The sequence below is a fragment of the Devosia aquimaris genome (assembly GCF_020169335.1).
In the GTDB taxonomy this organism is placed as follows: domain Bacteria; phylum Pseudomonadota; class Alphaproteobacteria; order Rhizobiales; family Devosiaceae; genus Devosia; species Devosia aquimaris.
The window spans coordinates 111,895-338,369 of the sequence record NZ_JAIEZN010000002.1; the positions used below are offsets into that span (position 1 = coordinate 111,895).

Annotated in this window: 212 protein-coding genes, 2 tRNA genes and 2 pseudogenes (2 of these 216 only partly in view); 125 read left to right on the top strand and 91 right to left on the bottom strand. The window is 64.8% G+C overall.

Annotated elements, in window-relative coordinates; genetic code table 11:
- Nucleotides 1–831, bottom strand: partial view of a histidinol-phosphate transaminase gene (gene hisC, locus K1177_RS13360; protein ID WP_224703866.1) — the 5' portion only. The gene continues 264 nt to the left of window position 1, outside the view; the window shows 831 of its 1,095 coding nt (coding positions 1–831); the start codon lies at nt 829–831; its stop codon lies off the left edge, out of view.
- A gap of 551 nt (nt 832–1,382) precedes the next feature.
- On the opposite strand from hisC, the gene K1177_RS13365 reads away from it, so the two are divergent.
- The 4 genes from K1177_RS13365 to fdxA all read left to right on the top strand — a co-directional run bounded on the left by K1177_RS13365 (nt 1,383) and on the right by fdxA (nt 5,817).
- Entirely contained in the window at nt 1,383–4,400 is a 3,018-nt protein-coding gene (locus K1177_RS13365; RefSeq protein WP_224703867.1) for a helicase-related protein, read from the top strand.
- 3 nt (nt 4,401–4,403) lie between these two features.
- Nucleotides 4,404–4,817, top strand: coding sequence for an RNA-binding S4 domain-containing protein (locus K1177_RS13370; RefSeq protein ID WP_224703868.1), 414 nt, complete (start codon nt 4,404–4,406; stop codon nt 4,815–4,817).
- Nucleotides 4,814–5,329, top strand: coding sequence for a GNAT family N-acetyltransferase (locus K1177_RS13375; protein ID WP_224703869.1), 516 nt, complete (start codon nt 4,814–4,816; stop codon nt 5,327–5,329). Before K1177_RS13370 ends, K1177_RS13375 begins: the two co-directional genes overlap by 4 nt.
- A gap of 149 nt (nt 5,330–5,478) precedes the next feature.
- Nucleotides 5,479–5,817 (top strand): ferredoxin FdxA, encoded by a 339-nt coding sequence (gene fdxA / locus K1177_RS13380; protein ID WP_224703870.1) that lies wholly within the window; start codon nt 5,479–5,481, stop codon nt 5,815–5,817.
- A gap of 67 nt (nt 5,818–5,884) precedes the next feature.
- Here the strand turns inward: fdxA and K1177_RS13385 are convergent, their stop codons facing one another.
- Together K1177_RS13385 and rpmB are read right to left on the bottom strand one after the other, a co-directional pair.
- The gene (locus tag K1177_RS13385) at nt 5,885–6,577 is read right to left on the bottom strand and encodes a queuosine precursor transporter (RefSeq protein WP_224703871.1); all 693 of its coding nucleotides are present in this window, start codon (nt 6,575–6,577) and stop codon (nt 5,885–5,887) included.
- A gap of 129 nt (nt 6,578–6,706) precedes the next feature.
- A complete protein-coding gene (gene rpmB, locus K1177_RS13390) occupies nt 6,707–6,991 on the bottom strand; it encodes a 50S ribosomal protein L28 (protein ID WP_137150733.1) in 285 nt (94 codons plus the stop codon).
- A 217-nt stretch (nt 6,992–7,208) separates the two neighbouring features.
- Here rpmB and K1177_RS13395 point away from each other — a divergent pair, with 217 nt between their 5' ends.
- Entirely contained in the window at nt 7,209–7,991 is a 783-nt protein-coding gene (locus tag K1177_RS13395) for a DUF3108 domain-containing protein (RefSeq protein ID WP_224703872.1), read from the top strand.
- A 387-nt stretch (nt 7,992–8,378) separates the two neighbouring features.
- Here the strand turns inward: K1177_RS13395 and K1177_RS13400 are convergent, their stop codons facing one another.
- The gene (locus K1177_RS13400) at nt 8,379–9,110 is read right to left on the bottom strand and encodes a class I SAM-dependent methyltransferase (protein WP_224703873.1); all 732 of its coding nucleotides are present in this window, start codon (nt 9,108–9,110) and stop codon (nt 8,379–8,381) included.
- A 102-nt stretch (nt 9,111–9,212) separates the two neighbouring features.
- Here K1177_RS13400 and gloB point away from each other — a divergent pair, with 102 nt between their 5' ends.
- Complete coding sequence (gene gloB / locus K1177_RS13405; protein ID WP_224703874.1) at nt 9,213–9,980, top strand: hydroxyacylglutathione hydrolase; 768 nt, start codon at nt 9,213–9,215, stop codon at nt 9,978–9,980.
- Nucleotides 9,981–10,239: 259 nt separating this feature from the next.
- Nucleotides 10,240–10,491, top strand: a complete 252-nt coding sequence (locus K1177_RS13410) for a hypothetical protein (RefSeq protein ID WP_224703875.1) — start codon at nt 10,240–10,242, stop codon at nt 10,489–10,491.
- Here the strand turns inward: K1177_RS13410 and K1177_RS13415 are convergent.
- Complete coding sequence (locus K1177_RS13415) at nt 10,488–10,937, bottom strand: hypothetical protein (protein ID WP_224703876.1); 450 nt, start codon at nt 10,935–10,937, stop codon at nt 10,488–10,490. The genes K1177_RS13410 and K1177_RS13415 overlap by 4 nt on opposite strands.
- Before the next feature lie 184 nt (nt 10,938–11,121).
- Between K1177_RS13415 and K1177_RS13420 the strand changes: the two genes are divergently transcribed.
- Nucleotides 11,122–11,601 (top strand): VOC family protein, encoded by a 480-nt coding sequence (locus tag K1177_RS13420; RefSeq protein WP_224703877.1) that lies wholly within the window; start codon nt 11,122–11,124, stop codon nt 11,599–11,601.
- A gap of 18 nt (nt 11,602–11,619) precedes the next feature.
- Here the strand turns inward: K1177_RS13420 and K1177_RS13425 are convergent, their stop codons facing one another.
- The 4 genes from K1177_RS13425 to K1177_RS13440 all read right to left on the bottom strand — a co-directional run bounded on the left by K1177_RS13425 (nt 11,620) and on the right by K1177_RS13440 (nt 14,941).
- The gene (locus K1177_RS13425; protein ID WP_224703878.1) at nt 11,620–12,351 is read right to left on the bottom strand and encodes a phosphotransferase; all 732 of its coding nucleotides are present in this window, start codon (nt 12,349–12,351) and stop codon (nt 11,620–11,622) included.
- 4 nt (nt 12,352–12,355) lie between these two features.
- Nucleotides 12,356–13,756: a class II fumarate hydratase gene (fumC, locus tag K1177_RS13430; protein WP_224703879.1), complete on the bottom strand. Its 1,401-nt coding sequence runs from the start codon at nt 13,754–13,756 to the stop codon at nt 12,356–12,358.
- Between the two features lie 133 nt (nt 13,757–13,889).
- On the bottom strand, nt 13,890–14,069 hold the full coding sequence (gene rpmF, locus K1177_RS13435; protein WP_224703880.1) for a 50S ribosomal protein L32: 180 nt from the start codon (nt 14,067–14,069) through the stop codon (nt 13,890–13,892).
- Nucleotides 14,070–14,227: 158 nt separating this feature from the next.
- Nucleotides 14,228–14,941, bottom strand: coding sequence for a transglycosylase domain-containing protein (locus K1177_RS13440; protein WP_224703881.1), 714 nt, complete (start codon nt 14,939–14,941; stop codon nt 14,228–14,230).
- Nucleotides 14,942–15,053: 112 nt separating this feature from the next.
- Between K1177_RS13440 and K1177_RS13445 the strand changes: the two genes are divergently transcribed.
- The 4 genes from K1177_RS13445 to K1177_RS13460 all read left to right on the top strand — a co-directional run bounded on the left by K1177_RS13445 (nt 15,054) and on the right by K1177_RS13460 (nt 18,329).
- On the top strand, nt 15,054–15,956 hold the full coding sequence (locus K1177_RS13445) for a polyprenyl synthetase family protein (RefSeq protein ID WP_224703882.1): 903 nt from the start codon (nt 15,054–15,056) through the stop codon (nt 15,954–15,956).
- A 3-nt stretch (nt 15,957–15,959) separates the two neighbouring features.
- Complete coding sequence (locus K1177_RS13450; protein ID WP_224703883.1) at nt 15,960–16,589, top strand: MOSC domain-containing protein; 630 nt, start codon at nt 15,960–15,962, stop codon at nt 16,587–16,589.
- Nucleotides 16,590–16,598: 9 nt separating this feature from the next.
- Nucleotides 16,599–17,066 carry a YbaK/EbsC family protein gene (locus tag K1177_RS13455; RefSeq protein WP_224703884.1) on the top strand — a complete coding sequence of 156 codons (468 nt, stop codon included), beginning with the start codon at nt 16,599–16,601 and terminating at the stop codon, nt 17,064–17,066.
- 81 nt (nt 17,067–17,147) lie between these two features.
- Nucleotides 17,148–18,329 (top strand): GGDEF domain-containing protein, encoded by a 1,182-nt coding sequence (locus tag K1177_RS13460; RefSeq protein WP_224703885.1) that lies wholly within the window; start codon nt 17,148–17,150, stop codon nt 18,327–18,329.
- Nucleotides 18,330–18,335: 6 nt separating this feature from the next.
- Here the strand turns inward: K1177_RS13460 and ispG are convergent, their stop codons facing one another.
- Nucleotides 18,336–19,574 (bottom strand): flavodoxin-dependent (E)-4-hydroxy-3-methylbut-2-enyl-diphosphate synthase, encoded by a 1,239-nt coding sequence (gene ispG, locus K1177_RS13465; RefSeq protein ID WP_224703886.1) that lies wholly within the window; start codon nt 19,572–19,574, stop codon nt 18,336–18,338.
- A 126-nt stretch (nt 19,575–19,700) separates the two neighbouring features.
- On the opposite strand from ispG, the gene K1177_RS13470 reads away from it, so the two are divergent.
- From K1177_RS13470 to K1177_RS13480, 3 genes are read left to right on the top strand one after another with little or no spacing between them, the layout of a single operon-like run.
- Nucleotides 19,701–19,910 (top strand): DUF4287 domain-containing protein, encoded by a 210-nt coding sequence (locus tag K1177_RS13470; RefSeq protein WP_224703887.1) that lies wholly within the window; start codon nt 19,701–19,703, stop codon nt 19,908–19,910.
- Nucleotides 19,907–20,878, top strand: coding sequence for an arabinan endo-1,5-alpha-L-arabinosidase (locus tag K1177_RS13475; RefSeq protein WP_224703888.1), 972 nt, complete (start codon nt 19,907–19,909; stop codon nt 20,876–20,878). Before K1177_RS13470 ends, K1177_RS13475 begins: the two co-directional genes overlap by 4 nt.
- 47 nt (nt 20,879–20,925) lie before the next feature.
- On the top strand, nt 20,926–21,249 hold the full coding sequence (locus K1177_RS13480) for a YkvA family protein (protein ID WP_224703889.1): 324 nt from the start codon (nt 20,926–20,928) through the stop codon (nt 21,247–21,249).
- Nucleotides 21,250–21,326: 77 nt separating this feature from the next.
- On the opposite strand, the gene K1177_RS13485 is transcribed toward K1177_RS13480, so the two are convergent.
- The 6 genes from K1177_RS13485 to K1177_RS13510 form a co-directional block, all read right to left on the bottom strand.
- Complete coding sequence (locus K1177_RS13485) at nt 21,327–21,689, bottom strand: hypothetical protein (RefSeq protein WP_224703890.1); 363 nt, start codon at nt 21,687–21,689, stop codon at nt 21,327–21,329.
- Complete coding sequence (locus tag K1177_RS13490) at nt 21,679–21,984, bottom strand: type II toxin-antitoxin system HigB family toxin (RefSeq protein ID WP_224703891.1); 306 nt, start codon at nt 21,982–21,984, stop codon at nt 21,679–21,681. Before K1177_RS13490 ends, K1177_RS13485 begins: the two co-directional genes overlap by 11 nt.
- 3 nt (nt 21,985–21,987) lie before the next feature.
- Complete coding sequence (pyc, locus tag K1177_RS13495) at nt 21,988–25,428, bottom strand: pyruvate carboxylase (protein ID WP_224703892.1); 3,441 nt, start codon at nt 25,426–25,428, stop codon at nt 21,988–21,990.
- Between the two features lie 102 nt (nt 25,429–25,530).
- Nucleotides 25,531–25,947: a TIGR01244 family sulfur transferase gene (locus K1177_RS13500; RefSeq protein WP_224703893.1), complete on the bottom strand. Its 417-nt coding sequence runs from the start codon at nt 25,945–25,947 to the stop codon at nt 25,531–25,533.
- Between the two features lie 127 nt (nt 25,948–26,074).
- Entirely contained in the window at nt 26,075–27,580 is a 1,506-nt protein-coding gene (locus K1177_RS13505) for a putative bifunctional diguanylate cyclase/phosphodiesterase (RefSeq protein ID WP_224703894.1), read from the bottom strand.
- A gap of 201 nt (nt 27,581–27,781) precedes the next feature.
- Nucleotides 27,782–28,816 carry a glycine betaine ABC transporter substrate-binding protein gene (locus tag K1177_RS13510; RefSeq protein ID WP_224703895.1) on the bottom strand — a complete coding sequence of 345 codons (1,035 nt, stop codon included), beginning with the start codon at nt 28,814–28,816 and terminating at the stop codon, nt 27,782–27,784.
- Nucleotides 28,817–29,047: 231 nt separating this feature from the next.
- Here K1177_RS13510 and K1177_RS13515 point away from each other — a divergent pair, with 231 nt between their 5' ends.
- The 3 genes from K1177_RS13515 to K1177_RS13525 all read left to right on the top strand — a co-directional run bounded on the left by K1177_RS13515 (nt 29,048) and on the right by K1177_RS13525 (nt 31,565).
- Nucleotides 29,048–30,250, top strand: coding sequence for an ABC transporter substrate-binding protein (locus K1177_RS13515; RefSeq protein WP_224703896.1), 1,203 nt, complete (start codon nt 29,048–29,050; stop codon nt 30,248–30,250).
- 66 nt (nt 30,251–30,316) lie between these two features.
- The gene (locus tag K1177_RS13520) at nt 30,317–30,916 is read left to right on the top strand and encodes a class I SAM-dependent methyltransferase (RefSeq protein ID WP_224703897.1); all 600 of its coding nucleotides are present in this window, start codon (nt 30,317–30,319) and stop codon (nt 30,914–30,916) included.
- Between the two features lie 103 nt (nt 30,917–31,019).
- Nucleotides 31,020–31,565 carry a hypothetical protein gene (locus tag K1177_RS13525; RefSeq protein WP_224703898.1) on the top strand — a complete coding sequence of 182 codons (546 nt, stop codon included), beginning with the start codon at nt 31,020–31,022 and terminating at the stop codon, nt 31,563–31,565.
- A 48-nt stretch (nt 31,566–31,613) separates the two neighbouring features.
- On the opposite strand, the gene K1177_RS13530 is transcribed toward K1177_RS13525, so the two are convergent.
- Nucleotides 31,614–32,033, bottom strand: a complete 420-nt coding sequence (locus tag K1177_RS13530) for a GNAT family N-acetyltransferase (protein WP_224703899.1) — start codon at nt 32,031–32,033, stop codon at nt 31,614–31,616.
- Between the two features lie 217 nt (nt 32,034–32,250).
- On the opposite strand from K1177_RS13530, the gene K1177_RS13535 reads away from it, so the two are divergent.
- Both K1177_RS13535 and K1177_RS13540 read left to right on the top strand, forming a co-directional pair.
- The gene (locus K1177_RS13535) at nt 32,251–33,162 is read left to right on the top strand and encodes an SDR family oxidoreductase (RefSeq protein WP_224703900.1); all 912 of its coding nucleotides are present in this window, start codon (nt 32,251–32,253) and stop codon (nt 33,160–33,162) included.
- A gap of 64 nt (nt 33,163–33,226) precedes the next feature.
- The gene (locus K1177_RS13540) at nt 33,227–33,868 is read left to right on the top strand and encodes a TetR/AcrR family transcriptional regulator (RefSeq protein WP_224703901.1); all 642 of its coding nucleotides are present in this window, start codon (nt 33,227–33,229) and stop codon (nt 33,866–33,868) included.
- Nucleotides 33,869–33,872: 4 nt separating this feature from the next.
- Here the strand turns inward: K1177_RS13540 and K1177_RS13545 are convergent, their stop codons facing one another.
- The 17 genes from K1177_RS13545 to K1177_RS13625 all read right to left on the bottom strand — a co-directional run bounded on the left by K1177_RS13545 (nt 33,873) and on the right by K1177_RS13625 (nt 57,750).
- The gene (locus tag K1177_RS13545) at nt 33,873–35,156 is read right to left on the bottom strand and encodes a branched-chain amino acid ABC transporter permease (RefSeq protein WP_224703902.1); all 1,284 of its coding nucleotides are present in this window, start codon (nt 35,154–35,156) and stop codon (nt 33,873–33,875) included.
- Nucleotides 35,153–36,157 (bottom strand): branched-chain amino acid ABC transporter permease, encoded by a 1,005-nt coding sequence (locus K1177_RS13550; RefSeq protein ID WP_224703903.1) that lies wholly within the window; start codon nt 36,155–36,157, stop codon nt 35,153–35,155. Before K1177_RS13550 ends, K1177_RS13545 begins: the two co-directional genes overlap by 4 nt.
- Before the next feature lie 3 nt (nt 36,158–36,160).
- Nucleotides 36,161–36,865, bottom strand: coding sequence for an ABC transporter ATP-binding protein (locus K1177_RS13555; protein WP_224703904.1), 705 nt, complete (start codon nt 36,863–36,865; stop codon nt 36,161–36,163).
- Entirely contained in the window at nt 36,865–37,647 is a 783-nt protein-coding gene (locus K1177_RS13560; RefSeq protein ID WP_224703905.1) for an ABC transporter ATP-binding protein, read from the bottom strand. The genes K1177_RS13555 and K1177_RS13560 overlap by 1 nt, the downstream gene beginning before the upstream one ends.
- A 118-nt stretch (nt 37,648–37,765) precedes the next feature.
- On the bottom strand, nt 37,766–38,128 hold the full coding sequence (locus K1177_RS13565) for a methylglyoxal synthase (protein ID WP_396120218.1): 363 nt from the start codon (nt 38,126–38,128) through the stop codon (nt 37,766–37,768).
- Between the two features lie 36 nt (nt 38,129–38,164).
- Nucleotides 38,165–38,545 (bottom strand): DUF1801 domain-containing protein, encoded by a 381-nt coding sequence (locus K1177_RS13570; RefSeq protein WP_224703906.1) that lies wholly within the window; start codon nt 38,543–38,545, stop codon nt 38,165–38,167.
- 86 nt (nt 38,546–38,631) lie between these two features.
- On the bottom strand, nt 38,632–40,275 hold the full coding sequence (locus K1177_RS13575; RefSeq protein WP_224703907.1) for a globin-coupled sensor protein: 1,644 nt from the start codon (nt 40,273–40,275) through the stop codon (nt 38,632–38,634).
- Between the two features lie 266 nt (nt 40,276–40,541).
- Nucleotides 40,542–42,878, bottom strand: coding sequence for a methyl-accepting chemotaxis protein (locus K1177_RS13580; protein WP_224703908.1), 2,337 nt, complete (start codon nt 42,876–42,878; stop codon nt 40,542–40,544).
- A 210-nt stretch (nt 42,879–43,088) separates the two neighbouring features.
- Nucleotides 43,089–45,125 (bottom strand): methyl-accepting chemotaxis protein, encoded by a 2,037-nt coding sequence (locus tag K1177_RS13585; protein WP_224703909.1) that lies wholly within the window; start codon nt 45,123–45,125, stop codon nt 43,089–43,091.
- 398 nt (nt 45,126–45,523) lie between these two features.
- Complete coding sequence (locus K1177_RS13590) at nt 45,524–47,596, bottom strand: methyl-accepting chemotaxis protein (protein WP_224703910.1); 2,073 nt, start codon at nt 47,594–47,596, stop codon at nt 45,524–45,526.
- A gap of 307 nt (nt 47,597–47,903) precedes the next feature.
- Nucleotides 47,904–49,961 carry a methyl-accepting chemotaxis protein gene (locus K1177_RS13595; protein ID WP_224703911.1) on the bottom strand — a complete coding sequence of 686 codons (2,058 nt, stop codon included), beginning with the start codon at nt 49,959–49,961 and terminating at the stop codon, nt 47,904–47,906.
- A 170-nt stretch (nt 49,962–50,131) separates the two neighbouring features.
- Entirely contained in the window at nt 50,132–52,675 is a 2,544-nt protein-coding gene (locus K1177_RS13600; RefSeq protein WP_224703912.1) for a methyl-accepting chemotaxis protein, read from the bottom strand.
- Between the two features lie 283 nt (nt 52,676–52,958).
- A complete protein-coding gene (locus K1177_RS13605; protein ID WP_224703913.1) occupies nt 52,959–53,348 on the bottom strand; it encodes a response regulator in 390 nt (129 codons plus the stop codon).
- A gap of 115 nt (nt 53,349–53,463) precedes the next feature.
- Nucleotides 53,464–54,513, bottom strand: a complete 1,050-nt coding sequence (locus K1177_RS13610) for a protein-glutamate methylesterase/protein-glutamine glutaminase (protein ID WP_224703914.1) — start codon at nt 54,511–54,513, stop codon at nt 53,464–53,466.
- Nucleotides 54,510–55,355: a CheR family methyltransferase gene (locus tag K1177_RS13615; RefSeq protein WP_224703915.1), complete on the bottom strand. Its 846-nt coding sequence runs from the start codon at nt 55,353–55,355 to the stop codon at nt 54,510–54,512. Before K1177_RS13615 ends, K1177_RS13610 begins: the two co-directional genes overlap by 4 nt.
- A gap of 44 nt (nt 55,356–55,399) precedes the next feature.
- A complete protein-coding gene (locus K1177_RS13620) occupies nt 55,400–56,917 on the bottom strand; it encodes a methyl-accepting chemotaxis protein (RefSeq protein ID WP_224703916.1) in 1,518 nt (505 codons plus the stop codon).
- A gap of 242 nt (nt 56,918–57,159) precedes the next feature.
- Nucleotides 57,160–57,750 (bottom strand): chemotaxis protein CheD, encoded by a 591-nt coding sequence (locus K1177_RS13625; protein WP_224703917.1) that lies wholly within the window; start codon nt 57,748–57,750, stop codon nt 57,160–57,162.
- A gap of 167 nt (nt 57,751–57,917) precedes the next feature.
- Here K1177_RS13625 and K1177_RS13630 point away from each other — a divergent pair, with 167 nt between their 5' ends.
- Nucleotides 57,918–58,271: a hypothetical protein gene (locus K1177_RS13630; protein WP_224703918.1), complete on the top strand. Its 354-nt coding sequence runs from the start codon at nt 57,918–57,920 to the stop codon at nt 58,269–58,271.
- A 165-nt stretch (nt 58,272–58,436) separates the two neighbouring features.
- Here the strand turns inward: K1177_RS13630 and K1177_RS13635 are convergent, their stop codons facing one another.
- Genes K1177_RS13635 through K1177_RS13650 form a run of 4 tightly spaced genes read right to left on the bottom strand, consistent with a single transcriptional unit; the run spans nt 58,437 to nt 62,057 of the window.
- Nucleotides 58,437–58,925, bottom strand: a complete 489-nt coding sequence (locus K1177_RS13635; RefSeq protein WP_224703919.1) for a chemotaxis protein CheW — start codon at nt 58,923–58,925, stop codon at nt 58,437–58,439.
- A gap of 54 nt (nt 58,926–58,979) precedes the next feature.
- Complete coding sequence (locus K1177_RS13640) at nt 58,980–61,280, bottom strand: chemotaxis protein CheA (protein WP_224703920.1); 2,301 nt, start codon at nt 61,278–61,280, stop codon at nt 58,980–58,982.
- 34 nt (nt 61,281–61,314) lie between these two features.
- Nucleotides 61,315–61,683 (bottom strand): response regulator, encoded by a 369-nt coding sequence (locus K1177_RS13645; RefSeq protein ID WP_224703921.1) that lies wholly within the window; start codon nt 61,681–61,683, stop codon nt 61,315–61,317.
- Nucleotides 61,680–62,057, bottom strand: a complete 378-nt coding sequence (locus K1177_RS13650) for an STAS domain-containing protein (protein ID WP_224703922.1) — start codon at nt 62,055–62,057, stop codon at nt 61,680–61,682. The genes K1177_RS13645 and K1177_RS13650 overlap by 4 nt, the downstream gene beginning before the upstream one ends.
- Nucleotides 62,058–62,210: 153 nt before the next feature.
- Between K1177_RS13650 and K1177_RS13655 the strand changes: the two genes are divergently transcribed.
- Complete coding sequence (locus tag K1177_RS13655) at nt 62,211–63,527, top strand: NAD(P)H-dependent oxidoreductase (RefSeq protein WP_224703923.1); 1,317 nt, start codon at nt 62,211–62,213, stop codon at nt 63,525–63,527.
- 166 nt (nt 63,528–63,693) lie between these two features.
- On the top strand, nt 63,694–64,056 hold the full coding sequence (locus K1177_RS13660; RefSeq protein WP_224703924.1) for a DUF1304 domain-containing protein: 363 nt from the start codon (nt 63,694–63,696) through the stop codon (nt 64,054–64,056).
- Nucleotides 64,057–64,110: 54 nt separating this feature from the next.
- Here the strand turns inward: K1177_RS13660 and K1177_RS13665 are convergent, their stop codons facing one another.
- Nucleotides 64,111–65,511, bottom strand: coding sequence for a M20/M25/M40 family metallo-hydrolase (locus K1177_RS13665; protein ID WP_224703925.1), 1,401 nt, complete (start codon nt 65,509–65,511; stop codon nt 64,111–64,113).
- Between the two features lie 147 nt (nt 65,512–65,658).
- Here K1177_RS13665 and K1177_RS13670 point away from each other — a divergent pair, with 147 nt between their 5' ends.
- Nucleotides 65,659–66,429 carry a FadR/GntR family transcriptional regulator gene (locus tag K1177_RS13670; RefSeq protein ID WP_224703926.1) on the top strand — a complete coding sequence of 257 codons (771 nt, stop codon included), beginning with the start codon at nt 65,659–65,661 and terminating at the stop codon, nt 66,427–66,429.
- 46 nt (nt 66,430–66,475) lie between these two features.
- On the opposite strand, the gene K1177_RS13675 is transcribed toward K1177_RS13670, so the two are convergent.
- Nucleotides 66,476–66,679, bottom strand: coding sequence for a DUF3008 family protein (locus K1177_RS13675; RefSeq protein WP_224703927.1), 204 nt, complete (start codon nt 66,677–66,679; stop codon nt 66,476–66,478).
- Nucleotides 66,680–66,682: 3 nt separating this feature from the next.
- A complete protein-coding gene (locus K1177_RS13680; protein ID WP_224703928.1) occupies nt 66,683–67,243 on the bottom strand; it encodes an MgtC/SapB family protein in 561 nt (186 codons plus the stop codon).
- A gap of 270 nt (nt 67,244–67,513) precedes the next feature.
- Here K1177_RS13680 and K1177_RS13685 point away from each other — a divergent pair, with 270 nt between their 5' ends.
- On the top strand, nt 67,514–67,810 hold the full coding sequence (locus K1177_RS13685; RefSeq protein ID WP_224703929.1) for a PRC-barrel domain-containing protein: 297 nt from the start codon (nt 67,514–67,516) through the stop codon (nt 67,808–67,810).
- A gap of 188 nt (nt 67,811–67,998) precedes the next feature.
- Nucleotides 67,999–68,226 (top strand): hypothetical protein, encoded by a 228-nt coding sequence (locus K1177_RS13690; RefSeq protein ID WP_224703930.1) that lies wholly within the window; start codon nt 67,999–68,001, stop codon nt 68,224–68,226.
- A 65-nt stretch (nt 68,227–68,291) separates the two neighbouring features.
- Here the strand turns inward: K1177_RS13690 and K1177_RS13695 are convergent, their stop codons facing one another.
- The gene (locus K1177_RS13695) at nt 68,292–68,915 is read right to left on the bottom strand and encodes a sigma-70 family RNA polymerase sigma factor (RefSeq protein ID WP_224703931.1); all 624 of its coding nucleotides are present in this window, start codon (nt 68,913–68,915) and stop codon (nt 68,292–68,294) included.
- 645 nt (nt 68,916–69,560) lie between these two features.
- Here K1177_RS13695 and K1177_RS13700 point away from each other — a divergent pair.
- Entirely contained in the window at nt 69,561–70,307 is a 747-nt protein-coding gene (locus tag K1177_RS13700; RefSeq protein ID WP_224703932.1) for a PRC-barrel domain-containing protein, read from the top strand.
- Nucleotides 70,308–70,430: 123 nt separating this feature from the next.
- Here the strand turns inward: K1177_RS13700 and K1177_RS13705 are convergent, their stop codons facing one another.
- Nucleotides 70,431–71,207: an IclR family transcriptional regulator gene (locus K1177_RS13705; RefSeq protein ID WP_224703933.1), complete on the bottom strand. Its 777-nt coding sequence runs from the start codon at nt 71,205–71,207 to the stop codon at nt 70,431–70,433.
- Between the two features lie 166 nt (nt 71,208–71,373).
- Between K1177_RS13705 and K1177_RS13710 the strand changes: the two genes are divergently transcribed.
- From K1177_RS13710 to K1177_RS13755, 10 genes are all read left to right on the top strand, one after another.
- On the top strand, nt 71,374–72,213 hold the full coding sequence (locus tag K1177_RS13710) for a cyclase family protein (RefSeq protein ID WP_224703934.1): 840 nt from the start codon (nt 71,374–71,376) through the stop codon (nt 72,211–72,213).
- Complete coding sequence (locus tag K1177_RS13715) at nt 72,213–72,560, top strand: cupin domain-containing protein (protein ID WP_224703935.1); 348 nt, start codon at nt 72,213–72,215, stop codon at nt 72,558–72,560. Before K1177_RS13710 ends, K1177_RS13715 begins: the two co-directional genes overlap by 1 nt.
- Entirely contained in the window at nt 72,557–73,351 is a 795-nt protein-coding gene (locus tag K1177_RS13720; RefSeq protein ID WP_224703936.1) for an SDR family NAD(P)-dependent oxidoreductase, read from the top strand. Before K1177_RS13715 ends, K1177_RS13720 begins: the two co-directional genes overlap by 4 nt.
- Nucleotides 73,352–73,353: 2 nt before the next feature.
- Nucleotides 73,354–74,274 (top strand): 3-hydroxyacyl-CoA dehydrogenase family protein, encoded by a 921-nt coding sequence (locus K1177_RS13725; RefSeq protein ID WP_224703937.1) that lies wholly within the window; start codon nt 73,354–73,356, stop codon nt 74,272–74,274.
- Between the two features lie 69 nt (nt 74,275–74,343).
- Nucleotides 74,344–75,627, top strand: coding sequence for an ABC transporter substrate-binding protein (locus K1177_RS13730; protein WP_224703938.1), 1,284 nt, complete (start codon nt 74,344–74,346; stop codon nt 75,625–75,627).
- Between the two features lie 53 nt (nt 75,628–75,680).
- On the top strand, nt 75,681–76,409 hold the full coding sequence (locus K1177_RS13735) for an ABC transporter ATP-binding protein (protein WP_224703939.1): 729 nt from the start codon (nt 75,681–75,683) through the stop codon (nt 76,407–76,409).
- Nucleotides 76,402–77,106: an ABC transporter ATP-binding protein gene (locus tag K1177_RS13740; protein WP_224703940.1), complete on the top strand. Its 705-nt coding sequence runs from the start codon at nt 76,402–76,404 to the stop codon at nt 77,104–77,106. Before K1177_RS13735 ends, K1177_RS13740 begins: the two co-directional genes overlap by 8 nt.
- A 5-nt stretch (nt 77,107–77,111) precedes the next feature.
- Nucleotides 77,112–77,975: a branched-chain amino acid ABC transporter permease gene (locus K1177_RS13745; protein ID WP_224703941.1), complete on the top strand. Its 864-nt coding sequence runs from the start codon at nt 77,112–77,114 to the stop codon at nt 77,973–77,975.
- Nucleotides 77,972–78,991 carry a branched-chain amino acid ABC transporter permease gene (locus K1177_RS13750; protein WP_224703942.1) on the top strand — a complete coding sequence of 340 codons (1,020 nt, stop codon included), beginning with the start codon at nt 77,972–77,974 and terminating at the stop codon, nt 78,989–78,991. Before K1177_RS13745 ends, K1177_RS13750 begins: the two co-directional genes overlap by 4 nt.
- A 5-nt stretch (nt 78,992–78,996) precedes the next feature.
- A complete protein-coding gene (locus K1177_RS13755) occupies nt 78,997–79,932 on the top strand; it encodes a BKACE family enzyme (protein ID WP_224703943.1) in 936 nt (311 codons plus the stop codon).
- Nucleotides 79,933–80,203: 271 nt separating this feature from the next.
- Here K1177_RS13755 and K1177_RS13760 read toward each other — a convergent pair whose 3' ends face one another.
- A complete protein-coding gene (locus K1177_RS13760; protein WP_224703944.1) occupies nt 80,204–80,734 on the bottom strand; it encodes a helix-turn-helix transcriptional regulator in 531 nt (176 codons plus the stop codon).
- A gap of 152 nt (nt 80,735–80,886) precedes the next feature.
- On the opposite strand from K1177_RS13760, the gene K1177_RS13765 reads away from it, so the two are divergent.
- Genes K1177_RS13765 through K1177_RS13775 form a run of 3 tightly spaced genes read left to right on the top strand, consistent with a single transcriptional unit; the run spans nt 80,887 to nt 83,434 of the window.
- Nucleotides 80,887–81,603, top strand: coding sequence for a CoA transferase subunit A (locus K1177_RS13765; RefSeq protein ID WP_224703945.1), 717 nt, complete (start codon nt 80,887–80,889; stop codon nt 81,601–81,603).
- Nucleotides 81,603–82,262 carry a 3-oxoacid CoA-transferase subunit B gene (locus tag K1177_RS13770; protein ID WP_224703946.1) on the top strand — a complete coding sequence of 220 codons (660 nt, stop codon included), beginning with the start codon at nt 81,603–81,605 and terminating at the stop codon, nt 82,260–82,262. Before K1177_RS13765 ends, K1177_RS13770 begins: the two co-directional genes overlap by 1 nt.
- Entirely contained in the window at nt 82,259–83,434 is a 1,176-nt protein-coding gene (locus K1177_RS13775) for an acetyl-CoA C-acetyltransferase (RefSeq protein ID WP_224703947.1), read from the top strand. Before K1177_RS13770 ends, K1177_RS13775 begins: the two co-directional genes overlap by 4 nt.
- A gap of 255 nt (nt 83,435–83,689) precedes the next feature.
- On the opposite strand, the gene K1177_RS13780 is transcribed toward K1177_RS13775, so the two are convergent.
- A tRNA-Ala gene (locus K1177_RS13780) sits at nt 83,690–83,765 on the bottom strand.
- A 74-nt stretch (nt 83,766–83,839) separates the two neighbouring features.
- Nucleotides 83,840–84,853, bottom strand: coding sequence for an SDR family oxidoreductase (locus tag K1177_RS13785; protein ID WP_224703948.1), 1,014 nt, complete (start codon nt 84,851–84,853; stop codon nt 83,840–83,842).
- Between the two features lie 72 nt (nt 84,854–84,925).
- On the opposite strand from K1177_RS13785, the gene K1177_RS13790 reads away from it, so the two are divergent.
- Entirely contained in the window at nt 84,926–85,501 is a 576-nt protein-coding gene (locus K1177_RS13790; protein ID WP_224703949.1) for a TetR/AcrR family transcriptional regulator, read from the top strand.
- A 165-nt stretch (nt 85,502–85,666) separates the two neighbouring features.
- Here K1177_RS13790 and K1177_RS13795 read toward each other — a convergent pair whose 3' ends face one another.
- Nucleotides 85,667–86,551, bottom strand: a complete 885-nt coding sequence (locus tag K1177_RS13795) for a carbohydrate kinase family protein (protein WP_224703950.1) — start codon at nt 86,549–86,551, stop codon at nt 85,667–85,669.
- Nucleotides 86,548–87,495 carry a pseudouridine-5'-phosphate glycosidase gene (locus K1177_RS13800; protein ID WP_224703951.1) on the bottom strand — a complete coding sequence of 316 codons (948 nt, stop codon included), beginning with the start codon at nt 87,493–87,495 and terminating at the stop codon, nt 86,548–86,550. The genes K1177_RS13795 and K1177_RS13800 overlap by 4 nt, the downstream gene beginning before the upstream one ends.
- Before the next feature lie 429 nt (nt 87,496–87,924).
- Here K1177_RS13800 and K1177_RS13805 point away from each other — a divergent pair, with 429 nt between their 5' ends.
- The 5 genes from K1177_RS13805 to purU all read left to right on the top strand — a co-directional run bounded on the left by K1177_RS13805 (nt 87,925) and on the right by purU (nt 93,129).
- Nucleotides 87,925–89,016, top strand: coding sequence for a polyamine ABC transporter substrate-binding protein (locus K1177_RS13805; RefSeq protein WP_224703952.1), 1,092 nt, complete (start codon nt 87,925–87,927; stop codon nt 89,014–89,016).
- A 52-nt stretch (nt 89,017–89,068) separates the two neighbouring features.
- Nucleotides 89,069–90,217, top strand: coding sequence for an ABC transporter ATP-binding protein (locus tag K1177_RS13810; protein WP_224703953.1), 1,149 nt, complete (start codon nt 89,069–89,071; stop codon nt 90,215–90,217).
- Nucleotides 90,214–91,176: an ABC transporter permease subunit gene (locus K1177_RS13815; protein ID WP_224703954.1), complete on the top strand. Its 963-nt coding sequence runs from the start codon at nt 90,214–90,216 to the stop codon at nt 91,174–91,176. The genes K1177_RS13810 and K1177_RS13815 overlap by 4 nt, the downstream gene beginning before the upstream one ends.
- A gap of 1 nt (nt 91,177) precedes the next feature.
- On the top strand, nt 91,178–91,990 hold the full coding sequence (locus K1177_RS13820) for an ABC transporter permease subunit (RefSeq protein WP_224703955.1): 813 nt from the start codon (nt 91,178–91,180) through the stop codon (nt 91,988–91,990).
- 284 nt (nt 91,991–92,274) lie between these two features.
- A complete protein-coding gene (gene purU, locus K1177_RS13825; RefSeq protein ID WP_224703956.1) occupies nt 92,275–93,129 on the top strand; it encodes a formyltetrahydrofolate deformylase in 855 nt (284 codons plus the stop codon).
- 246 nt (nt 93,130–93,375) lie between these two features.
- On the opposite strand, the gene K1177_RS13830 is transcribed toward purU, so the two are convergent.
- Together K1177_RS13830 and K1177_RS13835 are read right to left on the bottom strand one after the other, a co-directional pair.
- Nucleotides 93,376–93,804 (bottom strand): RrF2 family transcriptional regulator, encoded by a 429-nt coding sequence (locus K1177_RS13830; RefSeq protein ID WP_224703957.1) that lies wholly within the window; start codon nt 93,802–93,804, stop codon nt 93,376–93,378.
- Between the two features lie 889 nt (nt 93,805–94,693).
- Nucleotides 94,694–96,508: pseudogene (locus K1177_RS13835) on the bottom strand (cation:proton antiporter domain-containing protein); the annotation flags it as partial.
- Between the two features lie 265 nt (nt 96,509–96,773).
- Between K1177_RS13835 and K1177_RS13840 the strand changes: the two are divergent.
- On the top strand, nt 96,774–97,610 hold the full coding sequence (locus K1177_RS13840) for a transglutaminase-like domain-containing protein (RefSeq protein WP_224703958.1): 837 nt from the start codon (nt 96,774–96,776) through the stop codon (nt 97,608–97,610).
- 12 nt (nt 97,611–97,622) lie between these two features.
- Here K1177_RS13840 and K1177_RS13845 read toward each other — a convergent pair whose 3' ends face one another.
- The 3 genes from K1177_RS13845 to K1177_RS13855 are packed head-to-tail and all read right to left on the bottom strand — an operon-like array spanning nt 97,623 to nt 100,448.
- Complete coding sequence (locus K1177_RS13845) at nt 97,623–98,711, bottom strand: ATP-dependent DNA helicase (RefSeq protein ID WP_137150668.1); 1,089 nt, start codon at nt 98,709–98,711, stop codon at nt 97,623–97,625.
- On the bottom strand, nt 98,711–99,394 hold the full coding sequence (locus K1177_RS13850; RefSeq protein WP_396120219.1) for a fumarylacetoacetate hydrolase family protein: 684 nt from the start codon (nt 99,392–99,394) through the stop codon (nt 98,711–98,713). Before K1177_RS13850 ends, K1177_RS13845 begins: the two co-directional genes overlap by 1 nt.
- On the bottom strand, nt 99,387–100,448 hold the full coding sequence (locus K1177_RS13855; RefSeq protein WP_224703959.1) for an aldo/keto reductase: 1,062 nt from the start codon (nt 100,446–100,448) through the stop codon (nt 99,387–99,389). The genes K1177_RS13850 and K1177_RS13855 overlap by 8 nt, the downstream gene beginning before the upstream one ends.
- A 151-nt stretch (nt 100,449–100,599) precedes the next feature.
- Between K1177_RS13855 and K1177_RS13860 the strand changes: the two genes are divergently transcribed.
- The 3 genes from K1177_RS13860 (at nt 100,600) to pbpC (ending at nt 108,704) form a co-directional block, all read left to right on the top strand.
- Nucleotides 100,600–100,962, top strand: a complete 363-nt coding sequence (locus K1177_RS13860; RefSeq protein ID WP_224703960.1) for a YciI family protein — start codon at nt 100,600–100,602, stop codon at nt 100,960–100,962.
- Nucleotides 100,963–101,071: 109 nt separating this feature from the next.
- The gene (locus K1177_RS13865; RefSeq protein ID WP_224703961.1) at nt 101,072–106,567 is read left to right on the top strand and encodes an alpha-2-macroglobulin family protein; all 5,496 of its coding nucleotides are present in this window, start codon (nt 101,072–101,074) and stop codon (nt 106,565–106,567) included.
- Between the two features lie 7 nt (nt 106,568–106,574).
- Nucleotides 106,575–108,704 (top strand): penicillin-binding protein 1C, encoded by a 2,130-nt coding sequence (gene pbpC / locus K1177_RS13870; RefSeq protein WP_224703962.1) that lies wholly within the window; start codon nt 106,575–106,577, stop codon nt 108,702–108,704.
- Nucleotides 108,705–108,764: 60 nt separating this feature from the next.
- On the opposite strand, the gene K1177_RS13875 is transcribed toward pbpC, so the two are convergent.
- The 4 genes from K1177_RS13875 to K1177_RS13890 form a co-directional block, all read right to left on the bottom strand.
- Nucleotides 108,765–110,039, bottom strand: a complete 1,275-nt coding sequence (locus tag K1177_RS13875) for an O-acetylhomoserine aminocarboxypropyltransferase/cysteine synthase family protein (RefSeq protein ID WP_224703963.1) — start codon at nt 110,037–110,039, stop codon at nt 108,765–108,767.
- A gap of 144 nt (nt 110,040–110,183) precedes the next feature.
- Complete coding sequence (locus K1177_RS13880; RefSeq protein ID WP_224703964.1) at nt 110,184–111,218, bottom strand: proline racemase family protein; 1,035 nt, start codon at nt 111,216–111,218, stop codon at nt 110,184–110,186.
- 55 nt (nt 111,219–111,273) lie between these two features.
- Nucleotides 111,274–113,199, bottom strand: coding sequence for a glycoside hydrolase family 127 protein (locus K1177_RS13885; protein WP_224703965.1), 1,926 nt, complete (start codon nt 113,197–113,199; stop codon nt 111,274–111,276).
- A 31-nt stretch (nt 113,200–113,230) separates the two neighbouring features.
- Nucleotides 113,231–115,042, bottom strand: a complete 1,812-nt coding sequence (locus K1177_RS13890) for an aminopeptidase P family protein (RefSeq protein ID WP_224703966.1) — start codon at nt 115,040–115,042, stop codon at nt 113,231–113,233.
- A gap of 179 nt (nt 115,043–115,221) precedes the next feature.
- Here K1177_RS13890 and K1177_RS13895 point away from each other — a divergent pair, with 179 nt between their 5' ends.
- The 8 genes from K1177_RS13895 (at nt 115,222) to nudC (ending at nt 125,471) form a co-directional block, all read left to right on the top strand.
- Nucleotides 115,222–115,974, top strand: coding sequence for a GntR family transcriptional regulator (locus K1177_RS13895; RefSeq protein ID WP_224703967.1), 753 nt, complete (start codon nt 115,222–115,224; stop codon nt 115,972–115,974).
- A gap of 11 nt (nt 115,975–115,985) precedes the next feature.
- Nucleotides 115,986–117,221 (top strand): NAD(P)/FAD-dependent oxidoreductase, encoded by a 1,236-nt coding sequence (locus tag K1177_RS13900; RefSeq protein WP_224703968.1) that lies wholly within the window; start codon nt 115,986–115,988, stop codon nt 117,219–117,221.
- 244 nt (nt 117,222–117,465) lie between these two features.
- Nucleotides 117,466–119,208: an ABC transporter substrate-binding protein gene (locus tag K1177_RS13905; protein ID WP_224703969.1), complete on the top strand. Its 1,743-nt coding sequence runs from the start codon at nt 117,466–117,468 to the stop codon at nt 119,206–119,208.
- A gap of 69 nt (nt 119,209–119,277) precedes the next feature.
- Complete coding sequence (locus tag K1177_RS13910; RefSeq protein ID WP_224703970.1) at nt 119,278–121,128, top strand: ABC transporter ATP-binding protein; 1,851 nt, start codon at nt 119,278–119,280, stop codon at nt 121,126–121,128.
- Nucleotides 121,125–122,072 carry an ABC transporter permease gene (locus K1177_RS13915; RefSeq protein WP_224703971.1) on the top strand — a complete coding sequence of 316 codons (948 nt, stop codon included), beginning with the start codon at nt 121,125–121,127 and terminating at the stop codon, nt 122,070–122,072. The genes K1177_RS13910 and K1177_RS13915 overlap by 4 nt, the downstream gene beginning before the upstream one ends.
- Nucleotides 122,069–123,022 (top strand): ABC transporter permease, encoded by a 954-nt coding sequence (locus K1177_RS13920; RefSeq protein ID WP_224703972.1) that lies wholly within the window; start codon nt 122,069–122,071, stop codon nt 123,020–123,022. The genes K1177_RS13915 and K1177_RS13920 overlap by 4 nt, the downstream gene beginning before the upstream one ends.
- Before the next feature lie 77 nt (nt 123,023–123,099).
- Nucleotides 123,100–124,371 carry an alpha/beta hydrolase gene (locus K1177_RS13925; RefSeq protein ID WP_263575012.1) on the top strand — a complete coding sequence of 424 codons (1,272 nt, stop codon included), beginning with the start codon at nt 123,100–123,102 and terminating at the stop codon, nt 124,369–124,371.
- Between the two features lie 140 nt (nt 124,372–124,511).
- On the top strand, nt 124,512–125,471 hold the full coding sequence (gene nudC, locus K1177_RS13930) for an NAD(+) diphosphatase (RefSeq protein WP_224703974.1): 960 nt from the start codon (nt 124,512–124,514) through the stop codon (nt 125,469–125,471).
- A 24-nt stretch (nt 125,472–125,495) separates the two neighbouring features.
- Here nudC and K1177_RS13935 read toward each other — a convergent pair whose 3' ends face one another.
- The 6 genes from K1177_RS13935 to K1177_RS13960 all read right to left on the bottom strand — a co-directional run bounded on the left by K1177_RS13935 (nt 125,496) and on the right by K1177_RS13960 (nt 131,950).
- Nucleotides 125,496–126,242, bottom strand: coding sequence for a ribonuclease activity regulator RraA (locus K1177_RS13935; protein WP_224705795.1), 747 nt, complete (start codon nt 126,240–126,242; stop codon nt 125,496–125,498).
- A gap of 28 nt (nt 126,243–126,270) precedes the next feature.
- The gene (locus K1177_RS13940) at nt 126,271–127,431 is read right to left on the bottom strand and encodes a mandelate racemase/muconate lactonizing enzyme family protein (protein ID WP_224703975.1); all 1,161 of its coding nucleotides are present in this window, start codon (nt 127,429–127,431) and stop codon (nt 126,271–126,273) included.
- Between the two features lie 18 nt (nt 127,432–127,449).
- Nucleotides 127,450–128,547 (bottom strand): ABC transporter ATP-binding protein, encoded by a 1,098-nt coding sequence (locus tag K1177_RS13945; protein WP_224703976.1) that lies wholly within the window; start codon nt 128,545–128,547, stop codon nt 127,450–127,452.
- Between the two features lie 11 nt (nt 128,548–128,558).
- Nucleotides 128,559–129,440 carry a carbohydrate ABC transporter permease gene (locus tag K1177_RS13950; RefSeq protein WP_224703977.1) on the bottom strand — a complete coding sequence of 294 codons (882 nt, stop codon included), beginning with the start codon at nt 129,438–129,440 and terminating at the stop codon, nt 128,559–128,561.
- Nucleotides 129,437–130,396 carry a carbohydrate ABC transporter permease gene (locus K1177_RS13955; RefSeq protein WP_224703978.1) on the bottom strand — a complete coding sequence of 320 codons (960 nt, stop codon included), beginning with the start codon at nt 130,394–130,396 and terminating at the stop codon, nt 129,437–129,439. Before K1177_RS13955 ends, K1177_RS13950 begins: the two co-directional genes overlap by 4 nt.
- Nucleotides 130,397–130,468: 72 nt before the next feature.
- Nucleotides 130,469–131,950, bottom strand: coding sequence for an ABC transporter substrate-binding protein (locus tag K1177_RS13960; RefSeq protein ID WP_224703979.1), 1,482 nt, complete (start codon nt 131,948–131,950; stop codon nt 130,469–130,471).
- Between the two features lie 246 nt (nt 131,951–132,196).
- Here K1177_RS13960 and K1177_RS13965 point away from each other — a divergent pair, with 246 nt between their 5' ends.
- The 16 genes from K1177_RS13965 to K1177_RS14040 all read left to right on the top strand — a co-directional run bounded on the left by K1177_RS13965 (nt 132,197) and on the right by K1177_RS14040 (nt 150,417).
- A complete protein-coding gene (locus K1177_RS13965; protein WP_224703980.1) occupies nt 132,197–132,898 on the top strand; it encodes a GntR family transcriptional regulator in 702 nt (233 codons plus the stop codon).
- Between the two features lie 46 nt (nt 132,899–132,944).
- Complete coding sequence (locus tag K1177_RS13970; protein WP_224703981.1) at nt 132,945–134,114, top strand: mandelate racemase/muconate lactonizing enzyme family protein; 1,170 nt, start codon at nt 132,945–132,947, stop codon at nt 134,112–134,114.
- Between the two features lie 29 nt (nt 134,115–134,143).
- Nucleotides 134,144–135,502, top strand: coding sequence for a mandelate racemase/muconate lactonizing enzyme family protein (locus K1177_RS13975; protein WP_224703982.1), 1,359 nt, complete (start codon nt 134,144–134,146; stop codon nt 135,500–135,502).
- 43 nt (nt 135,503–135,545) lie between these two features.
- Nucleotides 135,546–135,872, top strand: a complete 327-nt coding sequence (locus tag K1177_RS13980; RefSeq protein ID WP_224703983.1) for an NIPSNAP family protein — start codon at nt 135,546–135,548, stop codon at nt 135,870–135,872.
- 8 nt (nt 135,873–135,880) lie between these two features.
- A complete protein-coding gene (locus K1177_RS13985; RefSeq protein ID WP_224703984.1) occupies nt 135,881–137,083 on the top strand; it encodes a mandelate racemase/muconate lactonizing enzyme family protein in 1,203 nt (400 codons plus the stop codon).
- 180 nt (nt 137,084–137,263) lie between these two features.
- Nucleotides 137,264–138,304, top strand: a complete 1,041-nt coding sequence (locus K1177_RS13990; RefSeq protein WP_224703985.1) for an HD-GYP domain-containing protein — start codon at nt 137,264–137,266, stop codon at nt 138,302–138,304.
- 532 nt (nt 138,305–138,836) lie between these two features.
- The gene (locus K1177_RS13995) at nt 138,837–139,184 is read left to right on the top strand and encodes an STAS domain-containing protein (protein WP_224703986.1); all 348 of its coding nucleotides are present in this window, start codon (nt 138,837–138,839) and stop codon (nt 139,182–139,184) included.
- Nucleotides 139,181–139,549 carry a response regulator gene (locus K1177_RS14000; protein ID WP_224703987.1) on the top strand — a complete coding sequence of 123 codons (369 nt, stop codon included), beginning with the start codon at nt 139,181–139,183 and terminating at the stop codon, nt 139,547–139,549. Before K1177_RS13995 ends, K1177_RS14000 begins: the two co-directional genes overlap by 4 nt.
- Nucleotides 139,546–141,591, top strand: a complete 2,046-nt coding sequence (locus tag K1177_RS14005; RefSeq protein WP_224703988.1) for a chemotaxis protein CheA — start codon at nt 139,546–139,548, stop codon at nt 141,589–141,591. The genes K1177_RS14000 and K1177_RS14005 overlap by 4 nt, the downstream gene beginning before the upstream one ends.
- The gene (locus K1177_RS14010) at nt 141,588–142,088 is read left to right on the top strand and encodes a chemotaxis protein CheW (protein ID WP_224703989.1); all 501 of its coding nucleotides are present in this window, start codon (nt 141,588–141,590) and stop codon (nt 142,086–142,088) included. The genes K1177_RS14005 and K1177_RS14010 overlap by 4 nt, the downstream gene beginning before the upstream one ends.
- Nucleotides 142,085–144,187, top strand: coding sequence for a HAMP domain-containing methyl-accepting chemotaxis protein (locus K1177_RS14015; protein ID WP_224703990.1), 2,103 nt, complete (start codon nt 142,085–142,087; stop codon nt 144,185–144,187). The genes K1177_RS14010 and K1177_RS14015 overlap by 4 nt, the downstream gene beginning before the upstream one ends.
- Nucleotides 144,188–144,305: 118 nt before the next feature.
- Nucleotides 144,306–146,132, top strand: coding sequence for a methyl-accepting chemotaxis protein (locus tag K1177_RS14020; RefSeq protein ID WP_224703991.1), 1,827 nt, complete (start codon nt 144,306–144,308; stop codon nt 146,130–146,132).
- Between the two features lie 9 nt (nt 146,133–146,141).
- On the top strand, nt 146,142–146,603 hold the full coding sequence (locus K1177_RS14025) for a chemotaxis protein CheW (protein ID WP_224703992.1): 462 nt from the start codon (nt 146,142–146,144) through the stop codon (nt 146,601–146,603).
- A 49-nt stretch (nt 146,604–146,652) separates the two neighbouring features.
- Entirely contained in the window at nt 146,653–147,534 is an 882-nt protein-coding gene (locus K1177_RS14030) for a CheR family methyltransferase (protein WP_224703993.1), read from the top strand.
- Nucleotides 147,535–147,544: 10 nt separating this feature from the next.
- Complete coding sequence (locus K1177_RS14035) at nt 147,545–148,672, top strand: protein-glutamate methylesterase/protein-glutamine glutaminase (protein ID WP_224703994.1); 1,128 nt, start codon at nt 147,545–147,547, stop codon at nt 148,670–148,672.
- Nucleotides 148,669–150,417, top strand: a complete 1,749-nt coding sequence (locus K1177_RS14040) for a hypothetical protein (protein ID WP_224703995.1) — start codon at nt 148,669–148,671, stop codon at nt 150,415–150,417. The genes K1177_RS14035 and K1177_RS14040 overlap by 4 nt, the downstream gene beginning before the upstream one ends.
- Nucleotides 150,418–150,537: 120 nt before the next feature.
- On the opposite strand, the gene K1177_RS14045 is transcribed toward K1177_RS14040, so the two are convergent.
- Nucleotides 150,538–150,627: transfer RNA gene (locus tag K1177_RS14045), tRNA-Ser, on the bottom strand.
- A 255-nt stretch (nt 150,628–150,882) separates the two neighbouring features.
- Between K1177_RS14045 and K1177_RS14050 the strand changes: the two genes are divergently transcribed.
- The 17 genes from K1177_RS14050 to K1177_RS14130 all read left to right on the top strand — a co-directional run bounded on the left by K1177_RS14050 (nt 150,883) and on the right by K1177_RS14130 (nt 165,130).
- A complete protein-coding gene (locus K1177_RS14050; protein WP_224703996.1) occupies nt 150,883–151,656 on the top strand; it encodes an MBL fold metallo-hydrolase in 774 nt (257 codons plus the stop codon).
- A gap of 225 nt (nt 151,657–151,881) precedes the next feature.
- The gene (gene rplU, locus K1177_RS14055) at nt 151,882–152,439 is read left to right on the top strand and encodes a 50S ribosomal protein L21 (RefSeq protein WP_224703997.1); all 558 of its coding nucleotides are present in this window, start codon (nt 151,882–151,884) and stop codon (nt 152,437–152,439) included.
- A gap of 11 nt (nt 152,440–152,450) precedes the next feature.
- Nucleotides 152,451–152,717 carry a 50S ribosomal protein L27 gene (gene rpmA / locus K1177_RS14060; protein ID WP_224703998.1) on the top strand — a complete coding sequence of 89 codons (267 nt, stop codon included), beginning with the start codon at nt 152,451–152,453 and terminating at the stop codon, nt 152,715–152,717.
- A 123-nt stretch (nt 152,718–152,840) separates the two neighbouring features.
- Entirely contained in the window at nt 152,841–153,374 is a 534-nt protein-coding gene (locus K1177_RS14065) for a GNAT family N-acetyltransferase (RefSeq protein ID WP_224703999.1), read from the top strand.
- A complete protein-coding gene (locus K1177_RS14070) occupies nt 153,374–153,895 on the top strand; it encodes a GNAT family N-acetyltransferase (protein WP_224704000.1) in 522 nt (173 codons plus the stop codon). Before K1177_RS14065 ends, K1177_RS14070 begins: the two co-directional genes overlap by 1 nt.
- On the top strand, nt 153,892–154,428 hold the full coding sequence (locus K1177_RS14075) for a GNAT family N-acetyltransferase (RefSeq protein ID WP_224704001.1): 537 nt from the start codon (nt 153,892–153,894) through the stop codon (nt 154,426–154,428). The genes K1177_RS14070 and K1177_RS14075 overlap by 4 nt, the downstream gene beginning before the upstream one ends.
- Entirely contained in the window at nt 154,425–155,468 is a 1,044-nt protein-coding gene (gene obgE / locus K1177_RS14080) for a GTPase ObgE (RefSeq protein WP_224704002.1), read from the top strand. Before K1177_RS14075 ends, obgE begins: the two co-directional genes overlap by 4 nt.
- Nucleotides 155,469–155,641: 173 nt before the next feature.
- A complete protein-coding gene (gene proB / locus K1177_RS14085; RefSeq protein ID WP_224704003.1) occupies nt 155,642–156,781 on the top strand; it encodes a glutamate 5-kinase in 1,140 nt (379 codons plus the stop codon).
- Complete coding sequence (locus K1177_RS14090) at nt 156,768–158,048, top strand: glutamate-5-semialdehyde dehydrogenase (RefSeq protein WP_224704004.1); 1,281 nt, start codon at nt 156,768–156,770, stop codon at nt 158,046–158,048. The genes proB and K1177_RS14090 overlap by 14 nt, the downstream gene beginning before the upstream one ends.
- A 5-nt stretch (nt 158,049–158,053) precedes the next feature.
- Nucleotides 158,054–158,695, top strand: coding sequence for a nicotinate-nucleotide adenylyltransferase (locus K1177_RS14095; RefSeq protein WP_318153297.1), 642 nt, complete (start codon nt 158,054–158,056; stop codon nt 158,693–158,695).
- A 244-nt stretch (nt 158,696–158,939) separates the two neighbouring features.
- A complete protein-coding gene (gene rsfS, locus K1177_RS14100) occupies nt 158,940–159,266 on the top strand; it encodes a ribosome silencing factor (RefSeq protein WP_137150870.1) in 327 nt (108 codons plus the stop codon).
- Between the two features lie 8 nt (nt 159,267–159,274).
- Complete coding sequence (rlmH, locus tag K1177_RS14105) at nt 159,275–159,757, top strand: 23S rRNA (pseudouridine(1915)-N(3))-methyltransferase RlmH (protein ID WP_224704005.1); 483 nt, start codon at nt 159,275–159,277, stop codon at nt 159,755–159,757.
- A 109-nt stretch (nt 159,758–159,866) separates the two neighbouring features.
- A complete protein-coding gene (locus K1177_RS14110; protein ID WP_224704006.1) occupies nt 159,867–161,258 on the top strand; it encodes a murein hydrolase activator EnvC family protein in 1,392 nt (463 codons plus the stop codon).
- A 7-nt stretch (nt 161,259–161,265) separates the two neighbouring features.
- The gene (locus tag K1177_RS14115; RefSeq protein ID WP_224704007.1) at nt 161,266–162,675 is read left to right on the top strand and encodes a S41 family peptidase; all 1,410 of its coding nucleotides are present in this window, start codon (nt 161,266–161,268) and stop codon (nt 162,673–162,675) included.
- Between the two features lie 79 nt (nt 162,676–162,754).
- Nucleotides 162,755–163,891: a divergent polysaccharide deacetylase family protein gene (locus K1177_RS14120; RefSeq protein ID WP_224704008.1), complete on the top strand. Its 1,137-nt coding sequence runs from the start codon at nt 162,755–162,757 to the stop codon at nt 163,889–163,891.
- Nucleotides 163,892–163,900: 9 nt separating this feature from the next.
- Nucleotides 163,901–164,440 (top strand): RNA pyrophosphohydrolase, encoded by a 540-nt coding sequence (locus K1177_RS14125; protein WP_224704009.1) that lies wholly within the window; start codon nt 163,901–163,903, stop codon nt 164,438–164,440.
- Between the two features lie 3 nt (nt 164,441–164,443).
- A complete protein-coding gene (locus K1177_RS14130; RefSeq protein WP_224704010.1) occupies nt 164,444–165,130 on the top strand; it encodes an aspartate/glutamate racemase family protein in 687 nt (228 codons plus the stop codon).
- Here K1177_RS14130 and K1177_RS14135 read toward each other — a convergent pair.
- The 10 genes and pseudogenes from K1177_RS14135 to K1177_RS14180 all read right to left on the bottom strand — a co-directional run bounded on the left by K1177_RS14135 (nt 165,127) and on the right by K1177_RS14180 (nt 178,633).
- Nucleotides 165,127–167,112, bottom strand: a complete 1,986-nt coding sequence (locus K1177_RS14135; protein ID WP_224704011.1) for a methyl-accepting chemotaxis protein — start codon at nt 167,110–167,112, stop codon at nt 165,127–165,129. The two genes, K1177_RS14130 and K1177_RS14135, sit on opposite strands and share 4 nt — an antisense overlap.
- Nucleotides 167,113–167,171: 59 nt before the next feature.
- Nucleotides 167,172–167,768, bottom strand: a complete 597-nt coding sequence (locus tag K1177_RS14140) for a PDC sensor domain-containing protein (RefSeq protein ID WP_224704012.1) — start codon at nt 167,766–167,768, stop codon at nt 167,172–167,174.
- A gap of 96 nt (nt 167,769–167,864) precedes the next feature.
- A complete protein-coding gene (locus K1177_RS14145; protein ID WP_224704013.1) occupies nt 167,865–170,024 on the bottom strand; it encodes a methyl-accepting chemotaxis protein in 2,160 nt (719 codons plus the stop codon).
- A gap of 252 nt (nt 170,025–170,276) precedes the next feature.
- Entirely contained in the window at nt 170,277–170,702 is a 426-nt protein-coding gene (locus tag K1177_RS14150; protein WP_224704014.1) for a F0F1 ATP synthase subunit epsilon, read from the bottom strand.
- A gap of 58 nt (nt 170,703–170,760) precedes the next feature.
- Nucleotides 170,761–172,188 (bottom strand): annotated as a pseudogene (gene atpD, locus K1177_RS14155) (F0F1 ATP synthase subunit beta); the annotation flags it as partial.
- A gap of 37 nt (nt 172,189–172,225) precedes the next feature.
- Nucleotides 172,226–173,110 (bottom strand): F0F1 ATP synthase subunit gamma, encoded by an 885-nt coding sequence (locus tag K1177_RS14160; protein ID WP_224704016.1) that lies wholly within the window; start codon nt 173,108–173,110, stop codon nt 172,226–172,228.
- A gap of 24 nt (nt 173,111–173,134) precedes the next feature.
- On the bottom strand, nt 173,135–174,670 hold the full coding sequence (atpA, locus tag K1177_RS14165; protein WP_224704017.1) for a F0F1 ATP synthase subunit alpha: 1,536 nt from the start codon (nt 174,668–174,670) through the stop codon (nt 173,135–173,137).
- A complete protein-coding gene (locus K1177_RS14170; RefSeq protein WP_224704018.1) occupies nt 174,670–175,212 on the bottom strand; it encodes a F0F1 ATP synthase subunit delta in 543 nt (180 codons plus the stop codon). The genes atpA and K1177_RS14170 overlap by 1 nt, the downstream gene beginning before the upstream one ends.
- A 220-nt stretch (nt 175,213–175,432) precedes the next feature.
- Nucleotides 175,433–177,601 carry a primosomal protein N' gene (locus K1177_RS14175; protein WP_224704019.1) on the bottom strand — a complete coding sequence of 723 codons (2,169 nt, stop codon included), beginning with the start codon at nt 177,599–177,601 and terminating at the stop codon, nt 175,433–175,435.
- Nucleotides 177,602–177,688: 87 nt separating this feature from the next.
- Nucleotides 177,689–178,633 (bottom strand): omptin family outer membrane protease, encoded by a 945-nt coding sequence (locus K1177_RS14180; RefSeq protein ID WP_224704020.1) that lies wholly within the window; start codon nt 178,631–178,633, stop codon nt 177,689–177,691.
- 79 nt (nt 178,634–178,712) lie between these two features.
- Between K1177_RS14180 and K1177_RS14185 the strand changes: the two genes are divergently transcribed.
- The 3 genes from K1177_RS14185 (at nt 178,713) to K1177_RS14195 (ending at nt 182,082) form a co-directional block, all read left to right on the top strand.
- Entirely contained in the window at nt 178,713–179,642 is a 930-nt protein-coding gene (locus tag K1177_RS14185; RefSeq protein WP_224704021.1) for a tyrosine recombinase XerC, read from the top strand.
- Between the two features lie 254 nt (nt 179,643–179,896).
- The gene (locus K1177_RS14190) at nt 179,897–180,841 is read left to right on the top strand and encodes a DMT family transporter (RefSeq protein ID WP_224704022.1); all 945 of its coding nucleotides are present in this window, start codon (nt 179,897–179,899) and stop codon (nt 180,839–180,841) included.
- A gap of 113 nt (nt 180,842–180,954) precedes the next feature.
- Nucleotides 180,955–182,082: a hypothetical protein gene (locus K1177_RS14195; protein WP_224704023.1), complete on the top strand. Its 1,128-nt coding sequence runs from the start codon at nt 180,955–180,957 to the stop codon at nt 182,080–182,082.
- Nucleotides 182,083–182,144: 62 nt separating this feature from the next.
- Here the strand turns inward: K1177_RS14195 and K1177_RS14200 are convergent, their stop codons facing one another.
- Nucleotides 182,145–182,732, bottom strand: coding sequence for a hypothetical protein (locus tag K1177_RS14200; protein WP_224704024.1), 588 nt, complete (start codon nt 182,730–182,732; stop codon nt 182,145–182,147).
- Between the two features lie 114 nt (nt 182,733–182,846).
- On the opposite strand from K1177_RS14200, the gene K1177_RS14205 reads away from it, so the two are divergent.
- The 3 genes from K1177_RS14205 to K1177_RS14215 all read left to right on the top strand — a co-directional run bounded on the left by K1177_RS14205 (nt 182,847) and on the right by K1177_RS14215 (nt 184,628).
- Complete coding sequence (locus K1177_RS14205) at nt 182,847–183,296, top strand: universal stress protein (protein WP_224704025.1); 450 nt, start codon at nt 182,847–182,849, stop codon at nt 183,294–183,296.
- Nucleotides 183,297–183,392: 96 nt separating this feature from the next.
- Nucleotides 183,393–183,929, top strand: coding sequence for an inorganic diphosphatase (gene ppa / locus K1177_RS14210; RefSeq protein ID WP_224704026.1), 537 nt, complete (start codon nt 183,393–183,395; stop codon nt 183,927–183,929).
- A 75-nt stretch (nt 183,930–184,004) separates the two neighbouring features.
- Entirely contained in the window at nt 184,005–184,628 is a 624-nt protein-coding gene (locus K1177_RS14215; protein ID WP_224704027.1) for a chloramphenicol phosphotransferase CPT family protein, read from the top strand.
- Here the strand turns inward: K1177_RS14215 and K1177_RS14220 are convergent.
- Nucleotides 184,625–185,176: a dihydrofolate reductase family protein gene (locus tag K1177_RS14220; protein WP_224704028.1), complete on the bottom strand. Its 552-nt coding sequence runs from the start codon at nt 185,174–185,176 to the stop codon at nt 184,625–184,627. The two genes, K1177_RS14215 and K1177_RS14220, sit on opposite strands and share 4 nt — an antisense overlap.
- Before the next feature lie 229 nt (nt 185,177–185,405).
- Between K1177_RS14220 and K1177_RS14225 the strand changes: the two genes are divergently transcribed.
- The gene (locus K1177_RS14225) at nt 185,406–186,788 is read left to right on the top strand and encodes a serine hydrolase (protein ID WP_224704029.1); all 1,383 of its coding nucleotides are present in this window, start codon (nt 185,406–185,408) and stop codon (nt 186,786–186,788) included.
- A gap of 94 nt (nt 186,789–186,882) precedes the next feature.
- Here the strand turns inward: K1177_RS14225 and K1177_RS14230 are convergent, their stop codons facing one another.
- From K1177_RS14230 to argC, 4 genes are all read right to left on the bottom strand, one after another.
- Nucleotides 186,883–189,027, bottom strand: a complete 2,145-nt coding sequence (locus K1177_RS14230; RefSeq protein ID WP_224704030.1) for a sodium-translocating pyrophosphatase — start codon at nt 189,025–189,027, stop codon at nt 186,883–186,885.
- A 156-nt stretch (nt 189,028–189,183) separates the two neighbouring features.
- Nucleotides 189,184–189,498: a DUF167 family protein gene (locus K1177_RS14235; protein WP_224704031.1), complete on the bottom strand. Its 315-nt coding sequence runs from the start codon at nt 189,496–189,498 to the stop codon at nt 189,184–189,186.
- 6 nt (nt 189,499–189,504) lie between these two features.
- Nucleotides 189,505–189,807 carry a YggT family protein gene (locus tag K1177_RS14240; RefSeq protein ID WP_137150589.1) on the bottom strand — a complete coding sequence of 101 codons (303 nt, stop codon included), beginning with the start codon at nt 189,805–189,807 and terminating at the stop codon, nt 189,505–189,507.
- A 298-nt stretch (nt 189,808–190,105) separates the two neighbouring features.
- Nucleotides 190,106–191,059 (bottom strand): N-acetyl-gamma-glutamyl-phosphate reductase, encoded by a 954-nt coding sequence (gene argC / locus K1177_RS14245; RefSeq protein WP_224704032.1) that lies wholly within the window; start codon nt 191,057–191,059, stop codon nt 190,106–190,108.
- A 213-nt stretch (nt 191,060–191,272) separates the two neighbouring features.
- On the opposite strand from argC, the gene deoD reads away from it, so the two are divergent.
- Both deoD and K1177_RS14255 read left to right on the top strand, forming a co-directional pair.
- Entirely contained in the window at nt 191,273–191,983 is a 711-nt protein-coding gene (gene deoD, locus K1177_RS14250) for a purine-nucleoside phosphorylase (RefSeq protein WP_224704033.1), read from the top strand.
- Nucleotides 191,984–191,991: 8 nt separating this feature from the next.
- On the top strand, nt 191,992–192,519 hold the full coding sequence (locus K1177_RS14255; RefSeq protein WP_224704034.1) for a GNAT family N-acetyltransferase: 528 nt from the start codon (nt 191,992–191,994) through the stop codon (nt 192,517–192,519).
- Between the two features lie 16 nt (nt 192,520–192,535).
- On the opposite strand, the gene K1177_RS14260 is transcribed toward K1177_RS14255, so the two are convergent.
- Nucleotides 192,536–193,090, bottom strand: coding sequence for an AAA family ATPase (locus K1177_RS14260; RefSeq protein WP_224704035.1), 555 nt, complete (start codon nt 193,088–193,090; stop codon nt 192,536–192,538).
- Between the two features lie 244 nt (nt 193,091–193,334).
- Between K1177_RS14260 and K1177_RS14265 the strand changes: the two genes are divergently transcribed.
- The 5 genes from K1177_RS14265 to K1177_RS14285 all read left to right on the top strand — a co-directional run bounded on the left by K1177_RS14265 (nt 193,335) and on the right by K1177_RS14285 (nt 197,529).
- The gene (locus K1177_RS14265) at nt 193,335–193,763 is read left to right on the top strand and encodes a VOC family protein (RefSeq protein ID WP_224704036.1); all 429 of its coding nucleotides are present in this window, start codon (nt 193,335–193,337) and stop codon (nt 193,761–193,763) included.
- Between the two features lie 175 nt (nt 193,764–193,938).
- Entirely contained in the window at nt 193,939–194,688 is a 750-nt protein-coding gene (locus tag K1177_RS14270; protein ID WP_224704037.1) for a GGDEF domain-containing protein, read from the top strand.
- A gap of 299 nt (nt 194,689–194,987) precedes the next feature.
- Nucleotides 194,988–196,364, top strand: a complete 1,377-nt coding sequence (locus K1177_RS14275) for a hypothetical protein (RefSeq protein ID WP_224704039.1) — start codon at nt 194,988–194,990, stop codon at nt 196,362–196,364.
- Nucleotides 196,361–197,176: a COG3904 family protein gene (locus tag K1177_RS14280; protein WP_224704040.1), complete on the top strand. Its 816-nt coding sequence runs from the start codon at nt 196,361–196,363 to the stop codon at nt 197,174–197,176. The genes K1177_RS14275 and K1177_RS14280 overlap by 4 nt, the downstream gene beginning before the upstream one ends.
- A gap of 68 nt (nt 197,177–197,244) precedes the next feature.
- Nucleotides 197,245–197,529 (top strand): hypothetical protein, encoded by a 285-nt coding sequence (locus K1177_RS14285; protein WP_224704041.1) that lies wholly within the window; start codon nt 197,245–197,247, stop codon nt 197,527–197,529.
- A gap of 17 nt (nt 197,530–197,546) precedes the next feature.
- On the opposite strand, the gene K1177_RS14290 is transcribed toward K1177_RS14285, so the two are convergent.
- Both K1177_RS14290 and K1177_RS14295 read right to left on the bottom strand, forming a co-directional pair.
- Complete coding sequence (locus K1177_RS14290) at nt 197,547–198,770, bottom strand: GGDEF domain-containing protein (protein ID WP_224704042.1); 1,224 nt, start codon at nt 198,768–198,770, stop codon at nt 197,547–197,549.
- Between the two features lie 93 nt (nt 198,771–198,863).
- Nucleotides 198,864–199,874 (bottom strand): LLM class flavin-dependent oxidoreductase, encoded by a 1,011-nt coding sequence (locus K1177_RS14295; protein WP_224704043.1) that lies wholly within the window; start codon nt 199,872–199,874, stop codon nt 198,864–198,866.
- A gap of 173 nt (nt 199,875–200,047) precedes the next feature.
- On the opposite strand from K1177_RS14295, the gene K1177_RS14300 reads away from it, so the two are divergent.
- Together K1177_RS14300 and K1177_RS14305 are read left to right on the top strand one after the other, a co-directional pair.
- Nucleotides 200,048–200,686: an acyloxyacyl hydrolase gene (locus K1177_RS14300; protein ID WP_224704044.1), complete on the top strand. Its 639-nt coding sequence runs from the start codon at nt 200,048–200,050 to the stop codon at nt 200,684–200,686.
- A gap of 108 nt (nt 200,687–200,794) precedes the next feature.
- Nucleotides 200,795–201,358, top strand: coding sequence for a hypothetical protein (locus K1177_RS14305; RefSeq protein ID WP_224704045.1), 564 nt, complete (start codon nt 200,795–200,797; stop codon nt 201,356–201,358).
- 3 nt (nt 201,359–201,361) lie between these two features.
- On the opposite strand, the gene K1177_RS14310 is transcribed toward K1177_RS14305, so the two are convergent.
- Nucleotides 201,362–202,552 carry a BaiN/RdsA family NAD(P)/FAD-dependent oxidoreductase gene (locus K1177_RS14310; protein WP_224704046.1) on the bottom strand — a complete coding sequence of 397 codons (1,191 nt, stop codon included), beginning with the start codon at nt 202,550–202,552 and terminating at the stop codon, nt 201,362–201,364.
- Nucleotides 202,553–202,627: 75 nt separating this feature from the next.
- On the opposite strand from K1177_RS14310, the gene K1177_RS14315 reads away from it, so the two are divergent.
- The 5 genes from K1177_RS14315 to K1177_RS14335 all read left to right on the top strand — a co-directional run bounded on the left by K1177_RS14315 (nt 202,628) and on the right by K1177_RS14335 (nt 206,652).
- The gene (locus K1177_RS14315) at nt 202,628–202,999 is read left to right on the top strand and encodes a VOC family protein (RefSeq protein ID WP_224704047.1); all 372 of its coding nucleotides are present in this window, start codon (nt 202,628–202,630) and stop codon (nt 202,997–202,999) included.
- A gap of 293 nt (nt 203,000–203,292) precedes the next feature.
- Nucleotides 203,293–204,336 carry an aspartate-semialdehyde dehydrogenase gene (locus K1177_RS14320; protein ID WP_224704048.1) on the top strand — a complete coding sequence of 348 codons (1,044 nt, stop codon included), beginning with the start codon at nt 203,293–203,295 and terminating at the stop codon, nt 204,334–204,336.
- A 71-nt stretch (nt 204,337–204,407) separates the two neighbouring features.
- The gene (locus K1177_RS14325; protein ID WP_224704049.1) at nt 204,408–204,869 is read left to right on the top strand and encodes a GNAT family N-acetyltransferase; all 462 of its coding nucleotides are present in this window, start codon (nt 204,408–204,410) and stop codon (nt 204,867–204,869) included.
- A gap of 38 nt (nt 204,870–204,907) precedes the next feature.
- The gene (locus tag K1177_RS14330) at nt 204,908–205,783 is read left to right on the top strand and encodes an EamA family transporter (protein ID WP_224704050.1); all 876 of its coding nucleotides are present in this window, start codon (nt 204,908–204,910) and stop codon (nt 205,781–205,783) included.
- Entirely contained in the window at nt 205,783–206,652 is an 870-nt protein-coding gene (locus K1177_RS14335) for an EamA family transporter (RefSeq protein WP_224704051.1), read from the top strand. Before K1177_RS14330 ends, K1177_RS14335 begins: the two co-directional genes overlap by 1 nt.
- A gap of 76 nt (nt 206,653–206,728) precedes the next feature.
- Here K1177_RS14335 and K1177_RS14340 read toward each other — a convergent pair whose 3' ends face one another.
- The 3 genes from K1177_RS14340 to K1177_RS14350 form a co-directional block, all read right to left on the bottom strand.
- Entirely contained in the window at nt 206,729–206,983 is a 255-nt protein-coding gene (locus K1177_RS14340) for a hypothetical protein (RefSeq protein WP_224704052.1), read from the bottom strand.
- Nucleotides 206,984–207,545: 562 nt separating this feature from the next.
- Nucleotides 207,546–207,833, bottom strand: coding sequence for an EF-hand domain-containing protein (locus K1177_RS14345; protein ID WP_224704053.1), 288 nt, complete (start codon nt 207,831–207,833; stop codon nt 207,546–207,548).
- Nucleotides 207,834–208,221: 388 nt separating this feature from the next.
- A complete protein-coding gene (locus tag K1177_RS14350; protein ID WP_224704054.1) occupies nt 208,222–208,863 on the bottom strand; it encodes a carbonic anhydrase in 642 nt (213 codons plus the stop codon).
- Nucleotides 208,864–208,935: 72 nt separating this feature from the next.
- Here K1177_RS14350 and K1177_RS14355 point away from each other — a divergent pair, with 72 nt between their 5' ends.
- A complete protein-coding gene (locus K1177_RS14355) occupies nt 208,936–209,142 on the top strand; it encodes a DUF1737 domain-containing protein (RefSeq protein WP_224704055.1) in 207 nt (68 codons plus the stop codon).
- On the opposite strand, the gene K1177_RS14360 is transcribed toward K1177_RS14355, so the two are convergent.
- Nucleotides 209,139–209,726 carry an NUDIX domain-containing protein gene (locus K1177_RS14360; RefSeq protein WP_224704056.1) on the bottom strand — a complete coding sequence of 196 codons (588 nt, stop codon included), beginning with the start codon at nt 209,724–209,726 and terminating at the stop codon, nt 209,139–209,141. The two genes, K1177_RS14355 and K1177_RS14360, sit on opposite strands and share 4 nt — an antisense overlap.
- Before the next feature lie 67 nt (nt 209,727–209,793).
- Entirely contained in the window at nt 209,794–210,822 is a 1,029-nt protein-coding gene (locus tag K1177_RS14365) for a LacI family DNA-binding transcriptional regulator (RefSeq protein WP_224704057.1), read from the bottom strand.
- A 177-nt stretch (nt 210,823–210,999) separates the two neighbouring features.
- Here K1177_RS14365 and araD point away from each other — a divergent pair, with 177 nt between their 5' ends.
- The 8 genes from araD (at nt 211,000) to K1177_RS14405 (ending at nt 218,623) form a co-directional block, all read left to right on the top strand.
- Nucleotides 211,000–212,742, top strand: a complete 1,743-nt coding sequence (araD, locus tag K1177_RS14370; protein ID WP_224704058.1) for an L-arabinonate dehydratase — start codon at nt 211,000–211,002, stop codon at nt 212,740–212,742.
- Nucleotides 212,743–212,931: 189 nt separating this feature from the next.
- Nucleotides 212,932–213,831, top strand: a complete 900-nt coding sequence (locus K1177_RS14375; protein ID WP_224704059.1) for a dihydrodipicolinate synthase family protein — start codon at nt 212,932–212,934, stop codon at nt 213,829–213,831.
- Nucleotides 213,832–213,843: 12 nt separating this feature from the next.
- On the top strand, nt 213,844–214,554 hold the full coding sequence (locus tag K1177_RS14380; protein WP_224704060.1) for a ribonuclease activity regulator RraA: 711 nt from the start codon (nt 213,844–213,846) through the stop codon (nt 214,552–214,554).
- A 275-nt stretch (nt 214,555–214,829) separates the two neighbouring features.
- Nucleotides 214,830–215,216 (top strand): succinate dehydrogenase, cytochrome b556 subunit, encoded by a 387-nt coding sequence (gene sdhC / locus K1177_RS14385; RefSeq protein WP_224704061.1) that lies wholly within the window; start codon nt 214,830–214,832, stop codon nt 215,214–215,216.
- 1 nt (nt 215,217) lies between these two features.
- On the top strand, nt 215,218–215,610 hold the full coding sequence (gene sdhD, locus K1177_RS14390; RefSeq protein ID WP_224704062.1) for a succinate dehydrogenase, hydrophobic membrane anchor protein: 393 nt from the start codon (nt 215,218–215,220) through the stop codon (nt 215,608–215,610).
- A gap of 4 nt (nt 215,611–215,614) precedes the next feature.
- A complete protein-coding gene (gene sdhA / locus K1177_RS14395; RefSeq protein WP_224704063.1) occupies nt 215,615–217,426 on the top strand; it encodes a succinate dehydrogenase flavoprotein subunit in 1,812 nt (603 codons plus the stop codon).
- A gap of 19 nt (nt 217,427–217,445) precedes the next feature.
- Nucleotides 217,446–217,733 (top strand): hypothetical protein, encoded by a 288-nt coding sequence (locus K1177_RS14400; protein ID WP_224704064.1) that lies wholly within the window; start codon nt 217,446–217,448, stop codon nt 217,731–217,733.
- A 107-nt stretch (nt 217,734–217,840) separates the two neighbouring features.
- Nucleotides 217,841–218,623 carry a succinate dehydrogenase iron-sulfur subunit gene (locus K1177_RS14405; protein ID WP_224704065.1) on the top strand — a complete coding sequence of 261 codons (783 nt, stop codon included), beginning with the start codon at nt 217,841–217,843 and terminating at the stop codon, nt 218,621–218,623.
- 265 nt (nt 218,624–218,888) lie between these two features.
- Here the strand turns inward: K1177_RS14405 and K1177_RS14410 are convergent, their stop codons facing one another.
- On the bottom strand, nt 218,889–219,320 hold the full coding sequence (locus tag K1177_RS14410) for a tellurite resistance TerB family protein (RefSeq protein WP_224704066.1): 432 nt from the start codon (nt 219,318–219,320) through the stop codon (nt 218,889–218,891).
- A 255-nt stretch (nt 219,321–219,575) separates the two neighbouring features.
- Between K1177_RS14410 and K1177_RS14415 the strand changes: the two genes are divergently transcribed.
- From K1177_RS14415 to K1177_RS14425, 3 genes are read left to right on the top strand one after another with little or no spacing between them, the layout of a single operon-like run.
- Complete coding sequence (locus K1177_RS14415; RefSeq protein WP_224704067.1) at nt 219,576–220,397, top strand: hypothetical protein; 822 nt, start codon at nt 219,576–219,578, stop codon at nt 220,395–220,397.
- On the top strand, nt 220,288–221,946 hold the full coding sequence (locus K1177_RS14420; protein ID WP_224704068.1) for a Y-family DNA polymerase: 1,659 nt from the start codon (nt 220,288–220,290) through the stop codon (nt 221,944–221,946). Before K1177_RS14415 ends, K1177_RS14420 begins: the two co-directional genes overlap by 110 nt.
- Nucleotides 221,943–225,383, top strand: coding sequence for an error-prone DNA polymerase (locus K1177_RS14425; RefSeq protein ID WP_224704069.1), 3,441 nt, complete (start codon nt 221,943–221,945; stop codon nt 225,381–225,383). The genes K1177_RS14420 and K1177_RS14425 overlap by 4 nt, the downstream gene beginning before the upstream one ends.
- A gap of 31 nt (nt 225,384–225,414) precedes the next feature.
- Here K1177_RS14425 and K1177_RS14430 read toward each other — a convergent pair whose 3' ends face one another.
- Nucleotides 225,415–225,711: a 4a-hydroxytetrahydrobiopterin dehydratase gene (locus K1177_RS14430; protein ID WP_224704070.1), complete on the bottom strand. Its 297-nt coding sequence runs from the start codon at nt 225,709–225,711 to the stop codon at nt 225,415–225,417.
- Between the two features lie 122 nt (nt 225,712–225,833).
- Between K1177_RS14430 and K1177_RS14435 the strand changes: the two genes are divergently transcribed.
- A protein-coding gene (locus tag K1177_RS14435; protein ID WP_224704071.1) for an extracellular solute-binding protein crosses the window boundary here: on the top strand, nt 225,834–226,475 show its 5' end (the start). Its footprint extends 675 nt past the window's final position; only the first 642 of its 1,317 coding nucleotides appear in the window; its start codon is at nt 225,834–225,836; the stop codon falls past the right edge of the window.

The following is a 226,475-nucleotide window of genomic DNA, read 5'->3' on the forward strand; positions in this document are numbered from 1 at the left end:
ATTATGCGCCTTGAGCCGCGCGGTGAACTCGACATCGCGCGCCGCTGCGGCGCCGGCCATCTGCGCCGGCAAATTGACGTTGAACGGCCCGCGGATGCGGTTGATGGCGTCGACCAGTTCGAGCGTGCCCACCATCCAGCCGATGCGCGCCGCCGCCAGCCCCATTTTGGAGAAGGTGCGAACCATCACGACGTTCTTTGCCTCGCGCACGAGGTCGAGCCCCACCGCGAAATCCTCGGCCGTGACATATTCGGCATAGGCATTGTCGATGACGAGCAGGATGTCGGGGCGCATGCCGGCATGCAGCCGCCGCATTTCGGCATCGCTGATATAGGTGCCGGTGGGATTATTGGGATTGGCCAGCCAGACCACCTTGGTCTGCGGCGTCACGGCGGCCAACAGCCCATCGACATGGGCGGTATAATCCACCTCATCGACCATGATGATGTCAGCGCCCGTGGCGCGGGTAATGATCGGATAGACCGAAAAGCCATATTGGCTCATCACCGCATTGTCGCCCTCGCCCAGATAGGTCTGCGCCAGCAGGTGCAGCAGATCATCCGAGCCATTGCCGCAGACAATGGTAGCGGGATCGATGCCATGCACTTCGCCCAGCGCCTCGCGCAGCAGACGCGAGGAGCCCTCGGGATAGATTTCGAGATGCTGGGCCGCAGCGGCAAAGGCTGCCTGCGCCTTGGGGCTGGCGCCCAGCGGGGACTCATTGGCCGACAACTTGATCGCATTGCTGCCTGCCGCGCCGGACTTGCCGGGCACATAGGGCGCAATGTCGAGGATTCCAGGCTGCGGCTGCGGGCGGATATCTTCGGACATGATGCCAATTCTGGGCGGAAAAACCGCGCGGACCATAGTCAAACTGCTCGGCGATGGCAAAGCGCTTCTGCGTCCCCGGCCAGCGAGGCCGTCGATGGCGCCGGGTCAACGCGGCCTGTCCCGATCCGGGACGGTCAATGCCAATGATTGCGAAGAGGCTGTCCATCGCCCCAGCACCAGCGGCTTCCCGCCGGATAACGTCGCGAATTTTTTCGGTGTGCTCCGCATTAACCCCTTGATCACATTTGCTGATTCCGGACCGAATTTAACCCGATGTTAGCACTGGTGAAGCAAAATTGCGCCGATCGAGACCAACCAGGGCCTGCCCGCAAGACGCTGGTGTCCCGATGGTGACATACCCCCCAGCCCTAGCGGTGAACGAAGCAGCATTTTTGAGTCTGCGCCGATTCGAGCCTGTTTCGTTCGCCACCTGTTCTATCCATTAAGCCCTGTGGCAGGACTGTGACGGCCCTGTCCTTTCTTGGGACAATCCCGGGACAATGCGGCGTGCCTCTCGCAACTGTCGCGGGGACCGCTTACATTGGCAGCACATGACCTTCGCGCCCGCCCAGTCCGTCAAGGCGATCCTTGGCCCGACCAATACCGGCAAAACCTATTTTGCCATTGAACGCATGCTGGCCCATCCCACCGGGATGATTGGCCTGCCGCTGCGCCTTCTGGCGCGCGAGGTCTATCAGCGCTGCGTCGAACGGGTCGGCGAGCAGGCCGTGGCCCTGGTGACGGGCGAAGAGCGCATTGTCCCCGCCAAGCCGCGATTCTGGGTCTGCACCGTCGAGGCCATGCCCACCGACATAAGGGTCGACTGCGTCGCCATTGACGAAATCCAGACCGCCACGGACTTCGACCGCGGCCATGTCTTCACCGACCGCATCCTGCACGCCCGGGGCACCAGCGAGACATTGCTCCTAGGTGCCGCGACCATGGAGCCGGTGATCCGCAAGCTGCTGCCCCATGCCGATATCATCGACCGGCCGCGCTTCAGCCATCTCACCTATGCCGGCTCCAAGAAGATTTCGCGCCAGCCGCCCCGCTCGGCCATCGTCGCCTTCTCGGCCCGCCAGGTCTATGCCATTGCCGAACTGATCCGTCGCGAGCGCGGTGGCGCCGCGGTGGTCATGGGCGCGCTCAGCCCCCGCACCCGCAATGCGCAGGTCGACCTCTACCAGAATGGCGATGTCGATTTTCTCGTCGCCACCGACGCCATCGGCATGGGGCTCAACCTCGATATCCACCACGTCGCCTTTGCCGATGACAGCAAGTTTGACGGCCATACCAGTCGCCCGCTGACCCCCGCCGAGCTAGGCCAGATCGCCGGTCGCGCCGGTCGCCATGCCCGCAATGGCACCTTCGGCGTCACCGGCGGCACCGAGGGATTCGACGAGGAAATGGTCGTGGCGCTCGAAACCCACGATTTTGCCCCGCTCAAAGTGCTGCAATGGCGCAACAATCAGCTGGATTATTCATCCATCAACGCCCTGCTCAACAGCCTCGAAAAGCCGCCTGAGGACCGGGCGCTGACCCGCGTGCCCATCGCCACCGACCAGCGCGCGCTCGAATTCCTCGCCCGCAATGAGGCCGGCAAGCTGGCGCGCGGCCTCGATGGGGCCCGATTGCTGTGGGAATGCTGCCAAATCCCTGATTATCAGGGCATTTCGCCAGCCAACCATGGGGAGATCGTCACCCGTGTCTATTCCGACCTTATGCGCCGCGGCAAAGTCGATGCAGACTGGATTGCCGAGCAGGTCCGCTTTTGCGACAATGTCAGCGGTGATATCGATACGCTAAGCAACCGGATCAGGCAGATCCGCACCTGGACCTTTATCGCCAACCGCAAAAACTGGCTTGCAGACCCTTCACATTGGCGCGAAAAGACCCGAGACATTGAAGACCGCCTGAGTGATGCGCTGCATGAGCGGCTGACCCAGCGGTTCGTCGACCGGCGCACGAGTGTGTTGCTTCGTCACCTGAAAGACAAACGTATGGCATCTCCCGAGATCAATGAGCGTGGCGAAGTGCGGCTGGAAGGCCATCTCATCGGCACGCTCGAAGGCTTCCGCTTCACCCTGGCCCGCAATGATGGCGACGCAGACAGCAAGAGTCTGCGCGCTGCGGCCGACCACGTTGTGGCGCCGGAAATCCACAATCGGGCGGAACGCCTGGCAGGTGCGCCAAACGAAGAGATCGTTCTGGCCACCGATGGCCGCCTGCGCTGGAAGGGCGACCTGGTAGCCGAACTGATCGAAGGCGAGACGCTCTATCGGCCTCGCATTCTGATTCTGGCCGATGAGACGCTGACCGGACCCGACCTCGAACGCGTGCAGGACCGGCTCAACCTCTGGCTGCGCCACCACATCAACACCGTGCTCGAGCCCGTCATGGCGCTGGAGGCCCCGGCTGATCTGGACGGCACCGCCCGCGGCATTGCCTATCAGCTGATCGAGCATCTCGGCCTGATCCCCCGTAGCCAGGTGGCCGACGAGGTCAAGAATCTTGACCAGGACGTCCGCGGCCGCATGCGCAAGCTGGGCATCAAGTTCGGCGCCTATCACATCTACCTGCCGCTCTCGCTCAAGCCCGCCCCGCGCGAGCTGGCGCTCATCCTGTTCGCACTCAAGAATGGCGGCGTACGCCAGCCCGGCGTCACCGATATTCCGCACATCGTGCTCTCGGGCCGTACCAGCTTTGTGGTCGACCCCGATGTCGATACCCGTCTTTATGAGATTGCCGGCTTCAAGGTTGCCGGCAAGCGCGCCGTGCGCGTCGACATTCTCGAACGCCTGGCCGATATCATCCGCCCGCTGATCGCGCTCGACCCCACGCGGCACCAGGGCGAAGTGCCCGCCGGCGCTGCCGAGGGCAATGGTTTCCGCGTCACGGTGGAAATGACCTCGCTGCTGGGCTGCTCGGGCGAGGATTTCGCCTCGATCCTGACCTCGCTGGGCTATCGCGTCAAACGCGTCCCCAAGGTCGCCGCACCGGCGGCGCCGGCTGACGCCAGCCCGGAAGCACCGGCCCTGGAAGAAACCCTGAGCGAGAACCCCGCATCCACCGAACCGGTTGCCGAAGAGCCGCTCGAAGCCACACAGGCAGAAACGACGCCCGCGATGGACGCCGCCATGCCCGAGACGACAATCGTCGAGGCAACCCCGGCCACCGTCGAGGACACGCCGGCGACCCCGGCCGAACCCGAATTCGACGAGATCTGGTCCCCGGCTGGCAAGCGCGCCGACAACAAGCGCCACGAACCCCGCCGCCGCCCCGAAGGCGAAGGCCGCCAGCGCAACCATGCGCCGGCTGCCAAGCGTCGCCCCGAAGGCGAAGTGCAGGACCTCACCAAGGCCCAGCACCTCAACCCCAAGGCCAAGTTCGAGGGCCGCGGCCGCAATGACAATCGTCGCCCCGACGACCAGAAGGGCGATCGCGCCAAGTTCGAACGCCCACGCAACGACAAGGCCGAGCGTCCGCGTGAAGACAAGCGCGAAAAGGCCTTCGACCCCGATAGCCCCTTTGCCAAGCTTGCGGCCCTGCGCGACCGCAAGGCCGAGTAGGCCTTGCCGGGACCTGTCGCGCCAGCCGTCCGCAAGGAGCGGCTCGACAGGTTCCTGTTCTTTGCCCGCGCGCTGAAATCCCGCACGCTGGCGCAAAAAATCATCGAATCGGGCGCTATCCGCGTCAACTCCGAGCGCACCGACCGCAGCGACCACAAGGTGGGTGCCGGCGATGTCCTGACCATGACGCTGCATAACCGCATTGTTGTCTGGCGCATCATCGATCCCGGTACCCGTCGCGGCCCCGCCAGCGAGGCCCAGGGCCTTTATGAGGATCTCTCGCCGCCGTCCCTGCCCAAGGCCGAGCAGAGCCCCTACGAGGCCGCGCTGGCACAGCGCGACGATGGCGCCGGCCGCCCCACCAAGAAGCAGCGCCGCGACACGGACCGGCTGCGGGACAGGGGTGATGATCCATGACCATCATTCCCACCCTGTCGACGGACCGCCTGCGGCTCCGCCCACCGACCTTTGACGATTTTCAGGACTATGCCGCATTGATGCGATCAGACCGCGCAGTCTACATGGGCGGCCCATTCGACGAACGATCCGCCTGGGGCATGTTCTGCAGTGATACCGCCCAGTGGCACCTGTTCGGCCATGGTTGCCTGATGCTGGAACTGGTTCAGACCGGCCAGTGCGTCGGGCAGGTCGGCATCAACCACGGCCCTTTGTTCCCTGAGAAGGAACTGGGTTGGTTCCTCTATGCAGGCCATGAGGGCAAGGGTTTCGCCTATGAAGCCGCGCGTGCCATGCGCGACTGGGCTTTTGATGCACTCCAACTCCCCAGTCTGGTCAGCTACATCGACGCAGAAAATGCCCCTTCAATCGCGCTCGCCAAGCGCCTTGGTGCGACCCTCGATGGCGTTGCAGTTCGCCAGGACCCTGAAGATGTAGTTTTCCGCCACTGGCCACGCACAAGCGCTGGATAAATTATGCCTTCCGCGACGCCCCTAGCGCCAAACCCTGCCTGCTGCTGACCTTGCAGCGACACCAGAAAAAGTTTAGCAACGAAGCCGTTGAGACCTGCCGTGCTGCGCCATCTGCCCCAGCCCGGCTCCTGTTCGGGATGCCCGCCTAGATGACCTATATCGTCACCGACAATTGCATTGCCTGCAAATACACCGACTGCGTCGAAGTCTGTCCCGTGGACTGCTTCTACGAGGGCGAGAACATGCTGGTGATCCACCCGGACGAGTGCATCGACTGTGGCGTCTGCGAGCCGGAATGCCCTGCCGAGGCCATCAAGCCTGACACCGAAAGCGGGCTCGACCACTGGCTGCAGATCAACACCAAATTTGCCTCGATCTGGCCCAATCTCACCGAGCGCCGCGACCCACTCCCTGAGGCCAAGGAGAAGGACGGCGAGACCGGCAAGTTCGAGAAATACTTCTCCGAGGAACCCGGCGAAGGCGACTGATCGCCAGCCGTTCCGTCGATCATTTCAAACCGCCCGCTCCAGACTGGAGCGGGCGGTTTTGTTTGCGCTAGGCCTGGGCCGAAGCGCCCAGCGGCGGCAGCGGCATCAGCCGGCCCATCAGCGCGCGATAGGGCGCCAGCAGCAGCAGCGCCGCCATGAACTTGACCAGGAAGTCACCCGAGGCCAGCGAGACCCACAGCGGCACTTCGGGGCCCACACCCAGCCAGGGCGCCGGAAAGCCCAGCGAACCGTCAGCCAGGCCGAACAGCGCGTCAATGCCCGCCAGCGCCGGGGCAAAGGCCACCGAGAAGAAGATGGCCGTATCGATCATCGAGCCGAACAGCGACCCGGCCAGCGGCGGCAGGAACCAGGCACGGCTGGCCCGCAACCGCGAGAACACTGCAATATCGAGCAGCTGGCCGACGAGGAAGGCCGTGGCCGAGGCCAGGGCAATGCGCTGCGTGGTGGCCGCGGCGTCATTGTCGCTCCAGGGCAGGCTGTGGAAGCTGAGATAAAACGACAGGCCCAGGCCCACAGCAAAGCCGGCCAGCACCACAAGGCGCGCATTGCGCGCGCCATCGAAGCGATTGGTGAGGTCGGTGATCAGGAAGGCGAAGGGGAAGGTGAAGGCGCCCCAGGTCAGCAGATCGGCCAGGTTGACCGAGCCCAGCTGCACCTGCAGCGGATAGAGCACCAGGATATTGGACGCCGCGACAACGACGACCATGGCGGCCACAGCCGCGAACAGACGAGCTAGCATCAGAATGCACCTCTATGTAACCCGCCTGCCGGCATCAGACCGGGGCGGGGGTGCGCCAGGATTGGCGCAAAACAAAACCGCGCAGAGAAGCGCTCCCTACGCGGTCAAATTGTCTGGCGTCCGTGTCGCTTAGGCAGCGAGAGCGGCGCGCACTTCCTTCTTGATGCCCTGGGCGAGCGGCGAGAGCTGCTCGTCGCTCTGCTTGAGCAGGAAGGCGTCCAGGCCACCGCGGTGTTCAACCGAACGCAGGGCATAGGCGGAGATACGCAGCTTGACCGGGCGGTTCAGCGCCTCGGAAATCAGCGTCACGTTCAGCAGGTTCGGGAGGAACCGGCGACGCGTGCGATTGAGCGCGTGCGAAACGTTGTTGCCAACCAAAACGCCCTTGCCGGTGAGTTCACAGCGACGTGCCATGGTTATCTATCCTGTTGCAAAAGGCCACTGTCGCGGGGATCGAGCCCCGCAGCGGGCCTGTCTTGTCCTGAAATCTTGGGCCTCTTTAGAGAAACTGCGGGGCGGCGTCAAGACAATGGAGCCCTCAAACCCCCGCGAGTGCCTTGCGCGGGTGGATTGAGCGCGGCACTTTCGAACATTCCCCTGATTCGCGCAGCAACCGCAGAGACGTCCAATCGTGATCCAGTTCCGTTTTGCCCCGTTGGCAGCCCTGTTGCTGCTGGCCTGCGTTCCTGCCCGTGCTGCCGATGTCGATGCCCGCGCCAGCTATATCCTGACCCTGGGCGGCATCAACATCGCCTCGATGGATATTACCCTCAAGGACGATGGCGCCAGCTATGCGGTGGACCTGTCGGCCAATGTCACCGGGCTGGGGGCGGTGGTCGCCAGCGGCACGGCCAAGGCCACCACCACCGGTCGCTCGTCCGGCTCGCAACTGGTGGCGCGCGCCTTCGGCCTACAGACCCGCGCCAATGGCGATGCCTTCAGGATCGATGTGACCTTCTCGGGCGGCAATGTGGACAGCTTCAAGGTCGAGCCGCCCATCATCGACAATTATGACCGCGTCCCGCTCGAGCGCCGGCACCTGAGTGGCGTCACCGATTTCCTCTCTGCCTTCCTGCTGCGTGGCTCCGCGCTCGACAAGAGCCTATGCCAGCGCCGCGTCGGTATCTTCACCGGTGTCGAACGCTTCAACATCGAGATGAGCTTTGCCGGCACCGACGAGGCCACCTCCCAGCGCACGGGCTATCAGGGGCCGGTGGTGCTGTGCTCGGTCAACTACAAGCCGGTGTCCGGCCATTTCACCAGCTCCGAAATCACCAACTATCTCGCCGACACCAACCGGATCGTCATCTGGTACGCGCCCCTGGCCGAAACCGGCTATTTCATCCCTTATCGCGTCTTGCTGGGCACCAGCATGGGCGATCTGTCGATGGTTCTGACCAGCATGCGGTCCTGAGGCGCCGTCCCGCTTCGGGACGGTCAACGGCCTTTTTGCCAACAAGGGGCGCATGGCGCCCAACAAATCCGCCACGGCTTCCTTAACGGCTGCAGATTCTTGCCGTGGCATCAGGCTCATCATTTGGCAGCACTTTGCCGAAAATCCCCCAAATTAACCGCGCCTTCATCAAGCTGAACGCATCGGCACTGCAAACGGGGTCCGCGGACAGCCACGCTCGGCCTCTGGTGGGTCGGGATCGGGTCAGCCGCTAGATATGGTCGTGAACAAAGCCGCATTGTGCGACCTCGCTCGATTCGCCCCCTGTTCGTTCCCGTTTTGGACCCAGGGTTAACGCCTGTGGCAACAATGGGTCGCCGGCGTGCCGCCGCGGGACAGGCTCTTTGGTCAGCCCTGGCGCGCCGTGGCCGTATTGAGGCCGGGCACTCGCACGAATCGCTCTTCGCGACGGCGGCGCGGCACGGCCGGGAACGCCTCCTTGCGGGCCCGCACGCAGATGACCCCGCTCATGGCTGGCCCCAGCAGCCGGCCCAGCGTTTCGAACACCCGTGCCGATTTCAGCACCAGCGAACTGCGCACCGGCGGCAGGAACAGCCCGTCACGCCAGGCCTCGGGCACAAAGCTGTGGTCGCGTAGCAGCTTGTCCAGCTGCCCGCCCGAATACGGATTGCCCTGACCGAATGGCGTATTGTCGCGCTGCGCCCAGATGCCCCGGCGTCGCGGCACCACCAGAATCAGATGGCCATTGGGCGCGGTGATGCGCCAGAGTTCGCGCATCAGCTCTTCGGCATCGGCGACATGCTCGATGGCATGGATCGCAATGGTCAGGTCAATGGCGGCATCGGTCAGCGGCATTTCCAGCGGATCGCACAATACCGTGTGCGACGGCCCCTCGCGCGGCCAGGCTGAGGCGCCTTGCCGGGCCGGCATGAAGGCGAGCACGCGCTCGGCCCGAGCCAGTGAAAATCGCAGATAAGGCGTGGCAAAGCCAAGGCCCAGCACGCGTTTGCCGGACACATCGCCAGCCAGCGCCGTCACCTGTTCGCGCACCAGGGCGCGGGAAATGCGCCCCAGCGGCGTGCGGTAGAACCCGATCAGGCGATGAACGTCAGCAGTCATGCGCGCAACTCTGCCGCTTTAGGCGGGACTTGTCTAATACCGCCTTGTCATGTCAGGTCGGGCTTCCCAGCTTTCAACTATCCCGAGCATCGGAGCAGCCCCGTGAGTGTGATCGTCGACGTCTTTGCCGCCCGCAGTGACAATTTTGGCTATCTGGTGCACGACACCGCCACCGGCCGCACTGCCGCCATCGACGCGCCGGATGCGGCAGCCATCATGTCCGCGCTGGAACGGCGCCGCTGGGAGCTGACCGATATATTCATCACCCATCACCACATCGATCATGTCGAAGCCATTCCCGAGCTCAAGGCCGAGTTCGGCGCCCGCGTGGTCGGCCCCAGGGCCGAAGCCGACAAGATTGCCGATCTCGACGTGCTGGTGGGCGGTGGCGATACGGTGACGCTGGGCGAAACCAGCTTCGACATCTACGACACCCCCGGCCACACCCTGGGCCATATCGTCTTCCATGACCCGGTGGGCAAGCATCTGTTCAGCGCCGACGCGCTGTTCTCGCTCGGCGTCGGCCGCATGTTCGAGGGCACGCCCGGCCCGATGTGGGAAGGCGTCAAGCTGATGCGCGCTCTGCCCGACGATACGCTGGTCTATTGCGGCCACGAATACACCGCCAGCAATGCCAAGTTCGCGCTCTCGGTCGATCCGGACAACGCCGCCCTGCAGAAGCGCGCCGCTGAGGTCACCGCCCTGCGTGCCGAGGGCAAGCCCACCATCCCGTTCAGCCTCGGTGAGGACAAGGCGGCCAATCCCTTCATGCGCGCCGATGATGCTGGAATCGCACGGCATTTCGGCCTCGAGGGCGCCAGCCCCGCCGAAGTCTTTGCCGCCATCCGCAAGGCCAAGGACAACTTCTAGGCCTTCTCCGCCCCCGCCCCAAGCGACACCAAAATCACAGAGCCGGCGCAGGACCTGCGCCGGCTTTTTCGTGCCTGCTGAAGATCAAAACCCTGGGTAAAACCCCGCCTGTGGCGTTAACCACGCCCTAGTTTCGCCTCCCAAATCGTTAACAAATCGTTAGCATCTGGCACGCCGATTGCAGTGTCAGGGGCATAGGGCGTGCATGACTGTCCCACTTCGAGACAGCCAGCCCCGATTTGGAACAGGCGGGATCACGATGAGCGATATCGAGACAGTTCAGCCAGGATTGCCCATGCTGCTGGAGCCGGCGCGCCCCAGACCCTCGCTGCAACGCAGCCAGGCCGGCGCCGCCTTCGTCAGCCAGCTGCTGGCCGCGCGCGACAACATGCCGACCCAGCGCGCCCGCCGCCGCAGCACGCCGCAAGGCGCCACCAGCGCTTATGCCGAAACGGCACACGTCGCCGTCAAGCGCATGCCCATGGGCTATAGAAAGACCGTTGTGGCCTAGTTCATCGTCACATCGCGCCCGGCGCTGGTGATCGAGACGGTAAAGCCGGCCACCACGTCGATCAGGCTCATCACCATGAGCAGGAAGAACACCGAGCTGGACGCCGCGCCGACGAGCAGAAACTCCACCAGGAACAGCACGAACAGCGCCATCGAGAGCATGTGCTCAACGATCGAGCTGCGGCTCGAATTGGTGGATTTGAGCACCTCGACGAACAGACACACCACGCCGATGACGAGGATGAAGTCCCCGGCCGACACCGCCCAGGGCATGCCCGACGGCATCGGGATGGCGAACATGCCGGCGCCCCAGTTGACCGGGTTGGCGCCAAAGAAGATGAACACCACCACGTTGTAGAGCACGAAGGGCACCACCAGCAGCGGCGGGATGAACCGGCCACGGGGTTGGCGGTGGCTCGAAGTCGGCATGATGACGGTTTCGGTCAATTCGGGGCCTCCGGTGCCATTGGCCACACCATGCCAGAGCTAATGCGCAGGCGAAAGGGGCGCGCGCGCCGCAGATTTTCGCTCTAGCCTGTCCAAATGCCTGCGCCCCGTTCGACGTGCAGGCAAGCGCCGGACGATCCGGCTGCGCAGACAGGCGGCGTGGGCCGCCCAACAGGAGGACGCCATGGCAACCGCCAAGAACACCATCTGCATCTGGTTCGACAGCCAGGCCGAAGAGGCCGCCAATTTCTATGCCGGGCTTTTTCCCGATACCAAGGTCACCGGCGTGCATCGTGCCCCCAGCGACAATCCCTCCACCAAGGAAGGGGCCGTGCTGACGGTGGAGTTCACCGTGATGGGCATTCCCTGCCTCGGCCTCAACGGCGGGCCGGCCTTCACCCACTCGGAGGCCTTCTCGTTCCAGGTGGCCACGAACGACCAGGAAGAGACCGACCGCTACTGGAATGCCATTGTCGGCAATGGCGGCGAGGAAAGCATGTGCGGCTGGTGCAAGGACAAGTGGGGTATCTCCTGGCAGATCACCCCGCGCGCCCTGTCCGAGGCCATGCAGGCCGGCGGTGCCGAGGCCAAGCGTGCCTTCGAGGCCATGATGACGATGAAAAAGATCGACATCGCCGCGGTCGAGGCGGCCCGGCGTGGCTGATCGCTTCGCCGGAACGCCTTAGACTGGACGCACAAGCGCCAGCTGCGCCTCGGCATGGGCATCACGCCAACAGACGGCGGCCTCCCAGGCCGCCGACGCCTGATACACAAGGTCTCGCACGTCCGATGGGTGGTTGGCCCCGTTGTGGGGCAGATTGAGGTCGAGATCCGAGGCGTCGACATGCGCCTCGTCCCAGTCGATGAGGGCAACCCGGTCGGCCGTGATGCGGATATTGCGCGGATTGGGATCGCCATGAACCACCGAACGCGGGCGACCGACAAGCCTGGCCCAGGCGGCGCGGCAGCGCTCGACGGCCTCTGCAGGCATGGCGTCAAGATTGATGCGCGTGCCCGACCGGGCGGTCAGCAGGTCCGTGGAGGATTTCCAGCCGGGACGCTGCGGCCAGTCCCGGGTGAGATCATGCAACTGGCGCAGCGTTTCCGCCACGCGGCGCCAGTCGTCAGCGGTCTCGGGTGAAACGCCCTCGAGATAGGTCATGACGACCAGCCCATCGGCAAACAGCGCCCCATCGGTGGTGGGAATGGGGACCGGCACGGTCATGCCATTCTGCGCCAGATGCACCATCAGCCCGGTTTCCCAAGCGAGATCGTCGGCGCTGCGCTGCCCCAGCCGGCCGACGGCCAGCTGCCCGTTGACGCGCAGGCTCCACACATCATTGGCGACGCCGCCAGCAAGGCGCTCGATGCGCTCTGCATCGGCGCCCCAGCGGCTCAGCGCCTCCCAGCCCATGGCCTTACTTCTTGAGCTTGAGCGGCCCGACCATCTGCTCGGGCTTGACCTCGGCGTCGAATTCTTCGCCGGTCAGCAGGCCCAGCGCGATGGCTTCCTCGCGCAGCGTGGTGCCGTTCTTGTGCGCCGTCTTGGCGATCTTGGCGGCATTGTCGTAGCCGATTTTGCGGTTGAGCGCGGTCACCAGCATCAGCGACTTGTCGACCAGCTCCTTGATGCGCGCACGGTCGGGCTCGATGCCCACGGCGCAATTGTCATTGAAGCTCTTGGCGGCATCGGCCAGCAGCCGCACCGACTGCAGGAAGTTGTAGGCGATGACCGGCTTGAACACGTTGAGCTCGAAATTGCCCTGGCTGGCAGCAAAGCCGATGGCGGCGTCATTGCCCATCACCTGGGCGACGACCATGGTCATGGCTTCCGACTGGGTCGGATTGACCTTGCCCGGCATGATCGAGGAGCCCGGCTCATTTTCCGGAATGGTGATCTCGCCCAGGCCCGAGCGGGGCCCCGAGGCCAGCCAGCGCACGTCATTGGCGATCTTCATGAAGGCCACGGCCAGCTGCTTGAGGGCGCCCGATGTGCCCACAAAGGCATCGTGCCCGGCCAGGAGCGCAAACTTGTTGGGCCCGGTGACGAAATCATGCCCGGTGAGCCCAGCAATTTCCTTGGCCACGGCCACGGCATAGTCGGGATGGGCATTGAGCCCGGTGCCGACGGCCGTGCCGCCCAGCGCCAATTCCTTGAGCTGGGGCAGCGTCGCCTTGATGGCGGAGACGGCATAGTCGATCTGCGCCACCCAGCCCGAGATTTCCTGGCCCAGCGTCAGGGGCGTGGCATCCTGCAGATGGGTGCGGCCGATCTTGACCACATCCATATAGGCTTCGGCCTTGGTAGCCAGCGTGTCGCGCAGCAGCGCCACGCGCTCGAACAGGTAATTCTCCAGCGCCTCGACGGCAGCGATATGCATGGCCGTAGGATAGGTGTCGTTGGACGACTGGCTCATGTTGACATGGTCATTGGGGTGCACGGGCTTTTTCGAGCCCATGGTGCCGCCGGCCATTTCGATGGCGCGGTTGGAGATCACCTCGTTGACATTCATGTTGGACTGCGTGCCCGAGCCGGTCTGCCAGACCACGAGCGGGAAATGGCCATCGAGCTTGCCGGCGATCACTTCGTCGGCTGCCGCCACGATCAGGTCGCGCGTGGCTTCGTCGAGCAGGCCCAGCTTGTGGTTGGCCAGCGCCGCGGCCTTCTTGAGCACGCCAAAGGCGGTGATGATTTCCTTGGGCATCTTTTCCCCGCCAATATCGAAATTGGCGAGACTGCGGGCCGTCTGCGCACCGTAGTACTTGTCGGCAGGCACGTTGATGGTGCCCATGGTGTCCGATTCAACGCGGGTCGTCATGGCAGTCTCCGGGAAAAAACAGGCCGCCGGAACAGGCGGGCAGAACGAGGGGGCAAAGCAAAAGCGGCCGACCCTTCACAGGGTCGGCCGCTTGCATATCAGAACGGAGCGCATCGCGCTGTCCGTCTTTCGATTACTTCTTGGCCGCGAGGATCTGGCGACCGCGATACATGCCGGTCTTCAGGTCAACGTGGTGCGGGCGGCGCAGCTCACCCGAATCCTTGTCTTCGACATAGGAAGGGGCGGCAAGAGCGTCGGCCGAGCGGCGGAAGCCGCGCTTCATCGGCGAGGTCTTTCGTTTTGGCACTGCCATGGTCGGTACTCCGAATTCAATATCATTGCGCCGCCAGAGCGGCCCAGAGACTTAACTCTGTGGGGATTGGCGGTTCCTATAGAGCAAGTGCGGGGGCTTGGCTAGGGGGTTTGTGGAAGCCCGTTCGCCCGGTGCATAAGCCCGCATTGCGGACCGGGCTAGAGCGCCAGACGCCCACCGCTGCCCACGCAGGCCGCACGCTCACCATATTCACCGACACGCTGCACGATGATGCCCGCGATCCGCTCCATGCCTGCCGAGGGACGCCCCGGCTGGCGCAGCAGCGGATTGGGCAGGGCGGTGACCAGCAGGCTGGCCTGGCGCCAGCTCAACCGGTCCGGCGTTATCCCAAAGGCGCGCTCGGCGCCGGCCGCCACGCCAAACTGCCCCTCGGGGCCCCATTCGGCAATATTGAGATAGATTTCCATGATCCGCCGCTTGGGCAGCACCAGATCGATATAGACGGCCAGCGGCACCTCAAGCGCCTTGCGCACCACGCTCTGCCCGTTCCAGAGGAACAGGTTGCGGGCCACCTGCATGGTGATGGTGGAGGCCCCCCGGGCATCTTCACCGGCCAGATAGCGTTCGACCTCGTCGCGCAGCGCCGAGACATCGACGCCCCAGTGCCGACAGAACTGCCCGTCCTCGGAAAGGATCACACCGGCCTTGAGGCGATCCGAAATGCTGTTGATCTCCCGCCACTGCCGGTCCACCGGCCGCCCCGTGAGATAGCGCTCGAGCATGGGCACCGAGACCGGATCGACAAACAGATAGACCGGGGTGAGCACCAGCGGGATGGCCACCACAATGCCGAGCGCAATGCCGATTGCGCGCAGCAGGCGCCATATGCCCTTGGATTTTCGTCTTGCCATGCCTTCCCTTAGCCGAGCCGCCTGCGACATTCCACCCTGGGCCGGCATTGGCATCGAACACGTCTGGCGTCTGCATCTTGCCGCCCGGAATGGGACAGGCTAGCAACAAGCCATGTATGACTTTGACGCCGAAATGGCCGCTTGTGCCAACACCGTAGAACGCGCCCTGGGCAACCGGCTGAGCGCTGCACGCCTGTCTGGCCCGGGTCCTGCTCCTGAGCGGCTGGTGGCCGCCATGCGCCATGGGAGCCTGGAGGGCGGCAAGCGCCTGCGCCCCCTGCTGGTGCGCCAGGCCGCAGCCATTTTCAACGTGCCGGCGGAACAGGCCCTGCAGGCCGGAATCGCCGTTGAAATGGTCCATTGCTATTCGCTGATCCATGACGACCTGCCGGCCATGGATGATGACGATCTGCGGCGTGGTCGCCCCACCGTGCACAAGGCCTATGACGACGCCACCGCCATTCTGGCCGGCGACGCCCTTTTGACCCACGCCTTCGAACTGCTTGCCGAGCCGGACTGCCACCCCGACGCCGCCGTGCGCATTGCCCTGGTGACCGAACTGGTCAAGGGCGCCGGGCCGGGCGGCATGGTCGGCGGGCAGATGCGCGACATCGAGGGCGAACAGGGTGACCTGCAGCCAGCTGAGATTGCCACCATGCAGGCCATGAAGACCGGCGCGCTGATCCGCGCCAGCGTGCGCATGGGTGCCATTCTGGGCGGCGCCGATGCGCGCGCCCTGGCCGTGCTGACCGCCTATGCCGAGGCGGCCGGTCGCGCTTTCCAACTGGCCGACGACATTCTGGACGTGACGGCCAGCGCCGAAAAGCTTGGCAAGGCAGCCGGCAAGGATGCGGCGCTCGGCAAGCAGACGCTGGTGGCCACGCTGGGCCTTGACGGCGCGCGCCAGAACCTGGCCGATACGGTGACGACAGCGCTGTCGGCGCTGCGCACATTCGGCCCCAAGGCAGATGGCCTGCGCGCCACTGCCCGCTACTTTGCCAGCCGGGAGCACTGAGCCATGGCCATAGTGTCGAGCGTTAACGTCGGTCAGCCGCGCCCCATTCCCGGCAAGGCGGCCATGACAGGCATCTACAAGCAGCCGATGGAGGCCGATGTGCAGGTCTCGCGCGAGGGGCTGGAGGGCGATGCCGTGCTGGATCGCCGCCATCACGGCGGCCGCGACCAGGCGGTCTATGTCTATTCCGCCGATGACTACAAATGGTGGTCGGGCGAACTGGGCGAGACGCTTGCCCCCGGAACCTTTGGTGACAACCTCACCATCGCCGGGGTGGAGGGCATTGCCGTGTCCCCCGGCGATCGCTTCGAGATCGGCGATGTGATCCTGGAGGTCACCTCCCACCGCACCCCCTGCAATGTGCTGGCGGCGCGCATGGGCGACAAGGGTTTCGTCAAGCGCTTCCACCAGGCCGGGCGCCCCGGCGCCTATTGCCGGGTGATCGAGGAAGGCACGTTGCGCGCCGGCCAGCCGGTGCTGTTCACCCCCTTTGATGGCGAGCGCGTCAGCGTGCGCGACCTGATGGCGCTGGAGCGGGAGGACAACCCCGAGACCATGCGCCGCGCGCTCAAGGCGCCCGTGCATCACAAGATGCGCAGCGAATATGAAGACAAACTGGCCCGACTGTTCTGAAAGCCCGCCATGAGCCTCCAATCTGTTACAGCCGACCTGGCCACGCGCGCCCCTGACCTCAAGGTCGAAGTCACCGAGCTTTCGACAGCCACGGTGCAATTGGCCGCCCAGGTGCATGGTGTCGAGCCCGGCCAGATCGCCAAGACGCTCTGCATCCGCGTCCGCGACGAAGTGGTTTTGCTGGTGACGCGCGGCGATGCCCGGCTGGACAACCAGAAGGCCAAGGCCGCGTTCGGGGGGCGCCCACGCATGCTGGGCGCCGAGGAGGTCGAGCAATTGACCAGCCATCCGGTCGGCGGCGTATGCCCCTTTGGCCTGCCCGGACCGCTGCCGATCTATCTCGACAGCTCGCTAAAGGTCTATGACGTCGTCATTCCTGCCGGCGGGCACACCCATGCATCAGTCCGCCTCGACCTCGCCCGGCTGGCCGATCTCTGTGGCAATGCCTGGGTCGATGCCTGCGTGCCACCCGGCTGATCGTATTTACCCCTTTGAAATTGCAAGGCTCTATAGTGGAGCCAGGGTGTGCCATCAGCCACCTTGGGGGACAATACCAGCTTGTTAGCATCCAACCCGAACAGTCCGGCGCCAGCGCGAGCCACCAGCGAAGACGCCTATGAGCGCCAATTCGCCAAGGGCTTTGCGACCTTGCGCTTCGAGCCCGAGCTGGAAGCGCAGTATCGACTGGCGCTCGCCGAAGAACAGCGCCCGGCCGCCATGGTCTGCGCCGCCGCCACGCTCCTGGTCTGGGCACTGTTTGCCGGCTATGATTTTGTCCGCCTCGACGTGCTGCGCAATGGCATCCATAGCTGGGACCTGTGGTTCCTGCTGATCGGCCGCTCCGGCACGCTTGCCATCGCGATGATCCTGATTGTGACTCCGCTTCGGCGCTGGCTGCCTTTGAGCAGGCTGGCGGTCATCGTCTATTGCATGGTCGCCATCGTCGCCTCGACCAATGCCATCATCTACAAGTCGCACGGCATTGCTTCGGCAGACGCTGCGCTGGTCGTCGTCGTCATGGGTGCCTTTTTACCTTTGGGCATGGTGGTTTCCCATGCGCTGATTGTGTCACTCACCCCGGTGGTTGCTGCGGCCATTGCCGGCATCCTGCTGCTCAACGACATCACCGGTCGCGGCCATTTCGGGCTCGTCTTCGTGCTGGCCATGGCTGTGCCGGTCGGCGGCATTGGCGGCTATATGCGCGAACTGGCGCATCGCCGGCAGTTCCTGCTCACCGGCATGCTGGCGCGACAGGCCCAGTTCGACCCGTTGACCGACCTGGCCAACCGCCGCCTGTTCCAGCGCCACGCCACGGCGGCCCTGGCGCACGCGGCCCGCACCGACGAACCGGTGCTGCTGGCCATGATCGACATCGACCACTTCAAGATGTTCAACGACAAGCACGGCCACGCCGCGGGCGACGAGGCCCTGTGCGCAGTGGCCGATGCCATGCGCAACCTGGCCCGCCGGCCCATGGACATGGCGACCCGCCTGGGTGGCGAGGAATTCGCCCTGCTGCTTTATGGCACCAACATGGAACGGGCCCGGCCCGTGCTCGAGGCGCTGCGCCAACGGGTGCTCGAAACCACCAGACCCAGGCCGCAGGACAAGGGCGTGACCATCAGCATCGGGGTGACCGAACCCCTGCCGGGGGAAGACCTGATGGCCGTCTATCGTCGCGCCGACGAACTGCTCTATGCCAGCAAGACCAATGGCCGCGATCGCATCACCGAGGGCTGAGCGACACTATTGTGCGGCCTGGCGGGCGCCGCCAAATTTCTTCTCGATATAGTCGGCCACCATCACCTTGAACTGATCGGCCACATCGGCACCGCGCAGCGTGGCGACCTTCTGCCCATCCACGAACACCGGCGCGGCGGGCGTTTCGCCCGTTCCCGGCAGCGAAATGCCGATATTGGCATGCTTGGATTCGCCCGGACCGTTGACGATGCAACCCATCACGGCCACCGACAGCGTCTCGACACCGGGATAGCGCTCCTTCCACTCGGGCATCGAGCTCGACAGATGCGCCTCGATGTCCTTGGCCAGCGTCTGGAATGTCGTTGATGTGGTCCGCCCGCAGCCCGGGCAGGCCGCCACCACCGGCACGAACTGGCGGAAGCCCATGGTCTGCAGCAGCTCCTGCGCCACCTTGACCTCGGTGGTGCGGTCGCCGCCCGGCTCGGGCGTCAGCGAGATGCGGATGGTGTCGCCAATGCCCTGCTGCAGCAGGATGCCCAGCGCCGCCGACGACGCCACCACGCCCTTGGTGCCCATGCCGGCCTCGGTGAGCCCCAGGTGCAGCGCATAATCGCAGCGCGCCGCCAGATCCTGATAGACCGCGATCAGGTGCTGCACATCGCTGACCTTGGTGGACAAGATGATCTTGTCGCGCCCCAGCCCGATCTCCTCGGCGCGCTGGGCGCTGAGCAGCGCCGACTGGATGATCGCCTCGCGCTGCACGGCTGCCGCGCCGAGCGGCGAGCCGGCGGCGGCATTCTCGTCCATCAATTTGGTCAGCAGCTCTTCATCGAGCGAGCCCCAGTTGACCCCGATGCGCACCGGCTTGTCATATTTCAGCGCCAGCTCGATCAGCGTCGAGAACTGCGTGTCGCGCTTGGCCTTGAAGCCCACATTGCCCGGATTGATGCGATATTTGGCCAGCGCCTCGGCACAGGCCGGATGATCGGTGAGCAGCTTGTGGCCGATATAGTGGAAATCGCCCACCAGCGGTACGTCATAGCCCAGCACCGCCAGCCGGTCGCGAATGACCGGCACAGCCGCCGCGCTTTCATCCCGATCCACGGTGATGCGGACAATCTCCGAGCCGGCCCGGGCCAGCTGCATCACCTGGCGCACCGTCGCATCGATGTCGGCAGTGTCGGTATTGGTCATGGACTGCACGACAATGGGCGCGCCGCCGCCCACCATGACGCCGCCAACATTGACCCCAACCGATTGCCTGCGCGTCTGCGGACCAGCCATGAAACACCTCGAATACCTGACCGGAGAGATAGGCCTGCAGCCCTATCAGCGCAATGCTTCTCGATTATGTCGGTCTGGCATCGCCCGCGCACTCGTGTAGCATCCACCCGATCGAGGAGGATTGTGATGAGTTTTGCCGCCTATATGGCCAATATCGAAAAACAGACCGGCGTGACGCCCGACGAATTCGTGCGCCTGGCCATCGAAAGAGGCCTGACGGCGCCGGGCGCCAAAGCCACCCCGATCACTGACTGGCTCAAGGCCGAATACGGCCTGGGCCACGGCCATGCCATGGCCATCGTCAAACTGCTGCGCGACCGGGGCGTCCTGGCATGAGACGCATCCTGACCATCCTGACCCTGTCGCTGGCGCCCGCCTCTGCTTACGCAGAAGCCCTGGGCGGCAATATCTATATTCACGATCCATCCATCGCCGTGCTCGACACCGGCATGGTCTCGTTTGCGACCGGCGTCGAGCGCGCGCCGGATGGCGGCATGCCGCGCACCAAGACCTCGCCCGATGGCATCACCTGGCAGGAAGCCGGCGCCCTGCCCGGCGGCATGCCGAAATGGGTGACGACCGAGCTGGGCTTTACCCCGCGCAATGTGTGGGCCCCGTCCGTCTTCGCCAAGGACGGCACGCACTATCTCTATTATTCGGTCTCGAGCTTTGGCCACAACGACAGCGCCATCGGCCTGATGACCAATGCCGCGCTCGATCCGGCCGACCCGACCCAGGGTTGGGTCGACCAGGGCATGGTCATTCGCTCGCACGAGGGCGAGGATTTCAACGCCATCGACCCGTTCCGCATTGATGTCGGCGACAAGGCCTATCTGAGCTTTGGCTCGTTCTGGGATGGCATCCGCCAGGTGGAGCTTGACCCGGCAACCGGCATGCTGCTGGACGGCGCCCAACCCATGCCCATAGCCTCGCGCGGCGGCGGCGCCATCGAGGCTCCGGCCATCCTCGAACACGACGGCCAATTCTATCTCTTCGTGTCCTTCGACAGCTGCTGCCGCGGGCGCCTATCCACCTATCGGATCATGGTGGGCCGGGCAGACACGGTCACCGGCCCCTATGTGGATGCCACGGGCAAGCCCATGCTGGATGGCGGCGGCACTGAACTGCTGGCGACCAAGGGCCGCATGATAGGCCCCGGTGGCCAGGAGGTCTTCGAGCGCGACGGCGCGCCCTGGCTGGCGTTTCATTTTTATGATGACGATGACGGTGGCCGCCCCAAGCTGGAGCTGGCGCCCATCGGCTGGACGGATGACGGCTGGCCGACACTGCCGGCGCTCGATTGATGGCGCGGAGCTCTTGAACCGGCGCGCGCCGGACCCATTTATGGATCATGATCAACTCGCTCATTCCCCGCGTCATTCTGTTCCGCAAGGAAGTCGTTCAGCTCTGGCACGCGTTTTTCGCGCCGCAGACGCCGCTTTACCTCAAGATCGCGACCGTGCTGACCGCGCTCTACCTGGTGAGTCCGTTCGACATCATCCCCGATGTGATTCCCTTCATCGGCTGGGTTGACGATATCGTGCTGGTGCCGCTGATGGTCAGCTGGATTGTATCCCGCCTGCCCGTGCCGGTGCGCGCCGACCACCGCGAGCGCAACGATCGCGGCCCCAATCGAGGCGGCCCCACCATTGATGGCCGTGCCCGCCGGCTCTAGCCGGAAGCGACCCCGACAATGACCAAGGCCCGGATCGCTCCGGGCCTTTTACTTCGATGCCAGAGCGGCGCGGCAAGCTAGCTTGTTGTGCCTGCTCGCAAGGCGCGCCTAACATATCCGGCAGGTCCGCTAATGCTGGTATCAGATGACGCGTACATGCGTCGCTTGCGCCTCTTGATGAGCTCTGCCATCTGCTGATTTTTGATGGCAAACTTCAGCGATCCATAGTGGCTGCTTCGAAACATCGGAGGCTTGTCCGCGATGTGCTCGGGAACCTCCATGCTCCAATTCAGCGTCTCGTATGCGCGAATAAGGTCGGCAAGAATTTCAAAGCGAACAGCCTCATCCGAGCCCTTTTGGGGTTCGTTGAGAAAATACGGCTCAACCTCGGCGAGAGCCCAGGTCAGGTCCTCCTCCGTTCGGATGGGCCTAATGTTCATCTATGGTACCTGCATCAATCCTGTCGTACTCGGCATGTGTGCCGACGAACTTCACATATATAAGGCCAAAAGTGTAAGCGTTGTAGGTTATCAGTCGGTATTTGTTGCCGCCAATGTCAAACACGCAGCGATTGTCAGCGAGGAAGTCTACATTCCCGCCAAGCTCGTTCTTGATATCCTGCGGTGTGAGCCAATGCGCCTTCGAGGCCAGTGCGTACCACTCGCGCAACGGACGCTCGGCTTGGGGATGCTTCTCCCAAAATGCCTTCAGCGTCCGTAGCGCGAGAATGTGCATAGCTTATTCGAAGCGGATCAGCAGATCCTTGGCGTCGATCTGATCGCCCGGCTTGACCAGCACTTCGGCGATCACCCCGTCGACTTCGGCATGGATGGCGGTTTCCATCTTCATCGCCTCGATCGAGCAGATCACATCGCCCGCCGTAACCTTCTGGCCCGGCTTGGCATTGAGGCCCGAAATCACGCCCGGCATCGGCGCGCCGACCTGCTTGGCATCGCCCAGCGCCGCCTTGGCGCGCACCTGGACTTCGCCGACCTTGAGGCGATCGGGCACGAGGATCGTGCGCGGCTGGCCATTGAGATCGAAGAACACACGCACTTCGCCCTTTTCATTGGTCGGCGCGCGGCCCTGGTAGGTCACGACCAGCGTCTTGCCCTTTTCGATATCGACCAGAAGCTCGTCGCCTTCGTTCAGGCCGTAGAAATAGACCGGCGTGGGCAGCACTTCGGTCGGGCCGTAGCGATCCTGGGTCTTTTCAAAATCGGCATAGACCTTGGGATACATGAGATAGGACGCCAGCCGGAAATCATCGATCGGATGGCCAGCCTCTTCGGCGATCTTGGCACGCTCGGCCTCAAGATCGACATCCTTGAGATAGGAGCCAGGCCGCTCGGTGAGCGGCGCCTTGCCCTTGAGCACCTTCTTTTGCAGCGCCTCGGGGAAGCCGCCCGGCGGCTGGCCCAGATCGCCGGCAAAGAAGCCCACCACCGAATCGGGGAAGGCGATGTCGCGGTTGGGATCTTCCACATCGGCACGCTTGAGGCCCGCCGAGACCATGGCCAGCGCCATGTCACCCACCACCTTGGACGATGGCGTCACCTTGACGATATCGCCGAACATCTGGTTGACGTCGGCATAGGTCTGGGCGACCTCATGCCAGCGGGTTTCCAGACCCAGTGAGCGCGCCTGTTCCTTGAGATTGGTGAACTGGCCGCCCGGCATTTCGTGCAGATAGACTTCCGACGCGCCGCCCTTGAGATCGCTCTCGAAGGCCCGGTACTGCGTGCGCACCGCTTCCCAATAGAACGAGATCTGGCGGATCGCCTTGGCATCAAGGCCCGGATTGCGCTCGCCATCGGCCAGCGCCGCAACCAGCGAGCCGAGCGTCGGCTGGCTGGTGGTGCCGCTCAGGGCATCCATGGCCGCATCGACCGCATCGACGCCAGCATCGACCGCTGCCAGCACCGTGGCCGCCGCAGCGCCCGAGGTGTCGTGGGTATGCAGGTGGATTGGCAGGCCGATCTCCTGCTTGAGCGTGGCGATGAGCTTCTTGGCTGCAGCCGGCTTGAGCAGGCCCGCCATATCCTTGAGCCCGAGCACATGGACGCCCGCCGCTTCCAGCTCCTTGGCGAGGTCGACATAGTATTTCAGGTCATACTTGGCCCGGTCGGGGTCCAGCATGTCGCCGGTGTAGCAGATCACGCCCTCGGCCACCTTGCCCGCCTCGACGACAGCGTCGAGCGACACGCGCATGTTCTCGACCCAGTTCAGGCAGTCGAACACGCGGAAGATATCGACACCGCCCTTGGCCGCCTGGGCGACGAAGAACTTGACCACATTGTCTGGATAATTGGTGTAGCCCACGCCATTGCTGCCACGCAGCAACATCTGGGTCAGGATATTGGGCGCGCCTTCACGCACCTTGGCCAGGCGCTCCCAGGGGTCTTCGTTGAGGAAGCGCATGGAAACGTCAAAGGTCGCGCCGCCCCAGCATTCGAGGCTGAACAGGTCCGGCAGGCCGCGGCTATAGGCCTGGGCAATGCGCGTGATGTCAAAGCTGCGCATGCGGGTGGCGAGCAGGCTCTGGTGCGCATCGCGCATGGTGGTGTCGGTGAACAGCACCCGCTTCTGGTTCTTCATCCAATTGGCCAGCGCCACCGGACCGTCACGATCCAGGATCTGGCGGCTGCCCTCGACAACCGCCAGCGGCGGGAACTCGGGAACCATCGGCGCAGCGGCATCGGCCGGCGGACGCGGCCGGTCGCGCACTTCGGGATGGCCGTTGACGGTGACGTCGGCGATATAGCTCAACAGCTTTGTCGCGCGGTCCTTGCGCGGCTTGAAGTTGAACAGCTCCGGCGTCGTATCGATGAAGCGCGTGGTGTAGCGGTTCTCGACGAAATCGGGATGGGTGATGATGTTTTCGAGGAACGCCAGATTGGTCGACACGCCACGAATGCGGAACTCGCGCAGGGCGCGATGCATGCGGGCGATGGCCTCTTCGGCGCTCGGCGCCCAGCAGGTGACCTTTTCTAGCAGCGGATCATAGAACCGGGTAATGACAGCACCGGCATAGGCCGTGCCGCCATCGAGGCGCACGCCGAAGCCGGTGGCACCGCGATAGGCGGTGATGCGGCCATAGTCGGGAATGAAATTGGCTTCCGGATCCTCGGTCGTGACGCGGCACTGGATGGCATTGCCGTTGAGGTGGATATCCTCCTGCAGCGGCACGCCGGATTCGGGCGTACCGATGACGGCGCCATCGAGCAGGTGAATCTGCGCCTTGACGATGTCGATGCCGGTCACTTCTTCGGTGACGGTATGCTCGACCTGGATGCGCGGGTTCACTTCGATGAAGTAGAATTTGTCGGTGTCGGCATCCATGAGGAATTCGACCGTGCCGGCGCCGCGATAATTGGCGGCCTTGCCCAGGCGCACGGCGGCGTCGGTCAATTCCTTGCGCACCGCATCGCTGAGATAGGGTGCGGGCGCGCGCTCGACCACCTTCTGGTTGCGCCGCTGCACCGAGCAGTCGCGCTCGAACAGATGCACCAGATTGCCATGGTCGTCGCCGATCAGCTGCACTTCGACGTGCCGGGCGCGCTCGACCAGCTTTTCGAGATACATCTCGTCCTTGCCGAAGGCGGCCTTGGCCTCGCGCTTGCCTTCGCTGACTTCGCTCAAGAGGCTCTTTTCGTCCATGATGCGGCGCATGCCGCGGCCACCACCGCCCCAGCTGGCCTTGAGCATCAGCGGATACCCGATCTCGGCGGCTAGGCGCTTGATGGCTTCGGGATCATCGGGCAGGGCCTCGGTTGCCGGCACCACCGGCACATCGGAGGCGATCGCCATGTTGCGCGCGGCAACCTTGTTGCCCAGGTCGCGCATGGTCTGCGCCCGCGGCCCGATGAACACGATGCCGGCCGCCTCGCAGGCATCCACGAATTCGGGGCTTTCCGACAGCAGGCCATAGCCAGGGTGGATGGCGTCCGCGCCCGAGAGCCGCGCAATGCGGATATATTCGTCGATCTGCAGATACGCCTCGACCGGGCCCTTGCCCTTGCCGATCAGATAGGCCTCATCGGCCTTGAACCGGTGCAGGGCCAGCTTGTCTTCTTCGGCATAGGCCGCAACGGTCTTCAGGCCCAGCTCATTGGCGGCGCGGAAGACGCGAATGGCAATTTCGCTGCGGTTGGCGACGAGGATTTTCTTGATGGGCATAAGTGTCCGTCCGAGCAAGAGGGGTTGAGGACCTTGGGGTCCGGCTCAGCAATCTGCGAACGGCGCGGCCGGGTGCCCGGCTGCACCGCGGAGAAGTATCGTCTATGTCCGGCTCAGATGACCGGCCAGGTGGCTCATGTCATAGCCAGCGTCTGCCGCCTGCGCGATGATCGCATTGGCGTCCATCGATCCCGCCTGGCTGAGGGCCCACAAGGTGGTGGACCGCGTCCCGCTGCGGCAGAAGCAGAAGACCGGACCGGCGCTCCCCTCGAGCACCTGTCTGGTCTGTTCGACCATGGCGGGAGACACCCCGTCACGACCCAGGGGGATGGCGTGATATGCCAGGCCATTGGCCTTGGCCGCAGCCTCAATGTCGGCGCCAGCCGGCTGGTCGGGGGATTCCCCGTCCGGACGATTGTTGATGATGGCGACGAATCCGGCGGCTTTGAGCGCAGCGACGTCTTCTGGCCAAACCTGGCCCGAAACACTGACGTGGTCGTTGATCCGCTTCAAATCCAAGTCACTACTCCCGATGCCACCAATCGGCTTCCCCGCTCCCCTTATATCCGTGCGCCGCATCGCGACGCAACCGGGTGCGAGCACAAGCTGTCATCACGCTGTCATCGCTGACAGGATGGCGGGAAGATCAGGCGGCGTTGGCCACGCCCGGCGTCGGCAGGGGCTGCGGGCGCCCCAGGAGATAGCCCTGAAAGGCCGTGCAGCCGGCCTGCTGCAGCAGGCGCAGCTGTTCCTCGGTCTCGACGCCCTCGGCGATCACATCCACCGGCAGCGCCCGGGCAATATCGCAGATGGCCGAGACGATGATCGCATTGATCCGGTTCTCGGCCAGATTGCTGACATAGCTGCGGTCGATCTTGATGATGTCGCAGGAGAAGTTGCGCAGATATTGCAGGCTCGCATGGCCGGCCCCGAAATCGTCGATGGCAATGCGCACGCCCAGCGCCCGCAGCGCATCGACCTGCGCCAGCTCGATGCCGCGCGCCTGCAGCGGCACCGTCTCGGTGATCTCGACAATGATGCGGGCCGGATCGGTACCCATTTCCTCCAGCACCGCGGCAAAGCGCGGCGCGAAGTCGGCGTGGCGCAATTGGGCCGGCGAGACGTTGACGGCCACCGGCGTGCCCAGGCGCATCAGATCGCGGCAGGCCCGGCGCAGCACCCACTCGCCCAGCTTGTCGATGAGGTCGCTCTCTTCGGCAATGGCGATGAATTCGGACGGTGGGATCAGCCCGCGCACCCCGTGGCGCCAGCGCACCAGCGCCTCATGCGAGCGCACACGCATGTCGCGCCCATAGACGGGCTGATAATGCAGCTCCAGCTCGTCCATCAGCAGGGCCGCGCGCAGCTCGCGCTCGACAAAGCGGCGATGCCGCTCGTCGCCGAGCATGTCGCGGTCAAAGGCCACCACCATGCGGCGGCCATTGCGCTTGCCCTTGTAGAGCGCCAGATCGGCCTTGGAGATCAGCTCGTCCGCCTCGCTGGCATCCTGTGGCGCCATGGCGATGCCGATGGTGGCCGACAGGCGCACCGGGCGACCGCCAATGCCCACCGGGCGATCGAGCCGGCGCAAGAGCTCCTCGCCCAGCCGCTTGAGGGCGGGCTTGTTGTCGTGCCCGAAGATGGCAATGCCGAATTCGTCGCCGCCCAGCCGGCCGACGATGGCCTGCGGCATGAGTTCGCGAATGGTCGCGGTCAGATGCACCAGCGCCGCATCACCGGCGCCATGGCCGGCGGTATCGTTGAGCACCTTGAGATTGTCCATGTCGAGCTGCAGGTAGCCCACAGGGCGATAGGCGCCGTGATAGACCTCGTCGCGGAGCGCATCGAGGAAGAACGAGCGCGTGGAGACCCCGGTCAGCGCGTCGCGGTGCACCGAGGCCAGTCGCGCCTGTTCCGCCGTCTGCGCCAGTCGCACGCGGGACCGCAGCACGAAATAGCCCACGACCTGGGTGACCATCAGCAGCGTCACCAGTGCCGCCACCGTAAGCTGGATGGTCAGTTGGGTATTGATGCCATGTGTCTCGCCATAGGCGATCCAGGCGATCAACCCGATCAGTGCGGCCGAGCCGACCACCACCGTGACGGTCAGATAACCGTCCAGAACGCGGGAAAGCGCTATACCATGGCGCATGCAGGCCTATCCTTCAGATCCGATACGCAGGATCGCAGATACTATGTCGCAGCGACTGTAAAAAATGCGTGAATGCAAAATGAATACTGTTTATTGACAGGACTTTAGGCAAGTATTCTTGAGCGCGGAACGCACTTTAGTGAGCCTATGTGACAATTCGCCGACAGCGGAAGACTGACCACAATTGTGGTAAACCGGGCCTTAAGGCGAGCCGGCCCCCACCCAGTTGCGCCAGATGTCCTCACGCTCGGCGACAAAGCGGTCGGCGACACTTTCAACGCTGGCGCCGGGCTCGTTGAGCTGCGCCAGAAGGCCACTCATGGCCTCGACCGGCAGGCTGCTGCGCCGGAAATAGCCGGCCACCACCGGCACGTCGGTTGCCAGCCATTCGCTGATCGCCACCACCACCGTTTCGGGCGCAAAGGCGCTGGGCTTGGGATCGGCACACCCCGCGCGCGCCAGGCATTTGGCGGCTTCGGCATCATAGGCGCCCATGTCGAGCGCGGTGAAATCAAGCTGCGCCAGGATGGCATTGGGCTGCCAGTAATAGAACACCACCGGCTCGCGGCTGCTGACGGCCTGGGCAATCAGCGTATCCATCTCCAGCCTGTTGGCCGGTTCGACCACGTCCACCAGTCCGCTCAGCCCATAGGCGCGCACCAGATTGCGGTTGATCAGGGCGCAGGCCCAGTCGGGTGGACAGGAAATCAGCCGCACGCGGCCACCGCCGGCAATGGCCGGCAGCGCAGCGGCCAGCCCGCTGGCCGCCGTCAGCTGCGGTTGCGCCTGGGCAACATAGTCAGGGATGAACCAGCCTTCGAGCTGGGCCTGGCCATAGCTGGGCGCAGCCGCCCGTAGCATCTGCGCATTGACCCCGGCATTCCATAGCTCGGCAATGCGGTTGGGCCACATCTCGGGCGCGACGGCCGGCTCGCCCGTCGTGCTCATGGTCGAGCCGATGGCGGCAAGGTCGGCCTGCATCACCCAGACCGTGCAACCAAAGGCCTTGGCCAGAATACGCGCGTGGATTTCGGCGAGCAGCTGGGCCGACGGCCAGCCGACCCGCGCAATGCTGACGGTGCGGCTGCCGCAGAGCGGCGCTGGTTGAGCCGCGTCCTCCGTGCCGATGGCGGCGCCACCATCCTGGGCATGGTCGAGCACGGTAAACTGCGCCAGGGTCGGCGAAGCCAGCAGCCCGGCAAACGCCAGCATCAACGCGCCAATCAGACGTTTCATCGCGACCCGGCCATTGCCAAACACACGGGCCAGCTTGCAGAAAACAAGCCTGTTAAGCAACAGCATGCTTGGCGCAGCCACCGGTTCAATACCCGGTGACTCCCTCCCCTCAAATGTGCAACAGTTGGCCCAGCGGGGCGCGGGTTGCGCCCCCTTTATCGCGTTGTTCCGCAAGGAAAGACGTGCCCGATCAAGGGCCGCTCCCCGGAACAACCCAGCAGAGGGACGTACATGCTCAATTTCAAGACAAAGATGGCTCTGGCCGTGGCCGCTTCGGCGCTTGTTGCCGCTGCTCCGGCGATGGCTCAGGACACTGGCGCCACCATTGGCTTCATTGGCGGCTTCACGGGCCCCATTGAATCGCTGACCCCGCCGATCTTTGCCGGCGCTGAGCTGGTGGTCAAGCAGGTCAACGAGCAGGGCGGCATCCTGGGCGGCGAGCTCAAGATCATCTCCGCCGACGGTGCCTGCGACGCGACGGCCGCTGCCGCCGCCGCCGACAAGCTGATCAACACCGACAGTGTCACCGGCATCGTGGGTGCGCTGTGCACCGGCGAGACCATCGGCGCCTTCAACGGCTCGGGCCTGTCGGGCAATGTGGTGTTCATCTCCCCGGCCTCCTCGGCCCCGGCGCTGACCACGCTGGAAGACAACGACCTGGTGTACCGCACCACCCCGTCTGACGCGCTCCAGGGCGTCAAGATGGCCGACCTGCTGCTCGCCAAGGGCGTCCAGGACATCGCCATCACCTATGTGAACAACGACTACGGCAAAGGCTTCGCCGATGCCCTGACCGCAGCCTACACCGCCGGCGGCGGCACCGTTGCAGCCAGCGTCGCCCATGAAGAAGGCAAGGCCGACTACCGCGCCGAGCTGGGCAACCTGGTTGCCAGCCAGAACCTGGTGATCCTGGCCTATGCCAATGCCTCGGGTAACACCATCCTGCGCCAGGCCGTCGAGTCCGGCAATTTCACCACCTATGTCGGCGGTGACGGCATGGTCGGCGACGACCTTCTCAGCGGCATCGACGCTGCGGCTGTCGAAGGCCTGATCGCTACCCGCGCCGGTGCCCCCTCGGGCGGCGCTGTGGACATCTACAACGCCTTCGCCAGCGATGGCTTTGTGGCCAATGCCACCTATGCCCCCCAGGCCTATGACGCCGCGTTCCTCTTGGCCCTGGCCATCGAAAAGAACGGCTCGGCGTCGCGTGACGGCCTCTCGGCCGCCCTGCGCGAAGTCTCCTCCGCCCCCGGCGAGAAGATCCTGCCCGGCGAATGGAGCAAGGCTGTCGAGCTGATCAAGGCCGGCACCGACATCGACTATGAAGGTGCCGGTGGCGCCCTCGACTTCGACGCCGCTGGCGACGTGGACGGCATCATCGTCGAACTGGCCGTCGAAGGCGGCACGTTCGTTGAAAAGGGCGAGATCAAGTAATCTGGTCTGCCCAATCAAAACCACGAAGGCCCGGGAGAAATCCCGGGCCTTTTGCTTGGAGCCGCCATGCCCGACGCCGAAACGCTGAAGTTCTACGCCGACAATGCCGCTGACTATGTCCGGCACGCCGACCGCCCCTCGGCGCAGCTGGCCGGCTTTCTGGCGCGCCTGCCGCCGGGCGGCGCCGTGCTGGAACTGGGCACGGGCAATGGCCGCGATGCCGCCGCCATGCAGGCCGCCGGCTTTGCCGTGACGCCCTCCGATGCCTCCCCGGAACTGGCAGCCGAGGCCGAGAAGCGCCTGGGCATGCCGGTGCGCATCATGGCCTTCCACGAACTGATCGACGAGGCCGCCTATGACGGCGTCTGGGCCTGCGCCTGCCTGTTGCACGCGCCGCGCAGCGAGTTGACCGACGCCCTGGCGCGCATCTTTGCCGCGCTGCGCCCCGGCGGCCGGTTGATGGCCAGCTTCAAGGCCGGCGACGCCGAAGGGCGCGACCAGTTTGGCCGTTACTACAATTATCTGGGCGCCGATCAACTGCACGATCACCTGCGCGCGTCTGGCCCCTGGGCCAGCATCGACATCACCCAAGCCGATGGATCGGGCTATGACGGCAAGACGACCCGCTGGCTCTGGGCGGAGGCGTCCAAGGCCGCCGCGGGGTAGTGGACGGCAAGCGCCGTGCCGCCGCCGCTCCGTTCCGCAGGTAACAGCGCCCGTCGTACCCCCTTGGCAAAACCACGGCGCCCCACCAGAAGGACACGCTGCCATGGCAGAGGACAACGGCCACCCCTGGACCGATCAACACCCCGGACTGGCGGAGATTGCCATTGATGGCCTCTATTGCGGCAAGCCCGCACGGTTCCTGCAATGGCGCGCCATTATCGCCGAAATCGTCGGTGCACCCCTCGACTATGTGTCGCGCCGCCACCCCTTCGAGGGGCCGTCGGACGTCCCCACCCCGCCGCTGACGCTTGAGTTTTGCGAGCCACGGATCACCGACCAGGCCTGGGGCCAGGATCTGCCCACTGGGGTCCGCAGCGGGCGCTGGGACGCCACGCCCGAGGAACCCCTGCTGATTGTCCTTTTGGCCAGAGTGCCCGGCGCCACTTTCCACGCCCGCCACGCCCGCGCCATCGCGCAACGCCTCGATGAGATCGACGAACTGGTGCACGTCGTCGGGAAGGGCTGGGTCACCGGCCTGCACGAACAGGCCCGCCGCTGCTTTGCCGAGCAGGCCATCACCGGCAAGGATATCGCCATGTCCGGCGGCTACGAACCCGGCGGCTGGTGGTCGCCCCGGCGCGCCGACTAGCGGCCCGGTATGGAGAGCAGGCCTGTCGGACTTCCGCCGAGGTCAGCCTCATGCAGGCGGACAGAAGAACACCAGTTCAGGATCGTCGTCATCGAGATTGTCGATTTGGCCGCTCGGCTTGAAGCCTGCCTTGAGCAACAGGCGCTGCATCGAATGGTTGGAGCGGTTTGTCGAGGTGAACAGCTTTGAGCCCCGGCAGATGTCCTGAAAATGCCGGACCAGGCGCAGCCCCAGCCCGGACCGCCGATGGCCGGCGCCAACCACGATCAGGGTGATGAAGGCCTGGCCGAAGAAATGATTGGTCAGGACTCCATAGGCGACCGGCTTTCCTCCGACGTCGCCGACATGGCAGACGCCCTGATCGATCCAGCCGGCGATCTCCGCCTGCCGCTCCACATGTGCGGCGGCATAGCTGTCGAGCCGGACCAGGGCCGGGAGGTCAAGTGCGGTGGCAAGGCGGATGTCCATGCGCGCACCCTGCCAGAGGCCAAGCGCGCAGAAAAGGCCCGAGCAAGTTCAGCGGAACGCCCCCCGTCAGTACGGCGCAATGCCCGCCCCACGGCCACCTCGATCTCAAGACTGCCAAGCACCAGGCGCGCGATCCGCTCGCCAGCGACGCATCACCGTTGACAAAAGACCACCAGTCTCTTAATTAGAGACCATTGGTTTCTTAAAGGGTCTCAGCATGAGCTTCTCCGAACGCGATATCCCCGACCTCACCGCCCGCAAGGCCATTGTCACCGGCGCCACGGGAGGACTGGGCTATGAGACTGCCCGCATGCTGGCCCAGCATGGCGCCGACGTCGTGCTGGTGGGGCGCAGCGCCGACAAGGGTGCGGCGGCGCGGTCGAAGCTGCTGGCCATCGCGCCCGCCGCCAGGGTGGATTTCGAGCGCGTGGACCTGGGCAGCCTTGGCTCTGTCGCCGACTTCGCCGCCCGCATGCACGCCGACGGCACGCCAATCGACATCCTGGTCAACAATGCCGGCGTCATGACCCCGCCAACGCGCCAGACCACGGCCGACGGCTTTGAACTCCAGTTCGGCACCAACTACCTCAGCCACTTTGCGCTCACCGCGCATTTGCTGCCCCTGCTGCGGGCGGCGGCCCAGCCCCGGGTGGTATCGCTGGGCAGCGTTGCCGCGCGCGCTGGCCGGATCGACTTTGATGATCTGCAGAGCGCACGCGACTACAAGCCCATGGAAGCCTATAGCCAGTCCAAGCTGGCCTGCGTGATGTTCGCGCTCAGCCTGCACCGGCGCAGCCTGGCGGCCGGCTGGGGCATCACCAGCATCGCCGCCCATCCCGGCGTGTCGCGCACCGATCTGCTGCACAACGCGCCAGGCCGCACGAGTCTCTCAGGCCTTGTGCGCACCTATCTCTGGTTCCTGTTCCAGCCCGTGGCCCAGGGTGCCCTGCCCCAGGTCTATGCCGCCACGGCAAGCGATGCGGCATCGGGCAGCTATGTCGGCCCCACCAGCCTGGGCGAAACCCGTGGCGCCGTCGGACCGGCCCGGCTACCGGCGGAGGCAGACGATCAGCGCGTTGCCGATCGGCTCTGGCAGGTCTCGGAGGAGCTGACAAAGGTTCACTACTGATCCCCCGCGGGTGCACAGCCGGGGCATGCTTGACGGCATTGCCAGGCCCCTCCTAGTTAGTGCCATGACCGGCTTCCAGCGTGCGCGCCAACCAGAGCAGATCCACCAGCGCCGTGCCCAACTGCTTTCGGCAGCGGCCGAGCTGTTTGACGCTGATGGCCCCAATGGCGCGGGGCTCAACGCCATTGCCGCGCGCGCCGGCTTCACCAAATCCAACGTCTATCGCTATTTCGAAAGCCGCGAGCAGGTGTTGCTCGAGCTGTTCCAGCAGGAGTTCGCCCGCCTGACCGAGGCGATGGAGCAGGCCATCAGCGGCAGCGGTTCAGGCGATGCCGGTAGCCTTGCCGACACCATGGCGACGACCTTTCTGGCCCATCCGCGCTGCTGCGCCCTGATGGCGATTCTGTCGAGCACGCTCGAGCAGAATGTCTCGGAAGAGACCATCGCCCATCTCAAGATGTTCATGAGCGACCAGAGCCGGCGCATCGTGGGCGCGCTGCAGGCCCAGATACCATCCGCTTCGGCCGAGGACTGCGCCTGGGCCGTGGCCATGGCCGGTTCGCTCTTGGCGGGCATGTGGCCCGGCGCGCATCCGCCGCCGGCGGCACGGACCGTTCTGGCCCGGCCCGACTATGCCCATCTCCGCATGGACATGGCGCGCGACCTGCCGCGCGCCATCCGGGCCCTGCTCGACAGCATTGCCTGAGCCGTCAGCCCTCGCGGCGGACCACTTCGGGGATCAGCCCCTTGGGCGCGTAGCGCAGGGCGATGGTGATGACGAGGCCGAGCACGAAGACGCGCATCTGTGCCGAGCGCGATTCGATATCGGGAATGGCCGGCCAGCCGACCGTGGTCGACCAATAGCTGACTGTGTCAAAGATGGCCTTGGCCACCGGTTCGGACACAACCCAGACCAGCCAGATCAGCACCGCACCGAACACCGCGCCCCAATTGTTGCCGGCGCCGCCGACAATGATCATCACCCAGATCAGGAACGTGTGGTTGATCGGCTGGTAGCTACTGGGATCAAAGATCTGCGTGAAGCTGACCAGCATGGCGCCGCCAATGCCCATCAGCACCGAGCCGAAGATGAAGATTTCGAGCTGGCGGGATTTGACATCCTTGCCCATGGAGGCGGCGGCAATGTGATTGTCGCGGATGGCCCGCATCATGCGGCCCCAGGGGCCGGCATAGGCGCGGCTGACCAGCCAGATCGCCAGGCCCAGCACGACAATGGCCAGCGCCAGATAGCCGCCACGGGCCATCAGCAACGCCGACATCTGGTCGGCCCCGTCGGCCTGATAGTCCTGCGGCAGCGGCGTCGGCCAGGGAATGGGCGAGACGGTCAGCGTGCCGCGGGTCAGCCAATCCATGTTCTTGATCAGCGCACGGATGATTTCGGAAATGCCGATGGTGGCAATGGCCAGATAGTCGGTGCGCAGGCCCAGGGCGATCTTGCCCACGATATAGGCGACGCCCGCGGCCAGAATGCCGCCAAAGATCCAGCCGAACACGGCATTGAGCCCCAGCCCGCCGACAAAGCCGGCATTGGCCTCGATATAGGCCGCCGCCGGATCGATCTGGCTGCGATAGACGCAATAGGCCACGAACCAGGCCAGCACCACCAGCGCCGCCTTCCAGCGGCCGGTGATGCCGATGCGATCGCTGCGCCGCGCCGCCAGCACCAGCAGCACGCCCACGGCAAAGGCCAATAGGGCCCGGCCCAGCAGCATGGGGCCATCGCTGCCCCAGAAATCAGCATTGACCGGATAGGACATGAAGGTGACGGCAAAGCCGCCCAGCATCAGGAAGCCCATGATGCCGAAGTTGAACAGCCCGCCGTAGCCCCACTGGATATTGAGGCCCAATGCGATCAGCGCATAGGCGGCCGCTTCGACCAGGCGACTGGAGGTAAAGGGCAGGCCCATCAACCAGCCAACCACCAGGATCAGCACGAACAGGCCGGCAAAAAGGCCGAGCGAACGCCGGATCATGACGAGGCTCCCTTGAAGATTCCCGTGGGCCGCACCAGCAGCACCACCACCAGGATCACGAAGGCGACGGTGAGCTTGTATTCGGTGGGCACCAGCGCCAGCGTCGACGGCAGCTGCGCCCATTCGGGCAGCACGGCATTGAGCGGGCGCAGCACCATGGTCCAGTTGAACACGGCCAGCGACTCGGCAAAGCCGATCAAAAGGCCCCCGGCGATGGCGCCATAGGCCTGGCCCAGCCCGCCCACGATGGCGGCGGCAAAGATCGGGATGATGATGTTGAAGGCGAGATCGGGCTTCAGCGTCACGTCGAGGGCCAGCATGGTGCCGGCCATGCAGGCCAGCGCCCCGGCGACGACCCAGGTGACGCGGACGACGAGTGCGGTGTTGATGCCCGAGACCTGTGCCAGATCGGCATTGTCGGCCATGGCGCGCATGGCCTTGCCCAGGCGCGAGCGCGTCAGGAACAGATGCAGCGCCAGCACCGAGATGACCGTGACCACGATCATCAGCAGCTGCGGCTCGGTGATCACCAGCGGCCGGGTGGAGCCCAGGAAACTGGTGTCGATGCGGAACACATCCTTGGTTTCGGTCTCAAAGAACGAATAGCTGCCCGCGCCGAAAAACAGGCGGATCAGCCCCTGCACCATCAGCGTCACGCCGATCGAGGCGATGAGCAGAATGACAGGCTTGGCGCCGCGCTTGCGCAGCGGGGCATAAAAGCCCTTGTCGATGCCCAGCGCGAAGATGGCCGACAACACCATGGCCAGCGGCAGCACGACAAAGCCGGTCGGAATGGGCGTGACAATGCCCCAGCTGGCAAACAGCGCCGCCAGCATGAAGGCAAAGAAGGCGCCCGAGGTCATCAGCTCGGAATGGGCGAAATGGGCAAAGCGCAGGATGCCGAAGATCAGCGTGATGCCGACCGCGCCCAGGGCATAGATGCAGCCCAGCACGGCGCCGGCGATCACGACCTGGTTGATGAAGAAGATGAATTCGGTCACGGCTTAGCCCCCGAGGAAACTTTTGGCGACTTCGGGATCGGCGATGAGCTCGGCGCCCGTGCCGGTGAAGCGGTTCTGGCCGCCGGCCAGCACAAAGCCCTTGGAGGCAAAGGCCAGCGCCTGGCGCGCATTCTGTTCGACCATCAGGATGCCAACGCCCTCGGCATTGACCCGCACGATGGTCTCGAAGATCTCGATGACATAGCGCGGCGACAGCCCCGCGGAGGGCTCGTCGAGCATCAAAAGCTTGGGCTTGCTCATCAGCGCGCGGCCCATGGCCACCATCTGGCGCTGGCCGCCCGAGAGCTCGCCCGCCGGCTGGCGGCGCTTTTCGGCCAGCACGGGGAACATCTCGTAGACCCAGGCCATGGTCTCGGCGAAGCTGTCCTTGCGGGTGAACGCCCCCATCTCAAGGTTCTCTTCAACGGTCATGGAGGTGAAGACGTTCTTTTCCTGCGGCACAAAGCTCAGCCCCTTGGGCACGAGCTTGTCGGGCAGGGAATTGGCGACATTTTCGCCGAGGAAATCAATGGTGCCGCCAGTGACCTTGAGCAGGCCGAAAATGGCCTTGAGCGTGGTCGACTTGCCTGCGCCATTGGGGCCGACGATGACGCCGATGTCGGACTGCTCGATGGCCATGTTGACGCCATTCAGGATCGGCGCGCCGCCATAGCCGCCCACCACATGCTTGAGTTCGATCAGGGCCATCACGCAGCCTCCACCGGCGTGCCGAAATAGGCTTCGACAATCGCCGGATTGGCGCGGATCTCGCTCATTGGACCCTCGGCGATCTTTTCGCCCTGGGCCATGACGATGACCGGGTCGCACAGCCGCCCGATCAGATCCATGTCATGCTCGATGACAAAGAAAGTATAGCCCAGCTCGCGGTTCATGCGCTCGATATTGGCCGCCAGATCATTGAGCAGGGTCTTGTTGACGCCGGCAGCGACCTCGTCGAGCAGCACCACCTTGGCATCAACCATCATGGTGCGGCCCAGTTCGAGGAGCTTTTTCTGCCCGCCGCTGAGATTGCCGGCCAGCTCATTGCGCACATGGCCCAGCTTGAGGAAGTCGATGACATCGAGCGCCTTCTTGCGCACCTCGGTCTCGCGCGAGCGGCTGAGGCCCGGACGGAACCAGGCATTGGCCAGATGCTCGCCCGGCTGGTCGCCCGGTACCATCATCAGATTTTCCAGCGCCGTCATGTTGGAGAATTCATGCGCGATCTGGAAGGTTCGCAGCATGCCGGTGCGGAACAGCTCGTGCGGCGCCAGGCCCGTGACGTCGCGACCATCAAAGATGATCGCGCCTTCATCGGGCACGATATTGCCGGCCACGATATTGAACAGCGTGGACTTGCCCGCGCCATTCGGGCCGATCAGCCCGGTGACCGAGCCGCGCCGGACCGAAAGGGAGCAGTTGTTTACGGCGGTTAGACCGCCAAAGCGTTTGCTGACGTTGCGAACGTCAATAACCAGGTCGGAGGACACCAATAAAGCCTGTTTCCTGAGCCAAGGGTGCCCGGTTTAGTCCGGGCGATTTTGCGGCATCTGCTCATATGGCGGGCACATGGTCAACCATGTGCTGATGCGGAGGCCCCCGCCACGCCTAGAGATAGGCCAGTACCGCATTGGCTGTGGCCTCGTTGTTGGCGCACATCACATCATAGAGCGTGGCCAGCCGGGTCAGCGCCTTGACATCAACATCATGGGGCTGGGCGGACAGCGGATCGATGAAGAAGATCAGCACGTCCAGCCGCCCTTCGGCGATCATGGCGCCCAATTGCTGGTCCCCGCCCAGCGGGCCGCTCTTGAGCAGGGTCACCGGCAGGCCGGTGGCCGCGATCACCCGGCTGCCCGTGGTGCCGGTGCCCCACAGCTGGTGCTCGGAGAGCTTGCGCTTGTGCCGTTCCGCCCAGGCGCACAATTCATCCTTCTTGTCGTCGTGCGCCACCAGCCCGATGCGTGCCATGCCAATCTCCATATTGCCCATCGCTTCAAGCATGGTTCAGGCAAAAAGGGCAATGGCCTCGGCCAGCAGGATCGCCACGTCATCATGTGGCACCGGCGCGCCGGGCAGCAGGCGCAGCACGCGGCCCTTCTTGAGCCCCTCGCCGACCAGGAGCCCGTCGCCATGCTGCAGCAGCCGGCCATGTTCGAAATAGAGCGATACCCGCTCTGGCTGGGCAAACACGGCGCAGACATGACCCGCCTGGGCATGGCGAAAATTGACCGAGCGCCAGCCGGGCATGACGCGGCCAGTGAGCCCGGGATACTGGGCAAGGAACGCGACCAACGCCCGGGCGAGATCGGCGGTAGCCGGGGGCATGGGCGCCAGCAGGTCATCCACCCCGTTCCAGTCGAGCACAGCGCTTCGGCCAGCAGTCATAAAAAAAAGCTCCGCACAGGACAACCAGACTGTCCGATGCGGAGCTTTGCAACAGGGGCCTGACAGGCCCTGTCAGCAGGGCGGAACTAGAACTCGTTCCAGTCCGGCGAAATGGCGGCACTGCTGGTGGTCTTGAGTGCGCGCACCGGCTTGGCCGCTGCGGCAGGCTTGGCGGCAGGTTTGGCGGCAGCGCTGGGCTTGGCCGGCTGGCGGACCGGCGGGGCCACATGACCGGCATCTTCGTCGATGACGAAAACATCCACGATCTCGTCGAGCTGGCTGGCCTGGGCCTCGGTCTGCTCGATGGCCGCATTGGTTTCTTCCACCAGGGCGGCGTTGTGCTGGGTCATTTCATCCATCTGGCGCACGGCCACAGCGATTTCGCCGAGCGCATCGGACTGCTGCCGGTTGGCAGAGGCGATGGTGTCGATGAGCTGCGCACTCTCCTGCGCGCTGGCCAGGATATCGAGCAGCGTATCGGCCGCCTTGGACACCAGCTGCGTCCCGCTGCGCACTTCGGCAGCACTGGTCTCGATCAATTGCTTGACCTCGGCCGAGGCATTGGCTGCCGACTGGGCCAGACGCCGCACTTCGACGGCCACCACGGCAAAGCCCTTGCCGGCGTCGCCGGCACGGGCCGCTTCCACCGAGGCGTTCAGCGCCAGCAGATTGGTCTGGAAGGCGATGTCGTCGATCAGCCCGATAATGTTGGAAATCTTGGACGACGACGCCTGAATGGCCCCCATCGCTCCATTGGCCTCGCCCATCACCGTGCCGCCGACCGTGGCATTCTGGGACACGGCCTGTGCCTTCTCGCTGGCGACGCCCGCCATCTTGGCGTTCTCAACCACAGTGCCTGACAGCTGCTCGACGGCCGCCGTGGTCTCCTCGATGGTGGCTGCCTGGCGGGTCGTGCGATCGGCCAGATCATTGGCGCCGGCCAGGATTTCCCCCGTCGCGGTGCGCAGGGAGCGCGATGTCTGGCGCAGCTGTCCGACGATGGCGGTCAGCCGGTCGGCGACGGCATTGGTGTCGCTCTTGATCTGCTCGAACTCGGGATCGAAGTCTTCGGTGATGCGGCTGGTCAGATCGCCCCGCGCCAGATCCTGCAGCACAGCGCCGGTCAGCTCGACAGCGCGGCTGACCTTCCGCCGGGAGGTCTCGTCGGCAATGCGGGCCTCCGACGTCAGCTTCTCGAAATAGGCAGAAACCCCGATATCGATGTCGAGCAGCATGGATTTGAGCACGTCGGACAGCACCTGACCCATGGCGCGGCTGGCTTCCATCACCTCTTCGGGATTCGGCGGCAGCTTGTTGCCGAAGCGCCCGCGTTTGGGTTCGAGCGCGGCCTGCATCATCTCCTCGATCAGACCCTGCACCAGCGTCTCGGCGATCACCCCATAGCCGCCAATGTGCCAGCGCGGCTCCAGCCCGATCTGGGCATGCCGGAGGCCAACCTTGCCGCTGGCCTCGAAATAGGCGTCGTCGAAGGCGCCGGCGCCGATGGCCTTCCAATGGCCGATCTGCTTGCCTTGCGCCCGATCCATCTGCGGCTTGCCATCAAAGAACCGGGCGACGGCCGGAACGGTCCTGATCTTGGCGTAAAACTTGTCCAGAGCGATCGGCAGGTGCTTGTCCAGAGCCCCCTGTGCGCCCGAGAGTCGTTTGCGCGCAGCGTCATCAAGGCCGATAAAATCGAGGCGATCTTGAAGCTGGGGTTTGTTTGTCATCGTCCGCACCAAATGTTCAATGTTGGGTCATTTGATCAGCATGTCGTTCCCAGGCTGCTTGATGCGGATCAATTGACACCCAGGATACGGCGAACGCGGTTAACCACCGATAAAGAACATACAGATCGGCAAGAATAAGTTCGTTTGGGGAAGGAATAAATATAGCAATTTATAGAGTATTCGTCGTTTTTATTTCAAATCCGATCCATTGCCGGCAAGACGGCGCCGGCCAGTATCATCAATCAATATCAAAGGCTTGGCGGCGATCAGCCGGCGCGACGCGACATTGGGGCTGCGCCGGCATGCCGGTAAAGGCGCACCGCGCCGGGGTTTTCACCCGCAGCCTGGATCTGTCCGGCGATGGCCTTGGCTTGGTGGGAAAGCGACTCAAGACCAGCGACGGACTGGGCCAGGCCCGCGACCATTTCAAGCTCGGCCTGGCTGCGCTGCAGCAGGCTTGAAAGGGTGCCCACATTGCCCGCGATGGCCTGCTGCATGCCCTCGAGCCCGCTGGCAGCCTCGGTCACAAGCCGCGAGCCGCCCGAAACTTCGGCGACGCTGTGTTCGATCACACCCTTGATGTCGGCCGAAGCCGAGGCCGCGGACTGCGCCAGCCGGCGCACTTCCACCGCCACGACGGCAAAACCCTTGCCCGCTTCGCCAGCGCGTGCCGCTTCCACCGAAGCATTGAGCGCCAGAAGATTGGTCTGGAAGGCAATGTCGTCGATCAAGCCGATGATAGCAGCAATCCTGGACGAGGCGGCGCCGATGCGCTGCATGGCCGCTGTTGCCTGATCCATGACCTGGCCGCTGGTTGCAGCGTTCTGCGCAATGGCCTGCGCCTGCGTCCGGGCCTGATCGGCCAGCCCGACCTGGTCGGCCAGGCTCTGCCGGCAGTCGGCCAGGGTTTCGCCGAGGCTCCCCAGCGCGTGGCCATGTGCATCGGCCTCATTCTCGAGGCTCGCTGCGGCAGCCTCGAGCGCCGAGACGCGGGCATCTGCATCGGCCTGGCTCTCGGCCAGTGCCGCTTCAAGCGCCGCGACACGGGCGGCGATCTGCTCGGCCAGCAGGTCTAGCGCTGCCGGACCCGATGGCCCTGCGGCATCGCCCGCCTCAGGGACCACAACGCGCAACGCCTGGGCCAACCGGCCCATGCCATCATCGAGCGCCGCGAGCGCGCCATTGACGCTGCCCACCAGGCGCGCGGGCGCGCTGTCGGCCGCGTTCGGGACAAGGCGGTGGCTGTAGTCCCCCTTGGCGATTGCCTCCATCGCCGTGACGATCTCGGCATGGACCTGCCCCAGCCGGTCGACCTGGCTGACGCGCTCGGCCAGCTGATCCTCTTCCATGGCGCGAAGGGCACGCAGCTTGCGGCCGCGGTCGCGCACCGTCGCCACCGCTTCGGCCATGAAGCCCAGTTCGTCCGCGCGCTCCAGCCCCGGCACGCGCGCATCCAGCTCATTGTCGGCAATATCGGCCATGGCTTCGGTGAGGCCAATCACCGGGCGCATGACCCGCGCGGCAAACACCAGCGCCAGCAGGGCCGACAGCGCCAGCACGATCGCGCCGGCCAGGACAATGCCGTTGCGCAGGCCAGCCAGGCTTTGCGTCACAACCTCGGGCGGCTCCAGGGCCAGCACGGCCCAGGTCTGATCACCAACGGCCAGTGGCAGGGCTGCCGCGCGGAATGGCGCCCCATCGCCCAGCACCACTTCGCCCTCGGCCGGCGTACCGCCCAGGGCCGTCGTGACAGTAGTTGCGGCGATGGCTGTCCCGGCGTCCGGCGCCTGCGCCAGGCCGGAAAGAGCCAGCACCCGTCCCTCGCTGCCCACCAGCAGGACCGCGCCATTGGGCGCCACGGCCTGGGCGCGCAACACCGAATGCTCGAAATAGGCCTGCGGCAGGGCAAGGGCGACAACGCCGGCCACTGCGCCATCGGCCATAACGGGGGTGGCAAGGAAAGCCATCAGCGCATCGCCGGCGGCACTATAGGGCGCAAGCCCGGCGACCTGCAGGCTGCCGCCCGGCGCCTGCGCGGCGGCCCGGACAGCGGTACCCAGCGCTGACCCGGCCCAGGGGCCGGTACCCTCGGCAAAGCCGGTGGCAAAGTCGGCGCGCTTGTCGACCGAATAGATGGCCGTCAACGCGCTGTCGAACAGCATGATATCGGCATAGCCGCGGCCAAGGCGCTGTGCGCGCAGAGCGCCGTGCCAGCGCTGGTGGATGGCGTCATAGGCGCTCTGGCCGGGCGCGGTATCGAGCAGATAGCGCGTCTCGGCAGAATTGGGATTGGCACTGATATAGGCGGCCTGCAACTGCTCGGTCGCATCGCCTGCGGCAGGCAGCGCCTCGGCGAATTGCGCAATGGCCAAGGCTGTGTCACTGCGCCCTGCCAGCAGCGTGAGGTCGAGCCCGGCACGATCCAGCGCGGCCGCCAGATCAACCTGGGCGGCCACGGCAACCGCAGAAAGGCGCTGCTGCGCCTGCTGCTCCACCAGGCTCTGCCCTGCCAGATAGGCCACACCGCCAACGGCGGCGATGCCCGCCAGGGCGACACCCATGATGACGGCCGGCAGTTTGAATGACAGTTTCAGCTGACGCACTTCACAACTTCCCCAATACGGCCCGGCCGGCGCTACAACGAGCAGCCTGGGCCAGGTCCGTGCCGGCACACGCCCCCGGGCGACCGACACGGCTCCACAGTGCCGGGCGCCGCTTAAGTCCAGGTTAAGTATGATTGCGGCAGCGCCGATCAGCAAAAAGGGGCGCCGCAAGCGGCGCCCCTCTGCAAGGGTCTGTGCGATGAACGGGCGCTAGAACTCGTTCCAGTCGGCCGAAATCGCCGCATTGCCCTGGCTGAGATATTGCGCGGCGGCAGCCTTCTGGCGCGACGGCTGCGGCGCGGGCGCACTGCGCTTGGCTGCGCGCGGCGCGGCAACACCAGACACCGGGGCCGAATGGGTGGTGAACACGGCCACGATCTGGTCGAGCTCGCCGGTCTGCCCTTCGGTCTGTTCGATGGCCGCGTTGGTCTCTTCCACCAGCGCCGCATTGTGCTGGGTCATCTCGTCCATCTGCCGCACGGCGACATTGACCTCTTCGATGGCCGAGGCCTGTTCGCGGCTCTCGCGGGCGATGCCTTCCATCAGCGCGTTGTTCTCGCGGGCGGCCTCGAGCATCTTGCTCAGGCGGGCAGCAGCATCGGACACCAGGCGCGAACCCATGGTCACTTCGGTCGCGCTCTGTTCGATCAGCAGCTTGACGTCAGCCGAGGCCGAGGCAGCGGACTGCGCCAGGCGGCGGACTTCCACGGCCACCACGGCAAAGCCCTTGCCGGCATCGCCAGCACGCGCGGCTTCCACCGAGGCGTTCAGCGCCAGCAAATTGGTCTGGAAGGCGATGTCATCGATCATGCCGATGATGTTGGAGATCTTGGCCGAGCTGGCCTCGATGGCCGACATGGCCTCATTGGCCTTCTGCATCACCTGGCCGCTCTCTTCAGCGGTGCGGGTGACTTCGCTGGCATTGACGCTGGCGTCGCGGGCGCGCTCGGCGTTCTGCAACACCGTGCCGGCCAGCTGTTCCATGGTCGCCGAGGTTTCTTCGATGGTCGCAGCCTGCTTGGTGGTGCGTTCGGAGAGGTCGTTGGCGCCGGCCAGGATCTCGCCGGTCGCGGTGCGCAACGTCTGCGACGTGGTCTTGAGACGTTCCACCACATCGCTCAACCGGTCGGCCACCGCATTGGTATCGGCCTGCAGATCAGCAAAGGCACCCTGGAACCGGCCCTCGACGCGTTCGGTCAGGTCGGTATTGGCCAATGCCTTGAGCACGCGGCCGGTTTCGCTGAGGCCGGTTTCCACGGTCTGCACCAGGCTGTTGACGCTGTTGGCCAGGCCATTGAGTTCCGGATCGGGGAATTCGGCATCCACGCGCCGGCTGAAGTCGCCGGCAATGGCCGAATCCACCACGGCGCCGAACGCCCCCTGCAGCTCGCTCATCATGGTGCGGCGCTGCTGCTCATCGGCGATGATGCGGGCGGCTTCCGCCTCGGTCATCTGGCTGACCTTGAGGCCCTGTTCGCGGAACACGCCCACGGCGCGCACCATGTTGCCGATTTCGTCGCGGCGATCCTCGCCTTCCAGCTCGATGTCGAAATCGTTCTGCGCCAGGCGTTCCATATTGGTGGTGAGCTTGGCAACGGGACGGCTGATGGACCGGGCAATCAGGCCACCGAGCACCAGCACCACGGCCATCACGCCCAGGGTAATCACCGCACTGGTCAGCGCCGCCTGCCAGAAGATGGCTTCGACCTGGGTCAGCAGCACGCCCGAGGCAATGGTCCAGCCCCAGGGTTCGAAGGCCTTGGCAAAGGTCACCTTGTCCTTGGACACGCCATCCTTGTCCTTGAAGGCATAGTCCACGAAATAGCTGCCGGCAGCCTTGGCGCCGTCGATCATCTCTTCCATGTAGCGCTTGCCGGTAATGTCGGTGGTGTCGCGCCGGTTCGAGCCCTCTTTTTCGGGCTGATAGCCGTGCATGATATTGTTGTAGTTGAAGTCGTCGATGAACAGATAGCCGCCGTCGCCATACTGCATGTGACGCAGCGTCTCCTTGGCGGCGGTCTGGGCGGCCTCGGTGGTCATGGTGCCAGCCTGCGCCTGATCGTAATAGTCCTGCACGATTGACACGCCGGATTCGACCACGGACTGGAGCTCGGTCCGCTTGAAATCACCCAGGTTCTCGCGCAGCGACATCAGCTGATAGGCGACCACGCCGGCAAAGCCGAGCGCGAAAACCAGCAGCAGGCTGTAGAGCCGACGTGCAATTGAACCGGTAAAGAGGCGTAGCATTCCAGGACTCCTGTCTGGTCAGTTTGACCACCGGCCGGGCCCACAGATGAGGCTTTGCTTGCCGGCTATTGTAGTCTGACGACCATTCACATTGGCGCCGGGCCGGCCTTCTGCCGTCCCGGAGGTTTCTTTTGGAGCCTGAATGAAATATTCGTGCCCCCAATGGAATTTGTATTCAAAGGCAGTTAATGGCTCGTGAATTGTTCCGCGCCGAGACGGTCTGCGCGCCCAGCACAAATCCCGCCTGTGCACAAAGTGTCGGCTGATCAAGGACTTGCCTGAGCTCGCCACCAGCAGGATTTTTTGGCCCCGGCCATGGGGAGGCACGGCGCATTGGCGCAGCAAAAAGGGGCGCCCTCCCGGACGCCCCTTTTGCGCTGTTGCAGACAGAAGTTGCGCTAGAACTCGTTCCAGTCCGTCGAAATGGCCGCATTGCCCTGCGCAAGATAGCTGCGCGCCGCCGTCGCGGTTGCTGGTGCCTTTGGCTTTGCCTGGGGCGCCCGTGCAATTGCTGGGGCCGAAGCCGTGTCGCCGGCCAGCGTAAAGACATCGACCACGCGGTCGAGCTCGCTCGCCTGGGCCTCGGTCTGCTCGATGGCCGCATTGGTCTGTTCCACCAGCGCCGCATTGTGCTGTGTCATCTCGTCCAGCGTGCGCACGGCCACGGACACTTCGTCGATGGCCACGGCCTGGCTGCGGCTGGCGGCGGCGATGCGGTGCATCATGGCCGCGTTTTCATCGATGGCCGACAGCATGCCCACCAATTGCTCGGCAGCGCTCGAGACCAGGCGCGTTCCGCCCTGCACTTCCATGGCCGACTGCTCGATCAGTGTCTTGACGTCGGCCGAAGCCGATGCGGCCGACTGGGCCAGGCGCCGCACTTCCACGGCCACCACGGCAAAACCGGCGCCCGCATCGCCCGCCCGCGCCGCTTCCACCGAGGCGTTCAGCGCCAGCAGATTGGTCTGGAAGGCAATGTCGTCGATCAGCCCGATGATGTTGGAGATCTTGGCCGAGCTGGCCGTGATCCGCTCCATGGCCGCATTGGCCTCGTTCATGGTGACGCCGCTCTGGGCCGCATTGCCCGACACCATCTGCGCCTGGCTGCTCGCCGACTCGGCCATTTCGGCATTGCTCGAGACCGTGCCCGCCAGTTGCTCCATGGTGGCCGAGGTTTCTTCGATGGTTGCCGCCTGCTTGGTCGTGCGTTCGGCCAGATCGTTGATGCCCGAGAGGATTTCGCCCGTCGCCTGCTTGAGCGAACCCGAAATCTGCTTGGCATTGCTGACCACATCTGTCAGCCGGTCGGTGACGGCATTGGTGTCTTCGGCCAGCCGGGCAAAGGCGCCCTGATAGCTGCCGGTCATGCGCTGGCGCAGATCGGTATCGGCCAGCGCCGCCAGCACCTGCCCGGTCTCGGACAGGCCACGGTCGACCGTTTCGACCAGCTGGTTGACGCTTTGCGCCAGTGAATTGAGCTCGGGATCGGGAAACTGGGCATGGACGCGCTTGGAAAAGTCGCCGGAAATGGCGGCATCGACCACTTCGCCAAAGGCGGCCTGCAAGGTCACCATCATGTCGGTGCGCTCCTCGCGGCGGCGCAGCTCGGCCTGCTTTTCCTCATCGGTCATCTGCACCAGGGTCAGGCCCCGGGTGCGGAACACTTCAACGGCGCGGGCCATGTCGCCCACCTCATTGCCGCGATCGAGATAGTCGATCCTGGCGTCATAATCGCCATCGGCCACCTGCTTCATCACCTTGGCCAGGCGCGGCACCGGCGCCATCATCATCCGCGACAGCAACAGGCCCAGTCCGCCAAGCACCACCAGCACCGCAGCGCCCACCATGAGCAGCAGTTGCACCGTGCTCTGGATGCGCGCCTCGATCTCGGCGCGGTCGATGCCCACAAAGATGATGCCGACGGGCGTGCCGCCCTGGTCCACGATGGGCTGATAGGCCGTGTAATAGGGGCGGCCCACGATCTTGGCCTCGCCATAATAGACCTTGCCTTCCATCATCGAGCGGTAGGCGGCGCTGTCCTTGCCCAGCATGGTGCCGACAATGCGCACACCGTCCGCCCCGACGATGGTGGTCGTCATGCGCACGAAATCCTGGTCTGCCTCGCTCCAGCCGAACAGCGTTGCAGCCTCGCCGGTGACCCGCTTGATCGAATCCACCAGCTCGTCATTGGTGAACTGCTTGGGCATGGCCCAGGTGCGGATGGCGGCGATGCCGCCGGTGTCCGTCCATTCCACCTCGGCACCGGGCAGGCTCGACTGAAGCACCGTCGCCGCAGTCTTGAGATTGGTATCCTGCTGCTTGATCGCGTCGTTGCGCGAACTCTCGCTCAGGTTGAGATACAGCGCCAGCGTCACCACCGAGACCGAGACAATGACGGCCGAGATAACCAGTGCGGCGATCATCGTCGTCAGCTTGATACTACCCACAACGGCAGCGATTCGACTGGCCATGCAATCACTCCAGGATCATCCGCCAGGCACAACAAACCCGGCAATCAACCAAAAAAGTAACAGCAGTATCTTAAGCGAGTATTGACCTTGTTTTTCGGCAAGAAGAGCCAGAGAAATTGTCAATACTCACAAAAATGTAAGAAAAATCAAAAGGATAGACTAGAAGATAGATTGCTCGACAGGATTGAAAGACCAAGCGACCGATGGGCCGAGCCTGGTCATGGGCGCGTTGGCGGCGCCTTTCAGACGGCAAAAAGGGGCGTCCGTGGGACGCCCCTTGCTCATGCAGGAAAGGACCTGACTGGCACTAGAACGCGGTCCAGTCACTGTCGAGGGCGGCATTGCCATGGCTCATGGGCACAGGCTTGCGGACCGCGGCAGACGCCGGCCGGGCCGCCTGCAGCGGCGCCCGCCTGGTCGCCGCACGCTCATCGGCAACGGCAAAGACATCAACGATCAGGTCAAGCGCCGTTGCCTGGCTTTCGGTCTGCTCGATGGCCGCATTGATCTCTTCGACCAGCGCCGCATTGTGCTGGGTCATCTCATCCATGGTGCGCACGGCAATCGACACCTGGTCGATGGCGCCGGCCTGCTCGCGGCTGTCGGTGGCGATGCCGCGCATCAGCTCGCTTGAACTGCGCGAGGCGTCGAGCACAGCTTCGATCTTGCCGGCCGCATCGCCCACCAGCGCTGTGCCGCCGCGCACTTCGCTGGCACTCTGCTCGATGAGCAGCTTGACCTCGCTGGAGGCATTGGCAGCCGATTGCGCCAGACGCCGCACCTCGACCGCCACCACGGCAAAGCCCTTGCCGGCGTCGCCGGCACGCGCTGCTTCCACCGAGGCATTGAGCGCCAGCAGATTGGTCTGGAAGGCGATGTCGTCAATCAAGCCGATGATATTGGAGATCTTGCCCGAGGAGTCCGAAATCCGGCTCATCGCCAGGGTCGCCTGCTCCATCACCTGGCCGCCTTCTTCGGCCGCCTGCATGACGGTGGCGGCCACAGAGCTGGCCTTGCCGGCCTGCTCGGCATTGCGCATCACCGTGCGGGCCAGCTCTTCCATGGCCGCCGAGGTCTCTTCGATGGTCGCGGCCTGCCGTGTGGTGCGCTCGCTGAGGTCATTGGCGCCGCTGAGGATTTCGCCGGTCGCGGTCTTGAGCGTTCCAGAAGTGTCGCGCAGCTGCCCCACCACTTCGGACAGCTTGTCAGCCACCGCATTGATGTCGCTTTGCAGCGTGGCAAAGGCGCCTTCGTAGTCGCCTTCCATGCGCTGGCGCAGATCGGTATTGGCCAGGGCCCCCAGCACCGCGCCGATGCCGGTCACGCCGCGGTTGAAATTGGCCACCAGCGCATTGATGCTGCGGGCCAGGGCATTGAGCTCGGCATCAGGGAATTCGGTGTCGACCTGGCGCGTGAAATCGCCCGCGGCCGCCGCATCCACCACCTGACCGAAGGCGGACTGCAGCTCGGTCATCATCTGCTGGCGCGCGTCGCGATCGGCAATGATGCGCGCGGCCTCGGCCTCGGTCATTTCGCTGACGCGCAGCCCGTTGGCGCGGAACACGTCCACCGCACGCGCCATGGCGCCCAGCTCGTTCCCCCGGTTGAGATAGGGCACTTCGGTATCGAACTTGCCTTCGGCAATGGCATCCATGGCCTTGGCAATGCGCGGGATGGGCCGGGTGATCAGGCGCGTCGCCACCAGGCTGATGGTGCCCAGGACCAGCAGCAGCACCAGCCCCAGCAACGCGGTGGAACCCAGCGTCGCGTCGGCGGCCGTTTCGGCGATCTTGGCATCGCTGCCCACAAAGAACGCACCGATCAGCTCGCCCTTGAGATTGCTCATCGGCTGGAAGGCGCCAAAAAAGCGCGTGCCCTGCATGGTCACATCGCCGAAATAGGGCTGGCCCTGGGTAAGCGCAGCATGTTCGGGCGATGCGGGATCGAGCGCAAAGTCGATGATGCGCTTGCCGTCGTCACCTTCAAAACTGGTGGATTTGGCGATGAACTGGCCGCTGGCCGGATCCAGCCCGAAGATGGCGGCAGCGCCCTTCGTGATATGCGTGACCGAATCGATGGCCGCGGTGTCATGGAAGAAGGGCAGCGAATAGGCCTGCAGCGCTGCGATGCTGCCGTCCTCGGCCCAGGTGAGGACCGCGCCGGACAGGCGCTTCTCCAGGATCGTGCCCGCCACCTGCAGATTGGCCACCTGCTGATCGACCGACTGGCGGATGGCCTGGCGCCGCAGATCAAGATAGCCACTCACCGAATAGGCAATGATCGTGACCATGATGCCGCCCAGCACCAGCCCGGCAATTGCCGTGGTCAGCTTGATATTACCCCAGAATCCTGATGTCGCCCTCATCCCGCGCACTCCCCCAATGCCGAATAGCCATAAACTTGTATGGTAGAAACGGGATAGCGCACTGCCCGTTAACATCGCGTTGCCGAACGGCACTAAACTGCTATCGCACAACAAAACGGGGCCTTTCGGCCCCGTTTCAATCAGCATCTGTATGGGCGCATAGCGCCGGACTAGAACTCGTTCCAGTCCTGCTCGACGGCCGTGCTGCCCTTGCTGAAGTAGGACTTTGCGGCACTGCGGATCTTGTCCTGCAGGCCCCTGGCACCCTCGGCTATGGCCCGCCCGGCAGGCGCCCGGCGCGGTGCGCTGGGTTCGGCCTGCGTTTCGCGCCTGTCATCGGTGCCGAAGACTTCGACAATGCGGTCGAGTTCGGTGGCCTGCGTCTCGGTCTGCTCGATCGCCGCGTTGATTTCCTCGACCAGCGCCGCATTGTGCTGGGTCATCTCATCCATCGTGCGCACGGCGGTGTTGACCTCCTCGATCGAGGACGCCTGGGCCCGGCTTTCCCGGGCAATGCCGCTCATCAGTTCGTTGGACGAACGCGCCGCGGCCAGCATGGCCTCGAGCTTGCTGGCTGCATCGGCCACCAGACGCGAACCGCCATTGACCTCATGGGCGGATTCCTCGACCAGCTGCTTGACGTCTGCCGAGGCAGATGCCGCAGACTGCGCCAGGCGCCGCACTTCGACGGCCACCACGGCAAAGCCCTTGCCCGCGTCCCCGGCACGCGCCGCTTCCACCGAGGCATTCAGCGCCAGCAGATTGGTCTGGAACGCAATGTCGTCGATCATGCCGATGATGTTGGAGATCTTGGACGAGGAGTTGGAAATCCGCTCCATCGCCTGGGTCGCCTGCGCCATCACCGCCCCGCCCTCTTCGGCCGTTTGCGACACGCTGGCCGCAGCCTGGCTGGCCTCATTGGCGCGCTCGGCATTGGTCATCACCGTGGCCGCCAGCTGTTCCATGGCCGCCGAGGTCTCCTCGATGGTCGCCGCCTGCTTGGTGGTGCGTTCGGACAGGTCATTGGCGCCAGACAGGATTTCGCCGGTCGCGGTCTTGAGCGAGCGCGAGGTGTCCTTGAGCTGGCCGACCACTTCGGTCAGCTTCTCGGCCACCGCATTGGTATCGGCCTTGAGCCGGGCAAAGGCGCCGTCATAGTCGCCGGTCATGCGCTGCGTGAGATCGGTATTGGCCAGTGCCGAAAGCACATGGCCGGTCTCGCCCACACCGCGATCGACGGTTTCGACCAGATGGTTGACCGAACGCGCCAGGCGGTTGAGCTCCTCGTCGGGGAATTCCATGTCCACGCGCTGGCTGAAGTCGCCGGCAATGGCGGCATCCACCACCGTGCCGAAGGCCCGCTGCAGGTTCTGCATCATATTGGCCCGCTCGGCCTGGCGGTTGAGCACCTGGGCCGCCTCGGCCTCGGTCATCTGTGCCACCCGCAGGCCGTTCTCGCGGAACACTTCCACGGCCCGGGCCATGGCACCGATCTCATCATGCCGTTCGGCGCCACGCACCGCGACATTGAGATCGCCTGCGGCCAGCGCCGCCATGGTGTCGGTGAGCCCGGTGATCGGGCGGCTGACCGACCGCGAGAACAGATAGCCGGCCACGGCCGCGATCGCCAGCAGGCCCGCGCCCACCAGCAGCATCATGTTGCGCATCGCCACCACGGGCGCCTGTGCCTCCTGCTTGCCCACCACGGTCACAACCGCCCAGTCCGTGTTGCCAAAGGTCAGCGGCTTGGCGGTCAGGATCATGTCCATGTCGCGATAGGCGTCCGACGTGCCCGACACGGCATTGCCGGCCAGCGCCGCGGCCACGTCGGGCGTCTCGAAGCGCGTTGCCAGCGCATCGGATTCCGGCGTGAAGCGCGAATCCGAGCGCATCAGGAAATCGGAACCAACCAGGAAGCTCTCGCCGGTCTCGCCCAGGCCATCGGCCTGGCTCATGATGGCGTCCACCGACGCCGTCGAGATGGCAACAGCCAGAACGCCCACCAGCTTCTGCCGGTTGTCGAACAGCGGTGTCGCCATGAAGCTCTGTGGCGAGCCCGCCGCTGCCGCATAGGGCGTGAAATCGGCAAAGGCCACCTGCCCTGCCTCGGTCATGCCCGCGGCAGCCTGGAACGCCTGGCCCAGGCCGGAGTCGGCGCCAGCGCCGCCAGCGGCAAAATTGGTCGCGAAGTCATCGCGCTTCATCACCGAATAGATGAGATTGCCGGCCGGATCGAGCAGCATCAGATCGGCATAGCCACGTGCGCTCAGCTGCCGGCGGAAGGCCGGATGCACCTTGGAATGGGCAAAGTCATAATTGCTGCGCTTGGCATCGGTGGACACATCGAGCAACTCGCGCTGCGCCGGGTCCGGATTGTTCTTGATATAGGCATCCTGCAGCGCCACCACCGGGTCCTTGGGCGGCTTGGCCGTGCCGAACTGGCCCCAGGTGATGTTGAAATCGCGCATGGTGGTCTGCGTGGATTCGGTGGCCGCCGTGATCGCCAGATCCTTGGCAATGCCGTCGAAATAGGCCGCCAGCTCGGACGATGCCTGAGTGGCGATGGTATCGATCTGCCGACGGGAGAGATCATCGACCGTGGCCGAGCCGATCAGATAGCTGGCGATCCCCACGCCAAGGCTCACCAGCAGGGCCGAACCAACCAGCGCCAGCGGCAGTTTCTGGGCAATTTTGAAATGCGGCAACAGTCCCATCAAATACTCCAGCTTCCTCAAGCAATGCTGCGCCCGTCACACGTGATGTGATCTTGGTTCCGGCGCCACGAAAACTGCGCCCATGACAGCAAAAGTCTCCCTCTGCGGGCCTGGCCCGTCTGTGGAAACGATACACATCGCTCATTAACCACTCATTACGACCGCCAGCGCCAGGCAATGGAGCCGACCTGACGACCGCAACGACAGGCGAAAAAACCGAACCCCTCCCGGCCAGGCGCCGGAAGGGGTTCACAAAATGTCATCGACCTGTCGGAGCCTGTGCTTAGCTCAGCGCGCCGATCACAGCCTCGATGCGCTTCTTCATGGTCGAAGCGTCATAGGGTTTGACGATGTAATTGTTCACGCCGAAGGAAATGGCTTCCTTGACCTGTTCCTTGTCGGAGCGGCCGGTGGCCATGATGAAGGGCATGGCCTGGGTGCGCGGGTGCTTGCGGATCACCTTGAGCAGCGTCAGCCCGTCGATATCTTCCATGTTCCAGTCGGAAATGATCAGGTCGACATTGGCCTTCTCAAGCTTGCCCAGGGCATCCCGACCACTCTTGGCTTCAATGATATCCTTAAAGCCCAGTTGGGTAAGAATATACTTGCAGATACCGCGCATGGACTGCTGGTCGTCAACGACAAGAACACTGACAGCGCTGGCTTTAGGCATGGTCTTGATCACCTTCTTGGTGCCCGGGGAAACCGCCCCGTGCATTCTGACAAACACTAGGCAACAAGCGTTACAAATCTCTCAATTGGTACCGCCGTATTGCACATGAGCAGCCTCAGGCCGCAGACTTGAGGCGCACCAGCGCATTGGCCAGGCGCGCCGCAATGGCCTCGACCGGCGCCTGTTCCACCACGGCGCCTTCTTCGAACGCCACGCGCGGCATGCCATAGACCAGCGCCGAGCGCTGGTTCTGCCCGACCGTATAGGCGCCGGCATCACGCATCAGCTTGAGCCCGCGGGCCCCATCGCGGCCCATGCCGGTGAGGATAGCGCCAACCGCCATGGGGCCGACTGCCTTGGCGACCGATTCAAACAGCACATCCACGCTCGGACGGTGGCCAGAGGCCAGATCGTCATGCGTCAGGCGGCACTTGAGCATGCCCGAGGACTTTTCAACCCGCAGATGGAAGTCGCCCTTGGCGACATAGGCATGGCCCGGCAGCAGCTGCATGCGGTCTTCTGCCTCGACCACCTTGATCGCGCAGAGCTCATCGAGCCGCGCGGCAAAGCGCTGGGTGAAACCGGCGGGCATGTGCTGGGCAATGACGATGGGCGGGCAATCTGCCGGCATCTGGGTGAGCACGGCACGAATGGCTTCCACGCCCCCGGTCGAAGCGCCGATGGCAATCAGGGCGCCGCTGGGCGCCGCGGCGGTCTTGACCGCAACATTGGGCACATCGACCCGGTCGGCAGCGCGGCCGCGCACATCCGACTTGGCGGCAGCACGGATCTTGTCGCGCAGGCCGGCGCCGAAATTGTCGAGGCCACCCTGCAGATCGGCGCTGGGCTTGGCGACGAAATCGACGGCGCCCAGTTCGAGCGCCAGCAGCGTCTCGCTGGCCCCCTTGGTGGTGAGCGTCGACACCATGATCACCGGCGTGGGCCGCAGGCGCATGATCTTTTCGAGGAACTGCAGCCCGTTCATATTGGGCATTTCGATGTCGAGCGTGACGACGTCGGGATTGAGCTGCTTGATCTTCTCGCGCGCGTCGATCGGATCGGTCGCCGTGCCGACCACGACGATGTCGCCGTCGCGCGTCAATGTGCGCGACAGCACTTCGCGGATCAGCGCGGAGTCATCAACTACTAGAACCCGGATACTCATGCGGCTGCTCGATTGTTGGATTTAGGCTTGCACTGGTAGATGGTCTTGCCGACGAGGCGGAAACCCTCGCCCCCGGACCCAAGATTTTCGGAATGGCCGATGTAGAGGAAGGCATCGGGGGCCAGCAGCTTGCTGAAACGGCCGAAGACCTCGCCCTGGGTCGGCTTGTCGAAATAGATCGCCACATTGCGGCAGAAGATGGCGTCGAATGGCCCCTTCATCGGCCACTGGGCAATCAGGTTGAGCGGCTTGAACGAGATCAGCTCGCGCACCGCGTCCGGAATCTTGACCGTGCCGTCACCCAGCCGCTGGAACGGCTTGAGCCGCTCGGCGGACAGGCCCGCCGTCTCGTTTTCCGGATAGATGCCGCGCGCCGCCTTGGCGATCACGGCCGTATCGATGTCGGTGGCCAGGATCTTGAAGTCCCAGCGCTTGAGCTCGGGGAAGGCCCCCAGCAGATCCATGCCGATGGTATAGGGCTCCTGCCCTGTCGAGCAGCCGGCAGACCAGATGCGCAGGCGCGAGCCACGCGGCTTGCTGGCAATCAGCCCGCCCACATAGCTGCGCAGATGTTCGAAATGATGGTCTTCGCGATAAAAGCGCGTCAGATTGGTGGTCAGGGCATTGACGAATTCCTGCCCGTCCTGCGCGTTGCCGCCTCTTTCGAGATAGTCGACATAGCTGTCAAAACTGGTCAGCCCCAGGCTGCGCACAATCTTGGACAGGCGCGAAACCACCAGGGTCCGCTTGGCATCGCTTAGCGAGATTCCGGCTACCTTATAGACCCGGTCCTTGATACGCGAAAACTCGCGCTCGCTAAGGGAGATTTCTCCCTGTTCCATACGACGTTCCCCAATTGCCCCAGGCGCCCATGCAGGGCGCCCGTCTAAGCACTGGCTCGCCGCACCGACACACTTGTCGGCTCCGCAGACGCGCCACTCGATCCCATTCGTCCGGCCAGTCGGCCCAAAGCCGTCTCTCCCTGACCAATGGTGGTGGCTATAGTGTCGGTTTCATTACTTAGATTGCGTAAATGGGCTTCGAGATTTGTCAGCATATTCTGCAGTGACAGCGCCTCTGCCACACCCGTTTCTGCCTGGGCGCGGCCGCGCCCGAGTACAGATCGGATATCCTTGGCGGATCGACTGGTGAGCTGGGCCAGCTGACGCACCTCGTCTGCGACCACGGCAAAGCCGGCGCCCTTTTCACCGGCGCGGGCCGCCTCGACAGCAGCATTGAGCGCCAACATATTGGTGCGGAACGAAACATCTTCGATGGCCTGCACCATCTTGTCGATGTCCAAGGTCATCTTGTCGATCTCGACAACGACCTGGCCGGTGCGCTGCGCGGCCAGCTCGGCGTCGCCCGCCAGCTCCTGGGCGATGCGCCCCATGCTCTGCGCCTGGCGAACCTGCTGGGAGCCCGACTTGATGGCCGAACCGAGCGAGCCGACATCGTCGCGATTTTCTTCCGACACGGTTCCCATACGCTTAAGACGCGCTTCAAAGCCCTCGACCAGCTCGCTGACCTGGGCCAGCCGCCCCTCGAGCCGGCGCCGCAGGGCGCGCTCCTCGTCGAGCTGGTCGCCGAGCGCGGACAGCACATCGGCGGCGCGCCGCGCGATCAGCCCCAAGGGCCCCTCGAAAGCATCAGCCAGATCGTCGCGCCCCTGGATCACCCCGTCGAGCTGGTGCAGCCCCGCGTCGAGTGCGCCCAGGCTGGTATTGAGCGCCCCCATGGCCGGATTGCGCTCCACAGCCGCCGCATCGAAGCGAAAGCCGGTCTGGCCGGCGGCCAGGGCGCCCACAAAGGCATCGAGCTCATCATCCTCGATATAGCTGCCCGCCGGCACCAGTTCGATCAAATGACGGTTGGCCGCAATGGCATAGCGGCGGACCGCGTAGCGCCGTCCGCCGAGCATGGCCATGGTTTCTTCCGGCACGCCGCCCCCGGCGTCGAGATAGCCCGGGCCGAACAGCACATCGACGGTGGCGCCCTCCACCACGCCGGCGGCCAATTGGCCCATGCCGGCACTGGCGGCCAGGATCACCCCGCCTTCATCGACCACGATGACCGGCTGATGCACATGGCCAATGGCGCTCTTGAAATGATGTGCCCGCTCGAGCCGTTTGCCCAGCCGCCCGACAATGTCGGAAATGGTCAGCACCTCGTCGGCCCGCTGGCTGAGCCCGGCCGCCAGGGCCACCTCGACCAGCATGCGATTGGCGCGCCGGTCGAGCCAGATCGCCAGGGCCAGCGTCACTGCAATGGCCACGACCAACAGGCCCGCCACGACGCCAAGCTGCACCGGCCCCATCGGCGTCAGCAGCACCAGCACGCAGGCCAGCGCGGCCGCACCCAGCCAGACGGCCGCAATGATCAGGGCAAGGCGCAGACTGGACATGACAGAGCCGAAATACCGAAGAGCGGCATGGTTTTGGACATTCTCCAAACCTAAACCCGCAATGGTTAACCAACTCTATAGCAACGCCCGCATGGGAAAGGCTTTGCTAATCTAAATTGTCAGACTCTCAACTTGTGACCCATTCTGACGCATATTTGCCAGCTGGCTCTCAGGGAACCGCCCAGCAAGCAAAAGGCCGCCAGAGTTGGCGGCCTTTCAGACAAATGCGGTTGGCGAGGCGCCTAGAACAGTTCGATATCGTCCACCGGCGGAGCAACCACGACGCGGCGCTTGGCGATTGCCAGTTCTTCGCGGGCCACATTGGCGCCGACATCGCTGTCCAGGCGCTTGCAGAAGGCCCGGCCGGAATAGGGCTTGAACAGGACCCGGCGGGCATAATTGCCGCCCAGATCTTCGCCCATCATCATATAGCCTTCGTCAGCCATGAAGCTGCGGACGAACTCGATGTTCTTCAGGCCCACATCATCGAGCGAGGCATTGATCTTGCCGCCGCCGAAGACCTTGATCTCTAGATTGGACTTCTTGCCCGTGCCTTTGCTGAGCACCTTGTTGATCAGCTGTTCCATGGCGAAGGCGCCATAGCGGGCCGAGGCACCATAGCGATCCTTGGCGGAACCGGACTGCTCGGCCAGGAGGAAATGGTTCATGCCGCCCACATTGGCGACACGGTCGCGCACGCAGGCAGAGATGCACGACCCAAGAACGGTCGAGAACGTCAGGTCAACATCGCCCGACACGTGGCACTCACCCTGATGCACGGTGGTGACGACGCCACGATCGAATTCAGGTGGCAGGGAATTCGGCAGTGCCATATGCGCTCTCTTGGCCGCGGTAACTTAATTGTTCCGATGGTAGCTTTAAACTCGTTATCCAATCGCTAACCACATCGTTCGATGTCTCAGTTCCCGCCAACAGATTGCAAGGCCTGCTTTAGAAATCCCGGGATAGTGTGGCAGCACGGGGTAAGGACAAGAAGTACATGTCACTGCAAAAACTGGCAAAAGAACTCGATGAGACGGCGCGCCAAAGCGCAGCCATGCTCGAAGGCATTACCGACGCGCTCGAGATTCTTGCCGACAGCAAGCTGAACAAAGATGCTTCCGTCCGCGACGCCGTGGCCATGATCATCACGGCCCTGCAGGGTCAGGACCGAATCGAGCAGCGCTGCCACAACCTGGCGCTGGCCGCACGCCAGTTTGCCATCCTGCCCCCGTCCTCTCCCGAAAGCGTCTATGACGAAGTCTGGGCGAGCCTGACCCTGGATGAACTGCGCGTTCCAGCCCTGTCCGGCATTGCCGCCCACCAGGCCCATGGTGACGTCGACCTGTTCTAGGTCTCTGCCCTCCTAGCCGATGATTTGCGGCCCGGCCGCAGCCAACACCGCGCACCCATAAGGGACGCGGGATTTTGCGTTGCATGGATTTGATCGGCGCCGCTGAGCCGGCAAAAAAAGGGCGCCTCGCGGCGCCCTTGCTGTTTCGGCCATGACTGGGACGGACTAGCCGTCGAGCTTGGCGCCGCTCACCACGGCATGCAGGTCGATCAGCCCGACCATGCGGCTGTCATGGGTGACAATGCCATTGAGCAGTTCGGTATCGACCGAATTGCCCTCGGGCACATTGTGGATGTCCTCGCGCGAGACCGTCAGGATGTCGCTGACCGCATCCACCAGGATGCCGACCCATTTGTCGCCCACGCTCATCACCACCACGACGTGGTTCTTGGTGGGCGAGGTCGGACCGTCGCCGAAACGGGCGCGCAGGTCAAAGATCGGCACGATGGTGCCACGCAGGTTGATCACGCCGCGCACGAACTCGCGGGTATTGGGCAGCGGCGTCGCCCCGTTCCAGGCGCGGATTTCGCGCACGGTGGTGATCTCGACACCATAGGTCTGTTCCCCGATGGAGAACGCGATCAGCTGCATCGAATTGTGAGCGGCGATAGCGGAATTCTCGCCCATGTCGTCGCGCAGATTGAGCGCTTCCATTTCGTCTGCCTTTCTGCCGCCGGTTCTGGACGGCTACGCTTTTACAATCGGCCGTCAGGCCGCATTCTTGTGGATCAGTTGAGTCTTCAGTCCCTGCACATCCACGATCAGCGCGACATTGCCGTCGCCCAGGATCGTGCCGCCGGCGATGCCCTCGACGCGCTCGAAGTTCTCCTCGAGCGACTTGATCACCACCTGCTGCTGGCCAATGATGTCGTCGACGATGAGCGCCACCTTCTGGCTGCCCTCGGCCTCGCACAACACCACAAAGCGGCTGTCCTGATCGGTCTGGCTCTTCATGTCGAAGCGCTTGGCCAGGTCGATCACCTGCACATATTCCCCGCGAACCTGCAGCACCTGGCCGCCGCTGGGCACACGCTCGAAGCTGGCGCGCGACACCTGGATGGTTTCCACGATCGAGGACAGCGGCACCACATAGGGGCTGTCGCCGACCTTGACCAGCATGACATCGAGCACTGCCAGCGTCAGCGGCAGGCGCAGCGTCATGCGCGTGCCCTTGCCGGTGGACGAGCGCACATGCACCGAGCCGCCGATCTTCTTGATATTGCTCAGCACCACGTCCATGCCGACACCGCGACCGGACAGGTCGCTGACTTCGGCGGCCGTCGAGAAGCCAGGCGCGAAGATCAGCTGGTCGATCTGCTCGTCGGTCGGATTGGTATCGGGCGGAATGACGCCCTTGTCGCGCGCCACCTGCAGCACGCGCTCGCGGTTGATGCCGCCGCCATCGTCCTCGACGATGATCAGGATATTGCCACCGGCCTGCTCGGCCGACAGGCGAATGGTGCCCGTCTCGCTCTTACCGCGGCCCAGGCGCACATCGGGCTGCTCGATGCCGTGGTCGGCCGAGTTGCGGATCATATGGGTCAGCGGATCGCTGAGCTGCTCGATCACGGTCTTGTCGATTTCCGTGTTCTCGCCAATGGTCTCGAGCTTGATCTTCTTGCCCGTCTTGGTGGCCAGCTCGCGCACCAGGCGCGGCATGCGCGAGAACACCGATTTGACCGGCTGGGCGCGGATGGCCATCACCGAATCCTGCAGGCCGCGCGTGGTCTGCGCCAGCACTTCAAGGCCGCGCACCAGTTCGGTGTAGCGGGCGCGCAGGGTCTCATCCATCTGCTGGGTGAGCATGGACTGGGTAATCACCAGCTCGCCCACCATGTTGACCACGCGGTCGACCTTGTCGAGGTCGACGCGGATCGACTGCACGCCGACGGCGCGCGTGCCATGGTCTTCGCCCTCGGCGGCCGGAGCGGCAGCCGGCGCGATCGCCGCCGGCTTGGCGCGCGGCGGTGCAACCGGCTTGGGCGGCGGCGCCATGGTTTCAGCCAGCTCGGAAAAGCTCAGGCCCGGCGCTTCTTCAAACTTGTCCTGTGCGGCAGCATCGGCCTTGGGCGCGGCGGCCTTGGCGGCAGGCGCGGCCGGCACGCCCACTTCGTCATCGGCCAGTGCCAGCAGATCCAGTCCATCATCGGCGGCTGCGGCAGGGGCAGCCTTGGCAACGGGGGCCGCCGCAGCGGGCGCGCCAACCTGCGTCACGGTGATGTCGCAGTCGCCTTCGACGAACTCGAAGACTTCCCGGATCGCGGCCTCGGTCACCGTGGGCGAGACAATGCTGATTTCCCAGGTGCAATAGACGGCAAACGGCTCGAAATTGGCCAGCGGCGGAATTTCACCCAGCACGGCGCGGGTATGCATCTGGCCCAGCAGCGCCAGCTCGCGGAACAGCAGCAGCGGATCATTGGCGCGCTCGAACAGCGCGCGATGCGGGGTGAAGGTGACTTCCCAATGGCCCGTTTCGGGCTGCAGCGGCGCGGTATCGAAAGCGTCTTCCGCGGCCGGCGCCTCGGCAACCTCTTCGACGGCGTCCAGATTGACCATCACGGGCGTGAAGTCGATGTCGAACTCTTCGATGCTCTCGCCACCGGTCTCGTCGTCATCGGCAGCCTCGCCGCGCGCCAGGGCGTCGAAGCGCTCCTTTTCCTCCATGCCGTAGTCGGCATCGAGCACGTCGCCGGACTGCGCCGCCTTGACGTGGTCGGCGATGATGTCATTGGCGCGGATGCACAGGGCGCAGACATCGTCGGTCAGCTCGACCCGGCCGTCGCGCACATAATCCAGCAGCGTTTCATAGGCATGGGCGAAACCGACCAGAGCGGAGAAACCGAACGCACCGGCACCACCCTTGATCGAGTGAATGGCCCGGAACACCGCGTTGAGCCGGTCGGAATCGCGTTCGCCCGCCTCGATGGCGGCAAACTGCTCCTCCAGCTCGTTCAGGAGCTCGGAACATTCGTCGAAATAGGTGGCTTTGAAGTCGTCGAGATCGCTCATACGAAACCGTCCAACCCTAGAGGGCTCTGGATGCTTAGTGGACTACACGGTGAATGACGGAGATCAGCTTTTCCGGATCGAACGGTTTGACGATCCAGCCCGTGCCGCCCGCAGCCTTGCCAAGCTCGCGCTTGTCCTGGCTGGTCTCGGTGGTCAGAATCAGGATGGGGAGGCTCTGGTGATTGCCGGTGGCCCGCACATGACGGATGAACTCGATGCCATCCATCACCGGCATGTTGATGTCGGTGATCACCACATCCACCGATTCCTTCATCAGCACGTCCAGGCCCTGCTGCCCGTCTTCAGCCTGCAGGACTTCAAACCCCGCATTGCTCAGCGTGTGATGCAGCATGGCGAGAATTGTTCTCGAATCGTCCACGGTCAGAACGCGCAAAGTCGTCATCCTCTCATCATCCCGGAAAACTGGGCATCAAGGCCCAGCCGCTCGACAGCGGCAGCAAAAGCCGTGCTCGGCTGCTCTATCGCGAATTCAAAATGGTTCCTGCGCGCCGTTTCCGCCGCGCTGATCAGCATGAACAGCGCATTGGTGCTCACCCGCTCCACCGCATTGGCAGAAATAGTCACGGCACCTTCATCAAGCGCATCCACCAGCATGTCGCGGACGCCCTCGAGGGAATCGAGGTCCACGATTGCGGGCAGCGCGACGGATTTTCCGGCCTGTTTGACCATGGCGAATGAGAGCCCCCAGAGTTTCTCCACGGGCAGTTTCCACTGGAACGGTTTAAGAAGTGCTAAATTCCGGTCCGGAACAAACAAGACACGCTGCAGATTGCGTCAAGACAAGGTCTACCAAATCAACATTTGACACATGCCCCTGCAAGGCGTGGCGCAAACCGCTGCGCGCGGTTTTTCTTGCGTTGCACACAGGCTCGGCGCTAGGCAGGCACACCAGCCTCGATCGGACCAGTTATGACTTCATCAATCGCCCTGACCGGACTTGCCCGCGACCTCGCTGCACGGGCGCAAACCGGCAAGCCCATCCGCGTCGGCGTGATCGGGTCGGGTGAAATGGGCACCGATCTGGTGACCCAGATGTCGCTGATGACCGGCATCGAGATGGCGGCCATTGCCACCCGTCGACCGCATACTGCGCTTGAGGCCATGACCATCGCCTATGGCGAGGATTCGCGCGGCAAGGTGGCAGACTCCCCCGCCCAGGCCACTGCCGCCATCGAGGCCGGCAAGATTGCCATCACCTCGGCCGAAACCCTTGTCACCACACCCAATATCGACGTCGTCATCGACGCCACCGGCAAGCCGGGCGTGGCCGCCGACTATGACCTGCTGGCCATGGAACACGGCAAGCATCTGGTGATGATGAACGTCGAGGCCGACGTGACCATCGGGCCCTATCTCAAGGCCCAGGCCGACCGGCTGGGCGTGATCTATTCCGTCGGTGCCGGCGACGAGCCGAGTTCCTGCATGGAGCTCATCGAATTCGTCTCGGCCTTGGGCCTGCCGATCGTGGCGGCCGGCAAGGGCAAGAACAATCCGCTCAAGCATGACGCCGTGCCCGACGACTATCGCGAGGAAGCCACCCGCCGCAACATGAACCCCCGCATGCTGGTGGAGTTCGTGGATGGCTCCAAGACCATGGTGGAAATGGCCGCCATCGCCAATGCCACGGGCCTGGTGCCTGATGTGCCGGGCATGCACGGCCCCAGGACCGACCGCGACGACATGGCCAAGGTGTTGATTCCAAAGGCTGATGGCGGGATTCTGAACAAGATGGGCGTTGTCGACTTCACCGTCGGCAAGGGCGTCGCCCCCGGTGTTTTCGTTATCGTCAAGGCCGAGCACCCCCGCATCATCGAGCGGATGGATGATCTGCACATCGGCCACGGGCCCTATTACGCCTTCTTCCGGCCCTATCACCTGACGAGCCTGGAAGTCCCGCTGACCTGCGCGCGCATCATGCTGCACGGCAAGCCCGACATGGTGCCCCTGCCCAACCCCGTCGCCGAAGTCTGCGCCGTCGCCAAGCGCGACCTCAAGCCGGGCGAAACCTTTGATGCCATTGGGGAAACCTGCTACCGCAGCTATACCATGACCATCGCCGACAGCCGCGCTGCCAAGGCCGTCCCGGTCGGCCTGCTGGAAGGCGGCAAGGTGACCGCCGCGGTCAAGAAGGGCGAATTGCTGACCACGGCCAATAGCCAGCCCGACACCAGCACGCGCCTTTTTGCCCTGCGCCAGGCGCAGGATCGCATGCTGGGCCTGCTCTAGCAGCCCAGTGCGCCAGCAGTCTCTGTTCAGTTCAATCGGCTGACATCGGGTTAGCCCGAACCGCAGCACATCTGTCGCTTGCCCGCAGGCAGGCGGACATGAGAAGAGGATGACACCCTGCGCCCCACCATCCTGGTGGGGACACGTTCAGCCAGAGGCCAGTCCCGTGCACGTCATTCCAACCATCCTCGTCGCCCTGGTGGCGCTGCTGCATCTCTACATCATGGTGCTGGAAATGTTCCTGTGGACCACGCCGCGAGGCCACAAGGCCTTTGGCCTCAGCCCCGAGTTTGCACAGACCACCAAGGTGATGGCCGCCAACCAGGGGCTCTACAACGGCTTCCTGGCCGCCGGGCTGATCTGGGGCCTGGTCTATCCCGATCCCTATTTCGCCTGGCAGATCCAGCTGTTCTTCCTGGCCTGTGTCGCCGTGGCGGGCCTCTTCGGTGCGGCAACCTCGAGCCGCAAGATCCTGTTCATCCAGACCGTGCCGGCGGTGGTCACCATCCTGGCGCTGATCTTCCTCTAGCCCGCCAAACAGCATCGCCATCCCCTGCCGGGGATGGCGAAACGCGCATAGCGATCAGGCCGCGAAGGCCGCCAGGACGCGCACCCAGCTCCGGATGCCGCGGTGGAAGCTCTCGAGATCATATTTCTCGTTGGGGCTGTGGATCTGGTCATCCACATGGGCAAAGCCGATGAGCAGCGTATCGAGCCCCAGGATGCGCTTGAAATCGCCCGCGACGGGAATCGAGCCACCCGAGCCGGTGATGACGGCCGGCTTGCCCCATTCGGCCGAAAGACCTGACAGCGCCTGCTGCAGATGCACGCCATCGCTGGGCACGGTGATCGCCGGCGAGCCGCCATGGGCATGGAAGCTCACCGAGCAATCGGCCGGGATCATTGCCTCGACGTGGCGACGGAACGACGCACGGATCTTTTCGGGATCCATGCCCGACACCAGGCGGAAGCTGATCTTGGCGCTGGCCTTGGCCGGAATGACCGTCTTGAAGCCATCCCCGGTATAGCCACCGATCATGCCATTGATCTCGCAGGTCGGTCGCGCCCAGAGCATTTCGAGCACGCTGCGATTGGCCTCGCCGGCCGGCAGCGACAGCCCGGCTTCGCCCAGGAACGCCTGTTCGTCAAAGCCAAGACCCGCCCACTGCGCCTTGAGCGCCGGGCTGATTTCGGCGACATCGTCGTAAAAGCCGGGCAGCGTCACGCTGCCATCGGGCGCACGCAGGCTGGCGATGATCTCGGCCAGCACCTGATTGGGATTGCGCGCGGCATTGCCGAACATGCCCGAATGCAGATCCTTGTTGGCGCAGGTGACGGTGATCTCCTCGGCCACCAGGCCCCGCAGCATGGTGGTGACCGACGGCGTCTGGCGATCCCACATGTCGGTGTCGCACACCAGCGCCACGTCGGCGGCGCCCAGCACATCCCTGTTGGCTTCCATGAAGGGGGGCAGGTTCTTGCCGCCGCTTTCTTCCTCGCCTTCAAGCATCAGCGAGATGCGCACCGGCAGCGACCCGGTCGCCGCCTTCCAGGCGCGGCAGGCTTCGATAAAGGTCAGCATCTGGCCCTTGTCGTCCGAAGCGCCACGCGCCACGATGATCTTGCGGCCTGCTGCATCGGTGGTCAGCACCGGCTCGAACGGGTCGCTATGCCACAGCGCCAGCGGATCGACCGGCTGCACATCATAATGGGCATAGAACAGCACATGCGGCCCCGCCTGCTCGGGCCCATGGGCCACCACCACCGGATGGCCGGGCGTGGCATGCGCCTTGGCGGCAAAGCCCATACCGTCCAGCTCCTGCACCAGCCAGTCGGCGGCGCGCTGGCATTCGGCGGCATAGGCCGGGTCGGTTGAGATGGACTTGATGCGCAACAGGCCATAGAGGCGTTCCAGGCTCTGCTCGAGCCCGGCATCGACTGCGGCAAGGACCTGGTCAACAGCGGCGGCTTTGGTGTCAGACATCAATGCGATTCCTTTTTGCCGCCACACTGTCCAAGCCGACCCGCCCTGTCCAGCCTTGCTTGTCTCGGCGACGGGGAGCGGCTAGTTCATATAGTAACACTAATGACCGCCGCCGGAACGGCAGCCACGCCAAGAGGGGAACATGCCATGGCCAGCCCACCGCAGGATCAGCGCACATCGGGCGAGCTGATGGCCGCCATCGCCGGGCGGGTGCCGCTGCGCAACCTGCATTCCCAGGTGCTCTGGCATCTGGGCGTGGCCATTGTGCGCGGCGACTATCCCGAAGGCTCGATTCTCCCCTCCGACAGCGAACTTCTGCAGCAATTCGCTGTGTCGCGCACAGTGCTGCGCGAGGCGCTCAAGACCCTGGCCGCCAAGGGCATGATCGAGGCGCGCGCCCGCATCGGCACCCGCGTGCTGCCGCATGCGCGCTGGAACCTGTTTGATGCCGACGTGCTGGCCTGGCACTTCGAATCCGGCCCCGATCTCGCCTTTCTGCGCAGTCTCTCGGAAATCCGCATCGGCATCGAGCTGGAATCGGCGGCGCTGGCCGCCGGGCGCCGCACGCCGGAACAGGCCGAAGCCCTGCTCGACTGCGCGCGCCGCATGGGCGAGGCGGCAACGCCTGAAGAATTCGCCCGCACCGACCTTGAGTTCCACCGCACCGTGGCCGAGGCGACGGGCAATCCCTTCATGGCCTCGATCAGCACGCTGGTGGAACTGGCCCTGACGGCCGCTTTCACCTTCAGCTCGCCGGTGCGCGACCCCCAGGCCATGGAGGCCACCGTGGCCGCCCATGCCCGCATTGCCCAGGCCATAAAGGCCGGCGACGCCGACGAGGCGCGCGACGCGATGAAAGCCGTGATCAGCACAGGCTTTGCCCGCGCAGCTGCCCGCATGGAGGGCGAAGGCGCCTGAGGGCGCCCGGGCAGCCCAATTCGTTTCAAGTCCAGAGTGACGCGATCTAGTCGCGGTCGTCTTCGTCGTCATCCACCCGATCGGGCAGGTCGCTGCGCGATGTGGATGCCAGCTCTTCGAGCTCGGCCTCGCTCATGCTGTCAAACATCTCCCGGGAGGCGCCGACCAGCGCGTCCGGCTTGGTCTCGCCACGCTTGGCCGAAAGGGCGGCACCGGCCGCCTTCTGCTGGGCCTTTGATCGTGCGGGCATGGGTCACTCCTTTTCGTGTTGATTGCTGGCCTTGGTTTGGCTTGCCTCGCCGGGCAGCGCGCCTGCCCGATAGCGATGGCCGACACCATGCGACAGCCGCCGCAGCAGCCACAGCACCACCACCGCCAGCACGGTGGAAAGGATCGCCAGGGGCAAAAGCCCGATGCCACAGGCCAGCCCGATCGCACCGGCCATCCACATGCCGGCGCCCGTGGTGAGCCCGGTGACCCGCACGCCCGAGGTGATGATCGAGCCGGCAGCCAGAAAGGCTACGCCCGCCGTCACCGCCTCGATCAGGCGCAGCGGATCGGTCTGCACGGTGGCGCCACCGCCGGAGTGATCCGCCATGATTTCAGCCGCAATGATGGTGAACAGGCAGGCCGCCATGGCGACAATCATATGCGTGCGCAAACCGGCCGAATTGGCATGAATCTCGCGCTCGAAACCGATCGCCGCGCCCAGGCCGGCAGCAAACAGCAGCCGCAGCACGGCCACCTCGATATGGACGGCAACAAAGGGGTCGCGAAACTCGTCGCTCAGCAGCTGCGCTGCGTTTTCGAACATGGGCATGCTCCGGGGGTGCGTTTCTTTTCAAACCCGCGTGAGGCCGGTCTGTTCCAGAAAACAGGCAAAAAACTTCGGAACAAATGCCGCGCTCACCGGTTTACCCCATGAAGATGCCGCCGCGCCAGACCTGCTGACGCCCGCACCGCGATGCTCGCGCATCCACTGCACGGCGACGACACCGGCGGACCGCTCTGGTCCCCACGCGCCCCGGCACTTTCATCGCCCCCCTTTGCAGGGGGACATATGTCAAACCCAAAGGAGGACATTATGGATCACAGCACCCACACGCTTCTGCCGCGCCAGGACATCAACCAGGCCGTTCTCGCCGACGCCCCCATCTATGGCGCCGACGACCACAAGGTGGGCACCATCTCCCATGTGCATCAGTCGGCCAATCGCACCGATATCGTCGTCGATGTCGGCGGCTTTCTCGGCCTGGGCGCCAAGCCCGTGCTGATCAATGCCGACCAGGTCCGCCTGATGCGCGACGAAAAGGGCGAGGTCCACGGCGCGACCAGCTGGACCAAAAAGCAGCTCGAGGACATGCCCGAGCACAAGGACTAAGCGTCCCGCTGCCAAGCCGGTAATCCGGCGGCATGTTAGCCTGGCGGCGCGGCTGGTCCGCGCCGTCTTTCTATCCCGTGGGCCATGCCGGCACCGGCCGTGCAGCAGGCGCATTCCCCTCAGGCCTCGCATCTGCGAGCCAAAAGGTGTATGATCACGGAACTTATTAGCCAAGACCGGTAGCTCCAATGGATCGCAACGGGAAGCCAACGCCGCCAGATGCGCTCGATCTCTCCAAGCCAGAGACGTCCACGGGCGCCGATATCAGTGCCAAGGCGCGCGGCATCATGGCCGCCGCTGCAGCCGAGCCCGTGCCTGACCGGCTCAGGATATTGGCGCTAGCGCTCGGCGAAGTGCTCGAAACGCCAGCTGCCAACGCGCAGCGCCCGCCAAAGACCCGCCGCGGCACCCACTAGCACAGGAAAAAGGCGCCTGCGCATTTCAGCGCCGGCGCCTGCAAGAACCCCGAAAATTGCTGTGATCAGTCCTGATCGAGCGTGTCACGCAGCGCGGCACGGCCCCGGTTGACCCGGCTCTTGATGGTGCCGATGTCGCAGCCCAGGATCTGTGCCGCCTCGATATAGCTCTCGCCCAGCACGGCAACCAGCATCAGGGCTTCGCGGTACTGGCTGGGCAGATCGGCCATGGCCGCTTCCATCTCGCGCATGCGCAAATGCCAAGTCTGCGTCTCGGCACTGGCCTGCGGCTCCACCGAGATACAGTCCTTTTCACCGGTGGGCTCGCGCACGCGCTGGCTCCAGTTGGTGTAGAAGCGGTTGCGCATGATGGTGAAGAGCCAGGCGCGCAGATTGGTGCCGGCTTCGAACTGGTCGGCGCGCTCGATGGCGCGCAGCAGCGTCTCCTGCACCAGATCATCGGCCTCGACCTGGTTGCGGCACAGCGAACGGGCAAAGATACGCAGGGCCGGAATATAGCCGACAATCTCTTCGCCACGGCGCTGACCGGCAGCCTTGGACGCATTGACGTCACCACTTTCTGGCTGCGTCGACAGATCGTCGTCGCAAACCTGCGACGTCGGGGCGATCCCGCGCCAGGCGGGGGCAGTCGTCGTCAATTTCTGAGCGCTGGTCATCCACTGGGGCATGTAGGTCTCCTGTTCCAGGTCTCGCCGGCCGCGTCTTGGCAAATAAGCCCGGGCGCCTCGCGGGATATCTTCAGGTGATCTGCAATCAGCAGGAAGCCGGATTGCTTTCATTGATATTGATAGGGACCATAGTGGTTTATTTTGTGGCAAGGAAAAGGACTTGCTGAGGCAAGGCCATTGCTGGCGGCCGCGACAGGCAAGGCGCCGATAGTCTGGCGCACCTCCCCACAGCCCGTCTGCACCGCCTGCGGCAAGGGGCGAGACGCCCCCGATAGCAAGAAATGCACGCCGATATTCAGGCACGTGCCAGCGGAAAAATCCTTTTCAATTCAGCGCCATAGACAGGGTCTGCCGCTGCATGTCCAACCGCACCCCGCGTTTTTTTCGACGTCGCTCGGGAACAATCTGCGCCCCCGCCGGTTGGACTGATCGTAGGTCGACGACAGGCGGCGCAGACATCTCCCCCGATGCTGACGCGGCTGACACGGCGACCACCCACCAGGCCGGGCTGCACTTCTTGCGTCCTGGCCATCCGGTGGGGCGCCGCAGGTGCACTGGCTCCCTCAGCCAGACGCGCCTGTGGCCGGCCTCACCGTTCAACCCGCGCCGCCGCGGCCCGGCGGCACGTCTCGAAAGGATATTTCGATGAAGAATCTTCTTGTTACGACGGCCCTTGTCACTCTGCTGGCTGCCGGCCCCGCCCTGGCCCAGGACACCAAGACCCCTGCCGCTGGCGCTGACGCCACCGTGACCACCGACACGACCGTCACCACCGAGGCTGCGCCGGCCGCACCGGCCGCTGAAGTGACCACCCAGACCGAGGCTGCTCCCGCGGCTGAAGTGACCACCGACGCCCAGGTTGCGGCCCCGGCCATGCCCGAGATCAATGCCCCCGAGGGCTTCGTCCGCCAGGACGTGGTGCTGACCGCCGATGATCTGATCGGCGCCACCATCTATGATGCCAATGGCGACTCGATCGGCAATGTGAGCGATCTGGTGTTTGATTCCAGCGCCGCCGTGGAAACCACGGTTCCGGGTACGGAAGCCGCTCCCGCCGATGCCATGCAGCCTGCCGATGGCATGGCCGCAGACCCTGCCGCGTCGGCTGATGCAGCCGTGACGGCCGATCCCGCGGCACCTGCCGCCGAGGCCGATGCTGCTGCCTCGATGACCCCGCAGACCATCACCCACGCGGTGGTCGATGTCGGCGGCTTCCTGGGCATGGGCCAGCACCGCTCGGCAGTGCCGGTTTCGGATCTGACGGTCTATACCAATGACAGCGAGACCCGGGTTTACCTGCCCTGGACGCGCGAGCAGATCGAAGCCCTGCCGGTCTATGACGAAAACGATCCGGCAACCCTGGGCGCCACCACTTCGACCATGGCCAACTAAGCCGGCAATGCGCGCAGCCTAGTCTGCGCGCAAGCCATCAAGGCCCCTGGAGCCCCGTGCTCCAGGGGCTTTTTGTGGGCGACGCATTGCACCGCGAGCGGGGGCAAGACCCCAGGCCCCTGGTCACTCCACGAGGCGGGCGAGTTCGGGCTTCAGCCCTCGCAGCGCCGCTTCCACAGGCTGTTTCTGCGCCTCGAACCGTGCCGCCGGGACGGGAACCGACACCGCATGGATGTCCCCAACCCAGTCCCGGAAGGCAATGCCGATGGCGCAGATGCCCTCGGTGTGTTCGCCCAGATCATAGGCCAGGCCGCTCTGGCGCACCTGTTCGATCGTGGCCATGACGTCGGCGACACTCTCGCTGCGCTGGCGGCGGGACAGCTCCTGCCGGATGAGCTTTTCGGCCTTGTCATTGTCCAGCATGGCCAGGCACGCCCTTCCATTGGCCGTGGTGGTCAAGGGAAACACCTCGCCCACGGACGAGACGGCGCGAAGCCGGTGCGTGCCGGGTACCTGGTCGAGAAAGATCATGCCGCCCGCCCGCAGCACCGAAAGATCGGCGGTTTCACCGGTGCGTTGCGACAGCTCCGACAGCAGCAGGCGGCAGCTTTCGACGATATTGTAGCGGGCCGCCCCGGCAAGCGCCTGCAGCTCGGGGCCGAGGCGCAGCCCGCCAGTGGGGCCGGTGGCGATGACCAGCCGCTCGGTCTGCAGGGCCGCCACGATGCGCTGCACCGTTGAGCGCGCCAGACCCACCTGTTCGGCAATCTGCCCAAGGCTCATGCCGGTCGGCTTGTCCTTGAGGGCCCGCAATATGGCGGCAGCGCGCGCTATGACCTGGATGCCGCTTCGCGATGCGTCGCCCTCGGACGCCTCGGCGGCAGAATCTACCTTCGACAATTTGAACACTCCAAAACCCGCAATACGATACAATGTAACCGTATTGCGGAAATATGTTGACCGCAATGCGGTGCGGTCGTATCACTTTAGGCAAGAAGGCGGGGAGGAACCAGCCTTAGATTTATGAGAAATGCGCCCCGGTGGCGCCACGAGGAGGCATGTCCAAATGACCGTCACCATCAGGGGTATCGACTTCCAGGCCAACCTGGACAACGCCATGGGGCTCGAGTTCTACAACCTCAGCCATCGCTTCGGTTTCCAGAACCCCAACTGGCCCTATTTCCAGGACACGCAGATCGAGCGCATCCACTACATGGCCAAGTCGGGCGTGCTGAGCCAGCGCATCACCACCACGATGCATGCCACCACCCATATCGACGCACCGGCCCATGTGGTGCAGGGCACGCCCTTCATCGACGAGGTTCCCCTACCGCATTTCTTCGGCTCGGGCATCGTGGTCTCGCTGCCCAAGAAGAAGTGGGAACCCATCACCGGCGAGGATCTCGAAAAGGCCTGCGGCCATGTGATCCGCAAGAATGACGTGCTGATCATCAACACCGGCTGGCACAAGCAATATGAGGACGGCGACTACTTCGCCTATTGCCCCGGCTTCGTGCCATCGGCGGGTGAATGGATGGTGCAGAAGGGCATCAAGGTCGTCGGCCATGACACCCAGGCCAATGACCATCCCCTGGCCACCGCCATCGGGCCGCAGCGCAACGGCCCCTTGCTGCCCCATCTCAAGGAAGAATACTTCGAATGGTCCGGCGGGCGGGACTGGAAGGACGACTTCCCGCTCTGGGAGCCGGTGCACCAGATCCTGTTCAAGGCCGGTATCCTGGGCATCGAAAATGTCGGCGGCGACCTCGATGCGGTCACCGGCAAGCGCTGCACCTTTGCCTTTTTCCCCTGGAACTGGGACCGCGGCGACGGCTGCATCATCCGGCTGGTCGCCATGATCGACAAGGCCCAGAGCTACCGGATCGAAGCTGGCGAGTCCTTCTGATGCTGGTCAAACGCTTCGCCGACGCGCAACCTTACCAGGCGCCGAACCATCACGGTGTCGTCGGCCTGCGGCTGCAGGGCTTCGAGCCGGGTGGTCCGGTCAATCAATGGGTTGGGCTTTCCCGCTTCGACCCCGGTGGGGGAGCAGGGCCGGACAGCACGCCCTTTGAGAAAGTCTATGTGGTGCTCGAGGGGGAGCTGACGGTCCGGGTGGGCGGAGTGGAGACGGTGCTCAGCAAGTGGGACAGCTGCACGATTGCGCCCGACGAGGTGCGCGAAATCATCAATGCTTCTGATGGCGTCTGCGCCATCATCGTGGTCATCCCCTATCCACCGGTGACAACATGAGTGCTTTTGCCAATCCAGCCCAGCTGTTCGACATTGCCGGCAAGGTCGCCGTCATCACCGGGGCGTCGGGCGCCTTCGGGGCAGTTGCGGCGCGCACACTGGCGGGCGCCGGCTGCCGCCTGGTGCTTGCCGCCGGCAAGGCCGACCTTCTGTCCCAGATCGTTGCGGAATGCACAGCCCTTGGGGCCGAGGTGGTGGGCGTCAACCAGCGTCCCGACAGCGAAGCCGCCTGCCAGGCCCTGATGCAGGCAGCAACAGATGCATTCGGCGCCCTCGATATCCTCGTGGTCGCCTCGGGCATGAACAAGGTTGCCAAGATTGCCGACATGCCGGTCAGCGATTTTGCGCAGGTGATCGATGCAAATGTGACCCAGTCCTGGATGCTGGCGCGGGCAGCAACACCGATCATGCAGGCCCAGGGCAGCGGCAAGATCGTGCTGATGTCTTCGGCCCGGGGCCTTTTGGGTCATCCGGCCGGCTACACCGCCTATTGCGCCTCCAAGGCTGCCGTGGACGGCATAACCCGGGCCCTGGGCTGCGAACTGGGCCCGATGGGCATCACAGTCAATGCCATCGCACCGACCGTGTTCCGCTCGCCTCTGACCGCCTGGATGTTTGCCGACGCGCCAGAGGCCGAGACGGTGCGGACAGGCTTCCTGTCCCGCGTGCCCAAGGGGCGGTTGGGCGAGCCCGAGGACCTCATCGGTCCGCTGCTGTTCCTGGCCTCCAAGGCCTCCGATTTCTACACCGGCCACGTCCTTTATGCGGACGGCGGCTATACGGCGGGATGATGATGGAAAACCAGCGCGTCGCAGTCATCGGTGCAGGATTGATGGGACACGGCATCGCGCTCTGCCTGGCCCGCGCCGGACATGCCGTTGCCGTCCATGACCCGGTCGCCGCATCGCTGGATGCGCTGGGTGACCGGATCGCCGAAAGCATGGCGTTGATTGGCGAAAGCGAACAGATCGCCGCAGTCCTGGCGCGGATTGAGGCGACGGACTCCCTGGACAAGGCCGTCGCAGACGCCACCTTTGTCACCGAGGCCGCGCCCGAAAACCTGGCGCTCAAGCAGGAGATCTTCGCACGGCTGGAACGCGCCGCCCCGCGCGATGCCATTCTGGCCTCCAACACCTCGGTCCTGCCGATCACCGCGATAACGGCGCAGATGACCACCGGCGACCGGGCCGTGGGCACCCATTGGTGGAATCCGCCGCACCTGATCCCGCTGGTCGAGGTCATCCGCACCAAGGCCACCAGCCAAGCAACGGTCGCGACCACCATGAGCTTGCTGGCCGACGCGGGAAAATCGCCCGTCCGGGTGGAAAAGGATGTCCCCGGCTTTATCGGCAATCGCCTGCAGCACGCCCTGTGGCGCGAGGCCATCTCGCTGGTCGAGCACGGTATCTGCGACGCAGCCGCTGTCGATACGGTGATCAAGGCCAGCTTCGGACGCCGCCTGGCGGTGCTGGGCCCGCTCGAGAATGCCGATCTGATCGGGCTCGATCTGACCCGTGCGATACATGAGAACGTGCTGGCCGATCTGGAGGCCAGCCCCGCACCATCGCCCTACCTCACGGACCTGATTGCCCAGGGACGGCTGGGGATGAAGGCTGGATCGGGTTTCCACGAATGGACCGAACAGGACGCCGACGCCGCCCGGCAACGGGTTGCCCGGCATCTTGTCCAGTTGAACAGGACTATGCCGAGATAACTGCAGCAAGACCGCTGCGTGGAACAAGGCCGAAGCGCCGACCATGCAAGCGGAACAGGAGGAAGAACAATGGGATCCAAGCTAAGCCTTCTCAGACCAAACCGCCGTGCCTTCATGGCGGGAAGCGCCAGCGCATTGGCCATGCCGGCCATCCTGCACGCCACGCGCGCCTATGCTGCCGAACCGGTGATCCGGATTGGCCATGTGAGCCCGCGCACCGGCCCGCTGGCCGGCTTTGCAGAGGCCGATGACTATGTGCTGGAGGCCATCAACGCCAAGTTTGCCGGGGGCCTGGAAAACAACGGCAAGCGCTGGGCCGTCGAGATCATCTCCAAGGACAGCCAGTCCAACCCCAATCGCGCCGCCGAAGTGGCCTCCGAACTCATCCTCGACGATGAAGTCGACATCATCGTTGCAGCCTCCACGCCCGACACTGTCAATCCGGTGTCCGACCAGGCCGAGGCCAATGAGGTGCCCTGCATCACCACCGACTGCCCCTGGCAGCCCTATTTCTTCGGGCGTGGCGGTGTCCCCGGCCAGGGCTTTGCCAGCACCTATCACTTCTTCTGGGGCCTTGAAGACGTGATCGCCGCCTTCCTCGATCTCTGGGGCAAGGCGGGAGTCTCCAAGACGGTCGGCGGGCTGTTTCCCAATGATGCCGATGGCAATGCCTGGGGCGATGCGGAACTGGGCTTTCCCAAGCCGCTGGCTGCAGCAGGCTACACCCTGGTCGATCCCGGTCGCTATCAGCCGCTGACCGATGATTTCTCCGCCCAGATCTCGGCCTTTCGCGACGCCAATTGCGAGATCGTCACCGGCAATATGATCCCGCCCGACTTTGCCACCTTCTGGGCCCAGTCGGCCCAGCAGGGCTTCGCCCCCAAGGTGGTGACCATCGGCAAGGCGCTCCTGTTCCCTTCGGTGATCGAAAGCCTGGGCGCGCGTGGCGACGGCCTGAGTTCGGAGATTTGGTGGTCGCCCGACCACCCCTTCGCGTCGAGCCTGACCGGCGTCAGCGCCCGCGAGCTCGCCGAAGGCTACGCCGCCGCGACCGGCCGCCCATGGACGCAGCCCATCGGCTTCAAGCACGCCCTGTTCGAGGTCGTTGCCGATGTGATTGCCCGCACGGCGGACCTGGAGGACAGTCAGGCCATCATCGCCGCCATCGCCGACACCCAGCTGTCGACAATCGTGGGCGAGGTGAACTGGTCAAAGGGCCCGATCAACAACGTGACCAAGACGCCGCTGGTCGCCGGCCAGTGGCAGCGGAACGGGGAGGCCTTCGACCTCAAGATTACGGCCAACGCGTCCTATCCCGATATTCCGCTGACCGGCGAAATGAAGCTGCTCTAGTCCGGCCGGCCCGCCCCGCGCGGGACAGCCGCCACCAACCGTGGAAGTGCGTTATGGCGACCATTCTGCAACTCGACCAGGTCAGCAAGGCTTTCGGCGCCGTCACCGTCGCCGATGGCCTGAGCTATCAGCTGCAGTCGGGCGAGGCATTGGGCGTGATCGGGCCGAACGGGGCGGGCAAGACCTCCATGTTCAACCTGATCACCGGCACCATGTCCCCCGATAGCGGCCGGATCGTCCTGGCGGGCGAAGACATCACCCGCATGTCTGCGGCCCGGCGCTGTAGGGCCGGCATTGCCCGCTCCTTCCAGGTGCCGCAGCCGTTTGGCGGCATGACCGTATTCGAGAATGCGATGGTTGCCGCGACTCAGGGCGCCGACCTGTCGCTGCGCGCTGCGGAGCGCCATTGTCTGCAAATTCTCGAACAGACCCAGCTGATCGCCAAGGCCAATGTGCCCGCGGGCAAGCTGACCCTGCTCGAGCGCAAGCGGCTGGAACTGACCCGCGCCCTGTGTGCCAAGCCCAAGCTGCTGCTGCTCGACGAGATCGCCGGCGGGCTGACCGAGGGCGAGTGCATTGCGCTGGTTGAGACCATCAAGGCCGTCCACGCCGGCGGCATGACCATCATCTGGATCGAACATGTCGTGCATGCCCTGCTGTCGGTGGTGGACCGGCTGGTGGTGATCGACTTCGGCCGCAAGGTTGCCGACGGCGAGCCGCAGCAGATCATGGCGAGCCAGCAGGTGCAGGAAATCTATCTGGGGATCGACGCCAATGGTTGAGCCCCTGCTTGTCGTTGCGGGCCTTGATGCCCACTACCGGGACTTCCAGGCGCTCTATGGCGTCGACCTGCAGGTCGATCCCGGCGAAGTCATTGCCATCATCGGCGCCAACGGCGCCGGCAAGACCACGCTGATGGCATCGATCGCCGGCCTGTTGCCCAATCGCCCGGACGCGATCCGCTACAGGAACGAGCCGATCGGCCGCCTGCGGGCCGACCAGGTCGCAGCCCGCGGCATCGCGCTGGTTCCCGAGGGACGGCAATTGTTCCCCTCCCTGTCGGTCGAGGAAAACCTCCTCATCGGCGGCCAGCTGGGGCGCCCCGGACCATGGTCGCTCGAGACCGTGTTTGAGCTCTTTCCTATCCTGAGGGAGCGTCGCGCCACCGCATCCACGGCGCTCTCGGGCGGCCAGCAGCAAATGGTGGCTATCGGGCGGGCGCTGATGTCCAACCCGGACCTGCTGCTGCTGGACGAGATCAGCCTGGGCCTGGCGCCCGTGATCATCAAGACCATCTACGAGGCGCTGCCGGGCATCATCGGCACCGGCATGAGCGCGATCATCGTCGAGCAGGATATCGGCAAGGCGCTCGCGGTCAGCCAGCGCGTCTATTGCCTCCAGGAGGGGCGCGTTTCCCTCCAGGGCCATTCCAACCAATTGACGCGCGCCCAGATCAGCCGCGCCTATTTCGGAGTATAGCGTCCATGGATTGGCTCAACGCCATAGTGCAGGGATGCCTGCTGGGAGGGCTCTACGCCTTGTTCGCCGCGGGCCTCAGCCTGATTTTTGGGGTGATGCGGCTGGTCAACATCGCCCATGGCGATCTCATCGTCCTGGCCGCCTACCTGGGCCTGACAGTGACCGGCGCCCTGGGCCTGCACCCCCTGATGTCCCTTCTGATTGTCATCCCCGCCATGGCCCTGATCGGCTACGTCCTGCAACGCGGCATCCTCAACCGCACCATCGGCGACGACCTGCTCGCCCCGCTGCTGGTGACCTTCGGCCTCTCGGTCATCCTGCAGAACGGCCTGCTCGAGGTCTTTTCGGCCGACCCGCAGAAGATGAATGCCGGCGCGCTGGAAACCGCGAGCATCCCGGTGGGCGGCATCACGCTGGGGGTGCTGCCGGTGCTGATGTTCCTCACCGCCGTCGGCGTGATCGCCGGCCTGCAATGGATGTTCTACCACACGGCCCTGGGGCGCGCCTTCCGGGCGACATCGGACAATCAGGCGATTGCCCAGCTGATGGGGCTCAACCGGGCGCATGTCTTCGGCCTGGCCATGGCGCTGGCACTGGCGGTCACCGGCATCGCCGGCGTGTTCCTGGGCATTCGCACCAGCTTTGATCCCTCCATCGGTGGCGGCCGACTGATCTTCGGCTTCGAGGCGGTGATCATCGGCGGGCTCGGCAATCTGTGGGGCACCTTGCTGGGCGGCATCATCCTGGGTGTGAGCCAGGCCGTCGGCGCGCAGATCAACCCCGGCTGGCAACTGCTGGCCGGCCATATCGCTTTCCTGGTCCTGCTGGCCGTTCGCCCAAAGGGCCTGTTTCCGAGGATGGACGGATGAGCGCGTCACGCTACAGAATCGTCCAGAGCTCGGCGGCCAGCCGGGTGGCGGCCACGCTGGGCCTGATCGTCCTGGCGGCGCTGGTTCTGGCCCCCTATTGGGCGGGTCGCTCCGACCTGCGGCTGCTGGGCGAAATCCTGCTCTATCTGTCCCTTGCAAGCCTGTGGAACCTGCTGGCCGGCTATGCCGGTCTGGTCTCGGTGGGCCAGCAGGCCTTTGTGGGCCTGGGCGGCTATGCACTGTTCGGGCTGACCATATTTGGCGGGCTCAACCCGATTGTCGCCGTGCTTGCCGCCGGCGTGATCGGGGGCCTTGTCGCCATGCCGGTGGCGGCCCTGATCTTCCGCTTGCGGGGGGCCTACTTTGCCATCGGCACCTGGGTGATGGCCGAAGTGTTCCGTCTGGTCGCGGCGCAGGTCTCTGCCCTGGGTGGCGGCTCCGGCACCAGCCTGCCGACGGCGGTGGTGCAATCCATCGCCGATGGGCGCGATGCCCGCGAAGCCACAAGCTACTGGCTGGCACTGGCCATGGCCGTTCTGGTACTGGCGGTGATCTATGCCGTGCTGCGCTCGCGCAAGGGGCTCGCGCTCACCGCAATCCGGGACAACGAACTGGCGGCCCGCAGCCTGGGCATCGATATCTGGCGCACCAAATTCACCATCTACGTCATCGTCGGCGCGCTGACGGCCGCCGTCGGAGCCCTGATCTTTCTGCAGAAGCTGCGCATCTCTCCCGATGCCGCCTTCAGCGTCAACGACTGGACGGCCTTCGTCATCTTCATCGTCGTGATCGGCGGCATCGGTACGGTCGAGGGACCCATCATCGGGGTCATCGTCTTCTTCCTGCTGCGCGAGACCCTGGCCGATCTGGGAACCACCTACCTGATCATTCTGGGCACCTTCGCCATCGGCGTCATGCTGCTGGCGCCCAAGGGCCTGTGGGGCATGGTGCGGGCCCGCAGCGACATCCAGCTTTTTGCGCTGCGCCGCAAGGTCGTGGCTAAACTCAAGGACTGACCAGCATGGCCAAGCGCGCCAAGACCATCATCACCTGCGCCATCACGGGCGCCATCCACACCCCGACGATGTCGGATGCCTTGCCCTATACGGCCACCGACATCGCCCAGCAGGCCGAGGACGCGGCAAAGGCCGGCGCCGCGATCCTGCACCTGCATGCCCGCCGACCGCACGACGGCGGCGTCTCGATCGATCCCGATCATTTTGCCGCCTTCCTGCCCCGCATCAAGCAGGCGACGAATGCGGTGATCAATATCTCGACGGGCGGCAGCCTGCAGAACACGATCGAGGAACGCCTCGCCCCAGCGCGCCGCTTTTCGCCAGAAATGTGCTCGCTCAACATGGGCTCGATGAACTTCTCCTTCCATCCGCTGGCCAAGCGCTACGAGACCTGGAAGTTCGACTGGGAGAAGGCCTATGTCGAAAACTCGGACAGCTTCATCTTCCGCAACACCTTCCGCGACATTGCCACCGTCGCCAAGGCGCTGGGGGACGAGCACAGCGTCAAGTTCGAGCACGAATGCTACGATGTCGGCCACCTCTACAATCTCAAGTTCTGCATGGACACCGGCCTGTTCAAGGCACCCATCTTCATCCAGTTCATCTTCGGCATCCTGGGCGGCATAGGCCCGGAACTGGACAATCTGGTCTTCATGAAGCGCACCGCCGACCGCCTCTTCGGCGATGACTACCAATGGTCTGTGCTTGGCGCGGGCGGCGCCCAGATTCCCCTGGCGACCTCGGCCAGCCAGCTGGGCGGCAATGTCCGTGTCGGGCTCGAGGACAGCCTGTTCATTTCGCGCGGCAAGCTGGCAGAGAGCAACGCCCAGCAGGTCGCCAAGATTCGCCGCATCGTCGAAGACCTGGGCTGCCAGATCGCCACGCCCGACGAGGCTCGGGACATGCTGCAGCTCAAGGGCGCCGACAGGGTTGCCTTCTAGACCGATCATGCAGGGGTCGCGATGCGCACAGCAAAAACACGGCGTGGCCTTCGGCGATGGTGGCGCATCCTGCGCAGGGTCGATCGCGAATGTCGCCGTGACATAGCGCAGGCCAAGGCCGACCAGTCCAGCGCACCGGTGAACCGGCCGGGCTGGGCAGGCCTCTACACCGACCTCAAGCAGTGGCGATCCAGAGACCTGGCCGGACTGCCATTCGGCTAGCAATCGATCCGCTGTCCCTACGCCGCCAGCGCGCGCGTCCTTTGTTCACTCACTTGTAGGTGGAGAACCAGGCGATCAGCTCGGCCGTGTTGCGCACCCCCACCAGACGCATCATGCGCAGGCGGTGGGCTTCAACGGTGCGTTTGCTGAGGCCAATCTCGGCTGCGATCGCCGCATTGGTCTTGCCCTGCGCAACAAGGGTCAGGATCTGCCGCTGCCGTCCGGTCACCTTGGCCTCGGTCACCGGCCGGTTCATCGGCTCGAAGCAATAGAGGGCTTCGGCAAACGGATCGGCGCTGTTGCGGGACCGGCCATTGACCCGGCACCAGAAGCGATGGCCATCCGCGCCCTCCATGACCCGCTCGTCGTAATAGACCTGCCCGCCTGGGAGGTGGCTGCGCCACATCTGGCCGGTGCGGACGAAATCGGCCAGCGCCGGGTAAAGACGGGAGAAACTCTGGTCGATCAGCTCGGCGCGCACGAAGCCGAACAGCGCCGCGAACTCGGCATTGCAGTCGCGGATGATGCGATGGGTGGCAAACACCATCGGGACGGGAATGTCGCCCAGCCCAAAGCGCATCGCCGGGCGATCGGGGGCCGGAGGGGAAGCTGTCGCCATAGCGTATAAATACGACTAACCGGGGCGCACAGGCAAGACTTAACCTTTTCCCGACGGCGGGCTGCGGGGAGCGGCCCGGCCGACATCAGAGCAGACACCGAGGAGGACGGGAGATGCAAAAGGTCTATGCGGACGCTGCGGCGGCCATGGCTGGCATGCTGGCGGACGGGATGGTGATCATGTCGGGCGGCTTTGGCCTGTGCGGCATTCCAGAAGCCCTGATTGCGGCGATCCGGCAGTCAGGGGTCAGGGACTTGACCGTCATTTCCAACAATGCTGGCGTCGATGGCATCGGGCTGGGCACCTTGCTGGAGACGCGGCAGATCAGGAAGATGATCTCGTCCTATGTGGGCGAGAACAAGCTGTTTGCCGAGCAGTTCCTGTCAGGGGAGCTTGAGCTCGAATTCACGCCGCAGGGCACCCTGGCTGAACGCATCCGCGCCGGCGGCGCAGGCATTCCCGCCTTCTTCACCAAGACCGGCGTGGGCACCATCATCGCCAATGGCAAGGAAGTGCGCAGCTTTGACGGCGAGGACTATGTGATGGAGCGCGGCCTGGTGGCCGATGTCGCCATCGTCCATGCCTGGAAGGGCGATACGGAGGGCAACCTCGTGTATCGCAAGACCGCGCGCAACTTCAATCCGATGATGGCGACGGCCGGCAAGGTGACCATTGCCGAGGTCGAGCATCTGGTCGAACCCGGTGAGATTGAACCCGACCAGATCCACACGCCGGGCATCTTTGTATCGCGGCTGGTGCATGTACCCGGCCCGGTCAAGCATATCGAGCAGCGCACCGTGCGCGCCCGCGTCGCGGCGGAGGTGAACTGATGGCCTGGACCCGCGACCAAATGGCCGAACGCGCAGCGCGCGAACTGCAGGACGGCTTTTATGTCAATCTCGGCATCGGCATACCCACGCTGGTTGCCAACTACATCCCTGATGGGATCGACGTCAGGTTGCAGAGCGAAAACGGCATGTTGGGCATGGGGCCGTTTCCCTTCGACGGCGAAGAGGACGCGGACCTGATCAATGCCGGCAAGCAGACCATCACTGCGCTGCCGATGACCAGTTTCTTTTCCAGTGCCGACAGCTTCGGCATGATCCGTGGCGGACATATCGACCTGTCCATCCTGGGCGCCATGCAGGTGGCCGAGAATGGCGACCTGGCCAACTGGATGATCCCCGGCAAGATGGTCAAGGGCATGGGCGGCGCCATGGATCTGGTGGCCGGCGTCAAGCGCGTCGTGGTGGTGATGGAGCATGAGGCCAGAGGCGAGGCCAAGCTGCTCAAGACCTGCACGCTGCCGCTGACCGGGCGGCGTGTCGCCGACATGGTGATCACCGACCTGGGGGTCTTCACCCTCGAGCGGCGGGGAGAACCACGCATGGTGCTGATCGAGCTGGCAGATGGGGTGAGCGTGGACGAGATTGCCGCCAAGACGGAAGCCAGCTTCAGCGTCGCACAGAGCCTGAAGGTGCCGGCATGAGCGACATTGTCATTGTTGGCGCGGCGCGGACGGCCGTCGGATCGTTCATGGGCGCACTGTCCACTGTGCCGGCCCAGGCGCTGGGCGCCACGGCCATTGACGCAGCGCTGGCACGCGCCGGCGTTCCGGCACGGGACGTGGATGAGGTGATCCTGGGACAGGTGTTGACGGCGGGGCTCGGCCAGAACCCGGCCCGGCAGGCAGCGACGCGCGCCGGCGTTCCACACGGGGCCACCGCCTGGAGCCTCAACCAGGTGTGCGGGTCGGGTTTGCGTGCCGTGGCACTGGGCATGCAGCAGATCGCCATGGGTGATGCCCGCATCATTGTCGCGGGCGGGCAGGAATCGATGTCGCTGGCCCCGCATTGCCAGAACCTGCGAGCGCCCGCCAAGATGGGCGCGGTCACGCTGGTCGACACCATGCTGGAAGACGGCCTGATCGACGCCTTCGGCGGCTATCACATGGGCATTACCGCCGAGAACGTGGCGCGCCAGTTCGGCATCGACAGGGCGGCGCAGGATGGCTTCGCGCTGGCCTCGCAGCACAAGGCTGCGGCAGCCCAGCAGGACGGGCGGTTCAAGAGCGAGATCGCACCGGTGACGGTCAAGGGCCGCAAGGGCGACGTGGTGGTCGACAGCGATGAATATATCCGCGCCGATGCCAGTGCCGAAGCCCTGGCCAGGCTCCGCCCCGCCTTCGACAAGGATGGCACGGTGACCGCGGGCAATGCCTCGGGCATCAATGACGGCGCAGCCGCCCTGGTGCTCATGCATGCCGACGAGGCAGCACGGCGCGGGCTGTCCCCGCTGGCCCGCATTGCCAGTTGGGCAACGGCAGGCGTCGACCCCGCGGTGATGGGGACGGGGCCGATCCCGGCCTCGACCCGGGCGCTGGAAAAGGCGGGCTGGACTGCGGCAGACCTTGATCTGATCGAAGCCAATGAAGCCTTTGCGGCGCAGGCCTGCGCGGTCAACCAGGCCATGGGCTGGGATCCTGAGCGGGTCAACGTAAATGGCGGCGCCATCGCCATCGGACATCCAATCGGCGCATCGGGCGCGCGGGTGCTGGTGACGCTGCTGCACGAACTTGCCCGGCGCGGCGGGCACAAGGGCCTGGCAACACTGTGCATCGGTGGCGGCATGGGCGTGGCCCTGTGTGTCGAGCGGCCCTGACTGGACTCAGCGCGCGCCGTGCCGCCGGCAAGGACGCGGACGCGGCTGCGCTGCAGGCCGCGTCCGGCTCCATCCTCTGATGGGGGCCCGCACCAACAGCGGCACCAAGGCGGCGGCAGCCCGGCCGTCTTCGCACCCCTAAGCGATCACCTCGGCGGTCTGCTGGACGCCGAAGTGTCCCCGGTCATGGGGGCGCGAAACTGCCCTGCCCGTCGCGGCACTCAGGTCATTGGGTGATTTCAGGTGGACGTCGGATGGTGGAGCTGAGCGGGATCGAACCGCTGACCTCGTCATTGCGAACGACGCGCTCTCCCAACTGAGCTACAGCCCCGTTCCGACGGCACTGATATGGACAAAATCGCGCGCGAGGGCAAGGGGGTCGAGGGGCCCGGCGGCAGGAGAAATTCAGACCAGCCCGAAAGCCTCCAGGCTCTTGCCCGTGGCAATGGCGGCATCGCCCACGGGGATCAGCGGACGTCCAAGGCGCTGCGGCCCCCGGCTGCCGTCGACGCGCTTGATCCGGCCCAGCTCGCCGAGGTTGTCGCGCACATCACGGTCCACCAGCGCCACCAGGCGCAAGAGCCAGTCCGGCAGTTCCCGGGTGGGAATGCGGCGATCGGGAAAATCCGGGCGCAACAGGGCGCCCAGTTCGCTCATGCTGACACTGCCGGCCGAGGCGATGCAGCGCTGGCCGCCAGCCGCCGGATTGGTCATGGCATCGATCTGCAGCGCCGCGACATCGCGCACATCCACCACCGAAAAGCTGATGCGCGGCACGGCCGGCAGCCGGCCATCGAGCAGGCGACGGACCAACATCGAGGACGTGCCCGGATCATCGTCCAGCAGCGGCCCCAGGATCGCGGCCGGATTGATGACGGCCAGGTCGTCATGCCGCCCGGCCGCGTCGACCAGGGCCCAGGCGGCCTGCTCGGCCAATGTCTTGGACGCCGGATAGGCCCCGGTGGCCGGCGACTGCAGATTGCTCCAGTCGGCCTCGGTCAGGGCGCGAGCATAATCGGCATGGCCATATTGGATGGCAGCGATCGAGGAGGTGAGCACGATGCGCTCGACCGCGCTGGCCAGGGCTGCGCTGACGGCACGGCGGGTTCCCTGCACCGCCGGGGCAATGAGCTCCTGCGGGTCGCGCGGCGTGCGCAGCACAAAGGGCGAGGCCGCATGCTGGACAAAGCGCACGCCGGCCATGGCCTCCGCCCAGCCGGCATCACGGGTGAGATCGAGCGCCACCAGCTCGAGGCGGCTTATGTCGGCACCGGCCCGCGCCAGCGCCTGGCGCACCGCCTCGCCCTTTGACAGTTGGCGCACGCTGCCCCGCACGCTATAGCCTGCGTTGAGCAGTTGCAGCGCCAGGTGACCGCCCAGAAAGCCGGAGACGCCGGTGACGAGAACACGATCAGACATGGACTTCTCCCTACAGGAATTGAACGATATATACTATGATCGTTCAATTCGTTCAAGATGCGAGGGGCAATGATGTTGACACCCGCTCAGAGTCGCGCCGCCGAAAAGCGTGACCGGATCCTGGAGGCCGCACGCGAGCAGTTCCTGATCCATGGCCTGCGCGCCACCAGCATGGAGGCCATCGCCCGCGCCGCCGGCGTCGCCAAGCCGACGCTCTACGCCTATTTCCCGGACAAGGATGCGATCTTTCTGGCCATTGTCACCCAGGTGCTGGACGCCAAGGCCGCGGCCTTTGCCCAGGGTCTTGCCGGCAGCGAGCCGGTCGACATCCGGGTGGGCGCGGCCCTCGCGGCTGAATTCGCCGTCATCACCGGCGTCATCGGCAGCTCGCCCCATGCCGCCGAATTCTTCGACGCCCATCGCGCCAGCGCCGAACTGCTGGCCAAGGCCGACGCGGCGGCAACAGAGCAATTGGTGCGCGCGCTGGATGAGGCCGGCGTGGCCGATGCGGCACGCCTGGCGCGGGTGCTGCTCGATGCTTGCTTTGGCCTGGCCCAGAAGAATGCGGGCCGCGACACACTGGGCAGCGACATCCGCCTGTTGGCGCAGCGGTTGATCGCGCCCGAACTGGCCGCCAGGCAACGCTAGATCGCTTCACTCTTCAGAGGATTTTCGGCTCCTTTGCCTCCCTCCCCCTTGAGGGGAGGGAAAGAGGGAGGGGGTCCCTCCGTCGCTCTTGCAACCACCCCCACCCCGACCCTCCCCTCAAGGGGGAGGGGGCGACAGAGCCAGGCAATCTGCGCGCCAGACGATCTAGGCCGGTTGGCCGCCGATGGATTGCACCGCCCTGGCCCCGGCCGCGATACCAGCCTCCAGCGCCGCGGCCTGATCGCGACCCGAAAGCCAGGCGGCAACAAAGCCGGCGGCAAAGGCGTCGCCCGCGCCCGTGCTGTCGCAGACCGGCACGACAGGGGCCGGCAGGCTCATGGTGGGGCCATCGGCATTTCCCAGCACGGCCCCGGCAGCCCCGCGCTTGATCACCACCCGCGCGAAATGCGCCCCCAGCGCCCTGGTCTGGGCGGCAATGTCGTCAGACCCGGTCAGCACCTTTGCCTCTTCGGCATTGGCAAAGATCCAGTCCGATCCGCTCACCCAGCCCAGGAAGGTCTCTGGCCCGACATCGACCAGGAAACCCACCGAGGCCGGATCGATGGCAATGGCAATGCCGCGCGACCTGGCCGCGGCAAACAGGCCCTGCACCGCTGCGCGCGGGCCGGGGGCAAACAGGCTATAGCCCGACACCAGCACCAGCCCGACGCCATCGAGCAGATCGGCCGGAAGGTCCGCCGCGCAGAGATTGAGATTGGCGCCGCGATCGGTGAGGAAGCTGCGCTCGCCATCGGGGTCGACAATGGTCACCAGCACGCCCGAAGGCAGGTCCGGGTCACCCGCCAGCACCGGCACCACATCGCGCCCGCGGAAATAGTTCTCATAGGGGCTGCGGTCATCGGCGCCCACCCGGGCCGCAAACAGCACATCGGCCCCCATGGCACCCAGCCAGACCGCCTGGTTGGCGCCCGATCCGCCGGGCCGGCTGCGCACCGTGGCGCGCCGGTCACTGCCTTTGATGATCGGGCCCTCGGGGACGACGATGACATCGGTCATCACATCCCCCACCACCAGGACGCGAGCACTCATGCGCGGACAATGGCAGGCTTGTTGGCCTTGCGCGCCGCCAGCGCCACGGCGATATCGGCGCCGACCCGGGCGTTGTTTTTCACCAGCGCGATATTGGACTCCAGCGACTTGCCGCCGGTCAGCTCGAAGATGCGCTTGAGCAGGAAAGGCGTCAGCGCCTTGCGGGTCACCCCGGCGCGCTCGGCATCGGCAATGGCCTCGGCGATGCGCGCCTCGATGCTGGCGGCGTCAAGCGCATCGGCCTCCGGGATCGGATTGGCGACCAGAACGCCGCCCATGCCCAACTCGGCCTGGATGGCAATCAGCCGGGCAATGTCGGCGACATCGTCGAAACGGTGATCAACGGGAAAGCCGCTCTGGCGCGTCCAGAAGGCGGGGAATTCGTCGGTGCCATAGCCCAGCACCGGCACGCCATTGGTTTCGAGCACTTCGAGCGTCTTGGCGATGTCGAGGATCGACTTGGCGCCGGCGCAGACCACGGCGACCGGCGTGCGGCCCAGTTCCTCGAGGTCGGCGGAAATATCAAAGGTCTCTTCGGCGCCGCGATGCACGCCACCGATGCCGCCGGTGGCGAAGACGGAGATGCCGGCCAGAGCGGCAATCTGCATGGTGGTGGCGACGGTCGTGCCGGCCATGGCGCCCTTGACCAGCAAGGCCGCAATGTCGCGCCGGCTGGCCTTGGCGGCTGTTGCCCCTTCCAGCGCCAGCCGCTCGAGGTCTTCGCCCGACACGCCGACGCAGAAGCGCCCGTCCATGATGGCGATGGTGGCGGGCACGGCGCCGCGGGCGCGGATCTCACCCTCGACTTCGCGGGCCATCGCCAGGTTCTGCGGATAGGGCATGCCATGAGTGATGATGGTGGATTCGAGCGCCACCACCGCCTGGCCGGACGCCAGCGCCTGTTTGACTTCCGCACTGATCGACAAATAGGCCTTGGCAGACATGGTTCCTGAGCTTTCCATCATGGTGGGCAGGCGCCCCCGGGGGCGCGGTTTGCGCGGGTTTTGCGCCTTGTTGCCGCAGGGCGTCAAGCCCCGCAGATTCATGGCCTCTCGTCCCTTGTCCATGGGGGGATTTCGCTCTAGGGTTTGCCCAGCATCCAACGGAGAAAGGGCACTTCGCTGACCGCACACAGGGTTGATCGCGCCACGAGCGCCGATCGATACGCGCCCCGCATGGGGCTCAGGCCAGCCAAGACCCCAAGCGCCCCCGGGCGCCCCTTTCCTGTACGCCGCATGTCGGACCGGCGGATGCCGTGCCCACAAAGATGAGCCCAGCCCCGTGCCGTTGCCCGGCACAGGATCACCCCGTGTCGCCCACAGGCGTCATGCATTGACTGACCAAGACCATAGTAAACTGGAGACCCGCACCCGATGAACAAGTCGCTCGCCCTTGCCCTTGGCACCATCATGATCGCCAGCCCGGTGCTGGCCCAGGAAGAGCCGGTCCTGAACGTCTATAACTGGTCCGACTATATTGCCGAAGACACCATTGCCAATTTCGAGGCCCAGACGGGCATCAAGGTCAATTACGACGTCTATGACAACAACGAGATCGTCGATGCCAAGCTGCTCGCCGGCAGCTCGGGCTATGACATCGTCGTGCCCTCGGGCAATTTCCTCGAACGCCAGATCAAGGCCGGCCTCATCCTGCCGCTCGACAAGTCCAAGCTGACCAATCTGGGCAATCTGGACCCCGCCGTGATGGCCACTGCCGCCGCGCAGGACCCCGACAACGGCCATGGCGTGCCCTATATGATCAACACCATCGGCTATGGCTACAATGTCGCCAAGGTCAAGGAAATCCTGGGCGATTCCGCCCCGACCGACAGCTGGGACCTGATCTTCAAGCCCGAGTTTGCCGAAAAGCTCGCCAGCTGCGGCATCAGCCTGCTCGACAGCCCGTCCGAAGTGATGGGCATTGCGCTGAACTATCTCGGCCTCGATCCCAACTCGGAAAAGGAAGAGGACCTGGCCAAGGCCGAGGAACTGCTGACCTCGATCAAGCCCTATATCCGCTACTTCCACTCCAGCCAGTACATCGATGACCTGGGCAATGGCGAAACCTGCGTCGCCCTGGGCTATTCGGGCGACATCTTCATCGCTGCCGACGCCGCCGCCTCGGCTGACCGCGGTGTCGAAGTGCAGTATGTCATCCCCAAGGAAGGCGCTGCGACGCTGTTTGACTTCCTGGCCATTCCCGTGGATGCCCCGCACCCGGACAATGCCCACAAGTTCATCAACTATATCCTGGAGCCCCAGGTTGTGGCGGCGATCACCAACTATGTGTTCTACGCCAACCCCAACCTGGCTGCGACCGAGTTCGTCGCCGATGAAGTCAAGACCAACCCCGGCATCTATCCGCCGGCCGAGACCATCGCCAAGGCTTTTGTGATGAAGGCCCACAACCCTGACTTCGAAGAGGTCTTGACCCGGACCTGGACCCGCATCAAGACCGGTCAGTAAAGTTCGATCCGGGGGCGGCCGGTGGCCGCCCCCCATTTTCTATGGGGCCGACATGGTCAAGAAGCCGCAACTCGCAATCGACACCCGTCCCTGGCGCGATCCCGCGGCCAAGCCTTTTGTCCGCATCAAGAACGTCACCAAGAAATTCGGCGACATCTTCGCCGTCTCCGATGTCTCGCTCGACATCTACAAGAGCGAGCTGTTCTGCCTGCTCGGCGGCTCGGGCTCGGGCAAGTCGACCCTCTTGCGCATGCTGGCCGGCTTTGAGGAGCCCACCAGCGGCACCATCGAGATCGACGGCCAGGACATGACCCATGTGGCGCCGTACAATCGCCCCGTGAACATGATGTTCCAGTCCTATGCGCTGTTCCCGCATATGAATGTGGAACAGAATATCGCCTATGGCCTCAAGCGGGATGGCCTGCCGCGCGCCGAGATTGCCGAGCGCGTGCGCGAGCTGCTCGCCCTGGTCAAGCTGAGCGACTATGGCAGCCGCAAGCCGCACCAGCTCTCGGGCGGCCAGCGCCAGCGCGTGGCCCTGGCCCGCGCGCTCGCCAAGCGTCCCAAGCTGCTGCTGCTCGACGAACCGCTCGGCGCGCTCGACAAGAAGCTGCGCGAGGAAACCCAGTTCGAACTGGTCAAGATCCAGGAAACCCTGGGCGTCACCTTCATCGTGGTGACCCACGACCAGGAAGAGGCGATGTCGCTCGCCACCCGCATCGGCGTGATGAACCAGGGCGAAATCGCCATGATCGGCGAGCCCACCGACATCTATGAATTCCCCAATTCCAAATTCGTCGCCGGCTTCATCGGCTCGGTCAACATGGTCGATGGCGTGGTGACCGAGGACGAACCGGCGCATGTGCGCATTCGCTCGGACGAACTGGGTTGCGACATCTATGTCGGCCATGGCGTGGACTGCGCCCCCGACCAGCACCTGAGCTGGGCCATCCGCCCCGAAAAGATCATGCTCAGCCGCGAAAAACCCGAGGGCATCCACGACGCCAATGTGACCCGCGGCATGGTCGAGGATATCGGCTATCTGGGCGACATGAGCGTCTACCAGGTGCTGCTGCCGAGCGGCAAACGCCTGCGCGTGACCCAGACCAATGTGACCCGCGGCAATCCCGATGCCATCACCTGGGACGAAGAGGTCTATCTCTCCTGGGGCGACAGCGCCGGTTCGGTGCTGACCGTATGAGCACCTTCGACGCACAATCCCCGCCGCCGCCGCGCCCACGCGCCTGGTCCGGCGTCGAGCGCGCCCTGGCCGCGGTCGGCCTCTCGGGCAAGGCGCTGGTCATTGCCGCGCCGGCGCTATGGCTCACCGTCTTTTTCCTCGTGCCCCTGGCGGTGGTGTTCGGCATTTCGCTCACCATCAAGCAGTTCGGCCGCCCGCCCTATTCGCCCCTGCTGACCAATGAGGACGGCACGGTGCAGCTGACGCTGCACCTGAACAATTATCTGCGCCTGTTCACCGACGGGCTCTATGTCGCGGCCTATCTCAGCTCGATCAAGATCGCGCTGATCTCCACCATCATCACCCTGCTGATCGGCTATCCGATGGCCTATGCCATCGCCCGCGCGCCCGACCAGTGGCGCAACATCCTGCTGATGCTGGTCATCCTGCCGTTCTGGACCTCGTTCCTGCTGCGGGTCTATGCCCTGAGCGGCTTCATGCGCGGCAATGGCGTCATCAACCAGTTCCTGGGCCTGTTCGGCATTCCGCCGGTGGTGATGATGCAGACCGATTTCGCCGTCTATGTCGGCATCGTCTACACCTACCTGCCCTTCATGATCCTGCCGCTCTATACCAATCTGGTAAAGCTCGACGGCGCGCTGCTCGAAGCTTCGGCCGACCTGGGCGCGCGGCCCGTGCGCACCTTCCTCTCGATCACCCTGCCACTGTCGCGCCCCGGCATCATCGCCGGTTGCATGCTGGTGTTCATCCCGGCGATCGGTGAATTCGTCATTCCCTCGCTGCTGGGTGGCCCGTCCACGCTGATGATCGGCCGCGTGCTCTGGGACGAGTTCTTCGCCAATACCAACTGGCCCCGCGCCGCAGCCGTGGCCATTGCCATGCTGATCGTGGTGGTGGTGCCCATCATGCTGCTGCAGCGGGCGCAGGACGCCGTGCAGGACAAGGAAAGGGGCAAGTAGGATGAAACGCGGCTGGTTCCTTCCCATCGCGGCAACGCTCGGCTTTGCCTTTCTCTATGCGCCGATCGTCTCGCTGGTGGTGTTCTCGTTCAACGAAAGTGACCTGGTCACGGTCTGGTCGGGCTTTTCGACCAAATGGTATGGCGCCGTGCTGGCCGATCCGCAGATCCTGGGCGCCGCCTGGCTGAGCGTGCAGATCGCCTTCTCGGCCGCCAGCATCGCGCTGGTGCTGGGGACGCTCTGCGCCGTGGCGCTGGTGCGCTTTCGCAAGTTCCGCGGCCGCACCTTGCTCGCCGGCACCGTCTCGGCGCCGCTGGTCATGCCCGACGTCATCACCGGCCTGTCGCTGCTGTTGCTGTTCGTGGCCATGGAAGCCACCATTGGCTGGCCATCGGGACGGGGCCTGCTCACCATCATCATCGCCCATTCCACCTTCTGCATGGCCTATGTGGTGGTGGTGGTGCAATCGCGCCTGGGCGACATGGACGTGAGCCTTGAGGAAGCGGCCATGGACCTGGGCGCCACCCCTGTGCGCGTGTTCTTCGACATCACCCTGCCCATCATCGCCCCGGCGCTGATCTCGGGCTGGCTCCTGGCCTTTACCCTCTCGCTGGACGATCTGGTCATTGCCAGCTTCGTCTCGGGGCCGGGTTCGTCCACCCTGCCCATGGTGATCTTCTCCAAGGTCAAGCTGGGCGTTTCGCCCGACGTCAATGCCCTGGCCACCATCATCATCGCCATTGTCGCCCTGGGCGTTCTGGCCGCCACCATCGTGCAGCTGCGCAACCACAATAACCGCGCCAAAGCCCACTAGAGACCGCGCAATCGGCCTCTGGACAGATGCGAAAAATCGGCGCACCATCCTCGTCATGTTCAACCAACGTGAAGGAGGTGATCCAATGTCTTATGAGATTACGGCGCTCGAAGAAGGTCTTGGGTTTTTGGTGTCTGTGCGGGAGATGCTCGACTGACACCCCTCCTTAGGCCTCGAGGCCGAAACTCAGGAAGGGCCGCCCATGGGGCGGCCCTTTTTGCTGGGACTTGACGACCGGCTCCAACCCATTGATACCGCTGCCCAGAATTACTGGAGTGTCTGCCATGTCCTCGGCCAATTTCGTCCTGACCCTGTCCTGCGCCGATCGTCCCGGCATTGTGGCGGCGGTCACCACCGAATTGGCCGCGCTCGAGGCCAATATCGCCGAATCCAACCAGTTCTGGGATCGCGAAACCGGGCGCTTCTTCATGCGCCTGGCCTTTGCTGCGCCGAGCGGCGTCGCCCGCGAGGCGATCGAGCGGGCGCTCAAGGCCCCCATCGAGCGCTTCTCGATGAAGACGAGCCTGGTCGACCAGGGCCGGCGCAAGCGCATCGTCATCCTGGTGTCCAAGTTCGACCACACCCTGCTGCACCTGCTCTACCAGATCCGCGTCGGCTGGCTCGACGCCGAGGTCGCGGCGGTGATCTCCAACCATGCAGATGCGCAAAAGATTGCCGAGGATGCCGGCATCCCCTTCCACCTGCTGCCCGTCAGCAAGGACACTAAGGCCGCCCAGGAGGCCCAGGTGCTCGAGATCATCCAGAAGTCCGGCGCCGATCTTGTCGTGCTGGCGCGCTATATGCAGGTGCTGTCCAACGAGCTCTCGACGCGCCTGTTCGGCCAGGTGATCAACATCCACCATTCCTTCCTGCCCAGCTTCAAGGGCGCAAAGCCCTATCACCAGGCCCATGAGCGCGGCGTCAAGATCATCGGCGCCACCGCCCACTATGTGACGCCCGACCTCGACGAAGGCCCGATCATCGAGCAGGAAACCGCCCGCGTCACCCACGCCATGAGCGCCGAAGACCTGGTAGCCGCCGGCCGCGACATCGAAAGCCGCGTGCTCGCCCGCGCCGTCAAGCTGCACCTGGAAGACCGGGTGATGCTCAATGGTCGCAAGACCGTGGTGTTTGGATAGATTGGTTCACCCTTAGGTGGATTTCCGGCTCCTTTACCTCCCTCCCCCTTTAGGGGCTTGGGCGCGGCCCAGAGGGACAAATCGCTCCTGCGGAGCGATTTGAGCAAGAAAGGCCATTCGGCTATGCCGAATGGCTGGAATGAGGGAGGGGGTCCGTCAGTGCGCCTCAGAACCACCCCCACCCCGACCCTCCCCTCAAGGGGGAGGGAGGACAAAAGCAAGCAATCGGTGTGTAGTGGGGAAAGACTAGACCGGCAGCTCTTCGAGGCGCAGGGAATCGGCCAGCGTGGTGGTGTCGAGCACCGCGCGGGTGGCCAGCGTCACCCGTTCGAACACATGCCGGATCTCGCAGCTGCCTTCGTCGCGGCAATCCTCGCATTTGCGATAGGCAATCTTGCTCAGGCACGGCAGCGGCGCGATGGGACCATCGATCAGCCGCAACACCTCGCCGAACATGATCTCCTCTGGCGCCCGCAGCAGCTCATAGCCGCCGGAGCGACCGCGCCGGCTGGCAACAAAGCCGGCCCGCTTGAGCTCGAGCAGGATCTGCTCGAGGAACTTCTTCGGAATCGCCTGGGCCTTGGAGATCTCGCCGATCATCATGGTTTCGCCGCGCGGTATGCGCGCCAGCGAGACCAGCGCCCGCAGGGCATATTTGGCTTTTTGCGAAATCATTGGTCCGGACTATTCCAATCGTCGGCTGACTTGGTGCCCGCCAAGGCTAACGCGACCTGGCGGCTCGACAAACGAAAAATCCCGGCCATAGTGAATTTCACAGTCCCTAGGGCTTGGGCTCCGGCTCGACGGGCGGCACCACCGGCCCACCTTCGCTGATCTCTTCGGCCACCTGCTCGGCCTCGGTCAGGGTGTCGTCGACCGGCGCGTCATGCACCACGACCACGTCGTCGCCATCGGACTTGACGGTCTCGACCCCATCGGCCTCCTCGACCGGCAGGGCAGGACCGCCTTCGCTGACGAGATCTTTTTCCTGCTCGTCCGCGCTGAGCACCGCCTCGGGCGCGGCATCGGCCACCACGACAACGGCGCTGCCGTCGGTCTTGACCGTTTCGACCAGCTCGGCATCGCCCGGCGGTGCGGCTGGGCCGCCCTCGCTGACCAGGTCCTGTTTCTGCTCGGCCACCGTCAGCGTCTCGTCAGGCGCGGCATCCTTGACCACGATGACCTCGGGGCCATCACTCTTGACTGTCTCGACCATGTCATCCTCCTCGGGCGGCACAACCGGGCCACCTTCGCTGATTTCCTGGTTCACCTGGCTGGCGGCATCCAGCTCGGCCTTCGGCGCGGCATCCGCGACCACCACGACGGCGTCGCCGTCGGTCTTGGCGGTCTCGATCACCGCGTCCTGTGGCGGCACGACAGGGCCGCCTTCACTGATCTCCTCGGCCACCTGTTCGGCGACGGTCAGCGTCTCGCTCGGTGCCGCATCGGTCACCACGACAGTGGCCGGGCCATCGCTCTTGACCGTTTCGACGACCGCGGCGCCGGCTGCAGCCTTGGACAGCAGGTTCTCCCCGCTGGGCAGGCGCGGCTCAACAGGCGGCGTCGCGGCAGCGTCAACTTCCACGCGCTCGCCGCGCAGCCAGGCCAGCATGCCCAGGCCGATCTCGCGCTCGCCCATGATCACCGTGTCAGCACCCAGATGGCGCAGATGCTCGGCCTCCTCGTCGGAATGGGCGCGGGCAATGATGCGCACCGACGGGTTGAGCTTGCGACCCACTTCGCACACCGTCCCTGCCTCAAAGCCATTGGGGATGGCGATCATCAGACAGGCAGCGGCCGGCAGATTGGCCAGCTTGAGCACTTCGACATCGGCGGCATTGCCAAACACCACCTCGATGCCCGTGGCGCGGGCCGAAGCGACGGAATGCTCGGTATCCTCGATGACCACCAGCGGCGCACCGGCGGCATGCAGCCCCTCGCCCACCACCCGGCCAACGCGGCCAAAGCCGACCAGCACCGTATGGCCGGTCTGGATGCTGGCTTCGGGCATGTCGTCGCTTTCGCCCTCGGTCTCGGTCACGGCCTGGCGCGGCTCCGCCACCACTGTCGCGGCATCCTCCGATGTCACTGGCGGGTCGACGCGCTCGACCTCGCCGCCGCCACGGGCGGCACGGCGCTGCGCCACGCGCGCCTCCAGATGGGGCTTGGCCAGGTCAATGGCCCAGAACACCACCGGATTGAGCACGATGGAGATCAGCGCGCCGGCCAGGATCAAATCCTGCCCCTCGCTGGGGAGAATGGCCAGCGACACACCCATGCTGGCCAGGATGAACGAGAACTCGCCGATCTGCGCCAGCGAGGCCGAAATGGTCAAAGCCGTGGCCAATGGACGCCGCGCCAGTAGCACGATGCCCAGTGCCGCAGCCGACTTGCCGATGACGATGATGAACACCGTCGCCAGCACCGGCAGCGGATTGGTGACGATGATCGAGGGGTCGAACAGCATGCCCACCGACACGAAGAACAGCACGGCAAAGGCGTCGCGCAGCGGCAGCGTTTCCTGCGCGGCACGATGGGACAACTCGCTCTCGGACAGGATCATGCCGGCAAAGAAGGCGCCCAGCGCCAGCGACACGCCGAACAGCACGGCCGAGCCCAGCGCCACGCCCAGGGCAATGGCCAGCACGGCCAGGCGGAACAGTTCGCGGCTGCCGGTATGGGCCGTGCCATGCAAGGCCCAGGGAATGACGCGGCGCCCCACCACCAGCATGAAGCCGACAAAGGCTGCGACCTTGACCAGGGTGAGCCCCAGCACGCCCCAGATGCCGACATTGCTGCCGATCATGCGCTCGACAAACGAGACAAAGGGATCATGCACGCCATTGTCGCCGCCATTCAGGCTCGCAATGGCCGGGATCAGCACCAGCGCCAGCACCATGGCCAGGTCTTCCACGATCAGCCAGCCCACCGCGATCCGGCCGCGCTCGGTCTCGATCAGACGTCGGTCCTGCAGCGCCTTAAGCAGCACCACGGTGGAGGCCACCGAAAGCGCCAGGCCGAACAAGAGCCCCGCGCCCAGGTCCCAGCCCAGGAGCGTCGCCAGGCCCAGGCCCAACAGCGTCGCCAGGGCGATCTGCGCCAGCGCACCGGGGATGGCCAGCGCCCGCACGCTCATCAGATCCTTGAGGGAGAAATGCAGGCCCACGCCGAACATCAGCAGGATCACGCCCAGCTCGGCCAGTTCGGCGCCCAGCGCCTGGTCGGCCACGAAACCGGGGGTGTAGGGACCAGCCAGGATGCCGGCAAACAGATAACCCACCAACGGCGGCATCTTCAGCCGATTGGCGATCATCCCGAAAATATAGGCCAGCACCAGACCTGCCACGATCGTTGTGATCAGGGGAGTGTCGTGGTGCATGTTGCCTCCGTGGCGGGTTCGGACCTGGTGCTGAAATCAATCTCTAGCGCCAAGATGGGGTATAGGGCGCTGATCTGCAAGCGCTTTAGCCCAAGTCTGTGGCAGCAAAGCGGCTTGCCGCCACAGTTTTTGCCATGCGCGCAGCGCTGGTCTCCCCGGCATCGCCGCCACGTATTCGTCGCTATTGTCGTGCTAGGGTGCTTCCCATTTCAGCAGATCCGCACGGGCATGTTCCCAGCACGGCGGACCACGACAAGGATGTGCCGTGCGTTTATCCGTTGGATGCCAGATCGCCTATGACGTCATCGAAACCTCGACCCTGATCTTCAACATCGAGGCCATGCAGGGCGGGCGGCAACGCCTGCTCGACGAGAAGCTGACGATCACCCCCGCTATGGCCTTCGACGAAAAGACCGCCGAGGAAAGCGGCAACCGGTACCTGCGCCTGACCGCACCCGCCGGACCGCTGCAGCTGCACTACCAGGCCGAAATCGAGCTTGATCCGCTGCATCTGGCGCCGGCCGTGGTGGGCGAAGTGCCCGTAGCCACCCTGCCGCTCGAGACCCTGGCGTTCCTCAACCCCTCGCGCTACTGCCCCTCCGACGAGCTGGCGCGCTTTGCCACCCGCCAGTTTGGCAATATCGCGCCCGGCTTTGGCCGCGTGGTCGAAATCTGCAACTGGATCAACAGCGAAGTCGACTATCAGTTCGGCACCAGCGACACCACGACGACGGCCGCGGACACCTTCTCGCTGCGCGCCGGCGTCTGCCGCGACTTTGCCCATCTGGGCATCACCTTCTGCCGCGCCCTGGGCATCCCAGCCCGCTTCGTCAGCTGCTACGCCTGGCAGCTCGAGCCGCAGGATTTCCATGCGGTCTTTGAAGCCTATCTGGGCGACCGCTGGTATCTGTTCGACCCCACCCGCATGGCCGCGCTCGATGGCCTGGTGCGCATCGGGATCGGCCGGGACGCTGCCGACACCTCCTTTGCCACCATCTTCGGCCCGGTCAATCCGCAGCAGGTGCAGGTGTGGAGCCGCGCCATCGACAAGGGCACCGAGGCCGAATGGACCACCGACGCCATCAGCGTGGCCAACAACTGAGCCCGCCCGGGCTCAGGACACCACGGTGATCTTTTCGGCGGCGCGGGTGATGCCGGTATAGAGCCAGCGCGCCCGCTCCTCGCGGAACACAAAGCTCTCGTCGAACAGATAGACATTGTCCCACTGGCTGCCCTGCGCCTTGTGCACCGTCAGGCAATAGCCAAAGGTGAATTCGTCGAACTGGCGCCGCTCCGGCCAGCTCATGGCGTCTTCCTCGCCGGCAAAGAAGGCCTTGTGGGTGAGCACCTTGGCCTCGCCCTTGCCCTCGTCGGCGCCCAGCAGCAGGCTCCACTTGCCATTGGTGCGCCGCGTCGCCTCGGTGACGATCCAGATCTGCCCGTTGAGCAGCTTCTTGCGCGGATTGTTGCGCAGGCAGACCATGCGGTCGCCCTCCACCGGCTCGTGGAAGGGCAGGCCCTTGAGCTCACGCAGCCGGTCATTGTACTGCAGCCGCGTCTTGTTGCGGCCCACGAGAACCTGGTCGGCCTCCAGCACCGCATTGCGGTCGACATTGTCGCGCCCCACCACGATGGATTCGCCATAGCTGCCGCGCTCGAGAAAGCCGCCTTCGCGCACCTGCATGGACAGGTGAATAATCGGATTGTCCGCCGCCTGGCGGTGGATCTCGGTGAGCATGATGTCGGGCTCGTCGGCCGTGAAGAAGCCCGCGCCCTGCACCGGCGGCAGCTGGAACGGATCGCCCAGCACCAGAACCTTGACGCCAAAGCTCAAAAGGTCCCGGCCCAGCGCTTCATCGACCATCGACACCTCGTCGATGACGATGAGATCGGCATCGGCCGCCGGGCTTTCGGGATCGAGCACGAAGCGCGGTTCGCCATCCTTTTCGCTGACCAGCGAATAGATCAGGCTGTGGATGGTCTGCGCGCCCTTGCAGCCGCGCTTGCGCATCACTAGTGCGGCCTTGCCGGTGAAGGCGGCGTATTTGACACTGCGGATATCCTGCGCCAGATGCACCGCCAGGGTCGACTTGCCCGTGCCGGCCCAGCCAAACAGGCGGAACACCTGCTTGCCATTGGGCTCCTTGAGCCAATCGGACACCGCCTTGAGGGCGGCATCCTGCTGGGGCGACCAGACCGGCATCAGAGAATGGACGTGCGCACGCTGCCGACCCCGGCAATGGCGCCCTCAAGAACATCGCCGCGCACCACCGGCCCGACGCCGGCCGGCGTGCCGGTCATGATGAGATCACCCGGCTGCAGCGTGACAAAGCCGGAAAGATGGGCAATCGCCTCGGCCACGCTCCAGATCTGGTCGGCGAGATCGCACGACTGGCGCACCTCGCCATTGACCTTGAGCGTGATGGCGCCGCTGCCCGGATGGCCGATGCTGGCGGCCGGCTCGATGGTGCCAATGGGGGCGGAGAAATCAAAACCCTTGGCCATTTCCCACGGGCGCCCAGCCTTCTTGGCTTGTGCCTGCAGGTCGCGCCGCGTCATGTCCAGGCCCACCGCATAGCCATAGACATGGTTGAGGGCATCGGCGACCTCGATATCGGCGCCCTCGGCGCCGATGGCCACCACCAATTCGATCTCATGCTGCAGATCATCGGTGCGCGGCGGATAGGGAATGGCGGCGCCCCCCGCCACCACGGCATCGGCCGGCTTGGCGAAGAAGAACGGCGGGTCGCGCGTGTCATTGCCCATCTCGATGATGTGCTCGGCATAGTTGCGACCCACGCAATAGACGCGGCGCACCGCAAACAGCCCGCCGCGGGCGATCGGCACGGTCACCGGATTATACGGCGCAAACAGAAAATCACCCACGCTTGAACGCTTCCACATAAGGGGTCAGGAGATCGGCATCGGCAGCACCCAGCCGGTCGTTGGCGGTGTACGTCTGGTGCCAATAGGGGTAGAGCAGCGGCGGCTGGCTGACTGCATCGAGCCGCTGGCGCTCCTCGGCGGTGAGGCGCAATTCGGCCGCGGCCAGATTGTCCTTGAACTGCGCATCGCTGCGCCCGCCGATGATGACAGAGGTAACGCCCGGCCGGCCCAGCGACCAGGCCAGGGCGACCTGCGCACCCGACACGCCCCGCTCCTGCCCGATGGCGACGACGACATCGACAATGTCATAGAGTCGCTCGCGATCGGGCACCGGCGGCTCGCGATAACCTTCGACATGGCGCCCGCTCTCGGGGCCGCCATCGCGACGATATTTGCCTGACAACAGCCCACCGGCCAGCGGCGACCAGATCAGGATGCCCAGGCCCTGGTCCTGGCTGACGGGTACCAGCTCATATTCGGCTTCGCGCGAATAGAGCGTGTAGTGGATCTGCTGGGAGACAAAGCGCTCGGCCTGGCGCCGCTCGGCAGCGCCCAGCGCCTTCATGATATGCCAGCCGGAATAGTTCGAGCAGCCGATGTAGCGCACCTTGCCCTGGCGCACGAGCGTATCGAGCGCCTCCATGGTCTCCTCGATGGGCGTCTGCCCATCCCATTCATGCACCTGATAGAGATCGATGACATCGGTCTTGAGGCGTTTCAGGCTCGCCTCGGCCTGGGCGATGATGTGATGGCGCGACAGGCCCACCTCATTGGGCCCGTCGCCCATGCGGAAGCGCACCTTGGTGGCCACCAGCGCCTTCTGCCGGCGCCCGTTCTCGCTCAGCGCCACACCGATCATCTCCTCAGAGACCCCGGCATTATAGACATTGGCCGTGTCGAGCAGGTTGATGCCGGCATCCAGGCACAGATCGATCTGCCGCGTCGCATCGGCCTGATCGGCCGCGCCGATCTTTTCGGAGCCGCCAAAAGTCATGGTCCCCATCGTCAGGGTCGAGACCTTCAGGCCCGACCGGCCCAGATAGCGATACTCCATCGGCATTCCTCCTTTGTTCCCGTCCTAGCGCTAAAGCGCAATCAGAGTCGGGTCAATCGCACTGTGCAGTGCCCCGGGCCACAGCCCATTGTTCCGGTTGCGCCAGGCCGATTTGACCGTATTCTGCACCCATCGCCTGGGAGGGTTTGCCATGATGTATGCCGTGCTTTGCTACAGTGATGAAAAGGCTGTGTCCGCCTGGACCAAGGAAGAGGACGACGCCTGCATGGCGCGCCTGGCCACCGTGCAGCAGACCATGAAGGCCAAGGGCAAGCTGGGTCCGGTGGTGCGCCTGCAGAACACCGACACAGCGACCACGCTGCGCAAGACCAATGGCGCGCCCGTGCTGCTCGATGGCCCGTTTGCCGAAACCAAGGAGCAGTTTCTGGGCTTTTATGTCGTGGACTGCGAGACGCGCGAAGAGGCGATCCAGTTCGCCCGCGACCTGACCGCCGCCAACCCGGATGGCGGCGCCTATGAGATCCGGCCACTGCGCATCTACAACCCCGTCTGAGGCCAGCCGACCCCCGAATCAATATTTGCGCCGACCCTGTCCGACCCCTTGCTTTCCGCCGGGCACTAACCTCCTTATGCGGGTCTCAAAAGTCGTCTGGGAGGACAGCATGGCCATTGGTCTTGGTGTGGTGCGTTGGGTTGGCGTGGCGCTGGTCATGGGGCTCGGCCTCGCCCAGCCGGCGACGGCCCAGTCCGAAGTCACGCTGCTGCAGGGCATGGACCTGCCCGGCTATGACTATGCCATCGTCAAGAACACCGATCTGGACACCTGCAGCGCCAGCTGCGTGGATGACAAGATCTGCCAGGCCTTCACCTTCAACGAAAAGTCCAAATGGTGCTTCCTCAAGGGCGCCGTGGGCGAACAGACCCAGTTCAAGGGCGCGACCTCGGGCAAGATCAGCCGCGTCCCCTCGGCCGCCGTCATCCAGGCCGAGCGCCAGGCCGAACTGCCCTTCCCTGCCCAGGACGTGATCGACGCCGCCCGCCAGTTCGCCAATGAACTGCCCCAGACCGACGCACCGCCGCCCAAGACCACCTATGCCGATCTGGTTGCGGCCGGCGACGAGGCCTATGGCGCGGAAAACCACGCCGGCGCCATCATCGCCTATCGCCAGGCCCTGGCCATCAACCCCAATGACGGCATGGTCTGGTTGAGCCTGGCCGATGCCCTGCTGACCCGCGCCAATACCGTTGCGGGCCAGTCCGAAGGCGACAACAGCTATGATCTGGCGGTGACCGCGTCTTCGGCCGCCATGAACGCCTTTCTGCGCGCCGAAGCCCCGCAGGCGCGCGCCGATGCGCTGCGCGACCTCGCCTATAGTTTCGAGTATCGCGAGATGTGGCGCCAAGCCATTGCCAGCACCCGGCTGAGCCTGTCGCTGGTCGATGACCGCGAGCTGGCGGCCCATCTCGACGACATCGTGGCCCAGCATGGCTTCCGTGTCGCCGACCACAGGGTCGATGCCGAAGCCGCCGCCCCGCGCATCTGCGCCGTTTTCTCCGACCCGGTCGGCAGCACGGACCTGTCCGCCTATGTGGTGGTGGCCGATGCGCCGCAGGTGTCCGTCGAAACCGAATATGACCAGGTCTGCGTCGAAGGCGTCCAGCACGGCAGCCGCTATGCCATCAAGCTGCGCGCCGGCCTGCCCTCTGCCGATGGTGAAGTGCTTGCCCATGACGTGGACCTCAACGTCTATGTCCCCGACCGCGCACCCTTTGTCGGCTTTGCCAACAATGCCTATGTCATGCCCGCCGGCCTCGGCGGCGGTCTGCCGATCACCTCGGTCAATGCCGACACCGCCGAGCTCAAGATCTACCGCATCGGCGACCGCGGCGTTGCTGCCGCGGTGCGCGACGGCATCTTCCAGGGCAATCTGACCGACTATGCCGCCGAAGACATTGCCGACCGCGTCGGCGAACAGGTCTGGACCGGCGAGATCGACCTCGCCCGCGGCCAGCCCAATGAACTGACCACCACAGCCATTCCGGTGGCGGACGCCATCGGCGACATGCCCGCCGGCGCCTATGTCGTCACCGCCCGCATCAAGGGCGTGCGCGACGACGACTATTGGAGCGAAAAGGCCACCCAGTGGTTCATCGTCACCGATCTGGGCCTGACCACCATTGCCGGCGATGACGGCGTGCATGCCTTTGTGCGCAGCCTGAGCTCGGCCCAGCCGCTGGCCGACGCCAAGGTGCGCCTGGTGGCGCTAAACAATGATATTCTGGGCGAAGCCACCACCGATGCCGATGGCCAGGCCGTGTTCGCCCCGGGCCTGGCCCGTGGCACCGGCGGCCGCGCGCCGCAATTGCTGGTCGCCGAAACCGCAGACGGCGACTATGCCTTCCTCGATCTCTCCAAGCCCGCCTTTGACCTGACCGACCGTGGCGTCGAGGGCCGTCCCTCGCCTGGCCCGCTCGACCTGTTCGCCACCACCGAGCGCGGTGTCTATCGCCCCGGGGAAACCGTGTTCCTCACCGCCCTGCTGCGCGATGACCATGCCAAGGCCGTCGCCGGCCTGCCGCTGACCCTGGAAGTCGAGCGCCCCGATGGCGTCGTCGCCAGCAAGCAGCTGCTCGATGACACGGGCCTGGGCAGCTATTTCACCGCCCTGCCCATGGCCGAAGAAGCCATGCGCGGCTCCTGGACGCTGCGCCTGTTCTCCGATCCCAATGCCGAGGCCCTGTCGTCCACAAGCTTCCTGGTCGAGGACTTCGAGCCTGAACGCCTGGCCTTCGAGGTCTCCACACCCGACGCCGCACCCTTTGTGGCCGGCGCCGTCACCCCCATCGATGTGGCGGCCAAATATCTCTACGGCGCCACCGCGCCGGACCTGGCCATCGAGGCCGATGCCATCATCCGCCCGGTCAAGACCCTCGCCGATTTCCCCGGCTATACCTTTGGCCGCGAGGACGACACCATGGAAACCACCCGCGAGCCCCTGGGCGTCGTGGGCACCACCGATGCCGATGGCAAGGCCGTGGCCGAGGTCACCCTGCCCGAGATGCAGACCACCACGCGGCCGCTCGAGGCCCAGGTGCTGCTGCGTCTGATCGACACCAATGGCCGCAGCATCGAGCGCTCGATCAGCCGCCCCGTGCTGGCCAGCGCCAATCGCCTCGGCATCAAGCCGGTGTTCTCCGACCCCTCCGGGCTCGCCTCCGGCAGCCAGGCCGATTTCCAGATCATCGCCGTCTCGCCCGAAGGCAAGGCCGTCGCCGAGACCGGCGTCAACTGGACGCTGCAGCGCCTGGAAACCAACTACCAGTGGTACCGCAATGGCAGCACCTGGCAGTGGGAAGCCATCACCACCACCCGTGACGTCGCCAGCGGCACCGTCGATACGCCCGATGGCGGCCCGGTCACGGTCGGCGCCAATGTCGATTGGGGCCGCTATCAGCTGACCGTGGAAACCACGGGCGATAGCGCAACCTCATCGAGCTATGAGTTCTACGCCGGCTACTACTATGCCGAAGCGGGTTCCAACACGCCCGACACCCTGTCGGTCGCGCTCGACAAGCCGGCCTATCGCGTCGGCGAGACGGCCAAGCTCAAGCTCGACCCGCAGTTCGCCGGCACCGCGCTGGTGATGGTGATCGACAACCGCGTCATCGCCATGCAGGCCGTGGACGTGCCGGCTGAGGGCACAACCGTCGACCTCACGGTCACCGACGACTGGGGTCCGGGCGCCTATGTGACGGCCGTGCTCTATCGTCCGGCCGATGCCGGCGAGAAGCGCATGCCCTCGCGTGCCCTGGGCCTGGCCTTTGCCGATGTCGAGCCGGGTGACCGCAAGCTCGACGTCACCCTGACCACGCCCGAAGTCTCCCTGCCGCGCCAGACCGTGACGGTCGATGTCGCCCTGGGCAATCTGGCCGCCGGCCAGACCGCCTATGTCGCCGTCGCCGCTGTGGACCTGGGCATTCTCAACCTCACCAACTTCGGCGTCCCCAGCCCCGACGGCTGGTATTTCGGCCAGCGCCAGCTCGGCATGGACATCCGTGACCTCTATGGCTCGCTGATCGACCCCACCCAGGGCATGGCCGGCGCCATGCGCTCGGGCGGTGACGGTGGCGGCGCACGTCTCGGCACGCCCCCGGCCACCTCGGTTCTGGTGGCGCTGCACTCGGGCATCGTCAAGACCGATGCCGACGGCAAGGCAACCGTGACCTTCGACATGCCCGACTTCACCGGCACGGTGCGGATCATGGCCATGGCCTGGTCGGAAACCGCCGTGGGCCATGCCTCCGCCGATGTGGTGGTGCGCGACCCAGTGGTGGTGACGCTGAGCCCGCCGCGCTTCCTGCGTGTCGATGACGCCTCGCGGCTGCTGGTGGAAATCAACAATATCGACGGCGCGCCCGGCAGCTATGGCGTGGCGCTTTCGACCGGCACCGGCATTGCCACATCTGGCGGCGCCCAGTTGGTCGAACTGGCCAAGGGCGATCGCACCGCACTCAACGTGCCCCTGACCGGCGTCTCGATCGGCGACTGGCCGGTGGTGCTGACCATCACCGCGCCCGACGGCAGCACACAGACCAAGGAGCTGACCCTGGGCGTGCGCCCGATCAGCGCTCCGATGACAACCAGCACGCTGATCCCGATCAAGGCCGGGGACAGCACCACGATCGATGACTCCATCTTTGCCAGCTACATGGCCAATACCGGCGCCATGACCCTGGCGGTGGGGCCGCTGGCCCGGCTCGATGTGCCCGGCCTGCTGCTGTCGCTGGACCGCTATCCCTATGGCTGCGCCGAACAGGTTTCGAGCCGGGCCCTGCCCCTGCTCTACCTCAACGACGTGGCCAAGCTGATCGGCGTGGCCGGCGACGACAAGCTCAGCCAGACCGTCCAGGATGCCATTGCCAACCTGCTCAGCAAGCAGAATTCGGGCGGCGGCTTCGGCCTCTGGGGGCCCTTCGATGGCGGCGACGCCTGGCTTGATGCCTATGTCACCGACTTCCTGCTCCGCGCCAAGGCGGCCGGCTATGCCGTGCCCGAACAGGCCATGAGCATGGCGCTCGACAACCTGGCCAACCAGCTCGCCTATGCATCCGACTTCGAGAAGGGTGGCGAAGACATCGCCTATGCGCTCTATGACCTGGCCCGTGCCGGGCGGGCGACCATGGGCGACCTGCGCTACTATCTCGAAGCGCGCCTGGATGCCCTGGCCACGCCGCTGGCCAAGGCCCAGCTCGGGGCGGCCCTGGCACTCTATGGCGACACCACACGGGCCCAGACGGCCTTTGAGGCCGCCGTTACCGCGCTCTCCGAACCGGTGGACGACCGCGCCTATCGCGCCGACTACGGCACGCACCTGCGTGACACCGCAGGCGTGCTGGCGCTGGCCGCCGAGTTCAAGCCCGCCGGGATCGACCTGGTGGACCTGGCCAACCGCCTTGCCAAGCTGCGCGACCGCGCCGCCTATACCTCGACCCAGGACGACGGCTGGACCCTTCTGGCCGCCTCCGCCCTGGGCGCGGCGACCACGGACGGCTCGATCAGCATCAATGGCGAAGCGCTGACCGGACAGGTCTATCAACGCCACGAACAGGCTGGCTTTGCCCCACTCGAGGTGACCAACACTGGTACGGCCGATACCCAGGCCAAGGTGACGGTGACGGGCTATCCCGCCACCGCCCCCGAGGCCGCCAGCAATGGCTTCACCCTGACGCGCGAATACTTCCTGCCCGATGGCACGCCGATCGATCCGACGGCCAGCTCGCTGGGGCAGAACGAGCGTCTGGTGGTGGTGCTGACGGCCTATCCGGACACGCTGGGCTCGGGCCAGTACATGCTGGCCGACCCCCTGCCCGCCGGCTTCGAAATCGAGAATCCGGACCTGTCGGCCGGCAATGGCGCGGCCGACATCGGCTGGCTCACCCTCGACACGCCCACCCATGTGGAGTCACGCACCGACCAGTTTGTGGCAGCCTTCCGCTACTATTCGCACACCGACAGCTTCACCACCGCCTATATGGTTCGCGTGGTGACGCCGGGCACCTTCACCCTGCCCGGCACCACGGTGGAAGACATGTATCGGCCCGAGCTGCGTGCCAACACGGCCTCGGGCAGTGTCGAGGTCATCGCGGCCGGGCAGTAGTCGGCCCATGAACCGGCCCGACGCATCACAAGGTCAGAAGGCCCCGCACCCTTGGGTGCGGGGCCTGACCCTGGCCGGGTTTGGCCTCTTCCTCCTCGGCTTTGCCGGCACGATCCAGCTGGCCTCGATGACAGCCGAGATCACAGCAACCCTGCCGCCGACGCCGCATGCCGAAACCCTGCCGGTCTCAGCCGAGGTCACCGACCGCGATGGCAATCTGCTGCGCCCCTTTGCCACCGCCGATGGGCGCTGGCGCCTGCCGATCAGCCGGCAGGAAGTCGACCCGCGCTTCATCGACATGCTGCTGGCCTATGAGGATCGCAGCTTTGCCAGCCACGACGGTATTGCCTGGACGTCCATGCTGCGCGCCGCCGGCCAGTTCATCGCTGCAGGCGGTCATGTGGTATCGGGCGGTTCGACGCTCACCATGCAGGTGGCGCGGCTGATCGAGGGCGAGCCCACGCGCAATGCCTGGGGCAAGCTGCGCCAGATGGTGCATGCCCGGACGCTGGAACAAAGCCTGAGCAAGGACGAGATCCTCGACCTCTACCTGACGCTGGCGCCCTATGGCGGCAATATCGAAGGCATCCGCGCGGCGAGCCTGGCCTATTTCGGCAAGGAGCCGACCCGGCTGACCACCGCCCAGGCGGCGCTGCTGGTGGCGCTGCCGCAATCGCCCGAGGCCAGACGGCCTGACCGCGACCCCGTCGCCGCCCGCGCCAGCCGCGACAAGGTGCTCGACCGTCTGGTCGCCCTGGGCGCCCTGCCCTTCGAGGAGGCGCTCGCCGCCAAGAACGAAGCCGTGCCCACCGCGCGCCGCGACTTCCCCATGCTCGCGGCCCACATGGCCGAGCAGGCCGTCAGGACCCGGCCCGACGAGCGCACCATCCACCTGACCATCGATCGCAAGCTGCAGGACGCGCTGGAACGTCTCGCCGCTGCGCGTGCCCGCCTGATCGATCCCAGGGTGTCCGTGGCCATTGTCGCCGCCGATATCGACAGCGGCGAAATCCTCTCCTCGGTGGGCTCGGCGGGCCTGTTGGCCACCCAGAGCGCCGGCTTCGTCGACATGACCCGCGCCGTGCGCTCGCCGGGTTCGACGCTCAAGCCGCTGATCTATGGCCTCGCCTTCGAGCAGGGCCTGGCCCATCCCGAAAGCCTGATTGAGGATCGCCCCACCGCCTTTGGTGGCTATGTGCCGGTCAATTTCGATGGTTTTAGCCGCGGCACGGTCACCATCCATGATGCGCTGACCCTGTCGCTCAATATTCCCGCCGTGGTGGTGCTCGATGCCGTGGGGCCGGCGCGGCTGGTCTCGCGCCTCAAGCGTGCCCATGCCGATCCGCGCCTGCCGGTCGATACGGCGCCGAGCCTAGCCGTCGGCCTGGGCGGCGCCGGCATCTCGCTGCGCGACCTGGTCTCGGTCTATGCCGCCATCGCCCATGGCGGTGAGCCGGTGACGCTGAGCGATGGCATCACCCCGCCGCCGCCGCCCAGCCTCTCGGCTCCGGTGCTCGACCCGGTGTCGGCCTGGTACGTCGCCGATATCTTGGCCGACGTGCCGCCGCCGCTCAATGGTTCGCCCGGCCGGGTGGCCTACAAGACCGGCACCTCCTATGGCTATCGCGATGCCTGGGCCATCGGCTTTGACGGCAAGACGGTGATCGGGGTTTGGGTCGGTCGCCCCGATGGCGCGCCGGTGCCGGGCCTGTCGGGTATTCTGGGCGCCGCGCCGATCCTCTTTGAAGCCTTTGACCGCCTGGGCAATCGCCGCGCCCCGCTGCCACGGGCGCCCAAGGGCGCGCTGATCGCCTCCAATGCTGACCTGCCGGCGCCCCTGCGCCGCTTCCGCCACCCCGATGACGACATGGTGGCCCGCGATGCGGCGCCCGAGATCGCCTTTCCCGGCGATGGCGTCGCCGTGGAACTCGGGCTCGATCAGGGCAGCGCCGCGCAGCTGATGGTCAAGGTGCGCAATGGCGTGCCGCCCTTCACCTATTTTGCCAATGGCGCGCCCTTCGGCCGGCCCAATTTTGCCCGCCAGGAAGCCTGGACACCCGACGGCCCCGGCTATGTCACCCTCTCGGTGGTGGACGCCGAAGGCCGGGGCGACAGCGTGACGGTGTTTCTCAACTAGCCAGCAAAAAGGCCCGCAACCGGGGTTGCGGGCCTCAAATGCTGTGACGGTCAGGCTCGCTTAGCCGACCTTGGCCAGGGCCTGCTCGACATCGGCGATGATGTCATCGATATGCTCGATACCCACCGAGATGCGCACCAGATCCTCCGAGACGCCGGCCTTGGCCAGTTCCTCGGGCGCGAGCTGACGATGGGTGGTCGAGGCCGGGTGGCAGGCCAGCGACTTGGCGTCGCCGATATTGACCAGCCGCAGGATCATGTTGAGCGCGTCGATGAACTGGCCGCCGGCGGTCGCCCCGCCCTTGATGCCGAAGCTGACAATGCCCGAAGCCTGACCCTTGGTGATCTTGTTGGCTGTGGCATTGTACTTGCTGTCCGGCAGGGCAGCATAATTGACCCAGCTCACCTTGGGATGTGCCTTGAGGAAATTGGCCAGCGCCAGGGCGTTCTCGCAATGGCGCTCCATGCGCAGGCCCAGGGTTTCAAGGCCCATCAGGAACAAGAAGGCGCTGTGCGGCGAGAGGGCCGCGCCGGTATTGCGCAGCGGCACCACGCGGCAGCGGCCGATATAGGCCGCCGGGCCGAGCGCCGCCGTATAGACCACGCCATGGTAGGACGGATCAGGTTCGTTGAGGATCTTGAAGCGATCCTTGTTCTTGACCCAGTCGAACTTGCCGCTGTCGACAATGATGCCGCCGATCGAATTGCCGTGCCCGCCGATATATTTGGTCAGGGCATGCACGACGATGTCGGCGCCGAATTCGATCGGCTTGCAGAGATAGGGCGTCGCCACGGTGTTATCGACGATCAGCGGCACGCCATGCTTGTGCGCGATTTCGGCCAGACGCTGGATATCCACGACATTGCCGGCCGGATTGCCGATCGATTCACAGAACACCGCCTTGGTGTTCTCGTCGATCAGCGCCTCGAGCCCGGCGAAATCGCCCTGGTCGGCCAGGCGCACCTCGATACCCTGGCGCGGGAAGCTGTGGACGAAGAGGTTATAGGTGCCGCCATAGAGCTGGCTCACCGAAACGATATTGTCGCCGACGCCGGCGATGGCCTGAATGGCATAGGTGATGGCGGCCATGCCCGAGGCGACGCAGAGCCCGGCAATGCCGCCCTCCATCTCGGCCACGCGCTGTTCCAGCACGGCCGTGGTCGGGTTCATGATGCGGGTATAGATATTGCCCGGGACCGCCAGGTTGAAGAGATCGGCGCCATGCTGGGTGTCGTCGAACGTATAGGACGTCGTCTGGTAGATCGGCACGGCAGCCGATTTGGTGGTGGCCTCGGCGGTATAGCCGTGGTGCAACGCAATCGATTCAAGCTTCATCGGTTTCCCCTCTCGCTTTGGGCGGATCTTGTGTCCGCGCCACCACTACCATCACCACGCGGGCTTGGGCAGCCATGGCATGGCCTTTCCAAACCTTTGGGAGGGCGCGGCGCAGTGAGGGAAAATCTGCGCCGCTTGAGGCGATTAGTTCATCAGATCAAAGGCATCGCCCCAGGTGTCGGCCACCGAATAGCCCAGCTGATAGGGGTCTGTGGGGTCCACGCCAATCTGGTGGATGCCATGGATCCAGCCGCGCCCCGAGATGATCGGTTGCACGGCCGGGCGGCCGGCCACCGTAGTGTCGCCGGCATAGGTGACCTCAAAGGTCGAATCGATGATCGAGCGCGCCGTGAAGCGGTCGCCGGGCTTGGCGAGGCCGCGCGCCGCCGCCACCGCCAGCCGCGCCGAATTGCCGGTACCACAGGGCGAGCGATCGATGCGGCCGGGCGGCATGATGGTGGCACCCTTGAGCTCGCCAGCGTCGTTGTGGCTGACGAACATGGTGTAGGAAATGCCCTTGATGACGTCGATCTCGGGATGGGAAATGCTGAGCTGGGCATTGACGGCACGATGGATGGCGCTGCCGGCTTCCACCAGCTTCTTGGCCTGGTCGGGCCGGATTTCGAGGCCGAGCTGGGCCGGATCGATCAGCGCATAGAAGATGCCGCCAAAGGCGATGTCGACCTTGACCTTGCCATAGCCCTCGACATCGACCACCGCATCGAGTTGGTCGGCGTAGGACGGGTTCATGGTCAGCGTCACGCGCTCGCATTTGCCATTGCGGCAGGTGGCGCGGGCGGTGACGAGGCCCGAGGCGGTGTCGATGCGCACGATGGTCTCGGGCTCGACCATGGGCAGCATGCCGGTTTCGAGCAGCACTGTGGTGAGGCAAATGCTGTTCGAGCCGCTCATGGCATGGGCCTTGTCACCCTGGAGGATGATGAAGCCGATGTCGGCATCCGGCCGGGTGGGCGGAAAGATCAGGCACGTGCTCATCTGCGCCGAGGCGCGCGGCTCGAACACCAGGAAGCGGCGCAGGCTGTCGTCCACCTCGTTGAGATGCTTGATCTTGTCGGCAATGGTTGCCCCCGGCACGGTGATGACGCCGCCGGTGACGATGCGGCCCACTTCGCCCTCGGCATGGGCTTCCACCAGCGTGACAGTCTTGGACCAGTTCATTGAGGGCATTCCTTGTCGACGATAGAGATTGCGGCAGTGACCGAGCGCGGCCGTTCTAGCCTTCGCGCAGCCAGACCACCATGCCACCGGCCTCCCGATTGGCCCAGAGGTGATAGGGGATCGCGGTCAGTGTGGCGGGCCGGGTCTGTGGCCGGCTGGTGCGATAGAGCTGGCCGCCCCAGTCACTGGCCTCGGCCGCCCGCGCCGGCGCGCTGAGGCGCACTGCACCACCAAGCAGGTCCGGATCAAAACGCGCCGTGATTGCGGCATCGGCGCCCAGCGTCAGGCTTTGCGGCGCAAAGCCCAGATCGGCCTCTTCCACGCAATAGACCACCGGGCCACGCTTGAGCGCCACGCGGCCGGCATCCTCGCTGACCGCGGGATGCGCATAGAGGCGCTCGACCGGCATATCGAACTGGAGCCGCACCACATCGCCCGCCTGCCAGGTCCGCGCGATGGCGAGATAGCCCTTTTCGGCCGCCGCGACATCGACACTTTCGCCATTGACCGAGACCTTGGCCGAGCGGCACCAGCCGGGGATACGCAGGCGCAGGGAGAAATCCACCGGCGCCGCGGGATCCAAGCTCAGCGCAATATCGCCATCCCAGGGATAGGCGGTCTGTTGCGCCACCCGCACGCTCTGCCCGCCCAACACAATCGTCGTGCTGTTGGCAGCATAAAGATGCACGGCCAGCTCATCAGCCTTGGTGGAATAGACATAGCTGCCCAGCGAGGCGATCAGCCGGGCAATATTGGTCGGGCAGCAGGGGCAATAATGCCACTTCCAGCGCCGGTGTTGGCCATGGCTCTCGAGCACATTCTCATAGAAATAATGTTCGCCGTCGCGGGCAATGCCCGACAGCGCGCCATTGAAGATCGCCAGCTCCACATGGTCGGTGAAGCGGGCGTCCAGCGTGATCTGCGCCATGCGATGGCCCCAGAAGGCCAGCGCCACCGCCGCACAGGTTTCGGCATAGGCAGTTTCATTGGGCAGGTCATAGGGCCGGGTAAAGCCCTCGTTGACCCCCGAGGGGCCCAGCCCGCCGGTGACATAGAGCTGGCGCCCCGTGAGATTGTCGAACAGCCGGTCACAGGCCGCGAGCAGCGTCAGATCGCTGGTTTCCACCGCCAGATCGGCCATGGCCGAGAACAGATACATGGCGCGCACCGCATGGCCCACCACCTCGGTCTGCTCGCGCACCGGCATATGCCCCTGACTGTAGGAATAGTCCTTGTAGACATAATCCTTGGGGTCATCGCCGCGCTGGCGTGCCTCGGCGTCGTAATAGGACGGCATCTGGCCGCGCTCATCGACGAAATACTGCGCCAGCGCCAGATGCCGGGGATTGTTGGTGACGCGGTAGAGCTTGACCAGCGCCAGCTCGATTTCCTCATGCGCATCATAGCCGCGCAGCTTGCCCGGCTCGCGCCCGAAGGTGGCATCGATATGCTCGACCGCCCGGATCATGACATCGAGGAACGCCCGCTTGCCGGTCGCCTCGAAATAGGCCACCGCGCCTTCCAGCAGGTGCCCCATGGAATACATTTCATGCAGGTCGCGCAGATTGGTCCAGCGCTTGTCGGGCTCGCGGCGGATGAACCAGGAGTTGAGATAGCCATCCGCCATCTGCCCCTGGGCGAGCTTGGCGACAATGGCGTCGATCTTGTCTTCCAGCGCCGGATTGGGATGGGCCTTGAGCGTATAGCTGGCCGCCTCGATCCACTTGCCGAAATCGCTGTCGAAGAAATGCTGCATGGAGAGGCCCGAAGGCTGGATCGGGCGCGCCAGCGGGCCGGGTGGCTGATCGAAATTGAGCACTTCGAGAAAGCGCTCCTCATCGAGCCGCTGGTGCTGGCTGGGCACGGTGACCTCGCGCACAACGCGGCTCCAGCTCTCCCAGAAGCCACCGGCGAAATCGACGCCGGCATGGTCGACAGGAACAAAGCGCTCAATGCGGGGGCTATTGGCTTGGTCGGTCATCGGACAACTTTCGGGGGGGCTTGGGCGGCGCTCAGCCGGCAGGAAACACGGGCGCGGTGGCGCTGTCGAGCCAGCTCTGGGCGCGCGGCGTGAGCCGTCCGCTCAGCGCTGCCCGCACCTGGGCATGGTATTGATCGAGGAAGCGCACTTCGGCGCGGGTCAGCTCATCACGATTGACCATGCCGAGATCGATCGGCACCAGCGTCAGCGTCTCAAAGCGCAGGAAGCCGGGGGCAGCCGCGACCACCTCGACCTGGTTCTCGACGCGCAGGCCAAAGCCGTCCTCGCGATAATAGCCCGGCTCGATGGTCATCACATTGCCCGGGGCGAAGGGATGCGCATTGACCACCTTGCCGAAGCGATGCGGATGCTCATGCACCGACAGGAAATGCCCCACGCCATGGCCGGTGCCATGATCGTAGTCGAGCCCCAGATCCCACAGCGGCCGCCGCGCCAAGGCATCGAGGTGATGGCCGCAGGTACCCAGCGGGAACTGCGCCGTCATCAGCGCGATGAAGCCGCTGAGCACCGCCGTATAGGTCTGGCGCACCGCCGCATCGGGCGTGCCCAACATCACCGTGCGCGTTACATCGGTGGTGCCGCCGAAATATTGCCCGCCTGAATCGATGAGATAGGGCAATTCGGCCGTGATCGGCGCGTTGCTCTCCGGCTTGGCGTTGTAGTGGCACATGGCGGCATTGCTGCCGGCCGCCGAGATGGGGGCGAAGCTCTCGTCGACAAAGCCGGGCTGTTCGGCGCGGAAAGCGCGGAGCCGCGTCTGCGCCTCGATTTCGGTGATCGGATTGCCCGCAGCGAGCCGCAGAGGCGCCGTCTCGGCCAGCCAGGCCAGGAACTCGACCATGGCCACGCCATCGGCGACATGGACCTGGCGGAAGCCATCGAGCTCGACATCGTTCTTGACCGCCTTGGTGAGCGTGATCGGGCTGAAACCGAACACGGGCTTGCCGCCCACCCCCTCCACAGCCTGCCGCACCGCAACCGGGGCGAAGGCCGGATCGATGGCCACCACAGCCTTGCCAGCCCGGGCGCTCAGCCGCGCCAGGAGGTCATCAGGCCCAGCCAGCGTCAGGCCGGGCGCATCGAGGCCCGCCCGGTCATTGGGCAGCTTGCGCGCGTCGATAAACCACTCAACGTTCCCCTGGGCATCGAGCAGCAGCGTGGAATGCGCCACCGGTAGCATGGGCACATCGCCACCGCGGATATTGAGCAGCCAGGCCACATTGTCCGGCTGCGTCTCGACCATCAGATCGGCGCCCATGTCGCGCAACTTCGCGGCAATGCGCTGGCGCTTGGCCGGGCTGTCCTCGCCAGCATGATCGAGGGGAAACACTGTCACAGGCGCCAGCGGCGGCGCCGGCTGGTCGGGCCAGATGGCATCCACGGCATCGTCCAGCAGCGGCACCAGCCTGCCGCCGCATGTCGCCATGGCCGTTTCGAGCCGCTCATAAAGACTATTGGGCACCAGGCCCGTATTGACCCCGACCCTCATCCCCGCCGTGCCGTTTGCGGCCAGCCATTGCTCGATCGGGGCGTCGAAGAAATGGGCAATCTCGAACTGGTTGGTATTGACCTCCTGGCGCACCTGGATCTGGTAGCGACCATCCACAAAGATGACAGCATCGTCCTGTGTCACCAGCGCAATGCCGGCCGAGCCGGCAAAGCCGGTGACATAGGCCAGGCGCGCGTCGTGCTCGGCCACCACCTCGCCCTGATAGGCATCAAAACGCGGAATCACCACGCCATCCAGCTGCAGCGCGCGCAGATGCGCGCGTAGCGCGGAAACACGCTCGTCCCGGGCAATGGGCAAGGAATATGGGGTCATCCGGGGCTCGGGCCTCATGGCTGTCGCAGCTATTGTCGACAAAGTGAATACTCTATAGGCTGGGCCGTGTCAGCGAAAAAAGCGCGTTCGCGCCTGCGCACATTTGGTCTGGCAAACTTGACTTCGCCCCGGGCCTGTCGGAGGCAGGTGTAACAGATGCTTTTGCCCGGAACGCACCAATGGTAGCCAAAGACTCCAAGCCCAGCCGCCGCAAGACGACACAGCCCACCCCCGAGGGGGCCGCGCCCGTTGCTCGCGTCCGCGGCTCTGGCGCCAAGACCGTCTATGACCAGTTGCGCCAGTCCATCCTCGAACTCTCCCTGCCGCCCGGCAGTCCACTGGATGAAGTGACGCTGTCAGAACAGTTCCAGATGTCGCGCACCCCGATTCGGGAGGCCTTGGTGCGCCTGAGCGCCGAAGGCCTGGTGCGCACCCTGCCCAATCGCAACACCATCGTCTCCTCGATCGATTTCGTGCAGCTGCCGGTCTATTTCGAGGCGCTGCGCCTGATGTATCGCGTCACCACCCGCGCTGCCGCCGTGCACCGCACAGCCGAACACCTGGTGGTCATTCGCGGCTATGAGGCGGCCTATGCCGATGCCGTGCGCCGCCGCGATGCCTTGGCCATGATCCAGTCCAATCGCGATTTCCACGTCGCTATCGCCCAGGCCGGCGGCAATCCCTATTTCGTCAACCTCTTCGAGCGCCTCCTCGACGAAGGCCGCCGCATCCTGCGCATCTACTACCAGAGCTTCGACGATCGCCTGCCGCTGCAATATGTCGACGAGCACAACATCATGGTTCGCGCCATCGAGGCCCAGGACGCAGAGACCTGCGACCGCCTGGCCGCCGAGCATGCCGACCAGATCATCCGGCAGATCCAGGCCTATATGGCCCGCGACACCGTCTCCAACATCACGCTGAACGACTAGACAGGGACAATATGGCAAGGATTGCGGTCATCGGAGCAGGCATCATCGGCGCCGCCGCAGCCACGAGGCTGATCGGCGACGGACACGATGTGACCGTCTATGACGCCGATCCCGATGGCCTGCCCACCTCTTCGGGCAATGCGGCCCTGCTGGCCTTTCCCGAGATCGCACCCATCGCCAGCCCCGACATGCTGACTGCCGTACCCCGCTGGCTGCTCGATCCACTTGGGCCCCTGACGCTGCGCTGGATGGATGTGCCGGCGCTGATGCCCTGGCTCCTGGCTTTCCTCGGCTCGGCCACGCCCGCAAAGGTCGCCCGCACGCGCCAGGCCCTGACCATGCTGATGCGCACGGCCCTGAGGGATCATGAGGATCTGGCCGGCATTGCCGGCATCTCCGGCCATCTGCGCCAGACGGGCTATATTTCGGTGCATGACAGCGAAGCCAGCATCAAGGCGGCGCTGCACGAAGCCCAAAGCGTCGAGCAGGCGCTGGGCTATCCCTTCGAACGGCTGAGCGCCGAAACCGCCCGCGCCATGGTGCCGCAACTGGAAGGCGCCTTTGCCGGCGCCGTGCACCAGCCCATCTACTGGATGGTCAGCAACCCCCTCACCGTGCTGCGGCAATACCAGGCCTTTGTCCGCACCAGGGGCAGCCTGGTTGCCGGTCGGGTGACGGCCATCCGGCGCAATGCCGATGGCCTGACCCCCATGGTGGATGGCGCACCGACCGCCAGCTTTGACCGTGTCGTGGTCGCTGCGGGCGTCTGGTCGCGCGATCTGGTGCGCCAGCTGGGCACCAGGGTGCTGCTGGAAAATGAGCGCGGCTACAACACCACCTTCACCGACCTGGGCTGGAACCTGTCCATGCCGGTGGGCTTTGCCGACCATGGCTTCATTGCCTCGCCGCTGGTGGACGGGCTGCGCGTTGGCGGCGCGGTGGAACTGGCGCGTCCCCAGACCAGCCCCAACTACAACCGCGCCAAGGCCATGCGCGCCAAGATGCGGCGCTATGTGCCATCGCTGCCCGAAGGCGGCACGCAATGGATGGGCCGTCGCCCCTCGACGCCCGATTCCCTGCCGGTGATCAGTCGCGATCCGCATGAGCCGCGCGTGGTCTATGCCTTTGGCCATGGTCATCTCGGCCTGACGCTGAGCGCCGTTACGGCGCGGCTGGTTGCCGATCTGGTCAAGCCCAAGGCGCCCGAGGCGACTCTCGCCCCCTTGTCGATCAACCGCTTCCAGTAGCGGCCCCGCACGTCTCACCCACCCGCCTGCCGCGGCCAGCACCGGCACCAGCCGGCGCAACATGCCGTTGCGCCGGTCTGCCGCCGCGCGCCGTCACACTGCCGACATGACACCCGACGCAATGTATTTAGTTTGTCGACAAATTCGTTGACTCGCTTGTCTGCATCTGGTGTCTTGCTGGCGCGGGGCAGCGCCAACCTGCCCGGCCCGAAGATTTTTCAGCGCTCGGAGGGAGCTCATTCAAATGTCCGGTATCACTCGACTGGCCCTGGCAGGCCTCATGGCAACCACCAGCGTTCTCGGTCTGACGACGCTTGCAAACGCCCAGGACGGCACCCCCGGCGGCACATTGCGCATCCTGGGTACGGCCGATATCGATCACTTTGACCCCACCTCGGGCGCCCTGGTGACCACCAATAATTTCCTGCGTGCCGTCAGCCGCCAGCTGATCAGCTACCAGGCCTCGACCGACGAGAATGTGCGCATCACCCCCGAGGGCGATTTGGCTGTCGAAGTGCCGCAGCCGACCAATGACGGGCTGACCTACACCTTCAAGCTGCGCCAGGGCGCGATGTGGAATGCCCCCTCGGGCCCGCGCCAGATCACCTCGGTCGATTTCGAGCTGGGCATCAAGCGGCTGTGCAACCCTGCGCTGGGCTCCGCCGCCCTCACCTACTACCAGGACCTGATCGTCGGCCTGGCTGATTTCTGTGCCGGCTTCTCCGAGGTCGAGCCGACCGTGGAGGCCATGAAGGCCTATATCGAGGCCAATGACGTCACCGGCATCGAAACCCCCGACGACGAAACCATCGTCATCAACCTTACTCAGAAGGCCGGCGACTTCATCTACATGCTCAGCCTCCCCACCGCTGCCCCGGCTCCGGTAGAAGTACTCGACTACATGCCCGATGGCCCGGACTACCGCGCCAATTTCATTGCCAGCGGCCCCTATACCCCCGGCAACTACGTGCCCGACAGCCAGCTCCAGCTGGTGCGCAACCCCGCCTGGAGCGCCGAGAGCGATCCGCTGCGCAAGGCCTATGTCGACCAGATCGACATCACCTTCGGCGTCCAGCCCGACGCAGCCCTGCAGCAGCTGCAGTCCGGCGACGGCGACATGACCTATGACATCACCATTCCCCCGGCCATCCTGCAGCTGCTGACGGCCACGGGCGATAACAAGCTGATGACGGTGTCCTCGGGCAATACCGCGTTCCTGTTCATCAACACCGTGTCGGACAACAACAATGGCGCGCTCAAGGATGTCCGCATCCGCCAGGCGCTGAACTATGCCATCGACAAGACGGCCATCGTGCAGCAGCAGGGCGGCCCCACCGTCGGCCAGCCGGTGCATGGCATCTTCGGGCCCGGCGTGCTGGGCTATCACGAGTTCAACCTTTATCCCTCTCCCGAGGACAAGGGTGATCCGGAAAAGGCCAAGGCCCTGCTGGCCGAGGCTGGCTATCCTGACGGCATCACGCTCAAGATGCCCTTCCGCAACCAGAACAATGAGCCCGCCATCGCCCAGACCATCCAGGCGAGCCTGGCCAAGGCCGGCATCACCATCGAGCTGACCCCGGTGGCGCCGGCAGACTATTACTCCAAGTTCATGACCAACCCGGTCAACACCAAGGACGGCACCTGGGACATTGCGCCCGTGGGCTGGACGCCCGACTGGGCCGGCGGCTCCGCGCGCTCGGTGTTCCAGCCGCAGTTCACCTACAACGGCACCCACCAGACCTATAACTACACCGACTACAACAACCCCGAGGCCACTGCGCTCGGCCTTGAGGCCGTCAACGCCACAACGCCCGAGGAAGTCGCCGCGCTCTGGAGCAAGGTCGACGAACTGGTGATGGCCGATGCCCCCGTCGTGCCCTACCTGGCCAACAAGGTTCTGCTCTATCGCGGCCCGGCCGTGCAGAACTTCCAGCCCTATGCGCTGGGTGTCCAGGGCGACTGGACCAACGTCTGGCTGCAGCGCTAGTTTTCGACAGGCCTATGGCTCGGGCATTTGCCCGGGCCATTTTTGTTTTCCTCTATGACGGAGCGGCTCATGCCAGTGCTGGAGGCCCGCGCGCTAACCGTGTCGATCCCCACCGAGGACGGCGTCGTCCACGCAGTCCAGAATGTCTCCTTTGCCATCGAGGCGGGAGAATTGTTCGGGGTCGCCGGTGAATCGGGGTCCGGCAAGAGCGTGATGATGCAGGCCATATTGGGCCTGCTGCCCAATGCAGACATCTCCGGGCAGGTGCTGTTCGAAGGCCAGGACCTGCTGCAATTGCCAGCACGCGCCCTGCGCCAGATGCGCGGTGCGCGCATCGGCATGATCTTTCAGGATCCGCTGTCGAGCCTGCACCCCTACTACACCATCGGCAGCCAGATCACCGAAGCCATCCAGGTGCATGAAAAGGTCAGCGCCACGGCCGCGCGGGCCCGCGCCGTCGACATGCTGGCCAAGGTCGGCATCGCCAATGCCAGCGAGCGCTTCGACAGCTTTCCGCATCAGTTTTCCGGCGGCATGCGCCAGCGCGTGATGATCGCCATGGCGCTGATCCTGAACCCGGCGCTGATCATCGCCGACGAACCCACCACCGCGCTCGACGTCACCGTGCAGGCGCAGATCGTCGCCCTGCTCGACCAGATGCGCCGCGAGTTCGGCACCACCGTGGTGATGATCACCCATGACCTGGGGCTGCTGTCCTCGGTCGCCGATCGCATCATGGTGATGTATGCCGGCAACCGCATGGAATATGGCCCGGCCGAACCGATCTTCAGAGCGCCCGCCCATCCCTATACGGCGGGCCTGCTGCGCTCATCCCCCGCCCACTACGCCGCTGGTGCCGAGGTGATCGCCATTCCCGGCAAGCCGCCCAGCCTGCTGCACAAGCCCGCCGGCTGCGTCTTTGCCCCGCGCTGCGCCAATGCCATGCCCGTCTGCACCACACAGCATCCCCCCGTGCGTCAGTTCAGCGATGGCGTGCATACCCAATGCTGGCTGGAGGCCACCCCGGCTGCGCCGGCCACCCGCCTTGCCGCTGAGCAGGGACGCGGCGCCAGCGACGGCGCGCCGGTCGTGCTCGACATCAGCGACATTGAGTTGAGCTTCACCACCGGGGGCGTGTTTGGCCGCACCGGCAAGTTCCAGGTGCTCAAGGGCATCAACCTCTCCGTGCGGCGCGGCGAAACCCTGGGACTGGTGGGCGAAAGCGGCTGCGGCAAATCCACCCTCGCCAGGGTGATCGCCGGCCTCATCGCCCCCAGCAGCGGCACCGTTGTGCTTGATGGCATTGAAATGTCGAGCCTGGACCCTGCCGGCTGGCGCGAGACGCGCAAGCATGTGCAACTGGTGTTCCAGGACCCCTTCGGCTCGCTCAACCCGCGCCGCCGCGTCGGCGCCATCATCGGCGACCCCTTCCGCATCCATGGCGTGGCCAAGGGCGCCGAACGCAAGCGCCGCGTGCAGGAGCTGATGGAGCTCGTCGGCCTCAACCCTGAGCACTATAATCGCTTTCCGTCCGAATTTTCCGGCGGCCAGCGCCAGCGCATCGGCATTGCCCGCGCCCTGGCGCTCAATCCCGGGCTGATCATCTTCGATGAGCCGGTGTCTGCGCTCGATGTCTCCATCCAGGCGCAGATTCTCAACCTGATGCGCGACCTGCAGCAGCGGCTGGGCCTGACCTATCTCTTCATCTCCCACGACCTGGCCGTGGTGCGCCAGGTCTGCGACCGCATCGCGGTGATGGACAAGGGCCAGATCGTTGAACTGGCAGCCGCCGAAGACATCTACACAAGGCCGCAGCACGACTATACCCGCACCCTGCTGGCCGCCTCGGTCGTGCCCCCGCGGCCTGAAGACCATGCCGACCGCCAATTGGTCGAGACAATCCAATGGGTGGCCGCATGAGCGCCGACACCGAGGCCACAGAGGCCCCCACAATCGTCCAGCGCGGCGCCCTGGCGCTGACCGTCCGCCGCCTGTTGCGCGACCGCGCCAGCATGGCTGCCGTCATCTTCATCCTGCTGCTGGTGGTCTTTGCGGCTGCGGCGCCTCTGGTGGAAGCCTGGACCGGGCATTCGCCCATCGAACAATTCCGCGATACCGGACTCTCGACCATGGGACTGCCCGTAGCGCCCAATGGCGAATTCGTGCTCGGCACCGACCAGCTTGGCCGCGACGTGCTGGTGCGCCTGGCCTATGGCGCGCGCGTCTCGCTGCTGGTGGGGGTGGTCGCCTCGCTGGCGGCGGCGCTGGTCGGCATCACCATCGGCGTCATCGCCGGTTTCTTCGGCGGCTGGATCGACGCCGTTCTCAGCCGCACCATGGATCTGGTGATGAGCGTGCCCTTCCTGCTGTGCGCCCTGGCGCTGGTGTCGGTGTTCGGGCCGAGCCTGGCCCTCAGCATTGGCGTCATCGTCTTTTTCAGCTGGACCACCATGGGCCGCGTCATCCGCGGCCAGGTGATCTCGCTGCGCGAGCGCGACTTCGTCCAGGCCAGCCGCTCGCTCGGCGCCGGGCCGCTCTCGATCATGCTGATCGACATCCTGCCCAATCTGAGCGTGCCGATCATCGTCTACACCACCATGATGATCCCGAGCTCGATCGTGTTTGAAGCGACACTGTCCTTCCTTGGCCTGGGCATCGTGCCGCCGGCGCCAAGCTGGGGCGGCATGCTGGCCGACGCGGCCGCCAATTCCATCTATCTGGTGGCCTGGTGGCTGGTGATCGTGCCGGGCACGGTGCTGCTGCTGACCACGCTGTCGTTCAACATCCTGGGCGATGGCCTGCGCGATGCCCTCGACCCCAAGGCGCGACCCGTGCGCCTGCGCCGCAAGCGAGCCAAGCCATGATCCGATTTCTTGCCGGGCGCCTCGCCTTTGCCGCCCTGATCCTGTTTGCTTTGAGCACCTTTGTCTTCGTGCTGTTCTTCGTCGCGCCCGGCGATCCGGCGCGGCTGGTGGCCGGCGACAAGGCCACCGAAACCCAGCTCATCCAGATCCGCTCCAATCTGGGGCTCGATCGCCCCATTCATGAGCAATATCTGAGCTTTTTGGGCCGCGCCGCCCAGGGCGACCTCGGCTATTCCTATCGCAACCAGCAGCCGGTGCTGACGCTGATTGCCAACCGTCTGCCGGCCACCGTTTCCCTCGTCATCGGCGGCGTCATCCTCTGGCTGAGCGTGGGTATCCCCGTCGGCATCATGTCGGCGCGCCACCCCGGTGGCTGGCGCGACAGGCTGGGCCAGGGCTTCATCCTGGTCGGGCTGAGCTTTCCCACCTTCGTGCTGGGCATGGTGTCGCTCTATGTCTTCTACTTCCTGCCGCGGCAGGCCGGCTTCACCCTGTTTCCCGCGGGCGGCTTCAAGCCCTTCTGGCCCAATCCGGCCATCTGGGCCTGGCACATGGCTCTGCCCTGGGCGACCGTGGCGCTGACCACTGCTGCCGTCTATGCCCGGCTCACCCGCGGCCAGATGCTCGAGGTGATGAGCGAGGACTATATCCGCACCGCCCGCGCCAAGGGCGTGCCCGAGCACAAGGTGGTCTACAAGCATGGCTTGCGCGCGACGCTCACTCCGCTGGTGACGCAATTGGGCGCCGACATCGCCTTTCTCCTTGGCGGCGCCATCGTCATCGAGCAGGTCTATGGCCTGCAGGGCGTTGGCGCTTTGGCCATCCAGGCCGTCAACAACCAGGACCGGCCGGTGATCATCGGGGTGGTCCTGCTGGGTGGCTTTTTCATTGTGATCTCCAACATCGTGGTGGACATCATCTATTCCCTGCTCGACCCCCGCGTGCGCTAGAAGCATCGCGCCATCGCTGCCACCATTTCTGCCTTCCGGAGCCTAAAGTGACCCTATCCAGCTACACCATTCCCGGCATGCACATCACCGACCGGATGATCGAGGTGCCGCTCGACTGGTTTGGCGGGCGCGACGGGCCCACCATCAAGCTCTTCGCGCGCGAGGTGGTCGATCCGGTCAAGAAGTACGCCGACCTGCCCTTGCTGGTGTTTCTGCAGGGCGGCCCGGGCGGCAAATCCCCCCGCCCCACCGGCGGCGGTCCCGGCTGGCTGGCCGAGGCGATCAAGACCCACCGCGTCATCCTGCCCGACCAGCGCGGCACCGGTCGCAGCACCCCCATCAATGCCGCGACGCTCGCGGGCATGGATGGCCAGACCGCCGGCGACTATCTCGCCCATTTCCGCGCCGATTCCATCGTTGCCGATTTCGAACACCTGCGCAAAACCGTCTATGGCGGCAAACGCTGGGAAAGCCTGGGCCAGAGCTATGGCGGCTTTCTGACGCTGACCTATCTCAGCACCGCGCCCGAGGCGCTGGCCGCCTGCTATGTCACCGGCGGGCTTGCCGGGCTCAATCCCTCGGCCGACGAAGTCTATCGCCGCACCTATCCGCGCGTCGCCGCCAAGACAGCCCGCTACTACAAGCGCTATCCCGACGACATCGCCACGATTGGCGCGATTGCCGATTTCATTGACGCTCATGACGTGCGCCTGCCCGATGGCGACCGGCTGAGCGTGAAACGCCTGCAGACCATCGGCATCGACTTCGGCATGGCGCCGGGCTTCGAAAATATCCACTGGCTGATCGACGAGGCCTTTGCCACCCCGGCCCGCGACCGGCTGAGCGACCATTTCCTGTTCAGCGTGATGACAGCCACCAGCTATGACACTGGCCCGCTGTTCATGGTGCTGCAGGAGAGCATCTATGGCCAGGGTGACGGCGCCACCAATTGGGCCGCCCAGCGCGCCTATGACAGCCGGCCAGAATTTGCCACCAGCCAGCGACCGCTGCTGTTCACCGGGGAAATGATGTTCCCCTGGATGCTGGAGGAGATCCGCTCGCTGCGGCCGTTCAAGGCCGGGGCCGAGGCGCTGGCACAGCGCCAAAGCTATTCCCGGCTCTATGATCCGGCGCGCCTGGCCACCAATGAGGTGCCGGTCGCCGCGGTGATCTATCACGACGACATGTATGTCGATGCCGGGCTGTCGCTAGAGACCGCCGCTGCGGTCGGCAATCTCGAGCACTGGATCACCAATGAGTTCGAGCACGATGGCCTTCGCCAGAGCGCCAGCGTGTTCCGCACGCTGGTCGACAAGGTGGCCCAGCGCGGCGGCCCGATCCGGGGCTAGCGCGGGGAGAGGTTTGCTCACCTTGGCGTGCACAGGCACGCCAGAGATTGCAAGCCGGGGCTGATGGGATACAAGCTTGGACACCCAGGGACGGGCCGCTCGACGGCCTGTTCCCGTCATGTTCGAGCAGGATGATCCGCGTGACCTCGCCATTCGCCTTTGTCTCCGGCGCCCTCGACCGGGCCGCCCATCTGCGCAGCGACGCTGGCCCGACCGGCGATGTCCATGCACGCACGCTCGTATTCTGGCGCGGCAAGCTGCTGACCGCAGACGGCGGCAGCCCGCTCTGGGTGCCGCTGGATCATCCGGCCCTCAAGGATGCCGTCGAACCGCCGGTGTTCCTCGGCTTGCGCCCTGCCGGCCCGGCCTTTGCCAGTGAGCTGACCCTGTGGTCTCCGCCCGAGGACGCCACCACCATTGGTGAGTTCACCGATCGCTCCCAGCAGATCCATCCGGCCTGGCCCGAAGCGCGGCTGGTGGAGCTGCGCGCCATGATGCCCGAACTCGATGCGCTCGATGGCGAATGTGCTGCTGTGGGCAGGGCCCTGCTCGGCTGGCATGCGAGCCATCGTTTCTGTGCCCGCTGCGGCCAGCCCAGCCAGCCCGACACCGCCGGCTGGGTGCGCAAATGCCCGCAATGCGGCGCCCAGCATTTTCCTCGCACCGACCCGGTTGTCATCATGGCCATTACCCATGGCGACCGCCTGCTGCTCGGTCGTGGCACCACCTGGCCCGACCGCATGTATTCCTTGCTGGCCGGCTTCGTCGAACCTGGCGAGACCATCGAGAGCGCGGTGCGCCGCGAGGTGCGCGAGGAGAGCCATATCCAGGTGGGAGCGGTGCGCTACGTCACCTGCCAGCCCTGGCCCTTCCCCATGTCGCTGATGTTTGGCTGCCAGGGCGAGGCGCTGAGCCGGGAGATCACTGTCGATCCCATGGAATTGGCCGATGCCCGCTGGCTGAGCCGCAGCGAGGTGCAATCCATGCTCGCCGGCACCCACCCCGACATCGCCCCTTCGCGCCCCGGCACCATTGCCAATGCACTGATCACCGCCTGGGCCGAGAACCGGCTGGACGACGCCGACAGCTGGCGCAACTGAGCGCTGCCGGCGCCGCTACGCCGCCTAGCTGCGCTTGATCGGATTGAGCTTGCGCCAGGCCTCGTATTCGCCCTGCGCATCAGGATGGAGCGGGTAGTAGCGCTGCAGCGGCTCGCCGGCCATGAGTTTCATGCGCGAGAACTCCTCCCACTCTGCATGCTTCTGGCCGTCCTCGATCACCTGCGCGGCCATCGACACCGGCACCACCACGGCGCCGTCGTCATCGGCCACGATGATGTCACCCGGCATCACGGTCACCCCGCCACAGGCGATCGGCACATTGACGGCATTGGGATAGATGTCGGTCTGCACATGGTAATTGGGCGACCAGCCCTTGAGCCACAGCGACAGATCGAGCTTTTCGACATTGGGGCGGTCGCGCATGACGCCATCGATGATGATGCCGGCCCCGCCGCGCCCCTTGAAATAGGTGCTCATCATGTCCCCGAAGATGCCCGAGCGCATGTCGCCACGCGCATCGACCACCACCACGTCGCCCTCCTGCACATGGTAGAGCACGTGGCGGTGCAGCTGCGTTTCGGGGTCGGCATATTCGCCTTCGTTGAAGATGTCCGGCCGCTGCGGCAGGCACTGCAGCGTCAGCGCGGGGCCACAGATCGACTTGCCCTTGGTCTGCGGCAGGATGCCGGTCATATGCGGATTGCGAAAGCCCATATGGCCCAGCGTGCCGGCGATGGTCGCCGCGCCCAGGTTGCGCAGGCCCTCGATCAGATGCTGCGGCGGGCGCACGATATCGGCCGTCGTAATCATGGTCATTGTCTCCCTTGTGCCGGCCGACCTACCAATTGGTCACCGAACCGTCGTTGCGGCGCAGATGCGGCGCTTCCCAGAAGGCAAAGCTCTGTTGCTCGAGCAGTGCCTCATTGACCTCCACGCCCAGCCCGGGCGCATCGCTGACCGGATAGACCGCGCCTACCAGACGCGGCTGCACCGGAAAGAACTCGCTATTGTCAAAACCCAGCGCCCGCTCGGGCGCCCGCGTTTCCAGCCAGGCGAAATTGGCCACCGCAGCAGCAAAATGCACCGTTGCGGCCGTGCACACCGGTCCGAGCGGATTGTGCGGCATCAGGTCAACATAATGCGCTTCGCTCCAGCCAGCCACTTTCATGGCCTCCGTCAGCCCGCCCACGTTGCACACATCGATCCGGTTGAACTGGTGGATGCCCCGCTCGATATAGGGCAGGAATTGCCACTTGCTGGCAAACTCCTCGCCGATGGCGAAGGGAATGTCGGTCATGCTGCGCAGCGATTCATAGGCCTCGGGCGTTTCATCGCGGATCGGCTCTTCGAGGAAATCGAGGACGCCGCGATCCAGCCGGGCACAAAAGCTCGCCGCCTCGGCCACCGACAGGCGGTGATGATAGTCGATGCCTAGAACCACCTCGCTGCCAAGGGTTTCCCGCGCCCGATTGAGCAGCCGTGCCGTAGCCGCGATGGATTGGCGCGGCTCGAAAATATCCGGGCTATCCTGCCCGATGGGAAAAAAGCGCACGCAGTCAAAACCGGCCGCCATCAACTCCTGCGCCCGCTCGATGGCGCCTTCGCCCGCCGAGTCGCCCGTCGAGGCAAAGCTGGGGATGGCATGGCGCTGCTTGCCGCCCAATAGCTCATAGACCGGCACGCCGAGCGCCTTGCCCTTGATGTCATGCAAAGCAATGTCGATGGCCGAGATTGCGGCCTGCAGCACCCGTCCGCCTTCGAAATACTGGCTGCGATACATCTCCTGCCAGATCCGCCCGATCTGCATGGCATCCTGCCCGATCAGGAACTCGCGATAATGTTCGATGGCCCCTGCCACCGCCTTTTCGCGCCCGGTCAGCCCGCTCTCGCCCCAGCCGAATACCCCCTGGTCGGTCTCGACCTTGACCAGGAACTGGTTGCGAATACCCACCCGCACCGGAAATGACTTTATGTCGGAAATCTTGAGCTTGGGCGGCATGAGGGGCCTCGGGGTCGGTCAGCTGGCGCGCAGCGCCATCTCGGTTTCGCCATCGAACAGGTGAATGCGCTCCTGGTCGAATTCCAGCCACACCTGGTCGTCTGGCGCAACCTCGGCCGTCGGCGGCAGGCTGATATTGACCACCGCGCCCGCCAGGAACGCCTGCACGAACGTGATGTCGCCGGTGGGCTCCACAGTGTAGACCCGGGCCGGCACGGCGCCCGGCACCTGTTGCTTGTGCAGGCGGATGGTGGAGTGCCGCGCTCCCAGCACCACCTTGCGCGACTTGGCCGTGGCGACCTTGCGGGCATTGGCATCCGACAGCGGCAGGCTCCAGCCCTCGGCGCTGCTCAGGGCCACTGCGCCATCCACGCTGGCCACCTCAAGCGGCACCAGGCTCATGGCCGGACTGCCGATGAAGCTGGCCACGAACATATTGACCGGATTGGCGAAGACATTGGCCGGCGAGTCATATTGCTGCAGCAACCCACCATTCATCACCGCCATCTTGTCGGCCATGGTCACGGCTTCGAGCTGGTCATGCGTGACATAGATGATGGTGGCGTTGAGATCCTGATGGAAGCGCTTGATCTCGCTGCGCATCTGCACGCGCAGCTTGGCATCGAGGTTGGAAAGCGGCTCATCCATCAGGAACACCGCCGGGTCGCGCACCAGCGCCCGGCCCAGCGCCACGCGTTGCTGCTGCCCGCCGGAAAGTTCGCGCGGCTTGCGCTCGAGCAGATGGGTGATGTCGAGCACGCGGGCCGCCTCGCGCACCTTGGTGTCGATCTCGCTCTTGCCCAGCTTGCGCATCTGCAGCGGGAACGCCAGGTTCTGGAACACCGTCTTTTGCGGATAGAGCGCGTAGTTCTGGAACACCATGGCGATGTCCCGGTCCTTGGGGTCGAGATCGTTGACCACGCGGTCGCCGATGACGATGTCGCCCGATGTGATCGGGATCAGCCCGGCCACCAGGTTGAGTGTGGTCGTCTTGCCGCAACCGGACGGCCCGACCAGGGCGACAAACTCGCCGTCATTGACGGTCAGCGAGACGTCCTTTGCGGCATAGATCGAGCCATAGGTCTTGACGAGATCCTTGAGAACCACCTGGGCCATTGGAGAACCTTCTAGTGTTTGACGGCGCCTTCGGTCAGCGCACGCACGAAGTATTTCTGGAGGAGGAGGAAGAGCACCACGACCGGCACGCTCATCATGAAGCTGGCCGCCATCAGCCCGGGGAAATCCGTGGTGTTCTCGGAAAAGAACCGCTGGATGCCCACGGGCAGGGTGAGCTGCTCGTTCTTGGTGAGGAAGGTGGCGGCGTAGATATATTCGTTCCAGGCTCCGATGAACGAGTAGATGGCCGTGGCAATGATCCCTGGCACCGATAGCGGCATGACGATGTAGAGGAAGGCCTGAAAGCGGGTCGCACCATCGATGCGCGCGGCCTGCTCGAGCTGGAAGGGGATATTGTCGTAGAACCCCTTGAGCAGCCAGATGGCCAGCGGCAGGCCAAAGGTGAGATAGGTCAGGATCAGCGATCCATGGGTATTCACCAGGCCCAGCCAACGCATCAGGATGAACAGCGGCACCAGAAAGATCACGGCCGGAAACATGTTGCGCAGCAGAACGGCGAAGAACAGGAACTTGCGGCCCGGAAAGCGGAAGCGCGAGAAGGCATAGGCCGCCGGCACCGCCACGGCGACTGCCAGGATGGTGGTGACGGTCGACACGAAAAGACTGTTCCAGAAGAAGCGCAGGAAATCCTGCCCCACGCTGTTCTGCGGATCGAGCAGCTTCTGGTAGCTCGCCAGCGTCGGCTCGGACGGCCACCACTGCGGCGGAAACTGCATGGCGGCAAAACCCGACTTGATCGAGGTCAGCAGCATCCAGACCATCGGCAGGGCCGTGTAGAGCAGCATGAAGGCAAGGAAGATGCGTCCGGCCCAGCGCCAACCGTCTATGCGCCTGGCGCCGCGCGGCGCGCCACTCTGTGCTGTCGAAGTCATGGGCTGTCCTCCTTCCGCTCATTGCCGCTCAAGGCGCGCACATAGAAGTAGCCCAGCGACATCACGATGATGAACAACAGCACCGAATAGGCCGCCGCCACGCCCCAGCGCTGGCGCCCGAAGGCCAGCTCGTAAATGTGGGTAATCCAGATATGGGAGGCATTGGATGGCCCGCCGCCCGTGGTGATCCAGGGCACGATGAAGGAATTGAAATTGGCCACAGCCAACAGGAGGATGGTGACGGTCGAGACCCCGCTGAGATAGGGAAAGGTCACGTGCCAGAACCGCTGCCAGGCCGATGCGCCATCGACCCTGGCGGCCCGCAGCAACTGCTCGGGCACGGTCTGCAGCCCAGCCATGATCATGATCATGGCAAAGGGAAACTCGCGCCAGATATTGACCACGATCAGCGACGGCAGGACCGTGTGCACATTGTCGATGAAATTGGGCTGCCGGTCGACAAGGCCCAGTTGCACCATGACGGCGCCGATAATGCCGAAATCGGAATGGTACATCCACTTCCAGATATAGGAGGCGGCAACGGCGCTGATGACCCAGGGAATGATCAGGATGGCGCGCAGCACGGCGCGGCCGGCGAAATCGCGGTGCAGCGCCAGCGCAGAAGCATAGCCCAGCACGAAGGCGATGAGCGTGGATGCCACAGTCCAGATCACCGTATTGAGCGTCACCTTCCAGAACACGTCGCTGGACAGGATTGCCGTGTAGTTCTCGGTGCCGACGAAGACCTTGTCGCGCAGTTGCAGGCCGGGCGGTGTTTTGAAGAAGGACAGATCGATCGTGTAATAGACCGGATAGGCGATGACGATGAGCATCACCACGATGGCGGGCAGCACGTAGAGATAGTCGGCGCGGGCGGTCCACATCTGGCTCAGCAGGCCAGGCTGCCTGATGACTGGTTTGCGCGGAGCGCCGGCGGGGCCTTCCAGAATGGTCAATGACTTGCTCCTCGTGGCAGGGGAGAGAGACCGGCAGCGCCAGGGCGCCGCCGGTCATTGGCATGAAGGGGGCTAGAGCCCGCCGCCGTCGGTGATGTCCCTGACCTTCTGGGCCGCATCAGCCGCAGCCTCATCGACGGTCATCGCGCCGGTCAGCACATTCTGCAGCATGTCCGGGATGATGATATTCATGATCTCGGGCGTTTCGGGCAGGGTGGGGAACGGAATGCCGTAGGGCAGCATCGAGGTCGTCACATCGAGGAACTTGATGCTCTCGAGGCGCTCCTTCATCCACTTGGTCTTGAAGCCGTTGAGATTGCCGGGGTTGGAGCCGGCATAGGCCATCTTGAGCGACCATTCCGGGCTGGTCCAGAAGCAGACCATGGCCTTGGCCGCTGCCTCGTCCACAACGCCACCCTCGACATATTCGGGGTTCAGGATGTGGATGTTGGAGCCGCCGAACACCACGGCGCGCTTGCCGTCCGGGCCGGTGGGGATCAGGCCATACCGCATGTTGTCGATAACGGTCTGGGCCTTTTCCTTGTCCGAACCGGTCGCCTTGGCCTGGAGGTCCAGCATCACGTTATAGTCGGACGGATGGCTGATCATCATGCCCAGTTGGCCAGCCAGGAACAGCGGCTGGTTGTCGGCCTGCTGATTGGTCAGGGCCGAGACCGGAACCGACTGGTCGCGGACATACATGTCATAGGAGGCCTGCAGCGCCGCCTTGCTGGCATCGCTGTCGAGCCGGACTTCGCCATAGGTCGGGCTCGGATCGGCCTCGTCAAACACGCCGCCGCCATAGGCCCAGAGCTGTGGCATGAAGCGATAGGGCGTATTGCCGGCATTCTTGCGGGCCACCAGACCATAGCCGGACACGCCCAGCTTGTCGTGGATCTGCTTGGAATAGGCGACCACGTCATCCCAGGTGGCGGGCGGCGTTTCGGGGTCGAGGCCGGCACGTTCGAAGATATCGGCGTTCCAGATCAGGGCCATGGTCTCGTTATTGGTCGGGATGCCATAGGCCTTGCCCTCCCACATCACGGACTTCATCGCGCCCGGCCAGAAATCCTCGGTCTTCCAGCCCACGTCCTCGGGGCTCAGCTCCTGCAGATAGCCCTTGGAGGCAAATTCCACGCCGCCCAGGATCTGCAGGCGCACCACCATCGGCCCGGCATTGCCCAGCAGGGCCGTGCGGAACTTGTCCAGCAGGTCGTTGTAGGTCAGCGCCTGTTCCTGCAGGTCGATATTGGGATAGGTGGCGCGGAACGCCTCGAAAAATTCCTTGTAGTACTGGCGCAGCAGATCGGGGTCGCCCTCGAACACGCCCTGATACCAGAACGTCAGCTTGCCCTCGTAGTCGAGCGGCGTCACCGCGCCGCATTCCTTGGCAGTGTCGTACTCCTCGGTACCAGCGATGGATCGCACATATTCGGGCGACCACTTGCTGAGATCGACGCTTTGAGCGTGCACCGAGCTGTTCAGCATCGACACCGCAAGCGCAGAGACGACTGCGCCGCGCGCAAGCGCACGGCCCAATGGGTAATTCCTCATCTAGTCCTCCTGTCACCCTGCCGGCGTTACGCGCGGCAGGTCCCTATGCGGCGGCACACCGGGGGCTTTGCCTCTCCTGGGTATGCGCAGCCTTTGTAGCGTTGCAGATGACATATTGCGTGTCAACTGGATTGGATTATACATTATCCATGACTTTTGACGTGCGATATGCTGCGGTTGTGTTTTGCCTGGCGACCGGATCCGGCTATGCTGCCGGTCGAAAGCCACGCAGAAAAAGGGACTTGGATGGACACCTACAAGGCGCAGCCGCCGGCCGGCATGGAGCCCAGCGGCGCCTCCAACGAGGGCGCGTCGATCTATATGCAGATTCGCGACGACATCATTTCGGGCCGCCTGAAGGCCAACGAACGCCTGGTTGTCGCCGACCTCGCCAAGCGCCTGAACACCTCCACCAACCCCATTCGCGAGGCGCTGCAGCTGCTGCGCGGCGAGGGCTTCGTCATCATCTCCCCCAATCGCGGCGCTCGGGTCCGTCCCATCGACCAGAACTTCGTCCGCGACATCTATGAGATCGGCGTGCTGATCGAGCCAGCGCTCACCCGTTGGTTCGTCGGCATGGCGACACACGAGGACATCGCCGAACTCGAACGCGTGCAGGGCGAGATCGAGGACAACAATTTCGCCGACGCCCTGCGTCACAGCGAGCTCGATACGCGCTTCCACACCATCATGTATGAGCGGCACTACAATCGCCACGCCGCCGAGCTGTGGTGGAAGCATCGCGAAGTGCTGCGCGCCGTCAGCAGGCGTTTCAACTTCACGCTGGCGCGTCGCGCCCAGGTGATGCGCGAACACCGCGACCTGATCCAGCACATCAAGAACGGCGAGGCCGATGCCGCCGCCGCCCTGGTGGCGCAGCATGTCGAGGGCTCGGGCCGGCACATTCTCGAACACATGCGGGCGGCCGAGGCCGCGCGAGCCAGCTAACGCGCCGCGCCTGACCGGGAGGGTCGGGCCGGCCAAGGGGGGAACGATGAAGATAACGGGCGTCAGGCCGTGGCTGATCAAGACCACGGCGTCCTATTGGGGCGAATTCCTGTTCGTGGAGGTCACCACTGACGCCGGCGTGTCCGGCTGGGGCGAGATCACCACCACCACCTATGTGGCAAACCGCGCGCTCTGCGTCATGCTCAAGCAGATCAGCAAGATCGTCGAGGGCGACGACCCCAGCCAGATCGAGCGCATCTGGCACAAGATCTTCCGCAACTTCACCTATATGGGCAGCCGCGGCGCGGCTGTGGAATGCGTCAGCGCCATCGACATCGCGCTCTGGGACATTCGCGGCAAGGTGCTCGGACAACCCATCTATGAGCTGCTCGGCGGCCCGGTGCGCGACGACATCCTGCTCTATACCCACCCCGACCAGAGCAAGTTCACCAGCACCGAAGGCGTGGTCCGCGAAATCAAGGACATCATCGCCTCCGGCCACACCGCGCTCAAGTTCGACCCCTTTGCCCAGCAGGGCCCCATCGGCGCGGACGGTCGCGCCCGCGAACAATCGGAGGGCTATCTGGATGGATCGATGACGCGCAAGGACGAGCGCGAGGCCGCCGAGCTCACCGCGCTGATCCGCGACACTGCTGGCCCCGACATCGACATCCTCATCGATGCCCATGGCCGCTTCGACGTGCCGACCGCCATTCGCCTGTGCCGCACGCTCGAGGACGCCGGCGACATCGACTGGTTCGAGGAGCCCGTGCCGCCGGAAAGCGTCAAGGCGCTCAAGCAGGTCCGCGACAAGGTCAATGCCGCCATATCCTGGGGCGAACGCGGCCACACCAAATGGGACTTCGTGCCTATTCTCGAGAACGGCCTGGCCGACTTCATCATGCCCGATGTCACCTGGACCGGCGGGATCACCGAGCTCAAGAAAATCGCGGCGCTGTGCGAGGCCTATTACATCCCAGTGTCGCCCCATGATGCGGCCGGGCCGATCAATGTGGTGGCCGGCGCCCAGGTGATGATGACGGTGCCCAACTTCTACCGGCTCGAAACCTCCGAATGGAACCTGAGCAAATACGACCATCTGATCGACCGGCCACTGGACAATTCCAATGGCAGCCTCAAGCTCAACAAAGCCCCGGGCCTGGGGATCGAGATGAACCGCGACTACCTTGAGGACAACCAGCTGGCGCTCGACTGAACCGCCAATCCAGCACGGGAGGGGAACCCATGGATGATCAACTGGCCGCCGAGAGCATCGGCAACAACGTCAACACGGCTTCACGGCCCAGCCAATTGCGCATCACCGACATCCGCGTCGCCGAGATCGAGGGCGCGCCCTTCACCTCGGCCCTGCTCAAGATCTATACCAACCAGGGCCTGGTCGGCCTGGGCGAGGTGCGCGATGGCGCCAGCGCCACCTATGCGCTGATGCTCAAGAGCCGGCTGCTGGGCGAAAACCCCTGCGACATCGACCGCCTGTTCCGCCGCATCAAGCAGTTCGGCGGCCACGGCCGCCAGGGCGGTGGCGTCTCGGCCATCGAGATCGCCCTGTGGGATCTGGCCGGCAAGGCCTATGGCGTGCCGATCTACCAGATGCTGGGCGGCAAGTTCCGCGACAGGGTGCGCTGCTATTGCGACACCGATGCCGACAAGCCCAGCGGCACCGAGACGGGCAAGCGCCTCAAGGCCCGCATGGACCGCGGCTTCACCTTCCTCAAGATGGATCTGGGCCTGATGCAGATTGCCGATGTGCCCGGCGCCGTGGTGGCGCCGGCGGAATCGCTCGAAGGCTATCGCTTCCATCCCGAACGCGGCCCGGCCCGCTCGCTGGAGGATCGGCGCAACCGCAACGCCGTCTATGACACCCACAATGTCCGCCATCCCTTCACCGGGCTGCACTTCACCGACAAGGGCATCGACCTGCTCGAGCAATATATCCACGAGGTGCGCGAGGTCATCGGCTACGAAGTGCCGCTGGCCATCGACCATGTCGGCCATATCTCGCTGCAGAATGGCATCCGCCTGGCGCGGCGCATCGAGAAATATGTGCCGGCCTGGCTCGAGGATGTCGTGCCCTGGCAATACACCGAGCAATATCGCCAGCTGCAGCAGGCGACCACCGTGCCCATCTGCACCGGCGAAGACATCTATCTCAAGGAAGGCTTCGAGCCCCTGCTCAAGGCCGGGATCTCGGTGATCCATCCGGACCTGCTGACCTCTGGCGGCATTCTCGAGACCAAAAAGATCGGCGACATGGCGCAGGACCATGGCGTGGCCATGGCCATCCACATGGCCGAAAGCCCGATCGCCGCCATGGCCGCCGCCCATGTCGCGGTGGCCACCGAGAACTTCATGGCGCTCGAATATCACTCCGTCGAGGTCGACTGGTGGGACGATATCGTCACCGGCCTGCCGCGCCCATTGGTGCAGGATGGCTTCATCACCGTGCCCGAAAAGCCGGGCCTGGGCATTGATGACGTGGTCGACGAGGTCATCAGCCGCCACCTGCAACCGGGCGTCACCGGCATCTGGCAGCCAACCGACCATTGGGACCAGGAATATTCCTGGGACCGCACCTGGAGCTGAGGCGCACGGCGCTCCACCGGCCTATTCGAGGACACTATTCTCCATGATCTACGAACTCAGAATCTATGATTGCCTGCCCGGCCGCCTGCCGGCCCTGCTCACCCGGTTCAATGACCACACGCTGGCGCTGTGGGAGCGACACGGCATTCGCCAGGCCGGGTTCTTCACCACCATGGTGGGCGAGAACAGCAATCGGCTGACCTACCTGTTGGCCTGGGAATCGCTGGCCGAACGCGAGGCCAAGTGGACCAGCTTCATCCGGGATCCCGACTGGCTGGCCGCGCGCGACGCCTCCGAACGGGACGGCCCGATCCTGGCCAATGTGCGCAATGAACTGCTCGCACCCACTGCCTTCTCGTCCGTGAAATAGGGCGCATCATGAAGATCACCGATCTGCGCTGTGCTGTCATCGGCAAGCACCCCATCGTCCGCATCGTCACCGACGAGGGGCTCTATGGCCTGGGCGAGGTTGAATATACCAAGCCCTATCTCAAGCCCTTCGTGCTGCACTTCCGCGACGCGCTGATCGGCCAGGACCCCACCGATGTCGAGCGCTGCATGTTGGCCATCCGCCAGCGCGGCAGCTTCAAACCCTATGGCGCAGCGGTGAGCGCCATCGAACATGCGCTGTGGGATATTGCCGGCAAGGCGGCGAACGTCCCCGCCTACAAGCTGCTCGGCGGCAAGGTGCGCGACAAGGTGCGTGTCTACAATGGCTCCATCCGCCGCAAGCGCGGCGGCGACCGGCCGGAGGACTATGCCGCAGACGTCAAATGGATGATGGAGCGGCCCGAAAACTTCTTCATGGTCAAGCAGGGCATCAGCTTCCACTCCAACATGAAGGACTCGATCGAGGACTTCCACTATGGCGTGCGCCAGACGCATGCCGGCTACCATGGGGCAATGGACCAGGGGCAGATTTCCGAGCGCGGCTTCAACCACATGCTCGACTGTGTCGCCGCCATGAAGGAAGTGCTGGGCGACAAGGTGTCCCTGGCTCTCGACTGCGGCCCCGGCTGGTTCCTCAACGACGCCATCCGCTTTGCCCGCGCCGTCGAGAAATACGACCTGATGTGGCTCGAGGACATGCTGACCGGCGACTATGTGCCCTGGGTCAATCCGCAGGCCTATCGCGAGCTGACGGTGTCGACCTCAACGCCCATCCACACCGGCGAGCAGATCTATCTCCGGCACAATTTCAAGGAGCTGATCGAGACCCAGGCCGTGCGCGTCATCGGCCCCGACCCCGCCGATATCGGTGGCATCGCCGAGCTCAAATGGGTGGCCGAGCACGCCTATATGCACTCCATCATGATGGCCCCGCATGGCACGGCCAATGGGCTGCTAGGCCTGGGCGCACTGATCAATATCTGCGCCACGCTGCCAGCCAACTATATCGCCTTTGAGTATCCCAGCGCCTCCGATCCCTGGTGGACCGATATTGTCGTCGGCCTGCCCGACCGCATTGTGGTGGACAGCCATATCGACCTGCTGCCCGGTCCCGGGCTGGGGCTCGACATCGATGCTGACGGCGCGCGCCGCTATCTGCAGGACGAGGATGCCGGCTTCTTTGATCCCTGAGGCCGGCGGGACCAATAAGCCCCTTGCCTGCCAATGCCGGCGCCCCGATTGCAAACCACGGGCACCGGCCTTTCTTGCCGTGTTGGGCATGTCTGGTTTTTTGTGAAGTCACTCCGTTAAAGCACTGGACCATGCGGCAAAATTCCAGTGTGATCACCCCGCGTTCAATTGGGAGTCATCATGCGCGTGCTCATTGTCGATGACAGTCGATCCAGCCTTGCCATGATTTCAACCATCATAAAGGCATCGACCACTGCCGATGTCGAAGCGGTGCTGCATCCGCGTGAAGCGCTTGATCTGTGCGACCAGACTCAGTTCGATCTGGTGCTGGTGGACCACATCATGCCCGACATGGATGGCGTGCAGTTCACCAGCGCGCTGCGCCACCACGCCGACTATCGTTCGGTACCCATCATCATGGTCACTTCCGATGTCGATCCGCACACGCGCATCGACGCCATCCAGGCCGGCGCCACAGATTTCGTCAACAAGCCCTTCGACCCCACTGAACTTCAGGCCCGCGTCGCCAACCTGCTCGCCCTGCGCAGCGCCCAGGTCGAGCTGGCCAATCGCGCCAGCTGGCTGCACCAGGAGGTCGAACGGGCCACGACCCACCTGCTCGAGCGCGAAGAAGAGATCATCTGGCGGCTCGCCCGCGCCATCGAATATCGCGATGGCGACACCGGGGAGCATGTTTCGCGTGTCGCCCGGATTGCCCAGCTCGTCGCCGCCGGTGTCGGCCTGGACCCGCAGCGCTGCCGCATGATCTACCTGGCCGCGCCGCTGCACGACATCGGCAAGATCGGTATCGCCGATGCCATACTGGGCAAGCCGGGCAAGCTGACGCCCGAGGAATTTTCCGTCATGCGGCAACATGTCACCATTGGCGCACGCATTCTGGAAAACGGCTCGTCCGAGCTGATCCGGACCGCCGAACTGATTGCCCAGAGCCATCACGAGCGCTGGGATGGCACCGGCTATCCTGACCGGCTATCGGGTACCGATATTCCGATCGAAGCACGTATTGTCGCCATCGCCGACGTGTTCGATGCGCTGTGCTCCGAACGGCCCTACAAGCCCGCCTGGCCTATCGAAAAGGCCGCCAGCGAGATCCGCGCCTGCAGCGGCAGTCACTTCGATCCCGATTGCGTTGCCGCTTTCATGGCCAGTTGGCCGGAGATCGAAAAGATCATGGGCCAACCGTCCCTGGCGGCGGACTGATCCGTTCGGACTGCGACAAATTGGTACGTATCAGCAATTTAGCTGAGTGCGTTTGATTGCAGCGATATACTGCCGTTCCAGCTGTTAAATGACATGTCTGATGGGTTGGTAGAGTATTTTCTCACCCGGACTGACAAATCTTCCAATTGAATCGAAACGAACTGGGCAAGTATATCGCCCCGTAACGAAGCCGTGTGACTCAAGCACCCGCGCTGAAGACTCTCGTATCGGCATAGCGAGACTCAGACGTGATTCTGGCAAGTTGAAATAAATCAGAAATATATAGCATGAAGATTTGGGATCGATCGAGGCTTTGCGCTGCAAAAATCAAATATCGCGCAGTAATATATACTTAATCGAGACCAACTACATTCATATCCACGCCACTGGAAAAGTGGTCCAAAGAGAAAAATCGACAGCTTGAGGATTCAGCCTCGGGGCGCCGTCTGACGACTGCGCAACGAGCAGGATCGTCACATCCAGCGGAACCCGCCATGATATTTGTTCTGTATTCTGCCGACGGATCATCCAGATGACCGATGGCAGCGCATTCGTCGTCACCCTCTCGGGCGAAGCGGGGCTGCGAGCAGCGCAGGAAATAGCCGAAACCCTGCGCAAGGCCCTGGCGACCCACCAATCCATCGCCATCGCCACCCAGGCGATCACGGGCGCCGACATCACCACTATTCAGCTGCTGCTGGCAGCCCGCAAGCTGGCGCTCGCCAGCGGCAAGTCCATCGCCCTGGCTGGCTCGCCCGCCGGCCCGCTGCGCGAGGCACTGATTGCACTCGGTTGCATTGACGCCCAGGGGCGCCCGCTCAGCGACGATGGCGACTTCTGGGCACCCAGCTCCCACCCGAACCAAGGCAAGGCCGCATGAGCAAGACCATCCTGACAATCGATGATTCCGCATCCATCCGACAGATGGTCAAGATGACACTGAGCGCTGCCGGTCTGAACGTCATCGAGGCCATCAATGGTTCGGACGGCTACGACAAGGCCACCGGCAATACCGTCCATGCCGTCATCACCGATCTGAACATGCCGATCATGAACGGCATCGAGTTCATCCGCAAATATCGCCAGCACCCCTCCAGCAAGGGCATTCCGATCATCCTGCTCACCACCGAGTCCGACGAGGAACTCAAGCGCCAGGCCAAGGAAGCCGGCGCTACGGGCTGGATCGTCAAGCCCTTCAAGCAGGACCAGTTGCTGGCCGTCATCAAGAAGGTCACCGGCGCATGAGCTTCTCCGATCCCAATGAAACCTTCCGCCAGGAGGCGCGCGAGCTGCTCGAACAGCTCGAATTGTGCCTGCTCGATCTCGAGCACACCCCTGGCAACGACGATCTGGTCAACTCGGCCTTCCGCGCCCTGCACACCATCAAGGGCTCGGGCGCCATGTTCGGCTTCACCGCCGTGGCCGCCTTCGTGCATGAGTTCGAAACCGCTTTCGACCAGGTGCGCAAGGGCCAGACCCAGGCCACGCCGACGCTGATCGCGGTGGCCCTCGACGCCAAGGACCACATCGCCAAGCTGATCGAACATCCCGACCAGGATCACGACGGGTCCGATGCCATTCTGGAGGCGCTGCGTGCCACCATAGCCGGCACCGACGTGGTACCGGCCGCACCCAAGGCCGCCACACCCGAGGCCGCACCGGCACAAGACGCGCCTGCAGCCGACCCCGGCCGCTGGCGCATTCGTTTCCGCCTGCCCGGCGATGCCCTGGTCTATGGCACCAATCCCCTGCTGCTCCTCGATGAGATCAAGGCCATCGGCCCCTGCACCATCACGGCGCTGACCGACACCATCCCATCCCTGGACATCATCGATCCCGAAGTCCCCTATCTGGGCTGGCAGGTCGATCTCGAGGGCCCGGACCCGCACGACGCCATTGATGACGTGTTCCTGTTCCTCAAGGATGGCATGGAACTCTCCATCGAACCGCTGGCTGCGGACACGGCGACGCCTGCCGCGCCAGAGGTGACGGCCGTTGAAGAGGCGCCGGTCGCTGCGTCTGAACCGGTCCCGACTGTCGCCGCACCGCCCGCTGCCAAGCCCGCCCGCACCGCAAAATCGGGCGAAGCCGAAGCCGGCGGTGGCGAGCGCGCAGCGTCGTCCTCGATGCGCGTCGACGCCGAGCGCCTCGATGAACTGATGGACCGTGTCGGCGAGCTGGTGATCGCCCAGGCGCGGCTCACCCAGATCGCCAACATGAGCAGCGACGGCAATCTCAAGACCATCGCCGAGGAACTCGAGCGGCTGAGCTCGGGCCTGCGGGACACCACCATGGGCATCCGCATGGTGCCCATCGGCACCCTGTTCAGCCGCTTCCGTCGCCTGGTGCACGATCTCTCCCGCGATTTGGGCAAGGAGATCGAGTTCATCACCACCGGCGAAGATACCGAGCTCGACAAGACCATGATCGAGCGTCTGGCCGATCCGCTGGTGCACCTGATCCGCAACTCGGTCGACCATGGCCTGGAAAGCGCCGAAAAGCGCCTTGCTGCCGGCAAGTCCGCCCACGGCACGGTGCGCCTGTCGGCCGTCTACGCCGGAGCGGAAGTGGCCATCTCGGTCATCGATGACGGAGCCGGCCTCAATGCCGAGCGCATCCGCGCCAAGGCCGAGGAAGCCGGACTGCTCGCGCCTGATGCCAAGATTGCCGAGCAGGATCTGTGGCAGATGATCTTTGCGCCCGGCTTCTCGACGGCCAAGGAAGTCACCTCGCTGTCCGGCCGCGGCGTCGGCATGGATGTGGTCAAGCGGACCATCGATGGTCTGCGCGGCAGCATCGATGTCTCCACCACGCCGGGCCAGGGCTCGACCATGACCCTGCGCCTGCCGCTGACCCTGGCCATCATCGATGGCATGCTGGTGCGGGTCGGCAATGGCCGCTTCACCATCCCGCTGGCAGCAGTTGAGGAATGTGTCGAACTGCCCGAGGGCATTGAAGCCAATGCCCGTGGCCGCAACTTCCTCGACATCCGCGGCAGCCTGGTGCCCTTCCTCCGCCTGCGCGAGGTCTTTGGCACCACCGCACCGCCCGAGCCGCACCAGAAGGTCGTCATCGTCTCGTCCGGCGAAGGCCGCGTCGGGTTGGTCGTCGATCAGATCATCGGCAACAACCAGACCGTCATCAAGCAACTCAGCAAGCTGCACTCGTCCATCAAGTCGTTCTCAGGCGCGACCATTCTGGGCGACGGCACGGTGGCGCTCATTCTCGATACCTCGCACCTGGTCGCCTTCGGCCAGGGCTATGTCGACCAAGGGAGAGCAGCATGAGCGAAATCAAGGCAGGCACCATGACGGCGCTGACCCTGCGCCTGCAGGATGAGCTCTTTGCCGTCGAGGCCGAGAGCGTGCGGGAAATCCTTGACCTGGTGCCGATCACCGAGGTGCCCAATGCATCGCCTTTCGTCAGCGGGCTGATCAATGTGCGGGGGCGCGTCGTGCCCCTGGCCGATCTGCGCGTGATGTTCGGCATGGATCGGCCCGAGCCGGATGAGGACACCCGCATCGTGGTGATGGAAGTCACCATCGACGGCGAGCCGACGGTGGCCGGCATTCTGGCCGACAAGGTGCACGACGTCACCGACATCGAAGCAGCGTCCATCGAGGAGGCGCCCAAGGTCGGCATGCGCTGGCGGCCCGAGTTCATTCGCGGCATCGGCAAGCGCAACGGCGGCTTCATCATCATCCCCAACCTGGGACGGATTTTCGAAACACAAGGGGGCAGAAGCCCCTCCTCGGCAGCATCAGAAGAAAGGTCTGCATCGTGAGACTGACAATCAAGACAAAACTGGCCACCACCTTCGCGGTGATTGTCGCCATGACCGGTGTGGGGATGTTCATGGGCATCCAGAACCTGGGCACCCTCAACCAGTCCCTGAACGGCATTGTCGAGGGCAATGTGCAGCGCGTGCAGACAGCCGCCAGCATCAATGCCCACTCGCTGCGGATTGCGCGTGACGAAAAGAACTACATTCTCGCCCGCGCCCCCGAGGAAATGGCCGCCCTTGGCGAATCCATCGCCAATGAGGAAGCCGCTCTGCAGTCTGAGATCCAGAAGCTCTACGACCTGTCCAGCGAACAGGGCAAGCCGCTGGTGGACGCCTATCGCACCAGCTGGAATGCCTTCATGGCCATCCACAACCAGGTCGAAGATCTGGCCGACAAGAATTCCGCCGTTGTCGCGCGCACCCAGGTGGAAACAGCCCGCGCCCTGCAGACGCAGGCCCTCGACACCATCTCGGCTGTCGACAAGCGCCTCGAAGAACGCCTTGCGGTGTCAACCGACCCGGCAAGCGTTGCGCTCTATGGGCGCATCCTGCACCTGGAATCGGCAATGGTCGGCCTGGCACGCGATGTGCGCAACGTCATCATCTCCATGGATGATCCCGCGCTGCAGCAGGATTATGCGGCGACCGTCGACAAGAACGCCGCCAGCCTGCGGGCAGAGGCCCAGTCCATTGGCGCCCTGGTACCCGTCAGCGAAGCGGCTGCCTACCGCACGTTCACCGAGCAGTTGAACACATGGCTGCCCGAAATCCTCAAGGCGCGCGACCTGGCCCTTGAGAACGGCAATTACTTCGCCACGCAACTGGCCAACAACGAGGGCCGGAACGCCCGCAACGCGTCGGTTGAAGAACTCAACGCCATCATCGATCTGAACACCGAGCAGATGGCTCAGGCCGCGGCGGAGGCAACCAATATCTATGAGCAGAGCCGCATGCTGCTGATCGCCCTGTTGATCGGCTCGGCGGTGATTGCCGGCGTTGCCGCAACCTGGATCGTGGTCTCGATCTCTCGTGCCATGACCAGCGCCGTGCAGCTGGCCAGCGAAGTGGCCAATGGCAATCTGAGCGCCACGGCCTCGGTCAAGGGCGACGACGAAGTCGGCGACCTGATCAAGGCCCTCAATGGCATGACGCTCAAGCTGCGAGAAATCGTGGGCGAAGTCACCGTTGCCGTCCGCAATGTCGCTGCCGGCAGCCAGGAAATGTCTGCCACGGCCGAGCAGCTGAGCCAGGGCTCGACCGAACAGGCGTCTTCGACCGAAGAAGCGTCTGCATCCATGGAAGAAATGGCGGCCACCATCAAGCAGTCGGCTGACAATGCCAGCCAGACTGAAAAGATCGCCCGTCAGTCGGCCTCTGACGCCATCGCCTCGGGCGAAGCGGTCAACAATGCCGTCAACGCCATGCAGACCATCGCCGAAAAGATCATGGTGGTGCAGGAAATCGCCCGCCAGACTGATCTGCTCGCCCTCAACGCCGCGGTGGAAGCCGCCCGTGCCGGTGAACATGGCCGTGGCTTTGCCGTGGTGGCCTCCGAAGTGCGCAAGCTGGCCGAACGCAGCCAGGCTGCGGCAGCCGAGATCTCGACCCTGTCGGGCACGACCGTTAAGGCTGCCCAGTCGGCCGGCGAAATGCTCGGCAAGCTGGTGCCCGATATCCAGCGCACTGCCGAACTGGTGGAAGAAATCTCCGCCGGCAGCCGTGAGCAGAATGCGGGTGCCGCACAGATCAACACCGCCATCCAGCAGCTCGACAAGGTGACCCAGCAGAACACCTCGGCCGCCGAAGAAATGTCGGCAACCTCCGAAGAGCTGGCCAGCCAGGCCGAACAGCTGCAGGCCGTGATTAGCTACTTCCGCATTGAAGCCAGCGACCAGCATGGTGCTGCCGGTGCGATCGCCCGCAAGGGCAAGGCCGCCGATGCCCGCCTGCGCGACGCCGTCATGGCCAAGGCGCCACACCTCAGCGGCGCCAAGCCCGCCCTGGGCAAGAAGGCAGGCTCGGGCGGTGGCTTTGACCTCGACCTCGACGATGGCCACGACGACCTCGATGGCGAGTTCAGCCGCCGCGGCGCCGCCTGACACGTCAATCAACCGGGACCGTGCTGATCGCAGCATGGTCCCGGTGCACCACCATAGATTACAGCCACACCAACATCGCGGGCACTGAGCGGCCCACCCAGGCAAGAAAGACCTACCAATGAGACTAACAATCAAGGTGAAGCTAATCGCTGCATTCAGCGCGCTTGTGCTGTTGATGGCGGCCATCGGCCTGTTCGGGCTGTGGCAGATGCAGCAGATCAACGGCAAGTCGTCCGAGATTGCGCAGAACTGGCTGCCCAGCGTTGACGTCGTCAACCGCCTCAACACCGTCACGTCCGACCTGCGCGTGGCCGAACTGCAGCATCTGACCCTGACCGACGATGCCGGCATGCGGACCTGGGCCGACAATATCTCTACCAGTATCGACAGCATTGCCGAACTGCGGGCCAAGTATGAGGCACTGATCTCGAGCACTGAAGAACAGGCTCTGTACGACCAGTTCGCCAGCGAGATGGATCGCTATCTGCAGCAGCATCAGCGCGGCTTTGCGCTGTCGTCCTCCAACCAGAACGAAGCGGCTCTGCAGGTCTACAATGGCGAAGCACTGCAGCTGTTCAACGACCTCTCGGCCAACCTGGCCAAGCTGGTTGAGCTCAATACAGCCGGCGCCGACAAGGCAAGCACCGAGGGTGATGAGCTCTACAGCCTGGCCACCACGCTGGTGATCACATCGCTGATCATTGCCACCATTGTTGCGGCCGCAGCAGCCCTCTGGATCATTGTCGGCATCAGCCGTGGCCTGAGCAGCATCAACCAGGTGGTCAGTGCCGTGGCCATCGGTGACCTCGATCAGCGCATCGAAATCAAGAGCAATGACGAGATCAAGGACCTGGTCGACACCGTCAACACCATGACCGAGAACCTGCGCAACACCGCCTCGCTGGCCGACCAGATCGCCAGCGGCAACCTGACGGTGACGCCCAAGCCGCTGTCCGACAAGGACACGCTGGGCATTGCCCTGCTCCGCATGGTCGAAAAGCTGCGCGACGTCATCGCCGACGCCATCGCTTCGGCAAACAATGTCTCGGCGGGCAGCCAGGAAATGTCGGCCACGGCCGAACAGCTCAGCCAGGGCGCGACCGAGCAGGCATCGTCCACCGAAGAGGCATCCTCCTCGATGGAAGAAATGGCGGCCACCATCAAGCAGTCGGCTGACAATGCCAGCCAGACCGAAAAGATCGCCCGCCAGTCTGCGGCCGATGCCATTGCCTCGGGTGAAGCGGTCAACAACGCCGTCAGCGCCATGCAGACCATCGCCGAAAAGATCATGGTGGTGCAGGAAATCGCCCGCCAGACCGATCTGCTTGCCCTCAACGCAGCGGTGGAAGCCGCCCGTGCCGGCGAGCATGGCCGCGGTTTCGCCGTGGTGGCCTCTGAGGTGCGCAAGCTGGCCGAACGCAGCCAGGCTGCGGCAGCGGAAATCTCCAACCTTTCTGGCACGACCGTGAAGGCTGCCCAGTCGGCCGGCGAAATGCTGGCCAAGCTGGTGCCCGATATCCAGCGCACCGCCGAACTGGTGGAAGAAATCTCGGCTGGCAGCCGCGAACAGAGCGCCGGTGCAGCCCAGATCAACACCGCCATCCAGCAGCTCGACAAGGTGACCCAGCAGAACACCTCGGCCGCCGAGGAAATGTCGGCGACCTCCGAAGAGCTGGCCAGCCAGGCCGAGCAGCTGCAGTCGGCAATCAGCTACTTCCGCATCGACTCCAATTCTGTCGCCCACGCCCAGTCGACCTCGACCAGCAGCAGCAAGAGCAAGGCGCGCAGCGCCGGCCTGCGGGACGCGGTGATGGCCAAGGCGCCCCATATGGCCCCTGCCAAGGCCGACTCGGGCAAGAAGACCAAGGGCGGCGGCTTTGAGCTGGACCTCGACGACGGCCACGACGAGCTCGACGGCGAGTTCAGCCGCCGCGGCGCAGCGTGAGGGCGGGGCATGGCCGAGCAATCACAATACGTCACCCTGGGGGTCAGCGACGAGCTGTTCGCTGCCCCCGTTGAGAAGGTCCAGGAAATCCTGGACATGCGCCCCATCGCGCGCCTGCCCCAGGCGCCCGATACCCTGCTGGGCATGATCGACGTGCGCGGCCAGGGCATTCCCGTTGTCGACCTCAGGCTGGCGCTCGGCCTGCCTGAGGCGTCCGACACCGAGAACACCCGCATCATCGTGCTGACCCTGGCTGGTGCAGAGGGCGAACTCAAGATGGGCCTGCGCGCCGACCGCGTCTTCGAGGTCACCGTGCTCGACGAGGCCGAGCTTGATCCGCCACCTGCCGTCAGTGGCAGCTGGTCGGGGCGCTGCATCGCCGGCATCGGCCGGCGCAATGGCCGCTTCGTCACCGTGCTCGACCTCGAGCGTCTGCTCGGATCGGTCCAGCACCTGACCCAGGCCGCCTGAACGTTCCGGCACGCGACTGTCGCGTGCCGCCTCTTCCCGGAGTTAAGTTTTGTCCCTGCGTGCTCACGAAATCCAGACATACGCCTCCAGCGACGACGATCATCTGTCCACACGCGACTTCAAGCGCATTGCCGACCTCATCGGCGCCGAGGTCGGGATCAAGCTGCCGCCCGGCAAGCGCCTGATGGTGGAAGGCCGCCTGCGCAAGCGTGTTCGGGCCCTGGGCCTGTCGGGCCTGGATGAATATGCCTCGCACCTGTTCGAACACGACGGCCTGGTTGCAGAGCGGGTTCATCTGATCAACGCGGTGACCACCAACAAGACCGACTTCTTCCGCGAACCCGAGCATTTCGAGCTGCTGCAGCAGCGCCTGGTGCCCGAACTGCTGACGCTGCGCAGCCGCGAGCGCAACCCGCTGCTCAAGATCTGGAGCGCCGCCAGTTCAACAGGAGCCGAGGCCTATACCCTGGCCATGGTGCTGTCCGATCTGGCCGCCCAGCGCCAGGATTTCCGCTTTTCCATTCTGGGCACTGACATCTCGACCAATGTGCTCGAGCAGGCCGTGCGCGCGGTCTATCCCAGCGAGCAGATCGCGCCGGTGCCCGCCACCATGCAGCAGCGCTACCTGATGTTCGCGCGCCGCCCTGGCTTGCGTCCGGAAGTGCGCATCGTGCCCGAACTGCGCCGGTTGACCCGCTTCCAGCGCCTGAACCTGATGGATTCCAGCTATCCCTTCGATCAGGACGTTGACGTCATCTTCCTGCGCAACGTGCTGATCTATTTCGAAAAATCCGACCAGGAAAAGGTCATTCTGCGGCTGGTCAGCCATTTGCGCAGCGGCGGGTACCTGATCTTAGGACATTCCGAGTCAATGATCGGCACAAACGTGACGATGCGCCAGGTTGCTCCGGCGGTCTTCCAGAAGGTGTGAGAACACAGCCATGATGGTTTCCCGCAAGATCCGCGTGCTGATCGTGGATGACAGTGCCTCGGTGCGCATGACGCTCAGCGAGATCATCGCTGGCGACCCCGACCTTGAAGTGATGGCCACGGCTGCCGATCCCTATGTCGCGGTCGAGCGCATTCGCCAGGAAGTGCCGGACGTTATCTTCCTCGACATCGAACTGCCACGCATGGATGGGCTCACCTTCCTGCGCAAGATCATGAGCCAGCGCCCGATCCCGGTGGTCATCTGCTCAAGCCTTGCCGAGGCCGGTTCGGAGACGCTGATGCAGGCGCTTGAGGCGGGCGCAGTTGACGTGGTGGCCAAGCCGCGCGTCGACACCACCCAGTTCCTGCAGGAATCGCGCATGCGCATCTGCGACGCCGCCAAGGCCGCCGCCCATGCCAAGTTCCGCGGCATGCAGAAAGCTGCGCCGCCGCCGATCAATGTCGAGGCCAAGCTGACCGCCGACGCGATCATTCCCCCGCTCTCGGCCACCCGCGCCGCCACCTTGCGCGCCAACATGCCCGAAACCGATCCGGTGGTCTGCATCGGCGCCTCCACCGGCGGCACCGAAGCCCTGCGCGACGTGCTCGAGCCACTGCCGGCCAATAGCCCGGCCATCATCATCGTCCAGCACATGCCCGAAAAATTCACCAATGCCTTCGCCCGTCGCCTCAATGGACTTTGCGCCATCGAGGTCAAGGAGGCCGAGGATGGCGACGTCGTGCAGACCGGCCGCGCCCTCATTGCGCCGGGCAATCAGCACATGCTGCTGCGCCGCGCCGGCAGCCGCTACACCGTCAATATTGTCGACGGGCCCCATGTCTCGCGCCATCGCCCCTCGGTGGATGTGATGTTTCGCTCGGCCGCCCAGAATGCGGGACGCAATGCCATCGGCATCATCTTGACAGGCATGGGCGACGACGGCGCCCGTGGCCTGCTCGAGATGCGCCAGGCCGGCTGCCACACCATCGCCCAGGACGAAGACAGCTGCGTTGTGTTCGGCATGCCCAAGGAGGCCATCCAGCGCGGCGCCGCCGCCAAGGTCGTGCCGCTCAAGCGCGTTGCCGACGAGATTGAAGCCTTTGGCCAGCGGCCAAACCGCACCGGAGCCCCAGCATGACGGCCACCGCCCTGGCAGCAGCCACCGCGCACCCCCGGGCCGAGACCCTGCACGGCCTCGCCCAGGCCCTGGCCGGCCCGCGCGAACAGATAGAATCCACCTTCTTGGACGTCGGCGCAGGCCTGGCCGAAGGCGCTGACATTCTCAACCGCGTGACCCGCGCCTTCGAGGCGCTGCCCGCCCAGCTGCAGTCGCCCGACATGGCCGAAGCCTCTGCCCGCCTGGCCGAAGTCGGCGCGCAGGCCCAGGCCATGGCCGAACTGTTTGCCAATGAGCAGGCCGACCTCGCCCGGCTGCACGCCGTGGTGGCCGCCGCCGCCCATCCGATTGCCGACCTGCGCCGGGCGGTCAAGATGATGAACATCGTCGCCATCAACGCCCGCGTCGTGGCCGCCGGAATCGCCGTGCGCGGCGACGATTTCGAGGTCTTTACCACCGACATCGCCCAGCTCTCCGAAAGCGCTGCCAGCACCATCCAGGCGTTTACCCAGGTCTATGAGCGGCTGACCATCGAGGTTGCACAGGCCGCCCAGCAGCGCGGCCAGTTTGAAAACGCCCATGCCGATACCCTGGCAGCCCTGGCGCAGAGCATGCAGCAGGCGCTCGACGCCCTGGCCAGCCAGCGCGCCGTTGCCGTCAACAGCGCATCGGAAACCAGCCGCATCACCCGACAGATTGCCGACCGGATCGGCAACGCGGTGATGGCCCTGCAGGTGGGGGATTCCACGCGCCAGCGCATCGAACACGTCGAAAGTGGCATCGATGCCCTGTGTGGCCTGCTGCGCGATGCTGAAATGGGCGCCGACGACCAGTCCGTCGCCATCACCGCCATGGGTGGACTGCAGGCCAAGCAGCTGGACGCCGCCGCCGATGCCTTCGAGCAGGACGTGGCCGATGCCGCCGCGGCCCTGACCGACCTGGCCGCCGATGCCAGCGGCATCGTGCGCCGCAGCCGGGAAACCTATGGCCATGACGATGGCGGCGAATCCGCCTTGGCGACGCTGAGCCGGGCTGTCAGTGCGGCCGCCCGCGTGCTGCATGATTGTGAAGCCGAACGCGGCAAGCTCGAACAGGTTGCCTCTGCCGTGCTCAGCACGGTCGGAGTTCTGCTCGGTCATGTTGAGGCCGTGCAGGAAATCGAGGCCAATATGCGCCTGGTGAGCCTGAATGCGGCAGTCAAATGCGCCCAGCTCGGCCCGCGCGGCGCCGCCCTCAATGTGATTGCCCGGCAATTGCGCGAACTCACCGGCGAAACCGTCACCGCCGCCGAGGGCGCCATGCAGGGCCTGCACGAAGCCGGCGGGCTGGCGCGCGCCTTTGGCGAGGCCGCCAGCGGCGACACCACCAGCCGCATCGGCCGCCTTGAGCACGATGCAACAGCCTCACTGCTGCTGCTTCAGGGCGTCGAAACCGCCTTGGCCGAGGCACTGGGCGGCCTGGAACGCGACGTGCCCCGCGTGCGGGCACTGCTGGAAGATGCGGCGGGACGCTTCACCACCCAGGCGATGATCTCCGACGGCATGCGCAGCCTGCGCGAAGAACTCGATGCGCTTTGCCCCGGGGTCGATATTGATGCACCCAATGCCGCTTTGGCCCAGCTGATCACCGAGCACAGCCGCCGCTACACCATGGACGGCGAACGGCGCATCCATGAACAGATGTTTGGTACGAGCCTGTCCATCGCCGCCCCGGCGCCTGCCCCGGCCACCGACACAGCGTCGGACGATCTCGACATCTTCTTCTGATCATTCCAGGCATGCGGGCCTTCCGCATGCCATGTACGGGCGCAAGTCTCGAACGCACCAGTCCTGACTGCCCCATCCAGGCAGTTTTGGCAGACCTTGTGACGGCTGTGGGAAAGGAACTGGCGGAGAGAGAGGGATTCGAACCCCCGATGGAGTTGCCCCCATGCCGCATTTCGAGTGCGGTGCATTCGACCACTCTGCCATCTCTCCGCGAGATCGGTGAACCATCCCAAAGGGATCGTCGGTCGATACGGGGCGGCTTATGGCATAGCTCAACACCGCCTGCAACTCCCCTGATGGGGTTTGCTGCAGCTTTGCGACAGCGGCCCGACGCGATCACGCGCCAGGTCTCATGATGGAGCGCGACCCGCCAGGCCAACCTGGTCACAAAATCGTGGGTGCGCGAACCGACACGTTCCGCGTTACGTATAGGGTGCGCACGCCCATCGATACGAGGAATACGATATGACCAACCGTCGCACGATAGTCGCCGGCATGGCAGCGCTTCCCCTGCTGTCGCTCTCGACTGGTTTTCTGACGCCGCTGCTGGCGGCCACGCCGGCCCTGGATGGCGATGCCATCTCAACGCCCGAAGGGGATATTGTCATTCACCCGGTCGACCACGCCAGCCTGCTCATCGGCTTTGGCGATCAGGTGATCTATGTCGACCCCGTCGGCGGCGCGGACCGCTACAAGGACCTGCCCGCCCCTACCGCCATCCTGATCACCCACGGCCATGGCGACCATTTCGACGTGCCCACGCTTGAGGCCATCGCCGGCACCGCCCCGATCATCACCAATGCCGACGTCTTCGGCAAACTGCCCGAGGCACTCAAGGCCCAGGCAACAGCCCTGGCCAATGGCGAGGACGGCATGCTCAATGCCATCGCCGTCAGCGCCGTGTCTGCCCACAACACCACGCCGGACCGCATGAACTATCACCCGGTGGGTGTCGGCAATGGCTATGTGATCAGCCTGGGCGGCAGAAAAGTCTATGTTGCCGGCGATACCGAGCCTACGCCCGAAATGCTGGCCATGACCGATATCGCAGTGGCCTTCCTGCCCATGAACCTGCCCTACACCATGACACCCGAACAGGCGGCCGAGGCGATCAACACCTTCAAGCCCGCCATCGTCTATCCCTATCACTATGGGGAAAGCGACCTGACGGTGCTGCAGCCGGCGCTCGCCGAAGGCATCGATCTGCGCCTGCGCAACTGGTATCCCAACGGCGCCTGATCGTCCGCAGGCGCTTGACTCTTTGGGCATTTGCCCCGATAAGCCGCATCGGAATTGCGCGCTGGCTTGTCTGGCGCGCTTCCTTTGTTTGAAAACGCTGTTCGAGGCTGCCCGCCGGTTTGATCGCCGGCACGCATGTCAGTAGACCGCAGGATCTGGGCTTAACCTGCGGCGCCACAGAGCGCGACACAATGGGACCGGGCGTTTGACGCTCCCGGTTATGCTATGACTTTTGCCGTGATCAAAACCGGTGGCAAGCAGTACAAGGTTGCCGCCAACGACGTTCTCAAGATCGAAAAGCTCGATGCCGAAGCCGGCACCATCGTGACCTTTGACCAGGTTCTGATGGTTGGCGACGAAGTCGGCGCCCCGCTGATCGAAGGCGCGCTTGTCGCTGCCGAACTGCTTGAGACCAAGAAGCAGAAGACGGTCATCATCTTCAAGAAGAACCGTCGCCACAATTACCGTCGCCGTAACGGCCACCGCCAGCTGCTGTCGACCGTGCGCATCACCGAAATCCTGACCGGCGGCGCCAAGCCGACGATCAAGGCTGCCGGTGCAACGGCCCCGGCCGCTGCTGCAGTGTCCACCAAGCCTGCCAAGGCCCGCGCCGCCGCCAAGGCTGCCGCTGCGACCGAAGCCACCGAGGCCAAGGCCCCGGCAAAGAAGGCTCCGGCCAAGAAGGCTGCGCCCAAGGCCGCTGCAACCGAAGAGACCGCCGCTGAAAAGCCGGCGAAGAAGGCCCCGGCCAAGAAGGCCGCACCCAAGGCCGACAAGGAATAAGGAGCTAGACCATGGCACACAAAAAAGCAGGCGGTTCATCCCGCAACGGTCGTGATACCGCTGGCCGTCGTCTCGGCGTGAAGAAGTTTGGTGGCGAAGCCGTGATCGCCGGCAACATCATCATCCGCCAGCGTGGCACCAAGTGGCACCCCGGCACCGGCGTCGGCCTGGGCAAGGATCACACCATCTATGCACTGGTGGACGGCAATGTGTCGTTCCGCACCCGCGCCAACTCGCAAGTGTTTGTCTCCGTCGACCCGGCGAAGGCCGCCGAATAACCCGGCCGGTCCGTCGAACCAGCCGGTGACCAGTTCCCCGGCTCGCGTTCGCAGACAGCGACATTGAAAAGGGGAACCGGTTCGCCGGTTCCCCTTTTCGTTTTGGCACAGCAGAGCAGCAGCATGGACAGCCTTTCCTATCGCCTCCCCGCGTCGATCACCACCGATCGCCTGGTGCTGGACACGCCTGCGCTCGCGCATGTGCCCGAAATGGCCATCCAGGCCAACAACCGGGCCATCTTCGAGGTTCTTGCCCGCCTGCCGCATCCCTATGCGGAGAGCGACGGCCGTTTCTTCGTCGAGACCATCGCGCGCGGCGAAAGCGAATTTGCCTGGTCCATCCTGCATCAGGACCGCTGGATCGGCGTCATCAGCCTGATCGGCGTTGATCTCAAGGACAGCCCCGTTCCCGAGATCGGCTATTGGCTGGGCCAGCCCCACTGGGGCCAGGGCTACGGCACCGAGGCGGCGCGAGCCGTCGTCGCCGCAGCGCGCGATGCCGGCCTGCCTGCCCTGCGGGCCACGGCGCTGACCAGCAATATGGCCTCGCGCCATGTGCTGGCCAAGGCCGGTTTCGTCGAGACCCACCAGGGTCTGGGCCAGCGCGGCAATACCCTGGGTAAGCCCACAACCTATATGCAGATCGAGTTGAGCTGATGACTCGCGCCCTGCCCGGAACCATCGCCTGTGCCCGGTTGACGCTGCGCCCCCTGCGCGCGGACGATGAAGCCGACATCATCGCCATGGCCGACAACCCCAAGATGCTCGAGACCACCGCCACCCTGCCCCATCCGTTCACCCCGGCCGATGCCCGGGCGCTGATTGCCCAGGCCGGGATGGAGGGCCAGCAGCACATCTATGCCATGGCCGGATCTGACGATCGCTTCATGGGCGTGCTCATGCTCCGCTTCAAACCCGATCAGGCCCCCGAGGTCGGCTATTGGCTCGGCGAGCCCCATTGGGGGCACGGCTACGTTGCCGAGGCACTCAAGGCCTTGCAGGTCGCTGTCGCCGGGCTGCCCGGCTTTGGCTTGATCTCCGCCCGCGTGCTGCAATCCAATGCCGCCTCGGTGCGGGTGCTGGAAAAGGCCGGCTTTGCCGTCGTCGAGCACACGGTGGGCGTTCTGGAGCGCCACCGCGGCAAGCCGCTTTACGTGATGCAGTGGCGGGCACGATGAACACAATCCTGCGCACAGAGCGCTTCCTGCTGCGCCCGGCCCAGATGGGCGATGCCGAGCCGATTGCGCGCTATCTCAATGACTTCGAGGTCGCCGGCAACCTCGCCCGCGTGCCCTTCCCCTATCATCTCAGCGATGCCAGGGCCTGGCTGCGCACGCGCCTGCCCAACCTGCCGGTGGAAGAGACCAGCTTCGCCATTGACCTGCCCGACCATGGCTTTGTCGGCCAGGTGGGCTTTCACCGCGGGGCGCAGGGCACCATCATTGGCTATTGGCTGGGCCGCCCCTTCTGGGGCCAGGGCATCATGACCGAAGCCGTCACGGCGAGCCTCGACTGGTTCTTTGCCACCACACAGGCAGACACCATCTATTCGGGCGTCTTCATCTTCAACGGAGCCTCGCTGGCCATTCAGGACAAGCTTGGCTTTACCCAAACCGGCCGCTCGCGGCTGCTCTGCCTTGCGCGCGACGCCGAGGTGGAGCATATCGACACCAAATTGACGCACAGCGTCTGGAAGGCCAGAGAAAAATGAAATTCCTTGATCAGGCCAAGGTCTATGTCCGCTCGGGCGATGGCGGCGCCGGCGCCGTGTCTTTCCTGCGCGAAAAATTCGTCGAGTTTGGCGGCCCCAATGGCGGCAATGGTGGCCGGGGTGGCGATATCGTTGTCGAATGCGTCGACGGGCTCAACACGCTCATCGACTATCGCTACCAGCAGCACTTCAAGGCCAAGACCGGCACCCATGGCATGGGCAAGGACCGGGCGGGCGCCAATGGCGAGCCCACCGTGCTGCGCGTGCCCGTCGGCACGCAGATCTTTGAGGACGACAACGAGACGCTGATCGCCGACATGACCGAAGTCGGCCAGCGCATCGTGCTGCTCTCGGGGGGCAATGGCGGCTTCGGCAATGCCCATTTCAAGACCTCGTCCAACCAGGCACCCCGCCATGCCAATCCGGGCATTCCGGGCGTTGAAAAATGGATCTGGCTGCGGCTCAAGCTGATTGCCGATGCCGGCCTTGTCGGCCATCCCAATGCCGGCAAGTCGACCTTCCTTGCAGCCGTGTCTGCCGCCAAGCCCAAGATCGCCGCCTATCCCTTCACCACGCTCCACCCCAATCTGGGCGTGGTCTCGATTGGCGAACGCGACTTCGTGCTGGCCGATATTCCCGGGCTGATCGAAGGCGCCAGCGAAGGCATCGGCATTGGCGACCGGTTCCTCGGCCATATCGAGCGCTGCGGCGTTCTGATCCATCTGATCGATGGCACCCAGGATGACGTCAAGCACGCCTATCAGGTGATCCGGGCCGAGCTGGCCGCCTATGACGAGCGCCTGGCCGAAAAGCCCGAGATCGTGGTGATCAACAAGATCGACTCCATCCCGCCAGACGAGCTCAAGGAAAAGGTCAAGATCCTCAAGAAGGTCAGCAAGCAGGACGTGCTGCAGGTTTCCGGCGTCACCGGCCAGGGGACCGAGCAGGTGCTCTATGGCGTGATCGAGACGCTCGACGCCGAAAAGGCCGCCAGGCTCGAGGCTGAACGCCGCAAGACCGAACCCAATTGGACGCCCTGACGGACTTGGCCACTGGCCCGCACACCTCTCCCCTGAGGGGAGAGGTCGACCCGAGGGGTCGGGTGAGGGGTTCAGTGGTCGGTTTGACCACCTTGCCCGTGCCGACATCTGAACCCCTCACCCTAACCCTCTCCCCTCAGGGGAGAGGGAACTCAGATCGAGTTTGAACTGAAATGAATGCCCTAGCGCCCTATAGGCGCCTGACCATCAAGATCGGCTCGGCCCTGCTCGTCGACAAGCAAGGCAAGCTGCGGGCCGCCTGGCTTGCGGATCTGGCGAGCGACATTGCCGCGCTCAAGACGGCGGGCTGTGAAGTGGTGATCGTTTCCTCCGGCGCCATCGCCCTAGGCCGCGGCCTGCTGGGCCTGTCGGCCGTTGCCCTGACGCTCGAGCAGAGCCAGGCCGCCGCCAGCGCCGGGCAGATTGCCCTCAGCCAAGCCTGGGCCAGCGCCCTGGGCGCCCACGGCATCGTCACCGGGCAAATCCTGATCACGCCCAATATCACCGAAGAGCGCCGCTACTACCTCAATGCCCGCACCACCATCGCCACGCTCCTGGGCCTGGGCGCGGTGCCGATCATCAATGAGAACGACAGCGTCGCCACCGCCGAGATCCGCTACGGCGACAATGATCGCCTCTCGGCCCGCGTTGCCACCATGATCGAGGCCGATTGCCTGGTGCTGCTCAGCGATATCGACGGGCTCTATACTGCGCCGCCGGCGCAGGACCCCAACGCCACCCACATTCCCGAGGTCCGCGCGATCACGCCGGCCATCGAGGCCATGGCCGGGGGCGCGGCCAGCCATCTCTCCCGTGGTGGCATGACCACCAAGGTCGAGGCCGGCAAGATCGCCACCCAGGCCGGCACCGCCATGATCATCGCCAAGGGCACCGAGCCCCATCCCTTGGCTGCCTTGACCCAGGGCGGCCGCCACACCCTGTTCCACCCAGCCCAGAGCCGCGCCCAGGCGCGCAAGCGCTGGATCATGGGCACGCTGGCGCTCACCGGGTCGCTGCAGGTGGACGCCGGCGCTGCCCGCGCCCTGCTCACCGGCAAGTCGCTGCTGCCGGTCGGCGTCACCAAGGTGGGCGGCGAGTTCGAGCGCGGCGATGCCATCGCCGTGCTCGGTCCGGACGGCGTCGAGATTGCCCGCGGCCTGGCAGGCCTCGACAGCGACGAGGCGCGCCTGGTGATGGGCAAGCACAGTGACACGGTGATCGAGCTGCTGGGCGTTGCCAATCGCGCCACTCTTATCCATCGCGACAATCTGGTATTGGTTGGCGCCAAGGAGGACCGCAATGACCACGTCTGATGCCGATGCCGCCATTGCCGAGGTGATGGCCGAACTGGGCCGCAATGGCCGCCAGGCGGCACGCGCCCTGGCTATTGCCACGCCCGAGCAGAAGCGCCTGGCGCTGCAGACGGCCGCCGGCGCCATCAACGCCCATCGCGCCAAGATCCTGGCCGCCAATGCCAAGGACATGCAGGCAGCCCGCACCAAGGGCATTTCCAAGGCCTTTCTGGATCGCCTTGAACTCAATGACGCCCGTATCGACGGCATCATCGAGGCCGTGCGCACCATCGCCGAGCTGCCCGATCCCGTCGGCAGCGTCATCGCCGAATGGGACCGGCCCAATGGCCTGCATATCGAGCGTGTCCGCACCCCTTTGGGCGTGATCGGCGTGATCTTTGAATCCCGGCCCAATGTGACGGCCGACGCCAGCGCGCTCTGCATCAAGGCCGGCAATGCCGTGATCCTGCGCGGCGGCAGCGACAGCTTCCATTCCAGCCACGCTATCGTCGAATGCATGCTCGATGGCCTGCATGCCGCGCGCCTGCCGGTCGAAGCCGTTCAGCTCGTGCCCACCACCGATCGCGCCGCGGTCGGCGAAATGCTCAAGGGCCTTTCCGGCAATATCGATGTCATCGTGCCGCGCGGCGGCAAGACCCTGGTTGCCCGCGTGCAGGACGAAGCACGCGTGCCCGTCTTTGCCCATCTCGAGGGCCTGGTGCATGTCTATATCGACAAGGCTGCGGACCTCGACACCGCCGTCAAGGTAACGCTCAACGCCAAGATGCGCCGCACCGGCATCTGTGGCGCCGCAGAAACCCTGCTCATCCACAAGGATGTGGTGGCGACCCACCTCAAGCCCATCATTGACGCGCTGGTCGCCAAGGGCTGCGAAATCCGTGGCGACGCGACGGTGATGGCCATGATCCCCACCGCCGTCGCGGCCACCGAGCTCGATTGGCGCACCGAATATGAGGATGCCATCATCTCGGTGAAGGTGGTCGACAGCCTCGACGAGGCCATCGCCCATATCGAGCACTATTCCAGCCACCATACCGAGGCGATCATCACCGAAGATCCCGCGGCGGTGGAAACCTTCTTCAACCGCATCGACAGCGCCATCCTAATGCACAATGCCTCCACGCAGTTCGCCGATGGCGGCGAATTCGGCTTTGGCGGCGAGATCGGCATTGCCACCGGCAAGATGCATGCGCGCGGTCCGGTTGGCGTCGAGCAGCTCACCAGCTTCAAATACCGCGTCCGCGGCACCGGCCAGACGAGACCCTGACCCTTTTGACCCTGCGCCATCCCCTCCGCATTCCCGGCATCACCGCCCTGCCGCCTTCCGGGCGGGGCATGCGCATTGGCCTGTTTGGCGGCAGCTTCAACCCCATTCACGACGGCCATCGCCTCGTGGTGGAAGAAACGCTCCGCCGGCTGGACCTGGACGCGCTCTGGGTCCTGGTGACCCCCGGCAATCCGCTCAAGACCCACAATGACCTCGCCCCCCTGGCCGACCGCGTCATCGCTGCCCGCCAGCTGCTGGACAATCCCAAGGTGCGCGTCACCGGCTTTGAAGCCGCGCATGGCTTCACCTATTCCTGGCAGACCATCCGCTTTCTGACCTCCTCCCTGCCGGACCGCCGCTTCGTCTGGATCATGGGGGCCGACAATCTGGTCGATTTCCATCGCTGGGAGCGCTGGCGCGATATCGCCGCCATGGTGCCGATGGCCATCTATGTCCGCCCCGGTTCCGGGCGACTGGCACCGGTTTCCATGGCCGCCAGTGCGCTGGCCCAATGGCGCTATGACGAGACCGATGCCACCCGCCTGGCCTTCGCCAATCCCCCGGCCTGGGTCTATCTGCATGGGCGCCAGTCCGCGCTCTCTTCCTCGGCCATAAGGGCGAGACGGCAACACGTTAAGTCAAAGTGAAGCCGCAATCTTGCGAAACCGTCATCAAACGCGCATATTGAGGGCGTGTGATCTTTGTCACCAAAACAGGAACTGACTGCTTGCCGTTTGCAAAGACGCCTGCACATTCCGATCAACCACCAAGGATGCTGATCCCCCGCATGACCCATGCACTTGCATGGGCGGAAGGCCAATTGTGATGGCCGCGCTGCCCGAAAATACCGCCACGCCCGTTCCCACGCCTATTGCGACTCCGGACCGTCCCATGATCGATGTCATTCTCGGCTGCCTTGATGATGCCAAGGCCGAGCAGATTGTTTCTGTCGACATCATGGGCAAGTCTTCGCTCGCCGACCACATGGTGGTTGCCTCGGGCCGTTCGCAGCGCCATGTCGGCGCCGTGGCCGACCAGATGGTCACCGCCCTGCGCGACGCCGGCTATGGCAAGCCGCGCATCGAAGGCCTGCCGCATTGCGACTGGGTCCTGGTCGATGCTGGCGACGTGATCGTCCATATCTTCCGTCCGGAAGTGCGCGAGTTCTACAACATCGAAAAGATGTGGCAGGCCGACTTCGCCGCTGACGCACACTAGTCGGCAATATGCGACTGACCATCGCGGCTGTCGGCCGCATGAAGGCCGGCCCGGAGCGGGAAATGGTCGCCCGCTATCTCGAACGGGCCGTGGGCGGCGGCAAGCCGCTGGCCCTGACCGGGTTCGACGTGATCGAGCTGACCGAGTCACGCGCCTCTTCCAGCGCCAGCCGCAAGGCAGATGAGGCCAAGGCGCTGCAGGCCAGCCTGCCCGACGGCATTGTCGTCGCGCTCGACGAGCGCGGCAAATCGATCGGTTCGGAAGTCTTTGCCAACCAGATCGGTCGCTGGCGCGACGATGGCCGCCCGGCAGCCAGTTTCGTCATCGGCGGCGCCGACGGGCTCGATCCGGCCTTTGTCGCCAAGGCCGATCTGGTGCTGAGCTTTTCGCCCCTCACCTGGCCACATCAGCTGGTGCGCATCATGCTGGCCGAGCAGCTCTACCGCGCCACCACCATTCTGGCCGGCCACCCCTACCACCGCGGCGATTGACCCCGCACAATCACGGTATGGTTAAGCAGCGTTAACCTGCATTTTCCAGCCCGCTTGCTATGGTGCCCGAATTGATTCGGGTGCCCGGTGCGCCCTTGCTGGAGACGTCATGGCATTGCGGCCAGGCAGGACTGTGGGACGATTGCTGGCCGGCGTGACGCTGGCCCTGGCTGCGTCCCTGCCGCTGCTGGCGCAAACCGAGGCGCCCCAGGCGGACGGCCCGACCGCCTCGCCAGCCCAGGCCACACCCGCGCCCGAGGCCACGACAGACGCACCGTCCGCCGAAGCGGTGGAGACGCCGGCGTCAGACCCCAAGGTCGATCTCGAAACCGTCCAGTCCTCCATCAGCCTCAGTCAGAAGCGCATTGATGAGCTCAAGGCCGAAATCGCGGCCATGGAAGGCGACCGCACCAAGCAGAACGCCGCGCTGATTGCGGCCGCCCAACGCGTCAAGCTGGCCGAGATCGAAGTCGCCGATGTCGAGGACCGCCTCTCCCAGCTCATCATCCAGGAACTTGAAGTTCGTGGCCGGCTCGATGGCTCCAATGCCCAGATCGCCAATGTTCTGGCGGCACTGGAGCGCATCTCGCTCAATCCGCCCCCGGCGCTGATTGTCGACCCGGCCGATGCGCTTGGGTCAGCCCGCAGCGCCATCCTGATCTCGGCCATCGTGCCGCAACTGCGCGCCAAGGCCGACGCCGTCACCGCCGACTTGACCAAACTCACCGACATCAAGGCCGCTGCCCAGGCCGAAGAAGCCACGCTCAAGGCCAACCATGCCGTGCTGGAGGAAGAGCAGCTCCGCATCGCCACGCTGATCGCCGCCCGCAAGCAGGGTATCGGTATGCGCAGCGCCCAGCTCGAGGCCGAGGAACAGCAGGCCATCGAGCTGGCGGCCCGTGCCGCCACCCTCAAGGAACTGGTTGGCAGCCTCTCTGCCCAGGCCAATTCGGTTTCGACCGCGGCTGCCACGGCCGACGCCGGCCTCGACCCCACCGCGCCTGTGATGACCGCCCAGGAAATCCAGGTTGCGCTGGCCAATACCGCGCGGACCGAACCCGCCATCCCCTTCGGCGCTGCCCGCGGCTACCTCACCATGCCGGCCAATGGCGTCAACGTTGCCGACTATGGCACCAGTGACGGCTTTGGCGGCATCAGCCATGGCATTTCGCTGATGACCCGCGCTGATGCCCAGGTTGTGGCCCCGGCCGATGGCTGGGTGCTGTTCAAGGGCCCCTACCTCAATTACGGCCAGATCATCATCTTCAATACCGGCCAGGGCTACACCATGCTGCTGGCGGGCCTTGACAAGGTGAGCGTCGATATTGGCCAATTCGTACAAATGGGAATGCCGCTGGGCGCCATGGGATCACGGACAAGTGGCCGGACCGTAACCACCAACGCTGGCGCTGACCAACCGACCCTTTATATTGAACTCCGAAAAGACAACGAGCCCGTCGATCCCACCGGATGGTGGGCGACCCCGACACAGAGTGGATAGACCCCTCATGCGCCTAAATTCCGTTTCGACTTTGGCCCTTGCGCTGGCGCTGTTGGTGCCCACCGGACTGTCCATGGCCCAGGAGGCGCAGCCCGCCCCCGCCGAGCAACAGGCCCCGGCCGATCCGCAGGCCCCTGCTGCAGATCCGGCCGCGCCGGCTGAGGCGCCTGCTGACACCCAGGAACAGGAAAAGCCGCGCGACCCGCTCGAGGTCTATGCCGATCTCAACCTGTTCGGGGAGATCTTTGATCGCATCCGCGCCGAATATGTCGATGCGCCGGATGAGCAGAAGCTGATCCGTGCCGCCATCCAGGGCATGCTGACCTCGCTCGATCCGCATTCGAACTATCTGCCGCCGGCAGACTACAAGGACATGGGCGTCGACATCTCGGGTGAATTCGGCGGCCTGGGCATCGAAGTCACCATGGAAGAGGGCATCATCAAGGTGGTCTCGCCCATCGACGATACCCCCGCCGCCAAGGCCGGCATCCTGGCCAATGACCTGATTGTCGAGCTTGATGGCATCCAGATCCAGGGCATGAGCCTGGACGATGCCGTCGCCAAGATGCGTGGCCCGATCGGCACGACCATCAAGGTGACCGTGGTCCGCGAAGGCGTCGACAAGCCGCTGGACTTCGAACTGACCCGCGCCACCATCGCCATGCGCGCGGTTCGCTCGTCGCTGGAAGGCGATGTCGCCGTCATCCGTCTCTCGCGCTTCTCCGAACAGGCCTTTGTCGGCATCGAGAAGGCCATCAAGGACATGTTCAGCGGTGACGGCCCCAAGCCCAAGGGCATCATCCTGGACCTGCGCAACAATCCTGGCGGCCTGGTCGACCAGTCGGTCTATGTCGCCGATGCCTTCCTCAAGCAGGGTGCGGTGGTGCTGACCCGCGGTCGTGTGCCCGAGGAAAGCGCTCGCTACGACGCCCAGCCCGACGCGCTCGATGCCTTGATCGCCGATGTGCCTCTGGTGGTGCTGATCAACGGTGGCTCGGCTTCCGCCTCCGAAATCGTCGCTGGCGCATTGCAGGACCACAAGCGTGCGACCCTGGTGGGCACGCGCTCCTTCGGCAAGGGTTCGGTGCAGTCCATCATCTCGCTGGGCCCCGATGGCGCCATGCGCCTGACCACGGCGCGCTACTACACGCCCAACAACCGCTCCATCCAGGCGCTGGGCATCACGCCCGACATCGAGGTGCTGCAGGAAGTGCCCGAGGAGCTCAAGGGCCGCGACGAGATCATCGGTGAGGCAGGCCTCGCCGGCCACATCAAGATCGAAGGCCAGGAAGAAACCACCGTTGGTTCCTCGGTCTATGTGCCGCCCGACAAGGCGGACGATACCCAGCTGCAATATGCAATCCGCCTGATCGATGGCGCGGAAACCAATCCGGCCTTCCCAGCCAAGGCGGAATAGCGCCGGTCTGTGCTAGAAATCGATGGGGCGAGGCGGCTGATTCGCTGCCTTGCCCCATCTGCGTCTGGAACCCCCTGCGATGTCCGATAGTCTGAGCAAGCCGCTGACCGGAAAGAAAGGCAAGACTGGCCCCAGGCGCCATCTGCCGATCGCCAGGGTCCTGTTCGGCCTGCTGGCCCTGATCGGCATCGCCTTTGTCCTGCGCATTACACTGGTCAACGACCCAACCGGCGGTCGTCCGGTGCAGGAAGCCGACATCACCAGCACTCGCAATGGCAATACGCTTGCCAATGATGTGGTCTCCTCCGAGCATTCCGGCCCGGTCACCATCACGGCCGATCCCCAGCAATATCCGGCCGGCGAGACGCCGCCTGCTGACACCCATGGTGGCACACCCGCCGTCAGCGAGATGGGCCAGCCCGACCTTTTCGGCGCCCTGCCTGACCTGAGCGAAGAGACCGCGGATGGTCCCATCCCGCGCATTTCGGCGACCGGCCTGACGCCATTTGCCGCCTACCAGCGCCCGGCGGCCGAAGCCGTGGCCAGTGGCGACCCGATGATTGCGGTGATCGTCACCGGCCTGGGCATCAACGAACTGGGATCGCTGGGCGCCATCGACCAATTGCCGGCCGACGTCACCATGGCCTTCGCGCCCTATGGCCGGACCCTGGGGACCACGGTGGCGGCTGCCCGCGCCGACGGCCACGAAATCCTGCTCGAAGTGCCCATGGAGCCGTTCGACTATCCGCAGAATGACCCGGGCCCTCAAACCCTGTTGAGCGGCGAGCCGGCCCGCGCCAATCTGGACAAGCTGTTCTGGCTCATGGCCCGCTTTGGCGGCTATGTCGGCCTCATCAACAACATGGGTGCCCGCTTCACCGCCTCAGCCGCCGATTTCTCCACCATCATGGAAGAACTGGGCGCGCGCGGACTGGGCTATCTCGACGATGGCTCGTCCAATCGGTCGCTGGCGCCGCAGCTGGCCGAGGGCAACAAAGTACCCTTCGCCAAGGCCGACGTGGTCATCGACGCCAATCCCTCGCGCACATCCATTCTTGCAGCGCTTGCCAGCCTTGAGGCCAAGGCGCTGGAGAACGGGCATGCAATCGGTATTGTCAGCGCGCTGCCCATTTCTGTCGCCGCCGTGGCCGAATGGGCACGCGACCTGAAGGCCAAGGGCATTGCCCTGGTGCCCGCCAGCGCCCTGATGAAATAGAGTTTCGCCATGACCACGCCCCGCCCCGACCGCCAATCCATGCCCTATCGCGACTGCGTGGGGGTCGCTGTCTTCAACCAGCAGGGCAATGTCTTCATCGGCCGGCGCAAGCCCGACCCGACCCCGGAGGACCAATCGGTGGTCGAGGCGCCCTGGCAAATGCCCCAGGGCGGCATCGACAAGGGCGAGGACCCGCTGCGCGCCGCCCTGCGCGAACTGCATGAAGAGACCAATATCAGCAGCGTCAGCCTGTTGGCCGAAGCACCGGAATGGATCTATTACGACCTGCCCGACGAAGCGCTCGGCATCGCTCTGCGTGGCAAGTATCGCGGCCAGCGCCAACGGTGGTTTGCCTTTGCCTTCACCGGCCAGGAGCGCGAGATCGACGTGGCCACCCCTGGCGGCGGCAAGTTCGAGGCTGAGTTCGACGCCTGGCGCTGGGAGCGGCTGAGCCGCACGCCTGGCCTGATCGTGCCGTTCAAGAAGACGGCCTATGAACAGGTGGTCGCCGCCTTTGCCGACATCCCGCAGCGCTTCACCCACGTCTGAGCCATGAAGACCATTGGTTTGATCGGTGGCATGAGCTGGGAATCCACCGCCCATTACTACCGCGTGCTCAACCAGGAAACGGCGGCCATTCGTGGCGGCCTGCACTCAGCGCCGGTGATCGTGCATTCGCTTGATTTCGCGCCCATTGCCGCCATGCAATCGGCTGGCAACTGGGACGGCGCAGGGCATGTGCTCGCCCAGGCCGCAAGCGGGCTTCAGGCGGCGGGCGCTGAAGTCATCGGGCTGGCGACCAACACCATGCACCTTGTCGCCGACGCCATCACATCGGCCATCGATGTTCCCTTCATTCACATCGCTGACCCCACCAGCGATGCGCTTCTGGCCGATGGCTTTGATACCGTGGGCCTGCTGGGCACCCGCTTCACCATGGAGATGGGCTTTTACCGCGACCGGCTGACCGAACGTGGCCTAGCGGCGATGATCCCCGATGTGGACCGCACCAATCTTAACGCCATCATCTATGAAGAGCTCTGCCGGGGCATCGTCAGCGAGACGTCCCGCAAGACCTATGTCGCGGCGATCGAGCGGCTGGCCGCCCGGGGCGCCCAGGCCGTAATCCTGGGCTGCACCGAGATCGCCATGCTCATCGATGATGCCGTCAGCCCCTTGCCGGTCTATGACACCACAGACCTGCACGCCCGGGCGCTGGTTGCAGCGGCGCTGGCCTAGAACTCGTTCCAGTCCTGCGCCACTGCGGCATTGCCATGGCTCACAAAGCCCTTGGCGGCCTGCATCACGCGATCCTGCAGGCCCTTGATGCCCGTGCGCGGCGCGGGTGTGACGGCACTAGACTTGGTCGCACGCTTGCCCGTCTCGCCATCGTCCAGCACGAAGATGTCGACGATCCGGTCGAGCTCGCTGGCCTGGCCTTCGGTCTGCTCGATAGCCGCATTGGTCTGTTCCACCAGAGCGGCGTTGTGCTGGGTCATTTCGTCCATCTGCCGCACGGCCAGATTGACCTCATCGATCGAGGTGGCCTGTTCGCGGCTGTCGCGGGCGATGGCCTCCATCACGGCACTGTTCTCGCGGATGGCCGACAGGATCTGCGTCAGCTTGCTGGCCGCGTCCGACACCAGCTTGGAGCCGGTGGAGACTTCGTTGGCGCTCTGTTCGATCAGCAGTTTGACGTCAGCCGAGGCGCTGGCGGCACTCTGTGCCAGGCGACGCACTTCCACCGCCACCACGGCAAAGCCCTTGCCCGCATCACCGGCACGCGCCGCTTCCACCGAAGCGTTCAATGCAAGCAGATTGGTCTGGAAGGCAATGTCGTCGATCAGCCCGATGATATTGGAAATCTTGGACGAGGAGGTGGTGATGCGCTCCATGGCATTTGTCGCCTCGTCCATGGCCACGCCGCCCTCTTCGGCCGTCAGGGACACGGCCTTGGACTTGACGCTGGCCTCATTGGCCTTTTCGGCATTCTGCTGCACCGTCGTCGCCAGTTGCTCCATGGTGGCCGAGGTTTCCTCGATCGTGGCCGCCTGCTTGGTCGTCCGCTCGCTCAGATCATTGGCACCAGCCAGGATTTCTCCCGTTGCCGAACGCACGCCACGCGAGGTGCGGCGCAACTGGGCGACGATGTCGGTCAATTTGTCCGCCACTGCATTGGTGTCGTCACGCAGCCGGCCGAAGGCGCCCTTGTAGTCGCCCGTCACGCGCCGCGTCAGATTGGTTTCGGCCAGCGCCGAAAGCACTTCTCCGGTCTCGGCCAGGCCCGTATCGACAGTCTGGACCAGATTGTTGACGCTGCCCGCCAGCTCGTTGAGCTCGGCATCGGCAAAATTGGTTTCCACGCGCTTGCTGAAGTCACCCACGATGGCGGCATCCACCACATCGCCGAAGGACTGGCGCAGCGAGGCCATCATGGCCGCGCGCTCGGCGGCGGTGCGATTGCGCTGTTCTGTTTCGGCCAGGCCCATCTCCCCGATCCGCACGCCATTGTCGCGGAACACGGCAACGGCGCGGGCCATCTCGCCCAATTCGTCCTTGCGCTGCGTGGACGGCACGGTATCGACCGAAAGCGGGTTGTCGGCGATCTGCGATGCGGTGCGAACCAGCTGCAGCATCGGACCGGTGACCGACATGCGGATGAACACATAAAGGGCCGCGATCAGCACCACGCTGACGCCAACGCCCACCAGGATCGAGGTGATCAACGCCTGGTGCAGACTGGCCAGGCCCTTGCTGATGTCCCAGGCAAAGGTGGCCACGCCCACAGTCGCCTTTTCGGGCCCGAATTTGGCCGGCACGGCGACATAGGCAATCGGTCCCACCTGCTGCACTTCCACGGCGTTGCTGGCCAGTGCCTTGCCCGCAAGGTCGGTCAGCACGGCCATTTCCGCCGCGTCTTCTGTGGTGCTGGCAATCAGTTGCGCCTGCTGGCTGAAGCTCGCGCCCGCGGCGAAACGCTCCCCCAGGGATTCCTCAAGTGCCGTGTAGGACGCCAGAATGCCGTCACTCTTGCCAAAGCGGATACCGCCGGCGAGTTGCTCGGTGCTGGCTGTCGACACGGTGACATTGGCCTCTGACAGTTCGTCCTGCAGCAACGCAGCGTTCTGCGTCGCGCCCATGTAGGTGATGGTCGCCGAGCCGGCGATCATTGCCAGCACGACAAGGCCAATGATCTTGCGGATGAGGGTGAGCTTGAACATGAATTGCCTTCAGAGAACCGACAGAACTGAGGCGGCGGCCGTAGCCGCCGCCGATGGCACTAGAGCATCGAGACGTCGACGCCCACGGTGATGGCACCAATCAGATTGCCCGTGGCCGGATCAGCGATCGGCACGGAAACCTGGCTCTGGAAGACCTGGGTGCTTTCGTCCTGCTCGACATCGCTGACATGAACAGCGCCGGCGCCCGCGCCAAAGCTGGCGGTGAACTTGTCTTCGTCGCCCTGCCAATAGTCGGAGGTCAACGTGCTCTGCGCAACGTTGAGGCCCTTGGCATCCATCACGAAGATTTCGGTATATTTGCCGGCAGAGGCGTCCTGCACGCCCTTGAGATACTGCGACGCCGCATTGGCCATCGTGGCATCGATCAGCGGCTTGCTGGCAGCGTCCACTTCGGCGCGCCACTGCGTGTCCAGCTCGTCAATCTTGGCCTGGTCATAGCTGCCGCTCACCGCGTTCTGGGCCATGATCGCCGAGATCACAGCGGGATCGCTGGCAAATGCGGCGATCTCGGACTGCGCCAGGGCAGTCAGGGGCGCGGTGAACTCATCCTCGGCCTGCGTGGCAGCGCCAAAGGACATTACAGTGACAAGACCGAGCGCATAGGCGCCGGGACGCAGCAGATTGGTAATCGACATAGATAGTGCTCCTCACCGTTCGAGACGGCCTGGAAACACAATGACGGCAGAACGTAAACAGCAGATAAATATCACTAGCCGCAGAACTTTTGCAGTTTAAGCGGCGCGTGAACGATCCATCGACAATTTCGCAGAGGCATCCAGGCGGAAAATATCTACGATTTCGTCCAGTTTGCGGGCCTCCGCTTCCGTCTGTTCAATGGCGGCATTGGTCTGTTCGACCAGCGCCGCATTGTGCTGGGTCATTTCATCCAGAATGCGGACAGACTGGGAAACTTCCTCAATGGCATTGGCCTGATCGCGGCTGGCGCGGGCAATGCTGTCCACCAGCTCGCTATTGTCGCGCGCCGCGCCAAGCATCATGCCCAGCCGCTGCGCCGCATCGGTCACCAGCTGGCGACCACCCTGCACTTCCCGGGCGGACTGCTCGATCAACACCTTGACGTCGGCCGAGGCGCTCGCCGCGCTCTGTGCCAGCCGGCGCACTTCCACGGCAACCACGGCAAAGCCCTTGCCGGCATCGCCCGCCCGCGCCGCCTCCACCGAGGCGTTGAGGGCCAGCAGATTGGTCTGGAAGGCAATATCGTCGATCATGCCGATGATATTGGAGATCTTGGCCGAGCTGGCCGTGATCCGCTCCATCGCATCGCTGGCCTCGGCCATCACGTTGCCACTCTCGGCTGCCGAGGAGGATACGGCGCCGGCCTTGCTGGCAGCGTCCTGCGCCATGCGCGAATTGCCGGCCACTGTTCCGGCCAATTGCTCCATGGCCGCGGATGTCTCCTCGATGGTTGCGGCCTGGCGCGTGGTGCGTTCGCTGAGGTCATTGGCGCCCGAGAGGATTTCGCCCGTCGCCGAGCGGACCGAGCGCGACACCGCCCGCAACTGCCCGACCACGTCGGCGAAGCGATTGACCGTGTCGTTGAGCGCCAGGCGCAGATCTTCGAATTCGGCCGAGAAGCGCGTCTCTATGGTCTGCGTCAGGTCGCCCTGCGCCAGCTCCAGCAGGGCCGTGCGTACGTTGGCCACAGCCTGCACCCGCGCCGTCACGTCGGTGGCAAACTGCACAACCTTGTAGGGTGCGCCATCCACACCCAGGATCGGCGCAAATGTGCTCTGGATCCAAACTTCTCGACCATCGCGGCTGCGCCGGCGATATTCCCCGTTCTTGGAGGCGCCGCCGGCCAGGTCCAGCCAGAACTGGCGGTAGGTCATCGAGCTGGGGTCGGCGTCGAACAGGATCGCCGCATTGGGGCGCCCCACCAAATCCTCGAGACGGTAGCCCAGCCGGTCCAGGAAGTTCTGGTTGGCCGTGAGAATTTCGCCGGTGAGCGTGAATTCGGCAACCAGTTGCGCTGCCGAGATGGCGTTGAGCTGGCCGGTATGATCGGCCGCAGCATCCAGATGGCTGCGGGCTTCGGCACCGAGCTCGGCCACCCGCACCGTGCTGGCACGCAGCACATCGACCGCGCGCGCCATGTCGCCCACCTCATTGCCCAGCTCGACAAAAGGCACCGGTGTATCGCTCTTGCCGGCAGCAATGGCGCTCATCGCTGCTGACAACTTGGGGATCGGTTGCGTCAGGCGACGCGCCAGCAGCAGCGCCACAGCGCCAATGACCACAAAGGCGCCACCGCCCACCACACCGAGCATCAACAGGCTGCTGCCCATCACGGCTTCGATGGGCGCTCGCGCCACCGCCACCATCAGCGCCCCGATGACCGTGCCATCAGCCATGGCGATGGGCTGGTACTGGGTGAAATAGTCGGCACCCGCGATGGTCTCCTGCGCGCTGACGGGCGAATTGGCCATCAGCGCGTCGAACAATGGCGTACCGGCGGCGATGCTGGCATCGAGCCGGCGTTCGCCGTCGCTCTGCAGCAGGCTTGTGGTGCCGACCGTAAAGTCCGGGCTGACTTCACTGTTGAAGACATAGATGCTCGCGTCCTGTCCGGCGACCATGGCGATGGTGTCGATCACCCCATGATTGCGGAACTTGGGCATCGAGCGCATCGTCAGCGCGGCGACCGTGCCGGTTTCATCAGCCGTCACCTCCAGGCTCGGCAGGTTCACGCGCAGAATTTCGGCGCTGATGCGTGTGGCATCCTGGACGGCCTTGGCGGCATCAGCCTGCGTGCTCTGCGAGAGATTGATGTAGATGCCGGCAACCACAGCGCCGATGGCAATGATGATCGAGACAATCGCCAGGGCGGCGATGGCGAAGGTCAGCCGGATGTTGGCCAGCACAGAACCCATTGTGAACCCCAGGTCATATCGGTCGCCTCAAGGCGCCGTTTGGAGGGCAGTGTGCGGCCACCGGGTTAACAGATCGTTGTCGGCGCTCAATTTCTGTTATTTGCCAATGGTTTGCCTGTTTTTTGGGCGATCTGCGTCTATCGCGGGCAAGGCGATGCGCTGTTCCGCCCGACCAGCAGACGCATAGAGCGACAAAAAAACGCCCGCCGGCATGGGCCGACGGGCGCTTGAATTTGGATCGATCCAGACCGTCTAGTGGACGTGACCGCCGTTGATCTGGCCGGCTTCGATGGCCAGATTGGCCAGCGCGCTCACCACTTCCTGGGCGTAGGACTTGTGCTCGGGCGTGGCAGCATTGGCCAGCTCGGCCTCGGCAGCCTTGATCTGGGCGGCCAGGTCGGCATGGTCGAACTCGGAGAACGGCGCCGACTGCTCTGCCAGGATGGTCAGGCCATCCGGGGAGACATCGGCAAAGCCGCCCTTGACGAAGAAGATCTCGTCCTTGCCGTTCAGGCCGTTCACGGTGATGAAACCGGGACGAAGCGTGGTCATGAACGGGGCATGATCATTCATGACCGTGAAATAGCCTTCGGTGCCCGGAACGGTGACCGAGGTCACGACTTCCGACAGCACCAGACGCTCCGGCGACACGATCTCGATCTTGAGGCCTTCAGCCATAGTTTTGGTCCCTTAGCGGAAGTTCGGGCTCGCCCCCAGGGCAAGCCCGATCATGGAATTAGGCAGCCTGAGCAGCCAGCTTCTGGGCCTTCTTGACGGCATCTTCGATGGTGCCGACCATGTAGAAGGCCGCTTCGGGCAGGTGATCGTACTCGCCAGCCACCAGGCCCTTGAAGCCCTTGATGGTGTCTTCGAGCTGCACGAACACGCCAGGCGAACCGGTGAACACTTCGGCCACGTCGAAGGGCTGGCTCATGAAGCGCTCAACCTTACGGGCGCGGGCCACGACCAGCTTGTCTTCTTCCGACAGCTCGTCCATGCCCAGAATCGCGATGATGTCCTGCAGCGCCTTGTACTTCTGCAGCACTTCCTGCACGCGGCGGGCCACCTGGTAGTGCTCGTCGCCCACGACCAGCGGATCGAGAATGCGCGAGTTCGATGCCAGCGGATCCACGGCCGGATAGATGCCCTTTTCCGAGATGGCGCGGTTGAGCACGGTCACGGCGTCGAAGTGGGCGAACGAGGTGGCCGGCGCAGGGTCGGTCAAGTCGTCGGCCGGCACATACACGGCCTGCACCGAGGTGATCGAGCCCTTGTTGGTGGTGGTGATGCGTTCCTGCATCGCGCCCATGTCGGTCGCCAGCGTCGGCTGATAACCCACGGCGGACGGGATACGACCCAGCAGAGCCGACATTTCGGCGCCGGCCTGGGTGAAGCGGAAGATGTTGTCCACAAAGAACAGCACGTCCTGGCCCTGGTCGCGGAAGTTCTCGGCGATGGTCAGGCCGGTCAGGGCCACGCGAGCGCGCGCACCCGGGGGCTCGTTCATCTGGCCGAACACCAGGGCGCACTTCGAACCGGCAGCAGAACCGCCATGCTCGGTCGGGTTCTTGTTCACGCCCGATTCGATCATTTCGTAGTACAGGTCATTGCCTTCGCGGGTGCGTTCACCCACGCCAGCGAACACCGAGTAACCACCGTGCGCCTTGGCGACGTTGTTGATCAGTTCCTGGATCAGCACGGTCTTGCCCACGCCGGCGCCGCCCATCAGGCCGATCTTGCCGCCGCGTGCGTAAGGAGCGATCAGGTCCACCACCTTGATGCCGGTGACCAGCACCTGGCTTTCCGGGTTCTGCTCGGCGAAGGCCGGAGCGTCCTGGTGGATTTCGCGGCGATCGGTCGAACCGATCGGGCCGGCTTCGTCGATGGGCTCGCCGATCACGTTCATGATGCGGCCCAGCGTGGCTTCACCAACCGGCACCGAGATGGCGGTGCCCAGGTCGATCACTTCCGCGCCGCGGACGAGACCTTCGGTGGTGTCCATGGCAATGGTGCGCACGGCATTTTCACCAAGGTGCTGGGCAACTTCCAGAACCAGACGCTGGCCATTGTTCATGGTCTCAAGCGCGTTGAGAATCGCCGGCAGGTGACCGTCGAACGTCACGTCGACGACGGCACCGATGACCTGCGATACGCGACCGGCCTTTTTCTCTGCCATTTGTTTCGTCCTTCGCTTCGATTGCTTAGAGCGCTTCCGCGCCCGAAATGATTTCGATGAGTTCTTTGGTGATCTGGGCCTGGCGCTGGCGGTTGTAGCTCAGCTGCAGCTTGCCGATCATTTCGCCGGCGTTCCGGGTCGCATTGTCCATTGCCGACATCTGCGCGCCATAGAACGAGGCACTGTTTTCCAGGAGCGCCCGCAGCACCTGCACCGCAATATTGCGCGGCAGCAGGTCTTCCACGATCGCTTCTTCGCTCGGCTCATATTCATAGGGCACGCTGGGTGCCTCGACCTGGCCTTCCGCCTTGGTCGCCAGCTTGGCGGGGATCAACTGCTGGGCCGTCGGCACCTGGCTGATCACCGAACCGAACTTGGCGAAGAACAGCGTCGCCACGTCGAATTCGCCGGCATTGAACATGGCCAGGATCTTGTCCGTCACCAGTTGGGCCTGGGTAAAGCCCACCTGCTTGACTTCGCGGAAGTTGAACGTGTCCACGATATGGTCAGGATACTGGCGCTTGAGGATATCGTTGCCCTTGCGGCCAACGGTGAGGATCTTGACCGTCTTGCCCTGCGCCAGCAGCTTGGCAGCATGATCGCGCGCCATGCGGGCGATCGAGGAGTTGAAGCCGCCGGCCAGGCCGCGCTCGCCGGTGGCAACCACCAGCAGATGCACCTGATCCTTGCCCGTGCCGCCCAGCAGCACAGGCGCATTTTCCTGACCGTCATAAACGGCACCAAGCGCAGCCAGCACCTTGCCCATGCGTTCAGCATAGGGGCGCGCGGCCTCGGCAGCATCCTGGGCACGGCGGAGCTTGGCCGCCGCGACCATCTGCATGGCCTTGGTGATCTTCTGGGTCGATTTGACCGAGTCGATCCGGTTCTTGAGGTCCTTTAGCGAAGGCATTGGCCGTCGATCTCCCTGCTGGCCTTAGGCCGCGTAGGTCTTCTTGATCTCGTCGAGCGCAGACTTGAGCTTGGCACGGGTGTCGTCGCTCAGGGCCTTCTCGGTCGCGATGGTCTTGAGCAGGTCGGCATACTTGCCGCGCAGTGCCGACAGCACCGTCTGCTCGAAATCACCCACCTTGTTGGCCGGGATGCTGTCGAGATAGCCATTGGCGCCGGCAAAGATCACCGAAACCTGCTCTTCCATCTTGAGCGGGCTGAACTGGGGCTGCTTGAGCAGCTCGGTCAGACGCGCACCGCGGTTAAGCAGACGCTGGGTGGCTGCGTCCAGATCCGAACCGAACTGGGCGAAGGCCGCCATTTCGCGGTACTGGCTGAGCTCGCCCTTGAGCGAACCGGCAACCTGCTTCATCGCCTTGACCTGGGCCGAGGAGCCCACGCGGCTCACCGACAGACCCACGTTCACGGCAGGGCGGATACCCTGGAAGAACAAATTGGTCTCAAGGAAGATCTGGCCGTCGGTGATCGAAATCACGTTGGTCGGGATATAGGCCGACACGTCGTTGGCCTGGGTCTCGATCACGGGCAGCGCAGTCAGCGAACCCAGACCGTGGTCTTCGTTCAGCTTGGCAGCGCGCTCGAGCAGGCGGGAGTGCAGGTAGAACACGTCGCCCGGATAGGCTTCACGCCCCGGGGGACGACGCAGCAGCAGGCTCATCTGGCGGTAGGCAACGGCCTGCTTGGTCAGATCGTCATAGGCGATCACGGCATGCTTGCCATTGTCGCGGAAGAACTCGCCGATCGCGCAGCCGGTGAAGGGCGCGATATACTGCAGCGGTGCCGGATCGGACGCGGTAGCGGCGATCACCACAGAGTACTGCAGCGCACCGGCTTCTTCGAGCTGACGCACGAACTGGGCAACGGTCGAACGCTTCTGACCCACGGCGACGTAGATGCAGTAGAGCTTGTCGGTGTCCGAAGCATTGGCGTCATGCGCCGGCTTCTGGTTGAGGAAGGTATCCAGGATGATGGCGGACTTGCCGGTCTGGCGGTCGCCAATGATCAGCTCGCGCTGGCCACGGCCAATCGGGATCAGCGCGTCGATGGCCTTCAGACCGGTCGACATCGGCTCATGTACCGACTTGCGCGGCAGAATGCCAGGAGCCTTGACGTCGACGCGGCGACGCTCGGTGTGCTCGATCGGACCCTTGCCGTCGATGGGATTGCCCAGACCGTCGACAACACGACCCAGCAGGCCCATGCCAACCGGAGTGTCCACGATCGAGCCCGTGCGCTTGACGACATCGCCTTCCTTGATGGAACGGTCATTGCCGAAAATCACGACGCCGACATTGTCGCTTTCAAGGTTCAGGGCCATGCCCTTGATGCCGCCCGGGAACTCGACGAGCTCACCGGCCTGCACCTTGTCCAGGCCATAGACGCGCGCAATGCCGTCACCGACCGAGAGCACCTGACCAACTTCGGAAACCTGGGCTTCCTGGCCGAAATTCTTGATCTGGTCCTTGAGGATCGCAGAAATTTCCGCGGCTTTGATGTCCATTATCCGACCTCTTTCATGGCGATCTTCATCGCAGCGAGTTTTGTCTTAATCGAGCTGTCGATCATCTGGCTGCCGACCTTCACCTGAAGGCCGCCGATCAGGGACGAATCGACGAATTGGTTGAGCGTGACGGTCTTGCCGACCTTGGCCTTGAGCGTATCGGCCAGCGCCGACGCCTGCTCGGCGCTCAGCGGCGCAGCCGAGGTCACGTCTGCAGTGATTTCACCGCGGGCCTTGGCGGCCAGTTCGCGGAAACCGGCGATGATGGCATCGAGCGCGAACAGGCGACCGTTCTTGGCGATCAGGCGCAGGAAATTGCCGACCAGCGGATTGGTCTTGGCCTTGCCCAGAAGCGCATCAAGCGCCTGAGCCTTGGTGTCTGCGGTAATCACCGGCGACCGCAGGAAGCGCGCAAAGTCTGCGCTTTCCCCGATCAGGCGGGAGACGTCGGAAAGCGACGTCTCGACCGATGCCAACTGGTTCTCGCTCTCAGCGAGATCGAACAGCGCCGACGCATATGGCCGAGCGATCTGGGTAAGCACTGAATTCTGCGCTGCCAATGCCGCATCACCCTCTTGGTTGCTTGCCTGCTTGCCGCCTGTTCTGGTGGGATAACCCGGGCGGTCGCTGACGCTTATTCTTGTTTGGGAAAGGGGACGTCCGGAGACCCCTTCAAAGTCGCGCCCGCTCTAGCACAAGGCTCGCGCGCCTTGCAAGGCTTGGTCCGATGATTCAATTGCGGCGAAAGTGTCGCAGGCCCGGCTACATAAAGCTCATCGGATCGATATCCACCTGCACCCTGAGATTGCCCGTGGGCTTCTCGGCCGCGCCCAGCCAGAATCGCACATAGCCCGAGAGATCAAAGTCCTTGCCCGACTGGGCCAGGAGCCGCACCCGGTGACGGCCGCGCACCATGGCAACGGGGGCATCGGCCGGGCCGAACAGGCGCACGCCCTCGGCCATGGGCGCCGCCGACAGCAGACGCCTGGCATAGCCCATGGCGGTATCGTGATCATTGGCCGAGACGATCAGTGCTGCCAGCCGGCCAAAGGGTGGCAAGCCGCCCGCCTGGCGCGCCGCCAGCTCATGGGCGTAAAAAGCCTCGCGGTCGCCGGTCACCATGGCGCGCATCACCGGATGATCGGGATGATAGGTCTGGAGGAACGCCTTGCCGTTTTTGGACGCGCGCCCGGCCCGGCCCGCCACCTGCGTCAGGATCTGGAAGGTTTTTTCTGCCGCCCTGGGGTCGCCATGCGCCAGGCCCAGATCGGCGTCGAGCACGCCCACCACGGTCAGCTTTTCGAAGTGGTGCCCCTTGGACACCAATTGCGTGCCGATGATCAGATCATATTCACCATGCTCGATTTCGGCGAGGCGCTCGCGCAACTGGGCATTGCTGCCCATGTCCGAGGACAGAATCACCCGCCGTGCATCGGGGAAGCGCGCCGCGGCCTCCTCGGCCACCCGCTCGATGCCCGGCCCCACAGCCACCAGCGCATCGGCCTCGCCACAGGCACTGCAAACCGTGGGCGTGCGCACCTCGTGCCCGCAATGGTGGCACATCAAGACGCCGCGGAAGCGATGCTCCACCATCCAGGCTGAACAGTCCGGACATTGATATTGGTGGCCGCAGGAGCGGCAGAGGGTCAAAGGCGCATAGCCGCGCCGGTTGAGGAACAGAAGCGCCTGTTCACCCCGGTCGAGCGCCGCAAACACTTCGCGCGCCAGTTCGGGGGCAATCCACTGCCCCTTCTCGGGCCCGTCGATGCGCATGTCGATGGTGGTGATATTGGGCATGGCCGCCGCCGCATAGCGGCTGGTCAGCAGCACATGGGCATAGCGGCCGCTATTGGCATTGTTGCGTGTCTCGACCGACGGCGTCGCCGAGGAGAGGATCACCCGCGCCCCGCTCAGATGCGCCCGCACCACCGCCATGTCGCGGGCATGATAGGTAATGCCATCAGCCTGCTTATAGGCGCCGTCGTGCTCTTCATCGAGCACCAGCATGCCCAGTTCGCGGAACGGCAAAAACAGCGCCGAGCGCGCGCCCACCACAGCCCGCACCGAACCATCAAGCACACCGCGCCAGACTTTGGCGCGCTGCACCGGCGTCATGTCGGAGTGCCATTCGGCCGGACGCGTGCCGAAGCGCTTGGTGAAGCGGTTGATGAAGGTATTGGTGAGCGCAATCTCGGGAAGCAGGATCAGCGCCTGTCGCCCCGCCCGCAGCGTATCGGCCACCGCCTCGAAAAAGACTTCCGTCTTGCCGCCGCCGGTGACCCCATCGAGCAGGGCGACGCCGAACTGCTGCGCATCGAGCGCCAGAATATCATTGAGCGCCGCCTGTTGACCTTCGGACAGGGTCGCCACGGCTGCATCGGGATCGGGCAGCTCGACAATTGGCCCCGGCGGCATTTCGATGCGTTCGATCGCGCCGGCCTTTTCCAGCCCCTCGATCACCGATGACGATACGCCCGTGGCCCCGATCAATGCGGTCTTGGGCCAGGCCAGATCATCATTGAGCGCATCGAGCACCCGCAGCCGCGCTGGCGTCAGCTTGGCGGGCTCCTGCCCCGTGCGCCGATAGGCCACCACCGGCTTGGGCGCATCAAGCGCCTCGGTGGAACGCAGCACGGCGCGCAGCACCTGGCCCGGCGCGGCCAGCGTATAGCGGGCGACCCAATCGACCAGCTTGAGCAACTCATCGCTGAGCGGCGGCACCTCATAGGCCATGGCGATATCGCGCAGGCGATTGTGTGCCACCATATCCTTGGGCGGCCCCCAGACGACGCCCGGCACCAGCCGTGGCCCCAGCGGCACCGACACGATCGAGCCGCGCTCCACCGCCATGCCGGCGGGCACGCGATAGCTATAGGGGCCTTCCACGGCCACGCTGACCATGACGGCCACGATGTCAGGACGGTGTTCCATTTGTGCCCGGTCTGTTCGCATCAGACCATATGGGGGCGCAACTGATTCTGCCAAAGCACCGGCAGTGCGATTTCCCTCTTGTGACGGCTAGAAGCGGCCGCGCAGGCCTGCGGTGATTTCAGCGCTGCGCAGGTCAGCGCCACCGATATTGTCGTCCACAATGGTGCGCACGCCGGTCCTGGTATCGAAATATTCGGACTTGCCACGCATCTGGAACGCCTGGTCATAGCGGGCGGCGACCACGAATTCCGCCATGGGGCCGAACGAGAAGCCGACATCGAGCCCGGCGGCAAATGTCGGCGCGGGACGGAAATTGTCCACGATCAGCAGGTCGCGCAGCCAGTGATTGTCCCGGCTCTGCGCCAAGACGGTCAGGCCGCCGCGCAGCATGCCGCCGACGCGGATATTGCCATAGGTCTGGTCACCGTCGAAACCGACGAAAACCTCCGGCAGCATCTGGCGATAGCTGCCCGCTATTGTGCCGTCGGGGATATTGCCCGTGACATTGCGGAAGCCATTGGAGCTATAGATATAGCTGCCGCCATAGGCCGACCATTTGACGTCGCTGTATTTGACGCCAGCCTGCATGCGCACCACCGCATCAGGGTCCTTGACCAGATCATAGCCCACCATGGCCGCGCCGGTCACATAATGCTCCATGCGCGTATCGGGATGCTGCGAGCGATGCGTCCAATTGTCGAAATTATTGGTGCGCACCAGCCAGTCGTAGTCTTCCATATAGCTTGAGCCGAAGCCGGCCACGCTGCCTTCGGCCGACAGGCTGAAACCGCTGCCGACATCGACGGCCAGACTGCCGCGCAGCACCGGGGCCCGCGTTTCCCAGATCAGCTGGCTGAGCGTGGCATCGCCGGTGAACACATATTCATTGCCGCGCAGATAAAGGGCGCCAATGCCGCCATTGATGCGGACCGCACTGTCGGGGCTGGTATAGCTATAGTCCTGCGCCGCGGCGCCCGACGTCAGCAATGCCAGCACAAGCGCGAAGCGGCAGGCGGCGTGCGTCATGGTCATAGGCTGGCTCTCCTGTCAGATTTCACGGTAATGCCAGCCAGTTAACGATGAGTTTACCATCCCAACCGAGAGTGACGATATGGTCGACTCCGCCTTTGCCACCGATGCCCTCGTCCGCAGCCAGGTCGACGCCTGGCAGCGCGAACTCGGCTCGGTGCGACGCCTGGCGAGCAATACGCTGGAAGCCTATGGCCGCGACCTCGACCAGTTCCTGACCTTTCTGGCCGGTCATACCGGCGGGCCGGTGACGCTGGCAACCCTCAAGGCCCTGCGCGCCGCCGATATTCGCGCCTTCATGGCGCAGCGCCGCAGCGAAAGCCTCGGCTCGCGCTCGCTCGCACGGGTGCTCTCGGCGCTCAAGAGTTTTTTCGGCTTTCTCGAGCGCGAAGAGGTGATGACGACCGAGGCGCTCAACGTCATCCGCACGCCCAAGCTGCCGCGCTCTCTGCCCAAGGCGCTGACGGTGGCCGAAGCGCGCGCCACCATCGACACCACCCATGAGCTGGAAGACCGCCCCTGGGTCGCCGCCCGCGACATGGCCGTGCTGTCGTTGTGCTATGGCGCCGGCCTGCGTATCGCGGAGGCACTGTCGCTGACCAGGGGCGACCTGGATTCCCAGGTGCTGCGGGTCACCGGCAAGGGCGGCAAGACGCGCATGGTGCCGCTGATCGACCCGGTGCGCCAAGCCATTGATCTTTATATCGAACTCTGCCCGTTCAAATCCTGGCCCGAGGAGCCGCTGTTCCGCGGGGTCAAGGGTGGCGTGCTCTCGCCCCGGCTGATCCAGCTGCGCGTCGCCCAATTGCGCGGCGCGCTGGGCCTGCCGGCCTCGGCTACGCCCCATGCCCTGCGCCATTCCTTCGCCACCCATCTGCTGGGCAAGGGTGGTGACCTGCGGGCAATCCAGGAACTGCTGGGCCACGCCAGCCTCTCCTCGACCCAGATCTATACCGCCGTCGATACCGATCGCCTGCTCGACAGCTATCGCAAGGCCCATCCCCGGGGCTGAGCGATGGCCTCTCGCACCCTGCTGGAAAAACAATATCACTTCGCACCGAACCGATAGCGTCCCGTTAGCCTTGTCATCACCAATCCATAGCCGCTAGGACACAGCCATGCGCACCACGGCCATCATCCTGCTTTCGATTTGGCTTTCTGGCTCCCCACGGGACCGGAACGAGCGCTGACGTCAGCCCTTCGTCTCACCGGTCCGCCCCTGGCGGTCGGTGACTGACAAAGGCGGACCTCTTCAGGAACCGCCTCATGTCTACCCCGCACCAGACCAATTCCGCCGCTGCCGATCCGCTGGGCTATGCCTTTGCCGTCGCTGGCGCCGTGCTGTTTTCCACCAAGGGCATCTTCATCAAGCTCGCCTATGGTGAAGGTGTCTCCACCGAGATGCTGCTCAGCCTGCGCATGCTGGTGGCCTTGCCGGTCTATCTGGTGATTCTAGTCACAATCCTGCGGCGCGAGCACAAGCTGGTTAGTCTGCTCACCCCGCGCCTGGTGCTGACCAGCATGGCGGTGGGCCTGCTGGGCTATTACCTCTCGAGCTATCTCGATTTCCTTGGCCTGAACTTCCTCACCGCCCAATATGAGCGGCTGGTGCTGTTCACCTATCCCTTTTTCGTGCTGCTGTTCGGCGTGTGGCTGTTTGGCGACCGCATGGTCTGGCGCGTGGTGCCGGCCATGCTGGTGTCCTATGCCGGGCTGCTAGTGATCTTTGGCTGGAACCTGGCCATCAATCCCGATGGCCTCGTCGTCGGCACGCTGCTGGTCCTGGGCTCGGCCATCACCTTTGCGCTCTACCAGCACCTGGCCAAGCGGCAGATGCTGGTGCTGGGCTCGGCCCTGTTCACCTGTATCGGCATGTCCACCGCAGCGGTCGCCGGTATCGCGCAGAACCTGATCCTGGCCGGCCCCGCCAGCTATTGGATGCTGTCACCCGAAGTCTGGGTCTATGGCCTGGCGCTGGGCATTCTGGGCACGGTGCTGCCGAGCTTTCTGATGAATGCCGGCATGGCCCGCATCGGCGCCCGCGCCACCTCGTCCACCGCCGCCTTTGGCCCAGTGGCGACCATTGTCATCGCCGTCTGGGTGTTGCGCGAACCCTTCACCATCTACCACGCCCTGGGCACGGCACTGGTGTTGCTGGGCTCTGTGCTGTTCAGCCGCGCCGAACGCCGCGCCCGCCAGGCCGCCGCCTGAACGCCCGGTTAAGCCTCGGGGCGATTCTTTGACCCCGGGGCTTTTGGCGGCCCCAAAGCCGCTCTAGTGTGCAGGCAAGAGACTGGCTGACTGTTAAGCGAAGGGACACAATGATGGCTTTCAAGACATTGCTCGCGCGCACGGCGCTGGGCCTGGTACTGGTGGTCGGCGGCGTCGCACCGGCCCTGGCACAGTCTGGCACCACTCCAGCGCCGACTGCAGCCAGCGATTCGGATATCGATTTTGGCGACGATTCCAGCCAATGGGCCAATGATGGCGAGTGCGACGATCCGCGCTTTACCGGCACCGGCTCGGCCACTGAGCTGCTGGACGCCGACCGCCTGCACGATGCCACCGACTGCAAGGCCGCCTTCGAAGCCGGCACGGTGACCCTTGCGCCCGAGACGGCGACCGACACACCGGTGGAAACGCCCGCCGCGACCCTGCCCGACTTCGGCGACGACAGCAGCCAATGGGCCAATGACGGCGAATGCGACGACCCGCGCTTTACCGGCGCCGGCTCGGCCGCTGAACTGCTCGATGCCGACCGCATGCATGATGCCACCGACTGCCGCACGGCCTTCGAGAACGGCACCGTGACCCTGGTTGACGAGACCGGCGACAGCAGCCCCGTCGACCAGACCCCCGCCACCAGCAGCAACCCGATGACCAGCCGCATCAACTTCGGCGACGATTCCGGGGAATGGGCCCATGACGGGGAATGCGATGACCCCGACTTCACCGGCGCCGGCATGACCGCCAAGCCCTCGCCCGAAAGCCGCATGCGCGACGCCAGCGACTGCCAGGCCGCGTTTGAGGCCGGTACCGTGACGCTGCGCCTGTCGGGCGCCGACATGCCCGCTTTCGACTACGGCACCGACACCAGCATGTACGCCAATGACGGCGAATGCGATGACCTGCGCTTCACCGGCCCGGGCACCGACAAGAAGCTGCTCAGCGAGGACATGGGCGCCGACGCCAGCGACTGCCGCGCCCTCGAGGCCTCTGGCCAGGTGAGCATCCGCACCGTCTATACGCCTGAATATGTCGCCGGCGCCCCCTATGACAGCAGCGGCATCGACTTTGGCGACGATGAATCGAGCTATGCCAATGACGAGCAGTGCGACGACCCGCGCTTCGAGGGCCCCGGCGTCGCCTCGGTGCTGCTCGACAGCGACAATGGCCATGACGCCAGTGACTGCCGCACGGCCTTTGAGGATGGCCGGGCCGTGCTGCGCTAGGCGACAGGCATGATCGACTGAAATCAGCAACGGCGGGGGCGACCCCGCCGTTTTTTTGCGGCCTACCAGGCGGCGAATTTGCCCGGCTTGGCGACAGTGTCATTGGCACAATCGAAATCGCCGGCCTTGTCGGCCGCCGCGCGGGCCAGCTCATTGGCATTGCTGTTGGCCCGGGCATCGACATAGGCGATGTGGCAGGTATTGCCCTCCACCAGCTGGGTCACCACCAGCACCTGCTCGCTGTTCTCGCCGGTCTCCGGATCGGCCAGGTGATAGCGCACGATGGTGGCCACCGGCATCCAGCGGCCCAGCGCATTGCTCAGCCGCCACTCCATCTTCTCGCCCAAATTGTTGAACGGCCCGAAACCCTGGCTGGGTGGCTCCTTGTCGATGTTGTAGCCATAGGCAATCGTAAAGCGCAGGTCGCCCTCGCTGACCCGCACCGGATAGCCCTTGTAGCCCGGGCAGGACCAGCTGGCCCCGAAGTCGTCGGCATCGAGCACCAGGCAATCGGTGTCCAGCCGCAGATCGGTATAGGCGCTGGTGAAGCCGGACTGGGCCAGGGCCGGCCCGGCGCTGAGGCCGCAGCCCAGCGCCAGGGCGGACAGGGCAATGGCCACGGGGCGGACCCGGAAAACGGGCTTGGACATGGTTGGACCTCCTTGGGTGCCTGGGGGCGACAGCGGCGCGACGGCCCGATGATCCAGATCAATGTGACGCCAGCACGGCCATGGCAAGCTCTGTTGCACAAGGAGGCCACGGCCATGTTCACATCGCTTCTGATTGCCACTGACGGATCGGACCTGAGCAACAAGGCCCTGGCGGCCGGGCTCGACCTGGCGCGCCTGCACAACGCCGGCGTGACCATCATGACCGCCACGGACCCGGTGAGCACCACGCTGGGCGCCGGCGGCTTTGGCGCCCTCGACGCCGGCCCGATCCTCGACCAGCTCGACGCCGCCTATGCCGCCCAGGCCAGCCAGATTCTGTTGGCGGCCCGGACCATGGCCGAGGCAGCCGGAATCGCCGCGCAGACACTGCATGTGGCCCAGCAGCGGCCGGCCGACGCCATTGTGCAGACCGCGTCCGAGCGGGGCTGCGACACCATTGTCATGGGCTCGCATGGGCGACGCGGCATCGAGCGCATGCTGCTGGGCAGCCAGGCCGCCGAAGTGCTGGCGCGCGCCACCGTTCCGGTGCTGATCGTGAAATAAGCATAGGGCGGTTGCATGGAATTGCCTTGCCTTTGAGGGGCGTATTGGGCAGAACCTGCCCCTGCTCCGACCCCTCATCTGAACGGCAAGCAGCCCATGAATATCGACGCCATTGCGATCGGCAAGAACCCGCCCGACGACCTCAACGTCATCATCGAAGTCCCCATGGGCGGCGAGCCGATCAAATACGAGATCGACAAGGCCAGTGGCGCCCTGTTCGTCGATCGCTTCCTGTACACCCCCATGCGCTACCCGGGGAACTACGGTTTCGTGCCCCACACGCTGTGTGGCGACGGTGATCCGCTCGACGTGATCGTGATGAACTCCCGCCCGCTGGTGCCCGGCGCCGTGGTGCGCTGCCGCCCCATCGGCGTGCTGTTCATGGAAGACGATGGCGGCCAGGACGAGAAGATTCTCGCCGTGCCGGTGCAGAAGCTGACCCGCATGTATGATGCCATCAAGGACATCGGCGACATGCAGGAGATCCAGATCGAGCGCGTGAAGCACTTCTTCACCCACTACAAGGATCTCGAGCCCGGCAAATGGGCCAAGATCAGCCATGTCGGCGGCTATGACGACGCCAAGAAGGTGATCCTGGACTCCATCGCCCTGGCCGAGGCCGCCAAGAAGTAAGCCGGCAAGACGCTGGTTGTCCGAATTCTGAACGGGGGTGAGCAATCGCCCCCGTTGTCGTTTCAGGGAAAGCGCATGACCGGCCGCATCGTCATCCTCAACGGCGCCCCCCGCGCCGGCAAGTCCTCCATCGCCGCTGCGCTGCAGTCCGGCCTGGCCGGCAGCTGGATCAACCTGGGCGTCGATGCGCAGAACCGCGCCCTGCCGCCACATCTGCTGCCCGGCATCGGCTTGCGTCCGGGCGGCGAGCGCCCTGATCTCGAGCCCATGGTCCGCCCGCTGTTCCTGGCGCTCTATGCCAGCATTGCTGCGCATGCCCGCGCCGGTTTTGACGTGGTCGCCGATGTCGGCCACCACGACCACTACACGCGCCCCCTCGGCATCCTGCCCGCCTGCGCCCAAAGCCTTGAGGGGCTCGACGTGCTGTTCGTCGGCGTCTACTGCCCGCTCGAGGTCATCATGGCGCGCCGCAATGCAGGTACAGACAGCATGTATGTACAGGGCGAGGGCGTTCCCGCCCCGGTGCAGCGCTGGCAGGATGCGGTGCATGTGCCGGGGATCTATGACCTGAACCTCGACACCAGCCAGATGACGCCGGAGGCCTGCGCCCAGGCGATCGGCGCGGCACTGGCCGCCCCGCCGCGCCCCAGCGCGTTTGAGCGCCTGGCCGAAATCGGCCAGACGCGGCGGCGCGTCTAGTCCGCCTTGCGATAGGTCGAGACCACATTGCCCTTGGCGGTCACCACGCTGCGCACCAGATCGAGCCGGGTCGTCGGGTCATCGGGCTCGAACAGATGCCGACCTTCGCCGGCCACCACCGGATGGGTGATCAGCGTCAACTCGTCCATTAGGCCCGCGAACAGCAATTGCCGCACCAGCGAAATGCCGCCCATGGCCGCTATCGTGCCGCCCGGCGCCGCCTTGAGACGCCGCACATGCTCGAGCAGGTCGCCGTCGATGAGATGGGAATTGGACCAGGTGAGGTCTGCCTGGGTCAGCGTGCTCGAGGCGACATGCTTGGGCACGGTATTGATGAAATCGGCAAAATCACCGTCCTGGCTGGCGGTCGGCCAATAGCCGGCCCATTCCGACCAGCCCACCCGGCCCATCAGCACCAGATCGGTCTCGGCCTGGATGGTGGTGAGCATCGCACCCAGATCATCATCGAAGCGATCGAACTGGAACTTGTAGGGCGCTTCCACCACGCCATCGACGGAATGAAACAGGCCGGCCATCACTTTGCGCATTTTGAACTCTCCCAAGGCTGCAGCCCGTCCCATCGGACCGGCCATTCGACAGCATGACGAACGGGCTATGGTGATTTCGACGCCGTGAGCGCCGTCCCGTCAAGCCGGGACCCGCCAGCCAGACCGCTCCTGCGACGGGACGATGGCGGCGATGGATATCGGCTTTTCGGTCCAATTGCCGGGCCGGGCGGTGTACAAAACGGGATTGCACAATGACGAGGCGCTTTTCATGAAGTTCATTGCCATTCTCACGGCCGCCGCCGCTCTGGCCGCGCCCGCCCTCGCGCAGGAGGCCAGCTTGCCCACGGACAGCACGATCGCCAGCATCCTTGTTGATCGCATCGAGCGGGACCAGGCCAATGTCGGCATCGCCGTGGCCGTGATTGAGAACGGCCAGACCCGCTTTGTCTCGCATGGCACGCTGACGCGCGATGGCAGCGCGCCGGTGACCGAGCACACCATTTTCGAAGCCGGTTCGATCACCAAGCTTTTTACCAACCTGGCGCTGGCGCAACTGGTCAATGCCGGCCGGATCGATCTCGATGCACCGATCACACGCTATCTGCCCGACGGGTTCGAGCTGCCGCAGGCGCCCGGACAGGCCATCACCGCCTTCGATCTGGCAACGCACAGCGCCGGGCTCTCGGGCCTGCCGCCGGACCTGCTCGCCCGCGGCACCGACAATCCCTATTCCGGATATGGGGCGGAGGGGCTGCAGGCCTGGCTGGCCAGCTACACGCTGCCCCGGCCCATCGGCGAGCGCTTTGAATACAACAATGCCGGCACCGCCCTGCTCGGCCTGGCCATTGCCCATGTTACCGGCGCCGACTATGCCGAGGTGATCACCGACACCATCCTGGCGCCGCTCGACATGGGCGAAACCCGTCTCGAACTGACCGGCAGTCCGCTGCCGGCAGCCATGGCGCAGGGCCACAACGGCGCGCGCGAGCCTGTGGCCAATTGGGATTTCGATGTCTTTGCCCCCGCTGGCGCCCTGCTCACCTCCAGCAGCGACCTCATCAAATTCATCGCCGCCGCCAGCGGCCAGGCCGCGCCCGAGTTGGCGCCGGTCTTCGACACCATGCTGGCGCGCACTAGGCCGGTCAGCGACGACACCGAGATTGGCCTGGGCTGGTTCATCACCACGACGCCGGGATCACAGATCGTCTGGCACAACGGCATGACCGGCGGCTATGCCAGCTTTGCCGGCTTTGACCGCAGGAGCGGCAAGGGCGTGGTGGTGCTGACCAATATGGCCGCGCAACAGGGCGTCAATGACATTGGCATGCATATTCTTGACCCGGCCATCCCGCTGGCGCCCCAGCCCAGGCTGCGGACCGCAGTGGCCATCGATCCGGCGCTCTATGCCGGTTACGTCGGCGACTACGTGCTGGGCCTGGGCATGGTGCTCACCGTCACGCGCGAGGGCGACCAGCTCCTGGCCCGCTTGACCGGCCAGGACGCCTTCCCGATTTTCCCCGAGAGCGAGACGCAGTTCTTCTACAAGGTCGTGGACGCGCAGATCACCTTCGAGGTGCAGGATGGTGAGGTCAAATCCCTCACTTTGCACCAGAATGGCCAGGCCATGCCGGCGCTCAAACTGCAGCCGTGAACCGCGCCGCGCCAAGGACGCAACCGTTCCCTGACGAAAAAGCCCGGAGCACACGCCCCGGGCCTTCGTCATTTATGGTCGAGACGCCGTCTGGTCAGCCCAGATGGGCCAGCACCGCCAACAGCAGCAGCGCCACGATATTGGTGATCTTGATCATCGGGTTGACGGCGGGGCCCGCCGTGTCCTTGTAGGGGTCGCCGACAGTGTCGCCGGTAACACTGGCCTTGTGCGCGTCGCTGCCCTTGAGGTGCTTGACGCCATGGCTATCGGTGAAGCCGTCCTCAAAGCTCTTTTTGGCATTGTCCCAGGCGCCGCCACCGGCGGTCATGGAAATGGCGACGAAGAGCCCGGTGACGATGACGCCCATCAGCATGGCGCCCAGGGCCGAGAAGCCCGCAGCGGCCCCGGCGATCCAGTAGATCACGAAGAACACCACGATCGGGCTGAGCACCGGGAGGAGGCTGGGCACGATCATTTCCTTGATCGCCGCCTTGGTCAGCATGTCGACGGCCCGGCCATAGTCGGGCTTTTCGGTGCCGGCCATGATGCCCGGCCGTTCCTTGAACTGGCGGCGGACTTCGACCACCACCGATTGCGCGGCGCGGCCCACGGCGGTCATGCTCATGCCGCCAAAGAGGAACGGCAACAGCCCACCAAACAGCAGGCCCACCACCACATAGGGATCGGCCAGCGAGAAGGTGAGCGTGCCCATGCCGGCAAAGATCGCCGGGGCATCGGGCAGACCCGAGAAGTAGATGAGGTCCTGCGTATAGGCGGCGAACAGCACCAGGGCGCCCAGACCCGCCGAGCCAATGGCATAGCCCTTGGTGACGGCCTTGGTGGTATTACCCACCGCGTCGAGCGCATCGGTATTGTGGCGCACCGCCTTGTCGAGCCCGGCCATTTCGGCAATGCCGCCGGCATTGTCGGTAACCGGACCAAAGGCGTCGAGCGCCACCACGATACCGGCCAGGGCCAGCATGGTGGCGACGGCAAAGGCGATGCCGAACAGGCCCGCCAGATTATAGGTGACGATGATGCCCGCAATGATGACCAGGGCCGGCAAGGCGGTGGATTCGAGCGATACCGCCAGGCCCTGGATCACATTGGTGCCATGGCCGGTGACCGAAGCCTCGGCAATGGAATTGACCGGGCGGCGGCCGGTGCCGGTGTAATATTCGGTGATGACGATGATCAGACCGGTGATGACCAGGCCCGCCACGCCGCACCAGAACAGGCTCATCGGTGTAAAGGTCTTGTCATTGGCGGCAATGGACACATTGAGATCGCCGAAGACGAACCACAGCACCGGCAGCAGCGCCACCAGCGACAGCACGCCAGTGGCAATGATGCCCTTGTAGAGCGCGCCCATGATATTGTTGTCGGCGCCCAGCTTGACGAAATAGGTGCCGATGATCGAGGTGACGACGCAGGCGCCGCCAATAGCCAGCGGCAGCACCATGCCCATCAGCCGGAATGGCTCGGGCAGGATGATGGCGGCCAGCACCATGGTGGCGACGATGGTCACCACATAGGTTTCGAACAGGTCGGCCGCCATGCCGGCGCAGTCGCCGACATTGTCGCCCACATTGTCAGCAATGGTGGCGGGGTTGCGCGGATCATCTTCGGGAATGCCGGCTTCGACCTTGCCCACCATGTCGCCGCCCACGTCGGCACCCTTGGTGAAGATCCCGCCGCCCAGACGGGCGAAGATAGAAATCAGCGAGGCACCAAAGCTCAGCGCCACCAGCGCATCGATGACCACGCGGTCATTATAGGCAAAGCCCAGCAGCTGGGTGAGGACGATGAAGTAGAGCGTGACGCCCAATAGGCCCAGCCCCGCCACCAGCATGCCGGTGACCGCGCCGGACTTGAACGCCAGGTCCAGCCCATGGCCGAGCGAGGAAATCGCCGCCTGGGCCACGCGCACATTGGCGCGCACCGACACATTCATGCCGATGAACCCCGCCGCGCCCGAAAGCACCGCGCCCAAAAGGAAACCGATGGCGGCATAGATGCCCAGCAGGAAGAAGGCGGCGACCAGGATGACCACGCCCACGATGGCGATGGTGGTATATTGCCGCTTGAGATAGGCCGAGGCGCCTTCGCGCACCGCCGCCGAAATCTCCTGCATGCGGGCCGAGCCGCTGTCGGCGGCCAGCAATTGCTGCGTGGTGATCACGCCATAGACGATGGACAGAGCGCCGCATACGACGATCAGCCAGAGTGCCAAAGTCATAGAAAGTCCCTCTAGATGTTCCTCCAGGGACTCAACGCTGACCCGGCCGGGTCCTCCAACCCGTCGCGGGACGCCCTCCTTAGAGCCCCCTCCGACTATCGAGATTAGCCGGATTGCTTGGTTAAGCAATGGAGAATGCGATGAATTGTCGCGGGGCTAGAGCGCGGCGAGTTTCGCCACCAGCGCCGGGCCATCGCCCATCACCGCCAGCGTCTTGAGCCGGGCGGTGTCGCCGCTGGTGACGGAAATGGCCGATTTGGGTACGCCCAGTGCCTTGGCCAGCACGACGATGACGGCTGCCGTGGCCTTGCCCTTGTCGGGCACGGCCTTGACCCGCACGCGCAGCACGGCGGTGCCATCGTCGCGGATTTCGACGCCATCAATGCCGTCGCGGCCGGCATTGGGAGTGACGCGAACAAAAAGGCTCAGCCCGGTGGGGCTGAGCCGATAGCAGAGCGGCGTCGATGTCACGGCCGATCAGAGGCCGGCGCGCGCCACGGCGGGATAGACATAGTAGCCGATCAGCTGCTGGATGAAGAAGATCAGCAGGAACGCCACCAGCGGGCTGAGATCGAGCCCGCTCATATTGGGCAGGAAGCGGCGGATGGGGCGCAGCACCGGCTCGGTGAGCTGGTTGAGCACGCGCCACAGGCCTTCGACAAAGGCATTGCGCGTGTTGATCACGTTGAACGAGATCAGCCAGCTCATGATGATCATGGCGATCAGGATCCAGCGATAGAGATCAAGGATCACAAGGATGATGTCGAGCACGGCGCGCATGGGCGTCTCCGGAACAAAAACTGTGCTTTATCTAGTGGGTAGCGGCCCCGGCCACAAGAGAGGCCGCCCAAAAGCATGAAGACCCCGCTCCTGTCGCACGGAACGGGGCCTCAATGACTTTGGATCCGGTACGCAAAACTAACTCTCCGGACGGCTCCATCAATGCATGAAGCGTGCCAGTTGCCCGAGCCCCGCAAACCGGGGGCCAGATGTTAAAGTCTTGTGAATTCTCGCAATTTGCGGCGAACCCCGCGATGCAGAATGCGAGGCATCTCGCATTTTGCAACGCAGAGGGCAATCAGGCGGCGAGGCTTTCGCGCGCGCTGACGCCCAGCATCAGATTGAGATTTTGCACGGCGGCGCCCGAGGCGCCCTTGCCCAGATTGTCATAGACCGCCACCAGCACCGCCTGGGCCCGCGCATCATTGGCGAACACATGCAGCGTCATGGTGTTGGTGCCATTGTGTGCCTGGGGATCGAGCGCCGGCGTCTTGGCCAGGGCTTCGTCATAGGGCGCCACGACGACAAAGCTGTCGGGGATGGCGGCATAGTGATCGGCGATGGCGGCATGCAGCTCGCGGCCGGTCGGCACGCGCGGCAACTGGCCGAGCTGCAGCGGCAGGAAGGTGGTCATGCCCTGGGCGAAATCACCCACCGTCGGCACGAACAGCGGCGCGGACTTGGTGCCGGTATAAAGCGTCATCTCCGGCACATGCTTGTGCTGGAAGGTGAGGCCATAGGGCATGAAATGGCTGGCGGCATCGCCGGCCGTCTCATATTCGGCAATCATCTGCTTGCCGCCGCCGGTATAGCCGGAAATGCCATTGTAGCTCAGCGGATGATCGGCCGGGATCAGCCCGGCTGATATCAGCGGCCGGGCATGGGCGATCAGCCCCTGCGGCCAGCAGCCGGGGTTGGAGACAAAGCGCGCGCCGGCGATCCGCGCCGACTGGCCCTTGTCCATTTCGGCAAAGCCATAGGCCCAGGCCGGATCGACGCGATAGGCGGTCGAGGCATCGATGACGCGGGTGGTGTCGTTCTCGATCAGCGAGACACTTTCCTTGGCCGCATCATCGGGCAGGCACAGGATAGCCACATCGGCCGCATTGAGCAGCCGCTTGCGCTCGTCCATGTCCTTGCGCTTGTCGGCGGCAATGGACAGCACCTCAAGATCCCGGCGGCCGGCCAGGCGCTCGCGGATCTGCAGACCCGTGGTTCCGGCTTCTCCGTCGATGAAAATCTTGGCGACCATTGGCTTTTCTCCCGTCTGGAGGCCGTAAATGGACCGCGAAAGTGACGGGGTCAAGACGCTGACCACTGCCGCTGGCGCAGAGCGGCCCCGCTTTGGCCGCCACCGACGCCCCCTGCGAGGCGGAGGGCGCGGGTCGTACCGAGCCGCAAGACTTGCCCATCCCCAACACCAGTGGCAATGCTTGGGCCAAACCACACCAGCAAGGACAAAATCATGACGCCGCACAACCATGCCAAAGCCGGTGCCTATGCTGAGGCCGTGCTGCTGCCCGGCGACCCGCTGCGCGCCAAATGGATCGCCGAGACGTTCTTCGAGAACCCAAAGCTGGTCAATTCGGTACGCAACTGCCTTGGCTATACCGGCACCTGGAAGGGCAAGCCCATCTCGGTGCAGGCCAGCGGCATGGGCCAGCCTTCGCTGTCGATCTATGTGCATGAGCTGATCAACACTTACGGCGCCAAGACGCTGATCCGCGTGGGCACCTGTGGCGGGCTCAATGCCAAGGTGAAAGTGCGCGACCTCGTGCTGGCGCAGGGCGCGTCGACCGACAGCTCCATCGTCAAGGGCCGCTTCGGCGCCTTCAACTTTGCCCCGCTCGCCGATTTCGGCCTGTTGCGCGCCGCCGCCAACAAAGCCGAGGCCGCCGGCATGCGCTATCACGCCGGCAACATGCTCTCGAGCGACATCTTCTACCATGCCAATGGCATGGCAGGGTACGACGCCCTGCCCCAGCACGGCGTGATCGGCGTCGAAATGGAAGCAGCGGCGCTCTATACGCTGGCGGCACGCTTTGACGTGCGCGCCTTGACCATCTGCACCATGACCGACTGCCTGATCACAGGCGAAGAGATCGACGCCGAACAGCGCCAGACCTCCCTGCGCGACATGGTGACCATCGCCCTCGACGTCGCCGTCGAAGCCTGAGCGCTTCCGTGAGCATCACCCTGCGCCCCGCCGGGCCCGCTGATGCCGACGCTGTCGCGGCGTTGCACAATCGGGTGTGGCAATCCGCCTTTGCCACCCTCGCGCCGACCGAGGCGCTGGCAAAGCTTGACCTCAGGAGCCGAGAGGCCAAGTGGCGGCGTCTGCTGGCCGAGCCTGTCGCCGACCAATTGGTGCTGCTGGCCGAGGACCACGGGGTTCTGGTCGGCATGGCCGCCACCGGCGCTTCCGAAGACCCCGCCTTCGGTGGCCGGGCGGAAATCCACTCCGTCTATGTCGATTTGGGTCAGCAGGGGCGCGGCATTGGCGAAAGCCTGCTGCGGGGCCTGGCCCGGCATCTGCGCGCCGTCGGCCGCGACGCCGCCGCGCTCGACGTGGTGGTGGGCAATGACGGCGCCGCCCGCTTCTACCAGCGGCTGGGCGCCCGCGAGATTGCCCGCACCATCGACGCCGGCCCGATCTGGAAATCGCACAACATCATCTATGCCTGGGACAGCCTGGCGCCCCTGCTCGACTGATGGCGCCGCCGTGCCCCTAGCCGCCCGCCACCAGCGCAGAGGCCAGGGCCAGCCGCTGCGCCGGGGTGCCAACCACCTCCACCACCCGCGGTCCATCGGCCAACAGGCCCAGATCATCCTCACCCAGCATGGTCTTGAGGCGCCGGTCGACGCGGCGGCGCAGCTTGGGTTTCTCGATGGCAACGGCGATCTCGTCGGGCGATGTTAATGGCGTAAACATGACCAGATCCAGCGTGGCCAGCGCCCGGCCGATCTGCGCCAGCTCCCGTCCGCCGGGCAGCCACTCAAAGCCCTCGGCGGCGCTGACCACCTCGAGATAGGCGAGGAAATCGAGCGGGCAGCGATCAAAGATAACATTGTTCACATTGGCATGGGCGCTGATCAGCCGGCAGCTTTCGGCCAATTGTTGCTCAAGATCGGCAATGGTGGCGCCATCGGCAAAGGGCAGGCCCTGCTGCGCCAGCAGCCAATAGGGCTCGGCCACGCTTTCATAGGCCGGATGGGCCGCCGCGAAATCGGCAATCAGGGTCGACTTGCCCACCCCATGCGTTCCCGTCACCGCAATGCGCATACCGTCCTCCCAAAAGCGGCATCTAGGCCGTTGCGGCGACGGGGGCAAGTGGGGGGACAATGGTCAGGCCGCGGGCGGCGCAGGGCCTGGCTTTGACCGAGATCATCGCCCGGCACCAAGCGCCATGCGACCGTCCTTCAACACTACTGACAAAAGCCGCGCCAAGGGCCGTGCATTCCTGTTGGGCCGGGCGATCGGCGGCACCGCCCGGACCACATCAGTTTTTTTGAGAAGGAGACTATTGATGGAAGCCAATCAACTGCACCGCGGTCGGCTCATCGACCATATCCAGCTGGTGGTCGCGGACCTCAATGCCAGCCAGGACTTCTACACCGCCATCCTGGCCGTGCTCGACATTCCCATTGTCGGCACGGAGCATGATTTCTTCTGGGCCGATGAACTCGTGGTCTCCTCTGCCAGCAGCCCCGCCGCCCTGGGCGTGCTGACCGGGCGGCACCATCTGGCGTTCCAGGCCAAGGACCGCGCCACGGTGGACGCCGTCTATCGCGCGGCACTGGCCCATGGCGGCCGCGACAATGGCGCACCGGGCGAGCGCCCCTATCACCCCGGCTATTACGCCGCCTTCGTGCTGGATCCCGATGGCAACAATATCGAGGCCGTCTATCACGGCGAGGCCAAGCGCAGCGCGGCCTCGGTGGTCATTGATTTCTAGGGGCCGGATGCGGGCGCACCCGCGACTGACTGCGGCGCCGCGCCCGACCCGAACAAATACATGCCACGCGGGAAACTATTTTTAGCATTTTGACAGCTAGACTATGCGCCTGCCTGCCATCGCAGGAGTGGGTCGAGAGCCGATGCAAATCGAGAAAATCTTTGAAATCAAAGATATGAGGCGCATCTATCAGCTCACCATGCTGATCACCGCCTTTACGGTGGCTGTGCCTGTCGTCTCGATTGGCACGGTCATCTGGCTGCTCGGCGGCCGCAATCCCCTGCTCTACCTCGTCTATATCGGCCCCGCCTTTCTCATCCCGCTGCTGATCACGCCGCCGATCGCCATAACCATCCTGAACATGTTCAGGATGCAGACACTGACCATCCAGAAGGTGGACGAATATATCCGCTATGACACGCTCACCGGCGTGCTGACGCGGGCCTATCTGCTGGGCAAGATGAAGGAAATCCTGCCCTCGGGCGGCGCCTTCCTGATGGTCGATGCGGACCATTTTAAAGCCGTCAACGACACCTTTGGCCATGACGTGGGCGACGAGGCGCTGAAAAAGCTCGCCGAAGTGCTGCGCAAGGCGCTGACCACCGACGCCCTGATCGGGCGTTTGGGCGGCGAGGAATTCGGCGTGTTTCTGCCCGGCGCAGACGACGCCATGGCGGCAAAGGCGGCGAGCGATCTGTGCACGCTCATGCGCCAGGAGGCCAAGGTCATCGCCGGGCTCGAACTCAACCTGACGGTGAGCATTGGCTGTGCCGTGCACCGCACCCAGGAATCGCTGGAAAAGACCATCAAGCTGGCCGACGCGGCGCTCTATCACGCCAAGAGAACCGGCCGCGACCGCTATTTCGTCGCCGGGGCGACGGACACCATGCCGGCGCTGATCCTGAAATCGAGCACACCAGGCTGAGGGCAGGATCGAACGCGACGCAGTTGGGAGCCACCGGAGGTGGTGCTGGAGCGGCCGACCAGACCGACAAAGAGAGCAAGACAGCGCCCCTGTTCTCAATTTTGAGCATCGCACTAGCCCACAATCACCGGCCCCACCCCAATGCCAAAATACCCGCAAGCAGATGGCTGGGGCGCTTTTCTCTTTCACTGACAGTTCTTTAGCTGCGATTGTGTCGCAGCGTCGACAGGCGCCACCACGCCACTGTTCTGCCGGTTTCGCTGTGTTAACCTCCCCTTAAGCCCCGGGGACCCGCGCAGATGCAGCTCAAGCCGAACGCCTATCGTCTCAACGAGACCGTCAAGGGCATAGAGACCATGACCCGCTTTGCCCTGGCCGTGCTGGCCCTGGCATCGGGCGTCTATACCTATCTGGGCGTGCGTGGCCTGCTCGATGGCTCGGCGAGCTTCGTGTTCTTTGCCGCCATCGTCTATTCCAGCGCGGTATCGGTGGCCATCTACGCCTTCTGGAGCTTCATGCTGCGCTTTGTGCCGCTGGTGACCTCGGGCGTGCAGCGCATCGGCCTGTTTGTCACCATGGCCATCGGCTGCGTGATGATCATGGCTATGTCGAGCTGGCTCAATGCCGCTGCGCTGGCCGGTTCGGCGGCGCTGGAACAGCATATGGCGGTGACCCTGCAGGGCTATGCCGAAGACCTCGACGCCGCCCATGCCAATGCCCTGGCGAGCCAGAGCCTGCTGCCCGACGTGCAGCGCGCGGCCGAACGCTTTGCCGGCCTCGCCGCCGACGAGCGCGAAACCGGCGCTTTGACCGGCACCACCGGCTCGGGGAGCGTGGTGCAATTGCTCACCCAGATGAGCGCGCAGATGAACCAGCTGGGCGCCAGCATCACCGGCAGCCGCGAAGGTGTCTCGACCCTGTTCACGGATGGCTCGACGCGCCTGGCCACCATGCGCGAACTGGTCTCGACGCCCGGCGCCATCGAGCCGCGCTCGGACAGTTTCCAGGCGGAAGCGGTGCAGCTCTCGGCCGTGATCGCCGCCCTGCAGCAGACCGATATTGCCGCCTCGGTGAAGCGCGCCGCCGCCGATCTGTCGGCGGGTTTCATCGCCCCAGTGGCCAATGGGCAGACGGCGGACCTGGCCAATCGCCAGGACCAGGTGATGGAAACCGTGCGCAACTCGGTGGCCGCCCAATCGGCGGCGCTGAGCGCAGCCGCCGATGAAATTCTCGCCACCCCCGCGGTCGAACAGCGCCGCTTCGTGCCGCTGTCGAGCGCCGAGGCCGTGCTGCGCTATTGGAGCGATTTCATCCCCAGCTGGGCCGGCGCCATTTCCATCGACCTGCTGCCGGTGGTGCTGGTCCTGGTGCTGATGATCGTCAACGATGCCATGCGGCGCGATTCCGAATCCATGGTGGAGGCCGAAAACATCACCGCTGCCGAAATGCTGCGCGCCATGCGCATGTATCGCCAGATGGAGGCTGCCGGCATCGATGTGGAGACCGGGCGGCCAAGGGCCGAACCGCTGCCCGAACCCGCGCCGCAGACCGATGTACAGCCTGAAGCGCCGCTGTCCCAAACCCCAGCGGCAACCACTGGCCAGGCCGATGACGCCACGGTCACTCCGATCGAATCCGCCCAGCGCAAGCGCACCGACGGGCCACGCCCGGCATGAAGACCGCGGCCAATGCCCGCCTGCCCAGCCGCAGCGCCCCGCTCTATCGGCGGCTGATCGACCGCTTCATCGCCACCGACGATGGCGCCATCCTGCGCGTGGCCTTCTATGCCCTTTTGGCCGGTACGGCGGCCATTCTGTTCGTCGACTATCGCGAATTGACCAGCGCCGAGCCGCCGGCAATGACCGCGCCCCTGCGGCCAATCCTGCCACCGGCGCAGGACGGCCCCGCCGACGGCGCCATGCCCAATGTGACCACTGCGCCCGAAACCCTCGAACAGCCGCTGGCCATCACCCTGGGCAGTGGCGGCGTGCTGAGCCTGACGGGCACCATCGACCCCGGCGCGGCCGAGCGCTTTGCTGCAGAGCTCGACGCGCGCGGCGAATATGTAAAGACCGTCGTGCTCGATTCGCCCGGTGGCTCGGTGACAGATGCGCTGGCCATGGGCCTGCAGATTCACGCGCGGGGCCTTGGCACCCGCGTCAATGCCGGGGCGCTCTGCGCCTCATCCTGCCCCATTGTCTTTGCCGGCGGCAGCACCCGCAGCGCCAGCCCCCAGGCCGCCATCGGCGTGCACCAGATCTATGCCGCCGCGCTCGGCCAGACCAGCCAGACCGGCGAGCAACTGGCCGGCATGGTGATGAGCGACGCCCAATCGACCACCGCCAAGATCATCGGCCAGCTGACCGATGCCGGCGTCGATCCGGCGCTTTGGCTGCATGCCCTGCGCACCCCGCCCGAGCGGCTGTATTATTTTACGCCCGAAGAGATGACTGGTCTCAAACTCGTCACAGAGTTGGATGAGGGTTGAGGTCTGCCAGAAGCGTATCGGGGAGGACTGATTCGCATCCGGTGTGGTTCTTTTGGAGGGGAAGCCAAATGCCGCATACTCTGACGCGTCACCGTGACATTCAAAACTGGGTTGCCGCCCGCCAGGGCACGCCAGCCATCGCGCGCCTGCGCAATGGCTATGGCCAGGAACGGGCGCAGCTGCGCCTGCGCTTTGCCAGCCACCGCCTGCCGACCCCGCTCGACGAGCAGGCCGCCACCAGCCCCATATCCTGGACCGCCTGGCTGGCCGAGCTCGATCGCCAGCAGCTGGCGCTGCAGATCGACGACGAGGCCGATGACTTCGCCCTCGTGGAACGTCGCACCACCAACTAGCGCCCCAGCCGGACCAACTAGCGCCCCAGCCGGCCCTTTGGCGGCACGGAGCGGAGCAAACTCGCCCCGGGCCGAGCCGAGAATGGGCCGGAATCGGCTGTGCTGACGCGGTTCCGACCGTCCGACTTGGCCTGATACAGGGCCCGGTCGGCGCGGCGCATCAGGTCGGCCAGCGGCTCGTCGGCGCGATATTGTGCCACCCCGAAGCTGGCGCTGATCACATGGCCAGGCGCTTCCGACCCTATGGGATCGTTGACAAAACTGCTGCGGGCGCTCTCCGCGAACAGGCGCCCGGCGGCCAGATTGCCGCCCGGCAGCAGCGCGGCAAATTCCTCGCCCCCCAGCCGCCCCAGCACCAGCCGCGGATCGGCCAGGCTGCGCAGGATGGCCGCAAATCTGACGATCACCCGGTCGCCCATGTCATGGCCGAACGTGTCGTTGATGATCTTGAAGTTATCCAGATCGGCCACCACCAGCGTCACCGGCACGCCAGCCCGTTGCGCCGTCGCCAGCAGCCGCTCGGCCCGATCTTCAAAGCCACGCCGGTTGAGCAGGCCAGAAAGCACGTCGGTTTCGGACCGCGCCGTCATTTCGGCCATCGCCCGGCGCACCACGATCAGCAACACCATCAGCCCATTGGCAATCAGCAGCACGGCGCCCACCGTCTGCGAAATGGCCGCATAGGTGGTGCTGAGATAGGCCTGGGGGCTCGCCCCCGACCCGATTGCCGCCGCCAGCAGCGGCTTGCCCAGAAACTGCAGCCCCGCCAGCGCCGACAGCAGCAGCAACAGCAGATCGAGCGCCCCGCGCCGCGGCGCCCGCAGGATCACGCTGACGCTGAGCGCCTGCATCAAGGCGTAGGGCGCCTGATAGAGCATGGCGCGCACGAAATTGCCGCGCTCAAGCCCGATGATCAGCACGATGGTGACCAGCGACGCGCCGACCAGGAGGCCCAGCAGCCGCCAGGGCGGCGTGACCGCATAGTGGCGCGACAGGCCCACGACATTGAGCGCCTGGGCGCCCAGGAACGAGCAGAAAATGCCAATGCCCACCAGGCGGGCATCGTCTTGCAGCGGCAGGATGAACTCCAGCACACTGTCGAGCATGCCCAGGGCATAGGCAGCCGCCATCCAGCGCGCGCTCACACCATCGCGCGCGGTAACGGCGACCACGGCAAAAGCCGTGGCAAAAATGCCGGCGATGCAGAAGTTGATCGCCAGGACGAAGACAGCCGCGCTCATCGGGGATCCGCCAGTTCTGCTGCGCGCAGCATAAGAGCACGCCGCAAAGGATAAGTTAACAGATCAACAATGCGCGCGGAAAATCAGGCGGCATCAGCCCCTTGGCGACACCCCGAAAGCGTCGGCAACCAGGGCATAGGAACGCCGCCGCAATTCATAGGAGTGAATGGTGGTGGTGATCATCACCTCATCGGCCTCTGCCGCCTCGGCCTTTTCAGCAATGGTATCGCGCACGGTCTCCGGCGACCCCACGATCCACAGGCTGGACTGGTGGTCGATCACCGCCTGCTGCTGGGCGGTGAGCACGCGGGCATGCGCCTCTTCCGGGCTCATCAGCTTGCGCTGTTCGCCCGTGGTGAACAGCGCCCAGCTCACCGCCTGCGAGCGCGAAAGATACTGCGCTTCCTCATCGGTGGGCGCGCAGATGACCGAGACGCACAGGATCGTCTTTGGCTGCGGGAAGGCCGCGCTGGGCACAAAGCCGGCGCGATAGGCATCGAAGGCCGGACCCGCCGGGGTGTGGCTGAAATGGGCGGCAAAGGCATAGCCCATGCCCAATTGCCCGGCCGCCTGGGCACTGGCGCCCGACGAACCGAGCAGCCACAGTGGCGGCAGGCGCACGCCACCAGGCGACACCGGCACGCGCGAGAAGGGGTGGTCGGGCGGAAAGCCCTCCTCATCAAAGGCCATCAGCTCGGCCAGATAGGCCGAAAACTCCTCGCCTCCACCGCTGCGCAGGGCCCGCATGGCATAGCCATCCCCGCCCGGCGCCCGGCCCAGCCCCAGATCGATGCGGCCCGGATGCAGCGCCTCGAGCGTGCGATAGGCTTCGGCAATGCGCAGCGGCGCATGGTTGAGCAGCATGACGCCGCCCGAGCCAACGCGGATGTGGCGCGTATGCGCGGCGGCGCTGCCGATGAGGATTTCCGGTACGGAGGAGGCAATCGAGGGCATGCCATGGTGCTCGGCATACCACAGCCGCGTATAGCCCAGCCGGTCGGCTGCCTGCGCCAGGGCGATGGTTTCGGCCATGGCCTCGGTGGTGCTGGTACCCTCGGCAATGGGGGCAAGATCCTGCAGGGAAAGGGCAAAGGGGGCAGCCATGGCAATCACCGATCTGAAAACACTGCGCCCCTTCTATCGGTAAATTGCGATGAAAGCGAGACGTGACGCGCCGCGGCCACGCCAGCGTAACAAAGTCTACATCAGGCCATGCGCAAGATTGACTCCGCCGCCCGTCTGCGGCTTTTACTGTGGCGTCACTTCGGAGTCCCCACGTGTCCAAACTGCATGCCGTCTTCGTGGCGCTGACCATCGCACTGGGATGGGGCAGCACCGCCGCCCAGGCCCAGAGCCTGAACCAGGCCCAGCTGCTCAGCCAGGACCAGAGCCTGATGGCGCCATCGCCGTTTGCCAATGTGGTCAGCGAAGTGCGCCTGGGGCTGAACTACCACATGGTCTATTACACCATGTTGCCGCCGCCCGATCCGCGCAGCCTCTATCTGACCCGGCTCGAGGATGTGTCCTTCGACGTGCTGTTCACCACGCCGGACCTCGATGTGTTCCGCTGGCTCGGCTCGCCCCGCCCGGAAATCGGCACCACGCTCAACATCAATGGCGAGGACAGCCTGCTGCACGCCGGCCTGACCTGGACCGTGCCGCTGTTTGACAGCCCGTTCTATTTCGAAGGCACCTTCGGCGCCGCTGCGCACAATGGTTATCTCGGCAACGAGGCCCCCGCCGGACGCCGCAAATATGGCTGCCGCGTCAATTTCTACGAGCGCTTTGGCCTGGGCGTGAATGTCACCGAGAATGTGACGGCAACCCTGGCCTATGAGCACATGAGCAACGCCGGCCTGTGCGACTTCAACGCCGGCATCTCCAACCTCGGGCTCAAGCTCGGCTGGAAGTTCTAGGGCGCCGGGCGGCAGCGTTAACGCCCGGTTAGCAGCAATTTGAACTAAAACTTGCTCACTGGCGCCCCGCGGCGCCCAATGGCCCTTTGTGCAAGGAGGGCCAGAGCCATGATCCGCAATCTGCTGACAGGCCTGGTGGCCACCTTGGCCCTGCTCTGCGCCGCGCTGCCCACGGCGGCCCAGGTGAACCTCTTGCCCGAAGTGCGGGCCGGCCTGTCCGCACGCGGCATCGATGGGGGCGGCACCCTGCTCGACCCCAACCGCATTGCCGACGCCAATGTCGAACTGCTGTTCGCCCCGCCCGGCATTAACCTGCTCAACCTCACCGGCGAAATTCGCCCCCATATCGGCGCCACGATGAATTTCCGCGGCCAGGATTCCTATGGCTATGCCGGGTTGAGCTGGACCTTTTCGGCCCCGGCGCTGCCGGTCTTTGTCGAAGCGAGCCTGGGAGGGGTAGCACGCACCAGCCTCTTCACCGCGCCGGCCAATAGCCCGGCCCGCAACATCGGCTGCGGCGTCGGCCTGCGGGCGGCGGCCAGCCTGGGCGTCGCCCTGCCGGCCGGCATGTCGGTGATCACCACGCTCGAGCACCTGCCCGATTTCGGCACCTGCGGCGCGCCCGCCAGGGCCAATACCAATCTGGGCGTGCGGCTGGGCTTTCGCTTCTAGGGTTTAGGCGGCCTGGCCGGCGGCATAGCCCGAGGCCCACGCCCACTGGAAATTATAGCCACCCAGCCAGCCGGTGACATCGACCACCTCGCCGACGAAATAGAGCCCCGGCACGTCGCGCGCTGCCATGGTCTTGGCGTCGAGGTCGCGGGTGTCGACCCCGCCGAGCGTCACCTCGGCCGTGCGATAGCCTTCCGAGCCCACCGGCTTGAGCGTCCAGTCCTTGATCAGCGCTTCGACGGCAGCCAGCTTCTTGTCGGAAAAATCCCCCACCATGCCGGCCATGTCGAGCTGTTCGCCCAGCAATTGCGCCAGCTTCTTGGGCAGGAGCCCCGCCAGCACCGTCTGCACCTGCAGCTTGGGCGTGGCCTTGCGTGCCTCGCGCAGCAGTTCGGCGGCATCCTGATGCGGCAGCAGATCGATGGCGATGGCATCGCCCTCGCGCCAATAGGACGAGATCTGCAGGATTGCCGGGCCCGACAGCCCGCGATGGGTGAACAGCAGCGCCTCTTCAAACGCCGTCTTGCCGTGCCGCACCACCGCATCGGTGGCAATGCCGGCCAGCGGCTTGAGCCGCTCCAGCGCCCCGGTCTCGAAGGTGAGCGGCACAAGGCCCGGCCGCGTTTCGACCAGCCGCAGGCCGAACTGCTCGGCCAATTGATAGCCCAGGCCCGTGGCGCCCATCTTGGGAATGGACTTGCCGCCGGTGGCCACGATCAGGCTGTCGCAGGTGATCGACGACGTCGTCAGTTGCAGCGCAAAGCCGCTCTCGGCCCTGGCGACGCTCTCGACGCCGGTTTCGAGCACCAGCGTCACCCCGGCCTTGCGCATCTCGCCCAGAAGCATGGTGTTGATCTGCGTCGCCGGCCCGTCGCAGAACAACTGGCCCAGCGTTTTTTCGTGGAAACTGATGCCATGCTCGCGCACCATGGCGATGAACATCTCGGGCGTGTAGCGGCTGAGCGCGGACAGGGCAAAGCGCGGATTGGCGCTGAGGAAGCGATCGCGCGCGCGATCGGTGGTGGCGTTCACATTGGTGAAATTGCAGCGCCCACCGCCGGAAATGCGGATCTTTTCGCCGGCATATTTGGCATGGTCGACCACCAGAACCGACCGGCCGCGCCGGCCGGCCTGGATGGCGGCCATCATGCCGGCGGCACCAGCGCCGAGAATGACGATGTCGTAATGGGCCATGGGGTCTGCCTTTGCTTGTTGGCGCAGTTACCCCCAGCCCGGCCGTTCCGACAAGGGGGAGTACAGGAGCACGCCATGAGTGTCCTCAAAGAGATCGTGTTCGAGAGCCGCAAACCGTCGGCACTGGCCAGGTTTTGGGCGCAGGTGCTCGATGGCTATGCGGTGCGCGCCTATGATGCGGACGAGATTGCCCGGCTCGCCGGACTGGGCCTGACGCCGGAGACCGATCCCAGCGTGATGGTGGACGGGCCCGGACCCAGCCTGTGCTTTCACCGGGTACCGGGGCGCGACGACCGCAGCAACCGGCTGCATCTGGATGTGCGAACGCCGGACCGCCGCGCCGAGGTGGCGCGGCTGATCGCGCTTGGGGCCACCATCGCGCGGGAGACGCCGGACTATACGGTGATGAAGGACCCCGAGGGCAACCAGTTCTGCGTCGTGCAATGACAGGGGGGCAGCGCCCGCGGCGCCAAGCACATTGACTATTTCCTATTTCGGAGTATGACTTCGCCTGCTTTCCAACCAAAGCAGTCACCCGATGCACAGCATGTTCGACATTGCGACCCTCGCAAACCTCCGGCCTGATGCCGGCGGTGTCGCTGCGCCTGTGACCAAAACCACCAAAACCGCCTGACGCTTTTCCCCGGGTCGTCTCCCGACGGGGAGAGGCCGAAACCGAATGGCCGCAAGCACAAGGCTTGCGCGGGGGCGAAGATGGTAAGGGACTGGAGTTCCAACAAATGGGTTATCGCGTCGCCGTCGTCGGTGCCACAGGCAATGTGGGCCGTGAAGTTCTCAACATCCTGGCTGAACGCAAGTTCCCGGCCGACGAAGTGGTGGCGCTTGCCTCTTCGCGCTCGATCGGCCGCGAAATCTCCTATGGCGACAAGATCCTCAAGGCCAAGAACCTTGACGATTTCGACTTCAAGGGCGTGGACTTCGCCATCATGTCGGCCGGCTCGGCCATTGCCAAGGACTGGGGCCCGCGCATTGCCGCCTCCGGCTGCATCGTGATCGATAATTCCAGCTTCTGGCGCTATGATTCCAACGTGCCCCTGGTGGTGCCCGAAGTGAATGGCCATGTGCTGGCCGAATGGCTGGCCAATCCGAACCGGCTCAACATCATTGCCAATCCCAATTGCTCGACCGCCCAGCTGGTGGTGGCGCTCAAGCCGCTGCACGACTTTGCCAAGATCACCCGCGTGGTCGTCTCGACCTATCAGTCGGTGTCCGGCGCCGGCAAGGAAGGCGTGGACGAGCTGTGGAACCAGACCAAGGGCATCTTCGTCAACGACAGCCCGGGCAATGGCACCAAGTTCCCCAAGCAGATCGCCTTCAACGTCATTCCCCACATCGACGTCTTCATGGAAGACGGCTCGACCAAGGAAGAGTGGAAGGTGATGGCCGAGACCAAGAAGATCCTCGATCCCAAGATCAAGGTGACCTGCACCGCCGTGCGCGTGCCGGTGTTTGTGGGCCATTCGGAAGCAGCCAATATCGAATTTGCCAACCCCATCACGGCCGACGAGGCCCGCGATGTGCTGCGCGAGGCGCCCGGCGTCAGTGTCGTGGACAAGCGCGAACCGGGCGGCTACGCCACGCCGGTGGAATGCGTGGGCGAATATGACACCTTTGTCAGCCGCATCCGCGAAGACGCCACCATCGAGAACGGCCTCAATATCTGGGTCGTCTCGGACAATCTGCGCAAGGGCGCCGCGCTCAACACCATCCAGATCGCCGAAGCGCTGATCGAACATGGCCTCAAGCCCCGCAGCGCGGCCTGACCCGACCCATGGCACCGCAGCCTCTAGGCTGCGGTGCCATTTCACATCCGGGCCCGAGGGGAAGGCGCAGCATGGAGCTTGTCTATCGCCCCGGCCAGGCCGCTGACCTGCCGGCCGTGGTTGATCTCTTGGCGCGCTGCCGGGCCATTGCCATGCCTTATCTGCCGGTGCTGCACACGCGCGACGAGGACCTGGGCTTTTTTGCCCGCTATCTCGAGAACGCGGCGCTGACGCTGGCCCTGGCGCCGCAGGGTCTGGTCGGCTTCATGGCCACAACGCCCGGCTGGATCGAGCAGCTCTATCTCGACCCCGACTGGCGCGGCCGCGGCATTGGCGCAACTTTTCTCGGCCGCGCCAAGGCCAACCAGCCCCGCCTGCAGCTCTGGTGCTTTGCCGACAACCACGCCGCCCAGCGCTTCTACCTGCGCCACGGCTTTGTCGAAGAACGGCGCACTGCCGGCGATAACGAAGAGCAGCTGCCCGATATTCTCTATGGCTGGACCCGGCCCGATTGGCTAAGGGATCGGCCATAGACGGTTCTGCCCGTCCGCTCCGCTTGTGAAAGCCCGACATGTCTCTGCGCGATATCGGCCTGGCCCTGGGCGTCATCCTGATCTGGGGCCTCAATTTCGTCGCCATCAAATGGGGCGTCGACGAAGTCTCGCCCTATATGCTGACCGCCTTGCGCTATCTGGGCTGCGCGCTGCCGGCCGTGTTCTTCGTGCGGCGCCCCAAGGTGTCCTGGACCCTGCTGATCGCCTATGGCACCACCGTGGGCGTGCTGCAGTTCAGCTTTCTGTTCTCGGCCATGAAGCTGGGCATGCCGGCGGGCCTGGCAAGCCTCGTCATGCAGATGCAGGTGTTTTTCACCATGGGCCTGGCTGTCCTGTTCCTGGGGGAGCGCCCGCCCCTGCTGCGCCTGCTCGGCGCCGCCATCGCCCTGATCGGCCTGGGCACCATCGCATTGGAGCATCTGGGCGGCGCGGTGCTGATCCCCCTGGTGATGACGCTATCGGCGGCGTTCTTCTGGGCCAGCTCCAATATCATCACCAAGCGCGCCGGCCGGATCGACATGTTTGCCTTTGTGGTCTGGGGTAGCCTGGTGCCGCCCCTGCCCATGCTGGCTCTGGCGCTGCTGCTTGAGGGCCCTGCGGCGGTGACATCGCTGGCCGCCATCAGCCCACAGGCCATCGGCTCGATCGCCTTTATCGCCTATGGCTCGACGCTGTTCGGCTATGGCATCTGGGCCATTTTGCTCGGGCGCTATCCGGCCAGCCTGGTGGCGCCCTTCACCCTGCTCGTGCCCGTGGTCGGCTTTGCCGCCGCCTTCGTCCTTTTGGGCGAGGAGATGACCATGCTTGAGGTGATCGGTAGCCTGCTGATCTTTGCCGGCCTCATCATCAACGTGTTTGGACCCGGGCTCCTGGCCCGCCGGCGCGTGGCCTGATGCCGCTTCGTCACATCGCCATGGCCCTGCTGGTCGTGGTCATCTGGGGCTTCAACTTCGTGGTCATCAAGCTCAGCGTCGCGGCGCTGCCGCCACTGCTGGCCGCGGCGCTGCGCTTTCTGTTTGCCGCAGTGCCACTGGTGTTCATCATCAAGCCGCCCAAGGTGGCCTGGCAATTGGTGGTGGCCTATGGCTTTGCCTTTGGCGTCGGGCTCTATGGCTTTTTGAACCTTTCCATGGCCTGGGGCATGTCGGCGGGCCTCAGTTCACTCACCCTGCAGACCCAGGCCTTTTTCACCATGGCGCTGGCCTTTGTGCTGCTGGGCGAACGCCCGCGGCCAACCCAGATCCTGGGCGCGGCCATCGCCTTTGCCGGCATTGCCGTAATCGCCAGCGAACGGCTGGGCGGCACGGCATTGCTGCCGCTGGGGATGAACTTGATGGCCGCCCTGAGCTGGGGCCTGGCCAATGTGCTGATCAAGAAGGCCGGTCGCGTTGACCCGGTATCACTCACCGTCTGGGGCGCGCTGGTCGTGCCGCTGCCGCTTCTGGCGCTGTCGCTGCTGGTCGAGGGCCCCGGCACGGTGATGACGGCCCTGGCCGGCTTCAGCTGGGCCGATGCCGGGCTCATCGCCTTTCTCGCCTATCCTGCCACCCTACTCGGCATGGCAATCTGGAGCTGGCTGATGGCGCGTCACCCCGCCTCGGTGGTGGCGCCATTCACCCTTCTGGTGCCGATCACCGGCCTTGCCTCGGGCTATCTGGTGCTGGGGGAAACCGTCACCCCCATCGAGATTGCCGGCGCCCTGCTGGTGATCGCGGGCCTTGTCGTGACCCTGCTGCGCAGCCGACCGCGCCAGACGATCTGAACCGCAACGCCCCAACAAAAAGCCACCCCCGCGCGAGCAGGGGTGGCTCTCGATGCTCGCGATTGCGAGCGCCGGCTTACTTGGCGGCTTCAGCAGCAACCAGGGCAGCGAATTCTTCAGCGGTCAGCTCGCCATTGGCATCGGCGTCAACCTTGGCGAATTCTTCAGCCGTCAGGGCCGGCCAGGCAACCTGGGCCTCAACCAGCGACACGGTGCCATTGGCATCGGTGTCGACAGCGGCGAACTCGGGAGCAGCAACAGCTGCGGTCTCAGCAAAGGCAGCGCCCGACAGAGCCAGGGTAGCGACAGCGGCAAGAACGATCTTGTTCATGGTATTCAACTCAATGTTTGTGGAGGTGTTTGGCGGTTACCCCTTGGGGTTCCGACGCACCGCTCTCCTGCAGTGCGCGTCATCACATGATCGTGACACTGTGACCGGACAATGCCGGATTTCGAGCAATTCCGCGGAAAATATCAGGCAAAATCAAGGCGTTAGTAGATTTTCGCCAGGGTCCGTGCCGGCATAGTCTTTCCCGCCGAGCGCGCAGAATCCAGATTCAATTGGTCGTGATTTATCGTCCGCGCCACGATGCTCGGGCCAATCGAGCCACAGCATATCCGGGCCTGATCTTGCCCCGCGCATTGGGCGCGAGCAGCGCACTGGCCCGCTCTATTGCCGACGCACAAGGCGTGATCTTGCCGCCCGACGCTCGACGCCGCCAAGGCGCGCTAAACTGCTGTGATGACGCCGAATTGCCCGGCGGCAGGCGCGGCTCAAGGCGGACAAAACCCATGTGCCGGGCCGCATGGGGCGGGGACGACACGCAAAAAGACCACCCCAGGCGAACCTGGGGTGGCCACGACATGCCCACGGGGCGGGTGGGCGTGCCGTCTTAGTTGGCGGTTGCCGGGGTGTTGGCACCCGAGCTCAGCAGGCCGAACTCTTCAGCCGACAGCTCACCATTGGCGTCGGTGTCAGCGGCAGCGAAGGCCTCGGCAGTCAGATCGGGCCAGGCAACCTGGGCCTCTTCCAGAGTCACGCCACCGCTGGCATCGGCGTCGACCGTGGCGAACTCAGGGACAGCTTCTGCGCCCTGCGGCGTTGCCGAAACATTTTCCTGCGCAAAGGCAGCACCGGACATACCGAGGACGATGAGGGTGGAAAGGACGATCTTGTTCATGGGAGTTTAGCTCCAATAATGTGGGAGATGAATTCGGCGACCGGTTAGCCGATCCCCGACGGGCTGATCTCCTGCAGCCCGTGAGACAGACAATGATCGGGCAATGTGGTCTGCAATGGCCGAAAATTCGGCGGGCCGCGGGAAAATATTGGGCCATTTCGGGGCAGCATAGATTCGTCTAAAATCGACGCATATCAGTCATTTAGGATGGTTGTTTTCGCCACAGTTCAAGTTGTTGGCGATATGATCTGCGCGCCAGGAAGCATCGCGCCAAAGACAGCGCAAAACACTGCGAAATGTTCGCGTTGTGCTTTACTTCACACTGGCGCGATGAATGGTTCGCCGGCGTCTCACGCCGGCGTGACCACAAGTTAACCGATTGGAAATGTCAGATCACGGGGCGGACGAAGTCGCCGCTTTCCCCATCCATGACCCACAACTCGCCCGTGGAAATGTCAAACCAGGCGCCATGGACGGCCAGCTTGCCGGCCGCCTCGAGGTCGGCGACATAGGGGAAGGTGCGCAGATTGCGGATCGAATTGCGGATCGAGATGCGCTCCAGAGCCGTCTGGCGCTCGCCGGCTGTCATCAGACCATTCTGGCCCACCTGCTCGGGCAGATCGCCCAGCATGCTCATCCACTTGCCGATGAAGTCGCCGCTGTGCAGCGGGCTGGGGGCCGGATTGAGTGCCGCGCTGATGCCGCCGCAGCGGCCATGGCCCATGATGACGATATTGGAAATGCCCAGGCCCTTGACCGCAAATTCGATGCCGGCCGAGGTGCCATGCTGGCCGCCATCGGGCTGATAGGTGGGCACCAGATTGGCCACATTGCGCAGCACGAACAATTCGCCCGGTTCGGCGTCAAAGATCATTTCGGGAGCTGCACGGCTGTCGCAGCAGGCAATGATCATGGTGGTTGGGCTTTGGCCGCTCGCCGCCAGTTCGCGGTAGCGGTCCTTCTCACGGACGTAACGGCCCGCCATGAAGTTGGCGTGACCCTTGAGCAAATGATCCGGAAAGTTGTGCATGGCGTACCGATTATCTGTATCAAGGTGCTATATCAATACGGCGTTCGGCACGCCACTGCATTGGGGATATGCATGCTTATCTACCGCTTCCTGACTGGCGAGGACGATGCTGCCTTCTGCCACAAGGTGACCAAGGCCCTCAGCGAAGGCTGGCAGCTCTATGGCAGCCCGACCTATGCCTTTGACGGCCACGCAAAGAAGATGAAGGCGGGGCAGGCCGTGACGCGCATCGCGCCCGACCAGCCCTATGACCCCGAAAAACGCCTGGTGGACTTCTAGGGAGCCGGCGCAGCCAGAAGGCGCAGTCTGAGCGCCTGCAGCAGCAGAACGGTCTTGGCATCGGCGATCTCGCCGCTTTCCACCATGGCCATGGCCGCGTCCAGCGTGATCTCGATCACCTCGATGTCCTCGCCCTCCTCGGCCAACCCGCCGCCGTCCTCGGTTTTCTCGCCCGGAACATAACGGCCGATAAAGCAGGCGCATTTCTCGGTGAGGGAGCCGGGGCTGGAATAGGCATTGCTGACCAGCACCAGGTCCTGCGGGCTATAGCCTGTCTCTTCGAGGGCCTCACGCCGCGCAGCGATTTCGGGCGCTTCGCCATCGAGCATGCCGGCGGGCACTTCGATCATCCAGGCGTCATCGCCGTTCAGATGCGCCGGCAGGCGGAACTGGCGGGTGAGGATCACCGTGCCGGTCTCGGCTGCATAGAGCAGCACGGCGGCCGAGCTGCCATGATCATAGATCTCGCGCGTCACCCGCTGCACGCCGCCATCGCGCCGGCCATGGCTGAGCTCGTAATTGTCGAAGCGCCCCCAATTGTGGCTCAGCTTGGTGACGGAATGGATGGTGACGGTCTTGGACATGGGCGCTCCGGGAATTTCCGGCGCGAGATATGGCCCATGTTGCGCAGCAGGGCCAGTGGGGACGGGCTCAGGCCGACTGGCGGCGCACGATCTCAAAGCCGATATCATGGACAGCCTGGCCAACCGCGCCGGATCTGAACCGGTCGATCAGCGCATTGGCGGCCACCTGGCCCAGCACCTGCCGGTCGATGCGCAGGCTCGTCAGCCCCGGCTCGGTCATGGCGGCAAATTCCTGATCGCCGAAACCGATCACCGCCACGTCCTGCGGAACCTTGAGCCCGCGGGCACCGGCCTCGATCAGCACACCCTGGGCAAACTGGTCGGAACTGCAAAAGATCACCGCGCCCTTGGGGAGGCCGTCGGTCAGCAGGCGCTGCAACCCGTCACGGCCCAGCCCAAGCGTTGCCGAAACAGAAAAATCGACACGCTGCACGCGCTGGCCGGTCAGGCGCTCGAAATGCCGGGCAAAGGCCAGCTGGCGGCGCATGGCACGCTCGTCGCCGGCCGTGATGGTCGCCGCGCGGACATAGCCCGCCTTGACGGCAAAGGCGGCAGCGGCCTCGCCAGCGGCCGCATGCGAAAAACCGACACAGCAATCGATCGGCGTATCGGACATGTCCCAGACTTCCACCACCGGAATGCCGGCATTGACCAGCATGCGGCGGGAGCCGGCGCTGTGGTGGATGCCGGTGAGCAGCATGGCGTCCGGCCGGCGCGACAGATGCGTCGCCACGGCCTTTTCCTCGCGCTCGGGATCAAAGCCGGTCTCGGACAGCATGATCTGATAGCCATGCTGCCACATGATCTCGGAGAAGGCATGCAGCATGCTGGCATAGACGACATTGGTCACCGAAGGCACCAGCGCCCCGATGAGGTTGGACCGGTTGGACGCCAGCGCGCCGGCCACCGCATTGGGCACAAAGCCGGTCTGCGCTATGGCCTGGCGGATGCGCTGGAGTGTCTCGGGCGATACCTTGTCGGGTGATGACAGCGCCCGCGATACCGTGACCTGGGAGACGCCGGCCAAGCGCCCCACCTCGGCCATGGTGACGCCGCCGCGCCGAATCTGTGCTGGGTCCCGGGGTGTGTTTGCCATGTGCCGCTCTTAGCCGATGCCCCGGTGCGGCGGCATCAATGCCGCCCGATGTATGCGCATCCAGTTGATGTGCGACGGCTCGGCAGCGAAGTCAAGGTCAGCACTATATGCCCACAGGCCAGGGCGTTGACGCGTCCTTATGAATGCGCATACATAGATGCGTTTCGGGAGGACGCAATGGCTGGCATAAGGGTCAAATCCCCTGCGCAATTGCGCTCGGCGCGCTGGTTTGCGCCCGACGATCTGCGCAGCTTCGGTCACCGCTCGCGCATGATGCAGCTGGGCTATTCCGAGGACGATTTTCTCGGCAAGCCGGTGATCGGCATCCTCAACACCTGGTCCGAACTCAATTCCTGCCACAGCCACTTTCCCGAACGGGTGGCGGCGGTGAAACGTGGCGTGCTGCAGGCGGGCGGCCTGCCGGTGGAACTGCCCACCCTGTCGGTGGACGAGAGCTTCACCAAGCCGACCTCCATGCTCTATCGCAACATGCTGGCCATGGAGACCGAAGAGACGATCCGCAGCCACCCCGTCGATGGCGTGGTGCTGATGGGCGGCTGCGACAAGACCACGCCAGGCCTGGTGATGGGGGGCATTACCGCAGGCGTGCCGATGATCTTCCTGCCGGCCGGGCCAATGCTGCGCGGCAATTACGCCGGCCAGTCGCTGGGCTCGGGCTCGGACGCCTGGAAATATTGGGACGAGCGGCGCGCTGGCCATGTCAGTGACGATCAGTGGCGCGGCGTCCAGGGCGGCATCGCCCGCTCGGCCGGCGTCTGCATGACCATGGGCACCGCCTCGACCATGACCGCCATTGCCGATGCGCTGGGGCTGACCCTGCCCGGGGCTTCGTCCATTCCGGCAGTGGATTCCGCCCATGGCCGCATGGCCGCCGACTGTGGCCGCCGCGTCGTGGACATGGTGTGGGAGAATTTGACGCCCGACCGCATCGTTACCGACGCCGCGGTGCGCAATGCCGCCATCGTCGCCATGGCGACGGGCTGCTCGACCAACGCCGTGGTGCACCTGATTGCCATGGCCCGCCGCGCCGGCGTCGACCTGACGCTCGATGACCTTGACGCGCTGGGCCGCACCACGCCCCTGCTGGCCAATGTGCGGCCCTCGGGCAAGGACTATCTGATGGAGGATTTCTACTTTGCCGGCGGCCTGCTCGCGCTGGAAAAGCAGATTGCCGATCGGCTCGATACCAGCGCCATCACGGCCAATGGGCAGACGCTGGGCGTCAACATTGCCGGGGCGACGGTCTATAATGACGATGTGATCCGTCCACTCTCCAACCCTGTCTATCACGAGGGTTCGCTGGCCGTGCTGCGCGGCAATCTCTGTCCGGACGGCGCCATCATCAAGCCGGCCGCCTGCGACCCCCGCTTCTATGTGCACCAGGGGCCGGCGCTGGTGTTCGACTCCTATCCCGAAATGAAGGCAGCCATTGACGACGAGACGCTCGATGTCACCCCCGAGCATGTGCTGGTGCTGCGCAATGCCGGGCCGCTGGGCGGACCGGGCATGCCCGAATGGGGCATGCTGCCCATCCCCAAGGCGCTGATCAAACAGGGGCATCGCGACATGCTGCGCATTTCGGACGCCCGCATGTCGGGCACCTCCTATGGTGCCTGCGTGCTGCATGTGGCGCCCGAAAGCTATGTCGGCGGGCCGCTGGCCCTGCTGCAAACCGGCGACATGATCCGGCTCGACCTGCCCAACCGGCGTCTCGACATGCTGGTGGCCGAGGACGAACTGGCCGCGCGGCGGGCTGCGCTGGTGCCGCCACCGCCACGCTTTGAGCGCGGCTGGGGCTGGATCTATTCCAAACACGTCACGCAGGCCGACAAGGGCTGCGACTTTGACTTTCTCGAACGCGGCTTTGGCAAGGCCGCCGGTGAGCCCGATATCTTTTAGCAAGGCCTGGGCGGCGGCGAAGGTGAGGCGCCGGGGTGCTGCTTATCTGTTTCGCCGTCATTGCCCGGCCTGTCCGGGCAATCCAGTTCGCCGCGGCATGGACCACCGGGACAAGCCCGAGGGGGACGGGGACAAGAATTGGAACACACGCGTATCGGCAATGCCGGGCGCGACTGAAGGGACGAGACTATGCAACGCACGCTCGATCAGGCCCTGACCGGCATTTCCGGCATCCTGGTCACCCCCTATGACGACAAGGGCGATGTCGCGCCGCAGCGGCTGGCGCCCATCATCGACCGTGCCCTGGCGGCGGGGCTGCACATGCCTGTGGTCAATGGCAATACCGGCGAATTCTATGCGCTGACCACCGAGGAAGCCACGACCATGGTGCGCGAAGTGGTGCGCCTGGTGGATGGCCGCGCGCCTGTGCTGGCCGGCATCGGCCGCGGTGTGCGGGACGCCGCGGCGCTGGCCCGGGCATCGGCAGCGGCCGGCGCCACTGCCCTGATGGTGCATCAGCCCCCCGACCCCTTCGTCGCCCCGCGCGGCATTCTCGACTATCTCCGATATGTGGCCGATGCCTCGGGCGGCCTGCCGATGATGCTCTATCTGCGCAATGACGCCATCGGCACCAAGGCCATCGCCGAGCTCTGCGCCCTGCCCGAGGTCAAGGGCATCAAATGGGCCACGCCCAATCCGCTCAAGCTGGCCGAGGCCAAGGCCGCCTGCGACGCCAGCCTGGTCTGGGTAGGCGGGCTGGCCGAAATCTGGGCCCCGGCCTTTTATGCGGTGGGCGCACGCGGCTTCACGTCGGGGCTGATCAATGTGTGGCCTGAGCGGTCCCTGGCCATCCATGCCGCGCTTGAGGCGGGGCAGTTTGCCGAGGCCAATGCGCTGATTGCCGGCATGAAGGCCTTCGAGGAAATCCGCGCCGAGGAGATGAACGGCACCAATGTGACCGGCGTCAAGGCGGCGCTCCGTGCGCTGGGTCGCGACTGTGGCCCCACCCGGCCACCGTCGGCCTGGCCACTGACATCGGCCCAGCAGGCCAAGCTCGACGACTTCATCGCCCGCAACAAGCTGACTTGAGGGAGGGCCGCAATGGACCCGGCACTGCGCGACAAATTCATGGGTGTTTCGGTGGCGACACTGGCCACAGCACTGTTCCGGCGCGGCCTGCGCAACCAGGTGATCCAGGGCGTGCACCCGGTCAGGCCCAAGGGCGCCAACATGGTCGGCCCCGCTTATACCCTGCGCTATATTCCGGCGCGGGAAGACCGCAACCAATTGGTTGAATTCCGCAACCCCGAACACCCCCAGCGCGTCGCGGTCGAAACCTGCCCGGCCGGGCAGGTGCTGGTGATGGACAGCCGCAAGGACCCGCGCGCAGCCTCGGCCGGCGATATTCTGGTGACCCGGCTGATGGTGCGCGGCGTTGCCGGTGTCGTCACCGATGGGGGCTTTCGCGATGCCACGACCATCGGGGCGCTCGATATTCCGGCCTATCACACAAGGCCCTCAAGCCCGACCAATCTGACCCTGCACGAGGCGCTCGATCTCAACGTGCCCATTGGCTGCGGCGATGTGGCGGTGTTTCCCGGCGATGTGGTGGTGGGCGATGATGACTGCGTGATTGTCGTGCCCCAGGCCATCGCTGCCGAGGTCGCCGACGAGGCCGTGGAAATGACCGCCTATGAGGACTTCGTGGTCGAAAAGGTCAAAGCGGGCACGCCCATCATCGGGCTTTATCCCCGCACCAAGGATGAGTTCACCAGCGAATTCGCCGCCTGGCGCGCCCAGAACGGCCGCTAGGCGCCGCCAAGGGTGCGATTGCGCCAGCGGTTCCAAGGCAGGCCGTGAGTCGGAATTTCGTCCGAGACGCCGCAATCGGGTGGGCCGGCGGGGCTATTCCGGCCATTTCCCGTCCACACCCCGCACATTCCGTGCGCTATACGAACAAAGTGCGCAATCCGCCAAAAGTGGTAGCTGCGGCGGGGTTAACCGCTTTGATTTTGTAACCTTTGGGCGCTAGAAGTCTCGAACCATTCCAAACTGCGACGGCCCTGACCGCTCGCCAGCGAGGCCCCATGACGGTTCGATCCCGCCCCATTTCGCCCCATCTGCAGATCTATCGCTGGACCATCACCATGGCCATGTCGATCGCCCATCGCGCCACCGGCATTGCGCTCTATGCCGGCACGGTGCTGCTGGTGATCTGGCTGGGTGCCGCCGCCAGCAGCCAGCAGGCGCTCAATGTCGTCAACGACATCTATGCCAGCTGGTTCGGCCAATTGGTGCTGTTCGCCTATACCTGGGCGCTGTTCCACCACATGCTGGGCGGCATCCGCCATTTCATCTGGGACTTCACCATCGGCATGCTGCCCGGCCAGCGCGAGATGCTCGCCTGGGCCAATCTGATCGGCTCGATCGTGCTCACCGTCCTCGTCTGGACCGTTTTTGTGTGGACCGCCTAAGATGACCGCAAACCGCACCCCTGATGCCGTCGTTGCCAATCCCAAAACCAAGTATGGCAATGCCAAGGCCTCGACGCGCCATTTCATCACCCAGCGGGTGACCGGCGCGATCAACATCGTCTTCATCGGCTTCCTCGCCTATCTGGTCATCCGCCTGGGCGGCCAGGACCGCCCCGACATGGTGGCGACCATCGGCAATGGCTGGATCGGCCTTCCGCTGGCCGTGCTGCTGGTGATCGTGGCCATCCACATGCGCAACGGCATGCGCGACACGCTGGAAGACTATTTCCACGGCGCGACCTATCGCCTGCTGATGGGGCTCAACACAGTCTTCTGCATCCTGATCGCGGTGGCCGGCGTGGCCGCCATTCTCAAGCTCGTCTTCTGGGGTTAAGTCCATGGCGCAATACGAACTCATCGACCACGAATTCGATGTGGTGGTGGTGGGCGCCGGCGGCGCGGGCCTCCGCGCCACCCTGGGCATGGCCGAACAGGGCCTGCGCACCGCCTGCATCACCAAGGTGTTCCCCACCCGCAGCCACACCGTGGCGGCGCAGGGCGGCATCGCGGCGAGCCTGCAGAACATGGGCCCCGACAGCTGGCAGTGGCATATGTATGACACCGTCAAGGGCTCGGACTGGCTCGGCGACAACGACGCCATGGAATATCTGGCGCGCGAGGCCCCGGCGGCCATCTATGAGCTGGAGCACTATGGCGTGCCCTTCTCCCGCACCACCGAGGGCAAGATCTACCAGCGTCCCTTCGGCGGCCACATGACCGAATTCGGTGACGGCCCGCCGGTGCAGCGCACCTGCGCCGCTGCCGACCGCACGGGCCATGCGATCCTCCACACGCTCTATGGCCAGAGCCTGCGCAACAATGCCGAATTCTACATCGAGTATTTCGCGCTCGACCTGATCATGGGCGATGATGGCGCCTGCCAGGGCGTGATCGCCTGGAAGCTGGACGACGGCACGCTGCACCGCTTCCGCGCCAAGACCACGGTGCTCGCCACCGGCGGCTATGGCCGCTCCTATTTCTCGGCCACCTCGGCCCATACCTGCACCGGCGACGGCAATGGCATGGTCGCCCGTGCTGGCCTGCCCTTGCAGGACATGGAATTCGTGCAGTTCCACCCCACCGGCATCTATGGCGCGGGCGTGCTGATCACCGAAGGCGCACGCGGCGAAGGCGGCTATCTCACCAATTCGGAAGGCGAGCGCTTCATGGAGCGCTATGCCCCCAATGCCAAGGACCTGGCCAGCCGCGACGTGGTCAGCCGCTGCATGACGCTTGAAATCCGCGAAGGGCGCGGCGTTGGTCCCAAGAAGGACCACATCTACCTGCACCTCGACCATCTCGACCCCAAGGTGCTGCATGAGCGCCTGCCGGGCATCACCGAGAGCGCAAAGATCTTTGCCGGCGTGGACCTCACGCGCGAGCCCATCCCGGTGCTGCCGACCGTGCACTACAACATGGGCGGCATCCCCGCGAACTACCATGGCGAAGTGCTCAACCCGACGCCCGAGAACCCCGACGCCATCGTGCCCGGCCTGATGGCCGTGGGCGAAGCCGCCTGCGCCTCGGTGCATGGCGCCAATCGCCTGGGCTCCAACTCGCTGACGGACCTCGTGGTCTTTGGCCGCGCCGCCGCCATCCGCGCCGGCAAGGTGATCGACCGCGCGGCGCCGATTCCGGCGATCAACAAGGCGCAGGACGAGAAAATCCTCGCCCGCTTCGACCGCCTGCGCAACGCCTCGGGCAGCCAGCCCACCGCCAAGCTGCGCGACGCCATGCAGCGCACCATGCAGGAAGACGCTGCCGTGTTCCGCACCGGGGAAACCCTGCAGTCCGGCGTCAAGCGCATGAGCGAGATCTTCGCGCAACTGCCCGACGTCAAGGTGACCGACCGCAGCCTGATCTGGAACTCGGATCTGGTCGAGACTCTCGAACTCGAGAACCTGATGGCCAATGCCATGGTCACCGTGGTCTCGGCCGAAGCGCGCCAGGAAAGCCGCGGCGCCCATGCCCGCGAGGATTTCGCCAGCCGTGACGACGTCAACTGGCGCAAGCACACGCTGAGCTGGATCGACACCAATACCGGCGCCGTCACGCTGGGCTATCGCCCGGTGCATGTCGATCCGCTGACGCCCGAAAGCGAAGGCGGCATCGACCTCAAGAAGATCGCGCCCAAGGCACGCGTCTACTGATGATCCGCAAGGAGCTGAGATGAAACGCCTGAGCCTGTTGGCCGCTTTGGCCCTGCTGACCACGCCCGCCTTTGCTGCGGCCCCCACCGCGGCGCAGAAGGAAGAATTCTACCGCGTCTGCATGGGCATCGCCCAGGATGCGAAGCTCTGTGGCTGCAAGGCCGAGGCGGCCATGACGCTGATCGACGAGCGCTTCATGGGCGTGGTGATCAAATCGATGAAGGGCGCCGCGCCCGCCGACAGCGATTTCGTCGCCTACAACACCTATGTCGCCAAATCCAACCAGATCTGCAAACCAAACTACTAGGCCCGGGGACCCGTCCCCGACCCGGCAAGCCGGCTGTGCCGGCATACCAGCGCCAACAGACCAATTCAGTGCCGGTTGCGCGGCACCCAGAAAAGGAAGACCGACCCATGGTCGAACTGATGCTCCCCAAGGCCGACCGGCCCACCCAAGGCAAATCCTGGCCCAAGCCGGCCGGCGCCAAGCGGCTGCGCGAGTACCACATCTATCGCTACGACCCCGACCAGTCGGCCAATCCGCGCATCGACACCTATTTCGTCAATCTCGACGATTGCGGCCCGATGATCCTGGACGGTCTGCTGTGGATCAAGAACAACATCGACCCCACGCTGACCCTGCGCCGCTCCTGCCGCGAGGGCATTTGCGGCTCCTGCTCGATGAACATCAACGGGCTCAACACCCTGGCCTGCACCAAGGGCATGGACGACTCCACCGGCCCCATCAAGATCTATCCGCTGCCCCATATGCCGGTGGTCAAGGATCTGGTGCCGGACCTGAGCACCTTTTATGCCCAGCACCGCGCCATCGAGCCCTGGCTCAAGACCACTTCGCCCACCCCGGCCAAGGAGTGGACGCAGACCGTGCCGCAGCGCGCCAAGCTCGACGGGCTCTATGAGTGCATCCTCTGCGCCTGCTGCTCGACCTCCTGCCCGAGCTATTGGTGGAATGGCGACAAATATCTCGGCCCCGCCGCCCTCTTGCAGGCCTATCGCTGGCTGATCGACAGCCGCGACGAAACCACCAATGAGCGCCTCGACGACCTCGAGGACCCCTTCAAGCTCTATCGCTGCCACACCATCATGAACTGCGCCAAGGTCTGCCCCAAGGGCCTGAACCCGGCCAAGGCCATTGCCGAAATCAAGAAGATGATGGTCGAGCGCAAGGTCGCCTGAGACCCGGATCGATCGCTGACAAACCTGCAGCCCCTGGAGCGATCCGGGGGCTGTTTTGGTTTTGGGTGCGGAAGCCTTGATCGTTCAGCCGCCGTCATCACCCGGCTTGTCCGGGTGATCCATAAGTCGGTGCTGGATTGCCCGGACGAGCCGGGCAATGACGGAGGGATGGGGTTGAACTGAACTGATATGGCATGCAGCCCGCCATTGGGCCCCTCCCCCTTGATGGGGAAGGTCGGGTGGGGCTTGCCGAGACGCAAAAACCCTAGCTGGCGCTGCCGATCTGTTTGCGCAGGATGGTGCGGTCGCGGCTGGAGACGCCGATCAGCTCGGCCACGCGCCAGACCATATTGTCTTCCATCTCGTGGTTTTCCTTGTCGGCGAACACCACGGTCCACATCATGCGGATGATGTTGATGCGCTCGTCCATCTCCATCCCCGACAGGGTGGAGGTGAAATTGTAGAAATCCACGGCCTCGGCGTCGCGCGCTGCGGCCTCCTTGATCAGCCGCTCCACGCTGGCCTCATCCAGGCCATATTGCTCCATCAGCGTAGTCTTGATGGTCTCGCGCTCTTCGGCGCTCATCTGCCCGTCCACGGCGGCCAGATGCACCAGAAGGGCAGCCACGGCCAGTTTGGGGTCGTGATTGGCAAGCGGTTCAGGCTTGGTAAACAGGCTGGTAATGGCCTCGAACATTGGCGCGCCTCCGGCGGGAGCTTGGGTCAGCAATGGGCCGGCTGGGAGGCAGGCCCACCGACACTGAACAACGCGCTCGATTTGCTCAATGGCCTCACGGGCCTGCGCAACACTCTGGCCACGGGTTGATGCGCAATGGCCACACAAGTGCCCGGAACAGGCCGATTAAGCGCCTAAGCGGCATCAAAAAGGACTCGACTCCGCGCAGATTCGGAGTCTAAATGTTCCTGTTTTGTTCACATCACCCGGTTGCCGATGGCCCCCTCCGATCGCCAACAGCGCCTTGCCGCGCTGCGCGACACCATTGCCGATATTGAGCGCAAGCCAGCGTTGGCCGAGGCGCGCCCGCTGCTGCAGCCCGGTGCGGAGAGCGATTTTCCCATGCCCGCCGCCGGCCTGCTGCAGGAGATCTTCACCGATGAGCAGCGCCATGCCGGGGCGACGCTGGGCTTTGCCCTGGCCCAGGCGCGCAGCCTGATCACCCCGGCCCGCCCGGCGGTGATCTATCTCCAGCTCGCCCGCCAGGCCCAGGACAGCGGCCTGCCCTATGGTCCGGGCCTGCGCAGCTTCGGCTTTGACCCAAGCGCGTTGTTGCTGGTGCGCACCCAGACCATCACCGACCTGCTCTGGGCCAGCGAGGAGGCGCTGGCCTGCCGCGCCGTTGCCGCCGTGGTGGCCGATGTCGCCGGCCAGCACAAGGCACTCGATTTCACCGCCAGCCGGCGCCTGGGCCTGCGCACGGCCGGCATGGGCAGCTCGCTGCTGCTGCTGCGCTATGGCACCGGGCGGGAGGCCAGCGCCGCCCATCTGCGCTGGCGCCTGACCCCCGTGCTCAGCGCCCGCCGCCGCTTTGATGCCCTGGCCCCCGGCGCCCCGCGTTGGCTGGCCCAATTGGAGAAAGGCATTCTCCGCCAACAGCAGACCCAATGGCTTGTGGGATGGACGCACGATGGACTTGTCACCCAGGATGCCGGCACGATCACCGGCCGAACCGACGCCCCCTGGCCTGCTGCCGGCACGGCGCTTCCTCAGCCTCTATCTGCCCAGCTGGCCAACCGATTACCTGAAGCGGGTTGAGCCGGGCCTGGCCGGGGCCCCGCTGGCGCTTTACGAACGCATCAAGGGCGGGCTGCGCCTGGCTGCCATCGACGCCGCGGCGGCCCAGGGCGGACTGCGCGTCGGGCAGAACCTGGCCGATGCCCGCGCCCTGCTGCCCGGCCTGGTCGTGCGCGAGATCGACCGCCCGCTGCTGGCCGCCGCCTTTGCCGATTTTGCCGACTGGCACTCCAATGCCAGCCCGCTGGTGGCGGTGCTCGAGGACATGAACGCCTTTGGCGACCTGGTGCTCGACATCACCGGCGTGGATCATCTGTTCGGCGGCGAGGCGCCCATGCTGCGCCTGCTGCTGAGCCGGCTGCGCGCCCTGGGCTATACCGTGGCCGGCGCCATCGCCTCTACCATTGGCGGCGCCTGGGCGGTGAGCCATTTTGCCCGCAGCCAGGTGGTGGCTGACGACGCCCTGACCCAGGTGCTCGATGCCCTGCCGGTGGCCGCGCTGCGCCTCGATGACAGCCAGGTGGCGGGCCTGACACAGATGGGGCTGACCACGCTGGGCCAGGTGCGCCCGCGCCCGCGCAAGCCGCTGCAGGCCCGCTTTGGCCTCAGCCTCCTCACCCGGCTCGACCAGGCCTATGGCCAGCAGCAGGAACGGCTCAACCCGCGCCTGCCCTTGGCCGAGCGCCATGCCGAACGCCGCTTTGCCGACCCCATCGGCCTGCTCGACGATGTGCTGATGACAGCGCGCGACCTGGCCATCCGGCTGGGCCTGCAGCTCGAGGGCGAGGGCCTGGGCGGCCAGGCCTTTCACCTGTTCCTCTATCGCGTCGACCACAAGGTGATGACCCTCTCGGTCAATTCGGCCCGGCTGACGCGCGATCCCGATCATATCAGCGCCCTGTTCAACAACCGCGCCGAGCGCCTGTCGGGCGAATATGACCCCGGCTTCGGCATCGACATGATCCGCCTGGCGGTGAGTTCGGTGGGGCGCCTGGATGCCGCCCAGTTGGGCGCTTTTGCCGACGACGACGGCACCGCCGATCTCGACCAGCTGCAGGATCGCATGAGCAGCCGGCTGGGGACCATGGCCGTGCTGCGCACCCAATTGCTGGCCAGCCATATCCCCGAGCAGGCGGCGCGGCTGGTGCCGGCCCTGGTGGGCGCGGCCGCCCCCGACGATCCGCCCGGCCCGCCGCGCCTGCGGCCGCTGCGCCTGCTGCCGGTGCCCGAGCCGGTGGCCATCAATGCCGAAGTGCCCGATGGCCTGCCCGCCTCCATGATCTGGCGCCGCGTCAGCTATCGCATCACCAAGGCGGCCGGACCCGAGCGGCTGGGCGCCCAATGGTGGCGCAGTGGCCAGCGGCTCGACCTGCTGCCCCTGCCAGCAGCGCCCGAGGCCGATGGCAAGCCCGCCGCCGCGCCGGCGCTGGCCCGCTTTGACGCCGAGGCCGGCACGCGCGACTATTATCGCATCGAGGATGCCCAGGGCCGCCGCTTCTGGATTTTCCGCAACGGGCTCTATGTGCCCGACAGCACGCCGCAATGGTATCTGCATGGGCTGTTCGCATGAGCCAACCCATTGCCCTGATCCCGCCCGGGCGTGGTCCCGCCCAGCCGGCCGCCCCGGCGCCGGAATTTGCCGAACTGGTGGCGATCAGCAATTTCTCCTTCCTGCATGGCGGCTCGCACCCCGAGGAGCTGGTGGCCCTGGCGGCGCATATGGGGCTGAGTGCCTTCGGCCTGGCCGACCGCAACAGCTTTGCCGGCGTGGTGCGCGGCTATGTGGCGGCACGTGACCTCAGCCCGCAGCCGGACAATTTCCGCTATCTGGTGGGCGTGCGGCTCTGCTTTGCCGATGGCACGCCCGATATTGTCGCCTATCCCAGCGACCGCCAGGCCTATGGCCGGCTGTGCAAGCTGCTGACCCGCGCCAACCAGCGCGGGGACAAGGGCAAGCCGCGCCTGTTGTTCTCCGACCTGTTCGGCGCCGCCCCGCTCGACAGCGGGGGCCTGCAGGGCCCCGAGGAAAACCATAGCCAGGGGCAATTGTTCATTCTCGTCCCCGACGAGACCGACTGGGGGCTGAGCGAACGCACGCTGGCCACCCTCTGCGCCGAGGCGCCCGGCCGCGTCTGGGTGGCGGCCAGCCATCGCTTTGATGGCGAGGACCGGGCCCGGCTCAACCGCATCGACCAATTGGCCCGGCGCCACCAGGCCGCCATGCTGGCCAGCAATGACGTACGCTATCACCACGCCAGCCGCAGAATCCTGCAGGACGTGGTGACCTGCATCCGCGAGCACATGACGCTCGAGACCGCCGGCTGGGCACTGAGCGCCAATGCCGAGCGCCAGCTCAAGCCGCCGCGCGAAATGGCGCGCCTGTTTGCCGACTATCCCCAGGCCGTGGCCGAGACACAGCGCCTGATCGCCCGCATCGGCTTTTCGCTCGACCAGCTCAAATACAACTATCCCGAAGAGACCGTGGGCAATGGCGAGACCGCCCAGCAGACGCTGGAGCGCCTGACCTGGGATGGCGCCAGAAGGCGCTATCCGCAGGGCATTTCCGACAAGGTCAAGCGCTCGATCTGGTCCGAGCTGTGCCTGATTGGCTACAAGGGTTATGCCGCCTATTTCCTGACCGTGCACGACATCGTCCAGTTTGCCCGGCACGAACGCAAGATCCTCTGCCAGGGGCGCGGCTCGGCGGCCAATTCCACGGTGTGCTTTTGCCTTGAGATCACCGAGGTCGACCCCGAGGTCAGCACGCTGGTGTTCGGCCGCTTCATCTCCACCGAGCGCGACGAGCCGCCCGATATCGACGTCGATTTCGAGCATGAGCGGCGCGAAGAGGTGATGGCCTATATCTATGCCAAATATGGCGGCCGCCGCACCGGACTGACCGCCAATGTCATCTGCTACCGCGCCAAGAGCGCCCTGCGCGAGGCCGCCAAGGTGTTTGGCGTATCCGAGGACACCGTGGCCGCACTCAACCAGCTGCACTGGGGCTGGGGCAGCAGCCTCGACACCTCCGACCTGGCAAGCCTGGGGCTCAACCCGGCCGACCCCACGCTGACGCAACTGTTCGAGGTGGTGAGCGTCTTGCGCGGCTTTCCGCGCCATCTCAGCCAGCATGTGGGCGGCTTTGTCATCACCCGCGATTCGCTGGAAAGCTTGGTGCCCATTTCCAAGACGGCCATGGACAGCCGCACCATCATCGAATGGAACAAGGACGACATCGACGCTTTGGCCATCCTCAAGGTCGACGTATTGGCGCTGGGCATGCTGAGCTGCCTGCGCCGGGCGTTCGAATTGATGCAGACCCATTACGGGCAGAGCCTAGCGCTGGTGGACCTGTTGAGCGAAGAGGCCCTCCCCGACCAGTCGAGGAAGGCCGAAGTCTATGCCATGATCCAGCGCGCCGACACGCTGGGCGTGTTCCAGATCGAGAGCCGGGCGCAGATGAGCATGCTGCCGCGGCTCAAACCGGAGAAATTCTACGATCTGGTGATCGAGGTGGCCATTGTCCGTCCCGGCCCCATCCAGGGCAATATGGTCCATCCCTATCTGCGCCGCCGCCAGGGACTGGAAGAGCCCGTCTATCACGACGACAAGCTCAGGGGCGTGTTGGGCCGGACCCTGGGCGTGCCACTGTTCCAGGAACAGGCCATGCAGATTGCCATCGTCGGCGCCGGCTTTTCCCCCGGCAAGGCCGACAGCCTGCGCCGCGCCATGGCCGCCTGGCGCCGCACCGGCCGCATCGCCCAGTTCGGCGACGAATTCCTGGCCGGCATGCAGGCCAATGGCTATCCGCGGGAGTTTGCCAAGAACTGCTTTGCCCAGATCCAGGGCTTTGCCGAATATGGCTTTCCCGAAAGCCACGCGGCATCCTTTGCGCTCTTGGTCTATGCCTCGTGCTGGCTCAAGTGCCACTATCCCGATGTCTTTGCCACCGCCCTGCTCAATTCCCAGCCCATGGGCTTTTACGCGCCATCCCAGATCATCCGCGACGTGATCGAGCATGGCGTGGAGGTGCGCGCGGTGGATGTGAACCTGTCCGACAGCGACTGCGTGCTCGAAGGCAACAGCCGCCCAGCGCGCGAGCATCTCTGGCCGCAGCATCAGTCCATGGTCGGCCATATCCATGCCGACCGGGCCATCCGCCTGGGCCTGGGCCAGATCGTGGGCCTCTCCGACAATGACATCAACATTCTCGTGGCGCGGCGTGGCCGGGGCTATGATTCGGTGCGCGACCTCTGGCTGCGCACCAAGCTGCCCATTGCGAGCCTCGAAAAGCTCGCCCGTGCCGACGCCTTTGCCTCCCTGGGCCTGAGCCGCCGCGAGGCGCTCTGGGCGGTCAAGGGCCTGATCGGCACCCATGGCGCCGACACCCTGCCGCTGTTTGCCGCCGCCGGACGCGTCGAAACCGAGGCGGACATCGAGGCGGGCCTGCCCACCATGCTGCCCGGGGAAGAGGTGATCCACGACTATTCCACCCTCTCCTTCTCGCTCAAGGGCCATCCGCTGCAGTTCATCCGCCCCAAGCTGGAACAGCGCCGCACCCTGCCCGCCATCGGTCTGCAGCAGGCGCGGGCCGGCAGCCGGGTGGAGGTGGCGGGCCTGGTGCTGGTGCGCCAGCGACCGGGCACCGCCAGCGGCGTGATCTTTGCCACGCTCGAGGACGAGACCGGCGTCGCCAATATCGTCATCTGGCCAAAAGTGTTTGAGGCCAATCGCAAGACCGTGCTGGGCGCCCGCATGCTGGCCATCCGCGGCCAGGTGCAGCGCGAAGGGCTGGTGATCCACCTGATTGCCGAGCAATTGACCGACATGACGCCGCTGCTGCTCGACCTGGCCCATGGCAAGGACATTGGCGAACGCATTCTGGCCCGCGGCGACGAGGGACGCTCGGGACCCCATCCCGGCCGCGACCACAAGGCGCTGCTGGAGATCGAGCGGGCCCGCCGCGCCGCCTATGCCGCCCTGCCCGAGGGTCGTAATTTTCACTGAGGCCAGCAGGCGTCAGCCGGCAGAGGCGGGCTTAGCCAGCGATGGCGTCGATGGCCTGCGCCAGATCAATGTCGCGGGTGCTGATGCCGCCGGCGTCATGGGTGGACAACCGCACGGTCACCTTGTTGTAGCTGTTGCTCCAGTCCGGATGATGCCCGGCCTTTTCGGCGGCCAGCGCGACGCGGGCCATGAAGCCGAAGGCCGCCGAGAAATCGGCAAAGGAAAACACCCGCACCAGCATATCGGCACCATCGCCGTTCTCAAGCCGCCAGGCCGGCAGATCATGCACCGCCTGCGCCAGGCGGGCCGCATCGAGACGTTCGACCATTTCTTCATCCTCCTGCATCAAGGCATCATCACAATAGGGGCAGCAGCGTCCAAATTAAGACCGCTGCAACGGCTTTGCGTCATCCTGACCATCCCGCTGCCAGCACGCCAATCACGCTCCTGATGATCACTGTTTCCCGCCGCCGGGGGCGACCCGCTGCAAATCGGCCCGGCGCCGCGCATCTGCGCGGCGTGATCGCCGCCCTGGTCGTGGTCCTGGCAGCCAGTCTTTTCTCCCAGCCGGCGCAATCGGGCGACCTGCTGATCATGCACCGCTGGTACACCCCGGCCGAGCTTGCCGCCCTCAATATCCTGCGCGAAAAAGTCGAGAGCCGCGGCGACCGCTGGATCCCGCTGGCCATCAACGCCAGGGGCAAGCCGGCCAAGACCGTGATCGACCTGATCGCCGATGGCATCTACCCCAACGCGTTCCACGAAATGCATCCCGGCATCTACCGGCCGCTGGCCGAGACGGGCAAATTGCTCAGCCTGCAAGACCAGTTCGCCGACAGCGGCCTGCTGGCGCAGCTGCCCGACCTGGTGCGCGACGCCATTACGGTGGACGCGGACGTCGTCAAGATCCCGGCCGCCCTTCATGCCGATGCCACCATCTACTACAACAAGGACGTGGCCCGCGCGGCCGGTGTCGATCCGCAATCCTGGACCAGCCTGGAGGCCATGTGGGCCGATTTCCCGGCCGTCCGCGACGCCGGCTACCTGCCGCTCGCCATCGGCGAGCAGCCCTGGCAGGTCACCTATCTGGCC

Excerpts from the sequence above, each read along its gene's own strand:
- K1177_RS13940 (WP_224703975.1), bottom strand. The coding sequence starts at position 127,431 with ATGCCGCCCAAGCTCAAGATTTCCGACATAAAGTCATTTCCGGTGCGG.
- K1177_RS13685 (WP_224703929.1), top strand. The coding sequence starts at position 67,514 with ATGGATCACAGCACCCACACGCTTCTGCCGCGCCAGGACATCAACCAG.
- K1177_RS13440 (WP_224703881.1), bottom strand. The coding sequence starts at position 14,941 with ATGGCAAGACGAAAATCCAAGGGCATATGGCGCCTGCTGCGCGCAATC.
- K1177_RS13400 (WP_224703873.1), bottom strand. The coding sequence starts at position 9,110 with ATGACTGCTGACGTTCATCGCCTGATCGGGTTCTACCGCACGCCGCTG.
- K1177_RS13880 (WP_224703964.1), bottom strand. The coding sequence starts at position 111,218 with ATGAACTGGTCCAAGACTGTCACGCTGGTGGAAGCCCATGCCGAGGGC.
- K1177_RS14200 (WP_224704024.1), bottom strand. The coding sequence starts at position 182,732 with ATGTCCAAGCCCGTTTTCCGGGTCCGCCCCGTGGCCATTGCCCTGTCC.
- K1177_RS13515 (WP_224703896.1), top strand. The coding sequence starts at position 29,048 with ATGCTCAATTTCAAGACAAAGATGGCTCTGGCCGTGGCCGCTTCGGCG.
- K1177_RS14240 (WP_137150589.1), bottom strand. The coding sequence starts at position 189,807 with ATGCGCGCCGTGCTCGACATCATCCTTGTGATCCTTGATCTCTATCGC.
- K1177_RS14380 (WP_224704060.1), top strand. The coding sequence starts at position 213,844 with ATGGACCCGGCACTGCGCGACAAATTCATGGGTGTTTCGGTGGCGACA.
- K1177_RS14220 (WP_224704028.1), bottom strand. The coding sequence starts at position 185,176 with ATGCGCAAAGTGATGGCCGGCCTGTTTCATTCCGTCGATGGCGTGGTG.
- K1177_RS13455 (WP_224703884.1), top strand. The coding sequence starts at position 16,599 with ATGAGCCTCCAATCTGTTACAGCCGACCTGGCCACGCGCGCCCCTGAC.
- K1177_RS13525 (WP_224703898.1), top strand. The coding sequence starts at position 31,020 with ATGGCAGAGGACAACGGCCACCCCTGGACCGATCAACACCCCGGACTG.
- K1177_RS13785 (WP_224703948.1), bottom strand. The coding sequence starts at position 84,853 with ATGTCTGATCGTGTTCTCGTCACCGGCGTCTCCGGCTTTCTGGGCGGT.
- K1177_RS14145 (WP_224704013.1), bottom strand. The coding sequence starts at position 170,024 with ATGGGTTCTGTGCTGGCCAACATCCGGCTGACCTTCGCCATCGCCGCC.
- K1177_RS13535 (WP_224703900.1), top strand. The coding sequence starts at position 32,251 with ATGAGCTTCTCCGAACGCGATATCCCCGACCTCACCGCCCGCAAGGCC.
- K1177_RS13900 (WP_224703968.1), top strand. The coding sequence starts at position 115,986 with ATGGCAAGGATTGCGGTCATCGGAGCAGGCATCATCGGCGCCGCCGCA.
- K1177_RS13595 (WP_224703911.1), bottom strand. The coding sequence starts at position 49,961 with ATGAGGGCGACATCAGGATTCTGGGGTAATATCAAGCTGACCACGGCA.
- pyc (WP_224703892.1), bottom strand. The coding sequence starts at position 25,428 with ATGCCCATCAAGAAAATCCTCGTCGCCAACCGCAGCGAAATTGCCATT.
- K1177_RS14025 (WP_224703992.1), top strand. The coding sequence starts at position 146,142 with ATGGCCGAGCAATCACAATACGTCACCCTGGGGGTCAGCGACGAGCTG.
- K1177_RS13750 (WP_224703942.1), top strand. The coding sequence starts at position 77,972 with ATGAGCGCGTCACGCTACAGAATCGTCCAGAGCTCGGCGGCCAGCCGG.
- K1177_RS13655 (WP_224703923.1), top strand. The coding sequence starts at position 62,211 with ATGACTTCATCAATCGCCCTGACCGGACTTGCCCGCGACCTCGCTGCA.
- K1177_RS14335 (WP_224704051.1), top strand. The coding sequence starts at position 205,783 with ATGCCGCTTCGTCACATCGCCATGGCCCTGCTGGTCGTGGTCATCTGG.
- K1177_RS13640 (WP_224703920.1), bottom strand. The coding sequence starts at position 61,280 with ATGAGCGATCTCGACGACTTCAAAGCCACCTATTTCGACGAATGTTCC.
- ispG (WP_224703886.1), bottom strand. The coding sequence starts at position 19,574 with ATGGCTGGTCCGCAGACGCGCAGGCAATCGGTTGGGGTCAATGTTGGC.
- K1177_RS13510 (WP_224703895.1), bottom strand. The coding sequence starts at position 28,816 with ATGAAACGTCTGATTGGCGCGTTGATGCTGGCGTTTGCCGGGCTGCTG.
- atpA (WP_224704017.1), bottom strand. The coding sequence starts at position 174,670 with ATGGACATCAAAGCCGCGGAAATTTCTGCGATCCTCAAGGACCAGATC.
- K1177_RS13865 (WP_224703961.1), top strand. The coding sequence starts at position 101,072 with ATGGCCATTGGTCTTGGTGTGGTGCGTTGGGTTGGCGTGGCGCTGGTC.
- K1177_RS13915 (WP_224703971.1), top strand. The coding sequence starts at position 121,125 with ATGAGCGCCGACACCGAGGCCACAGAGGCCCCCACAATCGTCCAGCGC.
- K1177_RS14070 (WP_224704000.1), top strand. The coding sequence starts at position 153,374 with ATGACTCGCGCCCTGCCCGGAACCATCGCCTGTGCCCGGTTGACGCTG.
- K1177_RS13740 (WP_224703940.1), top strand. The coding sequence starts at position 76,402 with ATGGTTGAGCCCCTGCTTGTCGTTGCGGGCCTTGATGCCCACTACCGG.
- K1177_RS14035 (WP_224703994.1), top strand. The coding sequence starts at position 147,545 with ATGATGGTTTCCCGCAAGATCCGCGTGCTGATCGTGGATGACAGTGCC.
- fumC (WP_224703879.1), bottom strand. The coding sequence starts at position 13,756 with ATGACGACCCGCGTTGAATCGGACACCATGGGCACCATCAACGTGCCT.
- K1177_RS13575 (WP_224703907.1), bottom strand. The coding sequence starts at position 40,275 with ATGACAAACAAACCCCAGCTTCAAGATCGCCTCGATTTTATCGGCCTT.
- K1177_RS13810 (WP_224703953.1), top strand. The coding sequence starts at position 89,069 with ATGGTCAAGAAGCCGCAACTCGCAATCGACACCCGTCCCTGGCGCGAT.
- K1177_RS14355 (WP_224704055.1), top strand. The coding sequence starts at position 208,936 with ATGCTTATCTACCGCTTCCTGACTGGCGAGGACGATGCTGCCTTCTGC.
- rpmF (WP_224703880.1), bottom strand. The coding sequence starts at position 14,069 with ATGGCAGTGCCAAAACGAAAGACCTCGCCGATGAAGCGCGGCTTCCGC.
- K1177_RS13410 (WP_224703875.1), top strand. The coding sequence starts at position 10,240 with ATGAGCGATATCGAGACAGTTCAGCCAGGATTGCCCATGCTGCTGGAG.
- K1177_RS13570 (WP_224703906.1), bottom strand. The coding sequence starts at position 38,545 with ATGACTGCTGGCCGAAGCGCTGTGCTCGACTGGAACGGGGTGGATGAC.
- K1177_RS13735 (WP_224703939.1), top strand. The coding sequence starts at position 75,681 with ATGGCGACCATTCTGCAACTCGACCAGGTCAGCAAGGCTTTCGGCGCC.
- K1177_RS14135 (WP_224704011.1), bottom strand. The coding sequence starts at position 167,112 with ATGTTCAAGCTCACCCTCATCCGCAAGATCATTGGCCTTGTCGTGCTG.
- K1177_RS13490 (WP_224703891.1), bottom strand. The coding sequence starts at position 21,984 with ATGCACATTCTCGCGCTACGGACGCTGAAGGCATTTTGGGAGAAGCAT.
- K1177_RS13830 (WP_224703957.1), bottom strand. The coding sequence starts at position 93,804 with ATGATTTCGCAAAAAGCCAAATATGCCCTGCGGGCGCTGGTCTCGCTG.
- K1177_RS13775 (WP_224703947.1), top strand. The coding sequence starts at position 82,259 with ATGAGCGACATTGTCATTGTTGGCGCGGCGCGGACGGCCGTCGGATCG.
- K1177_RS13520 (WP_224703897.1), top strand. The coding sequence starts at position 30,317 with ATGCCCGACGCCGAAACGCTGAAGTTCTACGCCGACAATGCCGCTGAC.
- K1177_RS13605 (WP_224703913.1), bottom strand. The coding sequence starts at position 53,348 with ATGCCTAAAGCCAGCGCTGTCAGTGTTCTTGTCGTTGACGACCAGCAG.
- purU (WP_224703956.1), top strand. The coding sequence starts at position 92,275 with ATGTCCTCGGCCAATTTCGTCCTGACCCTGTCCTGCGCCGATCGTCCC.
- K1177_RS13730 (WP_224703938.1), top strand. The coding sequence starts at position 74,344 with ATGGGATCCAAGCTAAGCCTTCTCAGACCAAACCGCCGTGCCTTCATG.
- K1177_RS14415 (WP_224704067.1), top strand. The coding sequence starts at position 219,576 with ATGGCCCCCTCCGATCGCCAACAGCGCCTTGCCGCGCTGCGCGACACC.
- K1177_RS14410 (WP_224704066.1), bottom strand. The coding sequence starts at position 219,320 with ATGTTCGAGGCCATTACCAGCCTGTTTACCAAGCCTGAACCGCTTGCC.
- K1177_RS14150 (WP_224704014.1), bottom strand. The coding sequence starts at position 170,702 with ATGGCTGAAGGCCTCAAGATCGAGATCGTGTCGCCGGAGCGTCTGGTG.
- K1177_RS13375 (WP_224703869.1), top strand. The coding sequence starts at position 4,814 with ATGACCATCATTCCCACCCTGTCGACGGACCGCCTGCGGCTCCGCCCA.
- K1177_RS13980 (WP_224703983.1), top strand. The coding sequence starts at position 135,546 with ATGATCTACGAACTCAGAATCTATGATTGCCTGCCCGGCCGCCTGCCG.
- K1177_RS13860 (WP_224703960.1), top strand. The coding sequence starts at position 100,600 with ATGATGTATGCCGTGCTTTGCTACAGTGATGAAAAGGCTGTGTCCGCC.
- K1177_RS13890 (WP_224703966.1), bottom strand. The coding sequence starts at position 115,042 with ATGACCCCATATTCCTTGCCCATTGCCCGGGACGAGCGTGTTTCCGCG.
- K1177_RS13505 (WP_224703894.1), bottom strand. The coding sequence starts at position 27,580 with ATGCGCCATGGTATAGCGCTTTCCCGCGTTCTGGACGGTTATCTGACC.
- K1177_RS13670 (WP_224703926.1), top strand. The coding sequence starts at position 65,659 with ATGGCCAGCCCACCGCAGGATCAGCGCACATCGGGCGAGCTGATGGCC.
- K1177_RS14280 (WP_224704040.1), top strand. The coding sequence starts at position 196,361 with ATGAAGACCGCGGCCAATGCCCGCCTGCCCAGCCGCAGCGCCCCGCTC.
- K1177_RS13545 (WP_224703902.1), bottom strand. The coding sequence starts at position 35,156 with ATGATCCGGCGTTCGCTCGGCCTTTTTGCCGGCCTGTTCGTGCTGATC.
- pbpC (WP_224703962.1), top strand. The coding sequence starts at position 106,575 with ATGAACCGGCCCGACGCATCACAAGGTCAGAAGGCCCCGCACCCTTGG.
- argC (WP_224704032.1), bottom strand. The coding sequence starts at position 191,059 with ATGGTCGCCAAGATTTTCATCGACGGAGAAGCCGGAACCACGGGTCTG.
- K1177_RS13800 (WP_224703951.1), bottom strand. The coding sequence starts at position 87,495 with ATGTCTGCCAAGGCCTATTTGTCGATCAGTGCGGAAGTCAAACAGGCG.
- K1177_RS13795 (WP_224703950.1), bottom strand. The coding sequence starts at position 86,551 with ATGAGTGCTCGCGTCCTGGTGGTGGGGGATGTGATGACCGATGTCATC.
- K1177_RS14375 (WP_224704059.1), top strand. The coding sequence starts at position 212,932 with ATGCAACGCACGCTCGATCAGGCCCTGACCGGCATTTCCGGCATCCTG.
- K1177_RS14215 (WP_224704027.1), top strand. The coding sequence starts at position 184,005 with ATGACCGGCCGCATCGTCATCCTCAACGGCGCCCCCCGCGCCGGCAAG.
- sdhD (WP_224704062.1), top strand. The coding sequence starts at position 215,218 with ATGACCGCAAACCGCACCCCTGATGCCGTCGTTGCCAATCCCAAAACC.
- K1177_RS13895 (WP_224703967.1), top strand. The coding sequence starts at position 115,222 with ATGGTAGCCAAAGACTCCAAGCCCAGCCGCCGCAAGACGACACAGCCC.
- K1177_RS13990 (WP_224703985.1), top strand. The coding sequence starts at position 137,264 with ATGCGCGTGCTCATTGTCGATGACAGTCGATCCAGCCTTGCCATGATT.
- rpmA (WP_224703998.1), top strand. The coding sequence starts at position 152,451 with ATGGCACACAAAAAAGCAGGCGGTTCATCCCGCAACGGTCGTGATACC.
- K1177_RS13585 (WP_224703909.1), bottom strand. The coding sequence starts at position 45,125 with ATGCTACGCCTCTTTACCGGTTCAATTGCACGTCGGCTCTACAGCCTG.
- sdhC (WP_224704061.1), top strand. The coding sequence starts at position 214,830 with ATGACGGTTCGATCCCGCCCCATTTCGCCCCATCTGCAGATCTATCGC.
- K1177_RS13945 (WP_224703976.1), bottom strand. The coding sequence starts at position 128,547 with ATGGCCCAGGTGGTTCTCAAGGATCTCGTCAAGACCTATGGCTCGATC.
- K1177_RS13935 (WP_224705795.1), bottom strand. The coding sequence starts at position 126,242 with ATGATTACGACGGCCGATATCGTGCGCCCGCCGCAGCATCTGATCGAG.
- deoD (WP_224704033.1), top strand. The coding sequence starts at position 191,273 with ATGACGCCGCACAACCATGCCAAAGCCGGTGCCTATGCTGAGGCCGTG.
- K1177_RS14325 (WP_224704049.1), top strand. The coding sequence starts at position 204,408 with ATGGAGCTTGTCTATCGCCCCGGCCAGGCCGCTGACCTGCCGGCCGTG.
- K1177_RS14230 (WP_224704030.1), bottom strand. The coding sequence starts at position 189,027 with ATGACTTTGGCACTCTGGCTGATCGTCGTATGCGGCGCTCTGTCCATC.
- K1177_RS13755 (WP_224703943.1), top strand. The coding sequence starts at position 78,997 with ATGGCCAAGCGCGCCAAGACCATCATCACCTGCGCCATCACGGGCGCC.
- K1177_RS13610 (WP_224703914.1), bottom strand. The coding sequence starts at position 54,513 with ATGAGTATCCGGGTTCTAGTAGTTGATGACTCCGCGCTGATCCGCGAA.
- K1177_RS13760 (WP_224703944.1), bottom strand. The coding sequence starts at position 80,734 with ATGCGCTTTGGGCTGGGCGACATTCCCGTCCCGATGGTGTTTGCCACC.
- K1177_RS13540 (WP_224703901.1), top strand. The coding sequence starts at position 33,227 with ATGACCGGCTTCCAGCGTGCGCGCCAACCAGAGCAGATCCACCAGCGC.
- K1177_RS13925 (WP_263575012.1), top strand. The coding sequence starts at position 123,100 with ATGCACATCACCGACCGGATGATCGAGGTGCCGCTCGACTGGTTTGGC.
- K1177_RS13975 (WP_224703982.1), top strand. The coding sequence starts at position 134,144 with ATGGATGATCAACTGGCCGCCGAGAGCATCGGCAACAACGTCAACACG.
- K1177_RS14430 (WP_224704070.1), bottom strand. The coding sequence starts at position 225,711 with ATGGTCGAACGTCTCGATGCGGCCCGCCTGGCGCAGGCGGTGCATGAT.
- K1177_RS14065 (WP_224703999.1), top strand. The coding sequence starts at position 152,841 with ATGGACAGCCTTTCCTATCGCCTCCCCGCGTCGATCACCACCGATCGC.
- K1177_RS14125 (WP_224704009.1), top strand. The coding sequence starts at position 163,901 with ATGACCACGCCCCGCCCCGACCGCCAATCCATGCCCTATCGCGACTGC.
- K1177_RS13565 (WP_396120218.1), bottom strand. The coding sequence starts at position 38,128 with ATGGCACGCATCGGGCTGGTGGCGCACGACGACAAGAAGGATGAATTG.
- K1177_RS13960 (WP_224703979.1), bottom strand. The coding sequence starts at position 131,950 with ATGAGGAATTACCCATTGGGCCGTGCGCTTGCGCGCGGCGCAGTCGTC.
- K1177_RS14305 (WP_224704045.1), top strand. The coding sequence starts at position 200,795 with ATGATCCGCAATCTGCTGACAGGCCTGGTGGCCACCTTGGCCCTGCTC.
- K1177_RS14005 (WP_224703988.1), top strand. The coding sequence starts at position 139,546 with ATGAGCTTCTCCGATCCCAATGAAACCTTCCGCCAGGAGGCGCGCGAG.
- K1177_RS13675 (WP_224703927.1), bottom strand. The coding sequence starts at position 66,679 with ATGCCCGCACGATCAAAGGCCCAGCAGAAGGCGGCCGGTGCCGCCCTT.
- K1177_RS14315 (WP_224704047.1), top strand. The coding sequence starts at position 202,628 with ATGAGTGTCCTCAAAGAGATCGTGTTCGAGAGCCGCAAACCGTCGGCA.
- K1177_RS14050 (WP_224703996.1), top strand. The coding sequence starts at position 150,883 with ATGACCAACCGTCGCACGATAGTCGCCGGCATGGCAGCGCTTCCCCTG.
- K1177_RS14350 (WP_224704054.1), bottom strand. The coding sequence starts at position 208,863 with ATGCACAACTTTCCGGATCATTTGCTCAAGGGTCACGCCAACTTCATG.
- K1177_RS13920 (WP_224703972.1), top strand. The coding sequence starts at position 122,069 with ATGATCCGATTTCTTGCCGGGCGCCTCGCCTTTGCCGCCCTGATCCTG.
- K1177_RS14195 (WP_224704023.1), top strand. The coding sequence starts at position 180,955 with ATGGCTTTCAAGACATTGCTCGCGCGCACGGCGCTGGGCCTGGTACTG.
- K1177_RS14205 (WP_224704025.1), top strand. The coding sequence starts at position 182,847 with ATGTTCACATCGCTTCTGATTGCCACTGACGGATCGGACCTGAGCAAC.
- rlmH (WP_224704005.1), top strand. The coding sequence starts at position 159,275 with ATGCGACTGACCATCGCGGCTGTCGGCCGCATGAAGGCCGGCCCGGAG.
- K1177_RS14090 (WP_224704004.1), top strand. The coding sequence starts at position 156,768 with ATGACCACGTCTGATGCCGATGCCGCCATTGCCGAGGTGATGGCCGAA.
- K1177_RS14285 (WP_224704041.1), top strand. The coding sequence starts at position 197,245 with ATGCCGCATACTCTGACGCGTCACCGTGACATTCAAAACTGGGTTGCC.
- K1177_RS14020 (WP_224703991.1), top strand. The coding sequence starts at position 144,306 with ATGAGACTAACAATCAAGGTGAAGCTAATCGCTGCATTCAGCGCGCTT.
- K1177_RS13600 (WP_224703912.1), bottom strand. The coding sequence starts at position 52,675 with ATGGGACTGTTGCCGCATTTCAAAATTGCCCAGAAACTGCCGCTGGCG.
- K1177_RS14075 (WP_224704001.1), top strand. The coding sequence starts at position 153,892 with ATGAACACAATCCTGCGCACAGAGCGCTTCCTGCTGCGCCCGGCCCAG.
- K1177_RS14345 (WP_224704053.1), bottom strand. The coding sequence starts at position 207,833 with ATGAACAAGATCGTCCTTTCCACCCTCATCGTCCTCGGTATGTCCGGT.
- K1177_RS14265 (WP_224704036.1), top strand. The coding sequence starts at position 193,335 with ATGGAAGCCAATCAACTGCACCGCGGTCGGCTCATCGACCATATCCAG.
- K1177_RS14140 (WP_224704012.1), bottom strand. The coding sequence starts at position 167,768 with ATGTCGATTACCAATCTGCTGCGTCCCGGCGCCTATGCGCTCGGTCTT.
- K1177_RS14320 (WP_224704048.1), top strand. The coding sequence starts at position 203,293 with ATGGGTTATCGCGTCGCCGTCGTCGGTGCCACAGGCAATGTGGGCCGT.
- K1177_RS14180 (WP_224704020.1), bottom strand. The coding sequence starts at position 178,633 with ATGACCATGACGCACGCCGCCTGCCGCTTCGCGCTTGTGCTGGCATTG.
- K1177_RS13645 (WP_224703921.1), bottom strand. The coding sequence starts at position 61,683 with ATGACGACTTTGCGCGTTCTGACCGTGGACGATTCGAGAACAATTCTC.
- K1177_RS13450 (WP_224703883.1), top strand. The coding sequence starts at position 15,960 with ATGGCCATAGTGTCGAGCGTTAACGTCGGTCAGCCGCGCCCCATTCCC.
- K1177_RS14225 (WP_224704029.1), top strand. The coding sequence starts at position 185,406 with ATGAAGTTCATTGCCATTCTCACGGCCGCCGCCGCTCTGGCCGCGCCC.
- K1177_RS13745 (WP_224703941.1), top strand. The coding sequence starts at position 77,112 with ATGGATTGGCTCAACGCCATAGTGCAGGGATGCCTGCTGGGAGGGCTC.
- K1177_RS14295 (WP_224704043.1), bottom strand. The coding sequence starts at position 199,874 with ATGGCTGCCCCCTTTGCCCTTTCCCTGCAGGATCTTGCCCCCATTGCC.
- rpmB (WP_137150733.1), bottom strand. The coding sequence starts at position 6,991 with ATGGCACGTCGCTGTGAACTCACCGGCAAGGGCGTTTTGGTTGGCAAC.
- araD (WP_224704058.1), top strand. The coding sequence starts at position 211,000 with ATGGCTGGCATAAGGGTCAAATCCCCTGCGCAATTGCGCTCGGCGCGC.
- K1177_RS14175 (WP_224704019.1), bottom strand. The coding sequence starts at position 177,601 with ATGGAACACCGTCCTGACATCGTGGCCGTCATGGTCAGCGTGGCCGTG.
- K1177_RS13615 (WP_224703915.1), bottom strand. The coding sequence starts at position 55,355 with ATGGAACAGGGAGAAATCTCCCTTAGCGAGCGCGAGTTTTCGCGTATC.
- K1177_RS13625 (WP_224703917.1), bottom strand. The coding sequence starts at position 57,750 with ATGGCACTGCCGAATTCCCTGCCACCTGAATTCGATCGTGGCGTCGTC.
- K1177_RS14275 (WP_224704039.1), top strand. The coding sequence starts at position 194,988 with ATGCAGCTCAAGCCGAACGCCTATCGTCTCAACGAGACCGTCAAGGGC.
- obgE (WP_224704002.1), top strand. The coding sequence starts at position 154,425 with ATGAAATTCCTTGATCAGGCCAAGGTCTATGTCCGCTCGGGCGATGGC.
- proB (WP_224704003.1), top strand. The coding sequence starts at position 155,642 with ATGAATGCCCTAGCGCCCTATAGGCGCCTGACCATCAAGATCGGCTCG.
- K1177_RS13985 (WP_224703984.1), top strand. The coding sequence starts at position 135,881 with ATGAAGATCACCGATCTGCGCTGTGCTGTCATCGGCAAGCACCCCATC.
- K1177_RS14420 (WP_224704068.1), top strand. The coding sequence starts at position 220,288 with ATGCCGGCACGATCACCGGCCGAACCGACGCCCCCTGGCCTGCTGCCG.
- K1177_RS13635 (WP_224703919.1), bottom strand. The coding sequence starts at position 58,925 with ATGGAAGCGCTCAATCTGCGCGACGACATGGGCGAGAATTCCGCTATC.
- K1177_RS13965 (WP_224703980.1), top strand. The coding sequence starts at position 132,197 with ATGGACACCTACAAGGCGCAGCCGCCGGCCGGCATGGAGCCCAGCGGC.
- K1177_RS13845 (WP_137150668.1), bottom strand. The coding sequence starts at position 98,711 with ATGCCGGTCTGGTCGCCCCAGCAGGATGCCGCCCTCAAGGCGGTGTCC.
- K1177_RS13630 (WP_224703918.1), top strand. The coding sequence starts at position 57,918 with ATGTCACTGCAAAAACTGGCAAAAGAACTCGATGAGACGGCGCGCCAA.
- K1177_RS14190 (WP_224704022.1), top strand. The coding sequence starts at position 179,897 with ATGTCTACCCCGCACCAGACCAATTCCGCCGCTGCCGATCCGCTGGGC.
- K1177_RS14115 (WP_224704007.1), top strand. The coding sequence starts at position 161,266 with ATGCGCCTAAATTCCGTTTCGACTTTGGCCCTTGCGCTGGCGCTGTTG.
- K1177_RS13720 (WP_224703936.1), top strand. The coding sequence starts at position 72,557 with ATGAGTGCTTTTGCCAATCCAGCCCAGCTGTTCGACATTGCCGGCAAG.
- K1177_RS13445 (WP_224703882.1), top strand. The coding sequence starts at position 15,054 with ATGTATGACTTTGACGCCGAAATGGCCGCTTGTGCCAACACCGTAGAA.
- K1177_RS13480 (WP_224703889.1), top strand. The coding sequence starts at position 20,926 with ATGATCAACTCGCTCATTCCCCGCGTCATTCTGTTCCGCAAGGAAGTC.
- K1177_RS13855 (WP_224703959.1), bottom strand. The coding sequence starts at position 100,448 with ATGGAGTATCGCTATCTGGGCCGGTCGGGCCTGAAGGTCTCGACCCTG.
- K1177_RS13770 (WP_224703946.1), top strand. The coding sequence starts at position 81,603 with ATGGCCTGGACCCGCGACCAAATGGCCGAACGCGCAGCGCGCGAACTG.
- K1177_RS14360 (WP_224704056.1), bottom strand. The coding sequence starts at position 209,726 with ATGTCCAAGACCGTCACCATCCATTCCGTCACCAAGCTGAGCCACAAT.
- K1177_RS13425 (WP_224703878.1), bottom strand. The coding sequence starts at position 12,351 with ATGGGCTGGGAGGCGCTGAGCCGCTGGGGCGCCGATGCAGAGCGCATC.
- sdhA (WP_224704063.1), top strand. The coding sequence starts at position 215,615 with ATGGCGCAATACGAACTCATCGACCACGAATTCGATGTGGTGGTGGTG.
- K1177_RS14000 (WP_224703987.1), top strand. The coding sequence starts at position 139,181 with ATGAGCAAGACCATCCTGACAATCGATGATTCCGCATCCATCCGACAG.
- K1177_RS13590 (WP_224703910.1), bottom strand. The coding sequence starts at position 47,596 with ATGGCCAGTCGAATCGCTGCCGTTGTGGGTAGTATCAAGCTGACGACG.
- K1177_RS14010 (WP_224703989.1), top strand. The coding sequence starts at position 141,588 with ATGAGCGAAATCAAGGCAGGCACCATGACGGCGCTGACCCTGCGCCTG.
- K1177_RS13530 (WP_224703899.1), bottom strand. The coding sequence starts at position 32,033 with ATGGACATCCGCCTTGCCACCGCACTTGACCTCCCGGCCCTGGTCCGG.
- K1177_RS14110 (WP_224704006.1), top strand. The coding sequence starts at position 159,867 with ATGGCATTGCGGCCAGGCAGGACTGTGGGACGATTGCTGGCCGGCGTG.
- K1177_RS14290 (WP_224704042.1), bottom strand. The coding sequence starts at position 198,770 with ATGAGCGCGGCTGTCTTCGTCCTGGCGATCAACTTCTGCATCGCCGGC.
- K1177_RS13710 (WP_224703934.1), top strand. The coding sequence starts at position 71,374 with ATGACCGTCACCATCAGGGGTATCGACTTCCAGGCCAACCTGGACAAC.
- K1177_RS14365 (WP_224704057.1), bottom strand. The coding sequence starts at position 210,822 with ATGGCAAACACACCCCGGGACCCAGCACAGATTCGGCGCGGCGGCGTC.
- K1177_RS13905 (WP_224703969.1), top strand. The coding sequence starts at position 117,466 with ATGTCCGGTATCACTCGACTGGCCCTGGCAGGCCTCATGGCAACCACC.
- K1177_RS13995 (WP_224703986.1), top strand. The coding sequence starts at position 138,837 with ATGACCGATGGCAGCGCATTCGTCGTCACCCTCTCGGGCGAAGCGGGG.
- K1177_RS14400 (WP_224704064.1), top strand. The coding sequence starts at position 217,446 with ATGAAACGCCTGAGCCTGTTGGCCGCTTTGGCCCTGCTGACCACGCCC.
- K1177_RS13555 (WP_224703904.1), bottom strand. The coding sequence starts at position 36,865 with ATGGCCCTGATCGAACTCAAGCATGTGGTGGGCGGCTATGGCGGCGCG.
- K1177_RS14425 (WP_224704069.1), top strand. The coding sequence starts at position 221,943 with ATGAGCCAACCCATTGCCCTGATCCCGCCCGGGCGTGGTCCCGCCCAG.
- rsfS (WP_137150870.1), top strand. The coding sequence starts at position 158,940 with ATGATCGATGTCATTCTCGGCTGCCTTGATGATGCCAAGGCCGAGCAG.
- K1177_RS13470 (WP_224703887.1), top strand. The coding sequence starts at position 19,701 with ATGAGTTTTGCCGCCTATATGGCCAATATCGAAAAACAGACCGGCGTG.
- K1177_RS14340 (WP_224704052.1), bottom strand. The coding sequence starts at position 206,983 with ATGAACAAGATCGTTCTTGCCGCTGTCGCTACCCTGGCTCTGTCGGGC.
- K1177_RS13885 (WP_224703965.1), bottom strand. The coding sequence starts at position 113,199 with ATGACCGACCAAGCCAATAGCCCCCGCATTGAGCGCTTTGTTCCTGTC.
- K1177_RS13970 (WP_224703981.1), top strand. The coding sequence starts at position 132,945 with ATGAAGATAACGGGCGTCAGGCCGTGGCTGATCAAGACCACGGCGTCC.
- K1177_RS14160 (WP_224704016.1), bottom strand. The coding sequence starts at position 173,110 with ATGCCTTCGCTAAAGGACCTCAAGAACCGGATCGACTCGGTCAAATCG.
- K1177_RS13700 (WP_224703932.1), top strand. The coding sequence starts at position 69,561 with ATGAAGAATCTTCTTGTTACGACGGCCCTTGTCACTCTGCTGGCTGCC.
- K1177_RS13690 (WP_224703930.1), top strand. The coding sequence starts at position 67,999 with ATGGATCGCAACGGGAAGCCAACGCCGCCAGATGCGCTCGATCTCTCC.
- K1177_RS13765 (WP_224703945.1), top strand. The coding sequence starts at position 80,887 with ATGCAAAAGGTCTATGCGGACGCTGCGGCGGCCATGGCTGGCATGCTG.
- K1177_RS13420 (WP_224703877.1), top strand. The coding sequence starts at position 11,122 with ATGGCAACCGCCAAGAACACCATCTGCATCTGGTTCGACAGCCAGGCC.
- K1177_RS13820 (WP_224703955.1), top strand. The coding sequence starts at position 91,178 with ATGAAACGCGGCTGGTTCCTTCCCATCGCGGCAACGCTCGGCTTTGCC.
- K1177_RS14040 (WP_224703995.1), top strand. The coding sequence starts at position 148,669 with ATGACGGCCACCGCCCTGGCAGCAGCCACCGCGCACCCCCGGGCCGAG.
- ppa (WP_224704026.1), top strand. The coding sequence starts at position 183,393 with ATGAATATCGACGCCATTGCGATCGGCAAGAACCCGCCCGACGACCTC.
- K1177_RS13715 (WP_224703935.1), top strand. The coding sequence starts at position 72,213 with ATGCTGGTCAAACGCTTCGCCGACGCGCAACCTTACCAGGCGCCGAAC.
- K1177_RS14185 (WP_224704021.1), top strand. The coding sequence starts at position 178,713 with ATGGTCGACTCCGCCTTTGCCACCGATGCCCTCGTCCGCAGCCAGGTC.
- K1177_RS13805 (WP_224703952.1), top strand. The coding sequence starts at position 87,925 with ATGAACAAGTCGCTCGCCCTTGCCCTTGGCACCATCATGATCGCCAGC.
- K1177_RS13950 (WP_224703977.1), bottom strand. The coding sequence starts at position 129,440 with ATGACTTCGACAGCACAGAGTGGCGCGCCGCGCGGCGCCAGGCGCATA.
- K1177_RS13815 (WP_224703954.1), top strand. The coding sequence starts at position 90,214 with ATGAGCACCTTCGACGCACAATCCCCGCCGCCGCCGCGCCCACGCGCC.
- K1177_RS13875 (WP_224703963.1), bottom strand. The coding sequence starts at position 110,039 with ATGAAGCTTGAATCGATTGCGTTGCACCACGGCTATACCGCCGAGGCC.
- K1177_RS14120 (WP_224704008.1), top strand. The coding sequence starts at position 162,755 with ATGTCCGATAGTCTGAGCAAGCCGCTGACCGGAAAGAAAGGCAAGACT.
- K1177_RS13665 (WP_224703925.1), bottom strand. The coding sequence starts at position 65,511 with ATGTCTGACACCAAAGCCGCCGCTGTTGACCAGGTCCTTGCCGCAGTC.
- K1177_RS13680 (WP_224703928.1), bottom strand. The coding sequence starts at position 67,243 with ATGTTCGAAAACGCAGCGCAGCTGCTGAGCGACGAGTTTCGCGACCCC.
- rplU (WP_224703997.1), top strand. The coding sequence starts at position 151,882 with ATGACTTTTGCCGTGATCAAAACCGGTGGCAAGCAGTACAAGGTTGCC.
- K1177_RS14130 (WP_224704010.1), top strand. The coding sequence starts at position 164,444 with ATGAAGACCATTGGTTTGATCGGTGGCATGAGCTGGGAATCCACCGCC.
- K1177_RS13475 (WP_224703888.1), top strand. The coding sequence starts at position 19,907 with ATGAGACGCATCCTGACCATCCTGACCCTGTCGCTGGCGCCCGCCTCT.
- K1177_RS13385 (WP_224703871.1), bottom strand. The coding sequence starts at position 6,577 with ATGCTAGCTCGTCTGTTCGCGGCTGTGGCCGCCATGGTCGTCGTTGTC.
- K1177_RS13790 (WP_224703949.1), top strand. The coding sequence starts at position 84,926 with ATGTTGACACCCGCTCAGAGTCGCGCCGCCGAAAAGCGTGACCGGATC.
- K1177_RS13365 (WP_224703867.1), top strand. The coding sequence starts at position 1,383 with ATGACCTTCGCGCCCGCCCAGTCCGTCAAGGCGATCCTTGGCCCGACC.
- K1177_RS14270 (WP_224704037.1), top strand. The coding sequence starts at position 193,939 with ATGAGGCGCATCTATCAGCTCACCATGCTGATCACCGCCTTTACGGTG.
- K1177_RS13695 (WP_224703931.1), bottom strand. The coding sequence starts at position 68,915 with ATGCCCCAGTGGATGACCAGCGCTCAGAAATTGACGACGACTGCCCCC.
- K1177_RS14310 (WP_224704046.1), bottom strand. The coding sequence starts at position 202,552 with ATGGCCCATTACGACATCGTCATTCTCGGCGCTGGTGCCGCCGGCATG.
- K1177_RS14405 (WP_224704065.1), top strand. The coding sequence starts at position 217,841 with ATGGTCGAACTGATGCTCCCCAAGGCCGACCGGCCCACCCAAGGCAAA.
- K1177_RS13620 (WP_224703916.1), bottom strand. The coding sequence starts at position 56,917 with ATGTCCAGTCTGCGCCTTGCCCTGATCATTGCGGCCGTCTGGCTGGGT.
- K1177_RS13910 (WP_224703970.1), top strand. The coding sequence starts at position 119,278 with ATGCCAGTGCTGGAGGCCCGCGCGCTAACCGTGTCGATCCCCACCGAG.
- K1177_RS13725 (WP_224703937.1), top strand. The coding sequence starts at position 73,354 with ATGGAAAACCAGCGCGTCGCAGTCATCGGTGCAGGATTGATGGGACAC.
- K1177_RS14330 (WP_224704050.1), top strand. The coding sequence starts at position 204,908 with ATGTCTCTGCGCGATATCGGCCTGGCCCTGGGCGTCATCCTGATCTGG.
- fdxA (WP_224703870.1), top strand. The coding sequence starts at position 5,479 with ATGACCTATATCGTCACCGACAATTGCATTGCCTGCAAATACACCGAC.
- K1177_RS14260 (WP_224704035.1), bottom strand. The coding sequence starts at position 193,090 with ATGCGCATTGCGGTGACGGGAACGCATGGGGTGGGCAAGTCGACCCTG.
- K1177_RS13485 (WP_224703890.1), bottom strand. The coding sequence starts at position 21,689 with ATGAACATTAGGCCCATCCGAACGGAGGAGGACCTGACCTGGGCTCTC.